Genomic DNA, 226,344 nt, shown 5'->3' on the forward strand with positions numbered 1-226,344 from the left:
TCGACCGCGTCGGGATCGCCGGGGCAGCGGACCGACGGGTCGAAGACTACTCGAAGGGGATGAAACAGCGACTGATGCTCGGGATGGCGCTGGCCGGCGATCCCGACCTGCTTGTGCTGGACGAGCCGACGACCGGCCTCGATCCCAACGGCGCACGGCGGATGCGCCAGATCGTGCAGGCCGAGGCCGAGCGGGACACGACGGTGTTTTTCTCCAGCCACATCCTCGAACAGGTCGAAGCCGTCTGCGACCGGGTCGGGATCCTCAACCAGGGGCATCTGGTCGCCGTCGACACGATCGACGGGCTCCGCGAGACCGCCGGCGCGACCGGACAGATCCGGGTAGCTATGGCGTCGATTCCCGACGGATTGATCGAGACGGTCCAGAAGCGGGACGGCGTCACAAGCGTCGCTGTCGAGGGGACGACGCTCGTTGTCGGCTGTGAGAACGCCGCCAAGGGCGCGGTCGTCAGCGACTGTTACGGGGCCGGGATCGTCGAAGATGTCGAGACGAGCGAGGCCTCCCTTGAAGACCTGTTCGTCTCCTACACGGGAGGTGAGAACTGATGAACCGTCTCCTCCAGATCGCGCGGAAGGACTTCACGGACGCGATCCGGGACCGACAGCTGTACGCTCTCGGGGCGCTGTTCCTGCTGGTCGGGCTCGGGATCGGATATCTCGCCGGTTCGAACCCCGATACCGCGCGTGGCGTGGACGTGCCGCGGATCGGACTGGGGGCGATGGCGTTTCTCGGATCGGTCGCGGCGATCTCAATGTCGTACAACCAGATCGTCGGCAAGCGCGCCTCGGGCGAGCTCCGGGTGTTGCTCAGTCTCCCGTTCTCGCGGACGGAGGTCGTCTACGGAACCTTCCTCGGGCGGCTGGCGCTGGTGGTCGCGATGACGACCACTTCGATCGCCATCGCAGGCGTGCTGGCGGCCGCGCTCGGCGCTCCCGTCTCCGCCAGCGCGCTGCTCGCTGCGGTCGTCTTCGCTGCCGGACTAATGGCCGTGTTCGTTAGTCTCTCGATCGGGCTCTCGGCGGGATCAGTCAACACGACTCGCGCGGCCGCCGGCGCGTTCGGCCTGTTCATCGTCTTCCTGTTCCGGCTGTGGGAAGGTGTGCCGGTCGCCGTCCGGTACGTGCTCAACGGCTTCTCGTTCCCGTCGGGACCGTCCCCGACCTGGGCGATGGTCTGGCGGCAGATCCAGCCGATTGCCGCCGTCCGGAACGTGATCGCCGGCGTCGAACCCGACCTGACCGTCGCGCTCGTGGCGTACGCTCCCGGTCTCCCTGATGGCGAGCCCTACTACGCCGAACCGTGGTTCGGAGCAATAATCGTGCTCGCGTGGATCGTTCTGCCGGTGACGCTGGGCTATCTGAAACTCCGGACAGCCGACTTATAGTACGCCGCGCTCTTCGAGCAGTTCCTCGAACGCTTCCTCGTTGAGGACCGGCACCCCTTCGGCATCGGCGTCCTCGCGCTTTCGCTGTCCGGGGCTGTCGCCGACGACGAGATAGTCGGTGTTGCCCGAAACGCTTCCCGTGGCGTTTCCGCCGCGGGTCTCGACGAGGTCCTGGGCTTCGCTGCGTGTGTACGTTTCGAGAGAACCTGTGAACACGAACGTCAGCCCGTCGAGTTCGTCGCCACCGACGGTGTCGGCTTCCTGCGGGGAGACGTGTTCGAGCAGCCGATCCAGCGTCTCCTGGGTTCGATCGCGCCCGAAGAACGTGACGATGCTGTCGGCGACCTCGGGGCCGACGTCTTCGACTGCTTGCAGGCGCTCCGTATCGCCAGCCTCGGCGACCTCGCGGAACGCCTCGAACGTGCCGAACTTGCGGGCCAGCGCCGCAGCCGTCGTCGATCCGACGTCGGGAATCGACAGCCCCGCGAGGAAATCCGCGAGCGGCGGTTCGCGGCTGGCCTCCAGTTCCGCGAGGAGGTTCTCCGCGCTCGTTTCCCCCCAGCCGTCGAGGTCCGCGAGCGACTCGGCGTTCAGTTCGTAGAGGTCCGGAAGCGACTCGACGAGGCCGGTTTCGAGCAACTGTTCGACACCGGACTCACCCAGTCCCTCGATGTCCAGCCCGTCGCGGGAGGCGTAGTGGACGATGGCTCGTTCGAGCTGTGCATCGCAGGTGAACCCGCCCGGACAGAACGCCATCGGCCCGTCGCGCTCGACGGGTGCCCCACAGACCGGACACCGATCGGGGAATTCGAAGGTCCCCTCGGCCCGCTTGTCGGTCACTTCGACGACCTGCGGGATGACGTCGCCAGCCCGCTGGACCCGGACCTCGTCGCTGACGTCGACGCCGAGACGGTCGATCTCCGCGGGGTTGTGCAGCGTCGCCCGCGAGACAGTGACGCCGCCGACCTCGACGGGATCGAGCAGCGCGACGGGAGTCAACCGTCCGGTGCGGCCGACCTGGACGACGATATCGCGGACCCGGGTTGTCTCCTTGCGGGCCGGGAACTTGTAGGCGAAGGCCCACCGCGGCGATCGCGAGGTCGACCCCAGCAGCTCGCAGGCCGCGCGGTCGTCGACCTTGATGACGGTGCCGTCGATCTCGTAGTCGAGGTCGTCCCGGACCTCGAGCATCCGATCGCGGTACTCGATCGCCGCCCCGATGTCCTCGACACGTTCGACCCGATCAGAGACGCGAAGGCCCCACTCGGGGAATCGCTCGTACAGCTCCGACTGGGAGTCGAACTGGGTGCTCGCGTCCAGCACGCCGAAAAAGAAGATCGACAGCGGGCGCTCGGCGGTGACCGAGGGATCGAGCTGTCTGAGCGTCCCCGCGGCGGCGTTTCTCGGGTTGGCGAACGGCTCGTCGCCGCGTTCGACGCGCTCGCGGTTGTACTCGTTGAACGCCGCCCGCGGCATGTAGACCTCGCCTCGCACGGCCAGGTAGTCGGGGTAGCCCCCGCGGAGGCGTTCGGGAACGGCCCCGATCGTCCGGACGTTCTCGGTGACGTCGTCGCCTTCCTCGCCGTCGCCGCGGGTCGCGGCCCGCTGGTAGATGCCGTCCTCGTAGACGACCTCGATCGAGAGCCCGTCGAACTTGGGCTCGCAGTGATACTCGACGGAGCCGTCGTAGCCCGCGTCGACCAGTTCTCGGCGGACGCGTTCGTCGAAGGCCCGCACGTCCTCAGCGTCGCCACTCTGTTCGATCGAGCGCATCGGCGCGACGTGCTCGACAGTCGCCAGTTCGTCGAGGGGTTCGCCGCCGACGCGCTGTGTCGGACTGTCCTCGCGATCGAGGTCGAAGGCGTCTTCGAGATCGTGCAGGCGAGCGAAGAGCGCGTCGTAGGTCCGATCGCCGACGACGGGGTCGTTTGCGGCGTAGTAGCGATAGTCGTGATAGCGGATGGCCTCGCGTAGTTGTTCGGCCTGCTCGCGGGCGCGTTCGGGATCGAGGTCTTCGACTGGCTCGAAGTCAGTCGGTGGATCCTCGACGTAGGGGTTGTCCGGCGGCTCGGCGTCTGGCATGCCCGAGTACGCGGTCGCCGAGAGAAAGAAGGCTACGATACGTGCAATCAGTAGGGACTCACGCGCACCGGCGTCCGTGCGAACTCGCCCGCGTTTCGCGTGACGATCGGTTCGCCGCGGGCGAGTGCGATCCCGGCAATCATCGCATCGACGGCACCGATGCGTTCGCCTCGCGACTGCAGGTCTCGCTGCACGTCGACGGCGTGGCGTGTGGCCTCCCCGTCGTAGGGGGCGAGCGGAATCCCGTCCATGATCTCTTCGAATCGTTCGCCGGCCGCCGTCTCCGGGTCGATGCCGACGGCTACTTCAGTATAGACGAGCGTCGGGACGACCAGAAGGCCGTCGCTGATCTCATCGAGCTTGGCGACGGCGGCGTCGTCGCCCTCAAGCAGATCAATCAAAAAACAGGCGTCGAGAATCACTGTTCGGCCCGACCTTCGGAGTCCATCCGTGAGTCCACGTCTTCACGAAACGCTCGCGAGCGCTCCCGCAGTCGGTCGGCCTCGTCTTCCGCAAGCAACCCGACGAGCCCGTACAGCGGATGCTCGTCGTCCCCGAGGAGCCGATCGATGACGTCGCTGAAACTCTCGCCCTCGCCTTTGGCCCTCCGCAATCGCTCGTAGGTTTCTTCCTTGAGGCTGATCGTCTTGCTGGACATCTGTGTATCTGTGTATTCGTACTCTGCGCATATAAAATTCGGCTAGAAACTCCGTCTATCGGCCTACAGTCCGGCAACGTCCTCGATGGCGTCGGTCAGTTCCTTGACGCTCTCGACGGTGTGTTCGCCCATATGGCCGATGCGGAACGTCTCCTCGCCGATCGACCCGTAGCCGTTCGAGAAGACCAGGTCGTACCCCTCGGAGACGTCCTCGATGGTCGCGGCGACGTCGATGCCCTGGGTGTTCTGGACGGCCGTGACCGTCTGGGAGCGATAGCCCTCCTCGGCGTAGAGGCCGAAGTGCTCGCGGGCCCACTCGCGGGTGTACTCGGCCATCTCCCGGTGGCGCTGGTCACGGGCCTTGTGGCCTTCATCGAGCATGTGTTTCATCTGCTTGCGGTAGGCCAGCATAAGCGGGATGGCGGGCGTCGAGTGGGTCTGGCCCTTCCGGTCGTAGTAGTCCAGACACCGCTGGAAGCCGCCGTACCACGACGCTGAATCCTTCGCGAGCTCGCGCTCGTAGGCGTCCTCGCTGACGGTCGTGATCGCGAGTCCCGGCGGCATGGCGAAGGCCTTCTGAGAGGAGGTGAACAGCGCGTCGATGTTGTGCTCCTCGGGAACGACGTAATCGCCGCCCAGACAGGAGATCGCGTCGACGACGAAGTACGTGTCGGGATACTCGCCCAGCAGGTCACCGACTTCCTCGACAGGGTTGCGCACGCCGGTCGAGGTCTCGTTCATCACCATGCCGACGGCGTCGTAGCCCTCGTCGCTCGCTTCGAGGGCTTCACGGACGTCCTCGGGTTTGACTGCCTTGCCCCAGTCGTACTCGATACGATCGACGGCCTTGCCCAGGCGCTCGGCGACGTTGGCCTGGCGCTCGCTGAACGACCCTGACGTCGGGACGAGCATGCGGTCCTCGACGAGATTCAGCGTGGTCGCCTCCCAGAACTCCGTGCCCGAGGCCGTGAGCACGATCACGTTCTGGTCGGTATCGAGGAACTCCCTGGTGTCCTCGACGATCGTCGTGTAGAGGTCGGTCATCCGATCCATGCGGTGGCCGAACATCGGCTCGGCCATCGCCTCGATGACGTCCTCGCGCACTTCGGTCGGGCCGGGTAGATACAGCGTCTTCTCGGGGTAATCGTCGGTATATTCTCGTTTTTCAGTCACCGGAAACCACCTTGTCGGTATCCGCACGGTCGCAGTGAACTGGCATGGTAGTTTTGATCCCGCTCCGAAAGTGGCCTGCCCGTTCGAAGGCAGCGGGGCTACTCGCGCCGACGACGCCGATAGCACTAACTGGCGGGCGCGTCCCTACGCAGATATGGAACCACTCCCCGTCGCGATCGTCTATGGGCTCTATCTGGGGGTGTTGACCGGGATCATCCCGGCGCTGGTCTCGGGCGTGCTCGGCTTCCTGTTCAAGTACGTGACCGGCGTGACGCTCCCGGGGTTCGGTGTCGTCGTGCTGGCAGTCGCGCTTGCGGGAATCAACGGCGGCCTGCTCGCGCTGGCGGATCCGACGATTCTCGCCTCCACGAACGCGCCGACGGTCACGACCGGATTGCTGGTCGTGATGATGATGTCGCTATACGCTCACGCCAAGGGCGACCAGCTCGGGGCGTCGGTCCCCCGTCGGCTCTCGCTGCGCGCGCTCGGCGAGCGCACCCTCTCTGCGGATCTCGTCGAGATGGTGGGTGGGCGAAACGAGATCCGGATCCGCGTGACCGGCGACGTCGCTGACATCGAGGGGTACCCCCCGCTACCTGAACACCTCCGGGCTGCGATCCGGGACAGCGACTGGCGACTGCCTGCGGACCTGCAGGTCTCGGAGCTGGAGGCGCGGCTGGCCGAACGCCTCCGGACGGAGTTCGAACTGGGTGACGTGTCGGCCTCGATCGACGAATCGGGGTCGGCAAGCGTCGCCGCCGCACCGCCGCTCTCGGGGCTGTCACGGCGACTTGAGGGAAATCGGAAAGCGGTCTCGGTGAACGCGCTCGTGCCGACGGGGCTGGCTCGCGGCGATCTGGTGGTGGCGGTGACGCCGGACGGGCGTGTTCGTGGCGAGGTCGTCAGCGCCAGGTCGACGCGACCTGATGCCGACGAGACGGCTGCGGCGATCCCGGCGGAACAGACACCGACCGGTGCCGAGACACCGGCCGAGCTGGCACCGGCGCGCGCGCCGACGACGGGCGGCGGGGACGGACAGGTCACGCTCGCGGTCGCGGGGTCCGACGTGGAGACGCTCCTCCGCGCCGACGGCGCGACGGTGATCGTCGAATCCCGTGGCGTCCGCCGGGAGTACGAGGTGCTCTCGCTGCTTCGTCGGGCCGGAAAGCGGTTCCGACGGCTGACAGTCCGCTCCGAGAGCGAGCTTGACGGCGTTACACTCGACGAAGCGGACGTTCGGGATCGTTACGGGGTCGCCGTGCTGGCCGCCCGAACGGGTGACGGCTGGCAGTTCGCCCCGAAGGGGACCCGTCGACTCGCAGCGGGCGACGAGCTGTTCGCCGTGGGATCGAGGGACGCACTCGATCGATTCGGGGAGGTGGTTGCGTGAACGCACTGCAACTCGCGCTCGCCGACGTGGCCGGGCCGCTCAGCCGGATCGCGGGACTCGCGATCGCCGCCGGGCTTGCTGCCATGATATCCACGTTGGGGTATCGCTGGTACGTGACACAGCGCGCGCCGACGGGAGCGATCGTCCTGGTCGGACTCGGCGTCGTCGCGGCGTATCTCAACACGCAGACGGCGCTCGGACAGGTGATCGACGGTGCGGCGACGATCAGCCTCGCGGCTGCGGCGTTCAACATCGGTGCTGTCATCGTGAGTTCGGTCGCAAGCGTCATCGGCCACCGGGCGGGCGACCGAACCGGCGTGGCCCTGCTCTCGCGAAGCGGGATGGAGACGCTCGACGACCTGACGCGGGTCGTCAGAGCGGGCGGGCGAGTCATCACCGTCGAGTTACCTGACGAAATCGACGACATCGTCGGCTACGAGCCGGTCGATTCGGAGACGAAAGAGGCGCTCGCCGGACAGTCGCTGCTCTTCCCGCGGGGGCTGACAGTCGCACAGCTTCGAGAGCGACTTATCACACGCCTCAAGACCGACTACGGCGTCGGCCACGTCGACCTCGAACTCGACAACGGGACGGTCACACACCTCGCAGTCGGTCGCCGGATCGCGGGCCTCGGCCCGACGCTCCCTCCCGAGAGCGTCGCGATGGCGATCCGGGCGGACCCCTCGTATGCGGCTGGACCCGGCGACCTCGTTCAGATCTGGTCCGAAGACGGGACCCGACGGCGTTGCAACGGTGAAATTAGAGCGGCGTCGGGCGAAGTCGTTACTGTCGCGGTCGACGCCGCCGACACGGCGAAACTCGATCCCGACGAGCGCTACCGGCTGGTCACACTCGCGACAGACGCCCGTCCGGACCGGGAGTTTGTCTCGCTGCTGCGAGCGGCCGAAGAGACAATGGGCATCGTCGAAATCGGCCCCGAGGGCGCGCTGGCTGGAACCCCGGTCGGTGCGCTCGACGTGACAGTCGTCGCAGTGATTTCGGCCGAATCCGAGGGCGGTATCGAGACGCTCCCGTCGCGCGATCGCGTACTCGGCGGCGGCGAATCCATCTACGTCATCGCGGCACCCGACGAGCTCCGGGCCGTTGAGGCCGCGGCAGCTGCCCGTTCGGTGCCGGACATCGGATCGTCGTGACGCGTCTGGCGATTTCGATTCGTCTCGCCGACCGTCAGTATCATTGCGGCGGCTCCCCCCTAGCCGGGTATGGAGTGGAAGCTGTTCGCCAACCTGGCCGAGACGGCCGGCAGGAAGGATATCGCCCTGGATCTCGATGGCGATGCGACCGTCGAAGACGCGCTGGAGGCGCTGTTCGAGCGCCATCCCGACCTCAAATCGGACGTGTACGAAGACGGCGAACTGGCCGAGCACGTCCGATTGCTCGTCGACGGCGCCGATCCCTTCGAGACGGCCGACGGCTACGGGACGACTCTCGACGCTGACGCCGAGCTCGCGCTGTTCCCGCCGGTCAGCGGCGGGTGAATCGGCATGTCGCTCCGGCTTGCCGTCACCACGCAGGCAGAGACCTACGAGCGGATGATCGATCCGCTCGTCGAGCGCGGGATCGAGGCCGTCTCTCTCCAGTCGAGTCAGCGGACCTTCGAGCTATCGAACCCCGATCTCCCCGCGGTCGACGTGGGGTTCGTCTACCCGTCGCGGATCATGGAGGGCGGCGTCGTCGACGCCGGGCTCTCGGTTCCCTGGATCAACGGCCGCGAGGCGATCCTCCGATCCCGGAACAAGGCCGACGCGCTCGCACGCCTCTCACGAGCCGGTGTTCCGGTCCCCGAGACGACGATAATCTCCAACCCCGTTGACGAGGAGACTGTCGCGGCCGCCGCCGAGGCGTTCGATCCGCCGGTCGTCGTCAAACCCAACTCCACGACCCGCGGGACCGGCGTCGCGAAGGTGGCGGATCTCGATTCGCTGCTCGGCGTGACGGACTACCTCGATCTGGTCCAGGACTACCGGGCGACCGGCGACCGCTCGTATCTCCTCCAGGAGTATCTGCCCGACGCCAGGGATTACCGCGTGATGGTCCTCGACGGCGAGTACGTCGGCGCGGTCGAACGCAGCCTGCCCGCTGACGCTCGCGAGCGCGGCCAGTGGAAGCACAACGTCCACCGCGGCGCCGAAGCGAAGGGTGTCGATCTCGATTCCGAACTCCGCGATCTGGCCGAGCGCGCAGCTGACGTGCTGGATATCGACTACCTGGGCGTCGACCTGCTGGTGACCGAGGATCGGGCAGTGGTCAACGAAACCAATGCTCGACCGACGATCGACAGCGCAACGAAGTACGAGGACGGGTTCTGGGACGATCTGGCCGCGTTGGTTCGGGATACTGCGGCGCAGTAGGGCCGGGTGACACATTCCGACAAATCGGCTTCCGCCCCTATCTTTTTCTCCGGGCTGGACCACCTAGTACTCATGCGCAAGCGCACACTCGGATCGACGGGTATGGACCTGACGGAGACCGGACTCGGGACGTGGAACGTCGGCCCGGTCTGGGGAGACGTTGCCGACGAGGACGTCAAAGAGTCGATCCACACGGCTCTCGACGCCGGGTCGAACTTCGTCGACACGGCCGAAGTCTACGGGGACGGACGCGCCGAGCGGCTCATCGGTGCGGTTCTCGAAGAGCGCGACGATGCCGAGGAGATCCGCGTCGCGACAAAGGCTGCCCCCGACGAGGACGGGCGCCACTCCGAGGCCGGACTCCGCGAATCCGTCGAGGGCTCGCAGGCCCGACTCGGCGTGGAGACGCTGGATCTGGTCCAGTTGCACTGTCCGGAGACGGCGGCGTTCTACGAGCCCGAGACCTTCGAGGTGCTCGAGGACCTCAAATCGGAGGGTGAGATCAGCCACGCGGGCGTCAGCGTCGAGAAAGTCGAAGAAGCGGGCAAGGCCATAGAGTACGACGTCGTCGAGTCGGTCCAGATCATCTTCAACCCGCTGCGCCAACGGCCGGCCGAACGGTTCTTCGAGCGCGCCGCCAACGAGGACGTCGGTATCATCGTCCGCGTCCCGCTGGCATCGGGACTGCTCGCGGACGCGATTCACGATATCGAGAGTCTCGACGAGGACGACCACCGTCGGGTCGCCGCCGAGGAGGGGGTCGAAGCGGGCGTCGGCCGCAAGGGCGGAGAGACGTTCGCGGGCGTACCCTTCGAGTCCGGATTAACGGCTGTCGAAGACATACGCCGACTCGTCCCCGCGGAAGCATCGATGGCGCAGTTCACGCTTCGCTGGGTTCTCGATCACGAGGCGGTGACGACTGTTATCCCAGGCTCTACCGCTCCTGCACACGTCCGAGAAAATATCGCTGCTGCCGATCTAGCCCCACTCTCACACGAGACCCACGGCGCCGTCCGAGACATTTACGAAGAATACGTCTACGATTACGTTCATCATCGGTGGTGACGCGGGCAGTTGCCGTGACCCTGCGGTGAACCGCATCGGGGTCAAGTGGTTCGAGAGACTTCGTCTCTCGTCATCACGGAAATCGAAGATTTCCGGACGACCCCGAGGCACTCGGCCTGCTCCGCCTGTAGAAACCTCGCACTTCGTTTTGATATTGCTCCCTCTGTTATTTTCTAGTGTGAGTGAAACAACCAAATACACATATACCATCGGCTTCAGTTGTAGTATGTATGGCTGACTTTGATTTCAGTGACCGCGTCGCTGCCGTCACGGGTGGCGCTTCGGGCATCGGGCGGGAAGTAGCGACCCAGTTCGCCGAGAGCGGAGCGTCCGTTGTCGTCGCGGACGTCGACGACGAGGGTGGACAAGACACAGTCGAGCAAATCGAGAGTAACGGTGGGGAAGCCGTATACGTCTCGACAGACGTCACGAGTATAGACGACGTCGAGGCGATGGTCGAGGCCGCCGTCGAGGAGTTCGGCCGCCTCGACTACGCGGTCAACAACGCCGGCGTCCCCGGCGGGGATCAGCAAGCCGGCGACGTCCCCGAAGACAGCTGGACGCAGACGATCGACATCAACTTAAACGGTGTCTGGCGCTCGCTGAAAGCCGAGGTTGGTCAGATGACCGACCAGGACGACGGCGGTGTCATCATCAATATGGCGTCGATTCTCGGAAAGGTCGGCTTCGAGAATTCCTCGGCGTACGTCTCCGCCAAACACGGTGTGATTGGACTGACCAAGACCGCCGCCTGGGAGTACGCGGATCAGGACATCCGTGTCAATGCTGTCGGTCCAGGCTTCATCGAGACCCAGATGCTCGACGATGCCGGTATCAGTACCGACGAGAACGTCCGGGAGTGGATCGAAGGAATGCACTCTCAGGACCGACTGGGCAAACCCGAAGAAATCGCCGACGCCGTCCTGTGGCTGTGTTCCGACGGCGCGTCGTTCACTAACGGCGAAGCGCTCATGGTCGACAGCGGCTTCACGGCGCGCTGAGACGACGGCAGCACACGGCTCGGATATCGTTTTTTGCGGGCGTCCGTCACGAAGGCCGACTACTGCGAGGTGGTATCGTCGACAGCGTCACGATACAGTATGGCCCGCTCGGCGTCGAGCGTGACGACGTCCCCGTCTTCGAGTTCGTCGGGGACCTCGGCGTCAGCGATCATCGGGATGTCGCGCTCGCGAGCGAGGACGGCAGCGTGGCTCGTCGAGCCGGGTTTCATACCGCGTTCTCCGCCGACAATCCCGTGGATGTGCTCGGTGTCACCAGTCAGTTCGCCGCTGTACTCCGAGGGGACGACCGCAATCGATCCGTCGGGAACGTCCGAGAGGTCGCCGTCCTCGACGCGGTGGAGTTCACCCGTGACGATGCCGCCGATGACGGCGTCGCCACTGACGGTCGTCTTCGCGGCCACGTGGATCTTGAGCATGTTCGAACTGTCGACCCCTTCGAGTTCGGTCATCATGCCCGACATGACGACGAGCCTGTCACCGTCCGTGACGATCCCGGTGTCGAGCGCTGACTCGGCAGCGTTCTGGATGATAGCGTCCGCGCCTTCAGTGGTGTAGGGGATGGTAGTCGGGTGGATGCCCCACGAGAGGGCGAGCCGCCGCCGGACCCGGTCGTTCGGCGTCGACGCGATGATCGGGACACAGGGCCGGAACTTGGCCATCTTCAGCGCGGAGTGACCCGACTCGCTGGCGGCGACGATCGCGGTGGCGTCGACGTCTTCGGCGAGGAACCGGGCGGCGTGAGCCAGCGCGTCAGCCCGCGTGTCGTCGGCTTCGGGGATGCGCTGTCTGCGGACGTCTTCGTACTCTTCGCTGTTTTCGACTTCTTCGACGATACTGGCCATCGTGTCGACGACGCGTGCGGGGTGGTTGCCGATGGCGGTTTCCCCCGAGAGCATCACCGCGTCCGTGCCGTCCAGGACGGCGTTGGCCACGTCCGAAGCCTCTGCGCGGGTCGGCCGCCGGGACTCGACCATCGAATCGAGCATCTCGGTGGCCGTAATCACGGGCACGCCCGCCTGGTTGCACTTCCGGATGATCCGTTTCTGGTAGAGTGGGACCTCCTCCAGAGGGAGTTCGACGCCCAGGTCGCCGCGAGCGACCATGATGCCGTAGGCCTCTTCGATGATGCTGTCGAGGTTCTGGACGGCGCCGGCGCGCTCGATCTTCGCGACGATCGGAATGTCGGCGCCGAACTCGTTGAGGGTGTCGGCGATCTCGCGGATGTCCGAGCCGTCCCGGACGAACGACGCCGCGACCAGATCGGCCTGTTTTTCGGCTGCGACTTTCAGTTCCTCGCGGTCTTTCTCGGTGACCGTCGGCAGGCCGAGTTCGACGCCGGGGATGTTGACGCCCTTGCGCGCCTGAAGTTCGCCGCCGTTCTGGACGCGCGCGTAGATGTCGCTGCCGTCGACCTCCTCGACGATGGTTTCGATGCGACCGTCGTCCAGCAGGACCCGATCGCCCGCCTCGACGGCCGAGATGTCCAGCGACAACCCGACCGCCTCGGGCGTGGCGTCGTCGCCTTGATAGAATCGAACCCGGGAGTCGGCCTCGAGATGGATCGGCTCGTCGATGTCGGCCGTCCGGACTTCCGGGCCGGGGATGTCGTGCATGACCGCGACCGGATGGTCGACCGATTCGTCGACCGCCCGAATCCGATCGATCGTCTCGCGGCGCTGCTCGGGCGAGCCGTGGCTGGCGTTCAACCGCGCGACGGACATCCCGGCCTCCGCCAGGGCCGTGATCTCCTCGGTCGAATCCGACGCCGGACCGAGTGTACAGACGATTTTCGCGTTACGCATCGCTACAGCCCTCCGCACCTGTCCAAAACCCGTTGGTTGATCCGTTGTACATCGTCCGTAACTCGATCCGCCCGTGATATGAAACCCCTGAGCGCTTCCCACCGCATTGAAAGAGCGGCCAGGGATCGAACGCTCCCGGAGACGCGACGGAAACACCACTCGCCACGACGGCTGGCGTTTCGATCCGCTGTTTCCATTGAATGGTATCAGATGGTATAGAGGGGAACACTTATGTGTATAGCGGGGATACACTACAATGACAGATGACAGACGAGGACGACACTTTCCCGTGGCCGCCGACGATGTTTCAGGAAGCGAGCGAGCAGGCGATTGAGCAGCAGCAGGAGCTCCTTCGCTCGATGATGGGGAGTGGGGCGTCGGGGATGGACATGAACCAGCTCGGTGCGATGAGCCAGCTGGCGACGTTCAAGACTCGCGTGCAGAGCGGCGGCCGGATATCCATTCCGGACGCCGAACGTGAGGCACTCGATATCGAGGAAGGAGACATCGTCCAGGCCGTCGTCCTCCCAGTCAAACGCAACCGAAGTGAGTAATCATGACAGACTACACGACACCCGTCACGACCGCATTCGAGCTACAGCGCGCATCGATCGAACAGGGACAGGCCGCCCTCGAACAGGGCGTACAGTTTCAGCAACAGGTCGGGCAAGCCGTGCTCGACAGCATGGAGAGCCAGCAGTCGGCCCAGCGCCGCGGCGTCGATCTGAGCCAGACCGCGATCCACAGTTACCTCGACGCCCTCGAGGAGAGCGTCCCCGGGGCGGACGCGCCCGTCGACGAGATGCGCACAGCGATCGACGAGCAGTTCGAGTACCTGCTGGAGAACCACGATGAGGCGTTCGATACGCTGGAGGCGGAGACCAGCGACGGCTACGACGCCTACGACGAGCTGACCGAGGAGATGTTCGACGCGCTGGACGACCAGCTATCGATGCTCGTCGAGGCCCACGAGGACCTCGAATCTCAGTCCGTCGACGCTGTCGAGGAGATGGCGTCTCAGGCCGAAACCGTCCAGCAGCAGGTCCAGGACGTGCAGGAACAGGCTGCCGAGACGGTCGAAGACGTGCAGGAACAGGCCGTCGAGGCCGGCGACGCCTGATCGGGCGGCAGTTATTTCTTTCGTGCGCGACCCATACAATACATGAGCAACGACAGCGACACGACTGACGGTATCGACGAGTGGAATCAGATGGTCGACGAGATGAACGAGGCGCTCTCCGAGTCGTTCGAACAGAGCATGGAGGCACAGACGGCGTTCGTGGAGTCCTGGAACGACGTGTTTGCCGAGTCCGAGCCGGACGAGGAGGTCCTCGCCGAGGGGGTCGAAGGCTACAACGAGGCCTACGAGGTCTGGATGGACGCTGCCGAGCAGATGTTCGAGCGGTCGATGGACGCAACCCGGGGCGAGGAGGTCGATGCCACGGAGTTCCGGGACATCTGGCTGCAGTCGGCCAACAAGGCGTTCAAGGAAGTGATGGAGACGAGCGCGTTCGCGGCCGCGAACGGACAGCTCATCGAGTCGATGCTCGAACTCCGCCAGGAGGCCGACGACGTCACCCAGGAGTCACTCGCCGAGTTCGGCCTCGCTACGCGTGAGGACGTCGTCGAAGTCGGCGAGCGGCTCGTCGAACTCGAACGGCGCCAGCAGGACATCGAAGACAAACTCGACCGCGTCCTCGACGCACTCGAGGAGTGAGCGTCATGTTCAACCCAATGCGACCAGTGATCGACGCACAGCGACAGGGGTTCGAAAAGCTGACTGAGTCAGTCGAGACAGCCGCAGTCCTCGAGGACCGGCTCGAAACGATGCAGGAGGTCGAGGTGGGCGGGACGCCCGCCGACGTGGTCTACGAGGAGAACAAGCTCGAACTCCTCCACTACGATCCCGAAGCGGCAGGCATCGACGTGCCAGCCGAAGAGCGCGAGGACGTGCCGATCCTCGTCGTCTACGCGCTCATCAACAGGCCCTACATCCTCGATCTGCAGCCCGATCGGTCGGTCGTCCGCCGGTTGCTTGAGGCCGGCCACGACGTCTACCTGATCGACTGGAACGAGCCCTCGCGTCTCGATCAGCACCTCACGCTCGACGACTACGTCAACCGGTACATCGACAACTGCGTGGACGTCGTCCGCGAGCGCTCCGAGCAGGAGCAGATCAACGTCCTCGGCTACTGCATGGGCGGGACGATGAGTACGATGTACACCGCGCTGCACGCCGAGAAAATCAACGCGCTCGGGCTGATGGCCACCGGACTGTACTTCGAGGAGACCGGCGGCGTCCTCGAGCGCTGGGGCGACGAGGAGTATTACGACCCCTCGACTGTGATCGAGACCTTCGGTAACGTCCCGGCGGAGTTCCTCGACGAGGGGTTCGCGCTGATGGATCCCGTCCAGAACTACGTCACCAAGTACGTCCAGTTCTTCGAGAACCTCGACAACGAGGCGTTCGTGAAGAACTTCAGCCGGATGGAACAGTGGCTCGAGGAGGGGGTCGACGTGGCCGGCGCGACCTACGAGCAGTTCCTCGAGGACATCTATCAGGGTAACAAGCTCTACAACAACGAACTCGAACTCGACGGCGAACACGTCGACATCGAGAACATCGACATGCCCGTCCTCCAGATCCTCGGCGAGTACGATCACCTCGTCCCGCCGTCGGCGAGCAAGCCGTTCAACGACGTCATCCCCAGCGAGGACACCCGCATCATCGAGTACTCGACGGGACACGTCGGGCTCGCCGTCTCTTCGAGCACCCACGAGGACGTCTGGCCCGAAGTCGCCGACTGGTTCATCGAGCGCTCCCGCGAGCAGGAAGCCGACGAGGAAAGCGTGGCTGAGGAAGAGAGTGCAGACGAAACGGCCGACGAGGCGGCTGCAGACGAAACGGCAGCCCCCGACATCGAGACCGTCGACGGCATCGGCTCGACCTATGCCGATCGTCTTCGTGCGGCCGGCATCGAGACCGTCGACGACCTGGCTGGATCGGACCCCGAGGCGATCGCGGAGGCCGCCGACGCGCCGGTCGGACGCGTCGAAGACTGGTTCGAACAGGTCGCCTGATCCGAGCCGTCTTCTACAGGCAGAGTAGGGCGAGTGCCTCGGGGTCATCCGGAAATCAAAGATTTCCGTGATCACGAGAATCGAAGATTCTCGGACGACTTGACCCCGAGGGTGAAGCCCGTCACCCGTGCAGCAATCCAAGCAATTAATATAACAGAGATACTACGTGGTTGTAACGGTCAGAGAACACCCTCTAAAGGCGGAGTTGCAGACCTCAATTCCGCGCTGGCCGTGTCGCAGATTTGGAAACGTGGCCCCTCTCAACACGGTCCATTGGGCGTGAGACGGGGGTTTCAACGGGTCGAGTGGAGCGACCGACCTCCACGGACACACGCGGTGTGTTCGGGTGTGAATTCCAGCCGACCCCTTCACTGGGGAAGGTCGGAGGGAATTAAATTCCCTTGCCGGGCGCGGTGCCGACCCTAAACAGGGAAGCCTCGGGGCTTGTCCCCGAGGTACTTCACACGTCTCGTTGCTACCGAGTCGGAACCGTGAAGATGCCGACAGGAGAGTGCAAAACCATGAGTCCGACTGCTCACGAGCTTCGGAACGCGATTCGAGTAGCGACAGATCGCTTCGAACGGGAGGTCAAGGCGTCGTTCACGAAAGAGGAGTTGCAGGCGATCTGTGAGGCGCTCGAGATAGATATCACCGGGACGGAGCGTCCATCGACGGCGCGGATGCGCCGACTGATTCGAGCGCAGGTCGGCATCGCGGAGTCGCCGGAGACAGCGGACGACTCCACGTTCCGAAAGGCCGACCTCCAAGCGATTGCGGCGGCGATCGGGGCGTCGTTCGAATCGTAGCCGCCAGTTGCCCGAGCAGTTTACCTGCTATGATTCCCGATCCGATACTCTCGAAGGAGCGGATTTCCTGCCGACCGACTTGCGCCGTGTCCGCAACCGTTTTTCCACCTACGTTCCGTTCTTTGTCAGAATCGGCGGTAGATGCAATCGGTTGGCCGATCCTAGACAGCTGGTGTATCTCCCTGCGCAGCCATGTTGAGATAACCCGACTGGAGTCGTGAGTGGTTGGACCTTCTACTCGCCTGTCGTGTCTTGCTCCTCGGTCATGGTCTCTTTGGCGGTGCCGAACCATCCGTCGATATTCTCGGCAACGAAATCTTGGCCCCCTAGACCGACAGCGATGCCGATGCCAAGTGCCAGCGCCAGCGCCAGCGCACCGAAGAACGCCACCACGAATGCCGTAAACAAACTCGTTAGTGGCGACGCGTTAATCCCGATTGTGGACAACACAATCGTGATTGTGAGGTAATAAATAAAGACCTTGACTGCCAGACTGGCCACCAAGATAGGCCGACTATCCCCTCCTTCAGTGACGAGATCTGCGACCCGTTCGGCCAGCCAGATGCCGACCAACAACACGATGAAGCCAGCAGCCAACGCCGGTAGATAGCCGGCAAAGTCGCCGAGCAAACTCGAAAGGGCGTCTATGCGGAGAATATCTGCGACTGTCAAGATTGTCAGGAAATAGATGTAGTACGTGACCAGTTTGCCAACGATACCTCCGAATTCGCCTTCGCTCTCCCCGAACTGTTCGAGTGGGGTCTCTCGCAGCAACTCTCCGAGGTTGAACCCGTCAACCACGCCGGACACGATGTCTCCGATAATCCGCGCCACGATGAATCCGACTACGAGGACGAACAATGCACTGAGAATTATCGGGAGGAAGACTCCGATATCGGCCAGCATATCGGTGAGTTCGCTGATACCCAACACACTCGCTGCAGCGACTATCGCGACAAAGTAGACGTAGTACGCGACAATCTTCCCCAAAACATTTGCAATGGCGTCACCATCACCGTCCCCGAGTTCTTCGACCGCGGTATCTTCGGCATAGCGGTCAACACCGAGACGACGAATGACCCGGGTGACTATCCCTCCAAGTATGCGACCAACTATATACCCGACGACGAGTATGAGCAGCGCACCGAGCAGAACCGGAACGAATTCAATGACGTCAGCTATGGTCCGATCAATTGTATCGCTGAATGATACTTGCAATGGGGACGCTAAATTACTATGACTTAACATAGATATAACAATTCACAGGCGACGAGAATAGTTATAAACGAATTATCGACTAGTATGGGCTGCTTATGATACGATGTTGCGCGTGTGTCCAAAATCGGTGCTTACCGTCATCAGACTTTGCCACTGCTCATGTAAACTTCCACTTCCGTGTGACAGTCTGAAAGGTGAGATGAAAGTCGATCTGAGAGGGAGAACGATGAACTAGCACAGCACTAGTGTAGCGTACATAGAAGTCCCGATAGAGGTATCTCCTGGTTTTAGTATTCGAATGGATTTTCGTGGGAACTCTTGAGTCATCAAAGCCTCCAACTACTGGCGAGCAGTGGGGGTCGTTTTCGTTGCAGACTCCGGTTTCAAACCGAACAAAAAGATGGTTCCCTTGCGGTTTCTACAGAGCACAACGATACCGAGACACACTATCTGGACAACTATATGACTGATCAGGACTACTCATTCAATCGAGCAGAGAGAAATCGGGCCGGACGGTCAAAAAGCGGCTGGCAGCGCTACTCTTCGATTTCGACGTCGACGGCCTGCTGCTGGACGTCCTGGATCTGGGACTGGATCTCCTCGGTCTGGTCCCTGAAGTCCTCGAACAGATCGGCCATCTGCTCGGTGGCATCGACGGACTGGGACTGGAGATCCTCGTGGGCCTCGGCGAACATCTCGACCTGCTGGTCGAGCGTCTCGACGTAGTCCTCGGAGAGCTCGTCGTAGGTTTCGACGCCGTCGGCGACCTCCGACTCGATGGTCTCGAAGACGTCCTCGTGGTTCTCCAGCAGGAAGTCAATCTGCTCGTCGACCGTCTCGCGCAGCTGCTCGACGGTCGTCTCGCTACCGGGGACGCTCTCCTCGACGGCGTCGAAGTAGCTGTGGAACATCGTCCGGGTCAGCTCAACACCGCGGCGCTGGGCCGACGCCTGACTCTCCACGCTGTCGAGCATCGCCTGACTCATTCGCTGCTGGAACTGGAGGGTCTGTTCGAACGCTTGCTGGCTGTTCTCGAGCGTGCGTCGCTGCAACTCGAATGCGGTCGTGACGGGGGTGGTGTACGAATCACTCATCTCACTCCCACCTACAACCCTCAGACTGATAAAAGTTCCGTTCATAACCATTGAGTGGTTTCAAGTGGTATCTAGTGTCTTCCATCGGAGGGGCGGGCTGGCGGACAGCGATAGCATCGCGGCTGCAGCGGTTCGAAGGACGCGCTGCTCACGATCGTCGTGACACAGTGTCGCCAGCAAATCAGATACTGCCGACAGGTCAGATGTCGCCGATCGTGACGACGCGGTCGTCGTCACCTCGTAGCTCCCGGGTGACCGTTCCCTCGCGTCGTTCGTGGGTCTGGCCGCGCTCGCCGAGGACAATGAGATCGGCCCCGATCTCGTCCGCGTGCGCTTCGATCGTCTCGTCGGGAACCCCATGACGGCAGGTCGTTTTCACGGCGATGCCGCGCTGCCCGGCGGCCTCAGCTATTGCCGCCAGCACTTCTCGGCCCCGGTCTTCCTCCTCGGCGACGACGATTTCGGTGGTGCTCAGAGCCGGCTCCCCAAACTCGTCGGTGTCCACGACGTACAGGGCGTGTAGCGTTGCGCCCTCGCGTTCGGCCAGCGCAATCGCGTACGCGGCCGCGCGCTGTGCGTGTTCGCTCCCATCTGTCGGAGCCAGAATCGTCTCGACCATTGTGGACGACATATTGTGCCGCCAACAGGAAATAACGTGTGAGTGTTTCTCACTCTCTGACAAAATTGCCGCCGTAACGGTTTGATGAGGCCGAAGTGAGGCTGGTAGCCTATTCGAGCAGGCTTTCGCCGGTCATTTCTCCGGGCTTGTCGACGCCCATGATCTCGAGCATCGTCGGTGCGATGTCCGCGAGCGTCCCGCCGCCGCGCACCGATCGACCGCCGTCGGTGCCGTTCGCGTCGAGATAGATGATCGGAACTTCGTTGAGCGTGTGAGCGGTGTGGGGGTCGTCCTCGGTTCCGAGATCGTCGGCGTTGCCGTGATCGGCCGTGACCAGTAGCTCTCCGCCGGCGTCCATGACTGCCTCCGCGAGCCGCCCCAGCTGTTCGTCGACCGCCTCAACGGCCGCGACCGTGGCGTCGAAGTCCCCGGTGTGGCCGACCATGTCCGGGTTCGCGTAGTTCAGCACCATCATGTTCGGATCGTCGCTCTCGATGTATTCGAGCGCGGTGTCGGTCACCTCCGCGCAGGACATCTCCGGCTGGTGGTCGTAGGTCGGCACGTCCGGGCTCTGGACGATTTCGCGCATCTCGCCCTCGAACTCGACCTCGCGGCCGCCGTTGAGGAAGTACGTGACGTGGGGGTACTTCTCGGATTCGGCGAGCCGAAGCTGTGTCATACCGGCCTCGGAGACGACCTCGCCGACGGTGTTGACGGGCTGGTTGGGTCCGTAGGCCACCGGGACGTCGAAGGTCTTGTCGTACTGGGTCATCGTGACGTAGTACGTCTCCGGCGGCTCCAGGTCGTACTCCCAGTCCTCGGGCCGGATCCGGTTGAGCATCCGGGTGAGCTGGCGGGCTCGATCCGACCGGAAGTTGAAGAAGATCACGGCATCGCCATCGTCGAGGGTCTCGCCGCCCTCGATCGTCGTCGGCTCGATGAACTCGTCCGTCGTATCGCGCTCGTAGGACTGTGTAGCGGCCTCAACAGCGGTTTCAGCGTGATAGTCGCCCTCACGCGAGACGATGGCGTCGTAGGCGCGCTTGGTGCGCTCCCAGTTCTGGTCGCGGTCCATCGCGTAGTACCGGCCAGTCACGGTCGCGACGTCGCCGGTGCCGTTCTCGTCGATAACGTCCTGCAGTTCGGTCAGGTAGCCTTCGCCGCCGGTCGGCGAGGTGTCCCGGCCGTCCATGAACGCGTGGGTGACAGCCTCGACGCCCCGGTCGGCGGCCATCTCGATCAACGCGTGCAGGTGGGTCTGCCGGGAGTGCACGCCGCCGTCGGAGACCAGTCCCATGAAGTGGACCCGCCCGTCGTGCTCGTCGGCGTAGTCCATCGCCGCGACGAGCTCGTCGTTCTCGAAGAACGTGCCGTCCTCGATGTCGTCGGTGATCCGGGTCGTGTCCTGCTTGACGACGCGACCGGCACCGATGTTGAGGTGGCCGACTTCGGAGTTGCCCATCTGGCCCTCCGGCAGCCCGACGCGCCGGCCAGACACCTCCAGGCGGTTGTGTGCACCGGCGTCCCAGTACTTGTCGAAGTTCGGCGTGTCCGCGGCGCGCACGGCGTCGCGGGCGGTTTCGTCGTCGTTCAGTCCCCAGCCGTCGAGAATTACGAGTCCGACGTCCATACGCGAAAAGTTGACTCGCAAGCGTAATAGTTCTTGATATCTCCACGGACCGTCGAGAAGGGGCGTCGGCGGTGGCTGTCGTCACCTGCGATGATGACGTTTCGGGTGATTCCGGACGGCCCGGAACGTCAACTATCTTTATGCACGTATGGCGAGCAGTGTGGCGTATGGCAGAGATCCTCTCGGAGACACTGGCCGAGGAACTCGTCTCGATCGCGCGGACGGCGACCGGCGACAGCTTGCGATCGGTAACGTACTTCAGCCGGTCGGACTTCGAGCAGCTGTACCTCCGGAGCGACCTCGAACGCGACGCCGACCTGGACACGTTCGTCGGTCACGAGTGGCGCGGGTTCCGGGACACCAACAACGCCTATCAGACGACCGAGACCGAACTGGGTCCCTACGCGTTCACGATCCGGGCGTTCGAGAACGGCTACCTCCTCCGGGTCGGGACCGAACGCGCCGGCGTGTTGCTGACGACCGACGAGGTGACCATACAGGAGTTCGAGGAAGTCGCCGAGGCGATCGTCCGAAGTCTTCGGGACCACTCCGAATCGAGCGAGCACTAGCGGACCGTCCCGACTCGATCCCGTCTGTCGCGGACGAATGAACACTGCTAAGCGCCTCGTCGATGAACTCTCCATGGAGTGGTTTCCGTATCACGTGACGGTCTGTCGGCCGCGCTCGAGGCGGAGGGCACTGTCTATCGGTACTATTTCGTCTATCTCACGTACTTCGCAGCCTCGAACGGGCTCGTCTCGTTTCGGAACGCGTTCTTCGAGGACGTCGGCCTCTCGGGCTCACAGATGGGGTTGCTCGGCGCGTTGCTCGTCGCCGGCGGGCTCGTGGCCCAGCCGGTGTGGGGCGTGCTCGCGGATCGATACAACGCGACCAGGGCTGTCCTGCTGGTCGCGATCTCGGTCTCGGCACTCGCGGTGTTGCTCTTTCCACTCGCGACACAGGTCCCCTGGGTGTTCGGGCTCCTGATCGTCGGGACGCTGCTCGTCTCGATCTTCCGGGCCCCGATCCTGCCAGTCGCCAACTCGATGGTGCTCTCACAGGGGCTGGAGTACGGTCACGTCAGGGCGGTCGGAAGCGTCGCCTTCGGCGTGGGGAGTCTCCTGCTCGGCTGGATCGTCGCTGCGTTCGGACTGAACTGGGTGTTCTACGTCTACGCGCTCGGGATGGGGGTCGTCTTCGTCGCGGTCTGGGGACTCTCGGACCCGCGGGCGGACCTCTCGACGGATCTCCGACGCGACGCCGTCACACTGCTGAGTGACCGTCGGTTTCTCCTGCTTTTGTTCGTGGCTGCCCTCGTCGCCGGATCGTACTCCGCCGGTGACGCGTTCCTCTCAGTATACTTGCGCGATCTTACCGGCGGCGACACCGTGACTGGTCTCGCGTGGCTCGTCAAGACCGTCGCGGAGGCGGCCGTGTTCGTCGCTCTCGCTCGCGCGGAATTGGACAACCGGACGGTTCTCACCGCCGGTAGCGGGGCCACCGCTGGCGGGTATCTCCTGCTGGGTGCGACAGCGATCACGCCGCTTGCGGTCGCGGTGCAGTTGCTCTCCGGTGCGGGCGTGGCGCTGTTCCTGTTCGCGGCTGTGAATATGACCCATCGGTACGCCCCGACGACGCTCGCTGCCACCGGACAGGCGCTGTTGACTGCCGTCGGCATGGGCATCGGACGGGTCGCCGGACAGCTCGGCTCGGGCTGGCTGGTCAGCACGGTCGGTATTCGAGAACTGTACTTATGTCTCGCCGCTGCGGCGGCAATCGCGACGGCGGCAAGCCTTCGGTTCCATCTCGGTCGTCGCCGTTGACCCGTCTTCCGGCGATAGATGCTTCCGTCCGGTTGGGTCGCCCTGGCGAGTCGGGTGACAGACGACCGCGGCTGTTTTGACTCCCACTCACGAAGGTCCGCTATGACGCTCGATCCGGTGCACGTCGACGGCATCGCGCGACTCGCCGGCCGCCTCAGCGACGGGGTCCCCGACACCGACCACCGGGACCTCGCGGAGACGGTCTGGGCCGAGTTTCTCGATCCGCTGTATGCCGACGGCGAGCCTGTTCTCGAACCGCTGGGCGAGCAGCGCCGCCGCGTCGTCAATCTCGAGGACGCCGCCCTCCAGGAGTCGGCGTTCCCGACCCAGCACGGCCTGGATTCGGGGACGATCAACCCCACGACGTTCAAAAACGGCCTCGTGCTCGACGTCGCCCAGGCCGCGATGAGCGCAGTCCCCTCCGATCTGGACCTCCACCGCGGCCGCACGGTCGTCGTCAGCACCCACACGAACGACGCGACCGTCGACGTCGAGGAGGACGAGTGGCTGGCCTACGACGAGGGGTACACCCGCCAGCGGATCATCCAGGTCCCCCGAGTCGACCGATACGCGCAGACAGTCGTGCACGCGCTGGCGCTGTATCTCGCCGAGAGCCACCACGCCCAGTTGCAGGCCGACGTCGTCGAGGACCTGCTCATCCTGGACGGGCCGATCTATCCCACTGGGCTGCTGAAGTGGACCGATCGGCATCCGGAACTGGCCGACCTCCTGCACGATCACGAGCGTCCCCGCAGTGTGATTCAGAACTACGTCGATCTCGTCGAGACGTTCGTCGAACGGAACGTGCCGCTGATCGGATTCGTGAAAAACAGCGCGAGCAACGCCATCATCCGGGTGCTTCGCTCGAAGACGAACGCGCCCTGGGTCAACGACGCCGCCCTGTTCTCGCAGATCCTCGAACGCCGCGAGGACGGCGACCTCGATACCGACGTGCTCACGTGCACGAACTGGTTCCGGTCCCGACTCGGCACCGACCGACTGCTCTCGACGCAGGGGGACGGACTGGGTCTGGACCGCTCGCTCGCCCCCGAGGCCTACGAGGTGACGTTTTTCGTCGTCTACGATCCGCGGACGGAGATTACCTACCGGGTCGAAGCACCTCACGCGATCACAAAGGACGAAACCGTCCGTGAAAAGCTAACGCGACACGTCCTCGGGGAAATCGCCGCCGAGCGCGGGCCGCCGCTGCCGGTCGCGAAGGCCGACGAGCTCGCCCGGATCGACCGGGAAGGCAAGGAGATGCTCCGGCGGGCGATCGAACAGCAGTTCGACAGCGAACGCCAGCGGAGTTACGACGACGAGCGCTGGGGCGTCTCGCTGGACGTGGACGGGGGGTTGTGATTCGGATCGCGGGAACGATCGATGCGGAATTGACTTACAATAGTCACCACGAGAGACGGGTAATGCGCGATGCGTTCGAAGTCCGGACCTACGACGGAGCGGCTCGGATCGGCGAGCTACGGGTGCCGCGGGCCGGCGTGACCGTCGAGACGCCGGCGCTCATGCCGGTGGTCAACCCGCACGTCCAGACGATCGAGCCCGCCCGACTCGAATCGGAGTTCGACGCGGAGATTCTGATCACAAACAGCTACATCCTGCACGGCAGCGACGACCTTCGTGAGGCGGCCCTCCAGCAGGGATTGCACGACCTGCTCGATTTCTCGGGAGCAATCGTGACCGATTCCGGGTCCTTCCAGCTGGCCGAATACGGCGAGATCGACGTGACGACGACCGAGATCTTGGAGTTCCAGCGCGAGATCGGCAGCGACATCGGGACGCCGGTCGACATTCCGACCCCGCCGGACGTCGAGCGCGAGCAGGCCGAGCGGGAACTGGCGACGACCCAGGAACGGCTGGAGATCGCCGAGGGCGTCGACGTCGGCGAGATGCTCGTCAACGCGCCGATCCAGGGGTCGACCTATCGCGACCTCCGGACTCAGGCCGCCGAACACGCCGACGGGACGAGCCTGGACGTCTTCCCGATCGGCGCGGTCGTACCGCTTCTGAACAGCTATCGGTACGCCGACATCGCTGAAATCGTCGGCGCGGTCAAACGCGGCCTCGGCGGGGACGCGCCGGTCCACCTGTTCGGGGCGGGCCATCCGATGATGTTCGCCCTCGCTGTCGCGATGGGCTGTGACCTGTTCGATTCGGCCGCGTACGCCCTGTACGCCCGCGACGAACGCTATCTGACGGTCCGCGGGACCGAACATCTCGCCGACCTGGAATACTTCCCGTGTGAGTGTCCGGTCTGTAGCGAGCACACACCCGAGCAACTGCGGGAGATGGACGACGCGCGAGCCGAGCGGTTGCTCGCCGAACACAACCTGCACGTCTCCTTCGGCGAGATGCGGCGGGTCAAGCAAGCGATCCGTCGCGGAAACCTCCTGGAGTTAGTCGAAGCACGAGCGCGCAACCATCCGACGATGCTCGACGGTTATCGTGCGCTTCTGGACGGTGCCGACCGGCTGGAAGCGAGCGATCCCACCACGAAAGACGCCTTCTTCCACGTCTCGACCGAGAGCGCGCGCCGGCCCGAGGTGCGTCGGCACCACCAGCGGCTCGAACGGTTCGACGTGAGCGGTGACGTGCTGCTGGCCAGCGACCGAGGTGCGCTTGAGGAGACGTTCGACGAGCGCTGGACCGTCACTCCGCCGTTCGGCCCGTATCCACCGGCCCTCGCGGAAACCTATCCGCTAAACGGGGAGGTCCCGGAACGCCTCGAACGGCAGGCCTACGTCGCAGCGAGCGAGGGGATCCGTCGGCTCGTTTCCGGCAATCCTGGGGCGTCGTTCACAGTTGCGCTGTGGGACTGGCCCGAAGACGTGCTCGCGGACCTGCCCGAGTCGATCGACCGCGCCGACGGCTTCTAGAATCGACCGCCTCGGCAGTGATATTCACCGACGGATTACTCTTCTGAGGCAGTCACAGCCTGCAGGATCTCGGGGGCTGCTTCCAGCGCATCGTCGAGCGCGTCGGCGTCCGGACCGCCGCCCTGAGCGAAGTCCGGCGGGCCACCGCCGCCGCCGCCGACCCGTCCGGCGAGTTCGCCGACGACCTGCCCGGCGTTGACCTCGACGTCCTCGGGCACGGCGACGACGAAGGTAGCGCCGTCGGCACCCGAGCCGAGGACGGCGATCCGTCCCTGTTCGACGAGCGCGTTTGCCTGCGCCCGGAGTTCTTCCATGTCGGCATCGATCCGCTGGATCACGGCGGTGGTGCCGGCGACTTCGATCTCCTCGGCGTCGGCACCGCCGCTCGCGCGAGCCTCCGCGAGCTGTTCTTTGAGGTCCTCGATATCCTTGCCTCGCTGTTTCCACTCCTCGAAGAACCGCTCGGCGGTCTCGGGGACTTCCCGGGGGCTGACGTCCAGCACGTCGGCTGCCTCGCGGAGGGCGTCTTCGGTGTCCTGGGTCGCCTGAATGGCGGCGTCACCGGCTGCAAAGGTGATCCGGATGACGCCGTCCTGGATGCGCTCGGTGCCGAGGATCTTGATCGTTCCGACGTCACCCGTTCGGGCGACGTGTGTCCCCCCACAGGCCTGGACGTCCTCGTCGACCTGGACGATCCGGATCTGCTCGCCCGGCGGGATGCCGCCCTGGTAGAGGTCGAAGCCGTACTCCTCTTCGGCTTCGTGGCGGTCGGGCCACTCCTGGGTGACCTGGGCGTTGTCCATGACGAGATCGTTGGCGCGGTGTTCGATCTCCCTGACCTGCTCGCGGGTGATCGATTCGTAGTGACGGATGTCGATCCGCGAGGAGTCGGTCCCCTTCTGGGCACCGGCCTGACGGACGTGCTCGCCCAGCACCTGCCGAGCGCTGTGGATGACGACGTGCGTCGCCGTATGATGGCGCATGAGCCGACGACGACGCGTCGCGTCGATCTGCCCGCGGACGAACTCTCCCTTCCCGGGGTCAGTGTCAGCCGTGTGGACGATCACGCCGTCGTAGGTCTGCGTATCCGTGACGTCCGCGGTGACATCGTCGGTCGAAATGGTTCCGTTGTCCGGAGGCTGGCCGCCGCCTTCGGGATAGAACATCGTCTGATCGAGAACGATATCGAACTGTCCGTCGTCACGGTCGAACACTTCCAGCACCATCGCCTCGAAGTCGGTCCGCTGCTGATCGTCGTAGTAGAGCTTGTCCGTCTCCGGCAGTTCGGCGAGACGGTCCTCGTAGGGGACGGACTCCTCGGCCTGCTCGTCGTCCTCGCCGCCGTGACGATCCGCGACGAGCGCATAGAAGTCGTCCGGCGTCTCGACGTCGACACCGCGCTCGGCGGCGATCTCCTCCACCATGTCCGGCTGTATGCCGTGAGAGTCGTACAGCTCGATCAGCTCCTCGACAGGGATCGGATCGCCGGACTCGGCGTACTCCTCGGCCAACTGGCGGACCTTCCGGCCGCCGCGCTCAAGCGTCTCGCGGTACTTCTCGACCTCGGTGCGGACCATATCCCGGATCGTATCGCGGTTGGAGTAGCCGAGGCGCTCGGCCTGCATGTCCACGAGTTCGTCCAGCGGCGCGTCGACGCCGACGGTGTCGGCCAGTCGCTTGGTCCGGCGCAGCACCATCCGGGCGAGATACCCAGAGCCGACGTTGCTCGGAACGATTCCGTCACCGAGCATGTACGCGAGCGTCCGGGAGTGATCGGCGATCGCATAGATCGTCTCCAGCGGCTCGACTAGTTCGCGCAACTCCTCGACGTCGACACCGAGTTCAGCAGCGATGTCGCCGCGTGCGGCCTCGACGTCGTCGACGTCGTCGATGTCGAGATTCCCGGAGAGGCGGGCAGCGTCGTTGACGATCGCTTCCTGCTCGTCGGTGTACTCGACGCCGGCGTTGTCCCGGAGGAACTCGATCATCTCGGGATAGACGGCCTCGTAGACCGTCGGGGTGCCCTGAGAGACCCAGGTCCACCGCTCCAGGCCGTATCCGGTGTCGACGATGTAGGTGTCCATCTCCGAGTAGGAGTTCCCGTCTTTCATCTCGTAGTCGCCGTCGGGATCCTGCTCGAACTGCATGAAGACGAGCGTTGCCAGTTCCGCGCCCTTGTAGATGACTTCGAAGGCCGGGCCGGCGTTGCCCCCGCCCACCCACGGGTCCTCGATAAGTGTGATGTCCGAGAGGTCCGCGCCGAGTTCCTCGAACAGGCCCATGCAGTACTCGACGGTCTCCTCCTTCCAGTAGACCTCCCCCTCGTAGGCGTACTCGTCGTCGACCGCCTCTTTGGCGTTGAACGCGTGGTGGGCCATCATCTCGAAGGCCATGGTGTGACGGCCGGTCTTGCCCACGTTATCGATGTCCTGCATCCGAATACAGGGCTGGCTGACGGCGAGGGGATTCGCCGGTGGCGGCGTCTCCCCGGAGGTCACGAGCGGCTGGAAGTCGTAGATCGACGCCTGGGTCAACAGGACGTCGTCGCGCCAGCGGTTGGCGGCGACCGGGTACGGATCGATGCGCGTGTGATCCCGGTCTTCGAAATACGAGAGGAACGCCTCGCGCATCTCGTCCAGTTCGAGCGTTTCGTCGAATCCGGGATCCTCGAGGAAACTGTACTCGTCACACGGTGGCTCGCCGCAGGTCTCTCGGTCCGGATCGAGCGTCCAGAAGTGATCCCCACACTCCGAACACTGCGTGCGCTGGAACCCGTGCTCCTCGAAATAGTCGAGCCGGTATTCCTCGGTGAGGTCGCTCATTAGCGTACTCTTGCCCGGTCCGCGCCTAAATCAGTTCCGTTGGCGAGTAGACGTGTCAACAGCCACCGCGCCCAGAACCACGCGACTCGCGGCGAAGGGTATGAGTGATGACGAAGGACTACCTGCGAGAGAATAGCCGAGACATCATATGACGTTGCCGTTCACCCGCGGGTATCTCAAACGGGGACGCTATCGGTGCGACTGAACCGTTCCGATCGTTACAGCGTCGACCAGCGATTTCGACTCCGAAGACGTCGAAACGATCGATGCTATCGTCTACGTCTCGCTCCGTCGGGACCAGCGGTGCTCCCAGCCGGGCGGGCATGTTCACGGTTCCCAAAAATAGTGAGATATCCGACCGTTCGGCCGGATTTTTCCGAACAACCATGGTAGTTCGATCACATCGAAGGAACGAGAACCCCTGGTACAGTACCTGATCGTTATCATATCGGATAACTAGTGCGAACGTTCATATACCTGGTTCAGCTAACGCGGATAGTGTCACAAAAGATGCAATCTGAACGATCGATGTTTTCTGCGGACGATTCGACACTGTGGCGGCATGCGTTCGAGACGCTCGTCGACGAACTTCCGGAGGCCGCATTCGTCGTCGACTCCGGCGGAACGATCACCCGGTGGAACGAGACGGTCAGTGAACTTCTCGGCGTCCCTGCCACCCAGGCGGTCGGAATGAACGCCTACGACCTGTTCGGGACGGACGATCAGTCAGAGACGCTCGCAGAGGAAGTCATCAGAACCGGCGAACCCGTCCGCGAGGAATCGTTCCGGTCGGCCGAGGACGCGAGCGGACAGACCGTCCACGCACGGGCGATCGCAGTCCCGATCACGTCGCCTGACGGCTCGGTCGTTGGCGCAGTCGAGTTGCTATTGGACGTGACTGATGTCGTCGATCAGCGCGAGCAATTGCACGAGTTGCAGACGGAGTTCTCCGACCGCGTCGACGAGTCCGTCGTGGAACTCCGTGAATCCGCTGGCAACGTCGCCGATCGGTCCCAGGAGATCAGCGGCCTCGCCGACGAGCAGGCCGACGACCTCGGTGCTGTCCAGGCGGAAGTGTCACAGTTCAGCGCGACGATCGAGGAGATCGCGTCCAGCGCTGAGGAGGTCAGTTCCCGGAGCAGCGAGGCGACCGATCTGGCCGTCGAGTCCGCCGAGACGGCAACAGAGATGACCGGCCGGGTCGAGTCAGTCGTCGATGAGTCCGAGTCGGCAGCCGCGGACGTCAGTCGACTCAGTGAACGTATCGACGAGATCGAGGAGTTCGTCGCCGTGATCGACGATATCGCCGATCAGACGAACATGCTGGCACTGAACGCCAACATTGAGGCCGCCCGTAGCGAGGGGAACAACGACGGCTTTGCGGTCGTTGCCGACGAGATCAAAGAGCTCGCAGACGAGTCGAAAGAGCACGCCGATCAGGTCGAAGCCACGGTACAGGAAGTCCACGAGATGGCCACCGACTCCGCCGAGAGCGTCCAGCGGACGCGGGACGCGATCGGGGAACTCCAGTCGGCACTCGAAGATATCATTGACAACCAGCAGTCGATCCGAACAGCGATCGAGGACACCGACGAGGGTGTGACGGAGATCGCCAGCGCGACTGACGACCAGGCGGCCAGTGCCGAGGAGATCGCCAGCATGGTCGACGAGATCGCCGACAGAGCGGACGAAGTCGCCGGGACTGTCGAAGAGATCGCGGCGGCAAACGAACAGCAACACGGCCGGATCCGCGACCTCGAATCGGACGTCGATAGCGTCGAGACACAGCTTCAGACCGTGATGGAAAGCGGCTCCGGACAGTAGGTCACTCTTCCAGCGCCAGCGACGCCAGCAGCGCTTCGAGCTGAATCCGTTCGTTCGCCCCTTCAGTGATCCGATAATCGGCCTCGCCGACACGATCGAGGATCCGGACCGCGGCCTCGTCGCCGATGTCGAACTCCCAGACAGACCGGTGGATCTGATCGAGCACGTCCCCGCCGGCGATGCCCTGATCGGTCAACAGTCGATCGAGTTCCGAGCGCGCGGCGGTGAAATCCCCGTCCAGGGCCTGCTCGACCATCGCGGTGATCTCCTCCGGTCGGGCGGTCGAGGTGATCTCGAAGACGGCGTCCTCGTCGACGACCTTGCCGGTGACGGAAGCGGCCTGCAGACCGTTGATCGCCTTGCGCATATCCCCGCCGGCGACGTACACGAGCGCTTCGACGCCGTCGTCGGTCACTTCGATGCCCTCGGCCTCGGCGATCCGGTGAATTTGCTCTTCGATTGCCGCATCACCCAGCGGCGAGAACCGGAAGACAGCACAGCGGGACTGGATCGGATCGATAATCTGGCTGGAGTAGTTACACGAGAGGATGAACCGGACGTTGTTCGAGAACTGCTCCATCGTCCGGCGGAGCGCTGACTGTGCCTCGGACGTAAGTGCGTCGGCCTCGTCGAGGAATATGACCCGGTACTCGTACCCGCCAAAGGAAGTCCGGGCGAAGGACTTGACGCGGTCCCGGATGACGTCGATCCCGCGCTGGTCGGAAGCGTTCAACTCCAGAAAGTTGTCCTGCCAGTCCTCGCCGTACAGTTCGCGGGCGATAGCCATCGCGGAGGTAGTTTTACCCGTACCTGCAGGACCTGAAAATAACATGTGGCTCAGGTCGTTTCGGTCGACGTAACTTTGCAGCCGCTCGATGATGTCCTCGTGGCCGGCGACTTCCGAAAGAGTCTGGGGGCGATATTTCTCGATCCAGACCTCCTCCCGGCCCGCTCGCGACTGGGACTGGTCTTCGCTCATGACCGGGATGTGGCCCCGACTGGTGATAAACCCCGCGAGGACGACCCAGGGAGTCCTCGGTCCGAGTGACCGGAGGAGGACGACACGCTCATACTCGCTCGCGAGTACGTCACCGTATGCGCGTCACCGTCGACGTCGTCGGCGAGGGGACCCACGAAGTCGAACTCGGCGAGGACGACACCTACGTGGACCTGCTGGAGCCGCTGGAGTACGGTCGCCACGAGGTCTCGATCGTCGTTGAGGGCCAGCCTGTCCCCGAGGACCAGTCCGTCGAAGTCGATCACGTCCGGGTGCTCCGGCTCGTTCAGGGCGGTTAGCTATGGCCCGTGTGCGACCGGCGGAGCCGACGGAGATCGATACGATCCTCACGATGCTCGACGCTGCAGTCCTCGAAACCGACCGTGACGTGATTCGACAGAGCATCAGCGACGGGCGGACGCTCGTTGCCGTCGAAGACCACCGAATTCTCGGCACTATCGTCGCGCGTCCGGCAGATCCGGGTGTCCGTATCGACGCGATCGCCGTCCGCAAGCGCCGACAGAGCCAGGGAATCGGAACAGCCCTGGTCGAGACGCTGCTCGACGGTCATGGACGCGTCGTCGCCGACTTCGACGAGCGCGTGCGGCCGTTCTACGAGTCGCTGGGATTCGATATCCGCGAACGAAAATCAGGGCGCTTGCGTGGCGTCCGAACGGTCTAGACGAGCGGTTCGACCAGATCCCGGCCGGCGTCGAGCAGTTCTTCGACCCGTTCGGGGCTGTCGGCTTCGGCGTAGACCCGGAGTTTCGGCTCGGTGCCGCTGGGGCGGACGAGCAGCCAGTTGTCGTCCTCGAAGGTGATCTTGAACCCGTCGACGGTGTTGACGTCCGCGACCGTCGCACCGGCGACTTCCTCGGGAAGGGCGCCGTCGAGCTCTTCGAGAACGCTCTCCTTGCGCTCGTCGGGGCAGGCGACGCTGATGCGATCCTGGAAGACGTGTCCGTGTTCGTCGTGGATGGCAGCGATCCGGTCGTCGATCGGCTGCTCGGCCTCGGCGGCGGCCGCGAGCAGCGCGATCAGGACGCCGTCCTTGTTCCGGAGGTGGCTCGTGATACCGAACCCGCCCGACTCCTCGCCGCCCATGAGGGCGTCGTGGTCTTTCATCGCCTGGGCGACCCACTTGAACCCGACTGCGGTCTCGACGACTTCCTCGCCGTGTTCACGGGCGACCTTGTCGATGATACTCGACGTCGAGACCGTCCGGACGGCGGGCCCTGATCCGTTCTCGAGGAGGTATTCGTAGAGGACGGCGTACTGAAGGCTCGGGTCGAGGAATCCTTCCTCGGGGGTAACGACGCTGATCCGGTCGGCGTCGCCGTCGTTGGCGATCCCCAGGTCGGCCTCGCCCTCGGTGACCTCCTGGATGAGGTCGTGCAGGCGATCGGCCTCCGGCTCCGGGGATGTGCCGCCGAACTCCGGATCGAGCTCACAGCGAAGTTCGATCACGTCCGCGCCGGCCCGCTCCAGGAGATCGCCGGTCACGTCGCGGCCACTGCCGTGCATGGCGTCGTACGCGACGGTCAGTCCCGTGAGATCGGTGTCGACGAATTCCAGGGCGTGTTCGAGATACGGCTCGACGAGATCGGTCTCGGTAACGGCCCCGTATTCCGACTCCGGGACCGGATCGGGTTCGGCGAGCAACTCCACTAGTTGGTCGGTCACGTCGGGCAGCGCCGGTGCGCCTTCCCCGGGGATGAACTTGACCCCGTTGTAGTTCGGCGGATTGTGGCTTGCGGTGACCATCAGCGCGCCCGCCAGATCACGGTCGCGGACGGTCCAGCCGACGACTGGTGTCGGGCAGTCGCGGTCGCTCAACAGCACCTCGATGCCGTTGCCGGCCAGCGTCCGAGCGAGTTCCTCGGCGAACCCTCGCGAGCTGTCACGGGCGTCGTAGCCGACCGCGACGGGGCCGTCTTCGAGATACGTCGCAACTGCCTGTCCGACCATCCGAACGCGTGGTTTCGTGAACACGTCCAGCGTCGCTCGCCAGCCGTCGGTGCCGAACTCGATGGCGTCAGCGTCAGTTCCCATATCGCCGGCTCGGGTCCCCGCGAGCAAAAAGTTGCCCCATCGTGACTGTCATCGATCCGGACCACGTTGGCGGCTGAATCCTTCCGAATCGGACCAGCTACGGCTGCGGATCGTAACTGACGACCGATGCGGCGTCGCGAGCGAACGCCGTCGCGTCCGCGTCGAACGAGTCGGCGTATCGAACGAGCAACAGCAGCACTGTCTCCGGGTTCACGACCCGGTAGCCGTCCATTCGATCGAGAAGCCCAACTGTCTCGAGTTCGCTCGCGCGCTTGCTGATCGTCGGCCGGGAGACTCCGACGGCCTCTGCGAGGTCACCGCCGGTCGCATCGGGGTTTTCAAGAAGCGCGATCAGCATCCCGCGAGCGGTCTCACGCCTGAGATACGATAGCGCGGTCTTCTCGAAGGCGCCGAACCGATCCGCAGGGAAAAACCGTCGGTACTCCCCATCTTCGTGACTCTCGACTGTGCCGGTATCGATCAACTGCCGGAGATGGTGCTGTGTCTCGCCGGTCCCCAGTTGCAGATCGTCACGGACCTTCGAGAAGTGCGCGCCCGGTGTCGCCTCCAGATACCCGACGATGGCGTCACGAGCGTCCGAATCGCCATCCGTGGCTTCGGCCCCACCCGCGAAGCGAGCGATCGAGCCCGCGGTGCCGAGTGCTGCGAACCGTCGCAGCGTCGCCCGCTTGCTCTCGTCGACCCCCTTGTCGCTCATCGTAGTTCGGTAAGCGGTCCACGAATGAAATAACTTTGCCTACGCGTCGGCGTCCGGTTGTCAGGGTCGCTGCGCGACGCTAGCTGGTGTCGTATTTGTACGTCGCCTCGTCCGGGTCGATCCCGAAGTCCTCGGGGGATTCGGTCGGTTCCTCCTCCACGTCCGCATCAGCCGCCTTGAACGCCTCACGGCGGTCCGACGGTACCTGGAACTCATCGACCCGCAGCCGGGTCGGGACGGCGTCGGGCTGAATCGACTCGCGCTTTTCGGCCAGTCGATCCTGTAACTTCCCGGGGAGTGTCTCGGCGTCGACCGGTTCGAAACCGAACTGAGCCAGATACTCCGGCTGGTCAGTCAACGAGTAGACGACCGAAAAGTCCTCGTCGCTCGCTTTCTGGACCAGTCGCTCGATGACGTGTGCGCCGACGCCCTGGCCGCGCCACGCTCCGAGGACACCAATGCTTGTCAGTTCACAGATGGGGTCGTCGTCACCCTTGTGGATCCGGATTCGTCCGAACCCGGCTTTCTCGTTCGTCTCCTCGTCGATCGCGATGACGTAATCGCGCGATCGAAAGGCCGTCTCGTCCAGGCTCATCTCTTCGATCCGATCGAGCAGCCAGACTTCTTCGCGGTTCTTGGCGTCCCGGACGTACATATCTCTCCCTACACCACGGGCATCCAAAAAGGGTCGTGTCTGTGGGTGTGACCACACGTGGTCGCGAGAAACTTATACGCTCAGGCCACCTACCAACACCGTGTTCGTCGGACACGCACTGCTGGCGTTCGGCCTCGCGACGCTCGTCGCGGACTGGCGAGGCTGGTCGGCCCGTCGGGCGCTGACACTCGGTCTCGTTGCCGGTGCGTTCGCTGCTATTCCGGACGCTGACATGATATACACGGTCGTCGCCCTCGACGTCAGCCGGCTGAGCGCCGACACACTGCGCCAGCCGAGCGTCTTCTGGGACGCCAGTCGTGCCATCCACCGGTCGATTACGCATTCACTGCTCATCTCGCTCGCGGCTGGCCCCGCGTTCGGCGCCTGGGCTGCCGGTACGAGCACGTCTCGCGGGTGGCTCGCTGTTCGTGCGGTTGCGAGCGTCATCCTCCTGTCGCTGATCTGGGCGGCATGGGTCTACAGCGGTCTCGCCGGGGCGATCGTGGTTGGGACGTTCGTCGCCGCCGGACTGGTCATCGCCAGACTCGCCCGCACGCGGACGGATCTGTCTGGGCTGACGATCGCACTCGTCGCGACTGCCGGGCTGTTGTCCCATCCGTGGGGTGACCTGGTGACCGGCGATCCGCCGCGGCTGCTGTATCCGCTCGATCTGCACGTTTTCGAGCAGACGGTGTTGCTACACACCGATCCGACGGTCCACCTGCTCGGTGCGTTCGCACTCGAATTGGCCGTTATCTGGCTCGCGGCGCTCGCGATTGCACGCGTCTCCGGCCGGCCACTGAGGGCGCTGTTCGAACGCCGCGCCCTCATCGGAGCTGTATACGGGGTGGCCGCGATCGTTCTCACACCGCCGACGCTGGAGGTGTCGTATCACTTCGTGTTTACGATCCTGGGGCTCGGGCTACTCGTGGGCGTCTTTTCGATCACCGCGAACCCAGTGACCAGGCTCCTGAGACAGCAGTCTCGACTTCGCCGACACTCGCTCGCCCGTCAGGACGCTGGGTCGCTTCGGCGATCCTGGCTCACTCCCGTGTCGATAGACCTGGACCGGTTCCTCGAACGCTATCCGTCGCCGTTCGAAGCCGCGTTCGCCGCTCTCGGCGGCGTGACCGTTGCGTTGTGTAGCTACGGCGCGGTTTACGTACTCGTGGTCGGCTGATCGTCGAAGATCGACCGGGTCACACAGAATTTTAACAGTGGGCATGTACAGAACACATATATGGCTGCCTCCGAACTCGAAAAGCTGCTCTACGACAGCCGCCGCAACGCGATACTGGGGTGGCTGCTGGTCGTGGTGCTGGCCGGGACCGCCGTCGGCATCGTCGTCTCGACTGGGCCGCTGTGGTCCGTCTTCGCGCTTGGCGTCCTCGCGCTTGCCCTGCTTCCCCCGGTGGCGTATCGCTCACCGTACGTTATGCTCCCCTGGGAAGTGTTGCTGATGGCCGCGCTGCCGATCATCGGGATCGCGATCAGCGCGCCACGGCTGTCCGGACAGTCCACGGTGTACTTCGCGATGGCCGCAGTCGCTCTGGTCCTCGCCGTCGAGTTACAGTCGTTCACGTCGATCCGGTTTCCACCGTGGTTTGCGGTTGTACTCGTGGTCGTTGCAACCCTGGCCTCAGCCGCCCTGTGGGGGCTTCTACAGTGGGGATTCGACGTGTACGCTGGCACCAGCTACATTACGACGAACGACGACCTGATGTACGAGTGGCTCTATTCGGCCGTTGCAGGCGTTGTCGCGGGCGTAACGTTCACGCTGTACTTCAGATGGCGCCAGGACTCGGTCGAAACGATGTTGGAGGACATCGACGAACTGCAGCACAGAGGTGACCATCAATGAGCGGGCTGGGCTCACGGATTCGGCTGTCGGAACGCCGGCAAGCACAGTTGACCCGCCTGATGGAAGTGTCGCTCGTCGGATTGTTCTTCATCGGCGTCGAGCGAGGCAGCACTGGCATTATGGTCAACACGGGCGTGTCATTGCTGGTCGCTCGCATTCCGTCGATTCTCGAAAACGATCTCGAACTGCCGATGGATCCACGGATCACGCTGTGGATCACTAGTGCCGCGTTCCTGCACGCGCTCGGGACCGTCGGTATCCCGGGACAGAGTGCGAAATTCTACTCCGAGATTCCCTGGTGGGACCACATGACCCACGCCCTGTCAGCGTCGGTCGTGGCCGCTGCCGGCTACGCGACCGTGCGGGCGATAGACGAACACTCCGAGGACGTGTATCTCCCGTCGAAGTTCATCGCCGTTATCATCCTGCTGTTCGTGCTCGCCTTCGGCGTCCTCTGGGAGCTACTGGAGTTCGCGCTCGGCATCATGGGCGATTCCCTGGGGTCGACATCAGTCCTCACGCAGTACGGCGTCTACGATACGCTGTGGGACCTCGTCTACAACACCATCGGCGGGATTCTCGTCGCACTGTGGGGGGGAATCTACCTCACTGATCTCGCGGACGCGATCGGGCAGCGGTTCCTGTCGTCCGACGATTCCTGACCCCCGCTCATCACGCGTATTCCCGGAAAAACGACGCGAGCAGCTGCTTTCCATGATCCGTCAGGATGCTCTCGGGGTGGAACTGCACCCCGACGTGCGGTTGTGACTCGTGACGAACGGCCATGACGATCGAACGCTCGTCGTCGGTACGTGCTGTTTCTGCCAGGCAGCCCGGTAGTGCCGTTCGCTCGACGGCCAGGGAGTGATACCGGCCCACCTCGAACGCCGTTGGCAACCCCTCGAAGATCCCCCGTCCATCGTGTGTGATCGTCGACGGCTTGCCGTGGACGACATCTTGAGCGTGGCTGACTGGCGCACCGTGTGCCGCACACAGCGCCTGATGCCCGAGACAGACGCCCAGCGTCGGGATCGACAGCTGTTCGAAGATCGGCATCGAGACGCCGGCCTGCTCGGGCGTTCCCGGTCCCGGCGAGATGACAATCGCGTCAGGATCGAGTTTGCGGATCCCTTCGATATCGATAGCGTCGTTGCGCCGGACGATCACCTCGCCGTCACCGCCTTCTCGCAGGCTCCGCCCGCTCGAAGTGTCCGCGGAGCGAAGCTCCGCGCTACTCTCATTGTCCGAGGACTCGCTTCGCTCGTCCTCGCGGCTCGCGGGTCGTCCCTCCCCGCTTACTTTGTCCGAGGACTCGCTTCGCTCGTCCTCGCGGCTCGCGGGTCCTTCGTCACCGCTCGCTTTATTTGAGGACTCCCTGCGGTCGTCCTCACTCACAATCTCACCGACGTACTGGACGAGATTGTACGCGAACGAGTCGTAATTGTCGATCACCAGCACCGACGGCCCGCTCATCGCGACGCCTCCCCGTCGGTCTCGATGTCACTCTTCCCAACGGCGAAGTCCGTATCGCTCTCCAGGGCCACATCGACGGCGTTGATCAGCGCCCGCGCCTTGTCCAGCGTCTCCTGATACTCCTCCTGTGGGTCCGAGTCGTGAACGATCCCCGCACCGACTCGGAGATGGTACTGCTGACCGTATCGGACCAGCGTCCGGATGACGATGTTCAGCGTCGCCCGGTCGTCGAACCCGAAGATCCCGATCGATCCCGTGTACGGGCCGCGACGGGTCGATTCGACCTCGTCGATGATCGCCATCGTCCGGGGCTTGGGTGCGCCGGTGATCGTCCCGCCCGGAAACACTGCTTCGATCGCGTCCGCGAGCGTCTGTCCCGCTCGCAGACGACCCTCGACCAGCGACACGAGATGCATCACCTCGCTGTAGCGATCGACGCGCCGGTACTCGCTCACTTCGACGCTCCCGTACTCGCTGACCTTCCCGAGGTCGTTCCGTTCGAGGTCGACGAGCATCGCGTGTTCGGCCCGCTCTTTCTCGTCTGTGGTCAGTTCGGCTTCCAGCCGTTCGTCTGCTGCCGGCGTCTCACCGCGCGGGCGCGTGCCGGCGATCGGCTCCGTTTCGAGTCGGTTGCCGTCGCGATCTAACAGAAGTTCAGGACTCGCGCTGACGAGATCGACGCCAGGGAACTCAAGCAGTGCGGAGTACGGGGCCGGATTGACCGAGCGTAGCGCCTCGAAGACAGTGACTGGATGGGCCGCCGCCGGCGCAGTGAGTCGGTGTGAGACGTTCGCCTGGAAGGTGTCGCCCTCCCGGATGTGTTCTTTCACCCGGCGAACACGATCGGCAAAGGCCGTTCGACCGCAGTCGCTCTCGAAGGTCGCCCGGTCGCGCTCGACCGGCGGCGATCCGACCGTCGGATCGCCATCGAGGACCCCTTCAGCCAGATCGAGGGCCCGTTCGCGGCCGTGCGCGTATGCCTCGCCTGGGTCTGTGAACGCCCCTTCTGTGTCACCGACACGAGGACAGGCAGTCACGTGCAGCGTCGTCGGCTGCCCGCGCGGTTCACGCCAGGCGACCAGCCGATCGTAGACGCCCAGTTGCATCCGCGGTAAATCCCGATCACGCGTGGTCGACTCCGGGAGCGACTCGATCTCGCGGGCGATATCGTAGGAGAGCCAGCCGATCACACCACACGGATAGGGGACTTCGCAGTCCCCGCGTGCGAGTGACTGCTCGCCGACGGCCGAGTCGAGTGTCGCCAGTGCCTCGTCCCCGGGACTCGTTTCGACTATTCTGTCTGGCTCGACCCCGAAGTAGCCCCATCCTGATCGACCGCCGCTCGTCCCGAGATAGACACCGCCGCGACCGTCCCGTGCCCGGCGATAGGCTTCGAACGGATCGGCGACTTCGACTGTGACCTCGACCGGGACGCGTGCCCCGTCCGGGCTAGCCGTCGCTGTCTCCCGAAAGGATGCACGGCCGGTCACGACTCGCGGGTCACTCATTGACTCCTCAGAGCACCGACGGCGGCTTGTAGGTTACGAGAGTGGCAACGCTGGCCAGAACAGTTCCGTGTCGGTCGTGGGTCAGCGGCCGCGGTGTTTCGCCCGCTCGATCCAGGTCTCCAGGCGCTTCTCGGAGATATCGGTCTCCTCCGCGAGCGTTTCGGCGTCCCTGCCAGCCAGGTCCGCCACTGTCTCGACGCCGGCGTCGGCCAGACGGTCCGCGTAGGTCGATCCGATCCCCTTGATCACGTCTGTCGACTCGTCGGTGCCGGGGTCCGCCTCCGTCGTCGCCTGCTCGGCACTCGTGTCGCTTTCCCCGTCCGTATCGGGTTCGTCGTCTGTGTCCTCCGATGTCGCCGCCTCCGCGTCGGATTCGAGACTGTCATCGTCCCCGTCGGTCCCTTCGTCCAGCGTGGCGGTTGCCCCCGACTCGGACGCGCTCTCGCTGTCGGATTCCGTGTCGGTCCCTTTGACGGCGTCTTCGGACTCCGTCGAGGGTTCCCGTTCGACGGTGACCGTCGTTTCGTCCGATCCCGTTTCGCCACCGGTCCGTGTGTCCTGTGGCGAGCGTCGCTCCGACTGCTGGTCTCGGGATCCGTCGATCCCGATTGCCTCTTTGATTCGATCGAGTACGTCCGACAATCCCATATCCGCGTGTTCGACCTGGGGTTACTTAAAGCCGGCCGCGAAGCGCCGCGTTCATCGCCTCGACCGGGGCGTCCTGTCCGGTCCAGCGCTCGAAGGCCTCGACGCCCTGATACAGCAGCATCCACGCTCCATCGACGGTCGTCGCGCCGGCGGCTGCTGCGTCGCTGAGCAGTCGGGTCTCGATCGGCGAGTACACCGCATCGAGGACAGTCAAATCCGCGTGCAGCGCCTCTGCCGGGACCGGCGACTGATCCTCGTCCATTCCGACGCTCGTCGCGTTGACCAACACGTTCGCGTCCTTGAGGAGTGTCGACAGCTCGTCGAGACCGTGACCGTCAGCACCGGGGACGTCTGCCGCCAGCTCGTGAGCGCGTTCGACGGTCCGGTTGGCGATCCGGACACGCATACCGGCATCGGCCAGCCCGAACGCCACGGCTCGGCCCGCGCCGCCGGCCCCAACGACGACCGCCGTCCCCTCAAGTGTCACCCCGTGCTCCCGAAGTGCGCGTACGGCGCCGACAGCGTCAGTGTTGTGGCCGACCGGTCCGCTATCGGTGAATTCGACGGTGTTGACCGCACCGATCCGCGTCGCGAGGTCGTCCGGTTCGACAGCGTCCAGCGCGTCCTGCTTGAACGGAATCGTCACGTTGAGCCCGACAACACCGAGCGTCGAGGCGGCGTCGATCGCCGGAGCCGCCGCGTCCGGCTCGAAAGTGACGTATCTGGCGTCGATACCGAGTTCGTCGTATGCCGCCTCGTGCATCGGCGGCGACAGCGAATGCTCGACCGGGTTTCCGATCAGTCCGAAGACGTCCATATTCGGGTCTTGCAGGCAGTCCGGTTAAGCGTTTCATCGCAGATCCAGACTGCAATCACCGGAGAGCCACAGCGACCGTCCGCATACTGGTGGCTACGGTCAGACCAGCCACGTCGTGACTACGAGTGTGATCCCAATGGTGGCCCACCCGATCCCGGTAACGAACAGCGCCGACGGCAAGTGCCGGACCAATCGTCGTTCCTCGTGCCACTGCTCGACTGGTATGGTGAACGCGTCCTCGCGGAACCACCAAATTGCGGCGAGCGCGGCCAGTGGTAGCCCGAAGGCGACCCAAAACAACGCGAACAAGCCGAACTCCAGGGTCCCGAAACACCCATACGCCAGCCAGCCGACCGCGTTCCCAGCCATACCGATGGCACTCTTCTGCCGAGCGTCCATACGTCCCAAACCGACACGCCATTGCATACCGTTTCTGGAATACGGTCAACAGACGATATCGACCAGCGGCTATGAAAAAGTCGCTCGTGAGCGTCCGAACAGAGAGGGCGACTCGACTACTGGTGTAGCCGTTCGACGACGAGTTCGTCCAGGTCCTCACGGAGCTCGTCGACCGCGATCTCCTCCATGACGGGCACGAAGAAGCCCTCGACGAGCATGTTCGTCGCACGCTCCTCGTCGACGCCCCGGCTGGTCATGTAGAACAGGTCCTGTGCGTCGACCTGTCCGACCGTCGCGGAGTGGCTGGCTTCGGTGTCGTGGTTGTTGATGATGAGCTTGGGCGAGGCGTCGGCCTCGCTGTCGTCGCTCAGCATCAGGGTGTTCTCGCGCTGGTAGGAGGAGGTGTCCCAGGCGTCGCGGCCGACGTCCTGGACACCTTCGTAGACCGAACGGGCCTCGTCGTCCAGCACGCCCCGTGTGACGAGGTCGGCGATAGTGTGCTCGGCCTCGTGCCAGACACGGCTCGCGATGTCGAAGTGCTGGTCGTCGTGGCCGAAGAACGCGCCGACGATCTTCGATTCCGACGAATCGCCGAGCAGCCGGGTTTCGACGCTGGATTTGGTCAGCCGGGAACCGATGTTGCCCTCGATCCAGTTGACTGTGGCGTACTGGGCGGCGTGGCCGCGCTTGACCGAGAAGTTGTACGCCTCCTCGGTGAGGTTCTGCAGTGCGCCGTACTGGACGTGGGCGTTCTCGGCGGCGTCGATCTCGACGATCCCGGAGTAGTACTGTTTGCCGTCTGTCTCAGTGCCGGTCGTCTGCCGTTCGAGGATCGTCACCGACGACGATTCCTCGGCGATGACCAGCGTGTAGTTGAACAGCGACTGGCTGTGCATCCGTGTCCGGATCTTCACGTCTTCAGCGTCGACACCCTCGGGGACGTAGACGACCGTCCCGGCGCTGAAGAGGGCAGTCGACAGCGCCGTCAGATAGTCCCGCTGGGGATCGACGACGCTACCGAACGTCTCCTCGATCAGGTCGCCGTGTTCGGCGAGTGCCTCGGACCACTCGAGGACGTCGACGCCCTCGGCCTCGATCCGGTCTTTCTCCTGGGCCCGGTCGAGCGGGTCGACGATCCGTTCGTATTCGAGCGCGTCGAGGTTCGTCCAGTCCCGGCCCGGCGTCCGGATGACGCTGGGCATCTCCAGTTCGTCAAGCGCCTTGAGTGCGTCCAGCCGCGTCTCTAGGAGCCACTCGGGCTCGTCGAGGTCGTCGCTGATCGTCCGTACCTGTTCCGCTGTAAGGTTTGCGTGTACCTGCGTACTCATGTGATATGCACCGGGGATTACCCGAGCGAACCCTCCATCTCCAGTTCGATGAGACGGTTCAGTTCGACCGCGTATTCGATGGGCAGTTCCTCGGTGATCGGCTCGATGAAGCCGGCGACGATCATCTGCTTTGCGTCGTCGTCGTCCAGCCCGCGAGACTGGAGGTAGAAGACGTCCTCGTCGCCGATCTTGCCGACCGTCGCCTCGTGGGCGACGTCGACTTTGCTCTCCTGGATCTCCATGTACGGCATCGTGTCGCTGGTCGACTCGTTGTCGAACATCAGCGCGTCGCACTCGACGTTCGTCTTGGAGTTCTCGGCGCCGTCGGAGATGTGGACCAGCCCGCGGTAGTTCGTACGACCGCCGTCCTTGCTGATAGACTTCGACTCGATAGTCGAGGAGGTGTTAGGCGCGTTGTGATAGACTTTCGCGCCGGTGTCGATGTTCTGCCCGTCGCCAGCGAAGGCGATGGTGATGTGGTTGTCCGTCGCACCCGGACCCTTGAGGATCGTCGCCGGGTACAGCATCGTGGCCTTCGATCCCATGGAGCCGGAGACCCACTCCATCGTCCCGTCAGCCTCGACGATCGCGCGCTTGGTGTTGAGGTTGTAGGTGTTCTTCGACCAGTTCTGGACGGTCGAGTACTGGACGTGTGCGCCCTCGCCGACGAACACCTCGACCCCGCCGCTGTGGAGGTTGATAGCGGAGTACTGCGGTGCCGAACAGCCCTCGATGTAGTGGACTTCGGCGTTGTCCTCGGCGATAATGAGCGTATGCTCGAACTGCCCCATCCCCTCGGAGTTCATCCGGAAGTACGCCTGAACGGGCATCTCGACGGTGGTGTCCTCGGGCACGTAGACGAAGCTCCCGCCGGACCAGACCGCCCCGTGAAGGGCGGCGAACTTGTTGTCGCTCGGGGGCACGCACTTCGTCATGAAGTGCTCTTTGACGAGTTCGGGGTGCTCCTGGACGGCCTTGTCCATGTCCATGAAGATGACGCCCTTCTCCTCCCAGCGCTCCTGCATGTTCTGGTAGACGATTTCGGACTCGTACTGGGCGCCAACGCCCGAGAGGGCGTTCTTCTCGGCTTCCGGGATCCCAAGTTTGTCGAAGGTGTCCTGGATCTCGTCGGGGAGGTCCTCCCAGGATTCCGCGCCGCCCCGGGTCTCGATATCGGGTCGGATGTAGGGGACGATCTCCTCGATCTTGACTTCGCTCAGGTCCGGCTGGCCGGGCCAGTCGGTCGGCATCGGCATCTGCTGGAACTGTTCGAGCGCCCGGAGGCGGCGTTCGAGCATCCATTCGGGTTCGTCCTTGTCCTCGGAGATGACGCGGACGGTCTCTTCCGTGAGGCCCTTCTCGGTCTCGAAGGCGGAGCTCTCCTCCTTCTTGAACTCGAAGCGAGCCTCGGTGTCGGTGTCTTTGAGGTCGTCTGAACTCATGTTGTGTATGTTTGTTGTTTTTCCTTGCGGTAAGGGCTTTCTCTAGGTAGTACTGGTTACGCCGCGTTGTAGACTTCCTCGCGGACCCAGTCGTAGCCCTTGTCCTCGAGCTTCTCGGCCAGTTCGGGGCCGCCACTCATCGCGATCTCGCCGTCGAGCATCACGTGGACGTGATCGGGCTCGACGTAGTCGAGGATCCGCTGGTAGTGAGTGATCTGCAGGATGCCCGCGCCCTGTTCGTCACGCAGCGCGTTGATCCCTTTCGAGACGTCCTGGAGACGGTCGATGTCGAGTCCGGAGTCGATCTCGTCGAGCACGGCGATCGACGGCTCCAGAATGGCGGCCTGCAGGACCTCGTTTTGCTTTTTCTCCCCGCCCGAGAAGCCGGCGTTGAGATAGCGGTTGGCGAACTTCTCGTCCATGTCCAACTGCTCCATCTTCTCCTGGAGGAGCTGCTGGAACTCCGCGACACCGATCTCGCCCTCGTCAGCGGGGCCTTCCATCGGCGAAGTCTCGTATCCGGCGTCCTCTTCCTCGTCCTCGGTGGCGTCCTCGTCGTCCTCGAACAGCTCCTCGCGCTCTTCGAGCTTGGCGTTGAGCGCCGTCCGAAGGAAGTTCACCATCGTCACACCCTCGATCTCGGCGGGATACTGGAACCCGAGGAAGACGCCGAGCGCGGCGCGCTCGTTGGGTTCCAGATCGAGCAGGTTCCAGGTGCGCATGTCCTCGGGGATCTCGAAGTCCTCGCCGAACTCGTCGTCTTCGAGGTGAATGAGCACCTCACCATCGGTCACCTCGTAGGCGGGATGGCCGGCGATGATCTTCGCTGTCGTGGACTTCCCACTCCCGTTCGGCCCCATCAGCGCGTGGATCTCTCCCGATTCGACTGTGAGATCGACCCCTTCGAGGATCGTCTCGCCGCCGTCTTCCGCGACTTCTGCGTGGAGGTTCGAAATCTCGAGTACTGCCATGTTCTAGGTCAACCGAAAGTGCGTTCGTCGGCCCCATAACCCTTTCGCATTCATGGGGAATCAGTTTCCGTAACCGAAAAATTGTTTTGCGTCTCGCAACCCGGATCAGGCCACGATTTCTGCTTTACCACGAACGGAGGGGCGTTCTCCTCGCACGTTCGATAATCGCTGCGGCGAGTTACAGCGGTAGCGAGGCGAAAGCCCACCCGTTCACATGAACTGGCCCAACCCGGTCTGTTCCTGACCGGTCTTGACCTCGTCCCAGGAGATGCCCAGCGCCTCGATAACTCGGGAGATCGGTCCCTTGAGCGTCTTCTCCAGCATCTTCTCCCAGTCGACCTCGAACTCCTCGGGAATTTGCTCGTCGTACTCGAAGCAGATCACGTCCGGATCCCGTTTGAACTCCCCGTAAAGGGGGTTCTCGGCGGGATCGAGCCCCATCTCCGCTTCGACGCGCTCGAAGAAGTCCGGATGGACCTTCTTCAAATACAGTCGCTTGGGCTTGCTCCCGCGCTGGAAGTTCGTACCCAGCAGGAGGTTGGCGTACTTCGCGCCGCGGACCTGGGCGGTGTCGGTGTCGTAGTTGTCCAGCCGCTTGCCGATGCCGCCGGGGATAGCGACCCGCTCGTAGTCCATATTACCTTCCAGGAAATCCTCGATGACCTCGTTGAGATAGTCGCTCACCCCGTCGATGTCACCTTCCTTGACGATCATCTCGATGACCTCGAGCTGGATCTCTTTGGTGATCGCCGCGATATCCGAGCGCTGGTACTCGAAGCCGGTGATGTCGACGTCGTCGACTTCCTTGCCTTCCTTCCAGACGATGTGACCGGCGTAGCGCTTCTTCTTGCCAGCCTGGAAGAACCGGCGGTAGAGCTTCTCGAACTCGATCTTGAAACGGTGTTCCTCGGCGTTCAACTGCTCGCGGGCGAATTCGTCGTAGGATGCGTTGATCGCCTCCTCGATGTCGAAGCTCCGGTCGATGGACTCTTCTACCGTCGTATCACTCCCCAAACTTATCATAACTGAGTCGGTGTTATGCAGGACGACACCACCCACTCCGTCGACGAAATTGTCGTTGTTCGCGACGCTGAGATCGTACACGTAACCGTCGTGTTCCTGTTCTTTGAGGACTGGGTCGCGCCCGGAACGGTAGAACTGACACGTTCGGATGGTGTAGCTGTCCTTCTCGTCGCGGTACTTGAGTGAGTGTTTCTTGCCTCGCTGTGTGAGCAGCATCGAAAGCCCGGCCGCGAGTGCCCGACTCGTCGTCTCGTAATCGAAGTTCTCAGTCGCGTACTCCTCGGAGTATCGCGGGAACTCTCTGGACCCGTCACCTTCGACGAGGATATCGAGAAACAGCTGCTGCTCGTCCTCGGGAAAATGATAGATGAATGATGGAATCCGCTTCCCACGGGAGGTCTGTCCGGCGAACTCGCGGAAGAGTACCGCCGCGAGTTCGTTCATCATCTGGAGTTTCTTCGTCCGATCGTCGTACGTCGTCGTGTGCGTCTCATCGCTCGTCTCGTACTCCGCAGTGCGCTCGTCTCGGGAATCACTATCGACGATACTCGCAGTAGTGTTGTCGAACAACTGGTGATAGTCGCTTTGCAATTGCTCGAGCCACTCGCGCCGGGATTCAGCGATACTCGCTCCGAACCGACTATCCGTCGTTTCGATCGTCGAAGCACTCCCCTCGGCGATGTACGCCGCAAGCAGTCGAATCAGTGATCGACCGTCTTCGCTGTCGATATCGATATACCGCTTGACCGTGACTGTCTTCTCCTGGTCCCGCTGGTGCTCGTGACCGAACCAGACACGTTCGTCGTCTGCGTGCACGCGCTTCGTTTTGGTCGTTGCCTCGTCCTGCCCGACGCTCCGGCCGTCTTCGTACGTCCGTGTGTAGCCGTCGAGTACTTCGTACACGTCGATTGTCTCGACAGTATCGACTGATGGAAGACCGGGGATCCGAAGCGGCTCTTCGACATCGGCCGGCACAGCTTCGACGAACTCGTCGCCGTCTTCGACGACATAAGAGTGGTCGCGTGTCGTCGTCGACTCCCCGAACTTGTGCTGTAGGTTGACGACCGCGTCGTTTGTCTCGTGACGGATCGCCTGTTCGATCGGTTGCCACTCCGGCTCGCCCGCAGCACTCAGGGACAGCGCTTCCCATCCGTCGAGTGCACGACGATCCTTTCCGGGTTCGATCGCAGCGACGTCACCGCCGTCGGCCGTGATACGGACTTCTTGGTCAGTGGACTGTTCGCCGCGCTCGAAGAGGTCCTCAATCGGGAGAATCCGGACTCGCCCGTCTGGATCCAGAACGACCACGGGACGATCACCGGTCACGCTATCTCCGTAGGCGACTTCGTATCCGAGATCCTCAACAGCATCTTCAGTGTGGTCGATGACTGACCGGCCGGTGGCCGTCACGGCGGCGGCGTTGTCCTTGTCGTACAGACGGAAGCGGTCCCACCCCGAAACGCCGTACAATGACTGCCCGACCCACTGGAATTTGCCGTTTCGACCTGCGAGGACGGTATGATTATCCTCGACAGTGACGCTGTACACACCGTTTTCTGCCTCGCTACGCGTGCCGCTTCGATGCATCCGGAGCGTGTTCTTCGAATCCTCAGTCACGTAGATCCGGTAGGTACCGCTGTCCTCGTTGTAACTCGCAGTGAGGCCGAGGTGGGCACACAACCGGAGTACGTCGTCCCGCAATTGCCTACTCGCTGTGCTGTATCGCCAGGAATTGACCTGCCAGTCACCGTCGCCAGCGATGAGCGTCTCGAGGAAGCGCCGCTTCTGGTCGCGACTCGCCTCGAACACAAACTCCGGGATCCGCTTGCTGAAACTATCTTCGCCAGCGATGTCCTCTAGGAGATTTCCGAGGAGCCGTGACGTGAACTGATACCCGTTCTCGCCAGCATAGTAGTCAAAGCCCATCCGATCGAGTAGTTCCCCGATCGCCGCGTGAGTGTCTCGGCCTCTGTCGTCTCCCCCGTCAGCGATCGCCTGTGCGTCCTGTGCAATCGAGACCGTCGTCGCGGAGCCACGGAATTTCTCGCCGAACTGCTTGTCTTCGGACGTGTAGACTGACCCTTCAGTAATATACCACGCAAGCAGTTCGAGGAAGTCGTCACCGTCGTACTGGCGCGGGATCCACTTACGGTTGGCCGCTGTGTGGACGTAGAACGTCGAACACGCGTCCGCAAGGTACGCACGGTGTTCTTCGAACTCGTCGGCGTCGAAGACGTATCCGGTTGTCTCCGCATCGGCCTTTTGGACCTTGTCCGGATAGTAGCCAATCTCGGCGGCCAGCGTGTGCCCGTGCACGTCGTTGTCCGCCCAGACCTCGTACTCGCCGTCGTAGAGGTCCGTGAGATCGACGGTCTCGATCCGTTCGCCTGCTGGCCCCGTCCAGTCGTGGGGTAACTGGTAGTTCGTCGCCCGATCGAGTTCTCCGGCTTCGACGAAGCGGTAGTCGTCCCCGTCCCAGGAAATGCCGTTTGTCTCTGCCTTCCGGACGAGCATCCGGTGGTTCGGCGTAACGCTGAAGTCGATCTTGTCAGTCTCGATGTCGACCAGTTCACCGTCGTAATCTGGATATTCCCACGTTTCGGTAACGGACTTGACCTCCATCCGTAGCGTGTCCGGGTCGATCGAGTACACGTCATCGCCCACATCCAGGTCTCGTATGTTCCGAACGCCGTCCGGAGTTACCACCTCCGTGTCCGGCGTGAAGCAATTCATAACTACTTTGACACTTCCTTGTTGCCGGTCGTACTGTTCGTACTCTGGAGTGCCTGGCTCGTGCTTATTCCGGAGTTCCTTTTTTTCTTCGCGTTCTGATAGGAGTTCGGTGACCATCTCGCGGATGATCCCATCAGGCTCCGTCTGGAAGTGTTGACCGTTGGGCGCGACGAAGGTGTCACCGTCGTAGTCGTCGGGATCGACCTTCGTCTCCGGGGAGGCGTTGATCGTCACCATACACATCGGATAGAGACTCTTCAGGTCCAGTACCGAGACCATCTCCTTGACCCCGGTGATCGGATCGAAGACCGCGCCGCCCTCGAACTCCTCGCCGGACTCGACAGTCCCCTTCGAGGGCAGGGCAAACCGGCCGTGGGCCTTGTGCAGAACGTATAGGTCGACTGCGTCGCCAGGCGTGGGCGCGTCCTCGAGCCGGCACCCGACGAAGGAGGCGATCTCCTCGAAGAAAGCGATTATCTCCTGTTTGCGGTCCAGTTCCACGCAGAGTTCGACGTCTCGGAGGTTGTACTCCAGCAACCGCTCGGGATCGTCCTCCCAGAGGTCGCCGATGTCGCCGGTGTAGGTCTCTTTGCCGGCGCCGAGTTCCTCCTCACCGACCGCCTCGAGTCGGTAGGACTCGAGTTCGGTAAACTGTGTGCGCTTGTACGCCCGCAGGAGATCGAAGACCACCCGGCCTTTGATGTCCGGCCCCTGCCAGTCGCTGCGCCAGACTTCGTTCACGCGCGAGAGCCGATCGATGTCCAGATTGTAGTCGGTCGTCGGGTCCACAGCGTCGAGTCGGTCAAGGAGGTACGGCGCGTCGAAATCGGCGAAGTTCCAGCCCGTCAGAATGTCCGGGTCGGTGTCCTCCATGTAGGAGACGAACGCGTCGAGCATCGCTGGCTCCTCGTCGAAGACCCGGATATCCGCGTCGAGGTCGTCGTCTTCCAGTGGCTCGTAGCCGTCCAGTCGGTCCGGCACTTCGACACCTTCGCCGGCGTCGTACAGCCAGAGGATGTACTCGTCGCGGTAGGAGTCGTGACTGGCGATACAGATGATCGGTTCCTCTCCTTCCTCGGGAAACCCCGAGCGGTCGTCGACCTCGATGTCGAACGTCGAGACGCGCGGCTCGGCATCGAGGTCGACGGCTTCGATTTCCTCGTGTGGGACGCGGATCCGATGGGCGTTCGCGTGCTCCTCGCGACGATCGGGGACGCGGACGCCACTCGTGATGTCCTTGTCGATCAGGAGCCGATCTGGGAAGAGGATGTCCGCCTCGTAGTGGTCGAACTCGTCGCGGATCTGCCCGACATCTCGTGGTGTCTGTCCAAAGATCCTCGTCAGTGTTTCGCCACGGATCGACTCGTAGCCGGTCTCCCAGCCGGTGATACGATCCCGGGATCGCAGATCGTCGAAATCCAGATTCGCGGTTGGCGCGTAGAAGTACGGCTTGAACTCGTAGACTTCCACGTGGATCAGTTCGCGATCGCCCGGCGTCCGACCGAACACGTGTACCACGGGATACTCGTCGTCACCGGACCCCTCGACCGTGTAATCGACCTGTGTGACCGAGAGTTCGACGGTTCCCTCGGCGTCGGGATACCGGAACTCCTCGGCGTCCACGACGTCGGCAGCGGTGCTCTCCGCGCCAGCGACCGCTGCCGCTTCGTCCTCGGGCCGGCCCGTTCCGCCCTCGCCGAACGCCGCCAGGCCCGTCTGCTCGCCCTCACTCATGTTGTTCCCATTTTGGCAGGGCCCCTAAAAACACCCGCGGTCGGGCCGGCAATCCCTGACGCATGGACAAGGCTTTTGGTATGGCGTCTCATACCAGCGTCTGAAGTCATGTCGAACCGCGTCAACGCAGCAGGAGAGTCGGATCGTGCGGCAACCCCCGAGACGATGACCGGCGCGGAGACAATCGAAGCCTACGAGGACAGCGGCACCGTAGTGTTTTACGACGCGGAGAACCCACTCGCCTGGGTCGAATCGGATTCGGCGGTCGCGCTAGAGGACGCCATCTGATACTGAGGGCGATACGTTCCTGAAGCTATTCGGCACGTCGTCGTGCCGACATTTCGAAAGGGTGTAGCCACCAGTACGGGAAGAAACGAGCGTCGTCTGTGGATCACAATTCTTGCCGAAACGAGCGAGCGCGTTTTTCGGCACCGTTCGGGTTCAACGGCGTCTATGAGTCCTGCACTGTGAGAAAGGCCCGCGAGCGGCGTCACAGGAAACGGTGGATCCAGCCACTAGCAGTCGCCTGAATATGACGGGGCCCGTCGACCGATACGATGAGCGAAGCAGACCACATCGAACAGTTCGCGGTTTCGGCCGCGAGTGAGAGCGAAACGAAAACCGTCGTCGAGGCGCGCGAATTCGAGTTCGTCGTCGACGAGCCCACCGAACTCGGGGGGACGAACGACGGTCCGAATCCCGTGGAGTACCTCATCGGGGCGTGGGCGGGCTGTCTCAACGTCGTCGTGCACACCGTCGGCGAGGAGCGCGGGATCGAGATCGGTGACGTCGAGATCGGGATCGAGGGCGACCTCGACCCCAGAAAGTTCCTCGGTGTTACCGACGACGGGAGAGCCGGATACCGGGAATTGCGAGTCGACGTCGAAATCGAGTCCGACGCGGATCAAGGGGCCCTGGATGCGTTCGCTGCGGCCGTCGAAGCGCGCTGTCCCGTCGGTGACAACATCGCGAACCCGACGCCGACCGAGGTCACGGTCGACGCCTCCGCGTAGGGACAGGGGCCGACAGAGAGCGCGCGAGTGCCGTCGAACGAACGTGCTGACCGACCGCGGAACGTTTTTCGGCCCCCCTCACGAACCACGAGGTATGTTCGACGGGTCCGACGAGCAGTCACCACACGAACCCGACGAGTTCGACCCGGACTCGCTCGGGCCCGGCGGGTTCGACACGGATTCACTCGGGCCTGAGGTGCCCAGTGCACCTGATCCACCGGAGAGCGACGACGCCGACCCGGCGGTTCGCGGGCTGTTCTGGTGGCTCGTTCTCCTGGCGAACGTCGCGCTGTTGGCCGCCAGCCTCGGGGTCATGTTCGTCGCCTTCCAGGGCTGGTGGGCGCTCGGGACACAATTCACGCTCGCGGGCGCGATTCTCGGGCTCTACGTCTATTATCGAGTCAAACGATTCCAATCAGACTGATCTAGTTTTCCTCGGCGATCCGATCGAACGCGTCGATTATCGCCCGCTTCCCCACAGCTTTTTTGCGTTTGGGTATCCTCGGGCCGTCGGCCCTGCGGGTACCACTCACGGCAAAAACTTGGGAAAAAGACCGCTCGCTTCGCTCGCGGGTGCTACTCCTCCGCGATCCGATCGAACGCGTCGATTATCGCCCGCTTCGCCACCGCTCCCTGTGTCGTCCAGTGATGCGCGTAATCGAGCATGTCGTCGTAGATGTCGGGTTTACAGCCCGCCGCGCGGGGGTGGCCGCCGCCGTTGACCTGTTCGGCCACCTCGTGGCACCGCTCGAACGACTCGGTCCCGCGCAGACTCGCACTCCCCGCGGGTTTGACGATTACGGCGGCGTCGGCCCCCCGTTCACGCAGCGCCTCGGCGACCTCGTTTTGCGAACAGCGGCCGTAGGTCACGCCGACAGTCCAGGGGCCGATCTCCCGCAACTGAGCGCGCTCGATTGCCTTCTCGATCAGCGCCTCCTTCTCGACGCGTTTCTCCTTCAGATACTGCTCGACATCGGCCGGCAGGTCAGCGCCGTGTTCGCTGACGGCCGCAAGGTACTCTTCGGGTTCGCTCCAGTGGGAGAAATCCGCCAGATCGTCGCTTCGGGGATCCTCGCGGATCCAGAGGTCGTGATCGCGAGTGACCGCGACCAGATCGACCAGTGCCTCGTCGAATTCGTGATCGAGCTCGCGCAGCGCGACATCGGCCGAACATTCCTCGTCGGACTCGCCGACAACCAGCTCGACGCCGGCGGCCCCCACGAGCTCGGAGAGGTCGTCGTTCCACTGGTGATGGTCGAACCAGCGGCTCTCGCCCGCCCTCTCGGCCAGCGTGTCGAGCGCCTCGATGTCGTCGGCCCGGTCCGGACAGAGATCACAGATGAAAACGTCCGCTCCGGGATCGAGATACTCCGCCGTCCAGGCGAGCCGCTGCTGGAGTTCGTGGGGACTCGCGGGGACGAGCGCAGCGTCGCCACGCGTGGCTCGAACGAGCGCGACGCAAGCCAGCCCGTCGGCGTCAGGGTCAGCTATGACGACCGTGTCGGCGTCCGCGAGCGCGTCCTCGACCTCCTGCTTCTGTTCGGTCCGCGTGAGGTCGTCCGGTCGGAAGAACCCCTCTCCGGGGAGCACTGACTTGCGCTCCAGCGACAGCGACTCGTCGTCGATGAGATCAGCGTTCATCGTCAGGCCCCCGTCTCGCCGGGTACCGGTACGTCACGTTGTTCGTCGGGGTCGAGCTGTCGGGCCGTCAGCACCGGCACAGGCGACCGGCGAACGACTGCCTCGGCGACGCTACCGAGCAGGAACGAGTGGTCTCCGTGGCGGCCACGCGTGCCTGTGACGATGAGATCCGCATCGACCTCTGCCGTGTAGTTGCAGATCTCACTGGCGGGATCGCCCTCTCGAACCGCCGTGGTCACGGTGTCGTCCTGCGCGTCGATTTCGGAGAGTGCTTCCTCGCCGCGGGCCCGGAGGGCGGTACGGAGGTCGTCACGCACGGCCTCCGGCGACGTCTCGACCTCCGTTTCGTCGACGACGTAGAGCGTGTGGATCGTCGCGTCGAATCGGTCTGCGAGGTCGAACGCGAGCGTGACGGCCCGGGCGGCGCTTTCCGACCCGTCGGTCGCGAGCACGACTGTCTCGAACATACACCCACCTACTGGCGGTGACAGGATAAAAGGGGTGGAGACGAACGCGAACTGGCGGTCCTCGGTGGCTTTTTGCCACCACCGGACAGATACGTCAGCAATGGCCGTCGAAATCGACACTGTGCTCGTCCCCGTCGACGACACCGAGGAGGCCGAACGTGCCGTCGAATACGCTGTCGCGATCGCCCAGCGCTACGGTGCGAGCATCCACATCCTGCACATCGTCGACGACTCCGTGGCGCGCGCCATCCAGCGCGACGAGATCGACGCCGATGCCGTCGCCGAGGAGCACCGCGCGTTCATGGCCGCGGTACGAGAGCTAACCAGAGACGCCGACGGCGATGTCGAGGCGACTCAGTCGTCCGCTGCCGGCTTCTCGGCGGAGCGGCTCAGCCAACATCCCGTCAACGTCGTCCTGGATTCGGCCGAGGAGATCGGTGCCGACATGATCGTCGTACCTCGGGAGAGTACCAGCGACGCCCCCGGAGCGATGCTCGGCAAGGTCGCCCAGCACGTCCTCTCGTACGCGAGCCAGCCCGTCCTGTCTGTATAGGCGTTGTCGGCAACGATTCGTGTGTACTGACGGGAAATCGCGGGGAAAGATACTCCGTTAGGAAGGAAGTCAATGGAGGCGGATCGACATCTCGATCTCGAAGCTCTCGGTGCCGCAGATCTCGAAGCCGACCTTCTTGTAGAGTTCGATCGCCGGTTCGTTCCACCGCTCGACGGTCAGCCAGACGGTCTCGATATCCGCTCGTTGTGTGTGGCCCAGCAGCGTCTGCAGCAGTTCGGTGCCGATGCCGGCGCCCTGGTGTGTATTGAGCACGAATATCGCCAGCTCGTAGCCCTCACTGTCGTCGGGAACGAGCATCGAGTGGCCGACAGCGTCGTCCCCGTCCCAGGCGATGACGTTCAGACAGTCCGCTGCCAGTACCGTGTCGAGCCAGTTGTCGATGGCATACTCCTTGACCGGCGGGATCCCCTGAGCGCGATCGGCAGGGTCAAATGCCGTGTACATCTCCACGAGCGCCTCTCGGTCGTCCAGCCCGGCGGAACGGATCTCGATCTCCCGGTCGTTCTTGTCAGTGATCGTCCGCGGGGGCGACGGGAACTCACCGGCCGGCTCGTCGGGGTAGGTTCGGTTGACAGTCATCGAACGAGGGTCACCGGGGTTTCGGAGTTGAGGACGACGAACTCGGCGACGCTCCCGAGCTGGATCTTGCCGAGCGTGCTTCGGTTCCCTCCGGCGATAACCAGTCGATCGAAGTCCTCGCCGTCGACGATTTCGACGAGCGTCCCCGCGACGTGACCGTCGATGTGACGGATCTCGGTATCGACGCCGTGACCTTCGAGCTCCGACCGTATCCGCTGCTCGATCTCAGCAGGTGTGGCTTCGACCGCGGTGTCGTCGTAGATCGCGATCGAAACGTCGTCGCCGGCGGCCTCGGCCCGTTCGATCGTCTGTCGAAAGGCCTTCCAGGACTCCTCGCTCCCGTCGTGGCCCAGCAACACGTTCATACGACCGCTCATGGGGGCTGGGCTGTTAAGTATCAGGGGTCGTCGGGGCACGTCACGGCGGCCGTCGCGGCGACACGCTTTTTCGCGGGGCAATCACACTGTCATCTATGACAGAGACACCATCAGGGGACGACGCACCCGAGAACGCGGATCCGACAGGTACGGACGCCGCCGGCGATCCGTCCGTCACAGCCGAGTCGGGAAGCGACGACCCCGATCGAGACGTACCCGAGGACGTACAGAAGTACGATCGATTCAAGAAGATCGACGGCTCGACCTACGACCGCGCGAACGATTTTCTGCGCGAGCGAACCTACATCACGGCCCGCGAGTGGGCGATCGCCCGGCTCTGTGCCGATTTCCGGACTGAAACTGGTGTCGAAATGACGAAGATCGGCGAGAACCTGCCCGAGCTGGTCCCTTTCATGACCGATACCTACTCGCCGCAGGCAGTCAATCAGGCTCGGGCATCCTTCGAAGAGAAGGTCCGCAAGGCCGGTGCGACCTTCCTCTACGGAGCGATGTGTGACTTCTTCACCGCCGAGGAGCTGGACGACGTGATGTACGAGGCGACCGAGGTCGCGAAGTTCCTGCTCGAAGTCGAGGGCGTCGATCTGGCCGTCGAGGACGAACTCGAGGCCGAAGACCGTATTTCGAGCGTGATGCGTGACGTGCGCGAGCAGTCCGCTGCGCTCCGTCACGACGAGGTGACGTGCCCAGAGTGTGGTCACGAGTTCGAAGCCGGCGACTAGGATCTCCGGTCGAAAGGCGTTTCCTGATCGCCCGGTATCTCCGTGTATGAGCCTCGATGATCTCACTGCGGACGTTACGGACGCGGCAAGCGAGCTCGGCGACTCCATCGACGTGACCCTCGATCGGGAGACTCGAACCGAGCTCGCGATGTTGACCGCCGCGATGGAACCGACCGACGCCGACGAACTCGTCCGTCGCGCCGTCCACGCGTTCTTCCAGCAACAGGTCGACATGGGACGGCTCGATTTCCAGCTTCGCGAGCAGTACGACGTGACCTACGACGAATATCTGTCCGGGATGACCTTCGACGAGATGACCGGCGGCGCGGGCGCGATGGGCAGCGGACCGAGTGGCGATCCCGACGACCGGCGCTACCAGTTCTAGTCCAAACGCCCAAGAGAAGCGACGGCCGATACCCACGTATGGAATCCGATCAGCCACCGTGGCGCGCGCTGACCGAAAGCGTTCTCGGGTACGTCCTGCTGGGAGCGATCGTCTTTCTGACGATGTTCGTGATCCCGTACCTGCTGTTCGTGGCCTAATCGAGCAGTTGACCGATCCGCTGAGGTTCGCCCGACAGGGACGGCTCCGTTTCGACGATCTTGAGCACCTCGTGGTCGGTCACGTCGGGGTAGGACTTCCCGATAGCGTCCTCGATGAGCGACTTCTCTAGGCGGAACTCGTGGCCCTCGTAGATCACGTCGACACCCTGCTCGTCGAACGAAAGAACTGTCATTGGCCGTCGTTAGTGGCGGTGATTCAAAACGGGCCCGATCCGGGTCGCACCGATACCAGCGACTGACCCCGGCCGGCTCCGTCCGATTGCCCGCCGCCCGCGTCAGACGCCCGTCAGACGGGCGAATGACGCGTGCTGGGGCTTTAATACAGACGATAACGGTATAACTGGTGTGCTGTTCCGCTCGGACCCACTGGACGAACTGTCGATTCCAGACGGCACGACCGTCGAAGAACACGACCTCGTGACCGACGGGGACGTGCTGGTCGGCGGCCAGTCGACGGTCGAGTTCGGGGTCCGCGGGCGAAACGTGATCGCCGGCGAGCGCGTTCGCTTCGGCGGGCACATCGAGGCCGAAGGCGACTGCCGGCTGGACATGTGGTGTGACGTGGCGGACAACGTGCTGGTCGGTGAGGACGCCTATCTGGGCGAGCGAGTCCACGTCGGCGGCCAGCTGAAGGTCGCGGGCGACATCGACATCGGCGACGACGTCGACATCGAGGAGGGCTTCGAGGCCAACGGCTGGATCGTCATCCGCAATCCCATGCCGACGATCGTCTTCCTGTTCGTCTATCTCGGCCAACTGCTGCGGATCGGCGAGGAAGAAGCCGCCGAGAATACGCTCTCGGAGCTACTCGATACCGACCGGGAGGACGACCCGATCGTGATCCCGCGCGGCGCGACCGTCGGCGACGACGCCTGGCGCGTCTCCACGCCCGCGCGGATGGGTGACGACTGCCGGATCCACGGCAACATCCGCGCCGCGGACGTGACGGTCGGACGGGACAACGTGATCTTCGGGAGCCTGCGGTCGAAAGGCGACATCGTCGTCGGACGTGGCAGCGACGTCAAGGGCAACGTGACCACCCGCAACGGGGACGTCGCGGTCGGCCCCGGCGTGAAGATCTGGGGCGATATCGCGGCCGAGAACGTCCAACTCCACGAGAACGCCACCGTCGACGGGACGATCCGCGCCAGCGGGGAGATCCAGCTACACACCGATGCCGTGCTGGACGGTCCCGACGAGGACGCCGAGGCGATGGCCGAGATGGCCGCCGAGATGGAGGGCGCGTCGGCTCCGGTCGCCGGGGACGGAGTAGCCGAAGACGGATCTGAAGAAGACGCGTCCGCTGGAGCCGAGCCGGACGATGGTGAGTCGGCCGCAGACGAATCGAGCGAAGACGAACCGAACGACGAGCCTGCCGAAGGCGATCCTGCTGAAGTCGAGAGTGAGTCCGCCGTGGACGAATCCAGCAAGGATCGGCCCGGTGGGGACGTGCCCGACGACAGCGTCTCCGAGGGCGAGACTGACCGGGAATCGGACGCCGACGCAGCTACAGAGCGACCGGAGACGACCGGAGACGGCCCCGACGGCGACCACCCCGATCCTGCCACCTGATCGAACGCAGTCCGGGTCGTGGTCTGGCGCGTGGATTTACAGATCTTTGCCGCCGTTGGCGTCGATAACCTCGCCGGTGATGAACGACGACCGGTCGCTCGCCAGAAACGCGACGATCTCCGCGATTTCCTCGGGAGTGCCCAGTCGGCCGAGTGGCGTATCCTCCCGGATCCCGTCTTTGACGTGCTCGGGAAGCGCTTCGACCATCCTGGTGGAAATGAAGCCGGGCGCGACGCAGTTGGCAGTCGAGCCCTTGGGTGCGAGTTCGAGCGCGAGCGTCCGTGTGAACCCGAACATGCCGGCCTTGGCCGTCGCGTAGTTGGCCTGCCCGAAGTTGCCGCCCTTGCCGATGATGCTGGAGATGTTGATCAGCCGCCCCTCCGCTGCAGCGGCCAGGTCGTCGTAGAACGTCTGGGTGGCGTGGAACGCACCGTCGAGATGCACGTCGAGGACGGTATCCCACTCCTCGTGGGACATCTCGGTGAACTTGACGTCCTGGTTGATCCCGGCGTTGTTCACCAGTACGTCGACCTGTCCGAACTCCCTGTGGACTCTGTCGCCCATTCGCTGGACGGCCTCGATATCGGTCACGTCAGCCTGGGCGATCAACGCCGTGCCTCCCGCCGCTTCGACAGTAGCGGCGGTCTGTTCGGCCCCCTCTCTGGAACTCCTGTAGTTCACCACGACGTTGTGTCCGTCCTCGCCGAACCGCTCGGCGATGGCCCGACCGATCCCGCTCGAAGATCCCGTAACGACACAGGTTTTCGCTGTCATATGTGTGATGACTCTCTATCGCTTCAAAATGATGGCGTCCCTGGCAAATATTCCCGATCGACGCTGTCCGATGTGTTTCGTCAATCACAAGCACCGCATGACTTCGCACAGCCGTAACGTGAACCGCATTGTAGCGTTTTGGGTGCGTTCGACACCCCCTCACCCACCAGCGTATACAGGCAGCAGGCCAATGGCTATTTGGAATGGTATATCATGGTATTTATGCTCCGCTGTTGGTCGCTGTGTTCTCACCCAAGCAGGCTAGCGACATACCCGTCTGTGGGTCAGCTGTACCGAGTCGCGACCCAGTCGATGATCACGCCGTAGGCCACGCCAGCGAAGAAACTCGGCCAGTCGCGGAACTCGCTGGTGAGCGTGATCGCCGTCGTGACCACCAGTCCCAGCAGCAAACCTCTGAGGAAGACGTTGTACTCCGAATCGACGATCCGGAGCCCGCCCGCGAGCCCGATCAGCAGTCCCATCACGACTCGATTGTACCACATCGAGAACAGAAACAGTTCGTTGCCAGCAAAGCCGATCCGGAGACCGACTCCGGCGATGCAGAACAGCCCCAGAAACGCCCCCGTGAGGACGCCGATCGTGAGTCGCCTGTCCATACCGACACATCTGTCGGATCGGAAATGAATATTGGGGTCAGCAGTCCCTCTCTGTTGGCCGGTGGGGATCGGCTGCGGGGCTCACGCGATCGAAATCCCCTTGGACCGGGGGCGCCCACTCGAAGGCATGCTCTCGATCGCGCTTGCCGGGAAACCCAACGCCGGCAAGTCCACCTTCTATCAGGCGGCGACGATGGCCGAGGTCGACGTGGGCAACTACCCGTTCACGACGATCGACGCCAACCGCGGAGTCACTCACGTCAGGACGGACTGCCCGTGTCTCGACCTCGAGGAGCGCTGCGGGAACGAACGCTGCCACGACGGCAAACGTTACGTCCCCGTGGAGTTGCTGGACGTCGCGGGACTGGTCCCAGGCGCACACGAGGGGCGAGGGCTGGGCAACCAGTTCCTGGACGAGCTCTCGAACGCCGACGTCATCTTGCACGTCGTCGACGCGGCGGGCGCGACCGACGAGGAGGGCGAGCCCGTCGAGGTCGGCGAGCACGATCCCCTCTCTGATCTGGATTTCATCGAGACGGAACTGGACCTGTGGCTGGCCAGCATCGTCGAGCGCAACTGGGAGTCGGTCGAGCGCGCCTCCCGATCGCCGGACTTCGACCTGGACGAGGCACTGGTCGATCTGCTCAGCGGCGTCGGGGCGAGCGAGCTCGACGTCTCCCGGGCGTTGCGTGACCTCGACCATCCAGAGGATCCCCTCCAGTGGACCGACGACCACCGCGAGGCGCTGGCCGAGGACATCCGCCAGCGGACGAAGCCAATCGTCGTCGTGGCCAACAAGGCCGACATCGCACCTGAGGAGAACCTGCGACGGCTGCAGGAGTCCGCCGACGCGGTCGTCCCAGCGACGGCGGACGGCGAACTGGCGCTCCGGAAGGCCGCTGAGGCGGGCGTGATTGGCTACGATCCGGGCGACGACGACTTCGAGATCACCGACGACGTGAGCGACCAGCAACAGCAGGGTCTCGAACGGATCCGCGAGGTCATGGCCGAGTGGGGGGGAACCGGTATTCAGGAGGCGCTCGATTACGCCGTCTACGATCTGCTCGATCACATCACGGCCTATCCCGTTCAGGACGCGACCCACTGGACCGACGGCCAAGGAAACGTCCTGCCCGACGCCTTTCTGCTGGCGAGCGGCTCGACCCCGAAAGACCTCGCGTATACGGTCCACAGCGACATCGGCGACGGCTATCTCCACGCTGTCGACGCCCGCAAGGATATGCGGATCAGCGACGACGAAGAGCTCGAGGAGGGTGACGTGATCAAGATCGTCTCGACGGCGAACTGATTGTCGAGACACTCCCTTCTCGAAGGTCCCCCGAATACGGACGGATTCGCCGGTACGACCGGGGCTGTCAGGCCAGGATCGTATTACACGACGGGCAGACGTAGAGCGTGTCGCTACTCTTGCCCGCGCCCATCGGCGCGATCCCACCGCTGTCGACTTCGAGTTTCTCGAGTTCGTCGGCGCTGATCAACGATCCACAGTGCGGACACGTTGCTCGATCGACGGTCATACCCGAACGTAGGAATCCAAATAATAAAAGCGAACAGCCATGCGAGTTCACCTCCAGTTAGAGCGATCGAAGACGAACGTCGAGACGTGCGCTGCCAGCTCGCGTGCCCCCTCCTCGCTGGACTCGTGGAGATCGCCCGAGACCGGTCCCGCCTCGCCACCGACCCCCTCAGCCTGCGAGATCGGATCGGTCCCAGTCGGGTAGGGTCGCCGGTCGCCAACCGAGTCACGAAGCCGCTGGACTACTTCGGACCGTAACGCGGTGTCGAGATGTGAGAGATCGTAGCGGACGATCCAGCCACGACGGGCGTTGCGGATCGCGACGACCGGCTGCTCGTTGCCGGCGTTGTGCTTCCAGAGCATCTGCCGCTCGGCGTCACTGCCGTAGACCGGCACGTTCGACGGGTCGAGACTAGCCATTGTCTCCCGTTAGGAACGCCGGTATATGACCGTGTCGGCTACTGAGGTGGGCCGACTCCGGCGTCCGACGAGCTCCCGCACGCACCGAAATGTAGTTCCGGCCGTGACAAGACACGGTTCCACTGCCCGCAAACGACACGGTATGGGTCGTCTGTCAGAAAGACCTATGTATTAGGATATCGTAATATTATAATGGTGAGGGGAATGTCACCATCCACCACGACCCGCTTCGACTCGGAGACGGTCTACCAGAGTCGGATCGCGGGCGACCAGCAGTGTGGGGAACCGGATACGACAATCAGCGTCACGGAGGGTGGAGTACACGCAGTGCCGACAAAGAGTACTGAGAACGCGCTCGAGTTTACCCTCTCACACGAGGATATCACGGGGCTGCAGTGCCAGGGGGTGTTGAACAGGTCGGTCACAATCGAGACTGACGAGGCGTCCTACGAGATACCGACGACAATGTTGGACGAAAGCCGTTTCAGGCAGGCCATCGTCGAGTACAGCGACCTCTCGAACCCTTGCAGGCGAGTTGCCGTCGATCGGCTGGGAGTGTGCCCGTGCGCGGCCGGCTCGTCGCTTGGGTGTCTGCTCATCGTCGCGGGGGTCGGGCTCGTCCTCTCGGTTTTCGGCGCACTTCTCGGGGTCGGCGCGATCGCCGCCGGGACTGCGCTACTCCTGCTGGCGTATCTGTCTCGAAAAGTCTCACAGTGGCGCGGGTCCAACCGCTGGGAACGAACGAACGGACCGGGGAAATCGGCTGTCTAACCGTCGCGAGCGACGCTATTTGTCTACCTGTTCTCGGACGACTTCTCGGATCGTCTCGACACCGTCGACAATACGTTCGTCGGCCACGGCATAGTAACTGTTCACGCCGTCGCGCTCGCGGGTGACGATTCCTCGATCACGCATCAGTTTGAGATGCTGGGAGACCGTCGATTGGGAGATGCCGGTGAGACGCTCGATATCGGAGACAGAGTACTGCTCACCGTTCTTGAGCACGTCGAGGATCTTCAGTCGATTCGCGTTAGAGCAGACGCTACAGAAATCCGCGTGCGCCTCGTAGAACCGCTCGTCTTCCAGGTCGGGCATACACACAACGTGGGCTGTCTGAAACAAATAAGGTTCGCTCCGCTGTCTCTCCGCTCGTGAGCTCGCACTGTCGAGATACTACCACCCGTAGTGTTCCGCGAAGGTCACATAAATATGGTCTCAGGTGCAATCTGGCACAATGTCGCCGGATTCGAGTGGCCAAGCACGGATCTCCCCTCCTGACAGCACTACTCTCCGTCCGTTCCTCACAGTGTTCGTGAGTGTTGTCGCCCTCACGCAGGTCCCACTCGTCTCCGCTCACGAGGCGACTGCGACCGGCGGGATCACACCGGGGCACGGCATCGCGCTCGCGTTGGTCGGCGTCGTCGTTCTCGTCGGCAGTGCTGTCTTCAAGCGAACGAACCACTTCCGGCCGACGCTCGCACTCTACGGCGTCTTCGTCGGAATCTCGCTCACCGCGCTCGGGACGATTCTCTTCGAAGGGTTGTCCCCGGACCCGACCTACACCGCGCGTTCGATGCCATTCCCCCGATCGTGGTATCAGCCGCTCGCGCTGTCCGTCGGGACTGCAATCGCGGTCGGGAGCCTCCTCGCGGGCCGGATTCGCTGGCCGAACCGCCCGCGGTACGCGCTGGCCGGCCTCCTGCTGGGACTGTGGATCGCCTACCCCTATCTCGTTCCGGGGTCCGCCAGCGATACACACCCGCTGGGATACGCTATCGTTCTCGTGACACCGATTTTGGTAGGATACGTCCTCTGGATCGACGCCGGCGATGCGATCCGGACTGCACTCCGGGACCGTGTCGCTCGACGGTTCGGGATCGGGACCGCCGTCGTCCTGCTCCTGTTTTTCTTCGGTGTGACCGGCTACCTCTCGTTCTTCCCGGAGGACGGTGCGCCCCACGAAATTACAGTTGCCGTCCTGCCGACGATCTACCAACTGGTCTCCTGGCCGACGCTCGAAATCGCGATCCCGCACATCCCGCTGTTTCTGGCGGTTTCGCCCGGGCAACTACTGATCCTCGGGACGCTGAGCGGGCTCATCGGACTGAACGGCGCGCTCATCGCCCGCCAGTGGCGCGCTGAAGCACGGGCCGGCCTGACTGAAGGGACGGCGGGCAGTGCCGCCGTCGTCGGCACGTGCACGTGTGGGTGCTGTGGCCCCCTCGTCGCCAAGATCGCCGGGCTAGTTGCCGGCCCTGCCATCGCCGCGCCGTTGTACTGGGTCTTCGTCGACCCGATGTCGCCGCTCAGCGCGCTGTTCGTCGTCGGGAGTCAGCTCCTGTTCGCTGGCAGCATCATCTACGCGGTGCAGTCGACACAGGACCTCGATCTGTCCGTGACAGTCAGACCGTCCGATTGAACCTCGATACTGTGAGAGACGGACTTGCAACAGCCGCCGGACGTTATATGTCGCTCTCGCTCCAATACCCGAATATGAAGCTTCGAAGCGTCCTCGCCGCCGGCGTCGGTGGTCTCGGCCTCGCCGCCGCGAGCAACCGTCTCTTGCAAGCGAACGCCGACGATCTGGAGCCCCCGCTGCCCGGCGGCCGCCGATCGTATCGCTGGCGCGGGTTCGACGTCGGCTACACGAAAGCGGGCGACCCGGAGGACCCACAGCTCGTGTTGGTCCACGGGATCAACGCTGCTGGGACCAGCCGCGAGTTCGAGACCATTTTCGAGTCGCTGGCCAAGGAGTACCACGTCATCGCGCCGGACCTGCCCGGGTTCGGCACCTCCGATCGGCCGCCGCTTCTGTACTCGGCACCGCTGTACGAGCAGTTCCTCCTGGACTTCCTCGGGGACTTGACCGACGAGCCGACCGTCGTCGCGTCGGGCCTCTCCGGGGCGTACGCGACTCTCGCCGCGAGAGAAGTCGACGTGTCGGAGCTGGTGTTGCTCTGTCCGACCGATACGACGATGGGCGGCAGAGGCGAGCGTACCTGGGTGCGGTCGCTTCTACGCTCGCCGCTGGTCGGGCAGGCGCTGTTCAACGCCCTCGTCAGCAAGCCCTCGATGCGCCATTTCCACGCCGATCACGGCTACTACGACATGGACAACCTCACCGAAGCGCGACTCGATTACGAGTGGCACTCGGCCCACCAGGATGGCGCCCGGTTCGCCCCGGCGTCGTTCCTCGGCGGGTTCCTCGATCCCGAACAGTCGCTCGAAGCGGAACTACCGGACGTCGACGCCCCCGTGACGCTCGTCTGGGGCCGGGACGCCTCGACGACGCCACTGGAGGCTGGACGGTCACTCGCGGACGCCGTCGACGCGAAGCTGGTCGTCTTCGACGAGGCGAACCTCCTCCCGCACGTCGAACACCCCGAGCAGTTCGTCGAGCTACTCCTCGAAGAATAGATCTTCGCCGCCCGGTGTCACATTCCCATGTCCTCGGCCGGTTCGGGGACCGGCAGATCGTGCGCGGCGACGCCGAGCAGTTCCGCGGCGTGATCGAGCGCCATATCGAACCCGTAGTAGCGTTCGAGTTCGTCGCCGTCGGCGCTCGGGCGCACCTTCAACATTGCGTAGCCGTCGATATTTTGCGCGATCGCGGCAGTCGCCCCCTCGCGCTCGAAGGTGAGCAGACGCTCGGTCCCGGTTTCCTCGTATCTGGCCGTGATCCCGTTGTCGGTGACAGATGCACTCATCGACCGGTGCTGAGGACTACAGATAGTCCAACGTTCCGGTTCGATCGGGACTGGAGCCGTCACTCGAACGTTCCTTTGGCCTCGTCTGCGAGCGAGTCAGCCAGTCGAGTCGGCTCCGGGAGTTTGTAGCCCCCACAGGTCCGGGCGACGACGTCGACGGCTGTCGAGGCGCTGATCCGATGACCGGGACTGACGTACAGCGGGTTGATGCTGGTCGAGCCGCTGTCGTACTGACGGCTCTGGTAGGCGTAGCCGATCACGGTGCCGTCCGGAGCGGTCACGCCCTCGTCAGCCTCGATCGGAATCCGTTCGCCCTCGGCCAACCGCTCGGGGATCGGCTCTCGCGGGGTGCCACAGAGGAGGTTCTTCGCGACGCCGATTGTCGGGTGATCGAGCGTGACGCCAACGTGCGTCGCCAGTCCGGCCTGCCGGAAGTGGATCCGACCGCTGCCGTCGACGACGGTCAGATCCGGGGTTACTGACAGCGCCTGCAGGGCCGCGAGGACGGCGTTGCCCTCCCGGAAACTCAACAGTCCCGGGATGTAGGGAATCGCCGTCTCCGCGACAGCCGTAGCCGTTTCGATCACCTCGCCGGCGCGGAGCGCGACGGCAGCGCTGACAGCGCGGTCGTCTTCGAGAAACGCCTGGTCGACGCCGGCGATGACCGGCGGGTCGGCGTCGGCCAGCGGCCGCTGATCGCTGTCCCGATCGATCGTGACGCGGTCGGGATCGAAGTCGAGGTCGTCCTCGAAGACGGCCGCCTCGGCGATGTCGTCCTGTAGGGCCTCCATCTCCCCACGTGCGAGGCTCCCGTCCGGAACGAACTCCGGGTAGACGGGCTCCATCGTCAGAACGGGCCGCGGCGCCGACCGGGACCGCCCGGGCCACCCGGACCGCCGGGCCCACCACCGCCAAAGCGGAGCTGGTTCGGCGTGCGTACTCGGTTTTTCACTCGCTGACCGTAGACAAGTCCAATCACCAGTCCAAGCAGATGTGCCAGGTTAGCGACGTTTCCGCCCGTGAGACCGGTTTGGACGCCGAAGATTCCAACTGCACTCAGAAGCGCAAACCCCGCGGTGAGAATCCAGATCGGGACCGGGATCAAGAAATAGAGATACACGCGCAGGTTGGGGTTGAGTACCGTCAGTACACCCATAATTGCGAGGCCGGCTCCGCTGGCCCCAACGACGCCGCCCCATCCTGGAGCGGCACCAAGCCCCTCGTATATCTGGAGGGCGACCTGTCCGAGTCCGGCTATCGCGCCACTCGCGATGAACAGGGCACTGAAGTCACGGGACCCGATGTAGTCCTCGACGAGCCGACCGAAGAAGAAAATCACGATGCTGTTGACCGCAATGTGACCGAAGCTCCCGTGCGCGAAGATCGACGTTACCCACGTCCAGACGTATTCGGGATGTTGCGGGGTTAGCACGAACAGGAACCGATGGAGTTCGGAACCGCCAATGGTCGCTACGATTGCCTGGAAAATGAACGTGAGCCACATCGCCCCGAGGAAGACGTAGGTCATGTTCCCCCGGAAGTACCCGAGGAAACTACCTGGCCCGGCGTCGATTCCGAGCCGGTCGGCCAGCCCGCCGGAGCCGGTACTCGACGCGTCGACGCTGGTATCGAAGCCGCTATCGAAGACGCCGTCGGGATCGCCCCAGTCGTCGAGTCCCGGACAGTCGTGATTCTCCGGCAGGCGATGATCGGCACAGAACGTCCCGCCGCAGTGGCGGCACTGATACGGCATGTTCGTCTGCTTGCCACACACGTCGCAGGTCGCCATTACCACCTGCTTCGGACTGATGGGGCAAATGGATTGTGTTTGGTCGACCTGAACGGGTGGGCACGTCCCGTCTCGAAACCGCGTTCGGACGCGTGGATTTTTCTCGATGCGGTTCTGACGGGTGAACGTGCAAGAGTACCAGCGCAAGCAACTGCTCGAACGCGTCGAGCGCGAGGGGGCGACGGTCGGGACCGCCATCCCCGAGGAGATCGACGTCCAGGAAGAGACGATCGACCTCCGATCGTTCGTCTTCGAGATCAAGCGCCGGGAGACGGTCCCGCCCGGCGAGCACGAGCGCGTCGAGCAGGCAAAGCGCAACCTCCGACGCGAACGCCGAAAGCGCCGTCGGCGTCTCGAATCGGAATCGATCTCCTATCAGGAGGGTGAGCGACTCACGGAGGCGATCGTCGGGATCGACCGTGCGCTGGAGGCGCTGGAGTCGCTGGGGCCGTCGGACATCGAAAGCGAAAAGCAAGCAAAGGAAGCGGCCGATCAGAAACGATGGATGACGTTTCTCAAGCAGGCGCTGGGTCGCGATGAGACGGGCGGCGCTGGACCACGCGGAGGGACAGACGGCAGCCGCGATTCACACGGAGGGAGACGATGACCCGCAACGACGCCGTCGCCGATCGGCTGGCGGAGATGGCCGATCGGCTCGACGCGATGGACGTCGAGTACAAGCCCCGGGCCTACCGTCGGGCGGCCGAGAACGTCCGCGAACATCCCGAACCGATCGAGCGCCTCGCGAGCGAGGGCGAAGACGTCGTCGGAGAGATCGACGGCGTGGGCGACGCCATCGCGTCGAAGATCGTCGAGTACGTCGAGACCGGGTCGATCGACGAACTCGAAGACCTCCGCGAGGAGCTGCCCGTCGAGATCGACGCGCTGACCAGCGTCGAGGGGGTCGGTCCGAAGACCGTCGGCACGCTCTACGAGGCCCTGGAGATCCGGACGCTGGATGACCTCGAAGACGCCGCGGAGGCGGGCGAGATCCAGGCGGTCAAAGGCTTCGGCGCGAAGACCGAACAGAACATCCTGGAGGGGATCGAGTTCGCCAGGCAGGCCCACGAGCGACAGTTACTGGGCGAGGCCGTCCCGCTCGGGGAGGCCGCGCGGTCGTATCTCGCCGACCAGCCGTCCGTCGAAAGCGTCGAAGTCGCGGGATCGCTACGGCGCTGGAAACCGACGATCGGCGACGTCGACGTGCTGGTCGGCAGCGACGACGGCGAGAGCGCCATCGAGGCGTTCACCGACTGGGACCACGCCGAGACGGTGATCGAGGCCGGCGGGACGAAAGCGAGCCTGCGCGTCGGGTCGGTCCGGGTCGATCTCCGGGTCGTCGCACCCGAGGAGTTCGGAGCTGCACTCCAGTATTTCACCGGGAGTCGCGATCACAACGTCGCGCTACGCAACAGGGCGATCGAGCGCGAGCTGAAGATGAACGAGTACGGCGTCTTCGACGTGTCAGAAGTCGACGAGCCGGACGCCGGACAGCGCGTCGGCGAGCGGGTCGCCGGCGAGACCGAGGAGTCGATGTACGCGGCGCTGGAGCTGCCGCTCGTGCCGCCGGAGCTGCGGGAAGGACGTGGCGAGATTGAGGCCGCGGCGGCGGGCGAACTGCCGGACCTACTTGCGGAGGGAGACGTTCGCGGGGACCTTCACACGCACACGGACTGGTCGGACGGCGACAACTCAATCGCGGAGATGATCGAGGCCGCGGCGGCGTTCGGTCACGACTACGTCGCGATCACCGACCACGCCACCGGTCCGGGGATGGTCGGCGGCGTCGGGGTCGACGACGAGACGCTACGCGACCAGATCGGGGAGATCCGGGCCGCTGCCGACGACGTCGACATCGAGGTCTTTGCGGGCGTGGAGGCCAACGTCGGCGAGGACGGCTCGATTTCGGTTGCGGATGACGTGCTCGCCGAACTGGATCTGGTCGTCGCGTCGCCCCACGCGGCCCTGTCCGGCGACGGGACGGACCGGTTGATCGCCGCAGCCGAACACCCCCAGGTCGACATCATCGGGCACCCGACGGGGCGGTATCTCAACCGCCGCCCGGGGCTGAATATCGAATACGACCGGCTGGCCGCAGCAGCGGCCGAGGCGGGGACGGCACTCGAGGTCAACGCCAATCCGCGGCGACTCGACCTCGGCGGACAGGCCGTTCGCGCAGCGGTCGAGGCCGGCGCGACGATCGTGATCGATACGGACGCCCATCGGCCTGACAGCTACGAGTACATTCGCTACGGGGTCCACACCGCACGTCGCGGCTGGGCCGAGGCGGACGACGTACTCAACACGCGCGATGCCGGCGGGATCAGGGGGTTCCTGGACTGATGTCGGGAGACGAACGGCAGCCGGCGCTGTTGCTAGACACGATGCTCGGGAAGCTCGGGACGTATCTGCGGATGTGTGGGTACGACGCCGCCTACGCGTCGAGTCGCGGCGTCGAGGACGACCACGAGATACTCGCGCTCGCCGAGACGGAAGGCCGAACGGTCGTCACCAGAGACGTCGCCCTCGCAAGACGAGCCCCCGAGGCGGTCCTGATCGAGTCCCGTGATACAGTCGATCAGTTGCGGGAGTTCCGCGACGCAGGATTCGGGCTCGAACTCGAAGACGAGCCCTCGCGATGCGGTGCCTGCAACGCCCCGTTGGCAAGGGTCGCGCCGGAGGAGCCCACGCCGGACTACGCCCCGGAGCCCGACTACGAGGCCGTTTGGCGTTGTCGGGAGTGCGGCCAGCACTTCTGGCGCGGGAGTCACTGGGACGACGTCGCGGCGACGCTTTCGGAGCTGTAGCTGTCGTCCCAGCGGCGTATCACAACACCATTGTATCCCGGGCGTGCGTAGTCACAGTCGATGAGCCTCGAGGAGACGGCGAAGCGACGCCTGGCCGATATCGTGGCGCTCGCGCCGACCAAGAACGGCGAACTCCAGGATCGGTGGGACATGGACAGCGGCAGCGAGGTCCATCAGTACCTCGAATCGGAACTGAAAGACTACTACTATCGCAACGAGGACAGCCTGATCTGCGCGACGCCCGAGGGCCGCCAACTCGTCGAAGACGCGGGCCTCGTCGAGGGGACCGAGGACGACCAGCACGTCACCGTGCCCCCCGTCCAGGCGGACATCCTCGACGTACTCGCCGGGCCGGACGAACAGACACAGAGCGTCGTCTCGGTCTACCACGCGCTGGGTGACGCCGGGCACGACTACGAGGTCGACGACGTCCGCTCGGCCCTGCACAGCCTCGTCGAGAAGGGCGTCGTCGAACGTGTCCGCAAGACCGTCCCCACCTTCCGTCTCGCTGTCGAGCGATCCGAACTCGAAGTCGAAGAACTCGACTCGAGCTGATCGGACAACGGACGTCCCACATTACTTGTCGTGTCTACCGAGTCCCGGCCGCCGCCGCAGTCGCTGACGGTCGAGCAGTCGCTTGATACCCGCACCCGGCCCGCCGTCGATCGGCCAGCCACGTGTCCGCCAGGCAGGCGGTTCGGGCTCGTACTCCCGACAGCTGCCGTGACAGGCGCTGGCGGTCTGATGGCACTCTTTGGCCCCACAGTAGGGCACGAACCCGGCCGGAACGTCACGCAACTCGAAGTGTCGACAGTCCGGCCGCATCGTCTCGGCGTACGACCGGAACCCGCGTTCGTAGGCCCGCTCGGCGATCGCCAGTCGCTTCGCTCGCTTCCAGTCGGGGTCGACGTACGAAAACCGGGCGGCGGACGCGTCGCGGCCGCCACCGTCCGGGCGCTGCTCGATCCGGGTGCCCGGTTCGTCCGGCGACAGCGACCGCGGCCGCCAGAGCACGCTGGCGCCGGCCCCGTCGACGAGCACGATTCCCGCCTCGACCGGGATGTCCTCCAGCAGCGCACGCGTTGGCTCGTCCTCGTCGTCCGCTGTCGCCACCCACACCTCGTCGGCCAGGCCGACGGCGACATCCCGCTGAAGTTGTTCGCCCAGCACGCGCGCGGCACTGGCGTCCAGGTCCGGTTTGTTCTCGATCGCGATGATCCGCTTGACCCAGTCCGGATAGGTCCACCGTCGCCGGATCTGCAGACGATTCCCCCGCGTTCGCGTCTCGAGGATATCGCGGTCCGCGGCGCGGTGGATCGACTCCCGAACGTACCGCCACGGATAGCCGGGATCGGGCAGAGCGTCGCGATACCACGCCCACTCCTCAGGCGCATACTGGAGTACGTCAAGCAGGTCCGAGTCCAGGCGCGCGTGTCCGAACCGAGCACGCTCGCGAAGCGCGTCCGGATCGGCTTCGATCACGATCGTATCCCAGCGGCGCCGTTTCGTGCCGAGCTGTCGGGCGACGACGATCGGATCACTGCGCGCCCGACCGGGCGGCCAGGATCGCTCGGCCCACTGGCAGACCTGCAACTCGAAGACGAACTCGCTGTCCGGGTCCACGCGTGAGTACAGACGCCACGCGTGGAAAACCGTATCGCTGGCCGGCTAGAGTTCGCCCTCGGCCCCTTTCTCGTTGAGGAACTCGTGGGCCTCTTCGAGAATCTCACGCGGACCGTCCTGCGTGACGGTGTTTATCGCCTGCTCGTAATCACGCCACTGCAGGTCCCGGTGTTCGTTTGAGAGTTCCGCACTCGCCTCGTAGGACTTGGCGATGAACAGGTGAACGGTCTTGTGGATGGTGTTGCCGTCCGCCTCGAAGATGTAATCGTAATCCTCGCGGAACCCGTCGATGAGTCGGAACTCCTCGATGCTTGCTTCTTCTGTCACTTCTCGGATGGCCGTCTGCTGTAACTCCTCGTCGCCTTCGACCCCGCCTTTGGGGAACTCCCAGTCGCCGGGCCGGCTCTTCAACAGGAGGTATTCACGACGGCCACGCGTATCGCGAAAGAGGATCGCTCCCGCGCTCGTGGCCTCTATCATTACTGATGTATATTCGACCGGTACTTAAGAGAATATCGGAGACGCCGAACACGCCTATGACACACGCAAACGGGATGTCTCTTCTGGCCGTCCCGCCAAACGATTCGATACCAATCACCGGCAGTTGCCAGCCCCGACAGCCGATAGTATCACCTCGGTCGCCTACGGAGATACATTATGGACTCCTCCAAGACGACGCGCGATCTGGCCGCGCAGGTTCGAGAGCGACTCCTCGACACAGGCGAAACACTCGCAGTCGTCGAGACCTGCACCGGCGGTGGCGTCGGCAGAGCGGTGACCGCCGTTCCGGGAGCCAGCGACTACCTCGACCGCGTGCTCGTCCCCTACGACTACGACGCCTTGCGCACGTTGACGGGCGTCAATCGCGAGACGCTCGACGACCACGGTGCCGTCAGCGAAGCCGCGACCGTCGAACTCGCGAACGCCGCCCGCGATCTGGCCGACGTGACGTGGGGAATCGCCAACACCGGCGTCGCCGGGCCCGGCGGCGGCTCAGCCGAGATGCCCGTCGGGACGGCCATCATCGGCGTCGCGTACGCCGCCCCCTGGGAGAGCGGCGACTCGGAAACGTCCGCCGAGCGCTATCGCTTCGACGGCGACCGCAACGCGGTCCGCGAGCAGGTCGTCCAACAGTCGCTGCGGGATCTCCTCACGGCCATAGACCGAGAGCGCAACGAGTGAGCGCGGTCAGTCAGCGTGACGGTCCTGCGAGGGAAACGCTTGAGTCGCTGCCGTCCGTCGATTCGATCGATGAACAAACGCGGGCACGTGCTGAACGCCGTCCTGTTGAGCGTCGGAATCGGGATTCTGGTCCAGCCGAGCGGTGACCTTGCGACCGTTCGGATGATCGCGGAAGTGCTCGTCCCGGTGGTGCTCGGGGCGCTGTTCCCGGACGTGGATACGGCGTTCGGGAAGCACCGCAAGACGCTGCATAACTTGCCGGTGCTGGCGGTCGTGCTCGCGTATCCGATCTACTTCTCGAACTTGCAATACGTGTGGGTCGGCGTTCTCACGCATTACGTCCTCGACGTGTTCGGCAGTCGCCGCGGGCTCGCGCTGTTTTACCCGCTCTGGGACGAGGAGTTCAACATCCCGCTCGGCGTGCCCGTCAGCAGCAAGTGGGCGACGCCGATGATGCTCACAGTAACTGCCTTCGAGCTCGTCATCGGTGCCGGACTCATCTACGCCACCCCGCCATCGGTCCAGGCCGCCGCCCAACAGGCAATCGGCCTCTAGACGACCCGGATGTCGTCGAACTGACCGCCGTAAGCGACGTGACCGGGATGGGTCGCCTCCATGTCGGATAACACGACCCGATCGATCTTCTTCCAGGTGTTCTCGTAGCCCAGATGGGAGAACTCGAACAGTTTCCGAGCCCGGTGTCCGTATCCCGATCGGTGGAAGAGTCGTCGGGGGGTCCCGCCTTTGAGTGCCGCCACGAGCGCCGATTCGTCCCCGATTTCCGCGTCGAAGGTCGTCCACACTTCCCCGACGGTCCCCGGGAGATGCGCATACGACGAGGTGAACGCCGGCAGGTCGAGTTCGCTTGCCAGCGACTGTGCGCGCCGGTTGTGCCACGGCAGGTGTTTGGGGTTGTACGCCTCAACCGCATCGATCAGATCGCGATACTTTTCGAGTCGCGTGCGGTCGAGACTGACCGTCAGAAACGTCGGATGTGGCGCGAGGACGGTCGCGTCCTGACGGTGTAGTTCGTCCATCGCTCCCTCAAGCGTGACGAAGTCCGGGATCGGCGCGTCGAGATCGAGCGCCAGCACGTGCCGTCGGTCGTGCCACGGTCCGGTGAAGATCTCCCGGCCCGGCACGACGGTCAACTCCTCGTCACTGTAGGCCGCTGCCCGCTGTTCGATCGTCGGCCAGCGCGTGAAATGCGGCGCGTACACTAGCACGTCCAGACCGCGGGCTTTCGCCCGTTCGCAGATGTCCTCGTCAAGCACCTTGACGTGCAGGTCGACGCGGGTTCCCTCTGTCGCTGTCACTGTTTGGGCTATTCCGGTCAGGGCAATGAGCGTTTCTGATCGCGCCGTAGTTTTATAATCTTCTCGAACGCTACGTGCAGGTATGACCAGCTGGGAATGTGCGATTGAGGGCGACGGCCGAACGTTCGACCGGGTCGAAGATCTCATCGTCCACCAGGCGACAGATCATCAGCGCGTCGAATGTCAGGTCTGTGGCACAGTCCTGCCCGACGGCTATTTCGCGATCCGACACGCCTTCGAGGAGCACAGTCGCGCCGAATACGTCCGCGCGTACGACGCGACGGCGAAGGAGGTCCGCGAACGTGAAAGCATCAAGGAAACGATCGAGAGCGAGGCCGACCTCCGGGAAGTAGTCGATCGACTCGAAGGCGGCTCCAGTTCGTTCTGAATCCGTATCCTCCTATTCCATCAGGATAAATTATATCAATTCGAGTGAGAATATTTATAACGGTTCGCTGAGCGTTCTCGGGTAATGTGGGTGGGACGTACTCGGCGGTTCGGTATCGTACTATCAGTGGTTATTGTCGCGGCTTTCGCTGGTGGGACGACTGTCTCCAGCGGAAACCCCGACCGTGTCTGTGGGCTGGGAGACACGGCAATCGTCGAAGTCGACCGGAGCGTCTCGACGGTGTCGATCAGCGGCAAGGTGACGGAACGGACCGCAGCGAAACTGATCGTCGACGACGGAACTGGAACGGCTCTCGTCTACGCGGATGGCAACGCGACGAGCGGCGATTGCATCACCGTATCCGGCCTGGCACAGCAAACGTCGGGGCTCGATCGGGGCGTCGACATCGTCGTCCTCGCAGACGGAGGTCGTATCGAGAGTCGACGTTAGTCACCACTCGTCTGTCGGCGGACGCGGATTTCCCCGTCCGCGCTGACGGATACGAGCAGGTCCGTCCGGACTTCCCGCCCGACGACGGCGTCCCCGGCGCCGTCAGCGATCTCCCCGAGGAGTTCCGGTGCCGTATGCGGGACCTTCACGTCGGCTTCGTCACAGGCGTCGAAGACATCCGACGGAACGTCATAGAGGTCCGTCCCTGACACGACTTGGACCCGAACCGGCGACCGCAGTGCCTCCGCCACTGCGACGGTGTCACGAGCCTTACGGACGTTTTCCCGCGCACTGGACTCGATGCTGGCGACGTTCGCTCGGGACGTTCCGAACCGCTCGGCGATCGCCGACTGGGTGAGTCCCCGTTCGCGAAGCGCCAGCACCTCGGCCTGACGGCGGGTGAGAATCGACTCATCGGGGTCGAACCCGGCACGTTCGAGAATCGTATCCGCATCAGTTTCTGTCACGGTTCGGTCTAGCTGCCCCAGAAGTTGTCGCGGCTGCCCAGTCGCGGCCCCTCGTCGTCCGCTTCGTCGACGTTGTCGTCGGTTTCGCTCTCGGCGTCGACCGACTCCTGGTCGGCGTCCTCATCCATCGGGAGTCGCTCAAGTTCCCTGGCTTTCGCGTGGTTGGAGTGGACGTTCGTTATCTTCACGCGAGCACGAGCGTCGGGCAGTACGCCGTCAACGAGCACGATGAAGCCGTCGTCGGTTCGACCGACACCGGCACCACTCTCGTGAATATCTTCGATATCGACGACGACCTCCTCGCCGATTGTCACTGGCTTGGATTGGAGGTCCTCGATCGGCTGGTTATAGTGGTTGCACCACTCGGCTCCGCCGCGGTCGCCGTAGTGCTGACACCCCATCCCGGAGATGCGCTCGGTGAACTCGGGGCAGTCGTCCGCAAGTGGACAGTCCGCCATCGTACCTGCGGTTACGCGGGATAGCAGTAAACGCTTGCGGGTTCACATCGGCCGTTACCAGCCGGTTTCGACTACGGCCCCTACTCACACCGGCTGAGGTGATCGGACGAGGTGACGAATCCTTCGTCCCCGAGTCGTTCAGCAACGGGGTCGGCGAGTCGTTCGTTCCCAGGTGCGGGATAGTCGAGCCAGCCGCCGTCGCTGTGGACTCCGCCGTCGACTTCGCCGACGACGTTGTGCAGGAGGGCATGCGTGACTGTCGCGCCGCGGATCGAGACGTTACCGTCGTAATTCGTGAATTCGGTTCCATCGACGACTGCCGCGTAGCCGGGCGTCTCGACGTATCCGATCGGTCCCTCCGCTCCGGCGGTGCCGAGCGTAATCTGGTGGTACGTGCAAAATCGATCGCCGAGTCGCTGTCTCGTATAAAACTGATCGACGTGAGTATCGTCCGTGATCGACACCGGACGGTCAAGTTCCCCACCGCGATCGCCACTGTCGACGACATGCAGCGCGATCCCGCTCGATCCGTCCGGGTTTTCGACCGGCATCGAGGCCCAAACGTCCCGAAGCTGCGTCCGTTCGCTGTCACTGAGTCGTGAGACGCCATCGCCGTAGTCGATCTGCACGTACAGATCCAGTCTATCGGGATCGGCGTCCGGGAGCGGGGCACCGTCCGGCGTGTGCCCGGCACGCTCCCACTCGTCTGCGAGCCCGTCGCCGTCCGTGTCTTCGTACTGTCCGCGAGGGATATCAGTCCCGTTCCCACGGCGGACTGCGTCGTCCGCGAACCGGTCTTCGACCTCGGTGGCCACGTCCCCCTGCCGGATGTCCCTGACAACGTCGTCAACCCCCGTGCCTTCAGTGAGTGCAGCTCCGAACCACGGGAGGACGACCGCGAGCCCGACGAACAGCACGGCGATGAACGCGATCATGAACACAGGTGCCGCTATTGCGGACGATTCTGGCCGAAGTCGGTCGATCCCGCCTGCGAGCCGAGAGCCGACGACACCGACCGAGGTGAGCAGGCGCACGAATCCGGCGAAAAGCAGCAGCGAAACGAGCACAAAGACAGCCAGGAACGCTGCGACCGGCACCCACTCGGGCGCTTGCAGGTGCACGCCCTGCCACTGTCCTCGGACGAACGCCGCGGCTGCAGTAAACAGTCGAAACAGCGTCCCCGAAACCGTCAACACGAGAACGGTCACGACGATCGCCCCGACGATTCTCCGGTCCAGTCGCGGCATGTACGACGGCTATTTCGACGAATCAGTAATAACTCTGTCTACCGGATCCGTTCGGATTTTCCGAGACTTCTCGCCCTGCTCGACATCTCGCTACTCCTTCGCGGGTCACATCCGTTTCCCGCTCCGGTTCGAGATTCCTCGCTACACTCGGAATCTCGCTACTCCACCTCACGGCTCGCTTCGCTCGCCGTTCGCTTTTTCGAGGTCGCTGGCGCGACCTCGCTATTCCACGTACGTATACTTCCGCTCACCCATCCGACCCCAGCCGTCGAAGACGAACTCCTCTTCGGGCGTGGTAAGGGGATCGACGTCGGTCGTCTCGTCGTGGTTGTGCACGTCGTGGATCTTCTCGTATTCGTCCCAGGTGAGATCGTATCGTTCGACCAGCTGGTCGTCGACGTTGAGCTGGGCGATTTCGTCCTCCCAGCCGGGTTGGACCGTCTCGCCGTGGATTTCGGCCTGTGCACCCGATCCGTAAGAGCCGACCAGCAGCCGCGAGTTGTCGAGGTCGATCCCGTTCTCTCGGGCGTGTTTGAGTGCCGAGATGCGAGCAACGTGAACGGAACTGGTGTACCAGTTGCCGACTCGCGAGGAGATCTCGATGGTCGGCGCGACGGCACGCTCGTACCACTCCTGATAGCGGTCGGTTTCGGTCAGCTTGTCCGTGTACTCCTTGAGTGCATCCCGGTACTGTTCGTCGTCGTCGAACGCCTCGGGTCGGGGCTGGCGACCGATCTCCTCGGCGAGTGCGTCCTCGACCTCGGTGTCGCGAGCGACGTGTCGATACCCCAGCGGCGCGGCCTTCCGGACCATGCCCGGGAACGGCGTGTGAAACGGGATGAAATCGAAGTCGTCGGGATGGGTTTCGACCTGCGTCTCGTAGTCCTCCAGCGCTTCACGCATCCGCATGAGGTAGACCTGCATCGAACGTTTGCCGTCGACGCTGGGGAACTGCTGGTTGGGCTTGAGGAAGTCCGTCTCGTCGGCGCTCCCGTACCCCTGCTCGGGCTCGATCGTGACGACGTCCGGGTCCTCGTCGATGAGCATCGCCACGGCACCGGCGCCCTGGGTCGCCTCGCCCGAGTCGCCGCGTTCGTAGAGAGCTGTATCAGTCGTGATCACGAGCGCTGCACGGCCGCGGTTCTTATCGGCGGCGATCCAGTTGACGGCGTCGTCGATGCTCTGCGTGCCTGCGATACAGGCGAACTTCCGCTCGCCCTTGTTGGCGTGATGGAAGTCGTCGTCGTAGATCTGCTCCAGACAGCCCGCGACGTACGTCGAGACCGGCTTGGAGTGGTCGAACGCGCTCTCGGTCGCGACGTCGATCCGGCCGATGTCCTCGGGCTCTAGCCCCTTGCGCTCCATCAGTCGCTTGGAAGCGTTGGCCGCCATCGTCACGATGTCCTCGTATGCGTCCGGGAACGAGCTCGAATGGAGACCCAGCCCCTTCGTATATTTGCCCGGGTCTTCGTCCTTCGCTTCGGCGAACGTCCCCGGAAGGTCCATCTTGAGCTTGCCCGACCGGAACTCGACGGCGTCGATGCCGATCTCTGTCATATACACCCGTTGGGACGGGGAACTGGGTTAAGTGTTTGTCGACTCCTGTTACGTCGATTGTCGAAATACGTCGGGTTTTTGTCCGACGCGCGTCCCACCCCGACTATGGCACAGCGAGTTATTCACGTCGGCTGTGGCGGCTGGGGCGCGATGTGGTGTCACGAGTTCCTTCCGGCGAACGTCGAAGACGGGACGGTCGAAGTCGTCGCTGCCGTCGACCGGAACCCCGACGCGCTGGAGAACGCTCACGAAGGGCTGGGACTGCCCGAAGATCGGTGTTACACCGATCCTGAGCGAGCGTTCGCCGCCCACGACGCCGAGTTCGCGACGCTGGCCGTACCGCCTGCGGAGCGACGACCGCTGGTCGAGAGTGCGCTCGAACACGGGCTGGATCTGCTCACCGAGAAACCGATCGCGCCGACTCTCGATGAAGCGATCGAGATCGCCGATCTGGTCGAGGAAGCGGACGCGAAGATGGCCGTGACGATGAGCCATCGCTTCGACCGCGACAAGACAACGCTCCGGCGGCAGATCCAAAGCGGCGAGTACGGCCCGCTCGACTACCTGGTAATGCGGTTCACCCAGCGATATCGCCAGCGCGACGAATGGGTCGCCGGACGGCCCTACGAGATGGACCACCCGCTACTGGTCGAAGGCGGCGTGCATCACCTCGATCTGCTCGCATCACTCGCGGGGGCGAAATGCGAGCAGCTCTACGCACGCACGTGGAATCCCGAATGGAGCGATTTCAGCGGCGACTCACAGGTCCTGGTGACGATGGAGTTCGAGAACGGCGTCCGGGCGACGTACGAGGGTGCGACGACCAACGCCGTGGCGCTCAACGGCTGGGAGAACGAGTACATCCGCGCGGAGTGTCGCGACGCGACGCTGGAACTCGACGCACGCGAGTTGACCGCCTACCCATACGACCCCGACGCCGAACCCAGACACAACGCGACGGGCCCACCGGAGGGAGAGTCGATCCCGCTGGAAGACGGCGAGAAGTGGATGAACGCGTGGCTCGTCGAACGGTTCACGGAGTGGCGCGCCGGCGGCGAGCCGATGGATACCCGTATCGAGGCAAACCTGCAGTCGATGGCGCTAATCGAAGCCGCGATGCGCTCGAGTGAACGTGACGAACCGATCGCAGTGCAAGAACTGCTCGAGAAGTGAATATTGTTGTCAGGAAGTCCGGGAAGGCAGTCTGTGAGTCGTCTCGTGCCCGGAGACGGCAGTTCCCTCGATTCACGGAAAAACCGTGATGTTTTTGTTCCTCGCGTATTATCATCTTTAGTCATGAGACGGAGACAGTACCTCAGCAGTGTCGCAGGTATCAGTGCAGTGTCAGCACTTGGTGTCCAGTCGGTCGGAGCAGAAGTCAGCCAGCTGTCGAGTCTGGCGGCCCAGACTGACGGGACGATGACGATCAATGACCCCGAGGGCGACGACATCGGGCCGGGTTCGTATACATACCCGGCGAATCTAGAAAAGGGACAATTCGACGTTACACAACTCGACGTCGAAGAGACCGATACCCACTGGGAGTTCACGGCCCACATGGGCGTCCAGAACAACGGATTCGACAACGACGCCGGGTTCAGCACGCAGGTCATCCAGCTGTATATCCGGGATCCGAACGCGCCCGACGATGCGCCAACGTCCTCGGAATCGCGACTGGGTGCTGTCTCGACGTTCCAGAACGAGTATCATTATCGGGTACACGTCCAGGCCGGCAACACGCTGCTCGAGCACGCCGGGCAGGATCCGGAAGGCGAGGATTACGAGCCCCTCGTGTCCGGCTTCCCCGCGTCCGGCGATACCGAGAACAACACGATCAGCTTCTCGGTTCCCAAGGAGCCGTTCGATACCGCGAACTTCGCCGAGATGAGCGGCGCGATTATGATGTTCAGCCAGGACGGGTTCGGCGTCGGCGGCATCCGACAGGGCTTCGTATCAGGCGAGGCCGCCGACTGGAAGTTCGGTGGTGCCAAAGAAGGTGCCCTCGAGAGCGCACCGCGAGTGATCGATCTCGTCGGTCCGGAAACGGTCATCAATCAGGAGGAGGCCCTCGCCTACAGCGAGGGATCGCCGCCGTCGATCCCGCTGTACAGCATGGCCGATCTGGTGGCCGGTGGGACGATCAACGATCCCGAAGGCGACGATAACGGACCGGGGACGTACACGTATCCGGCAAATCTAGAGAAGGGACAGTTCGACGTGACCGGCGTCGATCTGAACACGACTCCGGACCACTGGGAGTTCACGGCCCACATGGGCGTCCAGAAGAACCAGTTCGGGCTGGACGCCGGGTTTAGCTCGCAGGTCATCCAGCTATATATCCGAGATCCGAACGCACCTGACGATGCTCCTACCTCGGCCGAATCGCGACTGGGTGCTGTCTCGACCTTCCAGGAGGAATACCACTACCGAGCACACGTCCAGGCCGGCAACACGCTGATCGAGCACGCCGGGCAGGATCCGGAAGGCGAGGACTACGAGCCCCTCGTGTCGGGCTTCCCCGCCTCCGGCGATACCGAGAACAGCACCATCAGCTTCAGCCTTCCGAGAGATACGTTCGACTCCGATCGCCTCGGCGATCTGAAGATAACGATGCTGGTGTTCAGCCAGGACGGCTTCGGCACCGGTGGTATCCGACAGGGCTTCGTCACTGGCGAAGCGTCCGACTGGAACTTCGGCGGCGCCAAAGAAGGCGCGATCGAGAGCGCACCGCGGGCACTCGATCTCGTCGGCCCCGACAACGTCGTCGAACAGGAGGAGAGCCTCTCCTACAGTGCGGGTTCGCCGCCGTCGATCCCGCTGTTCAACGTGACCTCGCTGGTGACCGGCGAGGCTGCCGTCGGAATTTCGGCAGTTGCGGCCCCAATCGGCGACGTCTGGGCGACCCTCGATGGGACACTCAACGGGACGAACTCCGAAGCTGACGGGGACGTCGATCTGACCTACCAGTGGGAACAGACCGGTGGGCCCGAGGCCGAAATCGCTGACACGAGTGCCGCGGAGACGACGTTCACGGCACCCGAGGTCCAAGAGGAAACGACGCTGGAGTTCACGCTGACCGTCACCGATCCGGACGGCAACGAGGCCACCGACACGACGACAGCGACGATCAAGCCACAGTCAGCGAACGACGCGCCGATCGCCGACGCCGGCGAGGACCAGACGGCCTCGCCCGGCGACGCGGTCTCGCTGCAGACAGTCAACTCGGAAGACCCCAACGGCGGGACGCTCTCCTTCCAGTGGACACAGACCGGTGGGACTCCCGAGGTCGATCTGCTCGGGGCAGACAGTTCCGGAGCAGCCTTTACCGCGCCGGACGTCGACGAGGAGACGACGCTGACCTTCGAGCTCGCCGTCAGTGACGGTCAGGGCAAAACCACTACCGACACTGTGAGCGTCACCATCTCACCCAGCGACGGAGGTGGCACCGAGACCGAGACCGAATCCGGAGACGGCTTCGGTCCCGGCTTCGGTGCGGTGACCGGTCTGGTCGGTGCTGCGGGCGGTGCCGCATACGCGGCCAAGAGCCGTCTCGGTAGCAACGAAGACGAAGAGTAAGCGTTCTCGTTTTCGTTCGTTGACTCATCTTCACGATCGATGGATGGTTTTATTATACTCGTCGTCTAACTCAGCGGCTACGACGCAGTTCCCGTTGGCTCCCGGTGCGGTGCCGGAGCCAGCCGCTGCGCGAAGCCCCAACAGGGAATGAAACGACGACAGTACCTCGGCGGCATGGCCACCCTCGGTACGTTTTCGGCCATGCCTGCAGTTACGGAAGGCGCACAGTCACTGGTAACGACACGCTCGGTCGGCGACAGTCATCATCCCGGACCACCACGCGTGATGCACGCCGGCGAGAAACTCGTCGATCCGCTCACGCCGGATTACAGGGGGGATGGGGCTCCGGACGGCCGGAGCGTGCTCGCGCCGCGCATCCCCGAACCCGAACGGGATCCCGACAACTACGGGCCGGAAGCGTTTACGTGGCGGGTCGTCGACACGCCCGACGACAGCGAAGTCACTGGATTCTACTCGAATCCCGGGGAGTACGGCTACCAATCGGGCGTCGAGGAGTTCGATCCCGACGTTCCCGGGACGTACACGCTGGAACTCGACGCACCGGACGGAACCCACCAGTTGACAGTCAGAGTGTTTCCCGAGCCGGCAGATGGTTCGGCAGGCCCACCACGGGTCGACCCCGAGAGCGACTACGAAGACGGCGAGTTCGTGATCGACGCCAACGGGACCCCTGCGCCGGACAGCGCGACCGCGCCAGCGGACCTGTCCGTCGAGTTCCTCGTCGACGATCGCGACGGGTTGGCGGCGGACGATCTGACAGTCGAAGACGCGACTGCGACCGTTCCAGCCGACGCAGTCGAGGGGACTGCGCGTGTCCACGTCGTCGCTGCCGACGACCAGCCCGGAATCATCGGGACGGTCGAACTCGACGCCGACGCGGGCGAGACGGCACGGCCCGACACGCCGCCGACGTGGATTCACGATTCGGTGATGTACACGATCTTCACGCGGTCCTTTGGCTCCGAAGCGGGTGAGGTCGACTTCCAGTACCTGCAGGACCGGGTCGACTACCTCGCCGATCTCGGCGTCGACGTCGTCTGGCTGACGCCGATCGTCGAGGCAACGACCCACGTCGAGGACGACCCCGCGGGCGGTCCCCACGGCTACGACACGACCAACTACTTCGAGACCGCCGATCCCCTGGGCTCTGTCGAGGCGTACGAGGCGTTCGTCGAGGCCTGCCACGAGCAAGACATCAACGTCTGTTTCGACCTGGTGATCAATCACACGGACATCCGACACCCCTTCTTCGCCGACGCCGACGAAAACGGGACGGACTCGAAGTACTACGAGTGGTTCGAACGGCTCGAAGACGGCACCCCCAACCACTACTTCGGCTGGACGGATCTGATGAACGTCAACTACCAGTCGGTCGCGATGCGCGAGCACATCCTCGCGGCCGTCGATTTCTGGACGGACATCGTCGACGGCTTCCGGTGTGACATCGCGTACGGCGTCCCGCACGACTTCTGGAAGGAAGTCCGACAGCTGATCCGCGCCAAGGACAGTGACGTCTTCCTGCTGGACGAGGCGATCCCCTACGGCCCGCGGTTCAGCGAAGGCGAGTTCGACATGCACTTCGACGAGGTACTGGCCGAGAACGTCCGCTCGATCGGCCAGGGCGGCGTCGACGCCGAGCAGGTGCTGGAGGCGACCACCGAGCGCAAACGGCGCGGCGTGCCCGACTGGACGGTCTTCCTGCAGTACGTCGAGACCCACGACATGCGCCGGTACCTCGACGTCGCCGAGAAGACCGCCGAACGGGCCGCCGCCGCGGCGACGTTCACGCTGCCGGGCGTGCCGATGATCTACTACGGCCAAGAGCGTGCGATCGCCGAGTATAGCGAACGCCGAATGGAAGAACGCGGCCACTTCCGGTCGTTCATGAACTGGGAGGAGTACGACGAGAGCCACCTCGCGTTCTACCAGTCGCTCATCGACGCCCGCAAGGAGGTGCCGGCACTCCAGCACGACGCCGCCCTCCGTGGTGCGTACTACGACAGCGACTCCGAACAGGTCGTTGCCTACGGCCGCGACGCGGGCGATCAGCGCGTCGTGGTCGTCCTGCACTTCGGGGAGGGGACCGAAACGGTCGCGCTGCGCGGTCCCGTCTCCTCGACCGACCTCGTCTCCGGGAGCGACCTCGGAGTCGAGTCCGACGACGATCTGACCCACGTCGAGGTCGATTCGGTCGCCGTGCTGGAGACGCCCTCGCTGTCCGGCCTGGGGTCGCACCTGGCAGGGACCGACGACGAGGTCGGCGACGACCACGGCCCCGGCGGCTACACCTATCCGACCGGCGACGGCTACGCCGACGGCGCGTTCGATCTGACGAGGATCGACGTGCACGAGACCGACGGCGAGTACCAGCTCCGGTTCTCGATCGACGGGCCCATCGAGAATTTCGCGGAGTACGACAGCGGGTTCTCCGCACAGCACGTCCAGGTGTACGTCCGGGATCCGACGGCTCCGGACGGCGGCGAGGTCGCCCGCGAGGGGCTGGACGCGCGACTGGCAGAGCCCTACCAGTACCGGATCGTCGCAGACGGCGAGCACGGGGCGCGCGTCGAGACGCCCGACGGGGAGGTCGTCGCCGAGGGATCGGTCTTCGCGAGTCCGTCGACGGGCTCGATCAGGATCGACATCCCTGATTACGCGATTCCGGGAGACCTCACCGGACTCGAACTCGCGCCACTGTTGCTCGGCTACGACCCCGACGCACCGGGCAACGTCATGGGTGTCGGCGAGTCCGCAGGCGAGCACCAGTTCGGCGGTCGATCCGACGAGAACGCCCCGCAGGTGATCGACATGGTCACGCCCGAGGGAATCACACAGGCCGAGGCGCTCGATTCGGCCGAGATTCCCTACGTCGTCCTGGGCGATCCCTTCGACGGCGAGGCAATTGCGCGGTTCGAGGACGAGACGGGCGACGACCACGGCCCCGGTTCCTACACGTACCCGGAGGAGGAACTGTCCGCGGGTGATCTGGACGTCGAGTCGGTGACGGTCTACGACGACGGCGACCGCTACCGCTTCGCGTACCGCTTCGCCGACGGGTTGACCAACCCCTGGGGCGGCGACTACGGCTTCTCGGCCCAGCACCTGCAGGTCTACGTCCGCAATCCAGCCAGCGATGCGCCGACAGCGACCGACGGCCGGGCGGGGACGAACGTCGCCTTCGCCGATCCCTACCACTACCGGATCAACGTCGAGGGCTACGACGGCCATAGCGTGGTCGAGAACGGCGCCGGCGAAGTCGTCACCGACGACGTGACCGTCGGGGCCTACCAGTCGATGGACACGATCGCCTTTTCGGTCCCCAAGTCGGCGCTCGGCGGCGGGATCGACAGCGCCGAGATCGCGCCGCTGGTCTTCGGATTCGATCCCGACGGACCGGGGCGCGTCCGTCAGGTCGGAGCCACGGCGACGGAGACGGCGTTCGGCGGCGGCACGACGGGTGACGATCCGGCAGTCATCGACATGCTCCTCCCGGAGGGCGAGTCCCAGGACGACGTTCTGGAGTCCGGCGACGCGCTACCGTATCTCTCGCTGGCCGGCTTCTCCGGGACGCTCCTCCACAGCTGGGACGACGGGATCGGCGATGATCACGGCCCCGGAAGCTACACCTATCCAGAATCTGATGATATACCGGACGATGTCTACGACATCACGAACGTCGAACTGTACGAAACCAGCGACAGGTACCGGTTCGTTTACTATCTGAACGGCCCGATCACGAATCCATGGAGCGGTGGCGACGGCTTCTCGCTGCACAACTTCCAGGTGTACATCAGAGATCCGGAGGGGGCGGACCTCCCCGCCACGACGGAAGCCCGCGAGGGAGTCAAGGCAACCTTCAGGCGGCCATATCACTACCGGATCGCAGTCGACGGCTACAGCGTGCGAAACGTTGTCGCCGGCGACGGCGAGACTATCACGCAGGACATCGAGGCGCAGGCCTATCCCGACCTCGGCGCAGTCGCGTTCGACGTGCCAAGCGACGCGTTCGAACGCGACCTGGACGATCATCACTTCGTGCCCCTGATCCTCGGTCACGACTCCTACGGCACTGGAGCCGTTCGCACGGTCAGCGAAGATGGCGGCAAGTGGAAGTTCGGCGGTGCCAAAGAAGGCGCGGCCGAGAACGCGCCGCGAGTCATCGATATGATCACTCCTGGCGGCGTCTCCCAGTCGGAGGCGCTGTCGTACTCCGCGGACGAGCAGGCACAGCTCCCGTACGTGCCTGAGATCGAAGGCGAGCCGGGCCAGCCGATCGCCGTCGCCAACGCCGACGGGCCGGCGTTCGCGACGACCGACGTCGAACTGGACGGATCGGGCTCGAGCGACCCCGAAGAGCAGGATCTGACCTACGAGTGGACACAGACGACCGGGCCGGACGTGGCGCTGTCGGAGTCGACCGGGGCACAGCCGACGTTCACCGCTCCGGATGTCGACGGGGAGACTGATCTGGCGTTCGAACTCAGCGTCAGCGACCCGGACGGCAACGAAGCGACCGACACGGTCACGGTGACGATCCGCCCCCAATCGTCGAACGACGCACCGATCGCCGACGCCGGCGAGGACCGAACGGTCGATCCGGGTGAGACGATTTCGCTGCAGGCGGTCGACTCCGAAGACCCCAACGGCGGGTCACTCACCTTCCAGTGGGCACAGACCGGTGGGACGCCGGAAGTCAAGCTGACGGGTGCCGACAGCGTCGGCGCGGCGTTCACTGCGCCGGAGGTCGACGGAGACACGACGCTGACCTTCGAAGTGACTGTCGACGACGGACAGGGGAAGACGGCGACTGACGCCGTCGACATCACCGTCCGCGGGACCGGTGAAACGGCGACCGAGACGGGCGACGGCTTCGGCCCCGGCTTCGGTGTCGTCAGTGGCGCACTGGGCACTGCCGGTGGCCTCGCGTACGCAGGCAAGTCACTGCTGGATGGCGAGTCGGGGGTGACCGACGACAGCGACGAGCAGTAGGCCACGCTGACGGGAAAAGCTAAAGACTTAACCGCGTCACAGGCCCAGGTACGCACAATGGCTTTTGAGGATCTCCTGGAGGACCCGGTCATACAGAAGTACCTCCACGAACTCGTCGGACCGAAGGGGATGCCCGTCGCCGCCGCGCCGCCGGACGGCGAAGTGACGGACGAGGAACTGGCGGAGGAGTTGGGCCTGGAGCTCAACGACGTCCGCCGGGCGCTGTTCATCCTGTACGAGAACGACCTGGCGAGCTATCGTCGGCTACGCGACGAGGATTCGGGCTGGCTGACGTACCTGTGGACGTTCCACTACGAGAACATCCCGGAGCAACTCGAAGGCGAGATGCACCGGCTGCTGGAGGGCCTCGAGGAACGCCGCGAGTACGAGTTCGAACACGAGTTCTACCTGTGTGAGAACTGCGGGATCCGATTCGAGTTCGGCGAAGCGATGGACTTCGGCTTCGAATGTCCCGACTGTGGCTCGCAGCTCGACGCGATGGAGAACACGATGTTGCTCGAGGCGATGGAAGAACGTATCGAACAGCTGCGCGACGAACTCAACGTCGAACCGGATTCGGAAGTACAAGCCTAATGGTCGTCCTTGCAACCAAGTGTTACGTCGCCGGCGATGCCCGCCAACGAGCGCTGGACTCGCTGTCCGCACAGGTCGGGAACCTGCTGGGCGAACTCGACGTGACCTACGACGTCGGTATTCGCGACGACGACTTCCCGTCGGTGACCGTCAAGGGAGACGACAAAACGGTCGCTCAGAACCTCCTGCGTGAGGAGTTCGGCGAGATCACGCCACACCTCACTCCGGGCGAGGTACACGTCGGCACGCTCGAACGCTGGGACGACGACGGGTTCTACCTCGACGCCGGCCGAGAGGTCCACGTCCCGGCTTCGGAACTGGATCTCGGACCCGGATCGCCCGAGCAGATCCGGACGCGGTTCGGCCTCGTCCAGCATCTCCCGCTGCGGTTCGTCCCCCGGGAAGACGAGCCGGCACGGCTGGCCGACGCGGAGCGAGACCGCCTCTACGAGTGGACGCGCGGCAACGGCCGGGTCAACGTCAACAGCGCGACCCGGGCGGAGGTCCGGGCGACGGTCAACCGCGCCGGCCACGCCCAGGATATCGTCACCGTCGAACGGCTCGGACTGCTCGAACAGAGTATCGTCTGCACGGAAGACACCGACCCACCGGGACTGCTCTCGAGTATCGGGTCGTATCTCTCCGCGGAGTTGCTCGCTGTCGTTCCATGAACCGCCGGCTGCTCGCACTCATTGGACTGGGCGTCCTGCTCGTACTCGCGGGCTGTCTCGGCGGGTCCGGCCCGTCGGGCGAACAGCTCCGGGAGGACGCCGACTACGACTGGAACACGAGCGCCAACGGGACGCTCCAGCTAGGTGGGGACAGCTACACGGCCGTCTACGAGATCCACAACACCTCGCAGCTGGATCTTTACCAGCGAGACACGTTCAACAACCGCGAACCGCTCCCGATCAGTGCGTTGCAGTTCCGCTATCCCAACGGGACGGTCGTCGACGCGTCGGCGTTCGACATCTCGACCAACGCCGAGCGGATTCGGCTGGAACCACCCAACCGCACTGGCAAGATCGCATACTCGGTCGAACAAAACGGCAAAGCCGTCCAGACGGCGACGTTCGTCGATGGCAGTTACGAGGTCGTGCTCCCGCCGAACACCGATGTCGGCGTGCCGATCCTCTCGAACGTCGCCCCCGGCGGCTACGAGACCGAAACGATCGACGGGCAGGTCCACATCACCTGGAACGACGTCGATAGCGACGAGCTGGTCGTCGAGTACTATCTCGAACGGGACCTATGGTTGTTCGGCGGCCTGTTCGTGCTACTCGTGTCTGTCGGTGTCGGCGGCGGGCTCTACTACTGGCGACAGATCCGGTCGCTGCAGGACCGCCGCGAGGAGGTGGGCCTCGACGTCGAAGACGACGACCTTGACGACCGAGGACCGCCCCCCGGCATGGGCCGATAAGCCGCCTCGGCCAGAGAGAGTCGATAAGTCGCCCTGACCGGAAGTCCCGTCGATCGGACCGGAGCAGGGCGACACACCTTTGCTATCGAGTCCACAACAACCGGGTATGCGCGTCGCGCTGGTGTCCGTCGGTGACGAGTTGCTGGCCGGCGACACCGTCAACACGAACGCCGCGTGGCTCGCCCGCCAGCTGACTGATCGTGGTGTCACCGTCGAGCGTGTCACGGCCGTCCCGGATCGTCGCGAGGACATCGCGAGAGTCGTCAACGAATACCGTGCCGAGTACGATGCCGTGCTGGTCACCGGCGGAATCGGTCCCACACACGACGACGTGACGATGGAGGCCGTCGCGGCGGCTGTCGGTCAGCCGATGGAGGCGAGCGACGCGGCCCTGGAGTACATCGAGACCCAGCGCGGGTACGCTCGCGAGGATCTGACCGACGGCACGGCCGGGATCCCGGCCGGCGGCACGTTCATACCGAACCCGGAGGGCGTTGCCCCGGGCTGTCACGTCGAGAATATCTACGTGTTGCCGGGCGTACCCGAGGAGATGCGCGGCATGTTCGGCGAGATCGCCGACCAGTTCAGCGGAACGGTCCAGCACGTCGAGCGTGTCACTGTTGACGAGCCCGAAAGTGCGCTCCTCGATCGAATCGAGGAGCTCCGCGGGCGGTTCGACGTCACTATCGGCGTCTATCCCGGCGAGTACGTCAGGGTGAAGCTGTCCGGCCCCGACAGTGTGACAGTCGAGAGCGCCGCATCGTGGCTCCGCGAGCGCGTCGAGGCGCCGGACGATCAATCGAGATAGAGTTCCTGCAGCCAGGCGTAGGTCAACACCAGTCCGCCGACGGCGACGATCGCCCCGGCGAGGTTGATCAGATCCCCGTTGACGGCCGTTTCGGCGAGTGCCACGAACATATCAGCTACTCCGGGAGCAGGGTATAAAAATGTCGGCGACCGACCCGAGGGAATTGCGCGTCGTACCGTGGTGTTTTCCCGGCACGCCACCGTGGACCGGGTATGCGCACGATCGGGTTCGTCGTCAATCCTATCGCCGGTATGGGCGGGCGCGTGGGACTGAAAGGCACTGACGACAGGCTACAGCAGGCCCGCGATCGCGGCGCACAGCCGCGCGCGCCGGAGCGCGCCCGCCAAGCCCTCGACGCGATGGCGGCAAGCGGCGTCGAGATCACGCTCGTCACCTACGCCGGGATCATGGGCGAGTCGGTCGCCCGCGAGGCGGGGTTCGACCCGGTCGTCCTCGGTGCACCCGACGCTGGCCGCGATGCCACCATCGGCGAGACGGTGGCTGACGATACGCGCGCAGCCGTGCGATCGTTCCTCGATCGGGGTGTCGATCTGATCGTCTTCGTCGGCGGCGACGGGACGGCCGTCGATGTCGCCGAAGCCCTCGACGGCGCAGACGTGCCGATTTTCGGCGTACCCGCCGGCGTCAAGGTCTACTCGTCGGTCTTCGGCGTGACACCGCGGGCCGCCGGACGGATCGCCGCGACGTTCGACACAGTCACCGAGGGCGAGGTCAACGACATCGATGAGGACGCGTACCGAGAAGGACAGGTCCGCTCCGAGTTGTACGCCGTCGTGACCGTCCCACGGGCGGACCAGCGCCAGTCGAGCAAGCAACTCGCCGGCGGCACGGTCGAAGCCGTCGCCGAAGGGGTCGCCGAAGACGTTCGCGAGGGTGCGACGTACGTGTTCGGCCCCGGCAGCACGGTCGGTGCGATCGAGTCGGCACTGGGACTGGACGGATCGCCGCTGGGCGTCGACGTCTGGCGTGACGGCGAGTTGCTGGTCGAGGACGCGCGTGAAAGCGAGATCCTCGACACGCTGGGTGAGGACAACGTGATCGTCGTCTCGCCCATCGGTGGACAGGGGTTCGTGTTCGGCCGCGGGAACCAGCAGCTCTCACCCGCGGTGATCCGCCGGTGCGAGATCGAGATCGTCGCTTCGCGCCGGAAAGTCGACCAGCTGGGCGTCCTCCGGGTCGACACCGGCGACGCCGACCTGGACGAACAGCTACGGGGCTGGCAACGCGTCCGCGTCGGCCGGTTCGAGCGCCGGCTCATGGAGATCGTGTGACCGACTCGTGATTCGGGTGTGAACAGGAACCATGCGTACTACATTGACAAATGGCCAGATATGGTCGTGTATGCACAAAGTTAAGGTACGCTGCAGATCATAAAGGGCATATGGAAACCCGTAAGGTACAGCGACTGGGGCCGTCAACGCTTGCGATGACGCTTCCGGCCCAATGGACCACGAATCAGGGGGTCGAGAAAGGCGACGAGGTGTCGTTACGGATCGGCGACAAGGGAACGCTGACAGTACTGCCCGAATCCGTACAGTCCGAGGAGTCGGAAGCCGTCATCCACGCGGCGGATCTGGACGCCGACAGTCTCGAACGGGCGATCGTCGCCCAGTACGTGCTCGGACGGCGGATCATCCACGTCGATGCTGGTGAGGGTGAGACACTTTCGAGCGAGCATATAAACGCGGTCTACAACGCCGAGACCCAGTTGATGGGGCTGGGCGTCATCGAGGAGACGCCGGACCGGATCGCGATCCGGTGTTCGGTCGACGCCGAAGACTTCACGCTCGACAACCTCATCGAGCGCCTGGAGTCGACCGGATCGACGATGCGCAACGAGGGGATCAAAGCGCTCGCACACGGCAATCCCGACCTCGCACAGCGTGCGCTCAACCGGGAACGGCAGGCGAACAAGATCTTCGTGCTCATGCTCCGGTTGATCTTCACCGCCTACCAGAATCCCAACCTCGCGCGGGCCGTCGGGCTGGATGACGGCTTCCCGCTGATCGGCTACCGGTCGATCGCGAAGAACCTCGAGCTGACCGCCGACAACGCCGAGGACATCGCAGATATCGCGATGGAAGCCGAGGATCACTCGCTGACGGTCGATTCCTCGACGATGAAGCGGATCCGCGACTTTACCGACCAGGTGAACGAGATGACCGAGCAGGCCGCTCACGCCGCCGTCGAGCGCGATTACAACGCCGCGATCGAAGTCCGCAAGCAGTACGCCGAAGTCGAAGATTGTGTGCAGGACATCCTCGACGATCTGCCCGAGATGGACAACACGGACCTCCTTGAGATCAGGGAGGTACTCGTCAGCCTCCAGCAGACGGCCGAGTACGCCGTCCGGAACGCCGAGATCGCGACGAACCTCGCGCTCAACGAGGAGAGCGAGCACACGACGATCCGAACGCCGACCGGCGAATGAATTAAGTAGCGACTGCCGGTAGCGACTGGTATGGGCGAAACTGCCGGGAGTTCGGACATGGGGATCGGCCTCGGTATGTTGTTCGGCGCACTCGCACTGGCTGGTGCTGCAGTGATGTATCTCGCCGTCGACGATCAAGTGTTCGCAGCGACCGGGTTCGCCGTCGCTGTGATCGCAGGATCGATCGCGATCGGTGCGCTGCACGTGTACGCATCGTAGCAAACGATTTTTACTGTTCAGAACGTACCATCGGGTATGGGCGAGTTCAGCGAGGAAGAGCAGCGGATTCTGGAGTACGTCCGCGAGCGTGCCGCAGGCGGTGAAGCGTATCTCCGGGCGAAACAGATCGCCGAGGGGATCGGCCTCTCGGCGAAGCAGGTCGGTGTTCGGCTCCCGAAACTCGCCGAGAAAACCGAGGAGGTCGACATCGAAAAGTGGGGGCGTGCCCGATCGACGACCTGGCGGGTCACGCGCTGACGAACTGTGCGGTCGCCCACGGAGACACGTCCTTTTTGCTCCCCCAGGTTGTAGTGGTGATATGACGATTCGGGTCGAGCGGGAGGTAGCCGTGCCGGTCCCGCCCGAGCGCGTCTGGGAGTATCTCGTCGAGCCGGCAAACCGGGCCCGGCCGATCAGCGTGGTCACCGACTTCGAACTCGACGACGAGACGGGTCGGAATGCGACCTGGCACATCAGGCTACCGATCCCGCTGATCGACCGGACGATCGCCATCGAGACGGAGGACGTGACTCGCGAGCCGCCGGAGTACGTCAAGTTCGTCGGCCGCTCGAAGGTGATGCACGTCGTCGGCGAGCACGAACTCGAACGAACCGAGGAGGGAACGCGATTGACCAATCGCTTCACCGTCGAAGGACGGGTTCCCGGCGTCGAACGCTTCTTCAAGCGGAACCTCGAAGCGGAGTTCGACAACATCGAGGACGCACTGTTCGAAGACCTCGGGTTGCACCACTAGACAGGACCCTTTATAGGCTCGCAGTCCATACCGGAAGAGTGCCGGTACGACGCTTTTCTCGTCGATACCGGCAGACCGACGATCCGCCTCGCTGCTCGGCCACGCCGCTCGCCTCGACCGTCCGGACGGTCATCTCCCACCTCGTCCGCTCTCTCATCGTCGGCACGTTTGCTGCACCCCCATCAACCGCAGTCTCACGAGTTATCAGACCGTCCCGGAGCGAGTCCGTACGGTTCCCCGCGCAGGTGGCTCTCGACCAGCAAGACGTACGTCGCCTGACTCCACTGGAGATTCGAGTTCCAGTCGACCGTGCCGTCACTCGCGACCCGCTCGGGGAGCAGGTCTGCCGTGGTCGTCCACTCGCCTGCGTGTTCGCGGACGTGTGTTGTCACCGCGTCCGGATCGAGGCCGCTCTGCCAGCGGACCACATCGGCGTAGGCTTCACACAGGGGCCAGCCGCCGTCGTCCGGTCCGCCGGTCGGCGTGTATCGGTCACCGGGATAGCGACCGATGCAAGGCGTCTCTTCTGCCACCCACGCCGGATCCTCGGTCAGTTCGACCGTCGAGCGCATCGTGTCGGCGTCCGCAGCGACGACGTTCCACGGCCAGTAGGCCATGAACGCCGCCGCGTCAGGCCGGGCGTCGGGTGCAGGGTCGCCGCCGTGTTCCGGTTTATCGGCAGTCACGAAGTGATCACCGTAGGGCGTCCCCGTCCGGTAGCAGTACGTCTCGAAGTTGTCCGCCCACACGTCGGCCCGCTTGCGACACCGGACTGCGAACTCGTCCTCACCACGGGCCTCGGCCAGCTCGGCCATACATCGCAGGCCTGCGATAGCGGCCGCCGATCCCTCCGTGGAGTGGCCCCACGTCTCCTCCCAGGGGTCCTGATGAGCGTCGGGAAACCCCCAGCCGTTGTCCCACTCCAGCAGGAACTCCGCAGCACGGCGGGACATATCGTAGTGTACATCGAGGACGCCGTCGTCGCCGGTCTCCCGCCAGGTCAGCCAGTGGGCGTAGATCGGCCCGCCGACCTGGTCGAGCTGGAGGGCAGTCCAGTGGGACGAGCCGTCCGTATAGTAGTTCTGCCACCAGGTGCCGTGACGTTCGATTCCGCGGTCGTCTACCACGTCACCGGTGATCTGGACGTCATCCAGCCACGCGACGGCGTCCCGAGCTTCCCGATCAGCGCCAGCCGCCAGCAGCGCCTGGATCATGATCACCTGATCGCGCGGCCAGATGAACCGGTAGGTCATGTTCTTGGGCTTGAACGCGCCGGCAACCATCCCGCCGGAGCTGTCGCGAGCAGCCCGAATCGCTGTCAACGACCGCTCGTAGCGATCGTCGACCGCGTCCTCGCCGGTCGGGGCGGTTGTGACGCCCGCGTGCCAGGATTCCCAGGCGTCGGCGAAGGCCGCGCGATCGGTCTCGTACCCCGCGTCGAGAGCGGCGACTGCGTGATCGATAGCCGACTCGGCGTCGTGAGCGAAGCCGATGGCAGTCGTCCACTCGACCCGCTCGATGTCCTCGACGAACAGGCCGAACCCGCCGTCCAGATCACCCGCGCCCGCCGTGGAATTGGTGAGCCAGCCGTTGTTGTCCTCGTAGATCTCTGCCCAGGCGCTACGCTCGCGGCCGGTCGACTCGCCAGCGTGGCCGATCCGATAGCCGTCGAAACGCCGCTGTCCGTCGTGTTCCTGAACGATCGCCAGAAAGCGGTCGTCGTCGTCGGCCACGATCACGTCGTGGTCGGGGGTACACCGCGCCTGCGCCTCGTGGACGGCGTTTGGATCCTCGTGACTGTGACCGTTGATCCCGAAGTTGAGCAGCGTGTACAGCGTCCGATCACCGGCCTCCTCGAAGGTGGCCTCGCTGTGGATCGTCATCGAGCAGCGATCGACGCTCTCGACGACCCGCTGGGAGAGGGTCGCACCCATCCCATCGGCGAAGACGAACTCGTTATCGAGATGAATCTCGGGGACGCGGCTGGACGCCCAGTCGACGTCGCTCGCGACGGCGTCGTCGCGGTTGTCAAGCGTCTGCTCGCGCTCGGGATCCCACAGCAACGTGTGGTAATCGTAAAACAGTTCGATGTCAGAGCGGAACGCGGACGTCTCCTCGATGATCGCCCCCTCGGCGTCGATCCGGGGGTTCGCGGCGTAGCAATTGGCTGAAACCAGCACGTGCTGGCCGTCACCCGCCGGTGTGCTCGCGATGGCATCCTTGTCGCTGGGTACCTGAAAGTCGATCGGGGGCTCCATGTGTGTCTGTACCACGCGAGGCTGGGTGAAATAGCTGTGGCCGGCGTGCGTCTCGCCTGCCCGGGCGCGAGCCTGTGACACACGAGACCTTGATCGCCTCCCCGGACATACCGAGGTCTCGATCGCCTCCCGGAGAGACGGTTACTCTTCGAGTGCGTTCTCGAAATGTGCGGCCGTGACCGATATTTCGTCGGCGTACTCGTTGGCCTCCTCGGGTGCGTGAGCGAGCACGATATCGTCGATAGCGGCGATCGTGGCCTTTCGGACCAGCGCCTCGATCTCCGCGCCGGAGTACCCCTCCGTCCTGGTCACCAGCTCTTCGAGGTCGACGCCCCCGCCGAGGGGCTTGTCTCGCGTGTGGACGTCGAGTATTTTCCGTCGGGCGTCGGCGTCGGGCAGAGGGACCTCGATGTGCTCTTCGAGTCGCCCGGGTCGCAACAGCGCGTCGTCGATCGCAGCCTTGCGATTGGTCGCGGCGACGACGACGAGGTTGGGGTTCTCGGCGACCCCGTCCAGTTCAGTCAGTAGTTGGGAGACGACGCGCTCGGTCACCTCGTTGGAGTCCCCACGTCGGCCCGCGATGGCGTCGATCTCGTCGAGGAAGACGATCGTCGGCGCGGTCTGGCGAGCCCGATCGAACACTTCCCGGACCGACTCCTCGGACTCGCCGACGTATCGATCCAGTAGCTCGGGGCCGTTGACGTGAACGAAGTTGACCCCACTTTCGCCGGCCAGCGCTCGCGCGAGCAACGTCTTGCCAGTCCCTGGAGGCCCGTGTAACAGGACGCCGCTGGGCGGTTCGGTGTCGGCGGCGTCGAACAGCGGCCCGTACTGTAGCGGCCACTCGACGGCCCGTTCGAGCGCCTCCTTGGCGTCGTCCAGCCCACCGACGGCCTCGAAGTCGACGCTCGGGGATTCGGCGACGTACTCCCGCATCGCCGAGGGGTCGACCGATGCCAGTGCCGCCTCGAAGTCCTCGCGACTGACCGTCGGCCGTTCCTGATCCCGTCGCAACGCGTGCATCGCGGCCTCGGTCGTCAGGCTCTCGACGTCGGCACCGACGAACCCGTGCGTCCGCTCGGCGATCCGGTCGAGGTCAACGTCCGCTGCCAGTGGCATCCCTCGCGTGTGCACATCGAGGATTTCCCGGCGACCGTCGACGCCCGGCACGCCGATCTCGATCTCCCGGTCGAAGCGCCCGCCCCGGCGCAACGCGGGGTCGACCGCATCGACGCGGTTAGTCGCACCGATGACCACGACACGGCCACGGTCTTCGAGCCCGTCCATCAGCGTCAGTAGCTGGGCGACCACACGGTTCTCCATGTCGCTGTCGTCGTCGCGAGCGCCCGCGATCGAGTCGACTTCGTCGATGAACAAGATCGCCGGGGCGTTCTCGGTCGCCTGATCGAACGCCTCGCGCAGCCGCTCCTCACTTTCGCCCTTGTACTTCGAGACGATTTCCGGACCGGAGATGACATCGAAGTAGGCATCGACCTCGTTCGCGACCGCCCGGGCGATCAGCGTCTTGCCGGTCCCCGGCGGGCCGTACAGCAAGACGCCGCTCGGCGGCGCGATCGACAGCCGCCGGAACAACTCGGGTTCTGACAGCGGGAGTTCGATCATCTCACGGACCCGCTCTAGCTCGTCGTCGAGTCCGCCGATGTCCTCGTATGTCGTCCCGTCCTCGCCCTCGTCGGACCGATCGGGGTCCTCGCCGTCGGACTGGGGCTCGCTGCCCGTCTGTTGGTCCGTCCGATCGCGCTCCGCGACGCGTACGTTGGTACTGGCCTCGACGCGAACCGAGCCGCCCGGTGTGGTATCGAGGACCTGAAAGCCACCGATACCTTCGACGTGGAACTGTTCGCCCTCGCGTACCGGTCGGTCGGCCAGCCCGTCCTCGACGAGCAGCGCGATCGAATCCGCCTCGAACTCCTCGAGGGGCTCAGTTGGCGTGACCCTGATAGATCTGGCTGTCGAGACTGTCGCCGGTCTGACGCGGACGGTATCTCCGATCGTCACGCCCGCGTTCGACCGCGTGTCGGCGTCGATCCGGATCACGGCCTCGTCGCCGTCGCCCGGCCAGACCTTCGCGACCGTCTCTCGATCCCCTTCGATGACGATCGAATCGCCGCTCAGGATGCCGAGACGACTCCGGACCGGCTCGGGAATCCGGGCGATGCCGCGGCCGGCGTCGCGCTTGCGTGCGCCGGCGACCGACAACTCCACCCCGTTGGCTGTCATAGCCCCGCGTTCGGGTGCCACCGACTTGAGCGTTTCATCGTGGCGGGCCGCATCGATCGGCTCAGCACACTTCCGCATCGGTCCAACTCCACGCTCGCGAGAGGTCGAAACACTTACGCCGTCGAACGACCCAGTAGGGAGTATGAGCTCCGACAGCGGCGGATTGATGTCCAGCGCCGGCCTCGTCCGGTACTTCGACGCCGAGGATCGAAACGCGATCCGGATCGACCCGAAGACCGTGGTCGCATTCGGTGCAATGTTCGGCGTGCTCGTTCTCGTGTTGAACGCACTGTAGTCGCAACCGCGACGTTTTCAACGCCGGGCCGTGAATCAGCGGCCAAGATGGACGTTCGCCCGTTACTATGTCTACCGCTCCGTCGTATCGCCGCGAGACGTGAGCGTGTCGCTCCGTCGCCGAAACCGAACGAGCCGTGTCGAACGGGTTCCCAGCTATGAGTGACGCTGCCCGCGTGAAGGTCAGAGGGATCTACACGACTGCACTGACTCGTGCCCTTGCCACGGCGGACGACTTCGAAGTCGTCCAGGCCTCGCCGGCGATCGACGACCGTTTCGACCGCGAGTTCGATCCCGAGCCGGCCGACGCGACCGTCCGGACGACCGACGACCGACAGGGCGTCGGCATCGTCGGCCCCGAAGCGCCCGCCGTTCGTGAGCGACTGGCAGCAGTCGGTCGGGACACGTTCACCTGGCTGGATGATGCGCCACGCGGGGCCGTCGTCGACGCGACTGTCACCGAAACCAGGGGAAGCGGCGCGATCCTCGATCTGGGCGAGCGGTCCGGGTTTCTGCCCTTCTCGAACAGCGACGAACACGTCTCGGAAGGAGACACTCTCCGCGTGCAGGTGACTGAAGCGCGGCCACCCTGGGACGACGGCCGACCGGTGGTCGATACGACGGTTCGCGTCCAGCGCCCGCTCGTGACGCTGGTTCGGGACGGAACGGGTAGACCGAGCGGCCAGCCCGAACTCGTGGAGCTACTCCCGACGGAGCCGCCCGAAGGATGGCGTGCCAAGTGGGCTCGCGTGGCCGACGACGCCGGCCTGGACGCGCTCGGGGACGCGCTCGACGCGGCCGTCGAACGAGCCAAAACTATCGATACGGCCATCCAAGAGACTGGTGCAGTCGAGGAGACTCCTCACACAGTTCTCGACGGACAGCCGACAGTCTGGGCCTGGTTCGGCCGTGAGTCCCGGTTCGAACTCGACGAACACCGACGGGAAGTCACGGAGACGATGGCCGGCCACCACCGGATCAAGGCCGGCGACGAACGGGCCAGCGCGGCCGTCGATTTCGTCGAAGCAGTCTGTGACGGTGACGGCGAGTTCCCCTTCGAGGCCGTTTCCCGGCAGTTCGGCCCGACCAGAGGCGGCACCGTCGCGATCGACCACGGCAAGCCGGCCGGCCACTGCATCCGACTCGGGCGTGGTGAAGTCGTCGAATACGATCCTGAGGGGACCATCCGCGTCGAGCGGGAGATGTCTCCCGGCGGGACCTACGACGCCCTGGGGGTGGATCGCCAGGCCGGCGACGTCGCGCGGACGAAGTTCACGGAAGGCAAGTGGTGGTATCCGACCGTCTACGAGGGGCCGGACGGCGAGAAACGCGGGACCTACATCAACGTCTGTACGCCCGTCGAGATATTCCCGACGAGCGTCCGCTACGTCGACCTGCACGTGGACGTGGTCAAACACGCCGACGGCACGGTCGAGCGCGTCGACGACGACGAACTCGACGCGGCCGTCGAGGCGGGTGACATTCCACAAGCGCTGGCCGAAAAAGCTCGCGGAGTCGCCAGCGCCATCGAGAACGCACTCAGAAGTTGATATCGAACCCGCCGCCGCGGCCGCCGCCGTCGTCGCCACTGGGGAGGTTCGGGGCGAGCCAGGAGATGAACGCATCGGGGCTGCGGGTCTGCAGCCATACCGTGCCCGGGCCAGTAAACTCACAGACGAGCCCCTCGCCGCTGAACAATGTCGATTTCAGCCCCCCGACCTTCCGCACGTCGAAGTCAGTCGTCCCCTCGAAGGCGACAATGTGGCCGGTGTCGACGATGTAGGACTCGCCGGGCTCGAGTTCCTTGGCCTCGATCGCACCGTAACTCGAGAGGAACGTCGACCCTGCGCCAGTCAACTTCAGCAGGAACAGCCCCTCCCCACCGAAGAACGTCTTGCCACCGCCGAACTCGGTGTCGATGTCCACGTTCGGCTCGGCGGCGACGAACGATCCCGACTGGACGTAGAGCGTGTTCTGATTCAGACCGTACTGGATCACGTCGCCGGGTAACGGTGGCGCGAGCGTCACGTGGCCCGGCCGCTCGGCGGTGAACGTGTTCATAAAGAACGACTCGCCGCCGAAGGCCTTGCGCTTGAGCGAACTGAGCATCCCTCCATCGGCGCTGGTCTCGATCTCGATGCCGTCGGTATGGCTCACCATCGCACCCGCTTCGGAGACGAGCGAGTCGCCTTGATTGAGTTCTGCCGTGATGAGCGCGTAGGACGGTCTGTGGTCGATGTCGTACTCCATATCGGCTATTCGACAGAGAGAATTATATGACTTTGCCAACAGATGTGGGTTAGGAAAGCGAAGGCAGGCGAAAGCCGCTGACTTTTGTCGACCCGAGACCAACAGTCGGTATGATCGAACCGGATCTCGCCGGACAGGTCGCGCTCGTGACCGGAAGCGCGAAGGGAATCGGTCGGGACCTGTTGCTTACACTCGCTGATCGTGGGGCAGACGTAGCCGTTCACTACCGGAGTAGCGACGACGCGGCCGCCGAGGTCGCTCGCGAGGCCAGCAAGCGAGGCGTTCGGGCGACTGTCGTCCAGGCCGACGTGACCGAACCGGATCAGGTCGCCGCACTGTTCGAAACCGTCGAGGCAGAACTGGGGGCCGTGGATATCCTGGTAAACAACGTCGGCGCGTTCGCGCCTCGCCACTGGGAGGCGATCGACTTCGAGACCTGGAACACGGTCCTGGAGACGAACCTCAACGGGACCTATCTCTGCTCGAAGGCCGCCCTGCCGGCGATGCGCGAGCAAGAGTACGGACGGATCGTCAACGTCGGCTACGCCTCCAGCGAGAAGGGGCTGGTCAACACCCAGAACTTCCCGTATTTCGCGGCCAAATCAGGCGTCCTGATGTTCACGCGAATGCTCGCGGCCGACACCCAGCACGACGGCATCACCGTCAACGCCGTCTCGCCGTACGTCGTCGAAAACTCCGACGAGTTCCCCGCGGAAGCACCCCGCGGTCGGTGGGCGAGCACGGACGACCTGGCGCAGGTGCTGCTCTTTTTCCTCGATCCGGACAGCGGCTACATCTCCGGGCAGAACGTCGAAGTCGACGGCGGGTGGCTTCCTGAAACGGTGTAGCGCGGCCGCTTGAGGTGTTTGTCACGGCAGCAGGGAGTGCAGTCGCCCGGGTCACGGACTGCTCCGGCGGGTCGGCGACGGCGTCGGTGGCCTGAACCCATGCTGGTCGAGAGCGTCCAGTCTTCGGGCGGCGACAATGTTGACGGGCCACCGATCCGATCGTCAAGCTCGTCGATCGACTGCCAGCTGCGGCTCCCGAGTCTCATGGCCGACACATCCCGCTATCGAGAGCTGAGCACCGCTGATGGTCATGATCGATCGGTAGCCCACAGTAATTACAGATCGGCCTGAACTCCCTCTCAGAATCGATCGATGCCGTCGAGGCGCGTTCGAAGTCCGAACGGACTCTCTTCTCTGAGAGAGTCGTCTCAGATCTGTGGCTGTCGAATTCGAAGTCCTTAGAAGCTAATACCCGATTCGGATTGCCCCCTCGATGAGGGCTCATTTCAAATGGACTCGCCGGGATTTGAACCAGAGGAAGACGTTCCGGGCGTGCGGCCTCACTGCGCTCGGCCGTTCCGGGCTGCGACTTCCAGGGGTTCAAATCCGGGCATCGCCATTCGCTCTCTCGACACGGCCGTCGGTCGCTCATGGACTCGCCGGGATTTGAACCCGGGGCCTCTCCCATGCCAAGGGAGTGATCTACCTCTGATCTACGAGCCCGCGACGCACTCGAATGTACCCGAGGGTATTTCTTAAACCCATCGAACCGAGCCGTCCCCTGTCGATCGGTCGCATGCGACGACGCGTATCGTGCTGTTGGCCGCAACAGCTAAACGCTTGCACCGTCCAATGTGGCCCCACACAGCGGAGCATCGATCTCGAGGGGCCGTACTATGAAAACCACAGCGGGAGACCCGCATCACGATGATAGATAACGGCACGACTCACCGCGGCCGAGCTCGCGGACAGATGACGCTCGATTTCACGATCGGGGTGACGATCTTCCTGATCGTCCTCGCAGGGGTGTTCGTGTTCGTGCCGGGGACGCTCCAGCCCTTCGAAGAGGGGGGCCAGGAGGATCTCGTGACGGTCAACCGCGTCGCTGATGGCTTGGCCGAGCAGTCCCTCACTGGGTCGACGACACCGTATATTCTCGATGCGAACTGCACTGTCGCGTTTTTCGATACCGCCGCGAGCCCATCGTCGGAATGTGGGTACAGCGGCGGGAACCTCTCCGAACGGATCGGGGTCAGTGGGCAGCAATCGGTCAACGTCACGATCCGGAAGGGCGTCGACAGCGGTGGGGGTACGAGCGCCCCGCTCTGCTACAACGAGTCACAACCGCCCGGCGAGCGACTCAACGAGACTGATTGTGGCAGTGAGGCGACCCGACTGGCCGTCGGTGGGACGTCAATCGGCGACCAGTCGTCGGTGACTGCGCGCCGTGTGGTCGAACTCGACGGACAGGACGTGTTTCTGGTGGTGGTCATATGGTAGCTGATCGAGGACAGGCGCACACGCTCGAGGCGGTCGTTGCGGCCTTGCTGTTGCTCACGAGTGTCGTCTTCGCATTGCAGATCACGGCTGTCACGCCGCTGTCGGCGAGCACGTCCAACCAGCACATCGAGAACCAGCAGCAGGCGAGCGCCGCGGGTGCGCTCTCGATGGCTCACGAGAGCGGTGCCCTCGAGGAGTCGATACTGTACTGGAATACGTCCGGCGATCGCTTCCACGGGGCCACTCCCAACGGGTACTACACCCGGACGATGTCGACGGCGTTCGGGGAGATACTCGAGCGTTCGTTCGGCGAACGCGGGATCGCTTACAACGTCAATCTGATATACGCCACTGACGGCGGTGGTGTCGGACGCGAAGAAATGATCTATCGCGGTGTCCCGAGCGACAACGCCGTCGTGACGACCAGAACGGTCGTGTTGACCGACGACGATCGCATCCGTCGCGCGAACATGACCGAAGGCGACCGCGTCAACGAGACCGGGTTCTATGCCCCTGACGTCGGTGATGGCGGGTACTATAATACGATCCGTGTGGAGGTGGTCGTATGGCGGATCTAGGCGGTGACAACCGGCGACCGTCCGGGAACAACTCCCGCGGACAGGTGATGTTGATCGCCGCCTTCGTGCTGGCCGTGTCGTTTCTCGCGGTCGCGGTGATGCTGAACGCGGTGATCTATTCGGAGAACCTGGCCACCCGGGGTGAAGACGCCCGTGGTTCCGAAGCGATCGCGTACAGAGCCGATATCGCCGACGGTGCCGGGCAACTTCTCGAGTACGCCAATGATAATGGGACGGCGTTCAACGACCGGACTGAAGCATTCAACCGGACGCTGCGACCGATGTACAACGACACGGCACGGGTACAGGCGATCGACGGGATCGCGACTGACCTCTCAGTTCGATCGATCAGCGAGGGGACGCTGGTCGCCCAGCGGGACCCGACGCGGAACTTCACAAACGCGAACGGAAACGAGGAGTGGACTCTCGTGGAGAACGCCGCCGGGACGCGGGCGTTTCGGATCAACGTGACCAACCAGGGCGCACTCGCCAGTTCGACCGGTGACGCGTTCACTGTCAACGTCAGCGACGGCACCGACGAATGGTCCGTTTCGATCTACGGTAACAGCACCAACACGACGGTCGCGGTCGATGGATCCAGCATATGCACTGTCGGACCGACGCCCTCGATCGACGTGACCAGGGGAGAAATAAACGGAAAGCCGTGCGATCCGCTCGTGTTCGCATCCGGCGTTGCCGGTGACTACGCAATCGAGTTCGACGACGCGGACGCGATCGTCGGCACCGTCTCGCTTGTCACGAACACCACCGATTACGATACCGATAATTACGACTCCGATGCACCGCGTGTGGAAGCCGTGATTTACTCGGCAACGCTGCATCTCCGTCACGCGTCAGCCGATCACGTCTACGCCACGGACGTCCGGGTTGCTCCGGGTGAGACCGATGCGTGACGAGCGTGGCGTCTCGATGGCGCTCGGGTACGTGCTCGGGCTGTCAATCGCGTTTCTGCTCGTTGCCGGGTTGTTCGTCGCCGGCGGGAACTTCGTCCAGGAACAGCGCGAGACCAGCGTCCGAACGGAGATGGCAGTCATCAGCGAGCAGATCGCGTCCGATATGGAGTCCGCGGATCGGCTGGCCCAATCGACCGACAACGGAACTATCGTCGTCGAACGATCGCTTCCGTCCCGGGTCAGTGGGTCCGGCTACACCGTCAGCGTCGAGGGTGGCGCCGACCCCCGGCTGGTGTTGCGCACGCGCGATCCGGACGTCGAGATCACAGCACACTTCTCGAACGTAACTGCCGTCGAGTCGACGGAGACGACCGGCGGCCCCATACAGGTAGTCTATGAAAACGGCGCGCTCGTGCTCGAACGGAGGGATCGATGATGAACGAACGCGCAGTGAGCGAGGTCATCGGGTTCGCGCTCGTGTTCGGACTCATCGTGTCGACGGTCGCGATCGTCTCGGTCGTCGGGTTCGACGAGTTGGAGGACACCCGTGATCAGGAGGAACTCAACAACGCGGAACGGGCGTTCGACGTGCTCGCCGACAACATGGCCGACATTCACGACAGCGGTGCGCCCAGCCGTGCGACCGAGATGAACCTCCAGTCGGCCCGTCTCCAGGTCGGCCAGTCGGTCACGATCAACGTCACCGGCGTCAATCAGTCCGGCGCGTCGTTCCCGGTCACCTTCACCTCACAACCGATCGTCTACGCGAGCGGTGACGCCAGGCTGGTCTACTCCGGCGGGGCCGTGTTCCGGACCCAGGACGGGAACGGCCTACTCCTCAACGAGCCTCCGTTCCTGATCGACTCCGGGCGCGTGGTGATTCCGGTTGTACAACTTCAACATGACGGGGAAGTGACGAGCACGAGTGGCTCCACCGTCCGGATTCGCGCCGAGAACAGCCAGCGACAGCCGATTCACGGGTTCGCCGAGTCACCGACGAACTACGAGCGGATCGTCGTCAACATCACGGCTCCGTCGCCGCGGAGCGGCCTCTGGATGGACTACTTGCAGTCACAGGACGGCGTGACAGACTGTGAGCAACCCCGGTCGGACAACGTCCGCTGTACGATCGACGACCCCCAGTCAGTGTTCGTGAGCCGAACGCTGATCTCCTACGCGTTCGAATCGTGATGTTCATACCGGTCTGGACCCAGCGAACGATCAGTCGAGATCGACGTTGATCTTGTTCTCCGTGATGTGGAGGAACGTGACGTATCTCGATCCGGCACCTTCCTCGTACCGGAGCGTCCCGCGGGAGTTCGGTTCGACGATTGAATCACTGCTGCCCGGTCCGTCTTTGGCGACCAGGTCGACGCTGCTGTCCATCAGGCTGAGATAGTGATTCGTCACCGCCTCTAGGGTCTGTGTGTCGTTCTGGTCGTACGTCGTCCCGCTGCCACTCTCGTACGGAACCGTCTCGTGCTGGTCCCACACCGTCGAGGACTGGAAACTGAATCCGTCTTCGTTGTTGATCCGATCGTTGTACGCCCACTTGTTGCCCCGCGTGACGCCGGTCGAAGTACCGGAGTTCGGCTCGTCGATCTTCGGGTCCGGCTGGAACGTACCGTCGCTTCCGATCCGGTCATAGACCATCGCGATATCGTCCGAGATGAAGTCGACGTGGAGCTTCAGGTCGCCGCCGTCACAAACCCACTCCATCCCGTCGGTCTCGTCCAGATCGAGACTGTCTGACTCCCAGGTCTCGTATTCTTTATCGCCGTCTCCATCGTAGTAGTAGACGCTGACGTGGACGTTTGCGTCCGGACTACAGCCTTTCGGGTTCACGTCGGACGTGACGTGAATCTCGAACTCCTCGGAGTTCTCCTCGGCGTAAAACGAGAAGTGCGGGTTTTGCTTGTCGACATCGAGCGTGACATCGAAGTCCGTGATCGGGTGTTCGCCGCCGATCGCGCCGGCGTTGACGCTGTCACCGGCCGGCGGCATCTCGAACGATCCGGGCGCACCCTCCGTCGTCGCCAGGGTTAGTGTGACAGTGTTCGGCCCGACTCGTGTCGTGTTGCCAGTCGTCCGCTCTTTGAAATACGTTTCCCAGCCGTCGGCGTACTCGCTTTGGACCGTGACGTTGACTGTTCCTGCCCGAACCGGGTTGGTGTAGTTGCGGTAGCCACTGGTCGGCGTTTCGTCGTACGGTGCGCCGGTGCCGTTTTCCGTGGCGGTCGTCGCATTCGGATAGACGAGTTGCGCCTGCTGGCGCGGTGTCACCGTCAAGGACACGCTCCCGCTCGCGGCTCCGTCACCAGTCACCTGGATCGCGGGCAGCGTCAGCGTCGCCCCGCGGTAGTGAAACTCCGGCGGCGAGATCATCTGCGCTCGCCCGCTGTCCTGTTTCCGCCAGACACCACCGCCCTGATATGCGATCGTCCCGCGGTCGCTCTCGTAGACGACGCTCCCCAGCGTCTCGTTGAAGATCACCTCCGTCTCACCGCTTCCCGAGTAGTTGGCGTGGGTGATCCACATCCGGCCGGCGTTGTCCCGGACGGTGATGTCGCCGCTGTCGTGTCCGAGCGAGACGCTCTGTGCGTTGGAATCGCCGAGCGCGACCATCGCGGCACGGGAGTCGAACAGCGTCATCGAGTTCTCCGCGCGCTGGAACTCGTTGCTCGCCTTCGTGTCAGCGATCCCGCTCCCCCCGATCGCGACTGTCAGCGCCGCCCCCGCGAGGACGAGCGCAACGATGAGCACGAACCCCAGTGTCTCCGACTGAGCGCGGGACGTGTCTCTCGCCATTGTACGACACCACGGCCTGAAACAGGAAAGGTCTACTGGCCGTTCCGGTGTTGCTGGACGAACGTCACGTCGGTTCGACGCTGCTCGATCTCGGTGTCGAGATGGTCGGCGAAGGCCTCGGGATCGACGTCGTTGCGCTCTTGCTCTTTGCGGTCACGCACGGAGATCGTTCCGTCCGCTTCCTCGTCGGATCCGATGATGAGCATGTAAGGGACGCGGTCCTCGTGGGCCTCGCGGATCTTGCGCTTGACCGTCCAGGATCGGTCCTCGATCGTCACGCGGTAGTCGTCGAGATAGCGGTTTTTGATCTGCTTGGCGTAGGGGATCTGGTCGTCGCTGATGGGGAGGATCCGGATCTGTTCGGGGGCGAGCCACGGCGGGAACTTCCCGTTGTAGTGTTCGGTCAACACCATGAAGAAGCGCTCGTAGCTGCCGTACAGCGCCCGGTGGATCATCACCGGGCGGTGTTCCTCGTTGTCCTCGCCGGTGTAACTCAGGTCGAAGCGCTCGGGCATGTTGAAATCGAGCTGGACGGTCGGCCCGTCCCAGCTGCGGCCCAGCGCGTCCTCGAAGGCGAAGTCGATCTTCGGCCCGTAGAAGGCGCCGTCGCCGTCCTCGATCTCGTACTCGATGTCCTGGGCTTCGAGCACGGCCTCCAGTTGCGACTCGGCGCGCTCCCAGATCTCGTCGCCGCCGACTGATTTGTCGGGACGGGTGGCGAACTGGACGGTATAATCCAGATCGAACGTATCCAGCGTGTCAAGGATGATGTCCATGATCGACTGGACCTCGTCTTCGATCTGGTCCGGGCGGACGAACAGGTGGCCGTCGTCGATCGTGAACGCCCACACTCGGGAGAGCCCCGACAGTTCGCCGCGCTGTTCCTTCCGGTAGACTTTCCCGTCCTCGAAGTACCGCACCGGCAGATCCCGATAGGACCACTGCTGCTGATCGAAGATGGTCGCGTGACCCGGACAGTTCATCGGCTTGAGGCCGTATTCCTCGTCGTTGACGTCCAGCAGGAACATGTCCTCGCGGTAGTTGTCGTAGTGGCCCGACTGCTTCCACAGCTCGGTGCGGAAGACGTGCGGGGTCTCGACTTCCCGGTAACCGGCCTCGCGGTTGAGGTTCCCCGCGTACTCCGAGAGTTCGTTCAGGACGGTCTTGCCGTTAGGGTGATACAGCGGCAGTCCGGGACCGGTCGTCTCGTCGATCGAAAAGAGGTTGAGTTCCTGGCCGATCTTGCGGTGATCGCGCTCCTCGGCCTTTCGGCGCTGTTCGAGGAACTCCTCCAGTTCGTCCTCCTCGGCGAAGGCCGTCCCGTAGACACGGGTGAGCATCTCGTTTTCCTCCTCGCCGCGCCAATACGCCGAGGAGATCTGCAGGAGTTTGCTCGCGCCGATCTGACCCGTCGACTCGACGTGTGGCCCCTTGCAGAGGTCCTGCCAGTCGTCCTGGACGTAGAAGGAGATCGGGTCCTCGCCGGCGGCCTCGGTTTCGAGGATGTCCTGTTTGTACTCGTTGTCGTCGTAGATCTCCTCGGCCTCCTCGCGGTCACGAAGAATGCGCTCGATGTCGTAGTCGGCCTCGATGATCGACTCCATCTCGGCTTCGATCTCTTCGAAATCGTCCTCGTCGATGTCGACGTTCGCGATGTCATAATAGAAGCCGTCGTCCGTCCAGGGGCCGATCGCGAGTTCGGCTTCGGGATAGATCCGCTGGAGCGCCTGGGCGAAGACGTGGGCCGCCGAGTGGCGAACGAGATGGACGTAATCGTCGCTGCCGGGCGTGACGATCTCTATCTCGGTGTCGTCGGTGATCTCGTACTCCGGGGGAACCAGGTCGCCGTCGACCCGGCCGGCCCGGCAGTCCTCGCCGAGCCCCGGGCCGATCTCGTAGGCGACGTCCTCGACGGTGACCGGTTCGTCGAAAGAGAGTTCTGAGCCGTCTGGCAGTACGACCGATACGGATCGCTCTTGTTCTGATTTAGCCATGGTGAATCACACCGCCCCCGAGGGCGGAAAATCGCGGACCTGGCGGTCGGTGATCATTCGGACCGCGGTGTAAATCGATCACCGACGTGCATCGTACGCGAATCGACGGTGTTGGGACGAATAAAGCTTTTGAGAGACGCGCTCACACGATCTGTGGGGTGTCACACCAATACACATCCACGACGGCAAGACCTATATCCGTCATCTGTTTACGTGGTGGCACTCGATGGTACTCGGATTCGTCGGCGCGTTCGAGTGGGCTCACCAGTGGTGGGGTCCGCTCTCGTGGCTGGTCCTGCTCGTGTTCCTCGTCGGGACGCTCGCCGAGGCGTACGACCGGCGACTCGCCCGGTACGTCCTCGCGAGCGGCTGGGGCGTGCTAGCGCTGTTCTGGGTCTCGGCGATCTATCAGTTCGTCTTCGACCAGAAGTCGATCACCGAGGGGATCGCCGTCGTCGCTGCGATCCCGCTCTCGCTGTACGTCGGCTATCTGCTCGCCAGCGGTCGGGACCGTCTGATCGTCGTCTCGCGAGCTGTCGCCGTCGCGTGGCTGATCTATCTCCCGTTCTCGGCGCTTCCCTTTCTCCGGAACCCGCTGATCTCGATCGTCACCGACCAGACCGCGGCTGTACTGTCCCTTCTCGGCGCCGACTTCGAGGTGATCGCGGGCAACAACTTCCCGGCGGACCTCGGTCCCGCCGAGCCGGTCGAACCGTATCACAAGACGTTCTTCTTCCACGTTCCCGGCGTGCGAGCCATCTCGTATACGATTATGATGGCCTGTACCGGGGTCGGCAGCATGGCCATCTTCGGCGGCCTAATCGGCGCCGTCCGCGCCCCGCTGGCGCGGAAACTGAGAGCACTCGCGGTCGCGGTCGGCATCATCTGGGTGCTCAACATCGCTCGGAACGTCTTTATCGCCTACTCGTTCGGGTATCAGCGCCTGCAGGTCTTCCCCGAGTTCGTGATGTCGACGTTCGGCGTCAACCGGGTCGAAGTGTCCTACATCGTCGCCGATCGCATCCTCGCGCAGTTCCTCTCGGTCATCGCGCTGGTGGCCATCACGTATATTGTCATCAAACTCCTTCCCGAGGTGCTCGTAGTCGTCGAGGAGGCGCTGTACGTCCTCACGGGGTCGGAGTACGACCTCCGGAGCGCGCTCGATGTGGAGACTCGGGACGATCGAGACCCGGCTCACCACGAAGAGACGGCGTAAAAACGTCGCAATTACGCGAGATCCGCGACCTCGGCCGGCAGATCGGCCAGTTCGACCAGCGCGTCCCGCTCGATGTGGTGTAACGCTCCGGGAACGACGAGCATATGCAACGGCTCGCCGAACGTCTCCTCGGCCAATGCGTCGAGCCGGTCGCCCCGGACGACCGGGTCGGGGCTGCCCGCTCGTGCGACCACGACAGCCGGTACCGTCTCCTCCCAGTCGGTCGCGAGCATGGCGGCGGCCTCGTCGCCGGTCATGTAGTCCTCGCGGTCCGAGTCGACCTTGATATCCAGAAAGACCAGCGTGTGCAGCCCGCGATCGCGGTTGGCTTCGATCGTCTCGATGACGCTGCCGGGGACGCCGTCGCCGCCGTGTGCGGACTCGAAGGGAAGTGTCGTCGCCTTCCCGAAGCGGTAGTTTTGCAGGCCGGTCAGCGAGCTCGCCGCCGCGGCTGCGGTCGTCCCGTGGACGATCCGGGTCTCGATGCCGCGTTCGTGAGCGCGCAGGCGCAGATCCACGTGGGTCGTCGATATCATGGTGTCGCCGGCAGTACAGAAGGCCGCGTCCCCCGACTCGGCGGCGTCAAGGATCGGTTCGGGGTCCTGTTCGACCCCCTCGCGCGCCCGGAGGTCGATATCGATATCGTGTGCGGCCTCGATGTCGTCGAAATCCGCGCCGACGAGCCTGCTGGTGTATCTCTCGGCGAAGACCTGATCGGCCTGCTCGAGGGCGTCCCGGCCCTGGAGGGTGATCGAGCGCTCGTCGTACAGTCCCAGTCCGACGAAGGTGAGCATACGTCCACTGGGCGTTCCTGGTGAATAAGCCAACCGACACGCTTACCGCCGACGCTCGGCGAGTGACCGATATGGAACGCCCGTGCGTCCGTGTCGCCCGCGAGGACGGCGAGGCGACGCGACAGCGTCTCGCCGAGGCCGAGTTGCTGGATCACGACTACGACATCGTCCACGCGGACGGCGAACTGTACCTGCCGGTCGTCGATCCCGACGGCGTCCCCGCGGACCTGCCGGTCGCGACTCGCGATGTCCCGCCCAGAGAGAGCCAGACGCTGCCCGTCGACATCCTCGGGTTCGAGCCGACCTACGAACGCCTCGGGGAGATCGTCATCATCGACGAGGACGACGCCGAGCGCACGAGCGCGATCGCCGACGCGATTATGGATTCCTCGATTCCCGCCGAGACGGTCCTCAACCGTGCCTCGAAAGTGAAAGGCGAACAACGCGTTCGCGAGTGGGACGTGCTGGCCGGGGACGGTACCGAGACCGTCCATCGGGAGTACGGCAGCGAGTTCCTGGTCGACGTCGCCGACGTGTACTTCTCGCCACGGTTGGCGACTGAACGCCATCGCGTCGTCGAACAGGTCGAGTCGGGCGAGCACTTCTTCGACATGTTCGCCGGCGTCGGGCCGTTCGTGATCCCCGCTGCCAGGCGCGGTGCGACGGCGGTCGGCGTCGACATCAACGAAACTGCTATCGGGTATCTCCGGGCGAACGCCGAGCGCAACGACGTGGCCGAGCGCGTGACTGCGATCGCCGGCGACGTCCGGGAGGTGGCTGCGGAGTATCCGAGTTGGGCCGACCGACTGGTGATGAACTTGCCCCACAGCGCCGATGAGTTCCTGGAGACCGCGGTCGAACTGGCCGGCGAGGAGTGCGTACTCCACTATTACGACATCCAGCACGAGGACGACCCCCACGGACCGGGCGAGGCGGCGATCCGCGAGGCTGCCGAGCCGGCCGGGTACGATGTCGATGTCGAGACTCGCCATACCGTCCGATCGTACGCGCCCCACGAATTGAACGTCTGTCTCGACGTGCGACTGATTCGCTAATGGCGTCCGATTCGCAACCCTTATTGTGGTATTCGCTCCAACGAGTAAGTGCACAACGCAGTGCCGGTGTCCTGCTGAACGTAGTGAAGCAGGGCTCGCCAGACAAACGAAGTGAGTCTGCCGGTGTAGCTCAGACTGGGAGAGCGATTCCTTCGTAAGGAATAGGCCGAGGGTTCAAATCCCTCCACCGGCTCTTTTTGCGACGAGCGAACTCGCGAGTCGTGACCGTCTCTGCGTGAGATTAGAAACTACGGAGCGGGGATAGCGACCAAAGGTCAGGTAAATCACAGCCCACTCCACCGGCCCTGTCACCGGAAACCGAGACCGAAATACCACCGTCTAGCGTGTATCAGACTATTCTTCGGCAGACATTGCCGGGTCTTGTCCGGCCGGAAATGCTGTGATTATAAATAATTCTAGCCAGATGTGAAGCACGAGAGCGCTCTGTATGAACGTGCCGATTGGTTCCCACGACGTCCGGTACATCGCCCCTCCCCTCATCGTGTCGGCCATCGCGAGTATGGCGTCAAAGGTCACCCCGTATCCGCTCCAGACGACAGCGATCTACGGGTTCGAGGGCGACCTTGTCGCGCTGTTTCAGACCGTCACACATCCGGTGATAACGCAGTTTTTCACGTTCGTTTACATCGGCCTGTATCCACTGTTGCTGGGGTTGACCTATCTCGCCCTCAAACGCGAGCGGGGGAGTCGACACATCGATTACGCGTTTACGTATACTGCCGTCGTCGTGGCGGCGACGCCGTTCTTCTATTTCAGCCCCGTCGGTGTCACTGGGTACGTCGTCGACGGCGTCCAGCCGTTACTGTACGAGGGCAGCGGGATCATCGGTGCGTCGGTGACGAAGATCGACACCTTGCAGAAGGCCATGCCGAGCCTCCATCTCGCGCTGGCCGTCACGGCCTCGCTCTATGCGCCCAAACAGAGGGGATACAAACTCCTCAGTTGGGGCGTGACTGCCCTCGTCGCCGTATCGACGCTGTATCTGGGTATCCACTGGGTGAGTGATCTGGTCGTCGGCGGCGCGATCGCGTACGGGTGTTACGTCGTGCTGCCGGTCGTTCAGTCGTATCTCGCCGACATCCTGGAACCGGCCTCCGCCGAAGGCGTCTACGGCGACTGACACCCCACCCCTCTCAGTCTCGTGTAGAGACGGGTTGCGTCGTGGTCGTTTCACACGCCTTCCGAACCACCGAATCGGATGGATGGCCTTTGCCATCCCGATACCGGAGTGGTGTCCAACCGGCACTGGATACGACGGTCGGTCGACACCCGGCAGTATAAGGAGCCGGCGGGATCTGCTAGGAATAGATGGAGACCAGCCATCGGATCGAGACCGGGGACGCCCGGTCGCTTTCGACCGTCGCGGACGACTCAGTCGAGTTGGTGGTCACCTCCCCGCCGTATCCGATGATCGAGATGTGGGACGAGCTGTTCGCCGATCTCGATCCCGACGTGGCCGATCGTCTCGATGCGGGTGACGGCTCCGGGGCCTTCGAACGGATGCACGAGATCCTCGATTCGGTCTGGCGAGAGCTCCGTCGGGTTCTCGTTGACGGGGGGATCGCGTGTATCAACGTCGGTGACGCGACCCGCAGCATCGGCGGACGATTTCGGGTCTTCCGCAACCACGACCGGATCAGCGACGCGTTCGAGCGGCTGGGATTCGACCCGCTCCCGGAGATTCTGTGGCGCAAGCCCACGAACTCCGGCGCCAAGTTCATGGGCTCGGGCATGGTCCCGCCCAACGCCTACGTCACGCTCGAACACGAGTACGTGCTGGTCTTTCGCAACGGCGAGGACAGCCGCCAGTTCGAGCCGGGCGCACAGCACCGATACGACGCGGCGTACTTCTGGGAGGAGCGCAACCGGTGGTTCTCCGACATCTGGACGGACGTGCAGGGCGAGTTACAGCGTCTCGAAAGCGACGACCTCCGGGAGCGCTCCGGCGCGTTCCCCTTCGAGATCCCCTACCGGCTGATCAACATGTACTCCGTCTACGGTGATACCGTCCTCGACCCGTTCTGGGGGACTGGAACCACGTCGCTGGCGGCGATGATCGCCGGCCGCAACTCGGTCGGCTACGAACTGAACCCGGAGTTTCAGGCGTTGTTCGACCGGCGCATCGAGAAGCTCCCTGAACGCTCCAGGGACGTGATAGAGCGCAGACTTCAGGCCCACGCCGATTTCGTCAGCCGGCAGCGCGCCGAAGGCGAGACGTTCGATTACGAGGCCGAACGCTACGGCTTTCCCGTACGGACGAAACAGGAGCGATCGATCACCTTCTACGAGGCGACGGAGGCGTACAAGACGGGTGAAGGCTACGCTGTCGCTCACGAGCCCGTCGAGGACGCGCCGGACACTCGGACCTGAGTGCCGACACGGACGATCGAACGGACTGTCCCGCCATGCCGACCGCTGTCGGCGGTCGATACACACGGGAAGCACAGTTGCCCGTATCAGTCGTCGAGATACGTCAAGACACCGCGAACGTTCATCGCGACCTCGCCGCGAACCTTGCGCTCGTCCCAGACGTCGGGGGCGTCCTCCCGTTCCAGCAGGTGTTCGACGATCTCGTCCGTCTCCCCGAACCGATCGCGAGCGTCCCGCACGTCCGCGACCCACGATTCGAGCCGGTCGGCGTAGGCCGACAGTCGGCCGTCGGCCGGTGCAGGCCCGAAGTGCGCGTACAGCAGCGTCTCCGGCTCGAGATCCTGGATCATCGCCACGTCTTCGATTGCGCCCTCGAGATCGAACTGCGGCGGCGGGCTCGTGGCGTGGATACGGTCGATAGAGGGCGTGTAGACGCCCGCGGCGTCGCCGGTGAAGACGGAATCGATCTCGGGAACCTCGAAGACGACCTGATGTGGTGCGTGTCCCGGCGCGTGGTGGGCTCGGAGCGTGTGCGTTCCGAGATCGATCTCGTCGCCGTCGGTGATCCGTTCGATTCGGTCACCGGGAACCGGTTTCGGCTCGGTGTAGAAGACGATCTGGTCGCCGACGGCTCCCTTCGTACCCTCCCAGAGCCGCTCGGGGTCGGCCAGGTGTGGGGCACCGATCTCGTGGACGTAGACCTCCGCGTTCGGACACGCCTCAGCGAGGAAGCCAGCCCCGCCGGCGTGATCGAGATGGACGTGTGTCAGCGCGATCGCGGAAAGCTCGTCGGGCTCGATCCCGGCACTGTCGAGCAGGTCGATGATCCGCTCGTAGTTCGTCCCGATCCCGGTATCGACCAGGGTGGGACGGTCGTCGTCGATCAGATAGACGGATCCGTACTCCGCGGAGTCGTACATGCCGGTGTCGACGTACCGGATACTCCCGTCGACTGGCACCGTTGAGACATCGCCGATCGCCATGTCCGAACGGACGACGCCGTCCGGTGAAAAGCCGCCGGTTTCGAGCGTGTCTGCCTGGGAGGAGCCGAACGACCGCCCGTCTAGCAGTCGGCGTCCGGTTGATCCCCGTGGGCTACCTGCGAAGAACCGTCAGACCCTTGCCGAACGGGGCCGCCCGTCCCGCCATGGAGTCTCGTCACCGGGGCGCTCGCGCCGTCTTGCTGGTCGGGATCCTGCTCGGGGTCGGCAATCTGCTGTACGTCCTGGCCGCCAGTCCCGTACACGTCGGGATCGACTATCGCGTCTATCATCTCGCGGGGAGCGTCGCCCTCGAAGGCGGAAATTTCTATCGAGCCGTCCCCGAGGGCCTGGCGGGGTATTTCCATTACGTCTATCCACCGATCACCGTCTTCGGGTTTGTCCCGCTGGCGCTCCTGGGCAGTGAGACGGTCGGGTTCGCCGTCCACACCGTCCTGACAGTGCTCGTGGGACTTGCCGCGGTGTGGCTGCTCGTCCGATACATCGAGCGAGTCAGCGATACTCGCCTCCCGTGGCTCGATCGAGGTCTGATCGCGGCCTTCGTCGTCGGATCGGTCCACTCGATGTCCTCGCTGTTTTTCGGGCAGGTCAACCACCATCTTGTGGCCGCGCTGGTGGTGGGCTTCCTCGCGCTCGACGCCGACAGGGAGACGCTCGCCGGCGTCGCGTTCGGGTTCGCGGCGTTTCTGAAGGTGTTTCCGGCGGCTGTCGGGCTCTGGTTGCTCCGCCGGCGGGCCTGGCGTGCGATTGCCGCGGCCGTGAGTTTCGCCGCCGCCGGCTTCGTCGCCGGAATCGTCGTCTTCGGGCCGGATCTGACGGTCGCGTACGTCGAGCGCGCGCTCGTACCGCGGCTCTCTACCGGCGAGTTCGCGGGCGGTCTCGACCCGGGCGCGACGTATCTGACGATCCGGCGACCGATTTCAGTGTTGCTACCGACCGTCGATCCGGCGCTGTACAGCGTGCTCGCGGGGCTCGTGCTCGCGCCCCCAGTGGCGTATCTCTACCGGACGATCGAGGACCGCGAGGACCGACTCGTCTCGATCATGGGGACGATGGTCGCAATCCTGCTGTTCTTCCCGTCGTATCCGCTTTACTTTGTGATCCTCTACTTCCCGCTGATCCCCTTACTGTATCTGCTTGCAGGCGGGCGACCGCGGCAGTTGCTACTTGCCGGCGCACTCGTTTCTTCGATCGCCATCCGCTACGACGATCTTCAGACCGCGTTCGCGCTCCTCGGTGAGACACCCGAGTCGCTCCTGACTGTGCTCCGTCCGATACTAACGTTCGTGACGCCCGGTCTTCTCGGCACGCTCCTCATCCTCGCGGCCTGTCTGCTTCAGCGTCGTCGCAAACACGGTCCACAGTTCCGTTTTCGGAGACTGGCGTGAACACGGCCGGCGAAAGGGTTATTGCGATGTGAGTAAATATTTGAAAGTGACTATGTCTCAGGTATTCAAGTCGCCGGCGGCGTACGTACAGGGACGTGGCGTTGCCGACGAGATCGGCACACACGCAGTCTCGCTGGGTGAGAACGCGCTGTTGCTCGCCGACGAGATCGTCCTCGGACTCGTCGAGGACCGCGTGCTGGGCAGTCTCGAAGACGCCGGGATGGACGCGAGTTCGGTCGAATTCCAGGGCGAGGCCTCCGAGGCCGAGGTCGACCGGATCACAGAGATCGTTCGCGACCGCGGCGCCGACGTCGTCATCGGCGCGGGTGGCGGCAAGGCTCTGGACACCGCCAAGGCCGTTCGGGAGAACCTCGAAGGCGGGGCGATGGTGTCGATGCCGACTGTCGCCTCGACCGACGCGCCGACGAGTGCGCTGTCAGTCATCTACAGCGAACACGGCGAGTTCGAGGAGTACTGGTTCTACAACGAGCACCCGGATCTTGTGCTGGTCGACACCGACGTCGTCTCGGACGCGCCGACACGGTTCTTCCGGTCCGGAATCGCCGACGGACTCGCCACCTGGTTCGAGGCCGACGCAACCGATCGCTCGGACGGCGACAACGTCGTCGGCGGCAAGCCGACGCGCGCCGGCCACCGCCTGGCCAGCCTCTGTTACGAGACGCTGCGCGAACACGGCCAATCCGCGGTCGACGCGGTCGAGCGCGACGCCGTCACCGAGAGCGTCGAGGCCGTCACCGAGGCGAACACGCTATTGAGCGGGCTGGGCTTCGAGAGCGGCGGGCTTGCGGCAGCCCACTCGATCCACAACGGACTGACCCAGCTCGAAGCCACCCACGACGCGACCCACGGCGAGAAGGTCAACATCGGAACGATCACACAGCTCGTCCTCGAAGGTCGCGAGGACGCCTTCATCGAGGATTACGTCGAGTTCTCCCGGGAGATCGGTCTGCCGGTCGCGCTGTCCGATATCGGCCTGGACGACCCCACCGACGAGCAGCTCGACGTCGTCGCCGAAGCCGCCTGTGACCCCGAGGAGACGATCCACAACCAGCCCTTCGAGGTCACCCCGCCGATGGTCCGCGACGCCCTGAAGACCGTCGACGAGATCGCCGAACGCGTTCGATAGCCACACTCCCATTCCGTTCTCCGATTTTTCCGTCTCCTGTCACGAAAGTGTCCGAACACACCCGCCTATTTATCATATTAGATCATAATATATAGTGAGCCATGAGAGCAGCACGACTCCACGAGTATACCGAGAACATGAGCGAGGGGCTGACGATCGACGAGATCGACCGGCCGGAGATAACGCGGTCGGACGAAGTGATCGTCGAGGTAGAGGGCGCGGGCTGGTGTCAGACGGACAATCACATCATCGAGGGGATGTGGGAACAGTACGTTCCCCAGTCGCTGCCGATGACGCTCGGACACGAGAACGCCGGGATCGTCGCCGAGACAGGTGAGGAGGTCGAGATCGTCGAGGAGGGCGATCCGGTCATCTGTCACCCGGTCCAGACCTGTGGGACCTGCCGGGCCTGCCGGCAGGGCGAGACGATGTACTGCGAGAACCAGTCGTTCAACGGGTTGTCGATGGCTGACGGCGGCTTCGCGGATTACCTGCTGACGAACGAGCGGGCAGTCATCCCGCTCCCGGACGGCGTCGATCCGACCGACATCGCGCCCCACGCCGACGCGGGGATCACCGCTTACCACGCCGCGAAGAAGGCCGTCAGGAAGCTGAATCCGGGCGATCACGCCGTCATCGTCGGGATCGGTGGCCTGGGCCACATCGGCGTCCAGGTCGTCGACGCGATGAGTGCCGCGCAGATCACGGCCGTCGATCTCAAGGACTCCGCACTCGAACTGGCCGAAGAAGGCGGGGCCGACCACCTCGTCAATCCCGAAAAAGAGGACGTCCGGGAGTTCGTCGATAGCGTCACCGACGGGACGGGCGCCGCGCAGGTGCTGGACTTCGTCGGCGCGGACGTGACCACGGAGTACGCACCCGACATCACCGCGGCCGGCGGCGACCACCACATCATCGGCTACGGCGGGCATATCCACGAACCCGCGCAGGCGCTGGTCAACGGCGAGTTTTCCTACGTGGGCAACATCGTCGGCCAGTACACCGAACTCCAGGAACTGGTCGCACTGGTCGAACAGGGCGACGTCGACTTGCACACCAGTCGCTACGATCTCGAGGAGGTCAACACGGTCGCCGAGAAGCTCGAACACCGCGAGATCGACGGGCGCGCGGTCATCACGCCCTGAGCTCCCGTCTTTTCTCCTCAGCGGTGGCGCGCGCTACCGACAGATCCGTGTGCCTGGCCAGGGTAGCGCCACCATGGAACTGATCTGCTCGGACTGCGATCGGACGTACCCCGCGGACGGCCCCTGGCGATGTGAGTGTGGCCGCCCCCTCGAGTTCGCGGAGCGCCCCGTACCCGACGGGAGTCCACCGGCGACGCTCGATCGCGACGACGGCCTGTGGGTCTTTTCGGATCTTCTGCCCGTCGAACGGCGGGTCTCGCTCGGCGAGGGTTGGACGCCGCTGGTCGACGGCGACGAGTGGGGAGTGCAGTTCAAACTCGAATCGATCTTCCCAACCGGGAGCTTCAAGGACCGCGGCGCGGCGACGACCATCTCCCGTGCACTCGGACAAGGGGCCGATCGGGTCGTCGAGGACTCCTCGGGCAACGCCGGCCTGGCGATCGCGACCTACGCCGCACGTGCGGGGATCGACGCCGAGATATTCGTGCCCGCGGACGCCAAGCCGGGCAAACTTCGGGCGATCGAGCGGACCGGGGCGACGCTCAGGCGGATCGAAGGCACCCGCCGGGATGTCACAGACGCCTGCATCGACGCCGTCGAGTCGGGCGTCACCGAACGGAGTGAGGGGAAGTCAAGCGAGTCGGGCGACGCATACTACGCAAGCCACGCCTGGGACCCCGCCTTCTTCGCCGGGACTGCGACCGTCGCCTTCGAGATCGCGGCCCAGCGCGGCTGGTCGGCGCCCGACGCGTTCGTGACGCCGCTGGGTCACGGAACGCTGTTTCTGGGTGCGTATCGCGGCTTCCAAACCCTGTATGAGGCGGGCTGGATCGACTCGATGCCGCGGTTGCTCGGCGCGCAGGCCGCCGGCGTCGCACCGATCGTCGAGGCGCTGGACGGCGACTCTAATCCGGGTGCCGGCGAGCGAAACGACGCCGCCGACGGGATCCAGATCACCGAACCGGCGCGGGGAGAGCAGATCGTCGAAGCGATCGAGGCGACCGACGGCGACGCCGTGGCGGTCGGGACCGGCGCGACCCAACGCGAACACGACCGTCTCGCTCGGGCCGGATTCCACGTCGAGCCGACCTGTGCCACGGCGACTGTCGCGCTCGACCGGTTCCGGGATCGGGGTGCGATCGACGACAAAGACGACGTGGTCGTGGCACTGACCGGGAGCGGCCTGAAAACCTCGTAGGGCCACACTGACCGATCTTGGCCCACTCACTGCGCGATCTGCCGGGAATTCGACTATCCGAGGAACTGTCGGACCTGGGCGGCCCGGACGACCCCGGCCCGGATCGCGTCGCCGTCTTCGCGCTCCAGTGCGTCGATGACATCGTCGGTCGCCGCACGGTGTCGCGGATCGAAATCGACGTCGACCAGATCGAGCCCCGCCGTCGCGCGCTCCTCGTCCAGCGGCAGGATCAGTTGTGAGCGAGGGTTGTAGTACCGTGCGGCGTCTTCGAGCGTCTCGAAGAACCGCGGGAACGCCTCCTCGACGAACGCGATGTCCTCCTCCGAGAGGCCAGCCAGCCCCATCAGCGTCGGCGGGAAGCCGATGCTGTACAACGTCGCGGTGTAGGTGATCGCCCGCGGGAGTTGCATCTCGCCGACCTCACGGGAGTACCCGAACAGCCCCACGTGGAGCTTCCGGGCCCGCCGTTTGGGCGTGTACTCGGCGATCCGGTTGACCAGCGGCGCGACCTGCTCGACTTGCTCGGCGTAGACCTCCTCGACGGCGTCGACGACCTCCAGCGCGCGTTCCTCGTCGATGCGTTTCTCGTGTCGACTCTCCGGTGCCGATCGGAGCGTCTCGATCGCCCCCTGGACCGTCTCGATCGGGTAGTCGTACTTGAACGCCGACTGGACGGTGAAGGTCTCGACCTCCGGCCACGCGTCGAGGGTTTCCTCGACGGTCGTCGGCGAGAGGTTGCCCCGAAACGGCGCAGAACCGGCACCGAGCATCGGATAAATCTCGATTCCTTCTTCCTCGGCCATGTCGTACAGCCGCTGCATCGTGACCTTGTTGATGAGGTCCGCCGACAGTGACCCGTAATTGAGTGCCGGGTCCGAACGCGCCAGGAAGACCCGCTGGGTGTCGATATCGCGGCCCTCGACGTACCCGCGGATGATCTCGTCGGCTGCGAGCATGTGCTTGCGCTCCTCGATCAGCGGGATGACGTTGATCGAGTTCGGTCGGAACTCCCCGACCCATTCCGAGACCGTTCGATCCTCTAGCAAGTATTCGTCGCCCTTGCCGACCACGAACTGCTCGTAGTAGTCGTGGACGGCGTTGAGCTGATCGGCGTCGGTCACCATCGGAATGATGACCTCGAAGATCGGCGGGACAACCTGCTCGTCGTGTTCATCGTAGAACAGCTCCGCGGCGTCGTACGACCGCGGGATGCTCTCGAGAATCTCCAGCAGAATCTTCGCCTCTGCTTCCTCGATGTCGGGGTTCGGCCCGCGAACCGTCAGCCGGGCGTCCCCGCCCAGCTTCGAGTCGAGGAAGTACTGATCGAACCGCGACAGTAGCTTCTTGACCGCGTACTCGTCGCCCTCCTTGCCCTCGAAGTCCCACATCTGCTCGTCGGCTCCGAGATGCGAGTACGCGTAGTACGCCTCCTGGATCTCGTCTTCGCCCTCTATCACGTCCCCCTCTGCGAAGAACGGAACCGTCGCGTTGTCCGGGTGTTGTGTGCTGAGTACGCGCGGTGGATCCGGCATATATTACTGTTTCTCGAACAATTATATAGCAGTTTCTATACTACGTATCTCTCGAAGGCACAACCGGTTGCACAGGCCGCGGACAGCGACACAGTAATCGGTGTCTAGCCCTCAGTGTACGTGTATGGAACAGAACGTCGGTTCCCTTGATAAGAGCGTTCGTATCGCTATCGGTGCGATCGCCGGAATTGTGTCGCTTGCAATACTGGGTGGACAGATCGGTCTGCCGGAGATTGCGTCACCAGTCCTGGGTATCGTCGCAGTTATGATGCTCGGGACGGCGCTGACTGGCACCTGTGGGTTGTACTCGGTGCTCGGTATCGACACCTGCTCGGTGTGATCGGCGCCAGCTGCGTTTTACTGCGTCGGGTGCGCTCCCGGTGGTCGCGCACCACTCTCTGTTCACGGCGACCTCGCCGTCGTTCGCACGGCCAGTGGGATCTTCAGTCTCGCCCGGTTTACAAAAACGTGGGGCAAAACGTCCTGCTGGCTCCCGACAGTCGCCAGCACTGAAACCGGTTTCGGCCGTATAGGCTATTGTTCGGGGTGGATCGGTCCGTCGAATCCGCCACGAACCAGCGGTTTCGCGATGTGGCGTCTCGCAACCGGCGGCACCTCGTACCATCCGACTTCGAGGTCACGGTCGATCTCCCGCGCGACCTTCCCGTCCGCGCTCGTCCTGCAGTCTCGACACCGGTAGCCTTGCCCTCGTCCGGCACTCTCCATCGAACGCCCACACTCGGGGCAGTCCGGTGTCGCCAGTGCAGTCTCACGCAAGTCCCGCACCGCGAACTTCTCCAGTTTCAGGGTTCCATCGCTCACTTCGCCACAGACGGTTACGTCGTCGCCGACTCTGAGCGCCCGAACTCGGTCACGAAATCGCTTGGTCGGCTCGAACGCTGCACACTCGATCGTGTGCTTGCCGTCGCCAACCGTCAGGAACACGTGGCCACCTGTGTGGGTCTCCGGCGGCTCGGTGATCGTCCCGTCGACGCAGTACGCGCGTCCGTCAGTCGTCTCCCCGATCGTCGCCGGTTCGAGGTGAGCGTCTGTCCCCTGGTTGGTCACGAACAGCTGTCGGCTAGCCACCGGCTCGCTCTCGATACGGTCAGCGACGCTTTCGACCACATCCGGATCGTCACCACGGATACCATAGAGGATCGGGCACGGCGTGTGCGGGATACAGACTGCCTGGCCCTCGCCGCGATCGACGGTGTCCCAGGCGTCGGGATAGGCCGCCTCGGCGGCCGCGAAGACCGGTTCGCGATCGACATCCCGATCGGTTCCCCAGCGCTCGCGCTCGCGATAGCTGATCGACTCGTAGGTCCACTCCTCGAAGGCTTCCCAGGCACCGACCGCGGCCAGTGCCCCGATCAACCCGCGACCGTTGCCCCGCGACAGCGTCGCGAAGCCGTGGCGGTCGGTCAGCTCGCGGGCGTCGTCGATATCGTGGTGGGTCCTGATCGCCCTGCGAGCGAACTCGGCCACGTCGTCAGGTATCCACTCTGGTTTGCCGTCAGCGACGACGACGCCGGGGTTGGTGCGGGGGTCCTCGGTCTCGGCCAGCTCGATCACCTCGCCGATGAGAGTGCGGGCGGTATCGACATCGGCGTCGGTGTGGACTGCCAGCGCGGCGTTGCCCCGCGTCTTGTGCTCGACGGCGGGGTTGAGCCGAACCAGAAGCGTTCGCTCGACGTTCCAACCCGCCTCTCGCAGTCGCCTCGCGAGTCTGGCGGCGACGTAGGTCGTACACATCCCGCGATCGCGGGAATCCGTATCGTCCAGGCCGACGACGGTCACAGCAGGTCGTACTCGATTGTGCCACTAATAGTGCTCGTTGTCCCTCTGTTCCACGATTCGTGGGGTCGCATCGATGCCTCGCTACTACGACGGCTGTCGCATCGGCCCCAGATATTTACAGGTGAATTCCTAATAACGCCTAAAAGATCATGGTGGATGCGAATGCTCCAGCTGAGAGTGTCGCCGACAACCCTGTCGCTCGCCTCACCGAGCAGTTCGTCACCTACGTCGAGCTGGTCGCCGCGGCCGTGTTCGCGCTCCTGTTTGCCATCGGCGTCGGTGATCTCGTCCTTCAGATCGGGGACGCTGTCCTGACGGGATCGATCACCGACCCGCTCGTCGTGATCGGGTTCATCGACACGGGACTGCTATTGCTCATCATCGTCGAGGTCTACCAGACGGTGATCGCCTACACGACGAAAAGCGGCACTGCCGAAATCGTCCGTCTGGTCATCTACACCGGCGTGATCGCGATGGTTCGGAAGGCTATCGTCTTCCGGGTCAGTGAGTACCCGACGACCGGCGATGCGCTGGCCGCTTCCGTCGCGTATACGGTTCTTCTCCTCGGACTGGGCGTGCTGCTCGTCATCCAACGAGACTGAGGTCCGTCCGCATTCCAGCGGGATACCCGTCTTGCTACGAAACGCTACAGAACTGTCTCCGTGTCTCTTTGCTGGCGGGAAGCACCGCCGGCGGTTCGATCTACGAGCACTTCTATATCAATCACGGGGGAACCTTCGTGGAAAACCGCAATACGACGCTTCTCCGCCTGCCGCAAACCATATATGCGATGAACTACTTACGTCTAGTTCGAGATACCGATGTCCCGATCCGCACTGGTCGAGAACGTGATCGCGATGTTAGAGGACGCGGGGTTCCTCGTCAGCGACCGGTGTGCGATCCGCCCGAAGAGTTTCGACGTGGCCGCCCGGCGCGGGCGAGACACTGTCCTGGTGAAGATCCTCGGCAACATCGACGCGTTCGACGGCCGGACCGGCGCGGAGATGCGCCGGCTCGGGGAGTACCTCCGGGCGACGCCGATCGTCATCGGGCTGCGCACCCGTGACGAGGATCTCAAGCCGGGCGTGGTCTACTTCCGCCACGGGGTCCCCGTCCTCTCGCCGGACACCGCGATGGACCTGTTCGTCGAGGAAGTCCCGCCGCTGATCTACGCCGCTCCCGGCGGGCTGTACGTCAACATCGACAGCAAGATCCTCGAGGACGTCCGCCAGGAGCGCGAGTGGAGCCTCGGCAAGCTCGCCAAGGAGCTCGGCGTCTCCCGGCGCACCGTCTCGAAGTACGAAGACGGCATGGACGCAAGCGTGGATGTCGCCGCCAAACTTGAGGAGCTGTTCGACGCGCCGTTGACCTCGCCGGTCGAGGTGCTCGACGGAGCGGACGAGATCCGCGACGACGAACCCACGCCGGACGATCCCGAAGTGAATCCCGAAGACGAACCGATCGTTACCGTGCTCACGCGCGTCGGCTTCGACGTGCATCCGACCGAGCGTGCGCCGTTCAAAACGGTCAGTGAGAACGAGCAACGCCGCCAGCAGATGCTGACCGGCCACTCGGAGTTCACCGAAACCGCCGAGAAACGCGCTCGAATTATGTCTTCGGTCGGGGAAGTGACCGGGACCACGTCCGTCTACGTCGTCGAGCGGGCGACCCGAGAAGCCGTCGAGGGGACGGCACTCATCGAGGAATCGGAGATGGAAGCGATCGACGACGCCGACGAGCTCCGGGACCTCATCCGCGAGCGCGCCGACGGATCGGCCGACTAGTGGCTAGGGCCGGCTCAGTCCGATTCTTCCCGACAGCATTAATACCGCTTGCGCCACTTTCACAGCCACATGGAGTATACGCTCGCGATCGAGAACACACCGGAGACAGTATCAGGCGGGACCGGCATCCTGCTCGTCCATCCCAGTACCGGCGAAACCGATCGGATCGATACGGAATTTCTCGGTACCGACACCGACCGCATGCTGATAATCTCGACGCGAACGAGCGCCCGGGAGGTCGAGCAGAAACTCGAACACTACGCTGTCGACGAATCGAAGGCAACGATTCTCGATACGCTGTCGGTCGAACGGGGCTACACCCGTCGCAAGACCGACCACGTCCAGTACGTCACCGCGCCGGACAACCTCGACGAGATCGTCGACCAGACCCGTCAGTTCCTCGAAGAAACCGACGGCAAGCGCCGTATCTCGGTCGACTCCGTCACCGAGATGGCCTACTACGCCGACGAGGACAGCGCCCGCGACGCCGTCGAATCCCTGCTCGACCTGCTCGCGGAACACGACGCCGTCGGACTGTTCCACCTGGCTAAAAGCGTCCACGATGAGGACGTACTCGCTAGCTATCGCGACCTGTTCGACGGGACGATCGATCTCGCGGAAGACGGCACTGTGACCACGTCGTTCTGAGGGCAACTGGCCGCCGGCCCACTGCACGAACCGGCAATCCGTGCCCCGTTGTAGCACATCACCAATGATTAAGGTGGATGAGACCAAGACAAGGGTGTATGCCGGAATGCCAGAACTGTGGCTCATTTGTAACGGCGGCCTACGCGCGTGTGTTCACGCCGAACGGGATCGAGAATCCGAGAGTGTGCCCGCAATGTGAGGACAAGATCCGCGACGGTGCGGACGTCCGCGAAGCCCGCTCGACGCGTCGCGGATAACCCGTCTCGAATCGCCACCGAACGCCTCTTTCCTACGTTTTCGTCGTCGCGTCCCTGGCGTCCTCGACTATCGATTTTGCCTCGGTGAGATACGTCCGTGCTTGCTCGCTGTCACGCGCTTCCGCGGTCACACGAACGAGCGGCTGCGTACCGCTCGCCCGGATCAAAAACCAGCCGTCCGCCAGTGCGACCCGGACACCGTCCAGCGTCATCACGTCGTCGTACGCCTCGGTGACCGATTCGGTAACTCGTTCCATCACGGCAGTCTTCTCAGACACGTCGAGGCTCTCGCGTTCGATCGGATAGGTCTCGATGTCGGCGACGCGCGCGTCGAGCGATCGCTCGCCCGCCAGCGCGGCCAGTTTCGCGGCCGCCAGCGGACCGTCGGGGCACAGCGTCGCCTCTGGCCAGATCCACGCGCCCGAGGGCTCGCCGCCGAAAGCCACATCCGGTTCGGTGACCCGCTCGGCGACGTAGACATCCCCGACTCTCGTCCGCGTAACCGCGACGTCGATCGCCGCGAGGTGGTCGTCGACGGCCATGCTCGTGTCGACGGGGACAGCGACGCGCTGGCCCGGTTCGGCCGCTTCCCGGGCGAGTATCGCCAGGAGCACGTCCCCCGAAACGAACTCGCCGTCGCCGGTCACGGCCCGCATTCGGTCGGCGTCGCCGTCGTGGGCGATCCCCAGGTCGGCGTCGCTCGCGCCAACGAGTTCCGCCAGCGACTCGCAGTGCTCTGCCGTGGGCTCGCTCGGACGGCCGGGGAACGACCCGTCCGGCTGGGCGTTCAGCGTCTCGACCGAGCAGCCAAGCGCCTGCAGGGTATCGACGCTGACGCCGCCGGCCCCGTTTCCGAGATCGACGACAATCGACGGTGGGTCTTCGATGTCGACGGCGTCGGCGATCGCTTCGACGTGGCGCTGTCGGGCAGTAGCCGTCTCGCGAGCGCCGAGTTCGTCCCACGGCCGGAGATCGACTTCCTCGGAGTCGATCCGTTCGGCGATCCGGTCCTGCATGGCGTCGTCGAACGCCTGCCCCGAGGGTTGCCACAGCTTGATTCCGTTGTCCGGCGCGGGGTTGTGACTGGCCGTGATCGCGACGCCGGCGTCGGCGTCCTCCCAGGCGACTGCGCGGGCGATTGTCGGGGTCGCAGCCACTCCCAGCTCGAGCACGTCCGTGCCGGATTCCCGGAGCCCCGCGGTAAGGGCGTCCGTGAGGAACTGTCCGCTCTCGCGGGGGTCACGGCCGACGACGACGCGGTCGGTCTCGACGCCAAGGGCGCGGCCGACCGACAGTGCCAGCCCGGCTGTCACGTCTTTGCCGACTGGACCGCGAATCCCACTGGTTCCGAACATACTCGTCTCGGCGCGCGGCAGCGAGAAAAATGGGACGGTCCTCACTCGTACCGCAATGCGTCGATCGGATCGGTCCGAGAGGCATTCCAGGCCGGGTACAGGCCGGCAAGCACGCCAACGGCGATCCCGACGACGATCGCGAGCGCCGTCCAGCCAACCGGGAACACCCACGGGATCCCGATATATCCCGCGACGACGTATCCGGCGAGCAGCCCCAGCGCAGTGCCGAGGATCGCCCCGAGGACACCAAGGATGACCGCCTCGACGATGAACAGTTCCAGGATGTCCCGACGCTGGGCGCCGACGGCTTTCATGATCCCGATCTCACGGGTCCGCTCGGTGACCGAGACCAGCATGATGTTGGCGATACCGATCGACCCGACCAGAAGCGAGATGCCCGCGATCCCGACGATGAAGTCCTGCAGGAGATCTAACACGTCTTCGAGTTGGCTGATCAACTCGGCGCTGGTCTTGAGCTGAAAGGCCAGCCCTTCGGATCGATCGCTAGCGTCGGATTCGGCGCTGTCGAGGTACGCTTCGGTCTCGGTTTTCACCCGCTCGATGTCCGCATCGCTTTTCGAGGGGGCTTCGACGACCAGCGCGATGTGACGCGAACTCTCGCCGGGAGTTGACTGGCCTAGCAGACCACTGAGCTCCCCGGAGAGATTCGACTGGTTCGATATCTCTCTATCACCCAGTAACTCTGAGAGCTCTTCGTCAGATAGGTTGAGTTCGGTCTGTGTATCCGCGTTCTCAGTCAGGTCCGCTGGGACGTACAGCCGCGGAGAGGGAGCGAACCCCTCGAACGCACTCATACTTTCGGAGTCTTCCAGGATCCCCGTCACGGTGACGTCGATCTGTACCCCCTGGAAGATACCCAGCGTCAGCGTATCGCCGACGGAGACGTTCCCGTCGAACAGGCCGGCCATCGCCGGGTTGATCACCGCCTGGGCCTCCCCGCGCTCGAATCTCTCACCCTCGGCGAAATCCTCGGCATCGAAATAGCCGGGGCCGGTCCCGACGAACCCGCCGTCTCTGGGGACGGTGTCCCCGGCGTACGTGACCGACTGTCCGGGGATGCGGGTGTACACGTAGGCATCGTCCACCCCCGAGAGATTCGCGACCTCGCTCGCGTCGCGCTGGGTGAACACCGGCTGTGCGCCCGCCAGCGGCCCCTGCCCGCTGTCTTCGGGCGGGGCCGCCCAGACGTAGACGTTCTGCTGGTCGTCGGGGCTGATGTCGCCGACGATCTCGTCCTGGAGTCCGGTTCCGAGTGTGACGAACGTGATGACGGCGGCGATCCCGATGATCACTCCAAGTGTCGTCAGCGTCGACCGGAGTTTGTGCCCTCTGATCGACCGCCAGGAGATCCGCAGACTCTCCAGGGGATTCATCGGCCGACCTCCGATAGCTCCTCCACGCGCTCGATCTCGCCGTCCAGCAAGTGGACGATCCGTTCGGCGTGTTCGGCGATCGGCCGCTCGTGGGTCACCATCAGGATCGTATTCCCCTGCTCGTAGAGTTCCTCAAACAGCCCCATGATCCGTTCGCCGGTCTCGGTGTCGAGGTTGCCAGTCGGTTCGTCGGCCAACAGCAGCGCCGGATCGTTCACGAGCGCCCGGGCGATGGCGACCCGCTGGCGCTGTCCACCGGAGAGTTCGTTCGGTCGGTGATCGAGACGGTCGCCCAGTCCGACCGAATCGAGGACCTCGGCTGCCCGCTGTCGGCGCTCGCTCCGACCGACCCCGCGGAAGACCATCGGGAGGGCGACGTTCTCCCGGGCGGTCAGCCGCGGCATGAGGTTGAACGTCTGGAAAACGAACCCGATATCCTCACCGCGGATTCGCGTCCGCTCGCGGTCGCTCACGGCCGTCACGTCCTGGTCGTCGATCGTGATCGTCCCCGCTGTCGGCGTATCCAGACAGCCGACCAGATTCATCAGCGTCGATTTACCCGACCCGCTCGGACCCATGACCGCAGTGTACGAGCCCGTCGGGATCTCGAGGGAGACCCCATCGAGCGCGTGGACAGGCTCGCCGAGCTGGTAGGTCTTTCTGACCCCCGACAGCGATACAGCTGCCGACCCGCGTTCCGTTGCCATACTTTCATTCAGGGATGGACCGTCAAAAGCACGTCGCGGTCTGGGATAGTCGAACCGCTTGAGTTGATCGTGGCTCCAGAAGCAACCGCATTTATTTATATAAATTTACTTATAATAAAAGGAAGTCAACGATATCCAGTTCTGGCGCGCGCTCAACGACCTCGAAGATCGATACAATGCCTGATGCCACACGACATCACACCACTGCCGAGCATACTTGAAGGCACTTCGTCGTCACCCATCGATACCGCCCGGCACGATGTCGCTGGGTGTGAACAGTAACACGTCGTCACGTTCCGCAGCCACCTGTTGCAGGCCATCGGAAAACCCGGAGCGACAGAAACAACAGTACTGCTCCGTCTGATTGCTTTCGTTGGATGGCGTCCACTGGACCTCCGATGCTGTCCGTTCGAGGTCGGCCAGGTCGCCTTCGGTCATCTCTCGGCTGGTGTACTTGCACTCTCCTGCGACGAGTGTCCCGTCGCTCGCGAGCCCCACGACATCGAGTTCGTGCTGCTTGTGCCACCAGTAGCCGATGCCATGGTACGTCTTTGGAACCAGCGATGGGAGCACATTCTGACAGACGCGCTCGAACATCGTCCCCATATAGTCGGTGAAGGTCGGTTCGACCATTTGCTCGTAGGCGTCGTCGCCGAGCTGGACGAGTTCTCCCTGCTGGCCGTAGACGTACCGGAACCAGAACCGGAACAGCGGTTCCTTCAGCCGGTAGCGGCTCTTCCGCGTCGAGTTGGGATCGGCGGTCACGGGTATGTCCCGTTCGACGAGCCTGAGACGCCGGAGCTTCGAGAGGTACGAACCCAGCGCGTTGGAGTCGATACCAGCGAACCCGGCGATCTCGTTTGCCGCGCGTTTCCCGGTCGCGATTGCCCGGAGAATCGTGTAGTACGTCTGTGGCTCGCGGATACCGAACTCGGTCCGTAAGAGGAACTCCGGTTCGTTGTGGAGGACGCCGTGCTCCGAGAGTACCTGTGACTGGACGTTCTCGGCCAGCGAGCGGGACGGGTCGAGGGCCTGAAGATAGTATGGCGTCCCGCCGAAGACACTCCAGGCCTGGATGACCTCGTCCGGGCCGTCACCGGGGTAGAACTGCTGTGCATCCGTGAGATCGAGTGGTGGCAGGTCGAGGGTCGCCGTCCGGCGGCCGTACAGCGGACTCCCTCCGCTGAGAACCTTGTCTTCCATAATGCTGATCGACGAGCCGACAAGCACGAGTGTCGTGTCCGTCTCCGCAAGATGCGTGTCCCAGACGCGCTGTATCTTCGACGGGAGCGCATCGTCCGATTCGACGAGATAGGGGAACTCGTCTAGGACGACGATTGCGTCTTCGCGGCCGAGTGCCCGGAGCAGGGCTTCCCAGTCGCGCTGGATGTCCCCCAGTAATGGAAATGTCTCGCTGGCCGTGTCGACGAAGTTAGCGAGTTGTGCGGCCGCAGTCTCCTCGGTTGCCTGCCAGTATATCGCATTCTCCCGGTCCCGAACTGCTTCGCGCACGAGTGCACTCTTGCCGAGGCGTCGTCGTCCGTAGATTACGAGCAGTTCGGCACTATCGCTCTCGAACCGCGAATTCAGCAATTCGAGTTCGTCCTCGCGGTCGACGAAACGCTGGTTGGTCATAGCCCCTGTTCCACCCCAACGAATATTATCCTTCCGATTATCTTAATCCCGATTTTACTAATCGAGATTTTATAACTCGGGCCAAGAAGTCTCAGATCTCAGAGTCGAGATCACAGTCATGGTATCGACGGCGGTTCACGGTTACACCGTTCGCCGACCGCGGCGCTTCGCGCCGCTCACCGCTCACCGCTCGTCTTCCGAGCCCTCGCTCGCTGCGCTCGCGAGGAGGGGGACAGCTCGATTTGTTGCGGCGAAGACGAGCATACGGCGAGCGAAGCGAGCCGTTTCACTGCTGACGAGCGAAGCGAGTCAGCAGGTGTTTTTCCCCACGTTTTTGCAAGGAGTGGTTCCCGCAGCGAGCGGAGCGAGCGAGGAAACCCGACGCAGCAAAAAGTGGTATGCCGCCTCCCCGATTTGAACCCGCCGAGACGGTCCTGCTCGCTCCGCTGCGCGGGCGTGCGACTCGTCTGCTCAAATCGGCTCGGATATGATTTCGCGGCCGACGGCTCACTCGCTACGCTCGTTCGCGTTGTCGGCCGCAGAAACATGCCGCCTCCCCGATTTGAACGGGGGACAGCTCGATCTTCAGTCGAGTGCTCTCCCAGTCTGAGCTAAGGCGGCGCGCACTCCTACCTGGGAGGGACCCAGAAAAAAGGATTTCGAATGACGGCCGTCGTCCTGACACTTATCTCACATTCGAAGCAGCCGATCACTCGGCGCGCTCGGCGACCGCGAACTTCGAGAGGTCGGCGGCCGCGATCTCCTCGACACTGTCGTAGGGGCGATCGACCACGATGTTGCCGGCGCGCTGGCGACCCAGCTCCGGCAGCGCCTGCAGTTCGTCCATCGACGCCGAGTTCACGTCCAGCGGGTACGGCACGCCGGTCACCGAGCGATAGCCGTGGTCGGTCACTGCGACGTCGATCGTCGCGCCGAGCTCGCGCTCGCCGGGCACCGCGACCAGCAGCGGGTAGGTCCCCAGTTGGCGGCCGAAGGTCTTGCCGTCCTGGTGGTATTCGAGGTGGACATCCTCGAGGATCGTCCCCGGTGGCGCGAGACGCTGTAACATCGGGTTGTCGATCTCCTCGCGGACCTCCCGCTTGTACTGTTTGAACAGCTGCTTGTGATCGGCGGCGATCTCGGCGCCGGTGTCGGCCATCTCGGTCCCTTCGAAGGCCATGACCTGCCGGATGTTGACCCGTCGGAGCAACAGTCCCTCGTCGTAGACGCGCTGGAGGAATCGCTTGTTGTGCTCGAAGGTCTCCCTGCGCTCACCTTTGAGCCCGTGGACGAGGTTGATCCCCGGCAACAGCTTCGGCAGGCGCGGGGCGGCCTCGTCGCCGAAAGTGGGTGCGTGGGCGGGATCCTCGCCCGGTCGCCAGCCGGCCTCCTCGTTAACGATCCGCACGGCTTCCAGACACTCCTCGGCGGTGACGTTGAGGTTGTTGTCGCTCTGGACCTGCGGATCCGCGGATTCGAGCCCGAACGCGGCCGTGTCGCCCGGCGTGTTGTGCTCGGCGATGATCCGGATCCCCTCGCGAGCTTTTTCGGGCCACTTGACAACAGTGATCGGATTCATGTTGTCCAGGTGGAGCGTCTCCAGGTCCGGGGCGACTTCACGGATGCCCCGATAGAGCGACCGGAGCGCGTCGGGATTGGGTTTCTCGCCGTCGCCGCCGTAGGCCAGGATGTCGGCCTGGCGGCCGAGCCGGAAGTGCCTGACGCCGTGCTCGGAGAGGGCGTCGACCTCGTCGACGACGCTCTCGGGCGGCCGAAAGTCGGGATCGCCGTACATCGGCTCCGTGCAGAACGAACACCGGTAGGGACAGCCCCGCGAGGTCTCCAGTTCGGCGAGCAGGTACTCCGGGTGGTTGGGGTGCTGCTCGACCACGAACGCGCCCTTGCGCGCCCATCGCGTCTCCTCGGGGACGCCACGATAGCGCGGTTCGAACCCCTCCAGTCCGTTCTCGACGAGGTCGAAGACCGCGGCTTCGATGTCCGCGCCAGCCACGAAATCGAAGTCCAGATCGTCTCGTTCAGTCTCGCTCGCGCCGGCGTTCTCCTCGCCGACGCCAAACCGGATCGGGCCGCCCATGATCGACGTGCCATCGGCCGTCCAGGCGATCTTTCGAACCTCGTCTGGTTCGGCGGGCGTCCCCCCGACGTAGTTGCCGGGGACTGTCATCCCACCGACGTAGACGGTCAGATCGGCGTCAGCGACATCTCGCCAGCGCGCGTTCTCCTCGCGGAGCGCGTCGATCGTGTAGTAGGTGACGTGATCGCGCGGAACGCCAGCGTCGACCAGCGCGCCGGCGACGTACCGCGGATAGGTAGAGATGTATGGGGGGACGCCGAAGTGTGCGGGCTCGTCGACGTAGCCGTCGACGATGGTCACCTCAAGCGTAGCGGGATCGGTCATTGGGCGTCTTTCGCGCTCGACGATGAAAACGATGTCTCATAGTGATTACTGTAAGTCCCTTCCGGGTCAACCGCACGAAGTAGTGCGGTCGTACCGGTGAATCGTTACAGTAATCACTATCACTCGCCCTGGAGCGAGTTCGTGGCGGCCGATCAGTGTTCGTGCTCGTGGCTGTCACCGCCGGGCGTGCCACCCGCAACCAGCGCGTCGTGGTCGCCCTCGATCATGTCGAGGTTCTTGAGGTTGTCACGCTCCTCGAAGTTCGCGATCGCATCTTCGAGATCCTGCTGGGTAAGCGTCGTCCGCTCTTCGGTCAGGGCATCGAGTACTGCTTCCCGGAGGACGAGCCGCAGATCGCTGCCGGTCAGCCCCTCGGTCATCTCCGCGAGCTGGCCGGGATCGAAGTCGACGATCTCCATTTCGCGGGTGACGACCCGGAGGATGTCCGCGCGCATGCCCCGGTCGGGCTTGGGGAAGTTGACGATCTCGTCGAAGCGCCGCCAGGCCGCTGCGTCGAGCTGGTCGGGGTGGTTCGTCGCACCGATAAGCAAAACCTCGTCGTCGATCAGGCTCACCTCGTCGATTGATTTGAGCAGGGTGTTCACCGCACGCTTGATCGCGGCGTGCTCGTCGCTAGCCCGGGTCTTGGCGACGAAGTCGAATTCGTCCATAAAGAGGATGCACGGCGAGAGGCGCTTTGCGACCTCGAAGACCTTCTCGACGTTCTTGGCAGTCTCCCCGAGGTACTGGGAGGTGATCATCGAGAGCTTCACCTCGACGAAGGGGAGGTCCAGATCGTGCGCCAGCGCCCGGGCGACGCTGGTCTTGCCGGTCCCCGGCGGCCCGACGAACAGGAGCTTCCCGATCTCGCGAAGTCCGATCTGTGCGAGGTAGTCGCGGTGCTCGATCGCCTTGACGAGCTTGTTGATCTCGTCCTCTTGATCGGACGTGAGCACCAACTCGTCCAGTCGCATCTCGACCTCCTCGGGGGCACGCACGTCGACGAGATCGAGCATCTCCTCTTCGTCCTCGTCGTCGAAGTACTCCTTGAGCATCGAGTCGATCCAGACCCGGTCGGCCCTGAGGGGACGGTTGTTCTCCCGGGCGCGCTCGTGGGAGACTTCCTCGAACTCGTCTTCGTACTCGAAGGCGAGAACGGGATTCGCGGCGAGGTCCGTGGCTTCGACCCGGTCGAGGAACCACTCCTCGGCCATCCCCCGATCGGTGAACGTCAGCGACCCGTCGAAGTCGTCGTGGTCGGTGAACATCAGCCCGGAGATGGCGTCCCAGGGCCGCTCGATGCCGGTCGCCTCGCGGGCGGTATCGACGGTCGGCGTGAGCGGACGCTCGATCGTGCCGTCGCTCCAGAACACTCCCCGGACGTCCGGCGGCAGGTCGTCCGGTTCCAGATCGCGATTGTCCGTGTAGACTGTCGCCGTCAGCACAAACTCGATGACGTCACGTGCCGCGTTGCTCATTCCTCGAGACATTGATTCGGGAGAACAATAAGCCGTCCGAAGTGCGATCGTGCTGCCGGCTGTGCTATCCTGTGTCGTTGAGACATTGCCGAGCGCCCACACGAAGCAACTGTTGTTACCGATTCGACTCCGAACTCCTCAAATAACTCCACCGCGTACAAGGTGGCGTGTCACAGCAGGTCGCCCAGGTGGATACGCTGTTCCTTCACGAGCAGGGTGAGAACGTTCGCGTCGCCGTCCAGCGCGAGGGCAGCCGCGTGCTCGACGCGATTCTCGAACTCAAAGAGACCAGTGCCGGTCCGCGTCCGGCACGGTTGCGAGTCAAAAAGGGGTCGAGCGAGGAACCACGCAGCCCCGACCAGTTCGTCGAACTCGCCCGCCAGGCGACCCGCATTCGCATCTCCGAGCAGACCTCCGAGCGCGGTCGGGACCGACTCAGGGAGATGCTCCAGGCCTACCAGCTCGATGCGAGGGTCGTCCGGACCTGCCGGTACTGTGCCTCCGCAGGCCAGTACTCGCCGATCACGAGTGAGACGGCAATCCTGGCCGACGACGAGTACATCTGCCCGGACTGCGCGATCGAGGAGTTAGAGCGCGAGCTGGCTTATCACGGCGACGTGACCGGCAGCGCTCGCGACCGACTCGAAGAACTGCTGCTGGACGTGCAGGACCTCGACCGGATCACGAACCTGCTGGCGGGTGATCTCGACCCCGAGCTCACGAAGTTCGACGAGATCTCCGCGACCCTTGATGAGGTCGATCCCGTCCCGACCGACTCGCTTTCTCTCCACCCGGGGATCCAGAACAAGCTCGAAGACCGATTCGATACCTTGCTGCCGGTCCAGAGTCTCGCCGTCGAGAACGGCGTGACGCAGGGCCAGGATCAACTCGTCGTCTCGGCCACCGCGACCGGGAAGACGCTGGTCGGCGAGATGGCCGGCATCGACCGCGTCCTCAACGGCAAGGGCAAGATGCTGTTTCTCGTCCCGCTGGTGGCGCTGGCCAACCAGAAGTACAACGACTTCCAGGAGGAGTACGGCGACATCGTCGACGTGACGCTGCGGGTCGGGTCGAGCCGGATCGGCGGCGACGACAACCGGTTCGATCCGAGCGCGGACGTGATCGTCGGCACCTACGAGGGGGTCGACCACGCACTGCGGACCGGCAAGGACCTCGGGACGATCGGGACGGTCGTCATCGACGAGGTCCACACCCTCGGGGAAGGCGAGCGCGGCCACCGGCTGGACGGGTTAATCTCACGACTGAAGTACTACTGCGAGGTCGACCGGACCGTCGCCCAGCGATACGACGGCCGTCCGGGCGCCCACGACGCCGGCGACACCCAATGGATCTATCTGTCGGCAACGGTCGGAAACACCTCCGAACTGGCCGAGAAGCTGAGCGCCCAGCTCATCGAGTTCGAGGAACGACCGGTCCCGATCGAGCGCCACGTGACCTTCGCCGACGGCTACGAGAAGCTCGATCTGGAGGACAAGCTCGTCAAGCGCGCGTTCGACACCAAGTCCTCGAAGGGCTACCGCGGGCAGACGATCATCTTCACTAACTCCCGGCGGCGGTGTCACGAAATTTCCCGGAAATTGCAGTACTCTTCGGCGCCGTATCACGCCGGGCTGGACAACAAGCGACGCAAGCGCGTCGAACAGCAGTTCGCCGACCAGGACCTCGCGGCGGTCGTGACTACCGCCGCGCTCGCAGCCGGGGTCGATTTCCCAGCCTCACAGGTCATCTTCGATTCGCTGGCGATGGGCATCGAGTGGCTGACCGTCCAGGAGTTCCACCAGATGCTCGGCCGCGCTGGCCGACCGGATTACCACGACAAGGGGACGGTCTACCTGCTCGTCGAGCCCGACGGGGCGTATCACAACAGTCAGGAGATGACCGAAGACGAGGTGGCATTCAAGCTCCTGAAAGGCGAGATGGAGTCGGTGATGACCCGCTACGACGAGAACGCGGCCGTCGAGGAGACCCTCGCGAACCTCGTCGTGGCGGGATCGGAGGCGAAGCGACTCAACGCCCGGATGCTCGGCGAGATCCCGACCAAACACGCGATCGGGAAGCTCCTCGAGTACGAGTTTATCGACGGCCTCGAACTGACCGATCTCGGCCGGGCGGTCTGTCGACACTTCCTGTCGCCGACGGAGGCGTTCCTGATTCTGGATCAGATCCGCAAGGGGGCCGACCCGTACGAAACCATCGCGGAACTGGAACTGCACGAAGAAGAGCTGTGAAGGGCGGTATTTTCAAGCGCCGGCTTCTTGCAGCGCGTCCTCGAGATCGTCAGCCTGCGTGACGCCGATGAAGCGGTCGACGACGCCGTCGTCGTTCTCGACGATGAGCGTCGGGAGCGAGCGTACCTGATACTCGTTGGCGATGTCCTGTCGCTCGTCGACGTCGATCCGTTCGAACTCGACGTCGGGATAGTCCTCTTCGAGGTCCTTGATAATCGGTTCTTGCGTCTTGCAGGGCCCACACCAGTCAGCCTGGAAATCCATGAGCGTCACCGTCATGTATCCTGCCAGTAGTTGCCGAGGAATTCAGATAAGGGTTTCCATAGTCGCGGTCTGTCGCCTCGATCGCGGACGGCCCACACCTAGCGTGGTCGCATCGACCGTAGAGCGGCCAGTCCGTTGGACGTGTCGATCGTAGAGCGGCCAGTCCGTCGGACGTGTTCGTGAACCGTGCCCGCGAACGCAGATCACAGGTGGTTTTATTCCCGGCGCCCGAACGGGCCGACGAATGAAGTCCACCGACGAACTCATCGACAGTGCGGGTGAGCTGACGGAACGCGGTCTCTCGAAGGGCGAGATCGCCGACGAACTGAACGTCTCCAGGGAGACAGCGAGCTGGCTCGTCGATCAGAGCGGCGAAGGGACCGACGAACTGGCCGGATCGGCCAGTCCGTCGGATGTCCACGTCGACTGGAGCGCGATCGGTCGCGACAGCAACCGCCTGACTCACGTCGGGATCGCGATGGCGGACCTGCTGGGTGACAAAAGTGATGCCGTCGACCTGACGGTTGGGGTCGGCAAGTCCGGCGGTCCGCTGGCGACGGTCATCAGCCGGGAACTGGATACCGATCTCAGCGTGTACCTGCCGAGCAAATACCAGTGGAACGACGAGGGTGGGGGCGGTTCGGGTTCGTTTTCGCGGAACTTCGCGTCGATCCGTGACCGGCAATGTTACGTCGTCGACGACAACATCGACACCGGTCAGACGATGACCGAGACGATCGAGCACGTTCGCAACCGTGGCGGTGACGTTGAGGCAGCAGTCGTACTCACTGACAAACACGGCGAAGACGAACTCCTCGGCGTCCCGGTGTACTCGCTGATCGAGATCGTCCAGATGCGGGATTGAGGCCGCTACGCGAGACGGAAGACACGCGCCTCGTAGGGGCGCAGCGCAAGCGCGCCGAGGTCGGTTCCGGGGTCGTCGTAGTTACAGGCGAGTATCGACGTGACTTCTCCGGCATCGGAGAGATCGACCCGTGACGTGCGCCCGGCCCAGTTGAGCGCGACGAGCAGCCGTTCGTCGCCGAGCGATCGCTCGAAGGCCCACACGCGCGGGTGATCGTCGGTCAACAGGTCGTAGACGCCGTAGACCAGCGCCTCCTCGTTGTGGCGTAGCTCGATCAGATCCTGGTAGTACGAAAGCACCGAGTCCGTCCGGTCGCGCTGGTCGGCGACGTTGATCTCCTCGCTGGCTGGATTGACCGGGATCCACGGTTCACCGTCGGTGAACCCGCCAGCCGCGTCGCCGGACCACTGGATCGGCGTGCGAGCGTTGTCCCGCGAGCGGTAGCGGACGACGTCGGCCACGTCGGCGAACTCCTCGGCACTATCCTCCTCGAAGGCCAGTTCGACGCGGTTCGTCGCGTCGGCGTCGCGCATTTCCTCGCGCGAGGACCAGGGGTAGTTGGTCATCCCGATCTCGTCGCCCTGGAAGCAGAACGGCGTGGCCGGGAATGTCAACAGCAGGGTTCCGAGCATCGTCGCCGACTCGTAATGGTAGCGGTCGTCGTTGCCGAACCGCGAGACGATCCGCGGCGTGTCGTGAGTCCCCAGGTAGACCGTGTTCCAGGCGTCGGTCACCTCCAACTGCTGAACCCACTTCGTCAGCGCCTCCCGGATCTCCGAGACCTCCCAGTCGACGATGTCCCACCAGCCCCCGTCGCCGTAATCGAGCATTGTATGGTCGTAGTGATAGACCATGTTCAGCCCGTCGCCGGACGGGCCACAGTACCGCTTGGCCGCCCGCGGCGTGATGTCCATCCCTTCCCCGACGGTCATCACGTCGTACGCCGAAAGTACGTCGTCGTAGAGGCCGCCGACGTATTCGTGAATGCGGGGCCCGTCCGAGAAGTGTTCCATGCCGATCCAGCCGCCGTCGGGGTCACCGTCGGGATACCCCTCTGGCTTGGACATGACGTTGAATACGTCGAAGCGGAACCCGTCGATTCCCTTCTCGAGCCAGAACTCGACGACGTCGTGCATCTCCCGGCGTACCTCGGGGTTGCGCCAGTTCAGGTCGGGCTGTTTCTCGTGGAAGAGATGGAGATACCACGCTTCCCGCGTGTCATCGTACGTCCAGGCCGGGCCGCCGAACCCGGAGGTCCAGTTGTTCGGGGGCTGGTCGGGATCGCCCTCGACCCAGTGATAGTAGTCCTCGTAGCCGTCCTCCTCGCGGCGGGACTTCCGGAACCACTCGTGTTCGTCGGAGGTGTGGTTCAAGACCATGTCCAGGATGAGCCGGATATCGCGGTCGTGCAACTCCGACAGGAGTCGATCGAAGTCGTCCATGTCGCCAAACGCGTCGAGAATCGACCGATAGTTCCGGATGTCGTAGCCGTTGTCCGCGTGTGGGGAGTCGTACGGCGGCGTCATCCAGATGACGTCAATTCCCAACTCGTCGAGATAGTCGGCCTTCTCGATGACCCCAGGGATGTCACCGATCCCGTCGCCGTCGCTGTCGTTGAAGCTCTGCGGGTAGATCTCGTACACGACTGCTTCTTTCCACCAGGCGGGTTCGCCGTTGCCGATCGTCTCGGTGTCTGCGGGACACATGTTAGCACCGACTCGGCGGTAGGCCAAAAGAGTCCGGGCATCCTCAGCCGCGTTGATTGTCACATGTGACCGACCACCATAGTTATACTCTGCCAATCCAAAAGGAATATCGACTGCTGATCGATGGGACGAGACGGTCTCAAGCGTCGGCTCTGGGAGTGGCTCGTAGCTGTGCATTCCGACGTACGGGTTGCAGCGTTCCTGCAGGCGCTCGCAATCGTCGGGATATACGGCGGCCTTGCCGCGTTCGTCGTCGGCGTCAACCCATTTGTCACGCCGCACGTGGCGCGAGCGACTACCTACAGCGGCAACACGATCGGATTGATCGGTATGGCCGGGCTCTTGATACACGTCTGGAGCCTCGTGTACTACTTTGCGACCAGACCGAGACACCTCGACGACGACCTGATACGGTACTAATTGTCCCTGCGATCGGCAACGGATACGGAATTGACTTACCGCGTCACGACAACGACACGCCAATGCAACGGACGTTCCGTCGGCACGTTCCACTGATCACCACTCTGTTGACGGTCGTGTCGCTTGTAGTCGTCATCGCGGCGGTCAGGCAGCTCGTTCCCGAGGCGGTGCTCCCGCCGCTACCGGACGGTGTTCTCCACGCGATCCCCCACGCGAACGCGGCGATCAGCGCGCTGGCGATCGGGACGATCGTGTATGGCTGGCGGTCGATTCGAGACGGGCGGATCGAGCGCCACCGCCGGGCGATGGGCGCGAGTTTCCTCCTGTTTCTTGCCTTTCTCGGTCTGTATCTCCTCCGAGTGGCGATCGAGGGGCCGACCACGTTCGACGGCCCGGAGGCGCTGAAGCTGTGGGTCTACTATCCGGTGCTCGGCATCCACATACTGCTGGCGATCGTCTGTCTGCCGCTGGTGTACTACGTGCTGTTGCTCGCGGCGACGCACGAGCCGTCCGAACTCGGCGAGACGGCCCACCCACGGGTCGGCCGCGTCGCCGCGGGTCTGTGGCTGATCTCGTTCGCGCTGGGTATCGTCGTCTATCTGCTGCTGTACGTCCTCCCGATCTAGCGGTGTCGCCGGCGACCGGGCACGCGATAACTGAAGTTATATCACTGGGTAGGCCCTGTCATTACACGGAGGATTCACATGGCATCCGCACACATCGCTGGGGTCGGCATGACCGAGTTCGGGGAGTTCCCCGAGCGGACCGGTCGCGACCTCTTCGGCGAAGCTGGGGACACCGCTATCGAAGACGCCGGGATCGACCGCGAGGCGATCGACGCGCTGTACGTCGGGAACTTCATGGGCGAGCTCTCGGAGAACCAGGGTCATATGGGGCCGCTGATGGCCAAGGCTGTCGGAATCGACGCGCCCGCCACACGGGTCGAGAGCGCGTGTGCGTCAGGCGGGATGGCCGTCCGGCAGGCGGTCAAGGACGTCCGCAACGGCGAGGCGGACGTCGTACTGGTCGGCGGCGTCGAGCGCATGCACAACATGGGTACTGCCGGCGCGACGGGCGGCCTGTCGGTCGCGGCGGACGACCTCTGGGAGATCCGTCAGGGGATCACGTTCCCGGGTGCGTACGCGCTGATGGCACAGCGGTACTTCGCGGTCCACGGCGGCGACCGCGAGGACCTGGCCCACGTCGCCGTCAAGAACCACGCGAACGCCGCGAACAACCCGCTCGCACAGTACCAGACCGAGATCTCCATCGAGAAGGTGCTTGACGCCCCACCAGTCGCGACACCGATGGGGCTGTTCGACTCCTCGCCGATCACCGACGGCGCGGCCGCGACGGTGCTGGTCAGCGAGGCGTACGCCGAGGAACACGGTCTGGAGACGCCGGTCGCGATCACCGGGAGTGGCCAGGGGACCGACAACCTCTCGCTGGCCGAGCGAGATTCGATGGTCCAGACGCCCGCAACCGAGGACGCGGGTCAGGAAGCCTACGAGGATGCCGGCATCTCCAAAGATGACGTCGACTTCCTCGAGGTCCACGACTGTTTCACGATCGCCGAGGTGCTCGCGATCGAAGGGCTGGGCTTCTACGAGGAAGGCGAGGGCGTCACCGCCGCTCGGGCGGGCGAGACGACCGCCGACGGAGAGCTGCCGGTCAATCTCTCCGGCGGGCTGAAGGCCAAGGGCCATCCGGTCGGTGCGACCGGCGTCGCCCAGATCACGGAGATGACCAAGCTGTTCCGTGGTGACCACGTCAACAGCGACGCGGTCGAGGACGCCGCGGTCGGGCTGACCCACAACGCCGGTGGGACGGTCGCCTCTGCAGTCGTCCACGTCCTGGAGGTGGCAGAATGAGCGACGACGAAATTCACAACGACGGCTACGATCAGGCGCTCGATGCGATCGAAAACGGCGAGCCGTACGCACTGGAGTGTCCGGACGGCCACCAGTCGATGCCGCCGCGCCGGGTCTGTCCCGAGTGTGGCTCCGGGGACCTTGAGGAAGTCGAGATCCCGACCACGGGCGAATTGCTGACCTACAACGTTACTCACGTCCCGACGCCGGACTTCGCGGACGACGTGCCGTACGTCCTCGGAATCGCCGAGTTCGACGACGTTCGGCTGACCGGCCGCGTGCAGGCCGACGCCGACGAGGTGGACGTCGGCACGTCGGTCGAGGTCGGTCTGGGCGAATCCGAGACGACCGAGCGGCCGCTGGTCGTCTTCGAGTTGGCGTAGGCGCCGTCCGCCGACCGTTTTCTCTGTCGCCGCAACCCGGGGGTCTATTTATCACCGGCCGTAAGGCCCGACCATGTCGACAGGTGTGGTCCTGCTGAACTTCGGCGAACCGCCGACGGCCGACCGCGAGGTCGTCGTCGACTACCTCGAACGCATCTTCTACTCGAATATGGACATCGAGGAGGACCCGGATCTCACCCCGGAAGCCGCACACAAACGCGCCGGCAAACTCGCGGAACGCCGCGCGCCCGGGTTGATCGAGGAGTACGAGGAGATCGGCGGCGGCTCACCGCTCAACGACCAGGCCAGCGCGCAGGCTGACGCCCTGGAGACTGAGCTTCGAAACCGCGGCTACGACGTTGCGACATACTCCGGGATGCTCTATACGGAGCCGTTCACCGACGAGGCCGCCGAACGGGCCGTCGCTGACGGCCACGACGAGGTGCTCGGGCTGCCGATCTATCCCCTGTGTGGCCCCTCGACGACGAACCTCTCGCTGGATCACCTGTCTGCGGGGCTCGATGAGGCCGGGTTCGACGGCGAGTTGCACGAGGTCAGCGGCTGGCATCGGCATCCGACCTACAACCGCCTGCGCGCCGAGAACATCCGCGAGTACGCCGATAGCGAGGGGGTCGATCTCCACGACGAGGACACTGTCCTGTTCTTTTCGGCCCACGGGACGCCCCGGTACTATCTGGACGAGGGGAGTCGCTACGATCGGTACGTCGACGAGTGGTGTGCCGGCATGGCCGGTATCCTGGGGGTCGAGGACTACGAACTGGGCTTTCAGAATCACGACAACCGCAGCGAGGTCGTCTGGACCGAACCAGACGTCGAGGAGGCGATCGAGAGTCTCGACGCCGAGCAGGTCGTCGTCGAGCCGGTCAGCTTCATGCACGAGCAAAGCGAGACCCTTTCGGAACTGGACATCGAACTCCGCGAGGAGGCCGAGGAAGCCGGGCTGGAGGAGTTCTACCGCGTCCCGATTCCCCACGACGACGACCGGTTCCCGTCGGTGCTGGCGGATCTGGCAGAGCCGTTTCTCGCCGACTTCGATCCGGGCTACTTCCAGTTCCGGCAGTGTCACTGCCGGGACAAGCCGGGCACGATGTGTCTGAACGCCCCAGATCCGGACTGGGACTGAGAACCACTTTTTATTCCGTCGGGTTTCCTCGGGTTTCGGCCCTGCGGGAACCTCTCCTCGCAAAAACGTCCTCAGAAATCGGAGATTTCTGATGGGCTGCGTCAGAGCTTCGCTCTGACGAACGTGGGGAAAAACGACCTCGACCGCACTACCTCGCGGCTCCGCTGCTCGGCTTTCCGCGGTCGCGAGGCGACCGCACTACCGTTCGGTCGAGTGAAACGGCTCCCTGCGGTCGCCGTATGCAGGTCACCACCGGAAGTTCTTCGCCGTCTCGACGAACGTCTGAACGCTCTCGACTGGCGTCTCCCGATCGACGCCGTGGCCGAGATTCAGCACGTGGCCCTGTGGGCCAGCCGCCTCGATGATCTCCCGCGTCCGTTCCCGGATTGTCTCACGGTCGGCGAACAGCACGGACGGGTCGAGGTTCCCCTGTACGCCCAGGTCGTCGAGCTGGGCCCGTGCATCGCCCATCTCGACCGTCCAGTCGAGGCCGACCACGTCGGGATCGGCCGCGGCCAGTTGCCCGAGCCGCCCGTTCATGTTCCGGACGAACAGGATCGTCGGCGCATCTACTGCGTCGATGATCTCCCGATGGCGCGGCACGATGTGTCGCTCGTAGTCGGCCGGCGGAAGGACGCCAGCGTAGGTGTCGAACACCTGCACGACATCGGCTCCGTGGGCGACCTGATACTGCAGGAAATCGGCGACGGCGGCCGTGAAGTGATCGAGCAGTCGCTCGAACGCCCCAGGGTGTTCGAGCCGGAATCGTCGTGCAGGCAGGTGGTTGCGCGAGGGCTCGCCGGCGATCGCATACGAGGCCAGGGTGAACGGGCCGCCGGCGAAGCCGATCAGCGACGTTCGATCGCCGACGCGATCGTCGAGGCGGTCCAGCAGTTCGCCGACGTACGCAAGGCGCTCGGAGATCGGCTCGCGGGACCGGTCGGTATCCTCCGGGCGCGAGACCGGATTCTCGATCACCGGACCGACGCCGGATTCGATGTGGTAGTCGAACCCCAGTGGCTCGAGGATCGTCAGGATATCCGAGAACATCACGAGCCCGTCGGGACGATACCGCTCCCACGGCAGCATCGTGATCCGTTCGGCCACCGCCGGGTCGGTGACGGCTTCGACGAACGAGTGGTTCTCGCGGATCTCTCTGTACTCCGGGATGTGCCGGCCGGCCTGACGCATCAACCAGACCGGGGGCCGTTCGGTCCGCTCGCCGCGGGCCGCGCGAACGAGGAGATCACTCATCGGGCTCGCTTGGTGGCCGACCCGTTAATAGTGCACGTTGTCGGCCCGTCCGGTGCCGGCTGTCGCGCTCTTGGCGCTTTTTGTCATCCAGTTGTTTCGCCACCGATCGATCGTCGTCGTCGGGCGGCGCGACAGTTTGGACAACCATTTATACGCCGGGCCGAAAGCGGCCGGTATGAGCAATCCGCGAATTCTTCTGCTCGGACCGCCGGGCGCTGGCAAAGGGACACAGTCGAGCAACATCGTCGAGGCGTTCGGTGTCGAACACGTCACGACGGGTGACGCGCTTCGGTCGAACAAGGAGATGGACATCTCCGATATGGACACGAAGTACGACACCCCTGGCGAGTATATGGATCGGGGCGAACTCGTTCCCGACGCCGTGGTCAACGCGATCGTCGAGGAGGCGCTCACCACCGCTGACGGGTTCGTGCTCGACGGGTACCCGCGCAACCTCGAGCAGGCCGAGGAACTCGAAGGGATGACGGATCTCGACGCGATCCTCTCGCTGTCGGTCGGCGAGGAGGAACTGGTCGATCGACTTACCGGGCGACGCGTCTGTGACGACTGCGGAACGAACTACCACGTCGAGTTCAACCAACCCGAAGCGGACGGCGTCTGCGACGAGTGTGGCGGCGAGTTGGTCCAGCGTGAGGACGACACCGAAGAGTCGGTCCGAAATCGGCTCGAGGTGTTCGAGGACAACACCGCGCCGGTGATCGATCACTACCGCGACCACGAGGGCTTCGTCGAGATCGACGGCGAGGGGACTCCCGACGAGGTCTGGACGGAACTCAAGGCCGCGATCGAACGCAAAGCCTGATTTAGACTGGAGCATTAGAGATCCACAATGGCACGCACGGCACAGAAGGTCGAATCCCTCGTCGCTGAGGACGCCAGTATGGAGTCGTCCATCGAGACCGTCCTCGAAACGGCCGAGGACGACGGCGTCGTCAGATGGAGCGACGTCAGCCACGAGCTCACGAGCGGCCAGTGGGGGCGTCTCATCGAGAAGGGAATACTCGTCGATGCCGATGGAGACGGGTTCGTCATCGACGATCCCGATGGCGTCAGAGAGGCACTCGAAGACGCCGAGCCACCGGACGAAGACGACAGCGGCTGGTCGAGCTGGGACAAGCTCGCACTCGTCGGTTCGCTGTCGCTGTTCGTCGGCTACTGGCAGCCGTCGATCCGCAACCAGATCGGCAACGCGATCGACATCTTGCTCGGCCCGCTCGATGCTGTCCTGCCGTTCTATCTCGTCATTCTGGTCCTCGCCGTGCTCACCGGGCTGTGGTCGACGCTGCTACAGGATCGGCTGACGAACCTCGAAGGGATGAGCGACTACCAGTCGAAACAGGAGGAGCTTCGCGAACGCGAGGAGAAAGCCAAAGAGCGCGACGACGAGGAAGCCCTCGAGGAGATCCGCCAGGAGCAGATGGAGATGATGACCGATCAGTTCGGAATGATGAAACAGCAGTTCCGCTCGATGCCCTGGATTATGCTGTTGACTATCCCCGTGTTCCTATGGGTCTACTGGCAGGTCCTCGGCGTGGGCGTCGGTAGTGGCAGCAGTTCCGTCATCGTTATGCCGTTGATCGGCGAGGTAAGCAGCTGGCAGGCCGGCATCATCGGGCCCATGCAGGCGTGGATTTTCTGGTATATCCTGTGCTCGATGAGCCTCTCGCAGTTCCTGCGCAAATCACTGAACGTTCAGACGTCGCCGACGTAACGCTTCTTTCCGCTTCCGAGACGCAATCTCTTTGAATCACACACCCGGAGTAGGGATATGTTGATCACCGTCTCCGGCCCGGCCGGCAGCGGCAAGAGTACGCTCGCCGAGAGTCTCGCTGATGCGCTGGATTACGAGCACGTTTCCGGTGGGGACATCTTCCGAGATCTCGCCGAAGAGCGCGGTATGACGCCGCTGGAGTTGAACAAACAGGCCGAGGAAGACGAGGATATCGACCGGGATCTGGACCGTCGACTTCGCGATATCGCTCGCAAGCGCGACGAGGTCGTTCTCGAATCCCGGTTGGCGGGTTGGATGGCCGGCGACTACGCCGACCTGAAGGTCTGGCTGTCCGCACCGCTGGAGATCCGAGCCGAGCGGATCTCTCAGCGGGAGAACAAACCCATCGAGCAGGCCCGCGAGGAAACCCGCGAACGCGGCGAGAGCGAGGCCCACCGGTACAACGAGTACTACAACATCGACTTCGACGATCTGTCGATCTACGATCTGTCGATCAACACCGCACGCTGGGGGCCCCAAGGCGTGCTCAGCCTGACACTGCACGCCGTCCAGTCCTACAAGGAAACCGGTGACGAGGGGAAGACACCGATCACCGACGTCGAGTACGATCTCTGAGATGCTCCGTGGCCCACCGTCCGAGCGCTCGCCGGCCGAACTGCTCGAGTTTGGCGTCGTTAACCTCGACAAACCGCCCGGCCCCTCGGCCCATCAGGTCGTCGCCTGGCTCCGGGACATGGCCGAGCTCGATCGGGCCGCCCACGCCGGGACGCTCGACCCCAAAGTGACCGGTTCGCTGCCCGTCTTGTTGGGGGACGCGACCCGGATGGCACAGGTCTTCGACGACGCCGTCAAGGAGTACGTCGCCGTTCTGGAGTTGCACGATGAGCCCTCGGCGGATCTGCGTGACATCATCGCTGCGTTCGAAGGGGCGATCTACCAGAAGCCGCCACGGAAGAGCGCGGTCGTCCGAAAACTTCGCGTCCGCGAGATCCACGCGCTAGACGTGCTGGAGGTACGGGAGCGGCAGGCGCTGCTTCGGGTGCGCTGTGAGAGCGGGACGTATATCCGGAAACTGTGTCACGATATCGGACTGGCGCTGGGCACCGGCGCGCACATGGGGGATCTGCGCCGGACGGCCACGGGGACCTTCGACGATCGGTCGCTGGTGACGATGCACGATATAGCGGACGCGCTGGCGTGGTGGAACGAGGACGACAGAACCGAGCCGCTTCGGGAACTCGTCCAACCCGCCGAGCGTGCCCTTGAGGGCGTGCCGGGGCTGACGATCGCCCCAAGTGCTGCCGAGAGCGTGGCCACCGGTGCGCCCGTATACGCCCCGGGGATCATCGAGTGTCAACACGACCCTGACGGTCAACTGGTCGCCTGCTACACGCCGGCCGGGGCCGCGGTCTGTATCGGCCATCTGGTCGGCGATCCCGACGCCGAGTCGGGCCTTATCGTCGACCTCGAACGCGTGCTGGTATGAGAAGCGTCGACATGCGCAAGTCGGTAGAGGGCGGTCCGAAACGACACCCTTAATTGGCGGTCCCTCTTCGGTCCACGTGCGGGACCGTAGGGTAGCGGTATCCTCGGCGCATGGGGTGCGTCGGACCCGTGTTCGAATCACGGCGGTCCCATCAAATCTTCTAATAGATGCTCACAGTCGACAGCTGAGACGCTCGAATATCCAAATTCCTCGGATACTATCCCTGTCAACAAATCGGCGTTTAAATAGGATATTCTCATCTGAATTCGGTCAAGAAGCTTCGTTTCGTCGTATCGAACAGCTCCGTCGTTCGAGCCGGCCGTACGGCCCCGAAGTTCGTCTGCCCCTCTCATCGCTGTGATACCCATGCGAGCGAGTGCATCCTGGGGTGATCAAAGAGATGATCGCTCGCAGTCGGTTGCACGTCGAGCGTGTCGTTGAGACCGCCGAGCTAGGGGCCGGCGAACAGTGAAGGGGAATACCCCCATAAGGTGGGTTTCCCCGATCGATGGCTGGCGGGCAAACACTGGGGCGACACCAATAGATCTGGGGGGTCAGGTATCGGTTTCCCGCCGTTCAGGGGTTCGTTTCCGCGAATTGTAAATCTTGTTGGGAGTTATTCTCATGATTCGGCATATCAAGCAATCTCACACGGGGGCAACGTCCGGTTCACGGCCGGTTCCCATCCCAGCGAGCATGTGACCGATCAGGGGCTCCAACAAGTCCGGGGATTCACAACCACATGTTCGAGAGGAGGTCCCAGAGCCACCGAAGTAACGCTTCCGCTGTGTCCGAAAATCCAGGCACGAAGTACCATACGAGAATCGTCGTCAATATACTTGCAGGGATACCCAACAATACCCCAAAGACGATATAATCGACCCGATCACTTTCCGCGAGAACGTCCTGGAAATCGCGCTCGTCAACCACTTCCTTCTCTTTGATCCCCGGATCGTGACTCGATCCCCCCTCTTGTTCTTCCGGCGGGTCGTAGGAGCTCATCTGGTTCTACTTCCCATATTGGGCCATTGATCCCGGAGGAACTTATAACAGACTCAGCTTTTCACTGGGCCTCGCATCCAGTTATCGGCATCGTCCGGTCTTGGCGCTGCCTACACCATCTCTAAGGTATATGTCTCCGCCCGTATATCTCGAAAAGTAATTCAACCACGCCTCCCAGTCTCGTAGCGTGGCACTGTTCGGACTCTCGGCCGGCGTCCTCGTCGTCTTCGCAATCATTCTCGTAGCGCTGGCACTGTTCGCGACGGAACTGATCCCGGTCGATATCACTGCAATCGGTGTAATGGTGACGCTGTTGCTCGTCCAGCCGGTTACCGAACAACTGACCATCTGGGGAGTGCTTGAAGCGCCGGTGTACGTCCTCACCGAACCCGGTAGTGACGTCAGCGCGACCGCTCAGGGGCTGTCGGGGTTCGCAAGCACGGCGACGATCACGGTCCTGGCGATGTTCATCCTCAGCGCGGGCGTCCGACGGACCGGGGTGATCCAGATTCTCGGCTCGAAGGTCGCTGCGTACACCCGCGAGGACGAGACCAGGCAGCTCGGTGCGACGATCGGGTTAGTCAGCCCCATTTCGGGGTTCATCAACAACACGGCGGCGGTCGCGATCCTCTTGCCGATGGTTGCCGATCTGGCCCAGAAGGGCAAGACTTCGCCGTCGAAGCTGCTGATGCCGCTGTCCTTTGCCTCGATGTTCGGCGGCACGCTCACGCTGATCGGCACCTCGACGAACATCCTCGCCAGCGAAATAACCGGCCGGCTGGGCCGAGAACTGGGAATCGTCTACCTCGAGGAGTTCTCGATGTTCGAGTTCACCTCACTCGGAGTGCTCGTAATGACCGTCGGTATCGTCTATTTGATGACTGTCGGTCGATGGCTCGTCCCGGAACGGATCAAGGTCGCCGAGGACCTCACTGACGAGTTCGAGATGGCCGACTACCTGACGGAAGTAGTCGTCCGCGAGGACTCACCAATTGTCGGCCAGACCGTCCGATCGGCCTTGCAGGAGACTGACCTCGATGTCGACCTCGTGCAGTTGATCCGCGGCGACGAGGTCTTTCTCGAACCGCTCGGGCCGAAATCGATTCAACCTGGTGATGTTTTCACCGTCCGGACTGACCGGGACACGCTCGTTGAAGTCATGGATACTGACGGTCTAGACCTGCTCCCGGAGGTCGAAGTGACAGAAGCAGAACTCGAAGCACCCGAGAGCGGGCACAACCTCGTCGAAATCGTCATTGCGCCCGGGTCGTCGTTGGTCCGGGAAACGTTGGCGAGTTCGAATTTCCGACAGCGCTACGACGCGACCGTGCTAGCGCTGCGGCGCGGTGACGCCCTCCTCCGTGAGCGCATGGACGAGGCGAAACTCCGGGTCGGGGACACGCTCCTCATCGAGGCGACGACCGACAGTATCGACCGGCTGAACAACAATCGGAACTTTATCGTCGCCCAGGAGGTCGATCGTCCGGACTACCGCCAGTCGAAGATCCCCGTCGCCGTCGGGCTGGTCGCCGCCGTGGTTGGATTGGCCGCGGCGACGCCGATCGACATCGCGACAGCCGCGCTGGCCGGCGCGCTCGGGATGGTCCTCACCGGCTGTCTCAAGCCGACTGAGATCTACGATTCCGTGCAGTGGGACGTCATCTTCCTGCTCGCGGGGGTCATTCCACTGGGGATCGCACTGGAGGTCACCGGCGGCGCGGAGTTGATCGCCGACGCGATCGTCGCGATCGCACCCTCGCTGCCGCCGATCGTCGTTCTCGGGCTCATGTACGTCGTGACTGCCCTGTTGACGAACGTCATCTCGAACAACGCGTCTGTCGTACTGATGGTCCCGGTTGCCGTAGAGGTCGCAACCCAACTGGGTGCCAACGCCTTCGCCTTCGTTCTCGCTGTGACCTTCGCTGCGTCGACGGCGTTCATGACACCGATCGGCTATCAGACGAATCTCTTCGTGTACGGGCCCGGTGGCTACCGATTCACCGATTACATTCGTCTCGGCGGGCCGCTACAGGCCATCTTCGCAGTCGTTACGACGCTTGGCATCGCATTCATCTGGGGATTGCAACCGCCGGTCTAGAGCAAGGCGAGTCCGGCGATAACGGATCCAGCGACGAACGCCACTTCGAAGTACGACAGCAGGATCACTAACAGCGCCCCCGGGACGCCTGCGATAGCCACCACGAGCAGTGACAGCGGTGTGATCGTGACTGAAAGCCCGAACAGGGCGTCCGCGAGCACGAACACCACGAGACCGATTACAGCGTTCCAGACGAACGGCTTGACCGCTTTGACGATCTTGTACGCGCCAAACAGCAACGCGAGAACGACGAGGACCAGGCCGACTTCGACGAGTGTTACCATGTTCGAACTGTGGATTGGGAGCGGTATGTGTTTTCGGGCCAGCGTTAGGTGTGACTCGCAATCCAGCGGCTCGATCAGAATCCGACGGCGTCGTGATCCAGTGGGGCGTCGAGTGTGAATACGCCGATAGTCTCGACCTCAAGGGCCCCCGTCCCATCGCCGACAGCAGTCTCGGTTACGAGGTTCGTCTCGTCTACACTTCTCGGCACCGTCACCTCGATCGGATCGGCCTCGAAGTTCAGGACGATCAGCACTCGATCCGGACCTGTGACGTCCGATAGGCGGGTCGCATCGCGGACGAACGCCGTCGCCAGCACGTCGCTATCGGTCGCGATCGGATCGAGTGCCGCGTCCGGTCCGAGCACGTCGAGGTCGTGATACAGGTCGATCAGCGTCCGATAGAACGACAGGTGTTCGTTGTCGTACTCGGCCCAGTTCATAAACGCGCGCTGGCGGCCGCCCGGCCGAACGTCGGTCCGCGGGACGACTTCACCGTCCCGGATCCCCCGGCCGTCGCCCTCGCCCCGATGACGACCCTGGCCGTACCGGCTGATCGCCCGTTCCTGGCCGTAATAGATCAGCGGGACACCCGGCAGCGCCACGGTCGCGGCGAAGCAGGCGCGCTGGAGTGCCATCGCGCGCTCCCACTGCTCGTCGGAGACACTCTCGCGGTCGGGATCGGCCGGATCGATCACTGCCTGGTTCAACAGCCGGAGTTCGTCGTGGTTCTCCAGCGCGTTGAGCAGCCGCGTGAACTCGGGATGCCCCTGCCGGCGCCGGGCCAGCACGTCCTCGACCAGGCGATCCGGATGCGTCCGACTATCGGGGTCAAGCGTCGCGACGCCCTGGGCCGTGTGCGTGAACCCGTGCGTATCGAAGTGCATGTCGAACTGCGAGGCGGCGTAGGCGGGGTCGTTCGGCAGCGTCTCATCGAGCATGAGAAACTCCGAGTCGACGCTCCGGACGAGTTCGCGGACGTCCATCCAGAAACTGTGGGGGACGCCGTACGCGACATCACATCGGAAGCCGTCGACACCGACCTCCCGGGCCCAGAAATCGGCAACAGCGAGGATATACGAGCGGAGTCCGAGCGACTCGTAGTTGAAATTGGGCATCCAGCGCGTGTCGGCGAATCCGGTCGGGCGCGGGGCGGTTTCGAGAACGGTCCCGTCCTCCGCATAGCGGGGGACGTCGATCCTGTCGAACCAGTCGAAGGTCGTCGCGTCGTGGTCCCAGGACTCGACCGTCGGCAGGGACAGGAGGCCGCTATCCGTCGGTTCTCCCGTTCGATCGATCGTGTCCTCAAAGAGATAGATATCACGACCGGCGTGATTGATCACGAGATCGAACACGACCTTGATGTCCCGCTCGTTGCAGGCCTCGACGAAGTCCCGATAGGCTTCGACGGGATCGTCATACCCCTCCGGTACCAGGTCCGCTGCGACTCCCATATACTCCAGCGTCCCGTAGCCATGGGGGCCACCGGGCGCACCGACAGCGCCGGCGCTCATCGCCGGCACGATCGGCGTCAGCCAGACCGCATCGACGCCAAGTTCGTCGAGATACTCGACGCCGCGCGCACCGGTCTCGCTGTCGCCGTCGACCAGCGTCTCGAAAGTCGTCTCGCCGGGTTCGCCGGCCCACGATCGCGGGAAGATCTCGTAGATCACCGCGTCGTCGAGCCACGCCGGCGGCCGGTTCGGGGTTTCGACGGTCCCGTCGGGGTGTAGCTCCAGCACGTCCTGTGTACTGATCGCCCGTCCGTCGTGTGCGGCCGCGTGGACCCGACCGACTGTCCCCGAAAGTGCGTCACGGGGGACTGTTGCAGTCGTTCCGTCGCCGCTGATCTCGATATCGTGGGTCGATAGCATGTCGCGGTCGTCCGCGAGGAACTGCACAGATAGCGCCTCGCGGGCGGCGTCGCTCGACGGCGCAAGCTGAGCGTTTGACTCAACGTGGAAGCTGTCGCTGGCCTCGTCGTAGGAGGCGTCGAGTTCGATCCGCGGGGGATCTGCCTGTGGGTCGGTTCCGGGAAACGCGTGGAGTGTCATCTCGTGGGAGCCGTCGGGCGCGTCGAGCCGGAGTCGGTAGCGCCCGGGAACGTCGGCCTCGAACTCGGCGACGGTGTCGTCACCGGCGTCGTATCGCGGTACTGCAGTCGTCGAGGTCGCGAACGAGAGCACGTCGCCGTCGCTCCCCTCGGGGACTGAGGTGACCGACCACTCGAAGTTCGTGGGGTCGTATTCCGTGGGTGTGGCCGAAATCTCCGGGAGTCGCGGAGAGAGGTTATCCCGGCCGTGGTCGTGCGGATCGATATCAGCGTCCATATCGAGACCGGTCGTGTCGGCCCTGAGGACGAAGACGGGGTCGCGGATCGGGTCGCCGACGGTCACGAACCGCGGCGGGCCGGGGTGATACGATTCGACTGGCGTCCGTGGATCGAACCCATCGACCATTGACGTCGTATCTCGGAGGCCCGTGGTAAATAACGAAACGCTTTACCACTCCACCACACTACAGAAGGGCACGGGGTCGTGGGGTAGCTTGGTAACCTTCGGGCCTTGGGTGCCCGTACCCCCGGTTCAAATCCGGGCGACCCCACTGTGTTTTGCCGCGAGCAAGACCGCGAGCGGCAACGCTGTCTGTCGCCCGGATTTGAACGAGACTGAGGTTCTGCGAGCGAAGCGAGCAGGTTCTCAGGCGTGGTTCACAATCCGGGCGACCCCATTCTATATAAAAGTAAAGCAAGAATATCTGCCGGTTCTTTCGGCCGGCGAATTTGCGAGTTCTGCGGGGGCTACATTTCGTCCGAGCAGCAGCTGTGCCCCGCACTTGACCAGGGGGAGTGTCAGCCCTGAGTCGTTCTGCCGAGCCCAGCTGGCAGCCGATCGACAACGTCGCCGACCAGATCAGTGGCCCACCGACGCTGTCGCTGCCCGAGGACTGGACGCTTTCGACAACCTGGCAGCGCGCCCAGGAGGAAACCGATGCAGGAGGCCTCATCACGTCGCCGAGCGTCTCGTCGCGCTCAGCGACGGTGACGACCGGCACAGAGTGACGTTCGCTCTCGAAGGCGAGTTGTCGCCGAGTGTGACTCCGCCGGCTACCAGTATCACGACGGCTGGTGTGCCCACGTCGCGAGCCTCTGGTGGGGCTGGTCGATCGCCGAGATCGTCGTCAGCCACCTCGATACGGGCCGGGAGTACGAACAACCCCCGCCTGGCTCGAACTAGACGGTCACACCGACTACGACGCGCTGAGCCCCTACGGGTCGGCAAGCGTTCAGAACCGAGGCGGCACCGCCTACGTCGCGATCGCGCGCCGGCTCGTCGAGCATTGCGGGATCGAACCGGGGACATCGCTCTCGCGGGCGTTCCATCCCGAGAGTAGTGCCCTGATTATCCCGCTCAATGACGATGTCAACCTGTTCGAATGACCGGGAAAACGCTTACTACTCCGTATAGTCGAATTATACACATGGGAAGCACTATCCGAGTTTCCGATAACACGAAAGAACTTCTCAACCGGCTCAAACAAGAAAACGAAACATACGACGAGCTTCTGGCGCGACTCGCTCGGGAGAGCGATACGATGAATGCCGGCGTCTGGGACGACGAGCAGGCTGAGGCCGCCCGTGAGGTGCTGAAACAGTCCCGACAGAGTTTTGAACAGGACCGATGAGTTTTCTGGACACATCCACCATCATCGACTATCTGGCTGGCGTCGATGATGTGGTTGCGTTCGTAGACAGTCAAGACACGCTTTTAACATCGAGCATCTGTGTCTACGAGGTTCTCGCGGGCGAAGTTCTCGGTCCTGGGCCGACCGATGTCTACCAGCGTCGGCAGGACTTCGGCCGAGTCCAAGCGCTCGACTTTTCGGAAACGATCGCGATCGAGGCCGCGCGGTTACAACAAGAGTTGATGGAGGACGGTGTCCAGCTCGCCGCCAGGGATATGATGATCGCTGCGACCGCCCGCTCAACCGGCGCGGAGTTGGTCGTCGCTGACTCTGACTTTGAAGTGGCAAGTCTCGAATCCTATATGGCCGTTCGTAATCTTCGAAACGAGTAGTGTCCGCTTCTGTCCCCAGACTCGGACAGATCCGGCTCGATCACGCCGAGATTACCCTCGAATCACGTCGATAACCCGCTCATTTGGGACCTTTTTGTCCGGTTAGGGTAACATTCCGGACGTGAATCTCGACGACTACCCCGACCAGGACGGAAAGAAAGTGTGGCTCTCACAGGACGAAGTCGACCCGCTCCTCGACGCGACCGACGATGTCGCGTTTCGGCTGGCCGTCCGCTGTGGGCTCCGCAGCGAGGAGGTCATCGGCGTTGCTCCGAACGACGTCGTCGATACTGACGCTGGCATGATGCTCCGGATCTGGAACGGCGCGAAGACTGGTGAGTATCGCGAGACACCGATCCCCGAAGCGCTCGCGAACACGATCACCACGATCGCCGACGTGCGCGACGACAGTGGAGCCCTGTCTCGAAGCGTTCGCTATCTGGTGGAACCAGTGCCAAAGTTGACACGGTGATCAGTGCGGCGTAGTACCACGCAAACGCTAGATCGAAAGCATCTTTACAACCCGAGTTAAAATCCCGATAGCCCGTAGGCGTCCTGTCGTAGCTTTCTCTCTACTGGGACGCCCCACGGGCCACCCCCACCCCCCACCCCCACCCTTTTGAATCCCACACGGATACTGGCGAGTGTGTTCGGGCGTTCCGCGACGGCCCGTTGAGACCAGCGACCGGTTCTCTGTCCACCGCGATAGCGATCAGCCACGGGACGAACCACCGGTAGGTCTTTGCCACTGGCGGTGGCTCCGGGTAAGACATGGGAGAGACGACACCACGCGTCGGTCTCGTCGGGCTCGGCGGGATCGGCAAGTACCACGCAGACCTCATCGGCGACACCGACGCTAAACTGGTCGCCGGACTGGATTCCGACTCGTCAGCACGACAGCGATTCGAATCGGAATACGGAGCCGAGACCTACACCGAGACCGCGCCGTTCTACGACGCGGTCGATGCGGTGATCGTGACGACGCCGAACGCGTACCACGAGGAATACGCCGTCGGCGCGCTGGAAGCGGGGTGTGCGGTACTGGTCGAGAAGCCGCTGGCGCACACCCTCGAAAGTGCCGAGCGAATCGCGGCTGCGGCCGAATCGACCGACGAAATCTGTATGGTCGGGTTCCACAACCGGTTCGATCCGCGGTCGGAAGCACTGGCAGCGTATCGCGACGACGGCTTTTTCGGGGAGATCACCCACGTCGACGCGACGTACGTCCGGCGCCGGGGGATCCCCGGACAGGGAACGTGGTTCACCGACGCGGAGGTCGCCGGTGGCGGCGCGATGATCGACATCGGCGTCCACGTCCTGGATCTGGTGCTCTGGCTGCTGGGATTCCCGCCAGTTGCAGAGGTCAGCGGCGTCACCCGATCGACGTTCGGATCGCGCGAGGAGTACGTCGACGTCCGGGGATGGGGTGGCGGGGACGGGACCGTCAGCGTCGAAGACTCGGTCACGGCACAGCTACGAACTGCCGGGGACGCGACAGTCTCGCTAGACGTCGCGTGGGCGAGCAACCGAACCGACGAAAAAGCAGTCCGCATCCGTGGGACTGACGGCGGCGCCCGTCTCGATCTGGACGGGGAGTTGACGCTGTACGAGTCGACCAGTCGCGGCGTCGACCACCACCGAACGACGACGGTCGAGACGCCCGAGTACGACGGCCACGCGGCCGAGCAGCGCGCGTTCTTCGAGGCGATCGTGGACGGAGTTCCACCGGAGCGCAACACCCCCGAGCAGGCGCTGACGGTCCAGCGCCTCGTCGAGTCGATCTACCGATCGAGTGCCGACGGGCGGGCTGTCTCGCCCGACTAGCGGCGGATCGCAAACGACGAGGGTCCGGACCGGTAACACTCACGTCAGCGCGAGTTCAAGTACGTCCGGCCGCTACATCCGGCAATGACCGATCCGACCCCGACACCCGGCATCCACCACGTCACCTGTATCGCCAGCGACCCCCAGGAGAGTCTCGATTTCTGGGTCGAAGCACTCGGCCTGCGGCTGGTGAAACGCTCCGTCAATCAGGACGATCCCGGGACGTATCACTTCTTTTTCGCCGACGAGGAGGGGACACCCGGCACGAGCATGACGTTTTTCCCCTGGGCGGATCTCCCACAGGGGGAAGTCGGTGCCGGCCAGGTCGCCCGAACGGCGTTTCGCGTGCCCGAGGACAGTCTCGACTACTGGGAGGGGCGTTTCGAGGAGCACGACATCGAGTATAGCGACCGATTCGAGCGTGTTATCGACGGGCCCGACGTGGATCGGACGACCGAGATCGTCCTCCCTTTCCGTGATCCTGACGGCCTGCCGCTCGAGTTGGTTGCGGTGTCGATTCCCGACGACGATCCGACCGTCCCCTGGACGGAGTTCGTCCCGGAGGACGCGGCGATCAGGGGCTTTCACTCGGTGACGCTGTGGGAGTCCGAGCCGGACCGGACCGCGGCGCTACTCGAAACGATGGGACTGGAGGAGGCCGGGACGGTCAGCGCCGACGACGGACCCGGCGGGCAGCGCCGGCGATTCAGCGCGTCCGGCCCCGTCGGGAAGTACGTCGACCTCGTCGAGACGGGCGAGCGTGGCCGACAGGGTTCCGGGACGGTCCATCACGTCGCGTTCCAGACGCCGACCGACGACGACCAGATGGCGATGCGGTCGGCCGTCCGCGAGGCGGGGCTGAACCCGACGCGACAGATTGACCGCCACTGGTTCCGGTCGGTCTACTTCCGGGAGTTCGGCGGCGTCCTCTTCGAGTTGGCGACCAGCGGCCCGGGCTACACGAGCGACGAGCCGCTCGAGGGACTCGGCGAGCGGCTCGTCCTGCCCGGCGAGTTCGAACAGCGACGTGGGGAGATCGAATCGCAACTGGCAGATGTGACGGTTCCACGCCCGGAAACGGCCGCGAGCGGAGAGTAGGATTTCCGCTACGTCGATTCGAGTTGCGAGACGTACTCCTTGACGACCTGCTCTTCCGCGCGGTGGAGAGTTTCGCTGGCGGTCGACTTCGCGATGTCGAGACGGTCAGCGAGTTCGGTGAGCGAGCTCTCCCGGGGCGTGTCGTAGTAGCCGGCCTCGACGGCCTCGACGATGAGCCGGCGCTGGCGGTCGGTCAGCAGTGGTTCGTCGGTGACGTGCTGGTGGATGTAATCGACGGTGTAGCCGATGTCGAACTGATCGAGCTGCTCGCCGAGCGCGGACAGTCGATCCTGGGGTGCGGTCAGCTCCCAGACGGCCTCGCCGTCGCCGATCTCGAACGGCATCTCCAGGGGAATCCCGGAATCCCGAGCCGGGAACAGCAACAGCGGCATCGTCGTCCGAAACCGGATCAGGACTTTCCCGTCTTCCTCCTGGAGACGATCGATGTCGGTCACGTCCTCGTAGGCGGCCATCTCCGAGAGCGCGGCCGACACGTCCTCGGCGATGACCTCCGCGAGTCCGACCCCGGCGTCGACGTCGTCGCTCAACGCCGCGAGCACCCTGAACGTCGCGTCGGGATACAGCCGGGTGAGTTCGCCCAGCCACACTTCCTCCGGGACGGTCAACGTGAGCTTCGCGCGTGGCATCACTTCACCGAACGTGTTCGGACCACTAGACCCCTCCGGTTCGGGCTGTCACGTCACAGTTCGCTGAGGCGCGGACCGATTCCGGGACGTTGATAGGCCGTCCGAGTTGTTGTTCAGCTAATGACTCACGTCATCGACGGCAACGCGGTCGCACAGCGGATTCGGGACGGCCTGGGCGAGGCGATCGAGACGCTTGCGGCGAACGGAACGACACCGACGCTGGCGACGGTGCTGATGAGCGACGATCCGGCCAGCGAGACGTACGTCTCGATGAAACAGGACGACTGCGAGGAGGTCGGTATCGAGGCGATCGACGTCGAGATCGATCCCGACGCCCCGGCCGAGGAACTGTTCGAGACGGTCGAGGAGCTGAACGCCGACGACGACGTGGATGGCATCCTCGTCCAGATGCCGGTGCCGGATCACGTCGATCAACGCGCCGTCCTGCGGGCGATCGACCCCGAGAAGGACGTCGACGGGTTCCACCCCGAAAACGTCGGCCGACTCGTCGCGGGCGACGCCCGATACAAGCCCTGCACGCCACACGGGATCCAGAAACTGCTCGAAGCCGCCGACGTGGACACCGAAGGGAAAGACGCGGTCGTCGTCGGTCGATCGGACATCGTCGGCAAGCCGATGGCGAACCTGTTCATCCAGAAAGCGCCCGGCGGGAACGCGACGACGACAGTCTGTCACTCCCGAACCGAGGACCTCGCCGCCAAGACCAGAGCGGCCGATATCGTCGTCGCGGCGGCCGGCGTCCCCGAGATGATCGACGGGTCGATGCTCTCAGACGGCGTCGTCGTCATCGACGTGGGGATCAACCGCGTGGACGCCGACACCGAGAAGGGCTACGAACTGGTCGGGGACGTCGACTTCGAGAGCGCAAAGGAGAAAGCCAGCGCGATCACGCCGGTCCCGGGCGGCGTCGGACCGATGACCCGCGCGATGTTGCTGTACAACACGGTCAAAGCAGCCGGTAGCCGGGCCGACGTCGAGATCGAACTGCCCTGAGCACGGGGTCGCAACATCAGTCGAGACTGTCGAGGCGATCACGCGCGGTTTCGAGCGCCGACTGATCGCCCGTGGCGTACCTGCTGAGCGCGATCAGTCCGTCCAGAATCGCCTCGGCGTTTTCGGGCGGGATCGATCCGTCCAGGGCCTCGATCCGCTTGCGGTGGTCGACGAACCGACCCATCGTCGTGCGCGTCTCACTGTCCGGGTGTTCGGAGAGGTATCGCGTCAGATCCCGACGATAGGCGTCGATGATCGCGGCGATCGCGAGTCCCCGCGCGGCGGCGAGCGAGTCGGGAACCGTCTCGGGGTCGGGCCGGTCCCCGTCGGTGAGACGGCGAACCAGCGAGAGGAAATACCGCTGTTCGTCCTCGGTGACACGCATCGAGCGGGCGATTTCGCTCGCGACATACTGGAGTTCGACAGCCATAACGAACTCCGTGTCGAGTTGGCGTAGCTCGCCGCCGCGGATGAACCCGCGCTGCCGGACGTATTCGCGACACTGCTCGACGGTGCGTTCGGCGACCTGGTCGATCGGGTCGGAATCGATCGCCTCGACGACGGGCGTGAGATCCAGTTCGACCGGATTGTCAGTGTGTTCGGTTCGCTCATCGACGCCGACGCTCCGCATGCTCCCACACTCCGGGCACGTGATCGAGCCGGTCTCGTAGTACGACCATCGCGTCCCACAGGCCTGGCACTCGCGCTCGCCACGGATCTTCATGCCTCTACGTACGCGAGCGGACACAAAAAACGACCGCGCTATGTAGCTCAGGACCGCGGCGTCACGCTGCTCACTCGCCGTCGACGCCGAAGGTCGCGGCCGCGTCGTCCGGCACGTCGAAGTCGTGGTAGTGTTCGCCCTTCTCCTTCGAGAGGATGTTCAGCGCGGCCGCCGCGCCGTCGCCCGCGGAGATGACCGCCTGCCACTCCTCGGCGCGGACCATCGCGCCCGTCGCGTAGGCGCCCTCGACGCTCGTCTCCATCGACAGATCTACCTCAACGAGATCATCCTCAAACGCACAGCCGAGCGACTCGGCGAGACCGCGGTCCGCACCGGTCGCCAGGATCAGGTACGACCCCTCGTATTCGTCCTCGGAAGTGGTGATCACGAATCCGTCGTCGGTCGCCGAGACGTCGGTGACCTCCTGCTCGCGGCGCTCGACGCCGAAGCTGTCGACCTGCGTCCGGAGTGTCGCCATGTACGCCGAGCCGTCCTGGGACCCGATACCCGGGTAGTTGAACAGATGCGCCTTGTGCATCCAGGTTCCGTCGGTATCGAAGACCGTCGTTTCGAGGCCGTTTTTCTGTGTGAACAACGCTGCACTGAGTCCGGCGGGACCCCCGCCGACGACAAGAACGTTCGTCATACCTGTTATACTCGCGGCGTCCTGAAAGGTCTTTACCAGACCGAAGCGATGACCGGAGCCGAAACCCACATTTATGTGATGTCAGGGACACCAGGGCGTAGTCGGACGCCCCGACCGAGTTGGGTCTACGGTCGTTCGATCGGCGATCGCGCCGGTCGAGACTCATACTGGTGGCTATACGTTCGTACAGATATCCGGCACGCCGTCGTGCCGGATTATTTCGAAATGGTATAGCCACCAGTATCAGTGAGCGATCGGGAGCTCGGTGTCGATGTCCTCGCCGGCGACGAGCGCGGCGACCGCGTCGGTCGCGTCCGTCCGTTCGGCCTCGTTCTCCAGCAATACGGTTTCGCTGGGGAACAGCGACTCGCCGACGACGAGCCCGTGATCGCGGGCGGTCGACCCGGTGACAGTCAGGTAGACGCCCAGCCCTGCGTTCGCGATGGCCCGCTCTTCGGTCTGTCCCGACGCCGGGTACACGAACTCGATGCCATCGAGCGCGTCGGTACCGAGCACGGCCTCGACGAGTCGCTCGTACCGCGGTGAGACACACAGCGATCCCGTGTACGAACTGACGAACGAGCGATCGAGCGGCGTCTCACCCGACGGCAGCACGTCCGGGGTCGAGAGCAGCGTGTGATACACCGTATCGCCGAGGCCCGTCCGGAGCCGCACGTCGGTGTCCATCGGATCGATGCGTTCGTTGACGGCGTCGAGATCGCCGAGCGGGTCCGATCGGAGTTCGACGACCTCTTCGAGGACGAGATCGGCGCTGTCGAAGCCGAGCGCGAACTCGTGCGTCCGGAGTGCACGAAACGGTTCCTCGCGACCGATCAACCGGATGTCGGCGTCGTCGGTCGGAATCGTCACGCTATCGAACACCAGTCGTCGCGGCATGCCGTCACGGTCGTCGCGGAGCAGTGAGTATTCCGGCTCGGTCGGATCCGAGACGTCACTGTACGCCGCGAGCCGGTCGTAGACGTCGTCGTCCGCCGACTGATTGCCTTTCGTGATCGCCTTCTCGTAGCGCAGCGTCGAACTGATCCGGTCGGCCACGTCCGTCGCTCCGGTGCGGTCGGCGATCCGTTCGAGCACCGCTTCGAGCGGCCGACCCTTGCGCGGGACGGCGACGCTGACGGTCGTCATTGTCGAGTACAGCCGCGCGGAGAATAAAACGGAACCGGTTCGTGCCCGTCACTCGCCGCCGCCGCCGATGACCGACGAGAGCTGCTCGCGCCACTGCTTGAGGTCCTCGATCTCGGACTCGATCTCCCCGATCCGGTCGTCGACATCGCCGATATCGCCGACGCGGTCGTCGACGTCCTCGATATCGCTCCGGAGCGAATCGACTTCCGCTTCCAGGGTCGAGAGGCTGTCTTCCATCCCGGAGACGTCCTCGCCGAGGGTATCGACCTCGTCGTCGATCGTGTCGACTTCCGAATCGAGCGTCTCGACGGTGCCTTCGACCTCGTCGACAGTCCCTTCGACCGACGAGACCGTCTCTTCGACGCCGGACATCTGCTCCGAGACCTGATCGACCTCCGAGCGCACCTCGTCCATGGCCTCGTCGTTCTCCATGGTCATGCGCTGGATCCGATCGAGTTCGTCCTCGAACGAATCGAGCCGATCGCGGAAGTCCCGGATCATCTGATCGCCGGTTCCGTTATCGGCCAGGAACTCCTCGAGGGCCTCGGTGTAGGCTGCCAGATCGCTGACTTCGTTCTGGAGGTGCTGAATCCGCGCGTCGGTCGCCCCGCCATCGCCCCCGCTCGCGCCGTCGAGGGCCAGTTCCTGTCGAAGGGCCCGGACAACGTCCTCCTCGACGGCGTCGTGGTGAATCTCAGCCAGCAGCGTGGTCGTTACGTTCGACTGTGCTGACTCCCCGCCTTCGCCATCGCCCCCCTGACCGTCGTCGCCAACCGTCCCCGCGCTGGGATCGTTCGGATCCTTCAGATCGAGGGTCTCGATTTCCTCGTCTTCGTCCTCGTCGAGCCCGGGCACGCTGTCGCTCTCGCCCGCGATGACGTCTTTGACGACATCGGAACTGGACTCGTCGAGCACGTCGCCGTCTTCCAGCGGCGGGTCGACCGTCTCGATGGTCGGCTCCGTGAGGAACTTCTCGACGTCGTCGGTGCCCGTCGATCGGATCCCGTAGACGGTCGTGTACTCCGAGTCGGGCTCGAACTCGCGCTCGAACGTGATCCGCTTGCCGTCGATCGTCCAGTGTTCACTCCCGTACTCCGGGTGGAATCCGAGGTCCTCGACAGACACGTCCTCCGGGACCGTATCGACCAGCGTGACTGTCACCGACTCCGTGCGATTAGATTCGATCCGAAATGCGATTGCCGGCACCGGGAACTCGTCGGCCTCGAAGCGCTTGGCCACGGACACCCCATCCGACGACACCGTGACCGGATCGTACGTTTGTGAATTACTCATGCTACCATGTCGGTCAAGCAATCGTATTAAAGTTACCTCCCATTTCTCAGGAGATATACCGACGAATCGGCGACTCACCGCGAGCGGGAGTGGTAAGCTACTTCAGCCGCCGCGTCTTCGGTTTTCATATGACTTCTGGGTTTCACCTGACAAGGATAGTATCACGGACGACGGCCGGCCGTCCGGGGGATGGCACATGAATCCGAGCCGCGTCGACTCGCTGGTCGATCTGACCTACGGGCTGTTGATCGCGCTATCGGTCGGACTGATACTACTGGTCGGCGACGCGATCGGGCTCGCGTTCGGGTTCGGTGTGTTGATCGCGTATATCGTACACGTCGTCTGGAAGATGTCCCGATTCGATCCCGACTGGATGACGACGGCCGTCAAAGAGACCGTCCAGGAGACCGTCGACGAGACGGTCGAAGAGCAGGTCAGCGAATCGGTCGACGAGACTGTCAAAGAGACAGTCGGTGAAACCGTCGACAAGGCCGTCGGCGAGAGCGTCGAGGAAGCAGTCGATCAGACTGTCGAAGAGGCCGTCGGCGAAACCGTCGAGGAGGCCGTTGGAGAGAGCGTCGAAGAGGCCGTCGGCGAAACCGTCGAGGAGAAAGTCGGCGAAACCGTCGAGGAGAAAGTCGGCGAAACCGTCGAGGAGAAAGTCGGCGAAACCGTCGAAGAGGCCGTCGACGAGACCGTCGAGGAGAAGGTCGGCGAAACCGTCGAAGAGGCCGTCGAAGAGACGCTCGAAGACCAGCCGATCCCGGAGGGCGAAGATCAACAGCGGTGGACGGACGAGGAGAAGTGGAGCGACGACGAGGACGACGCTGCTGGAAGCGACGACGATGACGACGCTGCTGGAAGCGACGACGATGACGACGCTGCTGGAAGCGACGACGAGGATGCCGAGAACAAAGACGAGAGCGGGGGGAACTGATGGTCGATCCGCTGCTCGTCGCCGGTGTCATCGTCGCCATGTTCGTGGCGTTCAACATCGGCGGCTCCACGACCGGCCCGGCGTTCGGCCCGGCAGTCGGCGCGAATGCCATCTCGAAGACGACAGCGGCGGGACTGATGACGGTGTTTTTCTTCGTCGGGGCCTGGACGATCGGCCGGAACGTCGTAGAGACGCTCGGCGGGGAACTCATCACCGACGCGAGCGTCTTCACCCTCGAGACGAGCATCGGCGTCCTGTTTTTCATCGGGCTCGCGCTGTTCATCGGCAACCTCTTTGGCGTCCCTGCCTCGACGTCGATGACGGCCGTCGGATCGATCGCCGGACTCGGCGTCGCGACCGGCTCGCTCGGCTGGACCACGATGGGGCAGATCGCGACCTGGTGGATCGTCGCTCCCGTCATCGGGTTCTGGGTCTCGCTGATCGTCGGTCGGTACTTCTACTCGCGGATCAACGAGTTGATCGCGATGGATCGCTCGGACGGGCCGCTGGTCGAACTCGATCGCTCCGGCGCCGTACCCAGGCCGTCTGTCCACGAGACGACCAACCGGCGGGAACTGTACGGCGTCGTCACAGTCGTCGTGATCGGGTGTGTGATGGCCTTTAGCTCCGGGACGTCGAACATCGCGAACGCGATCGCACCGCTGGTCGGAAGCGGCGCGATCGAGATGAACCCCGCAATTCTGCTGGGCGGTGTCGCCGTCGGGATCGGGACGTTCACCATCGCCCGTCGGACCCTGGAGACGATGGGCAGCGACATCACCGAACTACCGCTAACGGCGGCGATCGTCGTCGCGTCTGTCAGTTCCGCGCTGGTGATCTTCCTCTCGGCGATCGGCATCCCCGCCAGTTTCGTCGTCATCGCGACGATGTCGATCATCGGGCTGGGCTGGGGCCGGGCAACCCGTCCGGTCACCGTCACCGAGGCCGTCACCGGGGAAGAGACGCCGGCGGTCACCGTCGACTCGCTGGCAGTCGACGAGGAGGGCGAGGAACTGCCGCCGATCGGCGAGGAGGATCCCGAGGTTCCCAACGCGGCGGACCTGTTCAACCCGGCGACGACGGCGCGTGTCGTGTTGATGCAGAACGTCGTGCCCGTCATCGCCACCTTCGGGGCGTATCTCACCTTCGAGTTCGTCCCGATCTTCGGAATCTGAGTCGGCCCACAGGCCTCAGAATCCGAGCTATCACGCGATCTTATTGTCCCGAGAGAACTCAGGCCTCGCCGTATGCCGGGACGGCCGCGCCGCTGGTCGCGCCCGCGGCGTCACTGCAGAGGAACTGCACGACATCGGCGATCTCGACGGGATCGACCCATGTCTCGTGATCGGCGTCGGGCATCATCTCGCGGTTCATCGGCGTGTCGATCACGCTCGGCATGACCGCGTTGGCTCGTACCGTCCCGAGATGCTCTTCGGCGATCGTCTCGGTGAGGAGCCTGACCCCTGCTTTCGAGGCGCGGTAGATCCCGTCACCCTCCCCGCCTTCGAGCGATGAGCGGGCGGAGACGCTGACGATCGAGCCCTCGCGCTCCTGAAGATAGGGGAGCGCGTGTTTCGAAGCCAGAAACATCGTCTTGAGGTTGACGTCGAACAGGAACTCGAAGGTGTCGACGTCCGTCTCGGCGATCGGCGTCCCGCCGCGCCAGGTCCCGGCGACGTTCGCCAGGTAGTCGATCCCACCGTGATCGGTCACGACCTGCTCGATAGTGCTTTTGACCCGGGGCTCGTCGGTGAAATCGGACTGGTAGACCTCGATGTGCTCGTGGTCGGGATCGAGCAGGAAGTCCTCGCTTTCCGGTTCGACGATGTCGACTGCCGCGACCGTCGCGCCCGCGTCGGCAAAGCCGGTTGCGATCGCGCTCCCGAGCGCGCCGCCCGCGCCGGTCACGAGAGCGACACGCCCGCTGAAATCAAACGTAACTGACATCGGTGGCTGTTCACACGGCCCGAGAGTGAATAAACTGTCGCATATCTTCGCCTCCAAAGTCCTATTGTCACCCCGTGCGTGGCCCCCAGTATGCGCTGTATCGCCCATCGCGGATTCGCCGGGCTCTATCCCGAGAACACGCTGACAGCCGTCCGTCAGGCCGCCGAGCGTGCCGATATGATCGAAGTCGACGTCCGACAGTGTCGCTCGGGCGATCCGGTCGTCATCCACGACGAAACGGTCGATCGCGTCACGGATTCGACCGGATCTGTCGCCGACATTTCGCTGGCGACGCTGCAATCGATGGACGTGCTCGGCACCGGCGAGGGTGTGCCGTCGCTGGAAGCCGTGTTGCGGACCGTGCCGGACGGCGTCGGTCTGAACCTCGAACTCAAGGAGCCGGATCTCGTCGAGCCAGTGATCGACCTCCTCGACGCGTTCGACACCGAGATCCTGCTGTCGTCGTTCGACGTGGAGACGCTCGCGGCCGCGCGCGATCTCGATCCGTCGATCGACCGGGCCCTGCTGGTCGACTCGTCCTCCGAGGCGGCTATCGAGCGGGCGGCGAGTCTGGACTGCGAAGCGATCCATCCACACTGGCGACTGGTCGATTTCGCGCTGCTGGAGCGGGCCCATCGCTCGGATCTGAACGTCAACGTCTGGCCGATCAGCGATCCGGAACGGACGGCCGAATACGAGAAGATGGGCGTCGACGGGGTCATCGTCGAAGAGCCGGCCGGCTGTCGCTAGGTCCGCATTCCCTGGAGGTTCTGCCGGAGCTTGATTGTCGAGGTCATCAGCGTCGTCGCGGTCATGATCACCAGGACGACCTGGACGTGGAGGACGATCACTCGATCGAGACCGGCGAAGACGGCCAGCTCCGCGATCGAAATCAGCGCCGCGAACAACAACACCGGCAGCAGGTGTCGCAGCAGCGTCTCCAAAAGCGTTCCTCGAACGCGAACGTTGTCGAGCTGTCGCTGGCCGAATCGATACCCGTACGACAGGACGAACAGCCCGCTTGCCCCGACGAGCCCGGCGAGCCCCTGGCGATGTTCGGGGAACACGACCAAACCGGCCGAAAGCACCCCGACGACTCCGAGGAGCAACACTGTCAGCGATGCGCGCCCGGGGGCGGAGTCGTTTGCAGTCCCGGCGCTGGCGGCGTCGATCTCCCGGAGCGCGAGCGCGAGCACGAGCGCGAACAGCAGGGCTGCGCCGCTGGCCAACTCGAGCAACCAGTCCGGGGCCAGCGTAATACGACCGATCCCGACCAATCCGTAGCCCGTGCCGACGACACCGACCAGCAGTAGATACCCCCACAGCGTCGTCTGTGTGGTGTCACTGGCGCGACCGTTCCAGTAAGCGTACAGCGCGAACCGCACGCCGAGCGCCGTGAGCAGGAAGAACGCGATGAACGCGATAAACGTCAGGTTCGGATTGCCGGCCAGTTCATTGAGTCCGATCAGGTTCGCCATCTAGATTCGCTCCCGTGCATCGAGCAGGTCCTGTTGGAACGCGACCGCTGTTTCGTACCGCGTCAGCTTCTGGCGCGCCAGTGCCTTCGAGACGATTCCGTCGAGAAACGCCGGTACCGCCGCGGCCTCGGACGGGGGCGTCGGTCGCGTCTCACCCGGAACCCGCGTGCGAACGTCGGCGTAGCTCCCGTCGTAGGGCGGCTCGCCGGCGAGGAGATAATAGAGGATCGCCCCGAGTTGGTAGATGTCCGTCGCCTGATCGACACCGCCGAACGAGGCATCGAAGTATTCGGGAGCGGCAAAGCGCGGATCGAGACAGGTCGACGGATCGACGAACCACCGATAGACCGTCAACAACCCGATATTGTCGAGTCGGGCACGCTGACCCGCCTCCGTTTCGAGCTCGACCGCGACGCTCTCCGGATCGATCCCGCCGTGAACAATATCCCGCTGGTGGAGCGTCGCGAGTCCGTCCGCAAGCCGGGCGACGGTACCGACGATCTCGGAGACGTTCCAGTCGGGCAGGCCAGCCCGCAGCGTCGCCTCGACGTGCTGGCTCGCGACCCACGGCTCCGGGCGCGTACCGCTATCGTACAGCGAGACGACGTGTTCGTGGTCGATCCGCCCCCACTGTTCGATCGCCCCGGCAAGTCGGCGCTGAAACGTCTGCCTGTTCTCGGTCGGCTGGTAGAACAGCCGGAGCGAAAGCGCCTGTTCACGACCCCCGTGCGTTGCCAGCACGGGATACGCGTGCGCGTACCGGCCCGGAACCTCCCCTGTCAGCACCATCAGCTGGTCGAATCGGCTTTGTTCGACGATCGATTCGACACGCTCGTGGAGCCGCTTCACTCGCTGGCGGGCGGTCTCGGAACTGCCACCGGGCGCCTCCTCGTCCGTGTCACTCCCGGGCTCCGACTGGCTGTTTTCGTCGCTGTTCTCCCACCCTGGCGCACGTTCGTCACCCCGCTCGTCGGCCTGCCCGTACACGAGTCCCGACCCGGAGTCCGCGCCGCCGGGATGGCGCACGCGTCCGACATCGTCCCGGCTGGGCTCGCCGGGCTGGAAATACCCGCTCCGGACGAACCCGCCCTGACGGGTGTACTGCAGCGGCTCCTCGTCGCGCTGCTCGCGCAACTCCTGGAGGGTTTCGTCGACTCGCTCCGGGAACTGCGTCATGAGGTACTCCAGCGCCAGGATCGACTCCGGACGTGCGACGTCGTCGTCGAGGCGGTCGACCAGCCGGCGGACGGTGTACTCGACGCTCCCCGGGTCCTCGCTGGCGATCAGACAGAGACCACAGGCAGCTCCGATGCGGACAGTTCGATCGTCGCTGTCGAGACGGCCGACTAACCGCGGCAACGCTTGCTGACCCCGCTCGGGGTCAGCGATAATATCCGCAAGCATCGTCCGGACGGCCTCACTGTCGGCGCTCGACATTGTCTGTGGTAAGTGTCGTGATACTATTCGGTCCCGGGTAATGATATTACCGGCTCGGACGGTCGCGGATCCGCCATCGGTCGGTGTTATCACCGCTGAAAATCGAGGGCGTGGGTTTTACTGTGCGAAATCGAATTGTCTGTCGATGAAACCGTCGAAACGATCGCTGCTTCCGGCAGCGGTTCGTCAGAGCTACGCGATGCGGCTGGGGGTCGCACTCGCGTTCTCCATCGTGGTGATCGTCGCGTTCGGTGGCGTGATCAGCGCACAGACGACCACACAACTACAGGAGAACGTCGAAACGGATCTGACAGCTCAGTCGAACACCGAGGCGAGCCAGATCGATACCTGGCTTCGGTCGATCGAGGGCGACGCACGAACGACCTCGAAACTCCCGGTCTACGCCAGCGGAGATACCGACGAAATAAAACAGGATCTCGATTCGCTGGTCGCATCCGGACACACACCTGACGACGTGATCGGGGTGCACTACCTGAATACCGAGAACATGACGTTCGTGACGAGTTCCGCCGACAGGATGATCGGTGTCAACGCCAGCGTGCAGGGTGCCCCGTTCGCGACCGATCCACCGTCGTTCGACGGGAGTGACGACGTCGTCCTGACCGAACCGTTCTCGGTGTCGGTCGTCGACCACCCGATCGTCGCCGCGATCACGCCGATCGAGGGAACCGACGATCGAGCGCTCGTGTACATGATCGATCTCTCTGCTCACGCCGATCGGATCGCGGACAACGCCGGCGACACGACGACCGTCGTGATCGACCAGCAGGGTCGCTACGCGGCGCATCCGAATCAGAGTAAACTCCTGACGGACGCAGGTGTCGATGGCTTCGATCTCGGAGCCGGTGAGAGCGACTTCACGTCCGACGATGGGACGCTTCGAAGTGCTACGGGACTGGAGACGGCCGACTGGACGGTGATGGTCCAGACCCAACGGGCGGACGCCTACGCGCTGGCCGATCAAATCAACGCCGACCTGCTCGGGTTGGTCCTGCTCGCGATCATCAACCTCGGACTCGTCGGCGTGACGATCGGCAGTAATACGATCACGTCGCTGCGTCGGTTGACGGCCCGTGCCGAGGAGATGGCCGACGGCGACCTCGACGTGGACCTGCGGACGACGCGCGAAGACGAGATTGGGTCGCTCTATCAGTCCTTCGCGGCGATGCGCGATTCCCTCCGGGAGAAGATCGACGAGGCCCAGGAGGCGCGTCAGTCCGCCGAAGGGGCACGCGAATCCGCCGAGCAGGCCCGCCGCGAGGCCGAGAGCGAACGGGCCGAGATGGAGGCGATGACCTCCCATCTCACCTCGAAGGCGAGCGAATACGAGTCCGTACTCGATCAGGCCGCCGAAGGTGATCTGACCGGCCGGGTCGATCCCCAGAGCGAGAGTGACGCGATGGAGCGGGTCGGCCAGAAGATCAACGCGACGCTGGATTCCCTGGAGCGGATCGTCGCCGACGTCGAGTCGTTCTCCTCGGAGGTGCTCACCGCCTCCGACCGCGTCCAGCGCAACGCCGACGAAGTCAGCGAGGCGAGCCAGCAGGTCACCAGTTCTATCGACGAGATCTTCGAGGGGGCACGGAAACAGAACGAGCGACTCAACGACGCCTCCGGCGAGATGGAAAACCTCAGCGCAACTGCCGAGGAGGTCGCATCCTCGGCCCAAGAGGTCGCAGAGACCTCTCAGGCGGCGGCCGAAGCCGGCGAGGAGGGTCGTGAGGCCGCACAGGAGGCTATCCAGGAGATGAACGCCATCGAGGCCGAGACCGAGGAGATGGTCGAGGAGATCAACGCGCTGGACGACGATCTCGACGAGATCAACGACATCATCAACGTGATCACCGAGATCGTCGAGCAGACCAACATGCTGGCGCTGAACGCCTCTATCGAGGCCGCTCACGCCGACGGACAGGGAGACGGGTTCGCCGTGGTCGCCGACGAGATCAAGAGCCTCGCCGAGGAGACCAAAGACGCCGCCGGCGATATCGAACAGCGCATCGAGCGCATCCAGTCACAGGCCGGCGATACCGTCGAGACGATGGAGTCGACGAGCGAGCGGATCACGGACGGCGTCGAGACCGTCACCGAAACCGTCGACGCTCTGGAGACGATCGTCGACCGAACCGAGGACGCCGACGCGGGTATCCAGGAGATCGACGACGCGACGGCCGAGCAAGCTCGGACCGCACAGGAGGTAATGCAAACGATCGACGACCTCTCGGCGATCAGCCAGCAGACCGCACAGGAAGCGGATACCGTCGCCGCTGCGGCCGACGATCAGGAGCACGCGATCACCGAAGTCTCCGAATCCGCGACCGATCTCCGCCGGCGCGCCTCCGATCTCGAACAGCTACTCGAACGCTTCACCGTCGAGACGACCCCCTCGGGAGCGTCGTCTCCGGAGCCCGCAACAACTGACGATTGATCATGGATCTAACAATCACCACCTGGTTCACGCTTGGCACCGTCGGCATGGCACTGGGAACGATCGGACTGATCGTGGGGTACACCCGCCTGTCCGAGGCGCATCGCCTGCCGTTTCTGGATCTGGTCGGCGTGACGGCCATCGCGACAGTCGCGTACGCGCTGATGGCGCTCGACGTCGGCACGGTCACGAGCGCTCGCGGGGCCACGCTGTACATCCCGCGGTACGTCGACTGGCTGTTGACGACGCCGATGCACATCGCCTACGTCGCCTTCCTGGCCGGGGCCGACCGGGAGACGATCGCGAAACTCGGGGCGCTACAGGCCTCGACAATCGTGCTCGGGTTCGCCGGCGGGATGGTCGCCTCGCCGCTGAATCTGGTGCTGTTCGCTGCCGGTGGCGTCGCCTTCGGCGTCCTCGTGTACTGGCTGTACACCGACATCGGCGAACTCGCCCGCGAGCGCGACGACATGACCCTGGCGCTGTACCGGACGCTACGGAACTTCGTCGTCGTCCTCTGGATGATCTACCCGGTCGTCTGGCTGCTCGGCGAAACCGGGTTCGCCTTCATGAACACCGAAACCGTCTCGCTTGTGGTCACCTACATCGACATCGTGGCCAAGGTCGGCTTCGGACTGCTCGCCTATTCGGCATTGCGGGACATCGAGTTCCTCGAATCGTCCGAAGACAGCGTGATGGCGACACCGTCGGACTGATCGGTTTCCCCTCTTTGGTCTGTACGGCTTGTATCGGCGGACGGCAATCGCGCACTGATTCGCGCGGGACTTCCGGGATTCAAATCCCGCTAGCCACTTCGCTCAGCACAAAACGTTCGTCGCAGAAAGCGGGCCGAGCGCGATTTGAACCAGCATACGGCGAGCGGAGCGAGCCGTTTCACCGGGTGCGAACGAAGTGAGCGCCCGGCCTTTTGGATTCTAAAGTTTTCGAGGAGTGGTGCCCGCAACGCGGCGCAGTCGCGTGAGGACACCCGACGCTGAAAAGTTTAGAGCGGGGCGAGCGCGATTTGAACCACGCGAAGACGGTCCTGCTCGCTCACGATGTTCGCTGCGCGGGCTGCGGCTTCTCTCATTCAAATTGCCCTGGCGTTTACATTGCTCATGCCGTTCGTGGGAAAACGGGGCGGGCGCGATTTGAACCAGTATACGGCCAGCGAAGCGAGCCGTTTCACCGGATGCGACTGGTGAATGCCCAGCACGGAGTGGGAGTAAACCGATAACGGACGCTGCATCCATTTCTACTCGCTCCGTGAGGACGAGGCTTGGCGCCCTGTCGCTCAGATGCTAAACGAGGTGCCCACTTCGGCACTCCTGATACGGCACGTTGTAGTTCGAGCGGTATCTCGACAAGCGCGGGGACTCCAGCGACGCACGGGATCGGCCAACGATAGGCGAGGCTATGGCTGTTGGACCGGAAAACAGAAGCGGTAGATGGCAATTCTACGGCGGCCCCTGTCCGCGGTCGTTCGGCGGTCCATTCGGATTATCCACCCACTGGCTCGGCGGATTGCATTTACGGGTTCGAACTATAACTTTACCGACATTCACGCTCTTCGGATCGTTGATAACATACTCGTGACGGCTGACACGCTCGTAGAACATGTAAAGGATGTCGTCCTCGAGATCATCCGGGAGGGGGCAGTCGATGTCTCCAACAGTCTCTCCAGCAGGCTCGTCAAAGCCGAGGTCACTGAGTGCTCGCGATGCGCAGTTGTTTGGATTCTTGAAGAATCGGTAGTCGTCCAGTCTCCTATTGAAAAGCCCGATAATCTTCTCGTCGTCACCGGCCGTTTCGCAGGTCGCCTCGACGCCGACCTCGTCGAGCTCGCAGTCGTAGCCGTCCTCCGTTTCGGTCGCATACAGGACAAAGTTTCTGCCATCATTCTCTCCGAAACAGATCTGTGAGCACCCACAGAATCTGATCTCCGTGGGCGGCGTGGCACTCGCGGTTCCGGAGTACGCTGCGAGGCCGACCGTCGCCATCCCGGCCGTTTTCAGGACTGTTCGTCTGTTGATTCCTCGACTTTCGCGCTGTTGATCAGACATGAAACGGTCATTGGGGGTATCTCATCCGGAGAGTGTAGTTATACAGTTGATACTTCGGCTGACAATTGACAGACCTGCTTGTACATAATCTCGGAGGGGACTTGTCTCGTTGAATGATAAAACGGCGTCGGAGGTCGGTCGATCATTTCCTGTCCCCTCTAGCTACCGTCCCGAAGTCATGCGTTCTTGCTCCCGTTCTGGGCGATTGGATGCGGACGCAAGAGTTCCTACAAAGCGCGTCGTAAAAACGAGAAGAACCATCCTACTCGCTCCCCGCTGACGGGTTCGCTCGTTGAGGGTGGAGTAGTTGACAGCGATCCGGGCGCGATTTGAACCGGAGGAAGACGGTCGCTCGCGCTAAGACTCCAGGATTCAAATCGCTTGTAGCCACTTCGCTCCCCATGAATTATTCGTCGCAAAGGCAGGTCGGTCGCGATTTGAACCAGCATACGGCGAGCGGAGCGAGCCGTTTCACCGGGTGCGAACGAAGTGAGCGCCCGGCCTTTTGGATTCTAAAGTTTTCGAGGAGTGGTGCCCGCAACGCGGCGCAGTCGCGTGAGGACACCCGACGCTGAAAAGTTTAGAGCGGGCCGGGCGCGATTTGAACCACGCGAAGACGGTCCTGCTCGCTCACGATGTTCGCTGCGCGGGCTGCGGCTTCCCTCATTCAAATCCCGCCGGCTATCCACAGCAATCGCTCGCGAATTTGCGAGCGATAGAGTGAGCGGGCCGGGCGCGATTTGAACACGCGACCGTCTGATTAAGAGTCAGACGCTCTGCCGGACTGAGCTACCGGCCCTCGCACCGCAGGATAATGGCAGGGACGTAAAATAGGTTTCCTTTCGACGACGGCGTCGGGCCGGGAGCGGAGGCCAGCGCAAGGCCCTGTCGTCGACGGGATCGAGTCTCCGGACCGTCACTCGGCGGGGTCGTCGCGATCGCTCTCGACCGCATCGGCTCCGTCCTCGGATGCAGTCCGACGGGTGAGCCGAACGGACTCGATCCGGGACCCGTCGACGGCGGCCACCTCCACGTCGAACTCGCCGATTTCGATGCGGTCACCGACCTCGGGGGCACGCCCGAGCCGGTCCAACACGAGTCCGGCAACCGTCCCGTATCCCTCGGCCTCGAACTCAGTGCCGAGGACGTCGTTGACCGTCGAGAGCGGGACGGCACCGTCGGCGTCGTAGGCGTCGCGTCCGTCCTGGCGGATCGCAGGTTCGCGACTCTCGACGTCGAAGTCGTCACGGAGGTCGCCCACGACGGCCTCGACGGCGTCTTCGATCGTCACGATCCCTTCGAGCGCGCCCCACTCGTCGACAATCGCAGCCATCTGTCGCTGCTCGTCGCGGAACTGCAACAGCAACTCCTGCAAGCTGGTCATCTCGGGGACGATCATGATCTCACGGGCCAGCTCCGCGGCAGTCGTCTCCTCGTCACCGGCGTGGCCAGCACCGAGCACGTCCTTCACGTCGAGATACCCGACCACTTGATCCGGGTCCGCGGCCGACACGACAGGATAGCGCGTGTGCCCGGCCCTGAGGACCGTCGCCCGGATCTCGTCTAGCTGCTGGTCGCCGGACACGCTGACGACGTCCGGACGCGGTACCATCACCTCCCTGATGACTGTATCGTCCAGGTCGAAGACGCTCTCGATCATCTCGACTTCGCCCGCGTCGACGTGACCCGCTTCGCCGGACTGTGCGAGTATCCGGCGAATCTCCCGTTCTTCGAGGGTCTCGTCGCTCTCGGAGGCCGGCGGGACACCGAGCATCCGCGTAAACGCGTTCGCCGCACCGTTGAACACGACGATGCCGGGGGAAAACAGGTAATAGGCGACCTTCATCGGGGGCGCGAGAAAGAGCGCGAGGCGCTCGGCCTGGGAGATCGCGATCGTCTTCGGTGCGAGCTCGCCGAAGACGACGTGCAGGAACGTGATGATGCTGAACCCGATCGCGAACGCGACGAGATGGACGATCCCGGCCGGGAGGAACTCACCGAGAACAGGCTCGATGAGCGCTGCGACCGCCGGTTCACCGACCCACCCCAGACCGAGCGAGGCGATCGTGATCCCGAGCTGCGTCGCCGCGAGGTAGTCGTCGAGTTGCTCCATGACTTCCTGGAGCGCAGCCGATCCGGTCCGATCGTCCAAGACGAGCTGTTCGACTGACGTCGCGCGCACCCGAACGAAGGCGAACTCCGAAGCGACGAAAAAGCCGTTCAAGACGACTAACACGAGCGCAAGCACCAGCTGCAGCGACGACACGACGAGATTTACCATCGGCGCTCACCGGGCCGGCACCCGCGCGAATCGTATGTGACCATACTGGCGTCTCTCGGCGAGGCCACAAAAGACCGGTCGGTCTATTGCCGGGGACAGCGCTTCGGTACCGGCTACGCATGCTGCAAAAGTTTTTTCAGTTCCGAGTTAATATGCCCAACCGTATGGGACGAGAGGCATATCGACTGACCGAATCGATCGCGGGGTTCCCGGAGGGTGAAGTACTGGACGTGACTGCGCGGTTCGGCGACTGGCACATCTACGACATGGAACTGGAGCCACGCCGCGAGACGGCGACGACACCGAGCAAGCTGGTCGTCTCCGAGGCGGACGTGGGATTCAGCGAAGCGGAAATCCTCGACGAGACGGCGCGGATCGGCGACTGGCACGAGTACGAGCTGGCGTTCGAGCCAGGTGCGTCCGAACGCGACGAACCGGCCGCGCTCACGATGGACGACCTGGAAACTGTCGCCGAGCGCGTCGAAGCATCGAGCTAGCGGACGACCTGTCTCGATCGCATCGACGGCTCTGACCCTTTCGCCGATCGAGCGCGCAACCGTCGCTCGTTACTTGAGATCGCCACTGCGGATCGCTTGTTCTGCCGCCTGGAGCGCCGCGTTGGGATCGAACTCCGCGATGATCGCTTCGAGAGTCGCATCCGACTCCTCGTCCAGTTCGCGGGCGTGGGCGGTGATGTTCGGGACGGCACGCAGGACGTTGTCGACGATCGGCACAGCCGCGACCTGTGCCGATCGCGACAGCGGGTTCAGGTCGATCACGATCTCGGTCTTGCCCATCTCCCCGAGGGCTTCGGCTCGGTCGCCGTCCTCGAGCGGGACGAGCACGACGTCGGCGCTCTCGATTCCGTCGGCGTCGACCTTCGCGCGTTCGTGCTCCAGTCCCGGGATCCGCCCGTCGGCGTCCAGCCCCTTGACCTCCCCCGCGCCGTGCTCGCGCAGGTGGGAAGCGATCGCTGCCATCCGCTCGTCGGTGCGGTTGAAGAGGTTCACCTCGATTTCGGCGCCGGTCGCTGCGGCCAGTTCGCCGATCTCTCCGGGGACGAGCGCGGCGACGTTGCCGTTGACCGAGAGCACGGGACGGTCGGCCAAAAGCAGATGCGCGGCCGCGACACGTTCGGCCGTCTCGGCGCTCTCGAGGGTCCGCTCGCCCAGCAGGTAGTCGAAGGCCTCGCCCCGTCCTTCGGCGATCAGCCCCTGTTTGCTCGTGATCCCCTTCTCGACCCCTGCCTCGATCCGGTGACGCGTCAAAAGCGACTCGTAGCGGGGGTGGCTCTCGGGGATATCGAGTTCGTCGGCCATACCGGTACTCGGGGAAGCGCCGAAAAACCGCTTTCGTTACACGAGCCGTGCGCCGGCAGCGTCGACCCGGCAAGCCTCGGGGTCGTATCCGGCGTCGGAGAGCCCAGACCCGAGCGCGAAGACTGTCTCGCCGAGCATCGCCATCGAGGCCTCGCCGCCGGCCTCGCTCACGTCCTGGATGACCTCCCGGAGGTGGTCAGTCAGCAAACCCGACTCGCGGGCGAACCGCCGGGAGGCGTAGGCGAACTGTTCGGGAGTAGGTTCGGAGACAAGTCGCGAGAGCGCCTCCGTGCCAGCCTTGCTGAGCAGGTCGGTATCGCCGCCGATCACCTCGCCGGTGTCGAGTTCGCCGAACGTGACGTACTCGACTCGCGGGCGACAGGGGACGGCGTCGATCTCGTTGTGGTGTGGCCCGCCCGGTTCGAGCCGGATCGGCATGCCGCCGGCCGCCTGCGCGACGACATCGCCCAGTCCGGTCCCGGCCCGAACGTCAGCGCCGTGGGCGATCGTGACGAGTTCGTTTCTGGAGAGTTCGCGTTCGTAGACGCTGTTGGCCGCCAGCGCCGCGCCGAGTGCCATCGCCCCGGAGATCCCGAACCCCGATCCGATCGGGAGGTCCGTCTCGGCGACGACAGCCGCCTCGGCGTCCAGCGTGTCGAGGACGGTCTCGACGGCGTCGACGCTCGCCGGCTGGCCGTTCAGTTCGACGCGTCGGTCGTCGGCCCGTTCGACGGTCACGCTGACGCCGTCGGCGAGTGTCACCCCAGCCCCCTGCGAACCGCTCGCCGTCGGGTCGTCGTCCCGATGGACCGTGAAGAAGCCGGTCACGTGCCCCGGGACGAACACTGTCGCCTCGTCGGTCATCGTTCGAACGTCCGTGTGGACGGACAAAAGCGAGACGGTTGCGGGACGGTCGCTCGCGCCGACGGCGGTTGCCAGCCCCTACCTTCAAGGCCGCTTCAGCTATACAGGCGTGTATATGCCGACACTCAGTGCCGAGGTAGCCGAAGAGACCGCCGCCGATCTCGAGGCGGTCGCAGAGTTGCTCGGGGACGACGACGAGACGACGATCGAGAAAGCCCTGCAGGAAGGGCTGGAGACGCTCCGGATCCGGGTCGCGGTCGAGCGCTACCAGACCGGCGACGTCTCGATCGGTGAGGCCGCCGATATCGCCGACTGTACCGTCGCCGACTGGCTGGAGGTCGCCCACGAGAAGAACCTCACCGCCCAGTACACGCCCGAGGAGTTGACCGACGACGCCGCGACCGCCATCGACCCATGACGTTCGTCCACGTCGGACCGACGGTGCTGTACGATCTCGGCCAGATCGGCGAACTCGACCTGCTGTCGTACTTCGACGGCGCGATCGTCGTGCCGGCGGCGGTCCGCGCCCAGATCACGACCGAGCCTGCCGCGACCAACCTCGCGCAGTTCATCGAGGAGTCGACGGTCATCACTTCCGTCCGGCCCGAAGTCCGCGAGCAGGCCGCCAGCGCGCTGGGGCTCGATGCCGCCGGGTACGAGGCGGCACTGCTCGGGGGGCTGTTCGACGAGTCCATCGACGACGATCGACGAATTCTGGTGCTGTCGGACGATAAACGATTGCGAGCGCTTGCCGAGGGGCTCGGTGCATCGGTCACCGGCTCGTTCGGCGTCGTCGTTCGCGCCGCCGTCGAGGACAAGTATCTCTCCGCCGGGCAGGCAAAGCGGATCGTCTCACGGATGGACGACCACGGCGTCCAGCTGACGGGGCAACTGAAGACTGCGGCGATCGGCGAACTCTAATACCACTTTTTACTTCGTCGGGTGCGCGCCGTCGGCGCGCACCGCTCCTCGCAAAAACGTGGGGAAAAACAACCCGGACGCTCGGCTCCGCCTCGCGTCCGGTGAACCGCGCCTTCGGCGCGGATGCTAGTCTCCCACCGCCTCGTCAAAAATATACAACCACTTTTCTTCCCTCGGGTTTCCTCGCGTCTACGTCGCTGCGGGAACAGCGTTGCGGCTTCGCCGCCGTTCACAGACCAGCAAGACCGAAAGATCCCCGCTCGGCCCGCAAACTTGCGAAAAAGCCCTGCTGACTCGCTGTGTTCGCCAGCAGTGAAACGGCTTGCTTCGATCGCTGTTCCCGTGTGCTCTCAACGTTTCGTCAGGGACTCAGCCGTTGCCGGTCTGGCGAGGCCCACTCCGTTCGTCTCGCTGGCTCCCAGCCACTTCGCCTCAGGGACTCAGTCGCTGGCGATCTTGAACCGCGGCGAGATCGAGCGACTCTACGGAGAGAGTCGCTGGCGATCTCGCGGGAAGATCACCGCCTCTCGGATGTTGTCAAGTCCGAGCATCGTCATGACCAGGCGCTCGCCGCCGAGGCCCCAGCCGGCGTGGGGCGGCATGCCGTACTTGAACATCTTGGTGTAGTACTCGAAGGCCTCCGGGTCGAGTCCCTGCTGTTCGAAGCCGTCGACGAGGTGGTCGTAGCGGTGCTCACGCTGACCGCCCGAGACCAGCTCCATCGACGGGTGCATCATGTCGAAGCCCGTCGAGATTTCCTCGTCGTTGTCGTAGTCCTTGATGTAGAAGGGCTTGATCTCGCTGGGCCAGTCGGTGATGAAGTAGTGCTCGCCGACCTCCTGGCCGAGGACGTGCTCGGCTTCCGTCGAGAGGTCGTCGCCCCAGACCAGCGGCTCGTCGAGTTCGCCCGTCGCGTTGATCCGCTCGATGGCCTCCTCGTAGGTCAGCCGCGGGAACTCGCCGTCGGGCACCTCGAAGTCGTCTGCGAGGTCGAGCGCCTCCAGCTCGCGCTGACAGTTCTCCGCGACGCCCTCGTAGGCGGCCTTGACGACGTGCTCACAGACGTCCATGGCGTCCTGATGGTCGAAGAAGGCCGACTCGAAGTCGATCGAGGTGGCCTCGTTGAGGTGTCGCGGCGTGTTGTGCTCCTCCGCGCGGAAGATCGGGCCGATTTCGAAGACCCGCTCCAGGCCGGAGCCGACCATCAGCTGCTTGAACAGCTGCGGGCTCTGGTTCATGAAGGCCTCGCGACCGAAGTAGGTGATCGGGAACAGCTCGGTCCCGCCCTCGGTGCCCGTAGCGACGATCTTGGGCGTGTTGATCTCGGTCGCGTCGACCTCGCGGAAGGCCTCACGGACGCTCCGGAGGACCTCCGCCCGGATCTCGAAGACCGCCTTGACCGCGGGTTTGCGCAGGTCCAGCGTCCGGTTGTCCAGCCGCGTCGAGAGTTCGGCGTCGACCTTCCCGGAGGGATCCAGCGGGAGTTCGGGGTCGGCCTCGGCGATAACCTCGACCGACTCGGGGACGATTTCGACGCCGGTCGGGGCGCGGTCTTCCTCTTCGACAGCGCCCGTGACCGCGACGACACTCTCGCGGTGGACGTCCAGGCCGGTCTCGACAAGCTCGTCGTCCATCTCGTCTTTCTCGAATTTGACCTGGATCTTGCCGGTCGTGTCCCGTACGATGATGAATGCGATGCCACCGAGGTCGCGGATCTCGTGCACCCAGCCTTTGACGGTTACGTCGTCGCCGGGCTCGGCCTCCGCGGTGTAGGTTCGCTCGTCCATGCTCGGCCCTATTGGTTGGCCTGACTTAAACACCGTTTATTCGTCCCGAGCGACGAGGCGGTGAGACGGGCAGCGGTCAAGGTCCATTTTATGTGAGAGAATCCGTGTCTCAACGCGCGCAGACGTGCCCAACTTTGATTACCTTCGCCGTCCGGTGATCAGCCAACGCATGAGTCAGGCGACACTCGGCGAGATGCCGTATCGGAACTCGGGGCTGTTCGCCGATTACTATCTCCGCGAGCGAATCGACGACCTCGAGGAGTGGGACTGTGACGACACCGCCGAGGACGCGTTCGACGCCCTTCGGGCGCTCTATCTGGACGAACACGAGTTGCTCGCGGCCTACAAGGAGCACGAACTGATCGACGCCTGGGTCGACCCGGTCATCGAAGCGCTGGGGTTCGAGAAGATTTCTGAGACCTCACTGCCTGACGGTGGCGGCGAAGTCGACGGGTTGCTGTACGACTCGGCCGAGGACCGCCGGGAGGCGATGAAACGCAAGCGCGACGACGACACGCGGGCGACGTTCGCCCGGGCGAACGCGATCCTCGAAGTCAAACAGTGGGACGCAGACTTCGACGCCGAGTTCAGCGAGCGCCGTAACTACCGGGACGCCTCGAATCAGATCAAATACTATCTGGAACGGACGCCTGACGACCTCGCGTGGGGGGTCCTGACCAACGGCCGCAAGTGGCGACTCTACAGCACCAAAGACTACGAAACACAGATCTACTACGAGGTCGATCTCCCCGAGATCCTCAGGTCGGGCGATCTGGAGGAGTTCAAGTACTTCTATACGTTTTTCGGGCAGCTTGCCTTTCGGGAAACCGCCGGGGCGACCTTTCTGGAGACAGTTTGGTCCGAGAGCGAAACCGCTGCCGAGGAACTGGGCGAGGACCTGCAGGACAACGTCTTCACCGCGCTCAGGGTGCTCGGGCGCGGGTTCGTCGAGTACAACGATCTGGACATCGACCCCGAGGACGACGCCGCGCTGGCAGAGTTAAAAGAGCAATCACTGGTGTTGCTCTATCGGCTGATGTTTGTCCTCTACGCGGAGTCACGGGGGCTCATCCATCCGGACGAACCGGGCGCACAGGAGGAGTACGAGGACAATTTCAGTCTCGATGCGATTCGGCGGGAGATTTACGAGGAGATCGAGGCCGGCAAGACCTTCGAGGAGGCCTTCAGCGAGTACGCGACGGGCTACTGGGGGCGACTGCAGGACCTGTTCGAGTTGATCGACAACGGCGAGGAGTCGCTGGGGATCCCGCCGTACAACGGCGGCCTGTTCGACCGCGAGGAGCACGACTTTCTGGCTGATCACGAGGTGAGCGACCGTCATCTCGCGGAGGTCATCTACCAGCTTTCGACGGTCGCAAACGACGAGGACCGGGACGTGCTGGCCGACTACGCCGATCTGGACACCCGCCACCTCGGGTCGGTCTACGAGGGGTTGCTGGAACACGATTTCCGGATCGCGCCCGAGCAGTACGCCGCCGTCGCCGAGGACGGCGCGCAGGTCTGGAAGCCCGCCACCGAGGTCTCGGTCGCCGACGCGGTCGAAACGGTCCCTGAGGGCGGACTGTACGTCGTCAACGACGAGGGCGAGCGCAAGGCGACGGGCGCGTACTACACGCCTGATTACGTCGTGACCTACATCGTCGAGGAGACGGTCGGGCCGCTGGTCGACGACATCGAGGACGACCTGCAGGATCGCGGGCTGGAGCGCAGCGACGTCGAGTACTTCCGGGGGTTGTACGACGGGATTCAGGAGTTACGGATCCTCGATCCGGCGATGGGGAGCGGGCACTTCCTGACGAAGGCGACGGCCTACCTCACCGAGCGCGTGATGGAAGTCGTTCGCGAGCAGGAGCAGTTCGACTTCCCCGAAGACGAGATCCGCCGGACGATCGCGAAGGAGTGCATCTACGGCGTGGACCTCAACGGGATGGCCGTCGAACTCGCCAAGCTGTCGATGTGGCTGGAGACGCTGGCGGCGGACAAGCCGCTGGCCTTCTTCGATCACCACCTCAAGACCGGCAATTCGCTGGTCGGCAGTGACATCACGGAGGTGCTGTCCGAGGACAGCGAGGGCGAGGGTGGGCAGTTGACGCTGACGCAGGCGTTCGCGCGGGTGCGCCAGCGCACGCTGGGCCACGTCATGGAGTTGATGCAGGAGTTGCTGGCGATCGACAACGACGAACTGGCAGACATCAAGTCGATGGAAGAACTGTACGACGAGATCCGCGACGATCCCCTCTACGGGCGGTTGTTCGAGTTGGCGAACGTCCACACCGCCGAGCGGTTCGGGCTGGACGTGCCCGAGGGGGCCTACGAGGAGATGGCCGACGCCATTGAGGATGAGGACGACTGGGCCGAGATTCAAGAGAACGACTGGTTCACGTCGGCGCAGGCGATGGCCGGCGAGGAGACGTTCTTCCACTGGGAACTGGAGTTCCCCGAGGTGTTCTTTGACCAAGATGGTGAGAAGATGGACAGCGCTGGGTTCGATGCTGTTGTCGGGAATCCGCCGTATGTGCGGATTCAATCGATAAGAGCGAACACTCCCATACAAGCCAATTATATATCAAATAAATATCAATCCTCAGTGAGGAATTTCGATTTATATATGTGTTTCACTGAAGAAGGGTATAGATTGACAAATCCAACTGGAAAACTGGGGTTTATCGAACCACATAAATTTTTCAAAAATAAATCTGGTGAAGGACTAAGAGAATTCATATCTGATAGAAATGCGCTTGATAAAGTCGTCTCATTCGGCCATGAGCAGGTATTCAATGGAGCATCAGTATATACTTGTGTTCTAGTTCTCTCTGCAAGTCCCCAAGAAGAATTTGAGTATGCAGAATTATCACCTATCAACCTCATTACAGTTGAAAAAACTGAGTTTAGATATATTTCTGAATACGACAGTTCATCATGGATATTCAATTCGATTGGGGTTAAAGAAGTTTTAGATCGTATCGATCAGCAACCAAGAAAACTAGAAGACATCGCAAAAGTATATGTTGGCCTGCAGACAAGTGCGGACAGTATCTACTTATTGCATCATGTCGGGGAGGAAGGAGAATATGAGCTAGTTGAAAGCAAGGAAGATGGAGAAACGCACAAAATTGAAACAGAAATTCTGAAGCCGTTCTTGAAAGGCGAAGATGTGGGCCGGTATGAGTACGTAGAGACAGATCGACGGGTTATATTCCCATATGATATTCCAGACAACTCTACTGGAGAGAAGGAAGCAAGATTCATAGAGGAAAAAGAATTGAGCGAAAAATATCCGAAAGCGTATGACTATCTCACGAAACATGAAGAAGCTCTTCGGGGTAGAGAAGACGGAAAGATGGATAACGAAAGATGGTATGACTACGTCTATCCCAAGAATCTAACAAAATTCGAACAGAATAAAATATTGACACCAGAGATTGGATATGGAGGTAGTTTCACTCTTGACGAAAACGATCACTATCACAAAACAAAAGTGTATGGTGTTTTACTAAATGATGATACATAATTTACAGAATATTCACTAATAGCATTGTTAAACAGTAAACTTCTGTGGTTTTTCATATCTAGGACAGGATATGCCTTACGCGGAGGTTATTTTACTTTCAAGCGAGATTACCTGTATCCATTTGGGATTCCTCCGAAAGGGAAGTTAACAGAAAAAGAGGTTGAAAGTCAATATCTGGATATGAATGGGGAGAATGTGCAAGTCAACGTCGCTTTATCTGAACTCTCTCAGGCCATATTAGATGCAAACAAGTCACTACATAATCTCAACCTCTCCCTTCTCGACCACCTCGGCAACTACGAGGAGGGCCAGACACTCTCAGAGATCGGCCTGACCCAGCCCCCGGAGGGTGCGGCGGATTCGATCCTCCAGCAGACCACCGAGCAGCGGCCGAACCTCCGGGTCGGCGAGGCCACGGTCGAACGCGAGTCGCCCACGACGGTCGAGATTCGACTCACCGCTCGCTACAAACCCGACGATCCAGAGGCACACGAGACCGACCAGTGGGGCTACACCGAGACTGACCCCCTGCCGGCGCTCAGGATCACCGACCTCATCGAGACGGAGGCAGATCTGATCGCGGCGTTCGTGCCCGTCGCCGTCGAGGAGGCCGGCGGGTTCGCGGACTTCCGGGAGACCGCGACCAAGACCAACTCCTTGATCGACCGCCTGCAACAGCTGACTTTGCCCCGCGTGGCCGACGTCGAGAGTGGGCTCGAAAACTACACCGAGACGAAAGCCCGGGCCGAGGAACTGGAGGAAAAGATCGAGCGCACCGACGAGTTGATCGACGAGATCGTCTACGAATTGTACGGGCTGACAGAGGAGGAGATCGAAATCGTGGAAGAGGCAGTCGGAGACTAGCATACGCGCCGGAGGCGCGTTTCACTCGACCGAACGTAGTGAGGTCGAGGTAGTTTTTCCCCACGTTTTTGCAAGGAGTGGTGCGCGAACGTAGTGAGCGCACCCGACGCAGTAAAAAGTGGTAGTGGGTGGTCTAGGGCCGAGGCGCCTGCTCGTATTTGACCATCTTCTCGGGTTTGTCGGAGATAGTCTCGTACATCCGCTGGAGGGTGTCCTCGGCGGCGAGCAGGTTGTGAGCTTCGAGGAACTCGCGACCGTCTGCAGTGAGGCCGTAGAACTTCCAGGGGTAGCCCTGGCGACGTTGGTCGTCGTCCAGCGCGACCTCCGTGACGATGCCGGCGTCGATCAGCTTCTGGACGTGCTTGTAGACGGTCGCCTCGCTCACGCTGGGGTTGAGTTGCTCGAGTTCGTACATCGAGGGAAGCTGCTCGGGGTGTTGCAGGATGTTGGTGACCAGCGCGAACCGCGTCTGCTGGGTGACGAAGTGGACGAGTTCGCGCGAGCCCATCCCCGACGCGGTTTCCAGTTCGGTGCTCATACGCCGTCGTATGCGCTCCTGCGCCAAGTAGTTTACCCTGGGGTAAATCACTCTAGGGTAAATCAGGGTGCTGAACGGTTCGACGCTGCCATAAAATATATCGCACGACTTGGAGAAAAAGCGTCCATGCCCGATGCGGAGCCGCCCGTCCCCGAAGACGTCCTCACGAGTGCCAAAGATCGGCTCGAGGAAGAAGAGATTTCGCTGGCGGACAACGAGGAAATCCTCCACGCGCTGAGCGAACTGACGCCGGTCTACGAGAACGATCGGTCGTACTTCGTGCTCGGAAACTACGACCGAGAGCCGATCCGACGGCTGAATCTGGTGGTCGATCGACTCAACCGTCGCCAGGACGCCTACGCGTTCCGGATGGTCGATATCCGCGGCGAGTGGGACAACAGCATCCAGAAGTTCTGTTTGATCGCCGATATCGTCACCTACCTCGTCGGCGTCGCTGAAAAGGAACCGAGCGATTTCCTCGTCGAACAGGGGCTGCTCGTCGGTACGACCGAGTATTTCTCCAAGAGCCACGTGCTCAAGCGGGAGTACGAGGACGCGGAGCACCCCTTCGGCTGGATGCAAGACGGCGTCTTCGAGCTGTTCGACCGGAACGGGCGGCTGTATCGCTGGCAGACTGAAGCGGATCTCGTCGACGTGACCGAAGAACTCCCCTGAGAAAGCGAGCCCATTGTATTTCAGGTTTTTGTGACTGGTTCGAGAGCAGCGCTCTCACAGTCCATGCGAACGGGCCTGTGGCCGCTACACGCAGCGAGTGATGGGAGACGCGACTAGCGGGACCGTCCCCAAATGGCGAGCGAGAAATTCCGAGGGATTAACCGCCCGTTGTATGGGAGCGGGTGTCGGCTCCTCCCCTACAGTAGGGCGGGGAATCCGCCTCGCCACCTAGTCGTAGCCCCCAATAACAAATGCTGAACCCCAAATAGAAATAGTTATTAATCACTGACCCAATATTGTTAATACACGGTCGACAGTTCAACCGGAGTGATCTCGGAACGTGGATACAAACCAGACGACATCGACGTCAGTCAGTACCGGCTCGCAACGACACCAGCGACAGGAGCGCATCACGCTGTTCGTGAGTGCCGTCACCGCCGTCGTCTTTCTCGCGATGGTTGCCGCCGGCATCGCCGCGGGGCGGACGAAACTCACGTTCGTCGTCCTCTTCGGGTTCGTGGCGATGTTCGCCGGCGTCGGGATCAGCTACGTCAGCGAGTTCGATACCCCTAACCAGCAGGTGTGGGCCTATGGCCTCTCAAGCGGTGCCATGCTCGCGAGCGCTGCCGCGTTGCTCGCGCCGAAAGCGATCACCCGTCACGCCGCCTACGGCGGGTTCGCGATCGCCTTCGGGTACCTGCTCGGCTATGCCGCCCACGAACTCGGACACCTGGTGACGCATCGGGACCTGCCGCTCAACGCGGCCGCGGGTGAACTCACAGTCCACGCCCTGGCAGCGGGAGCGATCATGGGCGTGGTCTACGGCTCGCTGCCGGGCCTGTCCGCGCTGTTCGGCTTTGGCATCCTCGCGCACAAGTTCCCGGCGGGGTTCACCGGCTCGGAAGCACTCCAGCAGTCGGACCTCCCACGCTACGCGATGATCGTCCCGGCCTCGGCAGTCGCGATCGCCGCGATTCCGCTGTCGATTCTGACGCCCTCGCTATCGCCGATCGTGCAGGCGGTCTTCTTCGGCGTCTCGACGGGCGTGTTCGCGCACGTCGGCGTCGATATGCTCCCGGAATGTGGCCACGCCGGCTCACACGCTGATTCGGGCGGCCACGGGAGCGTGCAGTGCTCGCCGGAAGCAGATCGGACCCGTCGCCACGCCGTGCTGAGCACGTTCGTCGGCGCGGGCGCGCTGTTCGTCCTGTGGCAAGCGCTGGCGATGGTGTAGCGGCCTTTGTATCGACCGGCTCGGCCGCAGGCGAGCGGTCGGTATCTCGTTACGACGGTCGCTCTCAGGCCTCGAGATCGGCCTGCCAGTCGCGGATCTGCTCGGCGCTCACGCCGCGGACCTGTTCGGCGACCGCGTCGGGCTCGATCCCGGCCAGGTCAGCAGGTGACTCGACGCCGGCCGCCGAAAGTTTCTCCGCAGTCTTCGAGCCGACCCCGTCGAGATCCTCCAGATCCTCGACGGCGTTGCGGGCCTGATACTCCTCGTAGTTGCAGATCGGGCAGCCCAACTCCCAGGGATCATCGTCGTCATCGCCATCGAGGATACGCAGATGCGGGAGGTCGTGTTCCGCACAGCGTTCGTCCTGAACCTCGATCTCGCCGCGACGGGGCAGCGGCAGCGAGTACTCACAGTCCGGATAGCGGGTACAGCCCACGAGCCGTGATCCCGACCGGAGGTGCTTGATCGCCAGCTCCCCGCCGTGTTCCTGACCGCACTCGGGACACGCACCGATGATACGATCCTCGTTCTCGTCGGCGGCTTCGGCCTGACAGCGCGGGCAGCCGTGGACGAACGTGTCCGAACCGGCGAGCATCTTGACGTGGTGAGTGTCGTGTTCCTCACAGACCTCGTCCAGCACGAGCGGTTCGCCCTTCGAAGGCAACGGGAGCGTGTACTCACACTCCGGATAGCCGTCACAGCCGACGAAGTACGACCCGTATCGCGACTGCCGGATCACCAGATCCGAACCACACTCCGGACAGGAGCCGATCGTCCGGTCTTCCTTGAGCGACTCCTGGAGGTGCTCGCCGACTTGCTCTCGGGAGTCGTGTAACTCCTCGAAGACGCGTTCGAGCATCTCCCGGGACTCGTCGGTCACCCCCTCCAGAGTTGCCTCGCCGTTGGTGATCGCGGTCATATCCTCTTCCAACTGGGCAGTCATCTCCTCGCTGACGATCAGCTCGGCGAAGGCCTCCGCGGCGTCGACGACCGCTTTCGCCAGCGCAGTCGGCTGTGGCGGGTCGCCGTCGATGTAGCCGCGATCGTACAGCTTCTCGATAGTGCCGTGGCGGGTCGCCTTGGTCCCGATGCCCATCTCCTCCATCCTGGAGATGAGCCGCGACTGCCCGTAGCGGCGCGGCGGCTGGGTCTGTTTGGCCTGGAGGCCGACATCCTCGATCGCCAGCTGTTCGCCCTCTTGGACGTCGGGGACGTGGGTCTCGCTGGCGCTGGAGTACGGATAGACCTCGTGATAGCCGGCCTCGAGCAGGCGCTTGCCGTTGGCCTTCAGTTGCAGGCCGTCGGCGTCGGCGACCACACGCAGGTGTTCCCAGGTGGCGGGCTCGGCGACCGTCGCGAAGAAGCGGCGAACGACGAGTTCGTAGATCTCCCACTCGTCGTCGGAGAGGTTGTTGCGATCGGGAAATTCGCCGGTCGGATGGATCGGCGGGTGGTCGGTCGACTCAGTGTCGCCGCGGGTCGGCTCGATGTCGTCTTGCCCCAGCAGCGCCGTCGCGTCGTCACCGAAAGGGCTCGTCCCGGTGAACGACTCGAGCAGTTCTCCAGGATCGAGATCGTCGGGATAGACGGTGTTGTCCGTCCGGGGATAGGTTACGTACCCGGCGGTGTACAGCTCCTCGGCGATCGACATCGCCCGCTGAGCCGAGTAGCCCAGCGACCCTGCGGCCTGGATGAACGCGGTGGTGTTGAACGGCGCGGGCGGGGCGTCCGTCCGGGTGCGCCGGCGGACGCTCTCGACCGTGGCGGCCTGCTGCGTGCGCAGGCGCTCGAAGACCGACTCGGCCTCATCCTCATCCCAGATGCGCTCGGCCTCGCTGCCGTCGTCGTCGTAGAAGTATTGGGCCTCGAATCCCGATCCGTTCTTCGCCAGTTCGGCGACGATTTCCCAGTAATCGTCGGGGTCGAACGCCTCGATCTCGCGCTCGCGATCGACGATAAGCTTCAGCGTCGGCGACTGCACCCGGCCGACGGAGATGAAATCGTCGCCCAGCTGGCGAGCCGACAGCGAGAGAAACCGCGTCAGCGCCGCCCCCCAGATGAGATCGATAATCTGTCGGGCCTCGCCCGCCGCGGCCAGGTCGAAATCCAGATCGTCCGGGTTGGCGAAGGCCTGCTTGACCTCGTTTTCCGTGATCGAGGAGAAGCGCACTCGCTGGATCGGGGCGTCGGTCTCCTCGCGGATGAGTTCGTAGGCCTCCTTGCCGATCAGCTCACCCTCGCGGTCGTAGTCGGTCGCGATGACGGCCTCATCTGCCTCCCGAGCCAGACTCCGCAGCGTCGCGACGATGTTCTCCCGCGTGGGCGATTTGACCACCTCGGCGTCGATCAACTCGACGGGCTGGACATCCCGCCAGTCGCTGTACTCCGGCGGGAAGTCAACACCGACGACGTGGCCGGACAGTCCGATACAGCGCTTGCCACCCCACTTGTAGACGTTGACGCCGTTGCGCCGCTCGGCGTCGGCCCCGCCGTCGCTGAGGATGTCGGCGATCCGTCGCGCGGCGTTGTCTTTCTCGGTGATGATCAACTGCACCGTCGATCACCGTCTCGAACGTGAACGCTCATTGTGGGACTCTACGCAACGACCCGCTAATCAGTCTTTCGCCGGAAAATCGCAAGACTCGAGCGGGACAAGGCGCGCGTGCAGTGCGCGTGCGTGTCGACTGTGTGACGGAGTACCGAGGGCGTGAGTCCGGGAGTGTCCCGAAGGCGTGAGGTCGATCGCGAAATCAGCCTTCCAGTTCTTCCCGCAACAGCTGATTCACGTCACCGGGATCCGCCGAGCCGCCCGTTTTCTGCATGACCTGCCCGACGAGGAAGTTGATCGCGCCGCCCTCGCCGCTGTGGAAGTCCTCGACGGCGTCGGGGTTCTCCTCGATAGCCGCCTCGACAGCCTCCTGAACCGCGTCGCCGGAGGTCTTGCCCAGCCCCTCCCGGTCGACGATCGTCTCGGGGGTGTCGCCGTCGTCGAGCATGTCCCGGAGAACGGTCTCGCGTGCGTTCTTGGCCGTGATCTCCTCCTCCGCGACCAGCTCGACGAGCGTCGCGACTTCCTCGAGGCGTCCCTCGATGTCGGTCACGTCCATGTCGCGGTAGTTCAACTCGCCCAGCAGGTTGTCCGCGACCCACGTCGCCACCAGGTCGGCATCGTACTCGCGTGCGAGCTCCTCGTAGAAGTCCGCGACCTGCTTCGTCGAGGTCAGCTTCGAAGCCGCCTCCACACCGAGACCGTACTCCGCCCGAAAGCGCTCCCGGCGGGCGTCTGGCAGTTCGGGAATTTCGATTTCGTCTTTCCAGTCGCTGACCTGTAGCGGCGGCAGATCGGCCTCCCGGAAGTAGCGGTAGTCCTTCTCCGCTTCCTTCGAGCGCATCGCGACGGTGTTGCCGTGGGTCTCGTTGAAGTGTCGCGTTTCCTGCTCGACCCCCCGTCCGGACTCGAGTAGTTTCTTCTGGCGCGAGGCCTCGAACGACAGCGCCTGCTCGGCGCCCTTGTGACTGGAGATGTTCTTGACCTCGGTGCGGTTCGCTTCCTCCAGGACCGCATCGTCGATGTGACCGTCCTCGCCCACCTCGTCGGCGTCGACGACCGAGAGGTTCGCGTCGATCCGCAAGCTGCCGTCCCGGGTGGGGTCGAACACGCCGAGATACTCCAGGACTTCCTCGAGTTTTTCGAGGAACGCCCGCACCTCCGCGGGATCGCGGAAGTCCGGCTTGGTGACGATCTCCATCAGCGGCGTCCCCGCGCGGTTGTAGTCGATGAGCGTGTAGTCGGCCCGATCGATCGAGCATGTCCGGGCTTCCAGGCTCTCGGTTCCCTCGCGGACGTGCTTGATCGAGCCGGGATCCTCTTCGAGGTGGGCGCGTCGGATCCCGACCGACCGGCGCTCGCCCTCGTGACCGAACTCCAGGACACCGTCCTGACAGATGGGGGCGTCGTACTGGGTGATCTGGAAGTTCTTCGGCAGGTCCGGGTAGTAGTAGTTCTTCCGGTGGAAGGCCGTCTCCTCGGGAATCGAGGCGTCGATGGCCTTGCCGACCTTGACCGCGGCCTCGACTGCTCCCTCGTTGAGCACTGGGAGCGCACCGGGGAGTCCGAGGCAGACGGGGCAGGTGTTGGTGTTGGGTTCCTCGGCGGGCTCGGTCGAACAGCCACAGAAGATCTTCGTGTCCGTCTCCAACTGGACGTGGACTTCCAGGCCGATGACGACCGCCAGGTCGCGTGAATCGGCGGCTTGCGCAGTCATTACTCCCGATTCGGGGTCGTGGGGCTTATGGGTAACGAACGGGGCTGCCGAGGCGGGTCGGCCACTGTCCGACACAGTTGCCGTTGGGACCTGGCACTACCGGACGAGCACGAGCGCATCCTCGCCGTCGTCGTAGTAGTTTGGAATCGTCCGCCGATGGGAGAATCCGAAGCGTTCGTACAGTGACCGGGCGCGGTCGTTGGTGGCCCGGACCTCGAGTTTCACCGACTGGACGCCCTGCTCGTCGAGGACAGTCAGCGCCCGCTGTAGGAGGCGCGTCCCGATACCCCCACCGCGCCGTTCGGGATGCACTGCCAGGTCCTTGACGTGGCCCAGCGGTTGCCCGTGGTTCGGTACGGTGTCGGCGACGACGTATCCGACGACGCCTGACGGACCGGGACCACCGACTTCAGCGACCAGAAACCCCGGCTCGGACAGAAACCGCTCGAACGCCGAATAGGGCCACGGCTGGGGAAACGACGCCTGTTCGATCCTGAAGACGGCGAGCAGGTCGGCGCGAACGGCCCGCCGGACGCTCGGGCCGGGTGATTCCGCTGGGACGGTCGTCGTCACATTCCGTATGAGGGGTGCTGGTAGTTTATGTGTATCGACCGTGAATCACCGGGAAGCAGCCCGCTCCGGCCATAAAGTTCTTTATTGGGGCTTCCCTAGCACCGCGTGCACCCAGTTTTGGGTGCCACCCCAACACCCCCCACCACCCACCCCTCTTTCCGCTTTCTGTTTCCCCAGGTACACCGGTCGACAGCGGCCGCCCCGTCTCGTCAGTAGTCCTCCCGACTCGACGCTGACCGAGCGATTGCGTGTCGATTCGAGTGTGGATTCGATCCCGTCGCTACCGACGTGTAGCAGACCGAGAAAACGCAGACGACAGACGCTACCGACGGAACGGACGATCAGTGGAACGTTCGGGAGACGTCCTCGTCGCCTTCTGACTCCTGCTGGATCTTCTCCCAGGCGTCGTAGAAGTCCTGCTCGACGATCTCCGAACGGTCGTCCCGGATCGCGAACATCCCGGCCTCGGTGCAGATGGCCTTGATATCCGCCCCTGAGGCCTCGGACGTCTCCTCGGCCAGCGACTCGAAGTCGACCGTCTCGGCGAGGTTCATCCCGCGGGTGTGGATATCGAAGATCTGCTCGCGGCCTTCGGCGTCCGGCTTGGGGACCTCGATGAGGCGGTCGAACCGGCCAGGCCGGAGGATCGCCCGATCGAGCATGTCGAAGCGGTTGGTCGCGGCGATGATGCTGATCTGGCCGCGGTCCTCGAAGCCGTCCATCTCGCTGAGGAGTTGCATCATCGTCCGCTGGACCTCGGCGTCGCCGGAGGTCTTCGATTCGGTCCGCTTGGCGGCGATAGCGTCGATCTCGTCGATGAAGATAACGGCGGGCTCGTGCTGGCGAGCCAGCTCGAACAGGTCTCGGACGAGCTTCGCGCCCTCGCCGATGAACTTGTGGACCAGCTCGGAGCCGGCCATCTTGATGAACGTGGCGTCGGTCTGGTTGGCGACGGCCTTGGCCATCATCGTCTTGCCCGTGCCGGGCGGGCCGTGCAGCAGGACGCCGCTGGGTGGGTCGATCCCGACGTCTTCGAACATGTCGGGGCTTTTCAGCGGCATCTCGACGGTCTCGCGCACTTCCTCGAGCTGGTCTTCGATACCGCCGATGTCGCCGTAGCCGACCGACGGGCTCTCTTCGACTTCCATCACGCGAGCACGGACGTCGGTCTCGTCCTCGAGAGATTTGACGATAGACAGGGAGTTGTTGACCGCGACGCGGTCGTCCGGTTCCAGGTCCTCGCGCATCTCCTCGGTGACCTCGGTGAGAGCCTCCTGGTTGTTGCCGTGCTGTTTGATGATGACTCCCTCGTCGGTGAGTTCCTGGACGGTGGCGATGAACAGCGGCGACTGTTTGAGCTTCTTGTTCTCGTGGGTGAGTCGCTCCAGCTTCTGCTGGTACTTGTTGTTCTCTGCGTTGGCGTCCAACAGCTTGTCCCGCATCTCCTCGTTTTGGGCCTCCAACACTTCGAGACGCTCCTGCAGGGCATCGATCTTGTCCTGCTGGGAAGCGTCGTCGTCGTACGGGAGATTGACGTCGTCGACGGTGTCCGTCATTACCCCCTGGGTAGTGGATGTATTCATAAGAGGTTTCGGGTAATGTCAGGTGCTGCCCCCGTGGAGCGCCTCTCCGGCAGTAAATGCCTCAAAGTAATATTTCTGAGTAGAAAATATTATTATCCTGTATCCCATCGATCGGGATACGATGAGTACGACCGAAGCAGTCTCCGCCGAAGCACAGCCCAAGAGCGACTGGGAAGCAGTTCGAGACCTCCCGCCGAGTGCGAAGCTCGTCGCGAAGGTCCTGGAGTACAACGATCAGCTGACCCAGAGCCAGCTCGCCGAGGAGACGCTGCTGCCCGGCCGCACGGTTCGGTACGCACTGAACCGCCTGGAAGAGGTCGGCGTCGTCGACGCACGGTTCTCCTTCACTGATGCGCGCAAGCGCGTCTATACCCTGCAGATCGAGTAATTTCACTTCCACCGTGGTCTCGGAACCCCTTTAGGACGGGCCGGCATACGGGCGGGCAATGACGCGGGTTATCCACACTGGGGACACCCATCTGGGCTACCAGCAGTATCACGAGCCCGAGCGCCGGGAGGACTTTCTGAGCTCGTTTCGGCAGGTGGTCGAAGACGCCGTCGCCGAGGACGTCGACGCGGTGGTCCACGCTGGGGATCTCTTTCACGACCGTCGTCCGGGACTGCCCGATATCATGGGTACGCTGTCGGTGCTCCGTGACCTGGACGCGGCCGACATTCCGTTTCTGGCGATCGTCGGCAACCACGAGGCCAAACGCGAGGCCCAGTGGCTCGACCTCTACGAGTCGCTGGGGCTGGCGAGGCGGCTCGGCTCCGAGCCGGTGACCGTCGGAAACACGGCCTTCTACGGCCTGGACTTCGTGGCTCGCTCCCAGCGTGGTGACCTGGACTACGACTTCGAGCCACACGACGCCGAGCACGCAGCGCTGGTCTCGCACGGACTGTTCCAGCCGTTCGATCACGGCGACTGGGACGCCGAGGAACTGCTGTCGGCCGCTCCCGTCGAGTTCGACGCGATGTTGCTGGGCGACGACCACGAACCCAAACGCACACAGGTGGGCTCGACGTGGGTGACCTACTGCGGCTCGACCGAGCGCGCCAGCGCCTCCGAGCGGGCGGATCGCGGCTACAACCTGGTGACCTTCGAGGAGGGCGTCGACATCCGTCGCCGGGGGTTGCCGACCCGCGAGTTCGTCTTCGTGGACGTCGAACTCGGGGACGGAGAGGGGTACGAGCGCGTCCGCGAGCGAGTCGAGCAATACGATCTGTCGGAGGCGGTCGTGATCGTGACGATCACCGGCGAGGGCGAACCGATCACGCCGGCCGAGATCGAGACCGTCGCGCTGGATGCGGGGGCGCTGGTCGCCCGGGTCAACGACCGCCGTGAGATCGAGGATACGGGCGATGTCTCGGTCAGTTTCGCTGACCCGGACGACGCCGTGAGCGAGCGGATCCGCGAGCTGGGACTGAGTCCGGCCGCCCGGGACCTCGACGAGACGATCCGGGCGAGCAAGGTCGCCGACTCGAAGGTCGCGGATGTGATCGAAGACCGCGTCGCGGAGTTCGTCGCCGAAGCCGACGAGGGGGCGTTCGCGTCGGCGCCCGAGAGCAGTGAACAGACGGACGAGGCAGCGACCGACGACACGGGCGGAGCGGACGGAGACGGGGCGGACGGGACGAGTTCAGACGACGGGAGTGGCTCGACGCAGGGAGACGCCGGAGCGGGCGACGGCCAGGCCACGATGGAGGAATACCTATGAAGTTCACGCGGATCTCCCTGCAGAACTTCAAGTGTTACGCGGACGCCGACCTGCGACTGAACCCGGGCGTGACAGTGATCCACGGCGTCAACGGTAGCGGGAAATCCTCGCTGCTGGAGGCCGCCTTCTTCGCGCTGTACGGGGCCCGTGCGCTCGATGCGACCCTCTCGGATATCGTCACGACCGGGGCCGACGAGACGATCGTCGAACTGTGGTTTACCCACGCCGGCGGGGACTACCATCTCAGGCGTCGGATCCGGGCGACCGGCGAGCAGCCGACGACCGCCGAGTGCGTCCTGGAGGGACCGAGCGCGACCTACGAGGGCGCTCAGGACGTCCGGGCGCACGTGACGGAACTGCTCCGGATGGACCACGAGGCGTTCGTCAACTGCGCGTACGTCCGGCAGGGCGAGGTCAACAAGCTCATCAACGCGACGCCGGGCGAGCGCCAGGATATGCTCGATGACCTTCTGCAACTGGGCAAGTTAGAGGAGTATCGATCCCGGGCGAGCAAGGCCCGTGTCGGGGTCGGCCGGGTCCGGGACGACAAGCAAGGCGCCCTCTCACAGATCGCCGAGCAGATAGAGGCCAAGGAAGAGAAGGAGCTCCATGAGACGCTGAACCGACTGGAGACCGAACTGCAGGAGGTCGAATCCGAGATCGAGCGCTTCGAGGACCAACGCGAGGCGGCGGTCGAAACCCTCGAAACAGCCGAGTCCGTCCTCGAGGAGTACGAGGCAAAACGCGAGGAGCTGACGACACTCGAAGACGAGATCGACGAGCTACAGGAGACCATCGCCGACACCGAGCGCGAGCGCGAGTCGCTGCAATCGGAGATGGGGGAGTTGCGGGCGACGATCGAGGACAGCGAGGAGACGGTCAAAGGAGAGCTGGCCGATTCCGAACTCGACGCAGACGCCGATATCGAGACCGTCGACGAGCGCCTCGCGGACCTACAGGAGCGTGACGAACAGCTTCGGGACGAACTGGAGTCGTACAAACTCGCGGCCAGCGAACACGAGAGCGACGCCGAGAACGCCCGCGAACGCGCCAAGTCCCTCGAAGAGCAGGCCGCGGAGAAACGAACGCGGGCGGAAGACCTGGCGACGGAGATCGAAGCGGACGAGGAAGCGATCGCCGAGCGCCGCGAGCGCCTTGCGGGCCTCACGGAGGAGATCGAGGAGTTGCAGGCCCAATTCGAGGACGCGCCGGTCGAGATCGGCGAGGCCGAGGCCCACCGGGAGTCGCTTGCAGACGAGCGCAGCGACCGACAGACGGAGCTGTCCGATCTCACGGCGACGATCGAGCAGCAGCGCGAGTCGATCCAGGAAGCCGAGGCGCTACTGGAAGCGGGCAAATGTCCCGAGTGCGGCCAGGACGTCGAAGGGTCGCCACACGTCGAGTCCCTCGCGGACGAGCGGGAGACGCTGGCGGAGCTGGAAGCCGAACGCGAGCAGTTGCGCGAGCAACGGGAACGGCTGGATGAACGGCTCGAACGCGCGGAGGCGCTGGTGGAAGCCGAAAGCGAGATCGAACGGCTTCGCGACCGCCGCGAGACCGTTTCGGAACTGATCGAGGAGAAGGAAGCCAGCCTCTCCGAGGACCGCGAACGTGTGAACGAACTCCGGGAGTCGGCGGCCGAACTGGAAAGCGAGGCCGAAGACGAACGTGCGGCCGCGAGTGAGGCCCAGGCAGCGGCCGAGGACGCGCGCGAGGAGATCGGGACTGTCAACGAACAGCGGGGCGAACTCAAGGAGCGTCGACAGCGCATGGAGCGGGCTCGGGATGCCCTGGAGGCTATCGAAGCGGCCGAGAGTGAACTCGAACGGCTGCGGGAACGGCGGGCGGACCTCGCGGAGACCAACGAGGAACGTCGCCAGCGCCTCGCGGACAAACGCGAGCGGAAGGCCGAACTCGCGGAGGCGGTCGAACAGTCCCAGGTCGAGAGCGCCCGCCAGGACAGACAGAACGCACAGAACTACATCGAGCAAGTCGACGAGAAACTCGACGAGCTACGGGAACGGCGTAACGACTTACAGAGTCGGATCGGCGGCGTCAGCAACGAGATCGAGGAACTCGAAGGGCTCCGGGAACGCCGTGGGGAACTCGAGGCGACCGTCCAGCGTCTGGAGTCGCTGTACGAGGAAACTGAGCAGTTAGAGTCGATGTACGGCACGCTCCGGGCGGAGCTGCGCCAGCGCAACGTCGAGACGCTCGAACGGATGCTCAACGACACCTTCGAGTTGGTCTATCAGAACGCCTCATACGATCGGATTGAACTCGATGGCGACTACGAACTGACGATCTATCAGAAAGACGGCCAGCGGCTCGAACCCGAACAGCTCTCGGGTGGCGAGCGGGCGCTGTTCAACCTCTCGCTGCGCACGGCGATCTACCGACTGCTGGCCGAGGGAATCGAGGGGACCGCGCCGATGCCCCCCCTGGTCCTGGACGAGCCGACGGTATTCCTCGACTCGGGCCACGTCTCCCAACTCGTGGCGTTGATCGAACAGATGCGCGAGCTGGGCGTCGAGCAGATCGTCGTCGTCAGTCACGACGAGGAGTTGATCGGCGCGGCTGATGATCTCGTTCACGTCGAGAAAGACGCCACGACCAACCGCTCGCGGGTCGAGCGAATGGATTCGGCGGCGCTCGTCGAGCCCTAAAATAGCGCGTCGCTGACCTGCTCGGTAGCCCGGTAGCCGCGCTCCCCGTGGACGGTCGTCGGCTCGATCAGTCCAGCCGCCCGGAGTTCTGTCGTCGCCCCGTGGATGTCGCTCTCACAGGCATCGAACCGATCGAGCAGTGCCCGTGCGGAGGTCGGCCCGGCAACCGCAAGCTCGGCAGCGAGCGCAACGGCCCGCTCGGATCGCTCTCGTGGGCCTGAAACGTCGATATCCGCGTCACGCGCCTCGACAAATTCGGCCGGGCTGATCGGCGTGAGGTCCGAACACGGCCGGGCCGTCGTCGTTCCCTCGGACAGCTCCCGCAGTCGGCAGATCTCGCCGTTCGAACGCTGCAGGACGTAACACTGCTCGCCGTCGCTGACCAGCCGCATAGGCGACCGAACGGCACCGACGCCCAAGCCTGTTCCGACCGAGGCAATCTTCCGCAGTGGATTCCCACTGCGTTCAGACAGTCCCGAAAGACACTTACAGTGTCATCTAATTATATCTCATTAGACGATGTCACAGCAAGCCGAATTCCCCGAGTACCTCGACGTCGATTATACCGACGGCGAGGGTGAGGAGCCCGCGGATTACCCGAGTATCGAAGACAAGATCGAGAAGGCGATCGAAGTCACTCGCGAAGGCCTCGAACAGTACGAGAACCCGGTCGTCATGTGGACCGGCGGCAAGGACTCGACGCTGACGCTGTATTTCGTCAAGGAGGTCGCCGACCGCTTCGATCTGGAAGTGCCGCCGGTCGTGTTCATCGACCACTACCAGCACTTCGACGAACTCATCGACTTCGTCAAGTACTGGGCGGACGAATGGGACCTGGAGGTCATCTGGGCGCGAAACACCGACGTCGGCGACTACGTCGACGAGAACGGTCTCACGCCGGGCGACGACATCCCGGTTGAGGCCCTCTCGGAGCACAACCAGCACCACGTCCGGAATCTGCTGGAGTACGAGGAGGACACGTTCCCGTTCCTGCTTGACACCTACGTCGGCAACCACCTGCTGAAAACCGTCGCGCTCAACGACACCCTCGAAGCCCACGACGTCGACGCCGTACTCTCGGGTGTGCGCTGGGACGAACAGGAAGCCCGAGCGGACGAGACGTTCTTCTCGCCGCGTCACGATCCGGACATCTACCCGCCCCACGACCGCGTCCAGCCGATCCTGCAGTTCGCCGAAGCGGACGTCTGGGACACGTTCTGGAACTTCGTCGTGCCGGACACGGTCGAAGGCTTCCCCGAGGACGGCTACGTCCCGCAGGGCCAGGACGACTTGCCCGACGGTGTCGAGAAAGAGGACGTGCCGGTCAGCCCGAAGTACTTCGCCGGCTTTCGCTCGCTGGGGAGCGAGGTCTCGACGGACAAGTCCGCCGAGGAGCCCGCCTGGCTGCAGGACATGGCCAACACGACCGAGCGCGCCGGCCGCGCCCAGGACAAAGAGGACCTGATGGAGCGCCTGCGCGACCTCGGCTACATGTAAGGCGACCACGGTCTATGAGACGCTACCTGTAGCGACACCCTTATTCTGCCGTCTCCATGAGTACGTGACAGTATTGCGGCCATGAGCACCGACAGCCCGGAGACAGAGGACGCCTTCGAGCAGGCCTGCACCGAGTTGATCGACCGCATCCTCGTCGGCGACCTCGAACGCGACGGCGTCGAGGCGGCCAAACGCGAGGTCTGTTCGAAATACGGCTCCCCGAAAGTCCCCAAGAACTCGGAGTTGCTCGATCGCGCCCCAGAGGGTCGTCGTGGGGAACTGGAGTCAGTCCTGCGTCGCAAGCCCGTCCGGACCGCTTCGGGGGTCGCGCCGGTCGCGATCATGACCTCACCCGAGCGCTGTCCCCACGGCAAGTGTCTCTATTGTCCGGGCGGCCCGGACTCGGAGTTTTCCAGCGCCCAGAGTTACACCGGTAACGAGCCCGCCGCCGCGCGAGGCCAGCAAAACGACTACGACCCGTACGGCCAGGTGACCCTGCGGCTCAATCAGCTCCGGGAGATCGGGCACACCGTCGACAAGGTCGAACTCATCGTGATGGGGGGGACGATGACCGCCCGGAGCCACGACTATCAGGAGTGGTTCGTCAAGCGCGCCCTGGAGGCGATGAACGATTTCGAGCCCGACGCCGAGCCCGAGCCCGCAGAGGGAGTCTCCTTCGCTCAAGACCGCGAGGACTACGAGTTCAAGTACCTCGAAGACGTCATCGCCGAAAACGAGACCGGTAGCATCCGCAACATCGGGACGACCTTCGAGACCAAGCCCGACTGGTGCGGTCCCGAGCAGATCGATCGGATGCTCCGGCTGGGCGGGACGAAAGTCGAGGTCGGCGTCCAGACGACCTACGAGCGGATCAACCGCGAGATGCATCGTGGCCACGGCATACAGGCGAGCATCGACGCGACGCGTCGCCTCCGGGATGCCGGATTCAAGGTCGGCTATCACATGATGCCGGGCCAGCCCGGGATGAGCGAGGAGATGGTCATCGAGGATTTCCGGCGGATCTTCGAGGAGAGCCAGTGGCGGCCGGACTATCTGAAGATCTATCCGACGCTCATCGTCGAGGGGACCGCGACCTACGATATGCACCACCGCGGCGAGTACGACCCGCTCACGAGCGAGGCGGCCGCCGACCTCGTCGCGGAGATCAAGGATATGATCCCGCCGTACACCCGCCTCCAGCGCGTCCAGCGGGACATCCCGGCGGATTTCATCGAAGCCGGCGTCCAGAAGTCCAACCTCCGGCAACTCGCCCGCCAGCGGATGGGCGATCACGGCTACACCTGTGACTGCATTCGGTGTCGAGAGGTCGGGATGAACGACGAGGATCCAGAGGACGTGAGCCTCGATACGCTGACCTACGAGGCCGGCGGCGGCACCGAACACTTCATCAGCTACGAGGACCGTTCGAAGGACCTGCTCGTGGGATTCGCCCGGCTGCGCTTCCCGAACGATCCGACGCGCGAGGAGTTGGCCGACGCCGCGATCGTCCGGGAACTGCACGTCTACGGCAACACCGTCGGCGTCGGCGACCGCGGTGCGACCGGCGACGTACCCGACTGGCAACACAAAGGCTACGGGAAGCGACTCCTTGGTGAGGCCGAGCGGCGGGCCCGCGACGCCGGGTTCGAAAAACTCAGCGTCATCAGCGGGATCGGCGCGCGGGAGTACTACCGCGAGAAGCTGGGATACGAACAGGACGGGCCGTACGTGAGCAAGGAACTGTAGCGACCCGTTCTCGGACCCGAAGGTGACTGCACTGCGAGCACGGAACACATATACGAGACGGTGGTCTATCTATTTCCGTGGCGACACCGCTCCGGTTCCGTCGGTCGCACGCCCACTGGACAGCGGGACGCGTCCGCGCCGAGATCTATCAGGCCCTGGATGACAATCTGGGCGCTCAGATGTCCAGGCCGTGGTACAAACAGCCGGAGGGGTACGACGCGCGCCGCTTCGAGATGGACAACGGCGATATCGCGCTGTTTTGCTGGGACGAGGACGGTGGCTACTGGCTGGGCAACACCGAGACGCCCAAGACCCTTTGGGGCACTGACAAAGTGACCTTCGAGGAGTCGCCGGACTCGGTCGCCGACTGGGCACAGCGGGAACTGCTCGCGCAGCTCTACGAGGAAGACCCGTGGCTCGAAGCGACGCCGACGCTCGCGTGGTTTTTCTTGCCGGTGTTTCTCTCAAAGGACGGCCGCGAGAGTACGCGGACGTTCTTCCGGGAGCACGCCGCCGGGTTTCCGGACGCCGACCGCGAGACAGCGCTGTCGTTTTACGAGGAGTTCCTCGCAACGGGTGCGCTTGATGAGTACCGGTACGTAATGGCCTCGAAACTCGGGACCTCCGAGTCGGTCCACTTCACCCGGATGGCGGCGGCGATGAGCGAGTTCACCGTCGCGAAAGTACTGTTCGAGCAGGGGTATACGGTCACACCCGAGATCGAGATCTCGACGGGCCATTCGATCGACTTCCGGATCGACCGCGCGGACGCCGAGACGACGCTGGTCGAAGTGACTCGGCCGGTCCCGCCGGACGACCGGGCGGCCGATTCGGCGGTCACAGCGATCCGCCAGACCGCGGCCAACAAGACCGGCGGTCAGCTGCAGGAACACGGCGGCGGTGTCACGCTCTTCGTCGATTGTTCGTCGTTTACCGACGAAGGATGGTCCGAGATCATGCGAAAGCAGCCGGATGTCGGCCATCGGCCGGCCGTGGTCTTCCGCGCTCGGCCCGACAGCCGGATCGACGGATACACGCACGGCTCCGTGCCGATCGACTTGCCCTCGGCGTTTGAGTAGCACTATATCGGGTTGAAATACAGCGCGGGCTACGTGTCTTGGATCGCATCGATGACGACTGTCCCGACCACGATCGGACCGACCGGAATTGAACTACTATCGCTGATCGTGATCTCGTATTGATCCTGGATTGCGAAATCACTCTCGATGGTGCCGACAGCAGTCCCCTCTGAATCAGTTATCTCGTATCGATGGCCAATAAACTGTCCGGCCGGCAGGAGTTTCCGACCCGCCGTGACAAGCCCGCCGCGCGAAGCGATCGTGGCAAGCAGCGACTCGTCTTCGGCGTCGCGGATCCGCCAGGTATCCTGGAGAAGTGAAAGGTCGTTGTCTAGAACAACGATATCCTCCCCAGTATGGCTATCAGTCAGTACGTAGTCGCCGGCGATATCGATCGCGCTACTGGCCTCCACTGTCAGCAACTCGTTTCCGTTTTCATCGACGAAGGGGAACGTATCGTTCTCCTCGTACATCTGGTGCGTGCAGCGAAATATCGTGTCACCGGTGACGTCCTCGGCCTCGTACTCCGGGCGGAAGTTCTTGTCTTTGCCCGTCTGTTCGACGGTATACTCGGTGCCGGACAGGTCAAGGCCAGTAATCTCGTATGATTGTGCTGCTTCCATTGTCCGGGTTTTGTAGCGGCAACAGATAAATCCGGAACGTCCCGGTCGTTTCATACGGATCGCTGTAACGATTTACCGCTCCGACCGCCCGACTCCGGGCAGTCGATGCGGAACAGACTGACAGCGATCCGTATCAGGCAGTCTCCGTTCCGGCGGACCTGTCCACTCTATTTCGCACGGTATGGCCGTATTTTGCTACGCGTCGATCTCCCGGATCACTCGTGCCGGGTTCCCGCCGACGACGACACCGTCAGGTACGTCCTTGACGACGACCGCGCCAGCCGCGACTACGGCGTCGTCGCCAATCGTTACGCCGGGGTTGAGCACGGCCTGCCCGCCGATCCAGACCCGGTCACCGACTGTGACTGGTTTGCCGAACTCCGTGCCGCTGGTTCGTTCGGCCGCGCCGAGCGGGTGCGTCGCCGTATAGACGTGGACGGCCGGCCCGAGCATACACTGGTCGCCGAATCGGATCTCACAGACGTCCAGGAACACGCATCCGAAGTTCGCGAAGAAATCCTCGCCGACGTGGATCTGCTCGCCGTAGTCACAGCGAACGGGCGGCTCGATAAAGGCCGTCTCGCCGCCGGAGCCGAGTAACGCTTCGAGCAGCGTCCGGCGACGCTCGTCCGCAGTCGGCCTGGTCTCGTTGAACAGGCGCGTCAACTGGCGGGCGGCCCGGCGCTCGGCCCGCAGCTGCGGGTCCATCGGGTCGTATGGCTCGCCCGCGAGCATCTTCTCCTTCTCGCTGGTCATCGCAGCGTCGCCCCGGCGAGTTCGGCCGCACGGCGACCGCTCTCGAGTGCTCCTTGAATCGAACACCAGCGCGTGTAATCGCCGGCGAGGACGACCGGCCCGTCGGGTGCGTCCGGGTCCGGCAACTCGGAGCGAAAGCCCGGCGGCTGGGGGAACTGTGCGAAATCGATCCGGTCAGTGTGGCGCAGTTGCAGCCCGCCCAGATCGCGTTCGGGATACCACGCGGAGAGGGCCTCCCGCGTCTCCGCGGCGAGTTGCTCGTCGCTTCGCTCCTGTGTTCCGAGGAACGTCGCGCTCAGCAGTTGCGTCCCCTCGGGCGCGTACTCGGGGGCCGCCGTCGAGAGCGGTGCAATCTGGTTCGGTCGGCCGTCCGCGGCGTTGAGCAGGAGTTTCCGCCCGGTGTCCAGTTCCGCGTAGCTGTCGAACGTGTAGTACTGGGTGACACACCCCTTCGAGCCGGTCGGGATGGACTCGACGCCGGTCAGCTCCCGGGCCGTGTGTGGATCGGTCGCCACGACGACGGCGTCCGCATCGACCCGTTCGTCAGCGAGTTCGACCCCGTCCTCGACAGCCGTCACCGTCCGACCAGTTTCGATCCGCGCGCCCGCCGTCTTTGCGCGGCGGGCAAGCTGCTCGCTGATCGCGCCCATCCCCTCGGCGGGCACGACAGTCTTCCCTGCAGAGAGCATCTTGAAGGTGTATTCGAAAACGCGCGAGTCCGTCGAGAGCGAGCGATCGAGCGTGATCCCGCCGTAGAAGGGCGCGGCGAACCGTTCGACGTAGGCCTTCGAGAAGCCACGGTCGGCGAGGTACTCCCGGATCGTCGTCGCCGGCCGGCTCGGGTCGAGGATCGCCTCAGGATCCGTCCGGGCGAGTTCACGCTGGAGCCTGAACGTGCGGAGCTTGTCGGCCGTCCGGACCTCGCGGTTGAACAGCGTCTCCAGCCCGTCGCGGGGGTTGCGAAACGGATCGGACAGGACCGAGCGTTTGCCGGCCCGTGCGATCGTCGCGCCGGGCGCGAACGACCGCAGGTCCAGAGCGTCGAGATCCAGTTCTCGCTGGACGGCTGGATAGGCCGTGAAAAGCACCTGAAAGCCCCGGTCGAAGGTCAGTCCGTCCTCGTGTCGTGTCCGGACGCGGCCACCGACCGTCTCTTCGCGCTCGAACACCACTACGTCGTGTCCGTCGGCCGCGAGACGGCGGGCCGCGACCAGTCCGGCCAGTCCGCCGCCAGCGACGGCAACGTCAGTCATACCCCGTCCTGCGGGCGGCGAGCACAAAACGACTGCGACGGACAGGGCTTTGTCGGTGGGCCACGGACAGCCGGCTATGGAGACGACAGCGGCGTTTACCGGGCTTCGCTGTCCGGCCTGTGAGACCATTCACGACCCCGAAACGGTGACACATCGCTGTCCGGACTGCGGCGGCGTCCTCGAGGCCCACTACGAGCAGTCGGGACTCGACCGTGCGGCACTGACAGCGCGCCGGTTCGGCGGCGTCGATCGCTACGCCGAGTTCCTGCCGTTTCCGGAGGGGACGCTCGTGACAGCGGGGGAAGGGGGGACGCCACTGGTCGAAGCCCCCGCACTCGCCGAGCGTTTGGGCGTCGAACGCGTGCTGATCAAAGACGAGGGACAGAACCCGACGGGGTCGATCGCGGACCGCGAGGCTGCAGTCGCGGTGGCTGCCGGGGCCGTTCACGACGCGGAAACGGTTGCACTCCCCTCGACCGGGGACAGCGGGCAGGCGGTGAGCGCCTACGCCGCTCGCGCGGGCCTCGACGCCGAGGTGTTCGTGCCGTCGCGTGCGATCTTCGACGCGAAAGCGATGATCAACGTCCACGGCGGCGAAATGTCCGTCGTCGACGGTCGGTTCGGCGACGCGGTCGCTACTTTCGGGGACGCGATCGACGAGGAGCCCCGGTATTCGCTCGCGCCGTTCGAGACACCGTACCGTCAGGAGGGCGTGAAGACGGCCTACTACGAAATCGTCGAACAGCTGGGCTGGAACGGCCCCGACCACGTCGTGTATCCGACGGGGACCGGCCTCGGCCCCGTCGGGGTGGCTCGGGCCGCCCGCGAGTTCGAGGCACTCGGCTGGACCGACGGTATGCCCGCCGTACACGCCGTACAGGCGGAAGGCTGTGCGCCCATCGTCGAGGCGTTCAAGTCCGGCGATACCGAACAGGCGTCCGTCTCGCACCCGGACACGATCTGTGGCGGGATCGAGATCGCCAACCCGCCGGCACCGGGACACGTGCTGGACGCAGTGGTCGACAGCGGCGGGACGGCGATCGCGACGTCCGACGCGGAGATTCTGGAGGCCGCGGTCGAGCTCGCCCAGAGTGCCGCCGTCGAGGTCGGTGCGGCCGGTGGAGCGGCCGCGAGCGCCGCGATGGCCCTGGCCGAGCGAGACGTCTTCGCGGCCGGGGAGACGGTCGTCCTCGTCAATCCGGCCGCGGGAAACAAGGAGGCTGACGTACTGCGCAGTCACCTGATGAGCAAGGGCGTGTGAACGAGTAGCGACGACGGAAAACCGGAGCAACAGCGGACGCGTGTCGTTCGCTCGTCTACAGAGAAAGCAAGGTGAGTGCCTCGGGGTCGTCCGGAAATCTTTGATTTCCGTGATGGGCGTGGGACAAAATCCCACGAACCTGCGAACGGCGCAAGCGCCGTGAGCAGATGACGAGAATCGGAGATTCTCGAACCACTTGACCCCGAGGCGGTTCACTGCAGTCGCTGGACGCACTCCTTGCAGTAGGTGTACGCCGGATCGCGTTCGTTGTACGCGCCGCATCGCGGACACCGAACTGCGTCGTCCTCGCCGGTCTCGATCGGGGTCGCCCCAGTTCGGGAACGGGCCACCTCGGCGTCGCCGTAGTCCGGAGTCGCCTGCTCGATGGAAGGGCGATCCTCACCCTGGAGATAGCGATAGAGCAACAGCTGGAACAGGCCGAACGCGAGCACGTACACCAGGATCCAGATCCAGGCCCCCGGCATACATTGATATTCGTTGCCACGACACTTGGTTGTTTTGGCGCCGCCGACTCGTTCGCCGGTTCGAAATCCTTTTAGGCAATTCAGAGGGAATATATGAGCAACGAACTATGGACGTCGACATTATCGCGGAAGACGAAAACCCCATGTTGCACAGGACGGACATCCGGTTCGAGATGACACACGACGAGGCGACCCCGTCGCGTCTCTCCGTTCGGGACTCGCTTGCGGCCAAGCTGAACAAGGACGCCGAGGAGGTCGTCGTCCACAAGCTCGATACGAAGTTCGGCATGCGCAAGACCGTCGGCTACGCCAAGGTCTACGACGATCCGGAGGCCGCTCTGGACGTCGAACAGCAGCACATGCTCGAGCGGAACAAGATCACCACCGACGGCGAGGACGCCCCCGCGGAGGAGGCATAGATGGCCCGCTACGAACTCTACGACGAGGACGGCACGACCGATCGCGAGCAGTGTCCCCGGTGTGGTGACGCGTTCCTGGCCGATCACGGTGACCGGCTCCACTGCGGAAAGTGCGGCTACACAGAGTGGAACTGAGCGGTTCGTAAACTCGGGGATTGATCCCGAGACCACCTGATTCTTCGACGGGATTCGTCCTGTGAAACGTAGCGATAGCAGTCCCTGCGGACGCAATCCGGTATCGCGATAAGGGCATGACAGCAGTCACTGTCGATCGTTCGCTGTCAGCGTTTCGTGGATGCCGAGTACCAGGGCGGGCACGACGATGATGAAGAGGTGCTCTTCGATGGGGATCCCCAGAAGATCGACTCCTGTGCGCAGCCTGATGGCGAACACGCCGACTTCGAGCGTGTACCAGTCCCAGAGATACGCGATGGGATACAGGACTACGATCGTCCGGGCTGCCCGGGCCAGTGCTTCGGCACGGACCAGCAGCGCTAGCGCCACGCTGCCGAAGACGATCTCAGTCGCGAGATATGTATATGGACCCAGGACACCGATATCGACGGGGAGCGGGCCGGCGAACGGCCGATACCACAGCGCGACGAGTAGCAACGCGAGGAGGACGTACACACCGCGGACCAGCAGCATCGTCGCCACGCGCGGCCCGGCGCGTCGACTGATCGCCGCGACCGCACCGAACGCGAACGCTGCCAGGACGGTCCCGGTGGGAAACACGCCGACTGCTGCCAGGACGACCAGCAAGCCGGCGCCCGCCGCCAGCAGCGCGTGCGCCAGCCGACGGGCGCGAGCCGGTCCGAGAACGACCGCGAGGGTCCGCTTGTCGATCGAACGGTCGTACGCTAGGTCCTGCGCGTCGTCGATCACTTTGATGCCAAGCAGAATGACGACCAGCACGCTTGCCAGCCCGAGAACGGTTAGTCCGAGCGGGGCCCCCTGGGCGGCGTGGCCACCGAGCAGCGCGAGCCCGATCCCGGCGGGATACCCGCCAGTCGCCGAGACGGGACCGGTGTCCAGTTGCGGTGCGTGGAAGTATCCCAGCGCCCAGGTCGGCGCCGTCAACGCGACGGTGACGAGTCCGGCCGTCGACCACAGTCCCGCGATAGCGGCCGCAAACACCGCACCGGCGCCGACCAGCGCGATGCGACAGCCCGTCACCGAGAGCGGGTGATCGTCGTCCTCGCCGCGGACGAAGAAATCGATGTAGCCGTCCTTGACGTGGGCCGTGTAGACGGCCGCGAAGATCGCCAGTGCGTGCAGCGCGGCGACGGTCGGCGCGAACGTGCCCGTCGTCCGGGCGGCAAGGAGCGATCCCACCAGCGAAACCGCGACAGGCGGCAGCATGAACACCGGGTGGACCTGCGACGCCAGCGCCCGGATCGCGGGGACGATTCCGGCCTGGTGGCGAGCGATTGCCATAAATGTGTCTCGGTATCGAATCACATAGTCTGTGCGGCGTTCTCAAATGTTGCTGGCACGCACCCAGCAGCGATTTCGGCCTGGGGGTGTCCCGCCGGTCATGCGAGCGTTTTTGGGCGTCGGCGACGAACCGGCGAGCGTGTCAGAGCCGATTCCGACGGGCTGTGCGCCCATCGACGACCTCCTCGACGGCGGCTTCCCGCGCGGCGCTGCGACCCAGATCTACGGCCAGCCGGCCGCGGGCAAGACGAACCTCGCGCTCGGCGCGGCCGTCGAAGTCGCCGCGAGCGGTTCGTCCGTGTTGTTCGTCGATACGGAGGGCGTCTCCGTCGATCGGATGGAGCAACTGGCGGACGCGCGCGGCGACGTCGAGTCGATCGCCTCGAACATCATCGTCTCGGAAGCGACCACGTTCGAGGAACAGGAACAGGCCGTCAAAGACGCCGCCGACCTCGCGAGCCAGGTGGAGTTGGTCGTCCTGGACAGCGCGACAGGCTTCTACCGACTGGAGCGAACCGAACAGGAGGAGGGTGAAGCACTCCGGGCGGTCGCCCGCCAGATCACTCACTTGCTCGCACAGGCACGCAAGCACGACCTCGGGGTCGCATTCACCAACCAGGTGTACACCGACCCCGACAGCGACGGCACGCGTGCGCTGGGCGGGCACACACTCAACCACTGGTCCGCTGTCATCCTGCGACTCGATCGGTTCCGGGGCGGGAACAGGCGTGCGACCCTGGAGAAACACCAGTCGAAGGCTGCAGGCGAGACTGCGACCTTCCAGATCACCGGCGACGGCCTGGAAGGGGTCGAAGAGTTTTGAGAGTGAATAGCACACTACCGACGGTATTTTTCAGCCGTCCGCGACACCTGAGAGCATGGACGAGGACGCAGACGCCTACGGGAAGGCGATCCGGGACTACCACGAGAATGAGGAGGGCTTCGAGATCGTCGAGCGCGACGACGGTCTCATCGCGCCCTCTGGCGGGCCTGAGATGTACTTCAACGAGGTCGACGACTGGGGCGAGCACGTCGGTTCCGGCCTCGACCACCTCCGGGGCCGCGTCCTCGACATGGGATGTGGCGCGGGCCGACACGCGCTGTACGCCCAGAGAGAGGGTCACGACGTGGTCGGGATCGACGTCTCGCCCGGCGCGGTCGCGGTGAGCCGCGACCGCGGTGTCGAAGCCGTTCGGCAGTGTGACGTGGCGGACGTGGCCGCTGCATTCTCCCCAGACGCCTTCGAGACGGTGCTGATGCTGGGCAACAACTTCGGGCTGGTCGGCACGAGCGAGACAGCACCCGAGGTGCTCGACGGGCTGGCGACAGTCACCGACGACGACGCCCGGATCGTCGCCGAGAGCCGTGACATCTACGAGAACATCGACGACTACCACCGCGCGTACCACGAGAACAACCGCGATCGGGGTCGACTGCCGGGTGCGCTCCGGATCCGGACGCGCTACAAGACCCACAGCACGGATTGGTTCGACTACCTGCTGGTCGCCCCGGAAGAGATGGACGACGTGCTAGCCGAGACAGTGTGGACCCGGACAGAAACCTACCGGGGCGAGAACGGGCAGTACGTGGCAGTGCTGGAGAAGGCGTAGCCGAGAGATGCAGCATACGGCGCGACCGGGAGCGAGGTCGCAAGCGACCCCGCCAATCGAGCGGCGAGGCCGCGATGAGTACCGTTTCACCGGGCGCGACCATCGGGAGCGTCCGGCCTGTTTGGATCACAACGTTTTCGCGGAGTGGTGCCCGCAGACCGCCGAAGGGACGCGAGGGCACTCGACGAAGTGAAAAGTGGCTTCAGTAGATGAGTTCGTCGTCGTTTTCGACCATGTACAGCGTCCGAGCGGCGATGTTGACCGCGTGATCGCCGATCCGTTCGAGGTCGCGGATGGTCAACAGCAGTCGCGAGACGTCAGCCATGAGGCGTTCGATCTCACTTTCGTCGGCACCGGCGTCGACTTCGCGTTCGATGAGGTCGCGAACGACGGCATCGGATGCGTTCGAACACTGATCGTCGACTTCGTCGTCGCGTTCGGCGATGTCGAAACAGGCGTCGATCTCCTTGTCGGCGTAGGCCCCCATGGCGTCTTCGACCATCGTGACGACCGCGTTACCGATCGCCTGGATGTCGACCTCCGGGTACCGTTCTCGGCCGGCATCGAGCGTGTACTCTCCGAGATTCGTGGCCAGGTCGCCGATCCGTTCGAGATCGGTGATGATCTTGAACGAGGCGGCGATGAACCGCAGATCGCTGGCAACGGGCTGCTGGAGGGCGAGCAAGTCGACGCATCGCTGTTCGAGATCGAGGTAGAGCTGGTTGATCTCGTCGTCGCCGTCGATGATCTCCTGTGCGAGCTGTTCGTCCCGCTGCTGGAGCGATTCCAGGCCCTGTCGAACGCGATCGAGGACGAGCTCGCTCATGTAGAGGACGTCCTCACGCAGGGCGTTGAGCTTCTCCTGGTATGATTCGCGTGGCATTGGTGTATGTTCCGTGTGGTGTGGTCAGATACGTCAGTGTTACTCTCGACGCTCGTTCGTGCCGGGCAGAGTCATCCGAATTTGCCGGTGATGTAATCCTCGACGCGCTGACTCTCGGGGTTCTCGAAGATCTTGTCGGTGTCGTCGTATTCGACGAGTTCCCCGCCAGTGAGGAAGACGGCTGTCTGGTCGGATATCCGGGCCGCCTGCTGCATGTTGTGGGTGACGACGACGACGGTGTACTCCTCGGCGAGTTCCTCGATGAGGTCTTCGATCTTCGAGGTCGCGATGGGATCCAGCGCGCTCGCCGGTTCGTCCATGAGGATGACCTCGGGATCGGTCGCGAGCGCGCGAGCGATACAGAGGCGCTGTTGCTGGCCGCCGGAGAGCCCGAGAGCGTTGTCTCCCAGTCGTTCGTTGACCTCGTCCCAGAGCGCGGCCTGTTTGAGCGACCGTTCGACGAGCGCCTCTTCTTCGTCGGTGTCGTCCTGACCCAGCAGACGGGCGAGCAACCCCGTATTGATCTCGCCGTGTTTCCGCGGCCCGTAGGAGACGTTGTCCCTGATCGATTTCGGGAAGGGGTTCGGTGACTGGAAGACCATCCCGACGCGCTTGCGCAGCTCGACCAGGTTTGTCCCCTCCTGGTAGATGTCCGCCCCGTCGAGCTCGACGGTCCCCTCGACCCGGGCGCTCTTGATGCGGTCGTTCATCCGGTTGAGGCTTCGCAGGAACGTCGACTTGCCACAGCCGGACGGACCGATCAGGGCCGTGACGCTCTGCTCGGGGATGTCCATCGAGATGTCCTGCAGCGCGTGTTCGTCCCCGTAGTAGACGTCGAGGTCCTGCACGGAGAGTTTCGGCGTTCCCTCGAACCGATAGTCGATCCAGTCGTCTTCGATTCGCTCGTCGGTCTCGCCAGCGGTCGTCGTACTGGTCGCGGTCGTTTCGACGCCGATACTGTCTGATTCGTGTGTGGTCTGTGAGTCGCTCATTGGTTGAGTTTCCGCCGGAAGTACACTCGCGAGGCGATGCCGATCGCGTAGAAGCCCAGAACGACGATCAGGAGCACCAGTGCGGTCCCCCAGGCGAAGTCGAGATTATCGCCGAGGCCGGCCGAAATGAGGCCGTATAGCTGGTATGGGAGCGCGCTCGACGCCTCCATCAGCGCTTCGTTTGCCACGAACGGGGGCGACAGCGTGAGCTCGAACGACCCGAGGACGTTCGGCACGGTATCCTCGAACGGGTCGCTCGACGTGACGAGCAGGATCGGTGCCGTTTCGCCGGCGATGCGCCCGACGCCGAGAATGACACCGGTGATGACGCCCGGCATCGCAGCGGGGACGACGACGCTCCGAATCGTCTGCCACTTGCCGACGCCGAGAGCGGCACTGGCGTCACGGTACTCGTCGGGAACGCTCTGCAGCGACTCCCGGCTGGTGATGACGACCAGCGGCAGGAGCATGAACCCGAGTACCAGCTGGCCGGCGACGATCGAGCGGCCGTTACCGATGCGGGGGACGAGAAACGCGAGACCGAACAGCCCGTAGACGATGCTCGGCGTGCTCCAGAGGCCGTTCGTCGAGACCTCGACGAGCTGCGTGAACCGGCCCTGTTCGGCGTACTCCGTGAGGAACACCGCCGCACCGATACCGAGCGGAACCGCGAACAGCACCGCGCCGAGCACGAGCCAGAACGTGCCGACGATCGCCGGCAGCACGCCGCTTTGCAGCGTGCCCAGCTGGTGGAACGGTTCCATGACGAACGGCCAGTAGAACCAGATCTCGGGGCCGCTGACGATGACGTACGTATCGACGATGGGAACGTGGAAGTGGAACCAGTGATAGAACCCGGGATAGAACCCGTACCTGATCCCCTCCGTCATCGGTCCGAACCCCTTGATCGCGATGAACGTGACGATTAACACGAGCAACGATATCATCGCGATGGCGTTGGCACCGATCAGCGCGTGTGCACCGTTCTGTCTGCCGCGGGCACCGAAGCCGCCGTGGACCCTGGCACCCGCCCAGACGGCGAGTAACCCGCCGGCGATGGCGAGGAGCGGAATGGCGACGGTTCCCGTGAACGTCGCTGACAGTGCGGGGGGCTTCCACTGGGCGCCAGGCGTGAGTACTCCGGCGAGAACGCTCCCGCCAGCGGCCAGCAGGAACGCCCCTGCTGGCACAGTCACGCCGAGATCCTCACGGACGAGTACCGTCCCGATCCCGACGGCGGCGGCGACGAGGAGTGCGACTACCGGCCAGAGTGCGCCCAGGTCGAACACGACGATCGAGACGACCGCGCCCGCAACAGCCCACACGAGGCCGTAGGTGACGGCCGTCGGGATGCCGGGGGTGTACGTCGGGTCCGCCTCGATGACGCCCTGGACTGACGCGACACCGGCCGCGAGGAGCCCAAAGCCGGATACGACCAACAGACCGGCGATGAGTGTGCCGACCTCGACGCCGACGATCGTCGACGTGGCCGGGACGATCATCGCCGCACTGAGGAACCCGGCGACGACAGTCAACACCGCCAGTGCGGCGACCGAACCCCCGAGTATCTCTCTCGTCGACGACCCGGACTCGACGAGCGTGGTCGTTCGGATGTCCGTGCTCATTGTTTCCCTCCGAGTTTCCGTTGCATGCGTGTCTCGATATACTGGGATCCGATACTCAGCGAAAGGACGGTAATGAACAGGACGACGCCGGCCGCGAACAACACCGATAGCTGGCGGCCGCTCGCGGTCCCGTGCTGATTCGCGATGAGACTGGTGAGCGTGATCGTGTTCCCGAAGACGTCGGTGAGGGGATCCGGAAGACGCGTCACGTTCGCGAGGATCACCGTTGCTGCCATCGTTTCACCGACGACGCGTCCGACGCCGAGCAAGACGGCCGCGGAGACGCCGGAAAACGCTGCGGGGATCGTGACTGAGTTCGTCGTCTGCCAGTCGGTCACCCCCAGCGCGTGCGACCCGTCTCGCATCGCGTCGGGAACAGCCGCCAGCGCGTCTTCAGCGACCGAGACGACCGTCGGCAGCGCCATCAGTCCGATGACGATCCCGACGGCGAAGAGGCTTCCCAGTTGCGGTAACTGGAGGGCCGCTTCACGCGTGAGGAACTTGCTGAAGACGATGTATCCGAGAAAGCCGTAGACGATCGACGGGATTCCGGCCATGACCTCGATCGCCGGCTTGGTGATCTCACGCGCCCAGCCCGGCGCGATTTCGCTGAGGAATATCGCGCCAGCGAGGCCCAGCGGACCGGCCACGCACATCGCGATGATCGTCGTGACGAACGTCCCCCAGATCATCGGAACGAGCGTGTATATCCCCTCGCTGGAGGTCCACTGCGTCTGGAAGAAGAGGTCGAATCCGACCGCGCTGAAGGCAGGTATCGATTCGACGATCAGATAGATCGTGATCAGTCCCAGGATGAGGACCGTGGAAACAGTCATCAGGAGAAACAGGAACTTCGCCGTCCGCTCGCGGTCCGTGAACCACCCGTAGACCACTGTAACGACAAAGCCACCGAGCAGATAGACCGTCGCCTGTGGGAGCGCGAACACCGAAACGAAGGCCAGCAGGATGAGACCTCCAGCTATGCCGCTAGTTCGCACGCCCGCCTCGATCGAGTCGAAATACCCGGGCGATGTCATTGTTCTGTATCGGGGAGCGCGTCCAGCTGGTTCTGCTGTCGTTCGTCAGTCAGCACCGAGTAGTTCGACGCCTTGACGAACTTCTCCTGACCGAAGTCGCTGAGTATCATGCTGAGGAACGCGGCTTCCATCTTGGACGTTCCGTCGTAGGTGTAGCAGTGGAGGTCGCGAGAGAGCGGATAGTCGGCGTCGGAGAGGTTCTCGCCCGGGACGAACTCCGTGCCGTCGAACACGAGCGTAAGCGTCTCGATCGAGTCGTCGACGAAGCCCAGCGCCATGTATCCGATCGCGTTGTCGGAGTTGGAAATGATGTTTTTGACCTGCTGATTCTGTCCTTTCCGCTGGTCGGCTCCCGGGATCGGGGTGTCCGGATCCCCGTAGAGATTCTTCCGGAACGAGGTGTCAGTCCCGGAGCCGGGCGTCCGACCGATCGCCTGGATCGACTTGCTCTCGCCGTTGTATCCGTCGATCTGTGACCAGTCGTCGATCTCGCCGCTGTAGATCGCCTTCAGCTGTTCGGCGGTTATTCGAGTGACGCCCGACTGGTAGATCTCCTTGCTCACGACGATCGGCTGCGCGTCGACGCCGACGACGTGGTCTTCGAACTTATCGAGTTCCTCCTGCGACATCTCCGGGAACTCCGCGGAGACAGACGCACTCGCGTTCCCGATCGACACGCGACCCGCCTGCAAGTTCTCCAGGCCCGTCCCGGAGTGGCTCAGGCTGACAGAGACGTTGAACGGCGGCGTTCTGTTCTCGCCCGCCTCGAATCCATAGCGGCTCGCCCAGTAGTTCGCGAGGCGCTTGTCGGTCGTGATGCCGTACTGGGTCGGTCCCCAGTACTCGAGATCCGACGTCGGATAGTTCCCGTTCCAGTGTGACGATGCCAGTTTTACGATGGGATACACTGTCGACGACCCGCCCGTCTTCAGAATGCTATCCGATTGGCCGACTCCCTGCTGGTCGTTCTGTCCCGGCGGTGTCGCACTCATCGTGATGCAACCGCTCGCGAACGATGCTGCGACGCCGGCAGACCCCGCCAGGAAGGCGCGTCGGTTTACAGAGGTGTCCCACATCACCATTTTCTATCCCTGACACCGACTAAATACTCTACTATGATCACTATGTTCTCTATATAGGTATATATACATCTCGCTGTAGCGGTCCTGAGGGGTGTCTCAGTCATGGTGTAATTTCTTCCTGAAGTAACGTCGTGAAGCGACGGCCACGGCGAAAAACGCGAGGACGACGCCGAGGAGTACGAACGCCGTCCCCCAGCCGAAAGCCAGGTCGTCGAGCACGCCGGCCGTGATGATCGCGTACAGTTGATAGGGCAACGCACTGGCCGATTCCAGCAGCGCCGGGTTCGAGACGTGAACGAACGGCGGCTGCATCGACACGCCGACCCGGAAACTAGAGAGGACGCTCGGCGCCCGCGTCGGCGCGACGGGGCCGTTGAGCACCAGCAGCAGGGGTGCCGTCTCCCCGGCGATCCGGCCGACCCCCAGGATGACGCCGGTGATGATGCCGGGCATCGACGCGGGAATCACGACGGATCGGATCGTCTGCCAGCGGCTCACGCCCAGGGCGGCGCTGGCGTCGCGGTACTCGTCGGGGACGCTCTGCATCGCCTCACGGCTGGTGATCAACACCAGCGGCAACAGCATGAATCCGAGCACAAGTTGGGACGCCAGAATCGAGCCGCTGTTGCCGAACCGGGGCACGACGAACGCCAGCCCGAAGAGGCCGAAGACGATACTCGGGGTACTCCAGAGGCCGTTCGTCGCGATATCGACCGCGCCGGTGAAGGCGCTGTCCTCGGCGTATTCGGTCAGGAAGACGGCCGCGCCGACGGCGATGGGGACGGCGAAGACGACCGCCCCGAGGACGATCCAGATCGTCCCGACCAGCGCCGGGTAGACACCAGTCTGGATGCCGAGCCCCTGGGTGGGGTTGGTCACGAACGGCCAGACGATCGTGCCGCGATCGACGATGCCGACGGTGTGCGTACCGACGGCCCTGCCCGTCACGAGCGCGTGGAGACCTGCAGCGATGATACCCCACAGGAACAGCCGCCCGCTGTAACTAGCGGGCGCCAGCCACGCTTGGCCGCTACCATCGGACCGTTCGGACAGGGAACGGCCAACGACCCCGAGCAGACCGATACCGGCCACGAGCAGCGCCAGCCACGCGACCGGCGCGATCCCGGCGACGACGAGCGGGCCGGCGACCGCCTGCAGGCCAACAGCGGCAAGCGATAGTCCCACGAGAGTGAGTGTAATTCGTCGGAGTGTCTGCTGGGCGTCCCCGACAGGGTTCCAGGACGGGGAGCGAGCGCGGAGTACCAGCAACCCCCAGCCGGCGACCAGCACCGCCGGCACGGCCCCGGCAGTCAGCGTCGGCTCGATCGTCGTAGTCGCCGTCGAGAGGGGCGACCCGGTAAGGACGGCGTATCCGAGACCGAGTATGCCGACCGCGAGCAGTCCGGCGAGCCCGGCGCGTACGTAGGTGGCAACAATCCGCGGGGCGGAGCTGGCACCGAATCCGCGTCGGGCCTGCACGGCAAACTCGATCAGCGCGGCCGTACCGACGACCGCGAGCGTCCCGGCGCTGACCGAGAGGTTTTCGACGACCGTGCCGATCCCGCGCTCGGCGACATACAGCAGCAGGAACGCCAGCACGCCGATGACGAGCACGACGACGAGCGAGAGCAGCAGAAACGCGCCGTGCTGGCGACCAGTCGCACCGAACCCGCCGTAAGCCTTGCCGGCCGTCCAGATCGCCAGCAGTCCGCCGCCCATCGTCACCAGCGGGACCACAGTTCTGGCTGAGACGGTCACCGCGAAAGCCGTCGACTCCCACTGCCAGCCGGGTCCGACGAGCCCCGATATGATGATCGCACCGATCACCACGAGGAACCCGCCGACCGGCAGCGTCGACCCGAGATCCTCGCGCGCGGTGACCGTCGCGTACCAGACACCTGCACCGATACCGACTGCGAGGGCCCACGCCAGCGCGCCGGCGTCGATCACCGTCCCGAGAAGCGCTCTCGCCGTCAGCAGCCACACGACTGCGAGAACGGTGCTGGCGGTGACGCCGGTGCTCGCGCCGGGCTGTGTTCCGACGTTCGCCCGGTTGGATGCGATTCCCAGACCGACAATCGCTGCGCCGAGAGCACCGCTGGCAGCCCCAAAGAAGGTCAACCCGGAGACGCCACCGACAGTCTCGGTCGTCGGCACCCAGCCGAAGAACGTCCCGACTGCGCCGCCGAACAGCGCGAACGCGAGCGCGATCGTGAGTACTGCGGCCCGCTCGTAGCTCGAGGTCCCCGTCCGAACGAGTGGACGGCTGTAGGCGTCGCTCATTGGTTCCCTCCGAGCGTCCGTCGCATCCGCATCTCGACGAGTTGAGAGACGATCCCGAGACCGGTGACGATCACCATCAGCAGGACGCCGGCCGCGAACAGCGCGCTCCAGAACGTCCCGCCTGGCGTGACGTGGCCGTAGCTGCTGGCGATAAAGGTCGTCAGCGTCTCCGTGCTGTCAAAGACGTTGTACCCTGTCGGTTCGGGAAGTCGACGGCTGTGTGAGATCATCACCGTCGCGGCCATCGTCTCGCCCATCGCACGGCCGATCCCGAGCAGGACTGCCGCCGAGACGCCCGAGAACGCGGCCGGGAGTGTGACGCTACCGATCGTCTGCCAGTCCGTCGCCCCGACCGCGAGAGAGCCGTCTTTCATCGCGTTCGGGACGGCCGCCAGCGCGTCTTCAGCGACCGAGACGACCGTCGGGAGCGCCATGAACCCGATGACGACGCCGATCGCGAACATCGCACCGGGCGAGACGGACAGCCGATCGGTGACGTAGGGGTTGACGATCGTGAACCCGATGAACCCATAGACGATCGAGGGGATGCCGGCCAGGATCTCGACGGCCGGCTTGACGATATCCCGCAGCCAGCCGGGCGCGATCTCGCTGATGAACAGCGCTCCAGCGATTCCCAGCGGGCCGGCCACGGCGATCGCGACGATCGTCGTCAGGATCGTCCCCCACAGCATCGGGATCAGCGAGTAACTGCCCTGGCTGGACGACCAGACGTTCTCGCCGAATGGGTTGATCAACTCGAGCCCCGCCGTCCGGAACGCCGGAATCGACTCCAGCACGAGGAATACGGCGATCAGCCCGAGCGTTACCAGTGCCGAGACGGTCATCAGAAACGTTACCACCTTCGCTGTCAGTGCCTGCCGATAGACCCAGCCGAGCCCCGACACGGCCAGAAAGAGGACGACGAAAAGTGGCGTCCACAGCGACTGCAGCAGGAAGCCAGCGAAACTGCAGACGACCAGTGTGATCTGGCCGACGGCCAACAGGAGGCTGAGACGGTCGAGTTCGTCGATCGACCGCCGAAGCGAGGCGACACGTGCGTGTCCCCACTGGGTCACGGCCGACAGCGGATTCGTCGTACGGTTGTCGAACATTGGAATTGAACGGGCGGGAAACTGGACGCAAGTCGCTAGACTATGCCTGGTCGGGGAGCTTTTCGCGTTCGGCCTCGCGCCGTTCCGGCGGAATCTTGAAGTAGTTGTTCGGCTCGACGAAGTTAGTCTGGCCGAACTCCGAGAGCAGCATGTTGATGAACGCGGCTTCCTTCTCGGAGGTCCCGTCGTAGGTGTACGCGTGGAGGTCCCGACTCAGCGGATACCCCTCCGCGCCGAGGTTGTCGCCGTAGCTGTAGACCGTCCCGTCGAGTTCGAGGTCGATCGGCGGCGTGGGGCCGTCGGGTTCGACGAACGCCAGCGCGATGTACGCGATCGCGTTGTCGTTCTGCTCGACGAGGGTCTTGACCTGCTGGTTTTGTCCCTTGCGGGTGTCGGGACTGATCGGCGCGTCCGGGTCGCCGTAGAGGTTCGACCGGAACGCGGTGTCGGTGCCGGAGTCTTCCGAGCGACCGATCGCGTAAATCTCCTTGTCCGGGCCTCCGACCGCGCTCCAGTTGGTGATTTCGCCCTTGTAGATCGCACGGAGCTCGTCGCCGGTGATCAGCTCGACGCCCGCGTCGGCGATCTCGCGGCTCACGACGATCGGCTGGCCGTCGACGCCGACGACGTGGTCGACGATGTTCTCCAGGTCCTCGTTGTCGCTCCCGAGGATGGACTCGGCGGTCGAACTGGCGTCGCCGATGTCGACGCGATCGTTGATGACCGCTTCCACACCAGTCCCGGAGTGGCTCAGCGCGACCTGCACCTGGAACGGCGGGACGCTGCGCTGTTCGGTCGGCTCGAAGCCGTACTTGTCAGCCCAGTAATCCGCGAGGTTCAGATCCGTCTCGATACCGTACTGGCTCGGACCCCAGTACTCCTGGTCGTCGGCCGGCGGGTTTCCGTTCCACAGCCCCGAGGCGTCGTTCGTGATCGGGTACACCGTCGAAGACCCGTCCGCGGTCAGTGCCGATGTCCCCGATCCTTCCTGGCCTTGCCCCATCGAACAGCCAGCCAGTGCGATGGCGCCCGCGGTGCCTGAACCGACGAGGAACTTGCGTCGCGACACGGCGTGATGACGTGACATCACCTGAACCCAGCCCCGAAACGGGGAAATACCCTGCTATGAGCAATATAGATGGAGCTATTATATATAGTATCCACAGAGTGGTGAACTTTGACAAACACCATCCCCGGTATCGCTACAGCTCGCTATGGGACAGGTCCGGTGAAACCTCTAGGAGACGGTTTGTTCTGACGTTTTAGCTCGGCTTCGTTGCCGTTCGTTCCCAGTGCATACTCCGTAGCTCCCCATAGTACTACGTTAGTGAATATGCCACAAGGACGTTGAATCGAGCACTCCCGAACAGTATATACATAATAGGCCCACATACTACATAGAAATTCCATAATCTATTAGTCCATGTGTCCCTCCAGCTAGGGTATGGAGACGCGGAAAGTCCAGGTGACGGGCGGCTCGACGTACACCGTTTCGCTCCCGAAGGAATGGGCGACCGACAACGAGGTCAGTGCGGGCTCGATCGTCGAGTTCCACTCCGAAGAGGACCTGCTGTTGCTCTCGCCGAAAGACGAGACCGACCGCACGGAGGGCAGGCTCGACATCACGGGTCTTGAGTCCGATCACGAACTCACGCGTGCGGTGATGACGATGTACGTCAGCGGGTTCGACATCATCACGCTCGAAGCCAACCGGATCACGGCCGCCCAGCGCCGTGTCATCCGGGAGGCCACCCAGGGGCTCGTCGGCCTGGAAGTGATCGAGGAGACCAGCGAGGACGTGGTGTTACAGGACCTGCTCGACTCCTCGGAGCTGTCGGTCAACAACGCGATCACGCGGATGCGCCTGGTGTCGCTGACGATGCTGTCGGACGCGGTCGACGCACTGATCGAAGACGACGACGACCTCGCGGAGGACGTCATCCAGCGCGACGACGACGTCGACCGGCTCTGGTATATGGTCTCGCGCGTGTTCCGGACGGTCCTCCGGGATCCGACTGCTGCCAGGGACATCGGCTTTCCCCGGGAGACAGTCTTCGACTATCAGTCCGCGGCTCGACAGCTGGAACGGATCGCCGATCACGCCGCGAAGATCGCCCAGATCGCCCTCGAAATCGAGGGCAGCAACGAAGACGAGGGGGAGACACTCAGCGGACTCCGGGACGCGGCCGTCAGCGTGCCCGAACTCGCGATGGACGCGCTGTTCGAGGACGACTCCGACGAGGCGACCCGGATGGCCAACGAGGCGCGCGCGATGATCCGGGACATCGACGCTCACGCGCGCGAGGTCGACAACGAGATACGGCAGCTCGACGACCCACAGCGGGCACAGCGACTCGGCCTCGTCGTCGACTCGCTGACCCGAACTGCCGACTACGGCAGTAACATCGCCGAGAGTGCGCTACAGAAAGCCGCACCGCGGCCGAGCTAGGGAACTGTGATTGTCCGCAAACGCACAAGTCGCGTTACTCGACCAGAACAGCGTTGACCTGCCCGTCCTGACCGGGGCGGGAGGTGACGCGGGCTTCGCCTTCGCTGGTCTCGATGACCGCGCCCTTCGTGATGATGTTTCGACGGATGTAGTTGGGGTTCGCGGGGTTCTCGACGACGTTTTCGATCTCGGCCTCGGAGACCTCGTCACCGTCGGCGACGCTGGCGACGTTCGTGCTGAGCGCGCGGACCTTCGTCGTGTTGCCGCGGGCGTCGATCGTCTTCAGCGACGGTTCGTCGAGTTCGGTCTCGGTCGGCTCGTCGCCGAGTTCATACTTGCGCTTGTTTCGAGCGTGGCGGCGGCGGCCACCGGTTCGCTTGCGTGTCGAACGTCCCTGGAATTTCATACCTGATCGAAGCACCAGCGGATACTTGAACCTCTCGACTCGCGGAAACGGTACTGTTTAGACGGCAGGGCCATCACTGTCACGCAATGAGTCTTCGGACAGCCGTCGCCGCGCCGTTCGCCCAGAACGGAACGGATCGGCTCGGCCGCAGTGACTTCGTCGTCGCGCTGTCGCTGGATCGGGACTGGTTCTCGCCGGACCAAGCAAAGCGACTGATCGACGTCGCGACCAGCGAGGGGCTACTCGAATCCGACGACGACCAGCTCGTCGCGACGTTCGATGCCGGATCGACGACGGTCCCGGAGGACTTCACGCCCGAGGAGTCGATACTGCGCCAGCGGACGACCTTCGAGCGGATTCTCGACGCTGTCGTCGAGACCGGCACCGACAAGCAGGACGCCGTCGCCTCGATCAACGGGCTGCAGACCGAACTCGGCGTGACCCTGGAGGCGGCCGCGGTCGTCTACGCCCGCCGTCAGGGACTCACGATCGACGAGCACGTCCAGCGGGCCCGGGAGGGACTCTGATGGTCGAAGAGCGAATCACCGACGGCAAGCGAATCGCCGAGCTGCTGTCTTCGGAGCTATCGGCCCGCGAGACCGGGGCGCTGGCGCCGGTCAGCGTTATCGACGCCGACCGTGACGCGACACCCAGTAACGACGGGACGCCAGCGTACGGAATCGCCATCGGCGGGACGAACGTCGGGACCGTCGCGCTGTTTCCCGAGTACGCGCGAGTAACGCTCTCGGTCGGTGTCGAAGCCGTCGTCAAAGCGGCCGGCAAGGCGGGCGTGCCGGCGCGCCGCGAGGACGGGACCGCTGTCCTGCAAGTCGAGAGCGGTGCGGCCGTAAAGCCCGCCACGGACGTCATCGCCGCGGCCGTCGAATCGCAGCGGTAGTGCGGACACGGATCCGCTTCGATCGGGGACGGGAGCAGTTCGTCACGAGTTATCCCACTCGGACGCCAACAGCCCGTACCGGATGACATCGACACGCTCGCCGCGAACGTACGCCTGCTCGCGGAGGACACCTTCCTGCTGAAATCCGACCGCTTCGAGAACGTGTTGGGAGGCGGGGTTGCTCTCGTAGACGTTCGCGATGACCTTGTGGAGACGGCGGTCCTCGAACGCATAGCGGACCAGCCGGCGGGCGGCGTCGGTCGCGTAGCCGTTGCCCTGAGATGCGGGATCGATCATGTAGCCCAGTTCGGCCACGCCCCACGTCTCGTTGAACCCACTCAGACCGATCGTCCCGACGCGCTCGCCGTCCGCGCAGACGAGCAGGTCGACGCTGTCGCTGTCGGTGTCTTCGAGCCACTCGCGCTCTTCGGCCTCGCTCAGCGGCTCGGCGTTCGCCAGCGACGGCCACACGTCGGGGTGGTTGATGAGCCGCTGGAGGAACTCTACGTCGTCTTCGCCCTGGGGGTGTAGCGTCACGTCCTCGCCGCGGAGGAACACGGGACCAGGCATGCCTCGACAGTCGGCGGCGACCCCCTTCAGCGTTCCCCGATACTGTAACACTGTAACACGGTCGAGACCCAATCGCTTTGTTCGACGCCAAGCAACCGACAGCTATGCTCGACGCAGGCGATCCGGCGCCGGACTTCTACCTGCCAGCGGCCGACGACCCGGGCGCGGAGTACATGCTCTCGGCCGCGGCGGACGCCGGCCCGGTCGTACTGGCTTTTGTTCCCGACAATCCGTCCGTCGGGCGGCCGCTGCTCGAATCACTCGCGAGCGTCGACTGGGCACGTCTAGTCGATCGCGTCAGCGTCTTCGGCATCGGGAGCGATCCCGACGCGATGACCGAACTCGCCGAGGGACTGCCGTTTCCGGTGGTTCAGGACCGCGGCGGCTACGTCGCCGATCTGTACGGCGTCGGTTCGACTGACGGCGCGAGACGGGCGCTCGTAGTCGCAGATTCGGAGTGTGTGATCCGTTTCGCGTGGGAATCCGGTGGCGACGAGCAGGCGCCACTCGACGAGCTGCAGTCGGCAGTGGCCGGGTCGACCGATGCCTGATGTGACCGGCTCTTTTTGCCTTCGGCAGCGATGTCCCGGATATGGGCACGATCGAACTCCCCGAACCGTCGACGGACATATCGAGCGTCGAAGCGGCGATCGCGACGC

At 63.9% G+C, this 226,344-nt stretch carries 220 protein-coding genes, 6 tRNA genes and 1 pseudogene (2 of these 227 running past the window's edge); 125 read left to right on the top strand and 102 right to left on the bottom strand.

Going from position 1 to position 226,344, the window contains the following annotated elements:
* Both HSEST_RS07425 and HSEST_RS07430 read left to right on the top strand, forming a co-directional pair.
* Window positions 1-566 carry the 3' portion of an ABC transporter ATP-binding protein gene (locus HSEST_RS07425; RefSeq protein WP_229120278.1) on the top strand. Its footprint begins 340 nt before the window's first position, so the window shows 566 of its 906 coding nt (coding positions 341-906); its start codon lies off the left edge, out of view; it ends in the stop codon at window positions 564-566.
* On the top strand, window positions 566-1,405 hold the full coding sequence (locus tag HSEST_RS07430) for an ABC transporter permease subunit (RefSeq protein WP_229120279.1): 840 nt from the start codon (window positions 566-568) through the stop codon (window positions 1,403-1,405). Before HSEST_RS07425 ends, HSEST_RS07430 begins: the two co-directional genes overlap by 1 nt.
* Here the strand turns inward: HSEST_RS07430 and ligA are convergent.
* The 4 genes from ligA to HSEST_RS07450 form a co-directional block, all read right to left on the bottom strand.
* Window positions 1,400-3,487: an NAD-dependent DNA ligase LigA gene (gene ligA / locus HSEST_RS07435; RefSeq protein ID WP_229120280.1), complete on the bottom strand. Its 2,088-nt coding sequence runs from the start codon at window positions 3,485-3,487 to the stop codon at window positions 1,400-1,402. The genes HSEST_RS07430 and ligA overlap by 6 nt on opposite strands.
* A 47-nt stretch (window positions 3,488-3,534) precedes the next feature.
* Window positions 3,535-3,909 (bottom strand): type II toxin-antitoxin system VapC family toxin, encoded by a 375-nt coding sequence (locus HSEST_RS07440; RefSeq protein ID WP_229120281.1) that lies wholly within the window; start codon window positions 3,907-3,909, stop codon window positions 3,535-3,537.
* Window positions 3,906-4,145 (bottom strand): antitoxin VapB family protein, encoded by a 240-nt coding sequence (locus HSEST_RS07445; RefSeq protein WP_229120282.1) that lies wholly within the window; start codon window positions 4,143-4,145, stop codon window positions 3,906-3,908. Before HSEST_RS07445 ends, HSEST_RS07440 begins: the two co-directional genes overlap by 4 nt.
* 63 nt (window positions 4,146-4,208) lie before the next feature.
* Window positions 4,209-5,318: a pyridoxal-phosphate-dependent aminotransferase family protein gene (locus HSEST_RS07450; RefSeq protein WP_229120283.1), complete on the bottom strand. Its 1,110-nt coding sequence runs from the start codon at window positions 5,316-5,318 to the stop codon at window positions 4,209-4,211.
* Window positions 5,319-5,472: 154 nt separating this feature from the next.
* Here HSEST_RS07450 and HSEST_RS07455 point away from each other — a divergent pair, with 154 nt between their 5' ends.
* The 6 genes from HSEST_RS07455 to HSEST_RS07480 all read left to right on the top strand — a co-directional run bounded on the left by HSEST_RS07455 (window position 5,473) and on the right by HSEST_RS07480 (window position 11,146).
* Window positions 5,473-6,708, top strand: a complete 1,236-nt coding sequence (locus HSEST_RS07455; RefSeq protein WP_229120284.1) for a potassium channel family protein — start codon at window positions 5,473-5,475, stop codon at window positions 6,706-6,708.
* Entirely contained in the window at window positions 6,705-7,862 is a 1,158-nt protein-coding gene (locus tag HSEST_RS07460; RefSeq protein WP_229120285.1) for a hypothetical protein, read from the top strand. The genes HSEST_RS07455 and HSEST_RS07460 overlap by 4 nt, the downstream gene beginning before the upstream one ends.
* Before the next feature lie 69 nt (window positions 7,863-7,931).
* Window positions 7,932-8,207: a ubiquitin-like small modifier protein 1 gene (locus HSEST_RS07465; protein ID WP_229120286.1), complete on the top strand. Its 276-nt coding sequence runs from the start codon at window positions 7,932-7,934 to the stop codon at window positions 8,205-8,207.
* Window positions 8,208-8,213: 6 nt separating this feature from the next.
* A complete protein-coding gene (locus tag HSEST_RS07470; protein WP_229120287.1) occupies window positions 8,214-9,080 on the top strand; it encodes an ATP-grasp domain-containing protein in 867 nt (288 codons plus the stop codon).
* A 72-nt stretch (window positions 9,081-9,152) separates the two neighbouring features.
* The gene (locus tag HSEST_RS07475) at window positions 9,153-10,145 is read left to right on the top strand and encodes an aldo/keto reductase (RefSeq protein WP_229120288.1); all 993 of its coding nucleotides are present in this window, start codon (window positions 9,153-9,155) and stop codon (window positions 10,143-10,145) included.
* 230 nt (window positions 10,146-10,375) lie between these two features.
* The gene (locus HSEST_RS07480; RefSeq protein WP_229120289.1) at window positions 10,376-11,146 is read left to right on the top strand and encodes an SDR family oxidoreductase; all 771 of its coding nucleotides are present in this window, start codon (window positions 10,376-10,378) and stop codon (window positions 11,144-11,146) included.
* 59 nt (window positions 11,147-11,205) lie between these two features.
* Here the strand turns inward: HSEST_RS07480 and pyk are convergent, their stop codons facing one another.
* Window positions 11,206-12,969, bottom strand: a complete 1,764-nt coding sequence (pyk, locus tag HSEST_RS07485; RefSeq protein WP_229120290.1) for a pyruvate kinase — start codon at window positions 12,967-12,969, stop codon at window positions 11,206-11,208.
* 263 nt (window positions 12,970-13,232) lie between these two features.
* On the opposite strand from pyk, the gene HSEST_RS07490 reads away from it, so the two are divergent.
* The 5 genes from HSEST_RS07490 (at window position 13,233) to HSEST_RS07510 (ending at window position 16,856) form a co-directional block, all read left to right on the top strand.
* A complete protein-coding gene (locus tag HSEST_RS07490) occupies window positions 13,233-13,523 on the top strand; it encodes an AbrB/MazE/SpoVT family DNA-binding domain-containing protein (RefSeq protein WP_229120291.1) in 291 nt (96 codons plus the stop codon).
* Between the two features lie 2 nt (window positions 13,524-13,525).
* Entirely contained in the window at window positions 13,526-14,089 is a 564-nt protein-coding gene (locus HSEST_RS07495) for a hypothetical protein (protein WP_229120292.1), read from the top strand.
* A 42-nt stretch (window positions 14,090-14,131) separates the two neighbouring features.
* Window positions 14,132-14,686: a poly(R)-hydroxyalkanoic acid synthase subunit PhaE gene (locus HSEST_RS07500; protein WP_229120293.1), complete on the top strand. Its 555-nt coding sequence runs from the start codon at window positions 14,132-14,134 to the stop codon at window positions 14,684-14,686.
* Between the two features lie 17 nt (window positions 14,687-14,703).
* Complete coding sequence (gene phaC / locus HSEST_RS07505) at window positions 14,704-16,050, top strand: class III poly(R)-hydroxyalkanoic acid synthase subunit PhaC (protein WP_418886508.1); 1,347 nt, start codon at window positions 14,704-14,706, stop codon at window positions 16,048-16,050.
* A 521-nt stretch (window positions 16,051-16,571) separates the two neighbouring features.
* On the top strand, window positions 16,572-16,856 hold the full coding sequence (locus HSEST_RS07510) for a hypothetical protein (protein ID WP_229120295.1): 285 nt from the start codon (window positions 16,572-16,574) through the stop codon (window positions 16,854-16,856).
* 234 nt (window positions 16,857-17,090) lie between these two features.
* On the opposite strand, the gene HSEST_RS07515 is transcribed toward HSEST_RS07510, so the two are convergent.
* The 4 genes from HSEST_RS07515 to gpmI all read right to left on the bottom strand — a co-directional run bounded on the left by HSEST_RS07515 (window position 17,091) and on the right by gpmI (window position 21,417).
* On the bottom strand, window positions 17,091-18,074 hold the full coding sequence (locus HSEST_RS07515) for a mechanosensitive ion channel family protein (RefSeq protein WP_229120296.1): 984 nt from the start codon (window positions 18,072-18,074) through the stop codon (window positions 17,091-17,093).
* A 536-nt stretch (window positions 18,075-18,610) separates the two neighbouring features.
* Window positions 18,611-19,168, bottom strand: coding sequence for a hypothetical protein (locus HSEST_RS07520; protein ID WP_229120297.1), 558 nt, complete (start codon window positions 19,166-19,168; stop codon window positions 18,611-18,613).
* 199 nt (window positions 19,169-19,367) lie between these two features.
* Window positions 19,368-19,787 (bottom strand): universal stress protein, encoded by a 420-nt coding sequence (locus HSEST_RS07525; protein ID WP_229120298.1) that lies wholly within the window; start codon window positions 19,785-19,787, stop codon window positions 19,368-19,370.
* A 109-nt stretch (window positions 19,788-19,896) separates the two neighbouring features.
* A complete protein-coding gene (gene gpmI / locus HSEST_RS07530) occupies window positions 19,897-21,417 on the bottom strand; it encodes a 2,3-bisphosphoglycerate-independent phosphoglycerate mutase (RefSeq protein WP_229120299.1) in 1,521 nt (506 codons plus the stop codon).
* Window positions 21,418-21,584: 167 nt separating this feature from the next.
* Here gpmI and HSEST_RS07535 point away from each other — a divergent pair, with 167 nt between their 5' ends.
* The 4 genes from HSEST_RS07535 to tgtA all read left to right on the top strand — a co-directional run bounded on the left by HSEST_RS07535 (window position 21,585) and on the right by tgtA (window position 26,134).
* Window positions 21,585-21,986, top strand: a complete 402-nt coding sequence (locus tag HSEST_RS07535; RefSeq protein ID WP_229120300.1) for a DUF7522 family protein — start codon at window positions 21,585-21,587, stop codon at window positions 21,984-21,986.
* 78 nt (window positions 21,987-22,064) lie between these two features.
* Window positions 22,065-23,240 (top strand): MFS transporter, encoded by a 1,176-nt coding sequence (locus HSEST_RS07540; protein ID WP_229120301.1) that lies wholly within the window; start codon window positions 22,065-22,067, stop codon window positions 23,238-23,240.
* 102 nt (window positions 23,241-23,342) lie between these two features.
* Entirely contained in the window at window positions 23,343-24,602 is a 1,260-nt protein-coding gene (locus tag HSEST_RS07545; RefSeq protein ID WP_229120302.1) for a DNA double-strand break repair nuclease NurA, read from the top strand.
* 62 nt (window positions 24,603-24,664) lie between these two features.
* Entirely contained in the window at window positions 24,665-26,134 is a 1,470-nt protein-coding gene (gene tgtA / locus HSEST_RS07550; protein ID WP_229120303.1) for a tRNA guanosine(15) transglycosylase TgtA, read from the top strand.
* Window positions 26,135-26,169: 35 nt separating this feature from the next.
* Here the strand turns inward: tgtA and alaS are convergent, their stop codons facing one another.
* Complete coding sequence (gene alaS, locus HSEST_RS07555) at window positions 26,170-28,956, bottom strand: alanine--tRNA ligase (RefSeq protein ID WP_229120304.1); 2,787 nt, start codon at window positions 28,954-28,956, stop codon at window positions 26,170-26,172.
* A gap of 528 nt (window positions 28,957-29,484) precedes the next feature.
* Between alaS and HSEST_RS07560 the strand changes: the two genes are divergently transcribed.
* Window positions 29,485-30,780, top strand: a complete 1,296-nt coding sequence (locus HSEST_RS07560) for a methyl-accepting chemotaxis protein (protein WP_229120305.1) — start codon at window positions 29,485-29,487, stop codon at window positions 30,778-30,780.
* Between the two features lies 1 nt (window position 30,781).
* On the opposite strand, the gene HSEST_RS07565 is transcribed toward HSEST_RS07560, so the two are convergent.
* The gene (locus HSEST_RS07565) at window positions 30,782-31,759 is read right to left on the bottom strand and encodes a replication factor C small subunit (protein ID WP_229120306.1); all 978 of its coding nucleotides are present in this window, start codon (window positions 31,757-31,759) and stop codon (window positions 30,782-30,784) included.
* A 116-nt stretch (window positions 31,760-31,875) separates the two neighbouring features.
* On the opposite strand from HSEST_RS07565, the gene samp2 reads away from it, so the two are divergent.
* The gene (samp2, locus tag HSEST_RS07570) at window positions 31,876-32,076 is read left to right on the top strand and encodes a ubiquitin-like small modifier protein SAMP2 (protein ID WP_229120307.1); all 201 of its coding nucleotides are present in this window, start codon (window positions 31,876-31,878) and stop codon (window positions 32,074-32,076) included.
* Window positions 32,077-32,078: 2 nt separating this feature from the next.
* The gene (locus tag HSEST_RS07575) at window positions 32,079-32,459 is read left to right on the top strand and encodes a GNAT family N-acetyltransferase (protein WP_229120308.1); all 381 of its coding nucleotides are present in this window, start codon (window positions 32,079-32,081) and stop codon (window positions 32,457-32,459) included.
* On the opposite strand, the gene HSEST_RS07580 is transcribed toward HSEST_RS07575, so the two are convergent.
* The 3 genes from HSEST_RS07580 to HSEST_RS07590 all read right to left on the bottom strand — a co-directional run bounded on the left by HSEST_RS07580 (window position 32,456) and on the right by HSEST_RS07590 (window position 35,202).
* Complete coding sequence (locus tag HSEST_RS07580; RefSeq protein ID WP_229120309.1) at window positions 32,456-33,829, bottom strand: phosphoglucomutase/phosphomannomutase family protein; 1,374 nt, start codon at window positions 33,827-33,829, stop codon at window positions 32,456-32,458. The two genes, HSEST_RS07575 and HSEST_RS07580, sit on opposite strands and share 4 nt — an antisense overlap.
* Before the next feature lie 97 nt (window positions 33,830-33,926).
* Complete coding sequence (locus HSEST_RS07585) at window positions 33,927-34,547, bottom strand: winged helix-turn-helix transcriptional regulator (RefSeq protein WP_229120310.1); 621 nt, start codon at window positions 34,545-34,547, stop codon at window positions 33,927-33,929.
* 79 nt (window positions 34,548-34,626) lie between these two features.
* Window positions 34,627-35,202 (bottom strand): GNAT family N-acetyltransferase, encoded by a 576-nt coding sequence (locus HSEST_RS07590; RefSeq protein ID WP_229120311.1) that lies wholly within the window; start codon window positions 35,200-35,202, stop codon window positions 34,627-34,629.
* A gap of 100 nt (window positions 35,203-35,302) precedes the next feature.
* Between HSEST_RS07590 and HSEST_RS07595 the strand changes: the two genes are divergently transcribed.
* From HSEST_RS07595 to HSEST_RS07605, 3 genes are read left to right on the top strand one after another with little or no spacing between them, the layout of a single operon-like run.
* A complete protein-coding gene (locus HSEST_RS07595) occupies window positions 35,303-36,382 on the top strand; it encodes a metal-dependent hydrolase (protein ID WP_229120312.1) in 1,080 nt (359 codons plus the stop codon).
* Window positions 36,383-36,442: 60 nt separating this feature from the next.
* A complete protein-coding gene (locus HSEST_RS07600) occupies window positions 36,443-37,063 on the top strand; it encodes a hypothetical protein (protein ID WP_229120313.1) in 621 nt (206 codons plus the stop codon).
* Window positions 37,060-37,725: a hypothetical protein gene (locus HSEST_RS07605; protein ID WP_229120314.1), complete on the top strand. Its 666-nt coding sequence runs from the start codon at window positions 37,060-37,062 to the stop codon at window positions 37,723-37,725. The genes HSEST_RS07600 and HSEST_RS07605 overlap by 4 nt, the downstream gene beginning before the upstream one ends.
* 10 nt (window positions 37,726-37,735) lie before the next feature.
* Here the strand turns inward: HSEST_RS07605 and HSEST_RS14650 are convergent, their stop codons facing one another.
* The 9 genes from HSEST_RS14650 to HSEST_RS07650 form a co-directional block, all read right to left on the bottom strand.
* The gene (locus tag HSEST_RS14650; RefSeq protein ID WP_418886544.1) at window positions 37,736-38,254 is read right to left on the bottom strand and encodes an anthranilate synthase component II; all 519 of its coding nucleotides are present in this window, start codon (window positions 38,252-38,254) and stop codon (window positions 37,736-37,738) included.
* Window positions 38,255-38,532: 278 nt separating this feature from the next.
* The gene (gene pabB, locus HSEST_RS07615) at window positions 38,533-40,044 is read right to left on the bottom strand and encodes an aminodeoxychorismate synthase, component I (RefSeq protein WP_229120316.1); all 1,512 of its coding nucleotides are present in this window, start codon (window positions 40,042-40,044) and stop codon (window positions 38,533-38,535) included.
* Window positions 40,045-40,125: 81 nt separating this feature from the next.
* Window positions 40,126-40,692: a helix-hairpin-helix domain-containing protein gene (locus HSEST_RS07620; protein WP_229120317.1), complete on the bottom strand. Its 567-nt coding sequence runs from the start codon at window positions 40,690-40,692 to the stop codon at window positions 40,126-40,128.
* 25 nt (window positions 40,693-40,717) lie between these two features.
* Complete coding sequence (locus HSEST_RS07625) at window positions 40,718-41,509, bottom strand: shikimate dehydrogenase (protein ID WP_229120318.1); 792 nt, start codon at window positions 41,507-41,509, stop codon at window positions 40,718-40,720.
* Window positions 41,510-41,608: 99 nt separating this feature from the next.
* Window positions 41,609-41,908 (bottom strand): hypothetical protein, encoded by a 300-nt coding sequence (locus HSEST_RS07630; RefSeq protein ID WP_229120319.1) that lies wholly within the window; start codon window positions 41,906-41,908, stop codon window positions 41,609-41,611.
* A gap of 116 nt (window positions 41,909-42,024) precedes the next feature.
* On the bottom strand, window positions 42,025-43,236 hold the full coding sequence (gene sufD, locus HSEST_RS07635; RefSeq protein WP_229120320.1) for a Fe-S cluster assembly protein SufD: 1,212 nt from the start codon (window positions 43,234-43,236) through the stop codon (window positions 42,025-42,027).
* A gap of 17 nt (window positions 43,237-43,253) precedes the next feature.
* The gene (gene sufB / locus HSEST_RS07640; protein WP_229120321.1) at window positions 43,254-44,678 is read right to left on the bottom strand and encodes a Fe-S cluster assembly protein SufB; all 1,425 of its coding nucleotides are present in this window, start codon (window positions 44,676-44,678) and stop codon (window positions 43,254-43,256) included.
* Window positions 44,679-44,734: 56 nt separating this feature from the next.
* Complete coding sequence (locus HSEST_RS07645) at window positions 44,735-45,649, bottom strand: ABC transporter ATP-binding protein (protein WP_229120322.1); 915 nt, start codon at window positions 45,647-45,649, stop codon at window positions 44,735-44,737.
* Between the two features lie 210 nt (window positions 45,650-45,859).
* Complete coding sequence (locus HSEST_RS07650) at window positions 45,860-51,139, bottom strand: DNA polymerase domain-containing protein (protein WP_229120323.1); 5,280 nt, start codon at window positions 51,137-51,139, stop codon at window positions 45,860-45,862.
* Window positions 51,140-51,247: 108 nt separating this feature from the next.
* On the opposite strand from HSEST_RS07650, the gene HSEST_RS07655 reads away from it, so the two are divergent.
* From HSEST_RS07655 to HSEST_RS07665, 3 genes are all read left to right on the top strand, one after another.
* The gene (locus tag HSEST_RS07655) at window positions 51,248-51,427 is read left to right on the top strand and encodes a DUF7331 family protein (protein ID WP_229120324.1); all 180 of its coding nucleotides are present in this window, start codon (window positions 51,248-51,250) and stop codon (window positions 51,425-51,427) included.
* Window positions 51,428-51,696: 269 nt separating this feature from the next.
* Window positions 51,697-52,152 (top strand): OsmC family protein, encoded by a 456-nt coding sequence (locus HSEST_RS07660; RefSeq protein WP_229120325.1) that lies wholly within the window; start codon window positions 51,697-51,699, stop codon window positions 52,150-52,152.
* 94 nt (window positions 52,153-52,246) lie between these two features.
* Window positions 52,247-52,576 carry a DUF7322 domain-containing protein gene (locus HSEST_RS07665; protein ID WP_229120326.1) on the top strand — a complete coding sequence of 110 codons (330 nt, stop codon included), beginning with the start codon at window positions 52,247-52,249 and terminating at the stop codon, window positions 52,574-52,576.
* Window positions 52,577-52,728: 152 nt separating this feature from the next.
* Here the strand turns inward: HSEST_RS07665 and HSEST_RS07670 are convergent, their stop codons facing one another.
* Together HSEST_RS07670 and HSEST_RS07675 are read right to left on the bottom strand one after the other, a co-directional pair.
* Complete coding sequence (locus HSEST_RS07670) at window positions 52,729-53,793, bottom strand: DHH family phosphoesterase (protein ID WP_229120327.1); 1,065 nt, start codon at window positions 53,791-53,793, stop codon at window positions 52,729-52,731.
* Window positions 53,794-53,795: 2 nt separating this feature from the next.
* A complete protein-coding gene (locus tag HSEST_RS07675; protein WP_229120328.1) occupies window positions 53,796-54,260 on the bottom strand; it encodes a universal stress protein in 465 nt (154 codons plus the stop codon).
* Between the two features lie 100 nt (window positions 54,261-54,360).
* Between HSEST_RS07675 and HSEST_RS07680 the strand changes: the two genes are divergently transcribed.
* The gene (locus HSEST_RS07680) at window positions 54,361-54,813 is read left to right on the top strand and encodes a universal stress protein (RefSeq protein WP_229120329.1); all 453 of its coding nucleotides are present in this window, start codon (window positions 54,361-54,363) and stop codon (window positions 54,811-54,813) included.
* Between the two features lie 69 nt (window positions 54,814-54,882).
* On the opposite strand, the gene HSEST_RS07685 is transcribed toward HSEST_RS07680, so the two are convergent.
* The gene (locus HSEST_RS07685; protein ID WP_229120330.1) at window positions 54,883-55,413 is read right to left on the bottom strand and encodes a GNAT family N-acetyltransferase; all 531 of its coding nucleotides are present in this window, start codon (window positions 55,411-55,413) and stop codon (window positions 54,883-54,885) included.
* The gene (locus HSEST_RS07690; RefSeq protein ID WP_229120331.1) at window positions 55,410-55,778 is read right to left on the bottom strand and encodes a universal stress protein; all 369 of its coding nucleotides are present in this window, start codon (window positions 55,776-55,778) and stop codon (window positions 55,410-55,412) included. Before HSEST_RS07690 ends, HSEST_RS07685 begins: the two co-directional genes overlap by 4 nt.
* Before the next feature lie 107 nt (window positions 55,779-55,885).
* Between HSEST_RS07690 and HSEST_RS07695 the strand changes: the two genes are divergently transcribed.
* Both HSEST_RS07695 and HSEST_RS07700 read left to right on the top strand, forming a co-directional pair.
* A complete protein-coding gene (locus tag HSEST_RS07695) occupies window positions 55,886-56,530 on the top strand; it encodes a DUF5806 family protein (RefSeq protein WP_229120332.1) in 645 nt (214 codons plus the stop codon).
* 46 nt (window positions 56,531-56,576) lie between these two features.
* Window positions 56,577-56,915 (top strand): hypothetical protein, encoded by a 339-nt coding sequence (locus tag HSEST_RS07700; RefSeq protein ID WP_229120333.1) that lies wholly within the window; start codon window positions 56,577-56,579, stop codon window positions 56,913-56,915.
* Window positions 56,916-57,069: 154 nt separating this feature from the next.
* Here HSEST_RS07700 and HSEST_RS07705 read toward each other — a convergent pair whose 3' ends face one another.
* Window positions 57,070-57,267, bottom strand: a complete 198-nt coding sequence (locus HSEST_RS07705) for a DUF5800 family protein (RefSeq protein ID WP_229120334.1) — start codon at window positions 57,265-57,267, stop codon at window positions 57,070-57,072.
* Between the two features lie 172 nt (window positions 57,268-57,439).
* Here HSEST_RS07705 and HSEST_RS07710 point away from each other — a divergent pair, with 172 nt between their 5' ends.
* Window positions 57,440-58,666 carry a polymer-forming cytoskeletal protein gene (locus HSEST_RS07710; protein ID WP_229120335.1) on the top strand — a complete coding sequence of 409 codons (1,227 nt, stop codon included), beginning with the start codon at window positions 57,440-57,442 and terminating at the stop codon, window positions 58,664-58,666.
* A gap of 36 nt (window positions 58,667-58,702) precedes the next feature.
* Here the strand turns inward: HSEST_RS07710 and HSEST_RS07715 are convergent, their stop codons facing one another.
* Entirely contained in the window at window positions 58,703-59,440 is a 738-nt protein-coding gene (locus tag HSEST_RS07715; RefSeq protein WP_229120336.1) for a beta-ketoacyl-ACP reductase, read from the bottom strand.
* A 284-nt stretch (window positions 59,441-59,724) separates the two neighbouring features.
* On the bottom strand, window positions 59,725-60,057 hold the full coding sequence (locus HSEST_RS07720) for a hypothetical protein (protein WP_229120337.1): 333 nt from the start codon (window positions 60,055-60,057) through the stop codon (window positions 59,725-59,727).
* 127 nt (window positions 60,058-60,184) lie between these two features.
* Here HSEST_RS07720 and HSEST_RS07725 point away from each other — a divergent pair, with 127 nt between their 5' ends.
* Complete coding sequence (locus HSEST_RS07725) at window positions 60,185-61,366, top strand: redox-regulated ATPase YchF (protein ID WP_229120338.1); 1,182 nt, start codon at window positions 60,185-60,187, stop codon at window positions 61,364-61,366.
* A gap of 67 nt (window positions 61,367-61,433) precedes the next feature.
* Here the strand turns inward: HSEST_RS07725 and HSEST_RS07730 are convergent, their stop codons facing one another.
* Window positions 61,434-61,595, bottom strand: coding sequence for a hypothetical protein (locus HSEST_RS07730; RefSeq protein ID WP_229120339.1), 162 nt, complete (start codon window positions 61,593-61,595; stop codon window positions 61,434-61,436).
* 47 nt (window positions 61,596-61,642) lie between these two features.
* The gene (locus tag HSEST_RS07735) at window positions 61,643-62,014 is read right to left on the bottom strand and encodes a hypothetical protein (protein ID WP_229120340.1); all 372 of its coding nucleotides are present in this window, start codon (window positions 62,012-62,014) and stop codon (window positions 61,643-61,645) included.
* A gap of 204 nt (window positions 62,015-62,218) precedes the next feature.
* On the opposite strand from HSEST_RS07735, the gene HSEST_RS07740 reads away from it, so the two are divergent.
* Window positions 62,219-62,785: a hypothetical protein gene (locus HSEST_RS07740; RefSeq protein WP_229120341.1), complete on the top strand. Its 567-nt coding sequence runs from the start codon at window positions 62,219-62,221 to the stop codon at window positions 62,783-62,785.
* 15 nt (window positions 62,786-62,800) lie between these two features.
* Here the strand turns inward: HSEST_RS07740 and HSEST_RS07745 are convergent, their stop codons facing one another.
* Entirely contained in the window at window positions 62,801-63,109 is a 309-nt protein-coding gene (locus HSEST_RS07745; protein ID WP_229120342.1) for an ArsR/SmtB family transcription factor, read from the bottom strand.
* A 217-nt stretch (window positions 63,110-63,326) separates the two neighbouring features.
* Between HSEST_RS07745 and HSEST_RS07750 the strand changes: the two genes are divergently transcribed.
* Window positions 63,327-64,433 carry a hypothetical protein gene (locus HSEST_RS07750; RefSeq protein WP_229120343.1) on the top strand — a complete coding sequence of 369 codons (1,107 nt, stop codon included), beginning with the start codon at window positions 63,327-63,329 and terminating at the stop codon, window positions 64,431-64,433.
* Between the two features lie 74 nt (window positions 64,434-64,507).
* On the top strand, window positions 64,508-65,431 hold the full coding sequence (locus HSEST_RS07755) for an alpha/beta fold hydrolase (RefSeq protein ID WP_229120344.1): 924 nt from the start codon (window positions 64,508-64,510) through the stop codon (window positions 65,429-65,431).
* 17 nt (window positions 65,432-65,448) lie between these two features.
* Here the strand turns inward: HSEST_RS07755 and HSEST_RS07760 are convergent, their stop codons facing one another.
* Genes HSEST_RS07760 through HSEST_RS07770 form a run of 3 tightly spaced genes read right to left on the bottom strand, consistent with a single transcriptional unit; the run spans window position 65,449 to window position 67,510 of the window.
* The gene (locus HSEST_RS07760) at window positions 65,449-65,721 is read right to left on the bottom strand and encodes a DUF7111 family protein (protein ID WP_229120345.1); all 273 of its coding nucleotides are present in this window, start codon (window positions 65,719-65,721) and stop codon (window positions 65,449-65,451) included.
* Window positions 65,722-65,780: 59 nt separating this feature from the next.
* Window positions 65,781-66,566: an endonuclease V gene (locus HSEST_RS07765; protein WP_229120346.1), complete on the bottom strand. Its 786-nt coding sequence runs from the start codon at window positions 66,564-66,566 to the stop codon at window positions 65,781-65,783.
* A gap of 2 nt (window positions 66,567-66,568) precedes the next feature.
* Window positions 66,569-67,510 carry a rhomboid family intramembrane serine protease gene (locus HSEST_RS07770; RefSeq protein ID WP_229120347.1) on the bottom strand — a complete coding sequence of 314 codons (942 nt, stop codon included), beginning with the start codon at window positions 67,508-67,510 and terminating at the stop codon, window positions 66,569-66,571.
* Window positions 67,511-67,637: 127 nt separating this feature from the next.
* On the opposite strand from HSEST_RS07770, the gene HSEST_RS07775 reads away from it, so the two are divergent.
* Genes HSEST_RS07775 through HSEST_RS07790 form a run of 4 tightly spaced genes read left to right on the top strand, consistent with a single transcriptional unit; the run spans window position 67,638 to window position 70,872 of the window.
* On the top strand, window positions 67,638-68,117 hold the full coding sequence (locus HSEST_RS07775) for a DUF5788 family protein (protein ID WP_229120348.1): 480 nt from the start codon (window positions 67,638-67,640) through the stop codon (window positions 68,115-68,117).
* Entirely contained in the window at window positions 68,114-69,853 is a 1,740-nt protein-coding gene (gene polX / locus HSEST_RS07780; RefSeq protein ID WP_229120349.1) for a DNA polymerase/3'-5' exonuclease PolX, read from the top strand. Before HSEST_RS07775 ends, polX begins: the two co-directional genes overlap by 4 nt.
* Window positions 69,853-70,317, top strand: a complete 465-nt coding sequence (locus HSEST_RS07785) for a Mut7-C RNAse domain-containing protein (RefSeq protein ID WP_229120350.1) — start codon at window positions 69,853-69,855, stop codon at window positions 70,315-70,317. Before polX ends, HSEST_RS07785 begins: the two co-directional genes overlap by 1 nt.
* Before the next feature lie 60 nt (window positions 70,318-70,377).
* Window positions 70,378-70,872, top strand: a complete 495-nt coding sequence (locus HSEST_RS07790; RefSeq protein ID WP_229120351.1) for a DUF5797 family protein — start codon at window positions 70,378-70,380, stop codon at window positions 70,870-70,872.
* Window positions 70,873-70,893: 21 nt separating this feature from the next.
* On the opposite strand, the gene HSEST_RS07795 is transcribed toward HSEST_RS07790, so the two are convergent.
* Both HSEST_RS07795 and HSEST_RS07800 read right to left on the bottom strand, forming a co-directional pair.
* On the bottom strand, window positions 70,894-71,940 hold the full coding sequence (locus tag HSEST_RS07795) for a DUF5787 family protein (protein WP_229120352.1): 1,047 nt from the start codon (window positions 71,938-71,940) through the stop codon (window positions 70,894-70,896).
* Between the two features lie 45 nt (window positions 71,941-71,985).
* A complete protein-coding gene (locus HSEST_RS07800; protein ID WP_229120353.1) occupies window positions 71,986-72,420 on the bottom strand; it encodes a bis(5'-nucleosyl)-tetraphosphatase in 435 nt (144 codons plus the stop codon).
* Window positions 72,421-72,597: 177 nt separating this feature from the next.
* Here HSEST_RS07800 and HSEST_RS07805 point away from each other — a divergent pair, with 177 nt between their 5' ends.
* Together HSEST_RS07805 and HSEST_RS07810 are read left to right on the top strand one after the other, a co-directional pair.
* The gene (locus HSEST_RS07805; protein WP_229120354.1) at window positions 72,598-73,122 is read left to right on the top strand and encodes a CinA family protein; all 525 of its coding nucleotides are present in this window, start codon (window positions 72,598-72,600) and stop codon (window positions 73,120-73,122) included.
* Window positions 73,123-73,191: 69 nt separating this feature from the next.
* Window positions 73,192-73,677 carry a metal-dependent hydrolase gene (locus HSEST_RS07810; RefSeq protein WP_229120355.1) on the top strand — a complete coding sequence of 162 codons (486 nt, stop codon included), beginning with the start codon at window positions 73,192-73,194 and terminating at the stop codon, window positions 73,675-73,677.
* On the opposite strand, the gene HSEST_RS07815 is transcribed toward HSEST_RS07810, so the two are convergent.
* Window positions 73,674-74,438, bottom strand: coding sequence for a PHP domain-containing protein (locus HSEST_RS07815; RefSeq protein WP_229120356.1), 765 nt, complete (start codon window positions 74,436-74,438; stop codon window positions 73,674-73,676). The genes HSEST_RS07810 and HSEST_RS07815 overlap by 4 nt on opposite strands.
* Window positions 74,439-74,520: 82 nt before the next feature.
* On the opposite strand from HSEST_RS07815, the gene HSEST_RS07820 reads away from it, so the two are divergent.
* Together HSEST_RS07820 and HSEST_RS07825 are read left to right on the top strand one after the other, a co-directional pair.
* Window positions 74,521-74,826 (top strand): DUF7565 family protein, encoded by a 306-nt coding sequence (locus HSEST_RS07820; RefSeq protein ID WP_229120357.1) that lies wholly within the window; start codon window positions 74,521-74,523, stop codon window positions 74,824-74,826.
* An 84-nt stretch (window positions 74,827-74,910) separates the two neighbouring features.
* Window positions 74,911-75,276: a hypothetical protein gene (locus tag HSEST_RS07825; protein ID WP_229120358.1), complete on the top strand. Its 366-nt coding sequence runs from the start codon at window positions 74,911-74,913 to the stop codon at window positions 75,274-75,276.
* Here HSEST_RS07825 and HSEST_RS07830 read toward each other — a convergent pair.
* The 4 genes from HSEST_RS07830 to hmgB all read right to left on the bottom strand — a co-directional run bounded on the left by HSEST_RS07830 (window position 75,273) and on the right by hmgB (window position 79,005).
* Window positions 75,273-75,743 (bottom strand): Tfx family DNA-binding protein, encoded by a 471-nt coding sequence (locus HSEST_RS07830; RefSeq protein WP_229120359.1) that lies wholly within the window; start codon window positions 75,741-75,743, stop codon window positions 75,273-75,275. The genes HSEST_RS07825 and HSEST_RS07830 overlap by 4 nt on opposite strands.
* An 8-nt stretch (window positions 75,744-75,751) precedes the next feature.
* Window positions 75,752-76,201: a TRAM domain-containing protein gene (locus tag HSEST_RS07835; protein WP_229120360.1), complete on the bottom strand. Its 450-nt coding sequence runs from the start codon at window positions 76,199-76,201 to the stop codon at window positions 75,752-75,754.
* An 80-nt stretch (window positions 76,202-76,281) separates the two neighbouring features.
* Window positions 76,282-77,448: a hypothetical protein gene (locus HSEST_RS07840; RefSeq protein WP_229120361.1), complete on the bottom strand. Its 1,167-nt coding sequence runs from the start codon at window positions 77,446-77,448 to the stop codon at window positions 76,282-76,284.
* A gap of 222 nt (window positions 77,449-77,670) precedes the next feature.
* The gene (gene hmgB, locus HSEST_RS07845) at window positions 77,671-79,005 is read right to left on the bottom strand and encodes a hydroxymethylglutaryl-CoA synthase (protein ID WP_229120362.1); all 1,335 of its coding nucleotides are present in this window, start codon (window positions 79,003-79,005) and stop codon (window positions 77,671-77,673) included.
* A gap of 105 nt (window positions 79,006-79,110) precedes the next feature.
* Between hmgB and HSEST_RS07850 the strand changes: the two genes are divergently transcribed.
* The 7 genes from HSEST_RS07850 (at window position 79,111) to HSEST_RS07880 (ending at window position 90,413) form a co-directional block, all read left to right on the top strand.
* Window positions 79,111-80,178, top strand: a complete 1,068-nt coding sequence (locus tag HSEST_RS07850; RefSeq protein WP_229120363.1) for a Gfo/Idh/MocA family protein — start codon at window positions 79,111-79,113, stop codon at window positions 80,176-80,178.
* A gap of 123 nt (window positions 80,179-80,301) precedes the next feature.
* Window positions 80,302-82,581: a glucodextranase DOMON-like domain-containing protein gene (locus tag HSEST_RS07855; RefSeq protein WP_229120364.1), complete on the top strand. Its 2,280-nt coding sequence runs from the start codon at window positions 80,302-80,304 to the stop codon at window positions 82,579-82,581.
* Between the two features lie 201 nt (window positions 82,582-82,782).
* Entirely contained in the window at window positions 82,783-87,591 is a 4,809-nt protein-coding gene (locus HSEST_RS07860) for a glucodextranase DOMON-like domain-containing protein (RefSeq protein ID WP_229120365.1), read from the top strand.
* A gap of 57 nt (window positions 87,592-87,648) precedes the next feature.
* Window positions 87,649-88,185 (top strand): transcription factor E, encoded by a 537-nt coding sequence (tfe, locus tag HSEST_RS07865; RefSeq protein ID WP_229120366.1) that lies wholly within the window; start codon window positions 87,649-87,651, stop codon window positions 88,183-88,185.
* On the top strand, window positions 88,185-88,856 hold the full coding sequence (locus HSEST_RS07870; RefSeq protein ID WP_229120367.1) for a DUF2110 family protein: 672 nt from the start codon (window positions 88,185-88,187) through the stop codon (window positions 88,854-88,856). Before tfe ends, HSEST_RS07870 begins: the two co-directional genes overlap by 1 nt.
* Complete coding sequence (locus HSEST_RS07875; protein WP_229120368.1) at window positions 88,853-89,605, top strand: DUF5803 family protein; 753 nt, start codon at window positions 88,853-88,855, stop codon at window positions 89,603-89,605. The genes HSEST_RS07870 and HSEST_RS07875 overlap by 4 nt, the downstream gene beginning before the upstream one ends.
* A 106-nt stretch (window positions 89,606-89,711) precedes the next feature.
* Window positions 89,712-90,413 (top strand): competence/damage-inducible protein A, encoded by a 702-nt coding sequence (locus HSEST_RS07880; RefSeq protein WP_229120369.1) that lies wholly within the window; start codon window positions 89,712-89,714, stop codon window positions 90,411-90,413.
* On the opposite strand, the gene HSEST_RS14540 is transcribed toward HSEST_RS07880, so the two are convergent.
* Window positions 90,401-90,523 (bottom strand): hypothetical protein, encoded by a 123-nt coding sequence (locus HSEST_RS14540; RefSeq protein WP_267491852.1) that lies wholly within the window; start codon window positions 90,521-90,523, stop codon window positions 90,401-90,403. The two genes, HSEST_RS07880 and HSEST_RS14540, sit on opposite strands and share 13 nt — an antisense overlap.
* A 102-nt stretch (window positions 90,524-90,625) precedes the next feature.
* On the opposite strand from HSEST_RS14540, the gene HSEST_RS07885 reads away from it, so the two are divergent.
* The 5 genes from HSEST_RS07885 (at window position 90,626) to HSEST_RS07905 (ending at window position 93,838) form a co-directional block, all read left to right on the top strand.
* Window positions 90,626-91,705 (top strand): ATP-NAD kinase family protein, encoded by a 1,080-nt coding sequence (locus tag HSEST_RS07885; RefSeq protein WP_229120370.1) that lies wholly within the window; start codon window positions 90,626-90,628, stop codon window positions 91,703-91,705.
* A 110-nt stretch (window positions 91,706-91,815) separates the two neighbouring features.
* Window positions 91,816-92,865 (top strand): phosphate uptake regulator PhoU, encoded by a 1,050-nt coding sequence (locus tag HSEST_RS07890; RefSeq protein ID WP_229120371.1) that lies wholly within the window; start codon window positions 91,816-91,818, stop codon window positions 92,863-92,865.
* A gap of 30 nt (window positions 92,866-92,895) precedes the next feature.
* Window positions 92,896-93,084: a DUF7525 family protein gene (locus HSEST_RS07895; protein WP_229120372.1), complete on the top strand. Its 189-nt coding sequence runs from the start codon at window positions 92,896-92,898 to the stop codon at window positions 93,082-93,084.
* 36 nt (window positions 93,085-93,120) lie between these two features.
* Window positions 93,121-93,342: a DUF7123 family protein gene (locus tag HSEST_RS07900; RefSeq protein ID WP_229120373.1), complete on the top strand. Its 222-nt coding sequence runs from the start codon at window positions 93,121-93,123 to the stop codon at window positions 93,340-93,342.
* Between the two features lie 61 nt (window positions 93,343-93,403).
* On the top strand, window positions 93,404-93,838 hold the full coding sequence (locus HSEST_RS07905) for an SRPBCC family protein (RefSeq protein WP_229120374.1): 435 nt from the start codon (window positions 93,404-93,406) through the stop codon (window positions 93,836-93,838).
* A 194-nt stretch (window positions 93,839-94,032) separates the two neighbouring features.
* Here the strand turns inward: HSEST_RS07905 and HSEST_RS07910 are convergent, their stop codons facing one another.
* Window positions 94,033-96,177: a glycoside hydrolase family 15 protein gene (locus tag HSEST_RS07910; RefSeq protein WP_229120375.1), complete on the bottom strand. Its 2,145-nt coding sequence runs from the start codon at window positions 96,175-96,177 to the stop codon at window positions 94,033-94,035.
* Window positions 96,178-96,237: 60 nt separating this feature from the next.
* Entirely contained in the window at window positions 96,238-98,337 is a 2,100-nt protein-coding gene (locus HSEST_RS07915; RefSeq protein ID WP_229122973.1) for an AAA family ATPase, read from the bottom strand.
* A gap of 142 nt (window positions 98,338-98,479) precedes the next feature.
* Between HSEST_RS07915 and HSEST_RS07920 the strand changes: the two genes are divergently transcribed.
* Entirely contained in the window at window positions 98,480-98,632 is a 153-nt protein-coding gene (locus HSEST_RS07920) for a preprotein translocase subunit Sec61beta (RefSeq protein ID WP_229120376.1), read from the top strand.
* A 157-nt stretch (window positions 98,633-98,789) separates the two neighbouring features.
* Window positions 98,790-100,181 carry a DUF402 domain-containing protein gene (locus HSEST_RS07925; RefSeq protein ID WP_229120377.1) on the top strand — a complete coding sequence of 464 codons (1,392 nt, stop codon included), beginning with the start codon at window positions 98,790-98,792 and terminating at the stop codon, window positions 100,179-100,181.
* On the opposite strand, the gene HSEST_RS07930 is transcribed toward HSEST_RS07925, so the two are convergent.
* On the bottom strand, window positions 100,171-100,881 hold the full coding sequence (locus tag HSEST_RS07930) for a TIGR00266 family protein (RefSeq protein ID WP_229120378.1): 711 nt from the start codon (window positions 100,879-100,881) through the stop codon (window positions 100,171-100,173). The genes HSEST_RS07925 and HSEST_RS07930 overlap by 11 nt on opposite strands.
* A gap of 110 nt (window positions 100,882-100,991) precedes the next feature.
* Here HSEST_RS07930 and HSEST_RS07935 point away from each other — a divergent pair, with 110 nt between their 5' ends.
* Complete coding sequence (locus HSEST_RS07935) at window positions 100,992-101,729, top strand: SDR family NAD(P)-dependent oxidoreductase (RefSeq protein WP_229120379.1); 738 nt, start codon at window positions 100,992-100,994, stop codon at window positions 101,727-101,729.
* 591 nt (window positions 101,730-102,320) lie between these two features.
* On the opposite strand, the gene HSEST_RS07940 is transcribed toward HSEST_RS07935, so the two are convergent.
* Window positions 102,321-102,392, bottom strand: a tRNA-Ala gene (locus HSEST_RS07940).
* 249 nt (window positions 102,393-102,641) lie between these two features.
* Here HSEST_RS07940 and HSEST_RS07945 point away from each other — a divergent pair.
* The 5 genes from HSEST_RS07945 to HSEST_RS07965 are packed head-to-tail and all read left to right on the top strand — an operon-like array spanning window position 102,642 to window position 105,852.
* Window positions 102,642-103,169 carry a DUF7287 family protein gene (locus HSEST_RS07945; RefSeq protein ID WP_229120380.1) on the top strand — a complete coding sequence of 176 codons (528 nt, stop codon included), beginning with the start codon at window positions 102,642-102,644 and terminating at the stop codon, window positions 103,167-103,169.
* A complete protein-coding gene (locus HSEST_RS07950; RefSeq protein WP_229120381.1) occupies window positions 103,163-103,747 on the top strand; it encodes a DUF7288 family protein in 585 nt (194 codons plus the stop codon). Before HSEST_RS07945 ends, HSEST_RS07950 begins: the two co-directional genes overlap by 7 nt.
* The gene (locus tag HSEST_RS07955) at window positions 103,735-104,661 is read left to right on the top strand and encodes a DUF7261 family protein (RefSeq protein ID WP_229120382.1); all 927 of its coding nucleotides are present in this window, start codon (window positions 103,735-103,737) and stop codon (window positions 104,659-104,661) included. Before HSEST_RS07950 ends, HSEST_RS07955 begins: the two co-directional genes overlap by 13 nt.
* Complete coding sequence (locus HSEST_RS07960) at window positions 104,654-105,097, top strand: DUF7266 family protein (protein ID WP_229120383.1); 444 nt, start codon at window positions 104,654-104,656, stop codon at window positions 105,095-105,097. The genes HSEST_RS07955 and HSEST_RS07960 overlap by 8 nt, the downstream gene beginning before the upstream one ends.
* Complete coding sequence (locus HSEST_RS07965; protein WP_229120384.1) at window positions 105,097-105,852, top strand: DUF7289 family protein; 756 nt, start codon at window positions 105,097-105,099, stop codon at window positions 105,850-105,852. Before HSEST_RS07960 ends, HSEST_RS07965 begins: the two co-directional genes overlap by 1 nt.
* Window positions 105,853-105,882: 30 nt before the next feature.
* On the opposite strand, the gene HSEST_RS07970 is transcribed toward HSEST_RS07965, so the two are convergent.
* Together HSEST_RS07970 and thrS are read right to left on the bottom strand one after the other, a co-directional pair.
* Window positions 105,883-107,469, bottom strand: coding sequence for a DUF7289 family protein (locus tag HSEST_RS07970; protein ID WP_229120385.1), 1,587 nt, complete (start codon window positions 107,467-107,469; stop codon window positions 105,883-105,885).
* A gap of 32 nt (window positions 107,470-107,501) precedes the next feature.
* Window positions 107,502-109,463 carry a threonine--tRNA ligase gene (gene thrS, locus HSEST_RS07975; protein WP_229120386.1) on the bottom strand — a complete coding sequence of 654 codons (1,962 nt, stop codon included), beginning with the start codon at window positions 109,461-109,463 and terminating at the stop codon, window positions 107,502-107,504.
* Window positions 109,464-109,689: 226 nt separating this feature from the next.
* On the opposite strand from thrS, the gene artA reads away from it, so the two are divergent.
* Window positions 109,690-110,679: an archaeosortase A gene (artA, locus tag HSEST_RS07980; protein WP_229120387.1), complete on the top strand. Its 990-nt coding sequence runs from the start codon at window positions 109,690-109,692 to the stop codon at window positions 110,677-110,679.
* Between the two features lie 11 nt (window positions 110,680-110,690).
* Here the strand turns inward: artA and dph5 are convergent, their stop codons facing one another.
* A complete protein-coding gene (gene dph5 / locus HSEST_RS07985) occupies window positions 110,691-111,473 on the bottom strand; it encodes a diphthine synthase (protein ID WP_229120388.1) in 783 nt (260 codons plus the stop codon).
* A gap of 71 nt (window positions 111,474-111,544) precedes the next feature.
* Between dph5 and HSEST_RS07990 the strand changes: the two genes are divergently transcribed.
* The 4 genes from HSEST_RS07990 (at window position 111,545) to HSEST_RS08005 (ending at window position 114,919) form a co-directional block, all read left to right on the top strand.
* A complete protein-coding gene (locus HSEST_RS07990; RefSeq protein ID WP_229120389.1) occupies window positions 111,545-112,528 on the top strand; it encodes a class I SAM-dependent methyltransferase in 984 nt (327 codons plus the stop codon).
* Window positions 112,529-112,647: 119 nt separating this feature from the next.
* Window positions 112,648-112,721: transfer RNA gene (locus HSEST_RS07995), tRNA-Thr, on the top strand.
* A 255-nt stretch (window positions 112,722-112,976) separates the two neighbouring features.
* Entirely contained in the window at window positions 112,977-113,669 is a 693-nt protein-coding gene (locus HSEST_RS08000) for a phosphatase PAP2 family protein (RefSeq protein ID WP_229120390.1), read from the top strand.
* A gap of 188 nt (window positions 113,670-113,857) precedes the next feature.
* Window positions 113,858-114,919 carry a DNA-methyltransferase gene (locus HSEST_RS08005; protein ID WP_229120391.1) on the top strand — a complete coding sequence of 354 codons (1,062 nt, stop codon included), beginning with the start codon at window positions 113,858-113,860 and terminating at the stop codon, window positions 114,917-114,919.
* An 86-nt stretch (window positions 114,920-115,005) separates the two neighbouring features.
* On the opposite strand, the gene HSEST_RS08010 is transcribed toward HSEST_RS08005, so the two are convergent.
* The gene (locus tag HSEST_RS08010) at window positions 115,006-115,902 is read right to left on the bottom strand and encodes an MBL fold metallo-hydrolase (RefSeq protein WP_229120392.1); all 897 of its coding nucleotides are present in this window, start codon (window positions 115,900-115,902) and stop codon (window positions 115,006-115,008) included.
* Between the two features lie 164 nt (window positions 115,903-116,066).
* Here HSEST_RS08010 and HSEST_RS08015 point away from each other — a divergent pair, with 164 nt between their 5' ends.
* The 4 genes from HSEST_RS08015 to HSEST_RS08030 all read left to right on the top strand — a co-directional run bounded on the left by HSEST_RS08015 (window position 116,067) and on the right by HSEST_RS08030 (window position 120,798).
* Window positions 116,067-117,308: a glycosyltransferase family 87 protein gene (locus HSEST_RS08015; protein ID WP_229120393.1), complete on the top strand. Its 1,242-nt coding sequence runs from the start codon at window positions 116,067-116,069 to the stop codon at window positions 117,306-117,308.
* A 52-nt stretch (window positions 117,309-117,360) separates the two neighbouring features.
* On the top strand, window positions 117,361-118,455 hold the full coding sequence (locus tag HSEST_RS08020) for a glycerol dehydrogenase (RefSeq protein WP_229120394.1): 1,095 nt from the start codon (window positions 117,361-117,363) through the stop codon (window positions 118,453-118,455).
* A gap of 101 nt (window positions 118,456-118,556) precedes the next feature.
* Window positions 118,557-119,600 carry an NAD(P)-dependent alcohol dehydrogenase gene (locus HSEST_RS08025; RefSeq protein ID WP_229120395.1) on the top strand — a complete coding sequence of 348 codons (1,044 nt, stop codon included), beginning with the start codon at window positions 118,557-118,559 and terminating at the stop codon, window positions 119,598-119,600.
* Between the two features lie 73 nt (window positions 119,601-119,673).
* Entirely contained in the window at window positions 119,674-120,798 is a 1,125-nt protein-coding gene (locus HSEST_RS08030) for a threonine synthase (RefSeq protein ID WP_229120396.1), read from the top strand.
* A 53-nt stretch (window positions 120,799-120,851) separates the two neighbouring features.
* On the opposite strand, the gene ppcA is transcribed toward HSEST_RS08030, so the two are convergent.
* Window positions 120,852-122,330, bottom strand: coding sequence for a phosphoenolpyruvate carboxylase (ppcA, locus tag HSEST_RS08035; RefSeq protein ID WP_229120397.1), 1,479 nt, complete (start codon window positions 122,328-122,330; stop codon window positions 120,852-120,854).
* Window positions 122,331-122,454: 124 nt separating this feature from the next.
* On the opposite strand from ppcA, the gene HSEST_RS08040 reads away from it, so the two are divergent.
* Window positions 122,455-122,670, top strand: a complete 216-nt coding sequence (locus HSEST_RS08040) for a YgaP family membrane protein (RefSeq protein ID WP_229120398.1) — start codon at window positions 122,455-122,457, stop codon at window positions 122,668-122,670.
* 194 nt (window positions 122,671-122,864) lie between these two features.
* On the opposite strand, the gene HSEST_RS08045 is transcribed toward HSEST_RS08040, so the two are convergent.
* The gene (locus tag HSEST_RS08045) at window positions 122,865-124,130 is read right to left on the bottom strand and encodes a tRNA(Ile)(2)-agmatinylcytidine synthase (RefSeq protein ID WP_229120399.1); all 1,266 of its coding nucleotides are present in this window, start codon (window positions 124,128-124,130) and stop codon (window positions 122,865-122,867) included.
* 149 nt (window positions 124,131-124,279) lie between these two features.
* On the opposite strand from HSEST_RS08045, the gene HSEST_RS08050 reads away from it, so the two are divergent.
* The 4 genes from HSEST_RS08050 (at window position 124,280) to HSEST_RS14655 (ending at window position 126,819) form a co-directional block, all read left to right on the top strand.
* A complete protein-coding gene (locus HSEST_RS08050) occupies window positions 124,280-124,732 on the top strand; it encodes a phosphate-starvation-inducible PsiE family protein (RefSeq protein WP_229120400.1) in 453 nt (150 codons plus the stop codon).
* 219 nt (window positions 124,733-124,951) lie between these two features.
* Window positions 124,952-125,914, top strand: coding sequence for a transcriptional regulator (locus tag HSEST_RS08055; RefSeq protein ID WP_229120401.1), 963 nt, complete (start codon window positions 124,952-124,954; stop codon window positions 125,912-125,914).
* Between the two features lie 69 nt (window positions 125,915-125,983).
* Window positions 125,984-126,562, top strand: a complete 579-nt coding sequence (locus tag HSEST_RS08060) for a DUF7090 family protein (protein WP_229120402.1) — start codon at window positions 125,984-125,986, stop codon at window positions 126,560-126,562.
* Window positions 126,563-126,660: 98 nt separating this feature from the next.
* Window positions 126,661-126,819, top strand: coding sequence for a DUF7563 family protein (locus HSEST_RS14655; protein WP_418886509.1), 159 nt, complete (start codon window positions 126,661-126,663; stop codon window positions 126,817-126,819).
* Window positions 126,820-126,851: 32 nt separating this feature from the next.
* On the opposite strand, the gene glmM is transcribed toward HSEST_RS14655, so the two are convergent.
* From glmM to HSEST_RS08095, 7 genes are all read right to left on the bottom strand, one after another.
* Window positions 126,852-128,174: a phosphoglucosamine mutase gene (glmM, locus tag HSEST_RS08065; protein WP_229120403.1), complete on the bottom strand. Its 1,323-nt coding sequence runs from the start codon at window positions 128,172-128,174 to the stop codon at window positions 126,852-126,854.
* Between the two features lie 41 nt (window positions 128,175-128,215).
* The gene (locus tag HSEST_RS08070; protein WP_229120404.1) at window positions 128,216-129,568 is read right to left on the bottom strand and encodes an ABC transporter permease; all 1,353 of its coding nucleotides are present in this window, start codon (window positions 129,566-129,568) and stop codon (window positions 128,216-128,218) included.
* Window positions 129,565-130,275, bottom strand: coding sequence for an ABC transporter ATP-binding protein (locus HSEST_RS08075; RefSeq protein WP_229120405.1), 711 nt, complete (start codon window positions 130,273-130,275; stop codon window positions 129,565-129,567). The genes HSEST_RS08070 and HSEST_RS08075 overlap by 4 nt, the downstream gene beginning before the upstream one ends.
* A gap of 234 nt (window positions 130,276-130,509) precedes the next feature.
* Window positions 130,510-131,910, bottom strand: a complete 1,401-nt coding sequence (locus HSEST_RS08080) for an ATP-binding protein (RefSeq protein WP_229120406.1) — start codon at window positions 131,908-131,910, stop codon at window positions 130,510-130,512.
* Between the two features lie 547 nt (window positions 131,911-132,457).
* Window positions 132,458-132,531 (bottom strand) — tRNA-Phe (locus HSEST_RS08085).
* A gap of 88 nt (window positions 132,532-132,619) precedes the next feature.
* Window positions 132,620-134,329, bottom strand: a complete 1,710-nt coding sequence (locus HSEST_RS08090) for a radical SAM protein (protein ID WP_229120407.1) — start codon at window positions 134,327-134,329, stop codon at window positions 132,620-132,622.
* Window positions 134,330-134,481: 152 nt separating this feature from the next.
* Window positions 134,482-135,807, bottom strand: coding sequence for an ATP-binding protein (locus tag HSEST_RS08095; RefSeq protein WP_229120408.1), 1,326 nt, complete (start codon window positions 135,805-135,807; stop codon window positions 134,482-134,484).
* A 167-nt stretch (window positions 135,808-135,974) separates the two neighbouring features.
* Between HSEST_RS08095 and HSEST_RS08100 the strand changes: the two genes are divergently transcribed.
* Window positions 135,975-138,056 (top strand): DEAD/DEAH box helicase, encoded by a 2,082-nt coding sequence (locus HSEST_RS08100; protein ID WP_229120409.1) that lies wholly within the window; start codon window positions 135,975-135,977, stop codon window positions 138,054-138,056.
* 12 nt (window positions 138,057-138,068) lie between these two features.
* On the opposite strand, the gene HSEST_RS08105 is transcribed toward HSEST_RS08100, so the two are convergent.
* Window positions 138,069-138,335 carry a thioredoxin family protein gene (locus HSEST_RS08105; protein WP_229120410.1) on the bottom strand — a complete coding sequence of 89 codons (267 nt, stop codon included), beginning with the start codon at window positions 138,333-138,335 and terminating at the stop codon, window positions 138,069-138,071.
* Window positions 138,336-138,564: 229 nt separating this feature from the next.
* On the opposite strand from HSEST_RS08105, the gene gfcR reads away from it, so the two are divergent.
* Entirely contained in the window at window positions 138,565-139,185 is a 621-nt protein-coding gene (gene gfcR / locus HSEST_RS08110; protein ID WP_229120411.1) for a transcriptional regulator GfcR, read from the top strand.
* A 5-nt stretch (window positions 139,186-139,190) separates the two neighbouring features.
* On the opposite strand, the gene HSEST_RS08115 is transcribed toward gfcR, so the two are convergent.
* Window positions 139,191-140,891 (bottom strand): glycoside hydrolase family 13 protein, encoded by a 1,701-nt coding sequence (locus HSEST_RS08115; protein ID WP_229120412.1) that lies wholly within the window; start codon window positions 140,889-140,891, stop codon window positions 139,191-139,193.
* Between the two features lie 123 nt (window positions 140,892-141,014).
* Here HSEST_RS08115 and HSEST_RS08120 point away from each other — a divergent pair, with 123 nt between their 5' ends.
* The 5 genes from HSEST_RS08120 to hemH all read left to right on the top strand — a co-directional run bounded on the left by HSEST_RS08120 (window position 141,015) and on the right by hemH (window position 144,709).
* Window positions 141,015-141,311 (top strand): hypothetical protein, encoded by a 297-nt coding sequence (locus HSEST_RS08120; protein WP_229120413.1) that lies wholly within the window; start codon window positions 141,015-141,017, stop codon window positions 141,309-141,311.
* A 62-nt stretch (window positions 141,312-141,373) separates the two neighbouring features.
* A complete protein-coding gene (locus HSEST_RS08125; protein ID WP_229120414.1) occupies window positions 141,374-141,937 on the top strand; it encodes a DUF420 domain-containing protein in 564 nt (187 codons plus the stop codon).
* A gap of 78 nt (window positions 141,938-142,015) precedes the next feature.
* Window positions 142,016-143,182: a thiolase domain-containing protein gene (locus tag HSEST_RS08130; RefSeq protein ID WP_229120415.1), complete on the top strand. Its 1,167-nt coding sequence runs from the start codon at window positions 142,016-142,018 to the stop codon at window positions 143,180-143,182.
* Window positions 143,179-143,565 carry a Zn-ribbon domain-containing OB-fold protein gene (locus tag HSEST_RS08135; RefSeq protein ID WP_229120416.1) on the top strand — a complete coding sequence of 129 codons (387 nt, stop codon included), beginning with the start codon at window positions 143,179-143,181 and terminating at the stop codon, window positions 143,563-143,565. The genes HSEST_RS08130 and HSEST_RS08135 overlap by 4 nt, the downstream gene beginning before the upstream one ends.
* Before the next feature lie 73 nt (window positions 143,566-143,638).
* Complete coding sequence (hemH, locus tag HSEST_RS08140) at window positions 143,639-144,709, top strand: ferrochelatase (RefSeq protein ID WP_229120417.1); 1,071 nt, start codon at window positions 143,639-143,641, stop codon at window positions 144,707-144,709.
* Window positions 144,710-144,955: 246 nt separating this feature from the next.
* Here the strand turns inward: hemH and hemE are convergent, their stop codons facing one another.
* Complete coding sequence (hemE, locus tag HSEST_RS08145) at window positions 144,956-145,963, bottom strand: uroporphyrinogen decarboxylase (protein ID WP_229120418.1); 1,008 nt, start codon at window positions 145,961-145,963, stop codon at window positions 144,956-144,958.
* 175 nt (window positions 145,964-146,138) lie between these two features.
* Between hemE and HSEST_RS08150 the strand changes: the two genes are divergently transcribed.
* The 5 genes from HSEST_RS08150 to HSEST_RS08170 all read left to right on the top strand — a co-directional run bounded on the left by HSEST_RS08150 (window position 146,139) and on the right by HSEST_RS08170 (window position 149,353).
* Window positions 146,139-146,786, top strand: a complete 648-nt coding sequence (locus tag HSEST_RS08150) for an adenylate kinase (RefSeq protein ID WP_229120419.1) — start codon at window positions 146,139-146,141, stop codon at window positions 146,784-146,786.
* 27 nt (window positions 146,787-146,813) lie between these two features.
* Window positions 146,814-147,695 carry a DUF106 domain-containing protein gene (locus tag HSEST_RS08155; protein ID WP_229120420.1) on the top strand — a complete coding sequence of 294 codons (882 nt, stop codon included), beginning with the start codon at window positions 146,814-146,816 and terminating at the stop codon, window positions 147,693-147,695.
* A gap of 57 nt (window positions 147,696-147,752) precedes the next feature.
* Window positions 147,753-148,331: a (d)CMP kinase gene (gene cmk / locus HSEST_RS08160; protein ID WP_229120421.1), complete on the top strand. Its 579-nt coding sequence runs from the start codon at window positions 147,753-147,755 to the stop codon at window positions 148,329-148,331.
* A 1-nt stretch (window position 148,332) separates the two neighbouring features.
* Window positions 148,333-149,202, top strand: a complete 870-nt coding sequence (locus tag HSEST_RS08165) for an RNA-guided pseudouridylation complex pseudouridine synthase subunit Cbf5 (RefSeq protein ID WP_229120423.1) — start codon at window positions 148,333-148,335, stop codon at window positions 149,200-149,202.
* Between the two features lie 80 nt (window positions 149,203-149,282).
* Window positions 149,283-149,353, top strand: a tRNA-Pro gene (locus tag HSEST_RS08170).
* Between the two features lie 581 nt (window positions 149,354-149,934).
* Here the strand turns inward: HSEST_RS08170 and HSEST_RS08175 are convergent.
* Complete coding sequence (locus tag HSEST_RS08175) at window positions 149,935-150,204, bottom strand: hypothetical protein (RefSeq protein ID WP_229120424.1); 270 nt, start codon at window positions 150,202-150,204, stop codon at window positions 149,935-149,937.
* A gap of 193 nt (window positions 150,205-150,397) precedes the next feature.
* On the opposite strand from HSEST_RS08175, the gene HSEST_RS08180 reads away from it, so the two are divergent.
* Window positions 150,398-152,302 (top strand): SLC13 family permease, encoded by a 1,905-nt coding sequence (locus HSEST_RS08180; RefSeq protein ID WP_418886545.1) that lies wholly within the window; start codon window positions 150,398-150,400, stop codon window positions 152,300-152,302.
* Here HSEST_RS08180 and HSEST_RS08185 read toward each other — a convergent pair.
* Together HSEST_RS08185 and HSEST_RS08190 are read right to left on the bottom strand one after the other, a co-directional pair.
* Window positions 152,299-152,586, bottom strand: a complete 288-nt coding sequence (locus HSEST_RS08185; protein ID WP_229120426.1) for a pro-sigmaK processing inhibitor BofA family protein — start codon at window positions 152,584-152,586, stop codon at window positions 152,299-152,301. The genes HSEST_RS08180 and HSEST_RS08185 overlap by 4 nt on opposite strands.
* 74 nt (window positions 152,587-152,660) lie before the next feature.
* Entirely contained in the window at window positions 152,661-155,042 is a 2,382-nt protein-coding gene (locus tag HSEST_RS08190) for an alpha-amylase family glycosyl hydrolase (protein ID WP_229120427.1), read from the bottom strand.
* A gap of 72 nt (window positions 155,043-155,114) precedes the next feature.
* Between HSEST_RS08190 and HSEST_RS08195 the strand changes: the two genes are divergently transcribed.
* The 8 genes from HSEST_RS08195 to HSEST_RS08230 all read left to right on the top strand — a co-directional run bounded on the left by HSEST_RS08195 (window position 155,115) and on the right by HSEST_RS08230 (window position 159,581).
* Window positions 155,115-155,187 (top strand) — tRNA-Pro (locus tag HSEST_RS08195).
* 244 nt (window positions 155,188-155,431) lie between these two features.
* The gene (locus HSEST_RS08200; protein ID WP_229120429.1) at window positions 155,432-155,644 is read left to right on the top strand and encodes a hypothetical protein; all 213 of its coding nucleotides are present in this window, start codon (window positions 155,432-155,434) and stop codon (window positions 155,642-155,644) included.
* A gap of 90 nt (window positions 155,645-155,734) precedes the next feature.
* Window positions 155,735-156,022, top strand: coding sequence for a hypothetical protein (locus HSEST_RS08205; RefSeq protein WP_229120431.1), 288 nt, complete (start codon window positions 155,735-155,737; stop codon window positions 156,020-156,022).
* 41 nt (window positions 156,023-156,063) lie between these two features.
* Window positions 156,064-156,267, top strand: coding sequence for an antitoxin VapB family protein (locus HSEST_RS08210; protein ID WP_229120432.1), 204 nt, complete (start codon window positions 156,064-156,066; stop codon window positions 156,265-156,267).
* Entirely contained in the window at window positions 156,264-156,659 is a 396-nt protein-coding gene (locus HSEST_RS08215; protein WP_267491853.1) for a PIN domain-containing protein, read from the top strand. Before HSEST_RS08210 ends, HSEST_RS08215 begins: the two co-directional genes overlap by 4 nt.
* Before the next feature lie 121 nt (window positions 156,660-156,780).
* Window positions 156,781-157,131 (top strand): hypothetical protein, encoded by a 351-nt coding sequence (locus tag HSEST_RS08220; RefSeq protein ID WP_229120434.1) that lies wholly within the window; start codon window positions 156,781-156,783, stop codon window positions 157,129-157,131.
* Between the two features lie 299 nt (window positions 157,132-157,430).
* A complete protein-coding gene (locus tag HSEST_RS08225) occupies window positions 157,431-158,483 on the top strand; it encodes a Gfo/Idh/MocA family protein (protein ID WP_229120436.1) in 1,053 nt (350 codons plus the stop codon).
* An 84-nt stretch (window positions 158,484-158,567) separates the two neighbouring features.
* On the top strand, window positions 158,568-159,581 hold the full coding sequence (locus HSEST_RS08230; RefSeq protein WP_229120437.1) for a VOC family protein: 1,014 nt from the start codon (window positions 158,568-158,570) through the stop codon (window positions 159,579-159,581).
* An 8-nt stretch (window positions 159,582-159,589) separates the two neighbouring features.
* Here HSEST_RS08230 and HSEST_RS08235 read toward each other — a convergent pair whose 3' ends face one another.
* Window positions 159,590-160,228 carry a helix-turn-helix domain-containing protein gene (locus tag HSEST_RS08235; RefSeq protein ID WP_229120438.1) on the bottom strand — a complete coding sequence of 213 codons (639 nt, stop codon included), beginning with the start codon at window positions 160,226-160,228 and terminating at the stop codon, window positions 159,590-159,592.
* Between the two features lie 120 nt (window positions 160,229-160,348).
* Here HSEST_RS08235 and HSEST_RS08240 point away from each other — a divergent pair, with 120 nt between their 5' ends.
* Window positions 160,349-161,242, top strand: a complete 894-nt coding sequence (locus HSEST_RS08240; protein WP_229120439.1) for a bifunctional methylenetetrahydrofolate dehydrogenase/methenyltetrahydrofolate cyclohydrolase — start codon at window positions 160,349-160,351, stop codon at window positions 161,240-161,242.
* 16 nt (window positions 161,243-161,258) lie between these two features.
* Here HSEST_RS08240 and HSEST_RS08245 read toward each other — a convergent pair whose 3' ends face one another.
* From HSEST_RS08245 to HSEST_RS08260, 4 genes are all read right to left on the bottom strand, one after another.
* Complete coding sequence (locus HSEST_RS08245) at window positions 161,259-161,966, bottom strand: DUF7117 family protein (protein WP_229120440.1); 708 nt, start codon at window positions 161,964-161,966, stop codon at window positions 161,259-161,261.
* Between the two features lie 70 nt (window positions 161,967-162,036).
* The gene (locus HSEST_RS08250) at window positions 162,037-162,612 is read right to left on the bottom strand and encodes an FAD-dependent oxidoreductase (RefSeq protein WP_229120442.1); all 576 of its coding nucleotides are present in this window, start codon (window positions 162,610-162,612) and stop codon (window positions 162,037-162,039) included.
* Window positions 162,613-162,855: 243 nt separating this feature from the next.
* Entirely contained in the window at window positions 162,856-163,758 is a 903-nt protein-coding gene (locus HSEST_RS08255) for a hypothetical protein (protein ID WP_229120446.1), read from the bottom strand.
* Between the two features lie 48 nt (window positions 163,759-163,806).
* Window positions 163,807-165,051: a hypothetical protein gene (locus tag HSEST_RS08260; RefSeq protein WP_229120447.1), complete on the bottom strand. Its 1,245-nt coding sequence runs from the start codon at window positions 165,049-165,051 to the stop codon at window positions 163,807-163,809.
* A 196-nt stretch (window positions 165,052-165,247) separates the two neighbouring features.
* Here HSEST_RS08260 and HSEST_RS08265 point away from each other — a divergent pair, with 196 nt between their 5' ends.
* On the top strand, window positions 165,248-165,988 hold the full coding sequence (locus HSEST_RS08265) for a hypothetical protein (protein ID WP_229120448.1): 741 nt from the start codon (window positions 165,248-165,250) through the stop codon (window positions 165,986-165,988).
* The gene (locus HSEST_RS08270) at window positions 165,988-167,163 is read left to right on the top strand and encodes an inorganic phosphate transporter (RefSeq protein ID WP_229120449.1); all 1,176 of its coding nucleotides are present in this window, start codon (window positions 165,988-165,990) and stop codon (window positions 167,161-167,163) included. The genes HSEST_RS08265 and HSEST_RS08270 overlap by 1 nt, the downstream gene beginning before the upstream one ends.
* 58 nt (window positions 167,164-167,221) lie before the next feature.
* Here the strand turns inward: HSEST_RS08270 and HSEST_RS08275 are convergent, their stop codons facing one another.
* Entirely contained in the window at window positions 167,222-167,935 is a 714-nt protein-coding gene (locus HSEST_RS08275) for an SDR family NAD(P)-dependent oxidoreductase (RefSeq protein ID WP_229120450.1), read from the bottom strand.
* Window positions 167,936-168,025: 90 nt separating this feature from the next.
* Between HSEST_RS08275 and HSEST_RS08280 the strand changes: the two genes are divergently transcribed.
* Complete coding sequence (locus HSEST_RS08280) at window positions 168,026-168,685, top strand: glycerophosphodiester phosphodiesterase (protein WP_229120451.1); 660 nt, start codon at window positions 168,026-168,028, stop codon at window positions 168,683-168,685.
* On the opposite strand, the gene HSEST_RS08285 is transcribed toward HSEST_RS08280, so the two are convergent.
* Window positions 168,682-169,413, bottom strand: a complete 732-nt coding sequence (locus tag HSEST_RS08285; RefSeq protein ID WP_229120452.1) for a hypothetical protein — start codon at window positions 169,411-169,413, stop codon at window positions 168,682-168,684. The genes HSEST_RS08280 and HSEST_RS08285 overlap by 4 nt on opposite strands.
* Window positions 169,414-170,850 carry a protein kinase domain-containing protein gene (locus HSEST_RS08290; protein WP_229120453.1) on the bottom strand — a complete coding sequence of 479 codons (1,437 nt, stop codon included), beginning with the start codon at window positions 170,848-170,850 and terminating at the stop codon, window positions 169,414-169,416.
* 145 nt (window positions 170,851-170,995) lie between these two features.
* Between HSEST_RS08290 and HSEST_RS08295 the strand changes: the two genes are divergently transcribed.
* Together HSEST_RS08295 and HSEST_RS08300 are read left to right on the top strand one after the other, a co-directional pair.
* A complete protein-coding gene (locus tag HSEST_RS08295; RefSeq protein ID WP_229120454.1) occupies window positions 170,996-173,299 on the top strand; it encodes a methyl-accepting chemotaxis protein in 2,304 nt (767 codons plus the stop codon).
* Between the two features lie 2 nt (window positions 173,300-173,301).
* Entirely contained in the window at window positions 173,302-174,015 is a 714-nt protein-coding gene (locus tag HSEST_RS08300) for a bacteriorhodopsin (RefSeq protein WP_229120455.1), read from the top strand.
* Window positions 174,016-174,756: 741 nt separating this feature from the next.
* Here the strand turns inward: HSEST_RS08300 and HSEST_RS08305 are convergent.
* From HSEST_RS08305 to HSEST_RS08315, 3 genes are all read right to left on the bottom strand, one after another.
* On the bottom strand, window positions 174,757-175,362 hold the full coding sequence (locus tag HSEST_RS08305) for a hypothetical protein (protein ID WP_229120456.1): 606 nt from the start codon (window positions 175,360-175,362) through the stop codon (window positions 174,757-174,759).
* 725 nt (window positions 175,363-176,087) lie between these two features.
* Window positions 176,088-176,161, bottom strand: a tRNA-Lys gene (locus tag HSEST_RS08310).
* A 117-nt stretch (window positions 176,162-176,278) separates the two neighbouring features.
* Entirely contained in the window at window positions 176,279-177,643 is a 1,365-nt protein-coding gene (locus HSEST_RS08315; protein ID WP_229120457.1) for a hemolysin family protein, read from the bottom strand.
* A 164-nt stretch (window positions 177,644-177,807) separates the two neighbouring features.
* On the opposite strand from HSEST_RS08315, the gene HSEST_RS08320 reads away from it, so the two are divergent.
* The gene (locus HSEST_RS08320; RefSeq protein ID WP_229120458.1) at window positions 177,808-178,140 is read left to right on the top strand and encodes a hypothetical protein; all 333 of its coding nucleotides are present in this window, start codon (window positions 177,808-177,810) and stop codon (window positions 178,138-178,140) included.
* 69 nt (window positions 178,141-178,209) lie between these two features.
* Here the strand turns inward: HSEST_RS08320 and HSEST_RS08325 are convergent, their stop codons facing one another.
* Both HSEST_RS08325 and HSEST_RS08330 read right to left on the bottom strand, forming a co-directional pair.
* Window positions 178,210-178,962, bottom strand: a complete 753-nt coding sequence (locus HSEST_RS08325) for a 4-phosphopantoate--beta-alanine ligase (protein ID WP_229120459.1) — start codon at window positions 178,960-178,962, stop codon at window positions 178,210-178,212.
* A 36-nt stretch (window positions 178,963-178,998) separates the two neighbouring features.
* Window positions 178,999-179,826, bottom strand: a complete 828-nt coding sequence (locus tag HSEST_RS08330) for a pantoate kinase (protein ID WP_229120460.1) — start codon at window positions 179,824-179,826, stop codon at window positions 178,999-179,001.
* A 115-nt stretch (window positions 179,827-179,941) separates the two neighbouring features.
* Here HSEST_RS08330 and HSEST_RS08335 point away from each other — a divergent pair, with 115 nt between their 5' ends.
* Together HSEST_RS08335 and HSEST_RS08340 are read left to right on the top strand one after the other, a co-directional pair.
* Window positions 179,942-180,244, top strand: coding sequence for a UPF0175 family protein (locus HSEST_RS08335; RefSeq protein ID WP_229120461.1), 303 nt, complete (start codon window positions 179,942-179,944; stop codon window positions 180,242-180,244).
* Window positions 180,241-180,747, top strand: a complete 507-nt coding sequence (locus HSEST_RS08340; RefSeq protein WP_229120462.1) for a hypothetical protein — start codon at window positions 180,241-180,243, stop codon at window positions 180,745-180,747. The genes HSEST_RS08335 and HSEST_RS08340 overlap by 4 nt, the downstream gene beginning before the upstream one ends.
* A 482-nt stretch (window positions 180,748-181,229) precedes the next feature.
* On the opposite strand, the gene aspS is transcribed toward HSEST_RS08340, so the two are convergent.
* Window positions 181,230-182,534, bottom strand: coding sequence for an aspartate--tRNA(Asn) ligase (aspS, locus tag HSEST_RS08345; RefSeq protein ID WP_229120463.1), 1,305 nt, complete (start codon window positions 182,532-182,534; stop codon window positions 181,230-181,232).
* 169 nt (window positions 182,535-182,703) lie between these two features.
* On the opposite strand from aspS, the pseudogene HSEST_RS08350 reads away from it, so the two are divergent.
* Window positions 182,704-186,930: pseudogene (locus HSEST_RS08350) on the top strand (Eco57I restriction-modification methylase domain-containing protein).
* A 133-nt stretch (window positions 186,931-187,063) separates the two neighbouring features.
* On the opposite strand, the gene HSEST_RS08360 reads toward HSEST_RS08350, so the two are convergent.
* The gene (locus HSEST_RS08360; protein ID WP_229120466.1) at window positions 187,064-187,468 is read right to left on the bottom strand and encodes a helix-turn-helix transcriptional regulator; all 405 of its coding nucleotides are present in this window, start codon (window positions 187,466-187,468) and stop codon (window positions 187,064-187,066) included.
* A gap of 126 nt (window positions 187,469-187,594) precedes the next feature.
* Here HSEST_RS08360 and HSEST_RS08365 point away from each other — a divergent pair, with 126 nt between their 5' ends.
* Both HSEST_RS08365 and HSEST_RS08370 read left to right on the top strand, forming a co-directional pair.
* On the top strand, window positions 187,595-188,143 hold the full coding sequence (locus HSEST_RS08365) for a hypothetical protein (RefSeq protein ID WP_229120467.1): 549 nt from the start codon (window positions 187,595-187,597) through the stop codon (window positions 188,141-188,143).
* Between the two features lie 340 nt (window positions 188,144-188,483).
* On the top strand, window positions 188,484-189,377 hold the full coding sequence (locus tag HSEST_RS08370; RefSeq protein WP_229120468.1) for a ZIP family metal transporter: 894 nt from the start codon (window positions 188,484-188,486) through the stop codon (window positions 189,375-189,377).
* 64 nt (window positions 189,378-189,441) lie between these two features.
* Here HSEST_RS08370 and HSEST_RS08375 read toward each other — a convergent pair whose 3' ends face one another.
* The 4 genes from HSEST_RS08375 to pan1 form a co-directional block, all read right to left on the bottom strand.
* Window positions 189,442-191,931, bottom strand: a complete 2,490-nt coding sequence (locus HSEST_RS08375) for a DNA topoisomerase I (RefSeq protein WP_229120469.1) — start codon at window positions 191,929-191,931, stop codon at window positions 189,442-189,444.
* Window positions 191,932-192,127: 196 nt separating this feature from the next.
* Entirely contained in the window at window positions 192,128-193,642 is a 1,515-nt protein-coding gene (gene gatB, locus HSEST_RS08380; protein ID WP_229120471.1) for an Asp-tRNA(Asn)/Glu-tRNA(Gln) amidotransferase subunit GatB, read from the bottom strand.
* Window positions 193,643-193,738: 96 nt separating this feature from the next.
* Entirely contained in the window at window positions 193,739-194,215 is a 477-nt protein-coding gene (rimI, locus tag HSEST_RS08385; RefSeq protein ID WP_229120472.1) for a ribosomal protein S18-alanine N-acetyltransferase, read from the bottom strand.
* A 341-nt stretch (window positions 194,216-194,556) separates the two neighbouring features.
* Window positions 194,557-195,771 carry a proteasome-activating nucleotidase Pan1 gene (gene pan1, locus HSEST_RS08390; protein WP_229120474.1) on the bottom strand — a complete coding sequence of 405 codons (1,215 nt, stop codon included), beginning with the start codon at window positions 195,769-195,771 and terminating at the stop codon, window positions 194,557-194,559.
* 148 nt (window positions 195,772-195,919) lie between these two features.
* On the opposite strand from pan1, the gene HSEST_RS08395 reads away from it, so the two are divergent.
* Genes HSEST_RS08395 through rad50 form a run of 3 tightly spaced genes read left to right on the top strand, consistent with a single transcriptional unit; the run spans window position 195,920 to window position 200,182 of the window.
* Window positions 195,920-196,186, top strand: coding sequence for a MarR family transcriptional regulator (locus HSEST_RS08395; RefSeq protein WP_229120475.1), 267 nt, complete (start codon window positions 195,920-195,922; stop codon window positions 196,184-196,186).
* A gap of 58 nt (window positions 196,187-196,244) precedes the next feature.
* A complete protein-coding gene (mre11, locus tag HSEST_RS08400; protein WP_229120478.1) occupies window positions 196,245-197,516 on the top strand; it encodes a DNA double-strand break repair protein Mre11 in 1,272 nt (423 codons plus the stop codon).
* On the top strand, window positions 197,513-200,182 hold the full coding sequence (gene rad50 / locus HSEST_RS08405) for a DNA double-strand break repair ATPase Rad50 (RefSeq protein WP_229120480.1): 2,670 nt from the start codon (window positions 197,513-197,515) through the stop codon (window positions 200,180-200,182). The genes mre11 and rad50 overlap by 4 nt, the downstream gene beginning before the upstream one ends.
* On the opposite strand, the gene HSEST_RS08410 is transcribed toward rad50, so the two are convergent.
* Window positions 200,179-200,574, bottom strand: coding sequence for a DUF7346 family protein (locus HSEST_RS08410; protein WP_229120486.1), 396 nt, complete (start codon window positions 200,572-200,574; stop codon window positions 200,179-200,181). The genes rad50 and HSEST_RS08410 overlap by 4 nt on opposite strands.
* Window positions 200,575-200,701: 127 nt before the next feature.
* Between HSEST_RS08410 and HSEST_RS08415 the strand changes: the two genes are divergently transcribed.
* The 3 genes from HSEST_RS08415 (at window position 200,702) to HSEST_RS08425 (ending at window position 204,504) form a co-directional block, all read left to right on the top strand.
* Entirely contained in the window at window positions 200,702-201,679 is a 978-nt protein-coding gene (locus tag HSEST_RS08415; protein ID WP_229120488.1) for a phosphoadenosine phosphosulfate reductase family protein, read from the top strand.
* Window positions 201,680-201,760: 81 nt separating this feature from the next.
* Window positions 201,761-203,425 (top strand): tRNA uridine(34) 5-carboxymethylaminomethyl modification radical SAM/GNAT enzyme Elp3, encoded by a 1,665-nt coding sequence (locus tag HSEST_RS08420; protein ID WP_229120490.1) that lies wholly within the window; start codon window positions 201,761-201,763, stop codon window positions 203,423-203,425.
* 77 nt (window positions 203,426-203,502) lie between these two features.
* Window positions 203,503-204,504: a DUF5784 family protein gene (locus HSEST_RS08425; protein ID WP_229120491.1), complete on the top strand. Its 1,002-nt coding sequence runs from the start codon at window positions 203,503-203,505 to the stop codon at window positions 204,502-204,504.
* 29 nt (window positions 204,505-204,533) lie between these two features.
* Here the strand turns inward: HSEST_RS08425 and HSEST_RS08430 are convergent, their stop codons facing one another.
* The 3 genes from HSEST_RS08430 to HSEST_RS08440 form a co-directional block, all read right to left on the bottom strand.
* Window positions 204,534-205,127 (bottom strand): hypothetical protein, encoded by a 594-nt coding sequence (locus HSEST_RS08430; RefSeq protein ID WP_229120492.1) that lies wholly within the window; start codon window positions 205,125-205,127, stop codon window positions 204,534-204,536.
* A 195-nt stretch (window positions 205,128-205,322) separates the two neighbouring features.
* Complete coding sequence (locus HSEST_RS08435) at window positions 205,323-205,883, bottom strand: maltose acetyltransferase domain-containing protein (protein ID WP_229120495.1); 561 nt, start codon at window positions 205,881-205,883, stop codon at window positions 205,323-205,325.
* On the bottom strand, window positions 205,880-207,136 hold the full coding sequence (locus HSEST_RS08440) for an NAD(P)/FAD-dependent oxidoreductase (RefSeq protein ID WP_229120497.1): 1,257 nt from the start codon (window positions 207,134-207,136) through the stop codon (window positions 205,880-205,882). Before HSEST_RS08440 ends, HSEST_RS08435 begins: the two co-directional genes overlap by 4 nt.
* Window positions 207,137-207,212: 76 nt before the next feature.
* On the opposite strand from HSEST_RS08440, the gene HSEST_RS08445 reads away from it, so the two are divergent.
* The gene (locus tag HSEST_RS08445; RefSeq protein WP_229120498.1) at window positions 207,213-208,397 is read left to right on the top strand and encodes a threonine synthase; all 1,185 of its coding nucleotides are present in this window, start codon (window positions 207,213-207,215) and stop codon (window positions 208,395-208,397) included.
* Window positions 208,398-208,609: 212 nt separating this feature from the next.
* On the opposite strand, the gene HSEST_RS08450 is transcribed toward HSEST_RS08445, so the two are convergent.
* Window positions 208,610-208,882, bottom strand: a complete 273-nt coding sequence (locus HSEST_RS08450) for a DUF7577 domain-containing protein (RefSeq protein ID WP_229120499.1) — start codon at window positions 208,880-208,882, stop codon at window positions 208,610-208,612.
* A gap of 107 nt (window positions 208,883-208,989) precedes the next feature.
* Here HSEST_RS08450 and HSEST_RS08455 point away from each other — a divergent pair, with 107 nt between their 5' ends.
* Window positions 208,990-209,301: a 30S ribosomal protein S24e gene (locus HSEST_RS08455; protein ID WP_229120500.1), complete on the top strand. Its 312-nt coding sequence runs from the start codon at window positions 208,990-208,992 to the stop codon at window positions 209,299-209,301.
* Window positions 209,302-209,436, top strand: coding sequence for a 30S ribosomal protein S27ae (locus HSEST_RS08460; protein ID WP_229120502.1), 135 nt, complete (start codon window positions 209,302-209,304; stop codon window positions 209,434-209,436).
* A 126-nt stretch (window positions 209,437-209,562) separates the two neighbouring features.
* Here the strand turns inward: HSEST_RS08460 and HSEST_RS08470 are convergent, their stop codons facing one another.
* Window positions 209,563-210,738 (bottom strand): lycopene cyclase domain-containing protein, encoded by a 1,176-nt coding sequence (locus HSEST_RS08470; protein WP_418886510.1) that lies wholly within the window; start codon window positions 210,736-210,738, stop codon window positions 209,563-209,565.
* Between the two features lie 100 nt (window positions 210,739-210,838).
* On the opposite strand from HSEST_RS08470, the gene radB reads away from it, so the two are divergent.
* Both radB and HSEST_RS08480 read left to right on the top strand, forming a co-directional pair.
* A complete protein-coding gene (gene radB, locus HSEST_RS08475; RefSeq protein WP_267491932.1) occupies window positions 210,839-211,561 on the top strand; it encodes a DNA repair and recombination protein RadB in 723 nt (240 codons plus the stop codon).
* 55 nt (window positions 211,562-211,616) lie between these two features.
* Entirely contained in the window at window positions 211,617-212,348 is a 732-nt protein-coding gene (locus HSEST_RS08480) for a class I SAM-dependent methyltransferase (RefSeq protein ID WP_229120503.1), read from the top strand.
* A gap of 202 nt (window positions 212,349-212,550) precedes the next feature.
* Here the strand turns inward: HSEST_RS08480 and phoU are convergent, their stop codons facing one another.
* The 8 genes from phoU to HSEST_RS08520 all read right to left on the bottom strand — a co-directional run bounded on the left by phoU (window position 212,551) and on the right by HSEST_RS08520 (window position 222,449).
* Window positions 212,551-213,231 (bottom strand): phosphate signaling complex protein PhoU, encoded by a 681-nt coding sequence (gene phoU / locus HSEST_RS08485; RefSeq protein ID WP_229120504.1) that lies wholly within the window; start codon window positions 213,229-213,231, stop codon window positions 212,551-212,553.
* A gap of 71 nt (window positions 213,232-213,302) precedes the next feature.
* Window positions 213,303-214,223 carry a phosphate ABC transporter ATP-binding protein PstB gene (gene pstB / locus HSEST_RS08490; RefSeq protein ID WP_229120506.1) on the bottom strand — a complete coding sequence of 307 codons (921 nt, stop codon included), beginning with the start codon at window positions 214,221-214,223 and terminating at the stop codon, window positions 213,303-213,305.
* The gene (gene pstA / locus HSEST_RS08495) at window positions 214,220-215,848 is read right to left on the bottom strand and encodes a phosphate ABC transporter permease PstA (RefSeq protein ID WP_229120507.1); all 1,629 of its coding nucleotides are present in this window, start codon (window positions 215,846-215,848) and stop codon (window positions 214,220-214,222) included. The genes pstB and pstA (HSEST_RS08495) overlap by 4 nt, the downstream gene beginning before the upstream one ends.
* Window positions 215,845-216,885, bottom strand: coding sequence for a phosphate ABC transporter permease subunit PstC (gene pstC / locus HSEST_RS08500; RefSeq protein ID WP_229120508.1), 1,041 nt, complete (start codon window positions 216,883-216,885; stop codon window positions 215,845-215,847). Before pstC (HSEST_RS08500) ends, pstA (HSEST_RS08495) begins: the two co-directional genes overlap by 4 nt.
* Window positions 216,882-217,967, bottom strand: a complete 1,086-nt coding sequence (locus tag HSEST_RS08505) for a PstS family phosphate ABC transporter substrate-binding protein (protein WP_418886511.1) — start codon at window positions 217,965-217,967, stop codon at window positions 216,882-216,884. The genes pstC (HSEST_RS08500) and HSEST_RS08505 overlap by 4 nt, the downstream gene beginning before the upstream one ends.
* Before the next feature lie 96 nt (window positions 217,968-218,063).
* Window positions 218,064-220,250 (bottom strand): phosphate ABC transporter permease PstA, encoded by a 2,187-nt coding sequence (gene pstA / locus HSEST_RS08510; protein WP_229120511.1) that lies wholly within the window; start codon window positions 220,248-220,250, stop codon window positions 218,064-218,066.
* Window positions 220,247-221,362, bottom strand: a complete 1,116-nt coding sequence (gene pstC / locus HSEST_RS08515; protein WP_229120512.1) for a phosphate ABC transporter permease subunit PstC — start codon at window positions 221,360-221,362, stop codon at window positions 220,247-220,249. Before pstC (HSEST_RS08515) ends, pstA (HSEST_RS08510) begins: the two co-directional genes overlap by 4 nt.
* 40 nt (window positions 221,363-221,402) lie before the next feature.
* Entirely contained in the window at window positions 221,403-222,449 is a 1,047-nt protein-coding gene (locus tag HSEST_RS08520; protein ID WP_229120513.1) for a PstS family phosphate ABC transporter substrate-binding protein, read from the bottom strand.
* A 357-nt stretch (window positions 222,450-222,806) separates the two neighbouring features.
* On the opposite strand from HSEST_RS08520, the gene HSEST_RS08525 reads away from it, so the two are divergent.
* Window positions 222,807-223,811 (top strand): phosphate signaling complex PhoU family protein, encoded by a 1,005-nt coding sequence (locus HSEST_RS08525; protein WP_229120514.1) that lies wholly within the window; start codon window positions 222,807-222,809, stop codon window positions 223,809-223,811.
* Between the two features lie 34 nt (window positions 223,812-223,845).
* Here the strand turns inward: HSEST_RS08525 and HSEST_RS08530 are convergent, their stop codons facing one another.
* Entirely contained in the window at window positions 223,846-224,217 is a 372-nt protein-coding gene (locus HSEST_RS08530) for a 30S ribosomal protein S8e (protein WP_229120515.1), read from the bottom strand.
* An 86-nt stretch (window positions 224,218-224,303) separates the two neighbouring features.
* Between HSEST_RS08530 and HSEST_RS08535 the strand changes: the two genes are divergently transcribed.
* Both HSEST_RS08535 and HSEST_RS08540 read left to right on the top strand, forming a co-directional pair.
* Window positions 224,304-224,744 (top strand): DUF2240 family protein, encoded by a 441-nt coding sequence (locus HSEST_RS08535; RefSeq protein ID WP_229120516.1) that lies wholly within the window; start codon window positions 224,304-224,306, stop codon window positions 224,742-224,744.
* Window positions 224,744-225,115, top strand: a complete 372-nt coding sequence (locus HSEST_RS08540) for a hypothetical protein (protein WP_229120517.1) — start codon at window positions 224,744-224,746, stop codon at window positions 225,113-225,115. The genes HSEST_RS08535 and HSEST_RS08540 overlap by 1 nt, the downstream gene beginning before the upstream one ends.
* 42 nt (window positions 225,116-225,157) lie before the next feature.
* Here HSEST_RS08540 and HSEST_RS08545 read toward each other — a convergent pair whose 3' ends face one another.
* The gene (locus HSEST_RS08545; RefSeq protein ID WP_229120518.1) at window positions 225,158-225,685 is read right to left on the bottom strand and encodes a GNAT family N-acetyltransferase; all 528 of its coding nucleotides are present in this window, start codon (window positions 225,683-225,685) and stop codon (window positions 225,158-225,160) included.
* A 104-nt stretch (window positions 225,686-225,789) separates the two neighbouring features.
* Between HSEST_RS08545 and HSEST_RS08550 the strand changes: the two genes are divergently transcribed.
* Entirely contained in the window at window positions 225,790-226,236 is a 447-nt protein-coding gene (locus tag HSEST_RS08550) for a redoxin domain-containing protein (protein WP_229120519.1), read from the top strand.
* Between the two features lie 41 nt (window positions 226,237-226,277).
* A protein-coding gene (locus tag HSEST_RS08555; protein WP_229120520.1) for a SagB/ThcOx family dehydrogenase crosses the window boundary here: on the top strand, window positions 226,278-226,344 show its start. It continues 557 nt past the right edge of the window; the window shows 67 of its 624 coding nt (coding positions 1-67); the start codon lies at window positions 226,278-226,280; its stop codon lies off the right edge, out of view.

Origin of the sequence: Halapricum desulfuricans, assembly GCF_017094465.1 — an archaeon.
Lineage (GTDB): Archaea > Halobacteriota > Halobacteria > Halobacteriales > Haloarculaceae > Halapricum.

Coding starts and splice junctions, on each gene's coding strand:
- HSEST_RS07850 (WP_229120363.1), top strand. CDS start 79,111: ATGGCACAGCGAGTTATTCACGTCGGCTGTGGCGGCTGGGGCGCGATG.
- ppcA (WP_229120397.1), bottom strand. CDS start 122,330: ATGCCGGATCCACCGCGCGTACTCAGCACACAACACCCGGACAACGCG.
- HSEST_RS07715 (WP_229120336.1), bottom strand. CDS start 59,440: ATGACAGCGAAAACCTGTGTCGTTACGGGATCTTCGAGCGGGATCGGT.
- HSEST_RS08005 (WP_229120391.1), top strand. CDS start 113,858: ATGGAGACCAGCCATCGGATCGAGACCGGGGACGCCCGGTCGCTTTCG.
- phaC (WP_418886508.1), top strand. CDS start 14,704: ATGCGACCAGTGATCGACGCACAGCGACAGGGGTTCGAAAAGCTGACT.
- HSEST_RS07490 (WP_229120291.1), top strand. CDS start 13,233: ATGACAGACGAGGACGACACTTTCCCGTGGCCGCCGACGATGTTTCAG.
- HSEST_RS07685 (WP_229120330.1), bottom strand. CDS start 55,413: ATGACTGTCAACCGAACCTACCCCGACGAGCCGGCCGGTGAGTTCCCG.
- HSEST_RS07725 (WP_229120338.1), top strand. CDS start 60,185: ATGCTCTCGATCGCGCTTGCCGGGAAACCCAACGCCGGCAAGTCCACC.
- HSEST_RS07905 (WP_229120374.1), top strand. CDS start 93,404: ATGACGATTCGGGTCGAGCGGGAGGTAGCCGTGCCGGTCCCGCCCGAG.
- HSEST_RS07445 (WP_229120282.1), bottom strand. CDS start 4,145: ATGTCCAGCAAGACGATCAGCCTCAAGGAAGAAACCTACGAGCGATTG.
- HSEST_RS08225 (WP_229120436.1), top strand. CDS start 157,431: ATGGGAGAGACGACACCACGCGTCGGTCTCGTCGGGCTCGGCGGGATC.
- HSEST_RS07600 (WP_229120313.1), top strand. CDS start 36,443: ATGGCTGCCTCCGAACTCGAAAAGCTGCTCTACGACAGCCGCCGCAAC.
- pan1 (WP_229120474.1), bottom strand. CDS start 195,771: ATGACGGACACCGTCGACGACGTCAATCTCCCGTACGACGACGACGCT.
- HSEST_RS08305 (WP_229120456.1), bottom strand. CDS start 175,362: ATGTCTGATCAACAGCGCGAAAGTCGAGGAATCAACAGACGAACAGTC.
- HSEST_RS08315 (WP_229120457.1), bottom strand. CDS start 177,643: ATGGTAAATCTCGTCGTGTCGTCGCTGCAGCTGGTGCTTGCGCTCGTG.
- HSEST_RS08040 (WP_229120398.1), top strand. CDS start 122,455: ATGGAACAGAACGTCGGTTCCCTTGATAAGAGCGTTCGTATCGCTATC.
- HSEST_RS07700 (WP_229120333.1), top strand. CDS start 56,577: ATGAGCCTCGATGATCTCACTGCGGACGTTACGGACGCGGCAAGCGAG.
- HSEST_RS08125 (WP_229120414.1), top strand. CDS start 141,374: ATGCAACGGACGTTCCGTCGGCACGTTCCACTGATCACCACTCTGTTG.
- pabB (WP_229120316.1), bottom strand. CDS start 40,044: ATGAGTGACCCGCGAGTCGTGACCGGCCGTGCATCCTTTCGGGAGACA.
- HSEST_RS07665 (WP_229120326.1), top strand. CDS start 52,247: ATGTTCGACGGGTCCGACGAGCAGTCACCACACGAACCCGACGAGTTC.
- HSEST_RS08360 (WP_229120466.1), bottom strand. CDS start 187,468: ATGAGCACCGAACTGGAAACCGCGTCGGGGATGGGCTCGCGCGAACTC.
- HSEST_RS07625 (WP_229120318.1), bottom strand. CDS start 41,509: ATGGACGTCTTCGGACTGATCGGAAACCCGGTCGAGCATTCGCTGTCG.
- HSEST_RS08240 (WP_229120439.1), top strand. CDS start 160,349: ATGACTCACGTCATCGACGGCAACGCGGTCGCACAGCGGATTCGGGAC.
- HSEST_RS08000 (WP_229120390.1), top strand. CDS start 112,977: ATGAACGTGCCGATTGGTTCCCACGACGTCCGGTACATCGCCCCTCCC.
- HSEST_RS08235 (WP_229120438.1), bottom strand. CDS start 160,228: ATGCCACGCGCGAAGCTCACGTTGACCGTCCCGGAGGAAGTGTGGCTG.
- samp2 (WP_229120307.1), top strand. CDS start 31,876: ATGCGCGTCACCGTCGACGTCGTCGGCGAGGGGACCCACGAAGTCGAA.
- HSEST_RS07915 (WP_229122973.1), bottom strand. CDS start 98,337: ATGACAGCCAACGGGGTGGAGTTGTCGGTCGCCGGCGCACGCAAGCGC.
- glmM (WP_229120403.1), bottom strand. CDS start 128,174: ATGTTCGGAACCAGTGGGATTCGCGGTCCAGTCGGCAAAGACGTGACA.
- HSEST_RS08165 (WP_229120423.1), top strand. CDS start 148,333: ATGCTCCGTGGCCCACCGTCCGAGCGCTCGCCGGCCGAACTGCTCGAG.
- HSEST_RS07575 (WP_229120308.1), top strand. CDS start 32,079: ATGGCCCGTGTGCGACCGGCGGAGCCGACGGAGATCGATACGATCCTC.
- HSEST_RS08010 (WP_229120392.1), bottom strand. CDS start 115,902: ATGGCGATCGGCGATGTCTCAACGGTGCCAGTCGACGGGAGTATCCGG.
- HSEST_RS07645 (WP_229120322.1), bottom strand. CDS start 45,649: ATGGCAGTACTCGAGATTTCGAACCTCCACGCAGAAGTCGCGGAAGAC.
- HSEST_RS08325 (WP_229120459.1), bottom strand. CDS start 178,962: ATGGCCGACGAACTCGATATCCCCGAGAGCCACCCCCGCTACGAGTCG.
- HSEST_RS07655 (WP_229120324.1), top strand. CDS start 51,248: ATGTCGAACCGCGTCAACGCAGCAGGAGAGTCGGATCGTGCGGCAACC.
- HSEST_RS07925 (WP_229120377.1), top strand. CDS start 98,790: ATGAGTGACGCTGCCCGCGTGAAGGTCAGAGGGATCTACACGACTGCA.
- HSEST_RS07590 (WP_229120311.1), bottom strand. CDS start 35,202: ATGTACGTCCGGGACGCCAAGAACCGCGAAGAAGTCTGGCTGCTCGAT.
- HSEST_RS08505 (WP_418886511.1), bottom strand. CDS start 217,967: ATGGTGATGTGGGACACCTCTGTAAACCGACGCGCCTTCCTGGCGGGG.
- HSEST_RS07920 (WP_229120376.1), top strand. CDS start 98,480: ATGAGCTCCGACAGCGGCGGATTGATGTCCAGCGCCGGCCTCGTCCGG.
- pyk (WP_229120290.1), bottom strand. CDS start 12,969: ATGCGTAACGCGAAAATCGTCTGTACACTCGGTCCGGCGTCGGATTCG.
- HSEST_RS08115 (WP_229120412.1), bottom strand. CDS start 140,891: ATGTGTCCCGCAGACACCGAGACGATCGGCAACGGCGAACCCGCCTGG.
- HSEST_RS07800 (WP_229120353.1), bottom strand. CDS start 72,420: ATGATAGAGGCCACGAGCGCGGGAGCGATCCTCTTTCGCGATACGCGT.
- HSEST_RS07495 (WP_229120292.1), top strand. CDS start 13,526: ATGACAGACTACACGACACCCGTCACGACCGCATTCGAGCTACAGCGC.
- HSEST_RS07730 (WP_229120339.1), bottom strand. CDS start 61,595: ATGACCGTCGATCGAGCAACGTGTCCGCACTGTGGATCGTTGATCAGC.
- HSEST_RS08105 (WP_229120410.1), bottom strand. CDS start 138,335: ATGACGGTGACGCTCATGGATTTCCAGGCTGACTGGTGTGGGCCCTGC.
- gatB (WP_229120471.1), bottom strand. CDS start 193,642: ATGACTGCGCAAGCCGCCGATTCACGCGACCTGGCGGTCGTCATCGGC.
- dph5 (WP_229120388.1), bottom strand. CDS start 111,473: ATGCTCACCTTCGTCGGACTGGGACTGTACGACGAGCGCTCGATCACC.
- HSEST_RS08210 (WP_229120432.1), top strand. CDS start 156,064: ATGGGAAGCACTATCCGAGTTTCCGATAACACGAAAGAACTTCTCAAC.
- HSEST_RS07740 (WP_229120341.1), top strand. CDS start 62,219: ATGTCACCATCCACCACGACCCGCTTCGACTCGGAGACGGTCTACCAG.
- HSEST_RS07855 (WP_229120364.1), top strand. CDS start 80,302: ATGAGACGGAGACAGTACCTCAGCAGTGTCGCAGGTATCAGTGCAGTG.
- HSEST_RS07475 (WP_229120288.1), top strand. CDS start 9,153: ATGCGCAAGCGCACACTCGGATCGACGGGTATGGACCTGACGGAGACC.
- HSEST_RS08540 (WP_229120517.1), top strand. CDS start 224,744: ATGGTCGAAGAGCGAATCACCGACGGCAAGCGAATCGCCGAGCTGCTG.
- HSEST_RS07510 (WP_229120295.1), top strand. CDS start 16,572: ATGAGTCCGACTGCTCACGAGCTTCGGAACGCGATTCGAGTAGCGACA.
- HSEST_RS08230 (WP_229120437.1), top strand. CDS start 158,568: ATGACCGATCCGACCCCGACACCCGGCATCCACCACGTCACCTGTATC.
- HSEST_RS07455 (WP_229120284.1), top strand. CDS start 5,473: ATGGAACCACTCCCCGTCGCGATCGTCTATGGGCTCTATCTGGGGGTG.
- HSEST_RS14540 (WP_267491852.1), bottom strand. CDS start 90,523: ATGTTCGTGGCACTCGCCGAAACGGCCGTCAACGGGGATCTGATCAAC.
- HSEST_RS07430 (WP_229120279.1), top strand. CDS start 566: ATGAACCGTCTCCTCCAGATCGCGCGGAAGGACTTCACGGACGCGATC.
- HSEST_RS08330 (WP_229120460.1), bottom strand. CDS start 179,826: ATGACCGACGAGGCGACAGTGTTCGTCCCGGGGCACGTGACCGGCTTC.
- HSEST_RS08020 (WP_229120394.1), top strand. CDS start 117,361: ATGTCTCAGGTATTCAAGTCGCCGGCGGCGTACGTACAGGGACGTGGC.
- HSEST_RS07605 (WP_229120314.1), top strand. CDS start 37,060: ATGAGCGGGCTGGGCTCACGGATTCGGCTGTCGGAACGCCGGCAAGCA.
- HSEST_RS07820 (WP_229120357.1), top strand. CDS start 74,521: ATGACCAGCTGGGAATGTGCGATTGAGGGCGACGGCCGAACGTTCGAC.
- HSEST_RS07760 (WP_229120345.1), bottom strand. CDS start 65,721: ATGAGTGCATCTGTCACCGACAACGGGATCACGGCCAGATACGAGGAA.
- HSEST_RS07580 (WP_229120309.1), bottom strand. CDS start 33,829: ATGGGAACTGACGCTGACGCCATCGAGTTCGGCACCGACGGCTGGCGA.
- HSEST_RS07690 (WP_229120331.1), bottom strand. CDS start 55,778: ATGAACGTGTTGCTGGGCCACGACGGGAGCGAGGAGTCCTGGAAGGCC.
- HSEST_RS07735 (WP_229120340.1), bottom strand. CDS start 62,014: ATGGCTAGTCTCGACCCGTCGAACGTGCCGGTCTACGGCAGTGACGCC.
- HSEST_RS08420 (WP_229120490.1), top strand. CDS start 201,761: ATGAGCACCGACAGCCCGGAGACAGAGGACGCCTTCGAGCAGGCCTGC.
- HSEST_RS08430 (WP_229120492.1), bottom strand. CDS start 205,127: ATGGAAGCAGCACAATCATACGAGATTACTGGCCTTGACCTGTCCGGC.
- cmk (WP_229120421.1), top strand. CDS start 147,753: ATGTTGATCACCGTCTCCGGCCCGGCCGGCAGCGGCAAGAGTACGCTC.
- mre11 (WP_229120478.1), top strand. CDS start 196,245: ATGACGCGGGTTATCCACACTGGGGACACCCATCTGGGCTACCAGCAG.
- HSEST_RS08070 (WP_229120404.1), bottom strand. CDS start 129,568: ATGAATCCCCTGGAGAGTCTGCGGATCTCCTGGCGGTCGATCAGAGGG.
- sufD (WP_229120320.1), bottom strand. CDS start 43,236: ATGAGTACGCAGGTACACGCAAACCTTACAGCGGAACAGGTACGGACG.
- HSEST_RS07620 (WP_229120317.1), bottom strand. CDS start 40,692: ATGGGATTGTCGGACGTACTCGATCGAATCAAAGAGGCAATCGGGATC.
- hmgB (WP_229120362.1), bottom strand. CDS start 79,005: ATGACAGAGATCGGCATCGACGCCGTCGAGTTCCGGTCGGGCAAGCTC.
- HSEST_RS08335 (WP_229120461.1), top strand. CDS start 179,942: ATGCCGACACTCAGTGCCGAGGTAGCCGAAGAGACCGCCGCCGATCTC.
- HSEST_RS07860 (WP_229120365.1), top strand. CDS start 82,783: ATGCCTGCAGTTACGGAAGGCGCACAGTCACTGGTAACGACACGCTCG.
- pstA (WP_229120511.1), bottom strand. CDS start 220,250: ATGAGCGACGCCTACAGCCGTCCACTCGTTCGGACGGGGACCTCGAGC.
- HSEST_RS08435 (WP_229120495.1), bottom strand. CDS start 205,883: ATGACCAGCGAGAAGGAGAAGATGCTCGCGGGCGAGCCATACGACCCG.
- HSEST_RS08260 (WP_229120447.1), bottom strand. CDS start 165,051: ATGAGTAATTCACAAACGTACGATCCGGTCACGGTGTCGTCGGATGGG.
- HSEST_RS08265 (WP_229120448.1), top strand. CDS start 165,248: ATGAATCCGAGCCGCGTCGACTCGCTGGTCGATCTGACCTACGGGCTG.
- gfcR (WP_229120411.1), top strand. CDS start 138,565: ATGAAGTCCACCGACGAACTCATCGACAGTGCGGGTGAGCTGACGGAA.
- HSEST_RS07745 (WP_229120342.1), bottom strand. CDS start 63,109: ATGCCCGACCTGGAAGACGAGCGGTTCTACGAGGCGCACGCGGATTTC.
- HSEST_RS08090 (WP_229120407.1), bottom strand. CDS start 134,329: ATGACCGATCCCGCTACGCTTGAGGTGACCATCGTCGACGGCTACGTC.
- HSEST_RS07790 (WP_229120351.1), top strand. CDS start 70,378: ATGAGCCTCGAGGAGACGGCGAAGCGACGCCTGGCCGATATCGTGGCG.
- HSEST_RS07930 (WP_229120378.1), bottom strand. CDS start 100,881: ATGGAGTACGACATCGACCACAGACCGTCCTACGCGCTCATCACGGCA.
- aspS (WP_229120463.1), bottom strand. CDS start 182,534: ATGGACGAGCGAACCTACACCGCGGAGGCCGAGCCCGGCGACGACGTA.
- hemH (WP_229120417.1), top strand. CDS start 143,639: ATGTCGACAGGTGTGGTCCTGCTGAACTTCGGCGAACCGCCGACGGCC.
- HSEST_RS08060 (WP_229120402.1), top strand. CDS start 125,984: ATGGAGTATACGCTCGCGATCGAGAACACACCGGAGACAGTATCAGGC.
- HSEST_RS07630 (WP_229120319.1), bottom strand. CDS start 41,908: ATGGACGCTCGGCAGAAGAGTGCCATCGGTATGGCTGGGAACGCGGTC.
- HSEST_RS07660 (WP_229120325.1), top strand. CDS start 51,697: ATGAGCGAAGCAGACCACATCGAACAGTTCGCGGTTTCGGCCGCGAGT.
- HSEST_RS08295 (WP_229120454.1), top strand. CDS start 170,996: ATGAAACCGTCGAAACGATCGCTGCTTCCGGCAGCGGTTCGTCAGAGC.
- HSEST_RS07955 (WP_229120382.1), top strand. CDS start 103,735: ATGGCGGATCTAGGCGGTGACAACCGGCGACCGTCCGGGAACAACTCC.
- HSEST_RS07470 (WP_229120287.1), top strand. CDS start 8,214: ATGTCGCTCCGGCTTGCCGTCACCACGCAGGCAGAGACCTACGAGCGG.
- HSEST_RS08185 (WP_229120426.1), bottom strand. CDS start 152,586: ATGGTAACACTCGTCGAAGTCGGCCTGGTCCTCGTCGTTCTCGCGTTG.
- HSEST_RS08190 (WP_229120427.1), bottom strand. CDS start 155,042: ATGGTCGATGGGTTCGATCCACGGACGCCAGTCGAATCGTATCACCCC.
- HSEST_RS08440 (WP_229120497.1), bottom strand. CDS start 207,136: ATGACTGACGTTGCCGTCGCTGGCGGCGGACTGGCCGGACTGGTCGCG.
- HSEST_RS08320 (WP_229120458.1), top strand. CDS start 177,808: ATGGGACGAGAGGCATATCGACTGACCGAATCGATCGCGGGGTTCCCG.
- HSEST_RS08075 (WP_229120405.1), bottom strand. CDS start 130,275: ATGGCAACGGAACGCGGGTCGGCAGCTGTATCGCTGTCGGGGGTCAGA.
- rad50 (WP_229120480.1), top strand. CDS start 197,513: ATGAAGTTCACGCGGATCTCCCTGCAGAACTTCAAGTGTTACGCGGAC.
- tgtA (WP_229120303.1), top strand. CDS start 24,665: ATGCGCGATGCGTTCGAAGTCCGGACCTACGACGGAGCGGCTCGGATC.
- HSEST_RS07560 (WP_229120305.1), top strand. CDS start 29,485: ATGTTTTCTGCGGACGATTCGACACTGTGGCGGCATGCGTTCGAGACG.
- HSEST_RS07935 (WP_229120379.1), top strand. CDS start 100,992: ATGATCGAACCGGATCTCGCCGGACAGGTCGCGCTCGTGACCGGAAGC.
- sufB (WP_229120321.1), bottom strand. CDS start 44,678: ATGAGTTCAGACGACCTCAAAGACACCGACACCGAGGCTCGCTTCGAG.
- HSEST_RS08120 (WP_229120413.1), top strand. CDS start 141,015: ATGGGACGAGACGGTCTCAAGCGTCGGCTCTGGGAGTGGCTCGTAGCT.
- HSEST_RS07890 (WP_229120371.1), top strand. CDS start 91,816: ATGGAAACCCGTAAGGTACAGCGACTGGGGCCGTCAACGCTTGCGATG.
- HSEST_RS07500 (WP_229120293.1), top strand. CDS start 14,132: ATGAGCAACGACAGCGACACGACTGACGGTATCGACGAGTGGAATCAG.
- pstA (WP_229120507.1), bottom strand. CDS start 215,848: ATGAGCACGGACATCCGAACGACCACGCTCGTCGAGTCCGGGTCGTCG.
- HSEST_RS08275 (WP_229120450.1), bottom strand. CDS start 167,935: ATGTCAGTTACGTTTGATTTCAGCGGGCGTGTCGCTCTCGTGACCGGC.
- HSEST_RS07680 (WP_229120329.1), top strand. CDS start 54,361: ATGGCCGTCGAAATCGACACTGTGCTCGTCCCCGTCGACGACACCGAG.
- HSEST_RS07885 (WP_229120370.1), top strand. CDS start 90,626: ATGCGCACGATCGGGTTCGTCGTCAATCCTATCGCCGGTATGGGCGGG.
- HSEST_RS08255 (WP_229120446.1), bottom strand. CDS start 163,758: ATGACGACCGTCAGCGTCGCCGTCCCGCGCAAGGGTCGGCCGCTCGAA.
- HSEST_RS08285 (WP_229120452.1), bottom strand. CDS start 169,413: ATGGCGAACCTGATCGGACTCAATGAACTGGCCGGCAATCCGAACCTG.
- HSEST_RS07670 (WP_229120327.1), bottom strand. CDS start 53,793: ATGAACGCTGATCTCATCGACGACGAGTCGCTGTCGCTGGAGCGCAAG.
- HSEST_RS08340 (WP_229120462.1), top strand. CDS start 180,241: ATGACGTTCGTCCACGTCGGACCGACGGTGCTGTACGATCTCGGCCAG.
- HSEST_RS07695 (WP_229120332.1), top strand. CDS start 55,886: ATGACAGAGACACCATCAGGGGACGACGCACCCGAGAACGCGGATCCG.
- HSEST_RS07835 (WP_229120360.1), bottom strand. CDS start 76,201: ATGGCGGACTGTCCACTTGCGGACGACTGCCCCGAGTTCACCGAGCGC.
- HSEST_RS08525 (WP_229120514.1), top strand. CDS start 222,807: ATGGAGACGCGGAAAGTCCAGGTGACGGGCGGCTCGACGTACACCGTT.
- HSEST_RS08520 (WP_229120513.1), bottom strand. CDS start 222,449: ATGTCACGTCATCACGCCGTGTCGCGACGCAAGTTCCTCGTCGGTTCA.
- HSEST_RS07875 (WP_229120368.1), top strand. CDS start 88,853: ATGAACCGCCGGCTGCTCGCACTCATTGGACTGGGCGTCCTGCTCGTA.
- HSEST_RS07525 (WP_229120298.1), bottom strand. CDS start 19,787: ATGGTCGAGACGATTCTGGCTCCGACAGATGGGAGCGAACACGCACAG.
- HSEST_RS08095 (WP_229120408.1), bottom strand. CDS start 135,807: ATGAGCAACGCGGCACGTGACGTCATCGAGTTTGTGCTGACGGCGACA.
- HSEST_RS07705 (WP_229120334.1), bottom strand. CDS start 57,267: ATGACAGTTCTTTCGTTCGACGAGCAGGGTGTCGACGTGATCTACGAG.
- HSEST_RS07770 (WP_229120347.1), bottom strand. CDS start 67,510: ATGGCGACCTGCGACGTGTGTGGCAAGCAGACGAACATGCCGTATCAG.
- HSEST_RS07765 (WP_229120346.1), bottom strand. CDS start 66,566: ATGGAGCCCGTCTACCCGGAGTTCGTTCCGGACGGGAGCCTCGCACGT.
- HSEST_RS08300 (WP_229120455.1), top strand. CDS start 173,302: ATGGATCTAACAATCACCACCTGGTTCACGCTTGGCACCGTCGGCATG.
- HSEST_RS08550 (WP_229120519.1), top strand. CDS start 225,790: ATGCTCGACGCAGGCGATCCGGCGCCGGACTTCTACCTGCCAGCGGCC.
- ligA (WP_229120280.1), bottom strand. CDS start 3,487: ATGCCAGACGCCGAGCCGCCGGACAACCCCTACGTCGAGGATCCACCG.
- HSEST_RS07755 (WP_229120344.1), top strand. CDS start 64,508: ATGAAGCTTCGAAGCGTCCTCGCCGCCGGCGTCGGTGGTCTCGGCCTC.
- HSEST_RS08250 (WP_229120442.1), bottom strand. CDS start 162,612: ATGACGAACGTTCTTGTCGTCGGCGGGGGTCCCGCCGGACTCAGTGCA.
- HSEST_RS08395 (WP_229120475.1), top strand. CDS start 195,920: ATGAGTACGACCGAAGCAGTCTCCGCCGAAGCACAGCCCAAGAGCGAC.
- HSEST_RS08155 (WP_229120420.1), top strand. CDS start 146,814: ATGGCACGCACGGCACAGAAGGTCGAATCCCTCGTCGCTGAGGACGCC.
- pstC (WP_229120512.1), bottom strand. CDS start 221,362: ATGTTCGACAACCGTACGACGAATCCGCTGTCGGCCGTGACCCAGTGG.
- gpmI (WP_229120299.1), bottom strand. CDS start 21,417: ATGGACGTCGGACTCGTAATTCTCGACGGCTGGGGACTGAACGACGAC.
- HSEST_RS07675 (WP_229120328.1), bottom strand. CDS start 54,260: ATGTTCGAGACAGTCGTGCTCGCGACCGACGGGTCGGAAAGCGCCGCC.
- HSEST_RS08545 (WP_229120518.1), bottom strand. CDS start 225,685: ATGCCTGGTCCCGTGTTCCTCCGCGGCGAGGACGTGACGCTACACCCC.
- HSEST_RS08135 (WP_229120416.1), top strand. CDS start 143,179: ATGAGCGACGACGAAATTCACAACGACGGCTACGATCAGGCGCTCGAT.
- alaS (WP_229120304.1), bottom strand. CDS start 28,956: ATGAGCGACCTCACCGAGGAATACCGGCTCGACTATTTCGAGGAGCAC.
- HSEST_RS07965 (WP_229120384.1), top strand. CDS start 105,097: ATGAACGAACGCGCAGTGAGCGAGGTCATCGGGTTCGCGCTCGTGTTC.
- HSEST_RS08455 (WP_229120500.1), top strand. CDS start 208,990: ATGGACGTCGACATTATCGCGGAAGACGAAAACCCCATGTTGCACAGG.
- HSEST_RS07900 (WP_229120373.1), top strand. CDS start 93,121: ATGGGCGAGTTCAGCGAGGAAGAGCAGCGGATTCTGGAGTACGTCCGC.
- HSEST_RS07720 (WP_229120337.1), bottom strand. CDS start 60,057: ATGGACAGGCGACTCACGATCGGCGTCCTCACGGGGGCGTTTCTGGGG.
- HSEST_RS08290 (WP_229120453.1), bottom strand. CDS start 170,850: ATGTCGAGCGCCGACAGTGAGGCCGTCCGGACGATGCTTGCGGATATT.
- HSEST_RS08410 (WP_229120486.1), bottom strand. CDS start 200,574: ATGCGGCTGGTCAGCGACGGCGAGCAGTGTTACGTCCTGCAGCGTTCG.
- HSEST_RS08030 (WP_229120396.1), top strand. CDS start 119,674: ATGGAACTGATCTGCTCGGACTGCGATCGGACGTACCCCGCGGACGGC.
- artA (WP_229120387.1), top strand. CDS start 109,690: ATGGTACTCGGATTCGTCGGCGCGTTCGAGTGGGCTCACCAGTGGTGG.
- HSEST_RS07585 (WP_229120310.1), bottom strand. CDS start 34,547: ATGAGCGACAAGGGGGTCGACGAGAGCAAGCGGGCGACGCTGCGACGG.
- HSEST_RS07960 (WP_229120383.1), top strand. CDS start 104,654: ATGCGTGACGAGCGTGGCGTCTCGATGGCGCTCGGGTACGTGCTCGGG.
- HSEST_RS08150 (WP_229120419.1), top strand. CDS start 146,139: ATGAGCAATCCGCGAATTCTTCTGCTCGGACCGCCGGGCGCTGGCAAA.
- hemE (WP_229120418.1), bottom strand. CDS start 145,963: ATGAGTGATCTCCTCGTTCGCGCGGCCCGCGGCGAGCGGACCGAACGG.
- HSEST_RS08535 (WP_229120516.1), top strand. CDS start 224,304: ATGAGTCTTCGGACAGCCGTCGCCGCGCCGTTCGCCCAGAACGGAACG.
- HSEST_RS08470 (WP_418886510.1), bottom strand. CDS start 210,738: ATGGCAATCGCTCGCCACCAGGCCGGAATCGTCCCCGCGATCCGGGCG.
- thrS (WP_229120386.1), bottom strand. CDS start 109,463: ATGGCTAAATCAGAACAAGAGCGATCCGTATCGGTCGTACTGCCAGAC.
- HSEST_RS07480 (WP_229120289.1), top strand. CDS start 10,376: ATGGCTGACTTTGATTTCAGTGACCGCGTCGCTGCCGTCACGGGTGGC.
- HSEST_RS08270 (WP_229120449.1), top strand. CDS start 165,988: ATGGTCGATCCGCTGCTCGTCGCCGGTGTCATCGTCGCCATGTTCGTG.
- HSEST_RS08130 (WP_229120415.1), top strand. CDS start 142,016: ATGGCATCCGCACACATCGCTGGGGTCGGCATGACCGAGTTCGGGGAG.
- HSEST_RS07825 (WP_229120358.1), top strand. CDS start 74,911: ATGTGGGTGGGACGTACTCGGCGGTTCGGTATCGTACTATCAGTGGTT.
- HSEST_RS07990 (WP_229120389.1), top strand. CDS start 111,545: ATGGAACGCCCGTGCGTCCGTGTCGCCCGCGAGGACGGCGAGGCGACG.
- HSEST_RS07650 (WP_229120323.1), bottom strand. CDS start 51,139: ATGAGTGAGGGCGAGCAGACGGGCCTGGCGGCGTTCGGCGAGGGCGGA.
- HSEST_RS07565 (WP_229120306.1), bottom strand. CDS start 31,759: ATGAGCGAAGACCAGTCCCAGTCGCGAGCGGGCCGGGAGGAGGTCTGG.
- phoU (WP_229120504.1), bottom strand. CDS start 213,231: ATGCCACGCGAATCATACCAGGAGAAGCTCAACGCCCTGCGTGAGGAC.
- pstB (WP_229120506.1), bottom strand. CDS start 214,223: ATGAGCGACTCACAGACCACACACGAATCAGACAGTATCGGCGTCGAA.
- HSEST_RS07945 (WP_229120380.1), top strand. CDS start 102,642: ATGACGCTCGATTTCACGATCGGGGTGACGATCTTCCTGATCGTCCTC.
- HSEST_RS08415 (WP_229120488.1), top strand. CDS start 200,702: ATGTCACAGCAAGCCGAATTCCCCGAGTACCTCGACGTCGATTATACC.
- HSEST_RS14655 (WP_418886509.1), top strand. CDS start 126,661: ATGCCGGAATGCCAGAACTGTGGCTCATTTGTAACGGCGGCCTACGCG.
- HSEST_RS07870 (WP_229120367.1), top strand. CDS start 88,185: ATGGTCGTCCTTGCAACCAAGTGTTACGTCGCCGGCGATGCCCGCCAA.
- HSEST_RS08050 (WP_229120400.1), top strand. CDS start 124,280: ATGGTGGATGCGAATGCTCCAGCTGAGAGTGTCGCCGACAACCCTGTC.
- HSEST_RS07805 (WP_229120354.1), top strand. CDS start 72,598: ATGGACTCCTCCAAGACGACGCGCGATCTGGCCGCGCAGGTTCGAGAG.
- HSEST_RS08015 (WP_229120393.1), top strand. CDS start 116,067: ATGGAGTCTCGTCACCGGGGCGCTCGCGCCGTCTTGCTGGTCGGGATC.
- HSEST_RS07810 (WP_229120355.1), top strand. CDS start 73,192: ATGAACAAACGCGGGCACGTGCTGAACGCCGTCCTGTTGAGCGTCGGA.
- pstC (WP_229120508.1), bottom strand. CDS start 216,885: ATGACATCGCCCGGGTATTTCGACTCGATCGAGGCGGGCGTGCGAACT.
- HSEST_RS07840 (WP_229120361.1), bottom strand. CDS start 77,448: ATGCCGCGACTGGACCGGAGAATCGTCGGGGCGATCGTCGTGACCGTT.
- HSEST_RS08245 (WP_229120440.1), bottom strand. CDS start 161,966: ATGAAGATCCGTGGCGAGCGCGAGTGCCAGGCCTGTGGGACGCGATGG.
- HSEST_RS08280 (WP_229120451.1), top strand. CDS start 168,026: ATGCGCTGTATCGCCCATCGCGGATTCGCCGGGCTCTATCCCGAGAAC.
- HSEST_RS07880 (WP_229120369.1), top strand. CDS start 89,712: ATGCGCGTCGCGCTGGTGTCCGTCGGTGACGAGTTGCTGGCCGGCGAC.
- tfe (WP_229120366.1), top strand. CDS start 87,649: ATGGCTTTTGAGGATCTCCTGGAGGACCCGGTCATACAGAAGTACCTC.
- HSEST_RS08445 (WP_229120498.1), top strand. CDS start 207,213: ATGGAGACGACAGCGGCGTTTACCGGGCTTCGCTGTCCGGCCTGTGAG.
- HSEST_RS08460 (WP_229120502.1), top strand. CDS start 209,302: ATGGCCCGCTACGAACTCTACGACGAGGACGGCACGACCGATCGCGAG.
- radB (WP_267491932.1), top strand. CDS start 210,839: ATGCGAGCGTTTTTGGGCGTCGGCGACGAACCGGCGAGCGTGTCAGAG.
- polX (WP_229120349.1), top strand. CDS start 68,114: ATGACCCGCAACGACGCCGTCGCCGATCGGCTGGCGGAGATGGCCGAT.
- HSEST_RS07950 (WP_229120381.1), top strand. CDS start 103,163: ATGGTAGCTGATCGAGGACAGGCGCACACGCTCGAGGCGGTCGTTGCG.
- HSEST_RS07545 (WP_229120302.1), top strand. CDS start 23,343: ATGACGCTCGATCCGGTGCACGTCGACGGCATCGCGCGACTCGCCGGC.
- HSEST_RS07520 (WP_229120297.1), bottom strand. CDS start 19,168: ATGAGTGATTCGTACACCACCCCCGTCACGACCGCATTCGAGTTGCAG.
- HSEST_RS08175 (WP_229120424.1), bottom strand. CDS start 150,204: ATGAGCTCCTACGACCCGCCGGAAGAACAAGAGGGGGGATCGAGTCAC.
- HSEST_RS08480 (WP_229120503.1), top strand. CDS start 211,617: ATGGACGAGGACGCAGACGCCTACGGGAAGGCGATCCGGGACTACCAC.
- HSEST_RS08055 (WP_229120401.1), top strand. CDS start 124,952: ATGTCCCGATCCGCACTGGTCGAGAACGTGATCGCGATGTTAGAGGAC.
- HSEST_RS07895 (WP_229120372.1), top strand. CDS start 92,896: ATGGGCGAAACTGCCGGGAGTTCGGACATGGGGATCGGCCTCGGTATG.
- HSEST_RS07535 (WP_229120300.1), top strand. CDS start 21,585: ATGGCAGAGATCCTCTCGGAGACACTGGCCGAGGAACTCGTCTCGATC.
- HSEST_RS08530 (WP_229120515.1), bottom strand. CDS start 224,217: ATGAAATTCCAGGGACGTTCGACACGCAAGCGAACCGGTGGCCGCCGC.
- HSEST_RS08450 (WP_229120499.1), bottom strand. CDS start 208,882: ATGCCGGGGGCCTGGATCTGGATCCTGGTGTACGTGCTCGCGTTCGGC.
- HSEST_RS08215 (WP_267491853.1), top strand. CDS start 156,264: ATGAGTTTTCTGGACACATCCACCATCATCGACTATCTGGCTGGCGTC.
- HSEST_RS07970 (WP_229120385.1), bottom strand. CDS start 107,469: ATGGCGAGAGACACGTCCCGCGCTCAGTCGGAGACACTGGGGTTCGTG.
- HSEST_RS08365 (WP_229120467.1), top strand. CDS start 187,595: ATGCCCGATGCGGAGCCGCCCGTCCCCGAAGACGTCCTCACGAGTGCC.
- HSEST_RS07465 (WP_229120286.1), top strand. CDS start 7,932: ATGGAGTGGAAGCTGTTCGCCAACCTGGCCGAGACGGCCGGCAGGAAG.
- HSEST_RS07785 (WP_229120350.1), top strand. CDS start 69,853: ATGTCGGGAGACGAACGGCAGCCGGCGCTGTTGCTAGACACGATGCTC.
- HSEST_RS08080 (WP_229120406.1), bottom strand. CDS start 131,910: ATGACCAACCAGCGTTTCGTCGACCGCGAGGACGAACTCGAATTGCTG.
- HSEST_RS08025 (WP_229120395.1), top strand. CDS start 118,557: ATGAGAGCAGCACGACTCCACGAGTATACCGAGAACATGAGCGAGGGG.